Consider the following 225164-nt stretch of genomic DNA (forward strand, 5'->3'; position numbering starts at 1 on the left):
AGCAGGTGTTACAGGGTGCCGCCCAGGCGCTTGAGCGCCGCCTGGAGGTTGGTCAGGTCCTTCTGCTGGGTGTTCTTCATGACCTGGGCGACCGCCAGCACGTCGTCGTCGTGACCCTGGTCGAGGATCCCGTCGATCATGTGTACCCCGCCGACGTGGTGCCGGATCATCATCTGGAGGAACAGCACGTCGAACTCGCGGCCGGTGGCGGCCTTCAGCTTCGCCATCTCCTCCGGCGTGGCCATGCCCGGCATCAGCCCGTTCCTCACCGCCGCCCCGTCCGACATCCAGGCCATCGGCGGCTGCTCACCGGTCGGGTCCAGCTTCCAGGAGCGCAGCCAGGTCTGCATGGTGCCGATCTCGCCCTGCTGCCCGGTGGCGATGTCGCCGCCCATCTGGCGTACCTCCGGGTCCTGGCCCTGCCGGAACGCCAACAGCCCCATGGCCACCGCCTGGGCGTGGTGGCTGCTCATGTCCCGGGCGAAGCCGGCCTCGGCCGAGTTGTCACCCGGACGGGTGAGCGTCGGGGTGAGCAGGCCGCCCGCGTAGCCGAGGAGGAGACCGACAACGACGGCGGCGGCCAGCGCCAGGGCGCCGAAGCGCCGCGCGGCCCCCCGGCCACCGTCACCGGTGTCCGGGGCCTCGTCGTGCTCGGTGTCCGTCGTCACGGCGGCGGTCATCGCGGCGTCCTCACTGGGTGGGCTGCTCGGGCATGTTGTTGGGGAGGTTGTCCCGCGGGGTGGTGCCGGTGGCGGTGACGCCCTGGTCGCAGAGGGCGGTCGGGCCCTCGATGGAGGCGTTCACGCGCAGGGTCTTGATGAACTCGTCGATCCGGCCGTCGTCGGCGTTGTCGACCTTGAGCTGGAAGCCCCACGCCTGGAGGGAGATCGGCTTGTCCAGCCCCTCGTACGGGCTGAGCATGAGCTTCTCCTTGCCCTGCACCTTGGCCTTGAGCTTCGCCACCTGGTCGGCGGGCAGGTCGGGGCGGTAGGTGATCCAGACGGTGCCGTGCTCCAGGCTGTGCACCGCGTGCTCGTTGGCGATCGGGGCGTCGTAGACGTCGCCCATGCAGTTCTGCCAGGCCTGGTTGTGCGGGCCGGCGACCGGCGGGGACACGTCGTACTTGATCGTGCCCGGCTGGTGGTTGCCGCCCTTGACCAGGTTCTTGTCCTTCTTGCGGAAGTCGACGATGCCGTTGATGGCGTCGGCCCGCTTCTGCCACGGCTGCGAACCCTGGTAGACCGCCCACGCCCCGACACCGATGATGCCGACGGCCAGCACGCCGACCGCGACGAAGAGGGCGATCGGACCCCACGCGCGACCCTGGCTCACCTTCACCGGGGTGACCGGCTTGCGGCCCTTGCCGCCGGTCTGCCGGGCGGGGCCCTTGCCGGCCCCGGCCTTGCCGCCGGCGGGCTTGTCGGCAGCGGCGGGCCGGCCGGCGGCCGGCTTCTTGCCGGTGCTGACCACGGTCGGACGGCGCTCCGGGCCGCCCGGGGTGCTGATGCTCATCGTGCCTCGTCAGGTCGGTCGGTCAGGGGAGCCGCGGGGCCGGTTCACATGCTGGGTCGCCGCCGCGGGGACCGAGTCTACCCCCGATAACATGGTTCGGTGACTCCCGCAGAACTCGCCGAGGTCGTCCTCGCCGCAGCCCACGCCGTCTTCGAAGACCGGGGCCTGGATCGCTCCGCGCTGCCCGCGCAGACCACCGTCGAGCGACCCCGCAACCCCGAGCACGGCGACTACGCCTCGACGCTGGCGCTGCAGCTCAGCAAGAAGGTCGGCGTGCCCCCGCGGGAGCTGGCCGCCGCCCTGGCCGACCAGCTGGGCCGGGCGCCGGGGGTCAAGTCGGTGGAGATCGCCGGCCCGGGCTTCCTCAACATCCGGCTCGACGCGGCCGCCGCCGGCCAGCTCGCCAAGGTCATCGTCGAGGCCGGCCCGGAGTACGGCCGCGGCGACGCCCTCGCCGGCCAGCGGATCAACCTGGAGTTCGTCTCGGCGAACCCGACCGGCCCGGTGCACATCGGCGGGGTCCGGTGGGCGGCCGTCGGTGACGCGCTCAGCCGGCTGCTCCGCGCCACCGGCGCCGACGTCGGCACCGAGTACTACTTCAACGACGCCGGCTCCCAGATCGACCGGTTCGCCCGCTCGCTGCTCGCCGCCGCCCAGGGTCAGCCGGCCCCGGAGGACGGCTACGGCGGCGCGTACATCGCGGAGATCGCGGCCGAGGTGGTCAAGCGCCGGCCCGAGGTGCTCGACCTCGACGAGGCCGCGGCCCAGGAGGTGTTCCGGGTCGAGGGTGTCCAGCTGATGTTCGCCGAGATCAAGTCGTCGCTGCGCGACTTCGGCGTGGAGTTCGACACCTACTTCAACGAGAAGGACCTGCACGACCGGGGCGAGCTGGACAAGGCGCTCGACCGGCTGCGGGAGCAGGGCCACCTCTACGAGTCCGAGGGCGCCACCTGGCTGCGCACCACCGACTTCGGCGACGACAAGGACCGGGTGCTGCGCAAGTCCAACGGCGAGTGGACCTACTTCGCCGCCGACTGCGCCTACTACCTGGACAAGCGCGAGCGCGGCTTCGAACGCGTGGTGATCATGCTGGGCGCCGACCACCACGGCTACATCGGCCGGATGAAGGCCATGGCCGCCTGCTTCGGCGACGACCCGGACCGCAACCTGGAGATCCTCATCGGTCAGCTGGTCAACCTGCTCCGCGACGGCGCTCCGGTGCGGATGAGCAAGCGGGCCGGCACCGTGGTCACCCTGGAGGACCTGGTCGACGCGATCGGCGTGGACGCCTCCCGCTACGCGCTGGCCCGCTACTCCAGCGACTCGCCGATCGACATCGACGTGGAGCTGTGGACCCGGGCCACCCGCGACAACCCGGTCTACTACGTGCAGTACGTGGCCGCCCGCACCGCGAGCGTGGGCCGCAACGCCGCCGAGGTCGGGCTGACCCGGGGCGACGCCACCGCCTTCCGCGCCGAGCTGCTCTCCCACGAGAAGGAGAACGAGCTGCTCAAGGCGCTCGCCGAGTTCCCCGCCGTGGTGTCCTCGGCGGCCGAGCTGCGGGGCCCGCACCTGGTCGCCCGCTACCTGGAGCGGCTGGCCGGCGCCTACCACCGGTTCTACGACAACTGCCGGATCCTGCCGCGCGGCGACGAGGAGGTCACCGACCTGCACCGGGCCCGGCTGTGGCTCAACGACGCCACCCGGGTGGTCATCGCGAACGGCCTGCGCCTGCTCGGCGTCTCGGCCCCGGAGCGGATGTAATGCGGGCGCACGAGGCCGGTGCCCTGCACGGCGACATCGGCAACCGGGGGCCGGCCTGGCTGCGTACCCCGGTCGACGTCAACGACCTGGTCCCGCAGCTGTGGCCGCGCAACGTGGCGCGCGGCGCGGGCGGCGCCCTCGCCGTCGCCGGCCTGGACGTCCGCGACCTGGCCGCCGAGTTCGGCACCCCGGTGTACGTGCTCGACGAGGACGACCTGCGCGCCCGCGCCCGCGAGTTCCGCGACGCCTTCCCCGACGCCGACGTCTACTACGCCGGCAAGGCGTTCCTCTGCCGGGCGGTGGTGCGGATGATCGCCGAGGAGGGCCTGTTCCTCGACGTCTGCAGCGGGGGTGAGCTGGCCACCGCGCTGTCGGCCGGCATGGAGCCCGCGCGGATCGGCTTCCACGGCAACAACAAGTCCGTGGCCGAGCTGACCCGGGCCGTGGACGCCGGGGTGGGCCGGATCATCGTCGACTCGTTCGCCGAGATCGACCGGCTCACGGCGCTCGCCCGCGAGCGCGGCGTACGCCCGAAGGTGCTGGTCCGGGTGACGGTCGGCGTGGAGGCGCACACCCACGAGTTCATCGCCACCGCCCACGAGGACCAGAAGTTCGGCTTCTCCCTGGCGGGCGGGGCGGCCGCCGCGGCCGCCTTCAAGATCCTCGACGAGGACGTGCTGGAGCTGCGCGGGCTGCACTCGCACATCGGCTCGCAGATCTTCGACGCCAGCGGCTTCGAGGTCTCCGCCCGCCGGGTGCTGGCCCTCCAGGCGCAGATCCGCGACGCCCGCGGCGTCGAGCTGCCCGAGCTGGACCTGGGCGGCGGCTTCGGCATCGCGTACACCACCCAGGACGACCCGGCCGCGCCGCACGAGCTGGCCAAGCGGCTGCGCAAGATCGTCGACGGGGAGTGCGCGGCGGAGAACCTGGCCGTGCCGCACCTGTCCATCGAGCCGGGCCGTGCCATCGTCGGTCCCGCCGTGTTCACCCTGTACGAGGTGGGCACGGTCAAGGACGTGGACGGCATCCGCACCTACGTGAGCGTGGACGGCGGGATGAGCGACAACATCCGCACCGCGCTCTACGACGCGTCCTACTCGGCGACGGTGGCCAACCGGGTCTCCGGCGCCGAGCCGATGCTCGCCCGCGTGGTGGGAAAGCACTGTGAGTCCGGGGACATCGTGGTGAAGGATGAATTCCTGCCCGCCGACGTGCAGCCCGGAGATCTTGTCGCGGTGCCCGGCACCGGGGCCTACTGCCGGAGCATGGCCAGCAACTACAACCATGTCCCGCGGCCCCCGGTCGTCGCCGTCCGCGACGGTCGGGCACGGCTGATCGTCCGCCGGGAGACCGAAGACGACCTGCTCGCATTGGATGTCGGATGACCTCACCCGTTCGCTTGGCGCTGCTCGGCTGCGGCACGGTCGGCAGCGACGTGGTGCGGCTGCTGCACGAGCAGTCGGCCGACCTCGCCGCCCGGATCGGCGCCCCGCTGGAGATCGCCGGCATCGCCGTCCGCCGGCTCGGCCGCGACCGCGGCGACCTGCCGGTCGACCCCGCCCTGTTCACCACCGACCCGCTCGGCCTGATCAAGCGGGACGACGTGGACGTCGTGGTGGAGGTCGTCGGCGGGATCGAGCCGGCCCGGACCTGGCTGGTCGAGGCCCTGCGCGCCGGCAAGAGCGTGGTCACCGCCAACAAGGCGCTGCTCGCCGAGGACGGCGCGACGCTGCACGACGCGGCCGCCGAGGGCGGGGCGGACCTCTACTACGAGGCCAGCGTCGCCGGGGCCATCCCGCTGCTGCGCCCGCTGCGCGAGTCGCTGCACGGGGACCGGATCAACCGGGTCACCGGCATCGTCAACGGCACCACCAACTTCATCCTCTCCGCCATGGACGCCACCGGCGCCGGCTTCGCCGAGGCCCTCGAAGAGGCCACCGAGCTGGGCTACGCCGAGGCCGACCCGACGGCCGACGTGGAGGGCTTCGACGCCGCGGCCAAGGCCGCCATCCTGGCCTCGCTGGCGTTCCACACCCGGGTCACCGCCGCCGACGTGCACCGCGAGGGCATCACCGAGGTGACCGCCGCCGACGTGGCCAGCGCCAAGGCCATGGGCTGCACCATCAAGCTGCTCTGCATCGCCGCCCGGGGCGCCGACGCGGCCGGCCGCGAGACGGTGAGCGTCCGGGTGCACCCCGCGATGATCCCGCTGACCCACCCGCTGGCCAGCGTCGGCGACGCGTTCAACGCGGTCTTCGTCGAGGCCGAGGCGGCCGGGCAGCTCATGTTCTACGGCCGGGGCGCCGGTGGCGCGCCGACCGCCAGCGCCGTCCTCGGCGACGTGGTGGCGGTCGCCCGCAACCGCCTCGCCGGGGTGCACGCGGCCAGCGAGTCGGCGTACGCGGACCTGCCGGTGCGGCCGATGGGCGAGGCGCTCACCCGCTACCACATCAGCCTCGACGTGGCCGACCGGCCGGGTGTGCTGGAGGCGGTGGCCGGGGTGTTCGCCCGGCACGAGGTCTCCATCGCCACGGTGCGGCAGGGCCCGGCCGGCGGCGGCCCCGACGCCGAGCTGGTCATCGTCACCCACGTGGCGCCGGACGCCGCGCTCGCGGCCACCGTCGGCGAGCTGCGCGGGCTCGACATCGTCCGCTCGGTCACGAGCGTGCTGCGGGTCGAGGGCGGGGCGTAGCCACCCGTCCCGCCTGATGGTTAACCGGAGGTGTGCCGGCGGCCCGTCGGGGAGGCTGGTCCACGCTGGTAGGGGCCCCGCGTCGACCGGGGCGGCAGAGGCGAGGAGTGCGACATGTGGCGGGGTCTGATCGAGGCGTACCGGGACCGGCTGCCCGTCACCGACGCCACTCCCGTCGTCACCCTCAACGAGGGGAACACGCCGCTGCTGCCGGCGCCGGTGCTCTCCGCCCGGGTGGGCGCCGACGTGTGGCTCAAGGTCGAGGGGGCGAACCCGACGGGCTCGTTCAAGGACCGCGGCATGACGGTCGCCGTCTCCAAGGCCGTCGAGGCCGGTGACAAGGCCATCATCTGCGCCTCCACCGGCAACACCAGCGCCTCCGCCGCCGCGTACGCGGCCCGCGCCGGGATCACCTGCGCCGTGCTGGTGCCCCAGGGCAAGATCGCGCTGGGCAAGCTGGCCCAGGCGCTGGTCCACGGCGCGAAGCTGCTCCAGGTGCAGGGCAACTTCGACGACTGCCTCGCGCTGGCCGGCAAGCTCGCCCAGGACTACCCGGTCGCGCTTGTCAACTCGGTGAACATCGACCGGCTGCACGGGCAGAAGACCGCCGCGTTCGAGATCGTCGAGGCGCTCGGCGACGCGCCCGACATCCACTGCCTGCCGGTGGGCAACGCCGGCAACATCTCCGCCTACTGGATGGGCTACTCGGAGGACCTGCGCGACGGCAACGCCACGAAGGCCCCGAGGATGTACGGCTTCCAGGCCGCCGGCGCGGCCCCGATCGTCACCGGGCAGGTGGTGCCGGAGCCGTCGACGATCGCCACGGCCATCCGGATCGGCAACCCGGCGAGCTGGACCAAGGCGATCGACGCCCGCGACGCCTCGGGCGGGCTGATCTCGGCCGTCACCGACCGGGAGATCCTCTCGGCGTACCGGCTGCTGGCCCGCGAGGTCGGGGTCTTCGTCGAGCTGGGCAGCGCGGCCAGCGTGGCCGGCCTGCTCCAGCAGGCCGCCGCCGGGCGGGTGCCGGCCGGCGCGACCGTGGTCTGCACGGTCACCGGCCACGGTCTCAAGGACCCGGAGTGGGCCATCTCCACGGCCCCCGCCCCGCTGACCATCGCCAACGACGCGCTGGCCGCCGCCCGCTCGCTCGACCTGGTCTGACCGGCCCGCGCCAGCGGGGAGCGGGCGCCGTCACGCGCGTCGGGGTCCGTGCGTGGGAGCGTGATCGTGTGCGGCAGACTCCTGGGCACCCCGTACACCCCTTTGCAGGAGTGAGTAACGCCGATGTCGCTGCTCGCCAGATTCAGTCTCGCCAACCGGGGGCTGATCGCCCTCATCGCACTGGTGACCACGGCGTTCGGGGCGTTCGCCGTGCCGTCGCTGAAGCAGCAGCTGCTGCCGTCCCTGGAGTTCCCGGCCGCGTTCATCGTGGCGCCGTACCCGGGCGCCGCGCCGGAGATCGTCGAGTCCCAGGTCGCCGAGCCGATCGAGAACAGCCTCCAGGGCATCCCGGGGCTGGAGAAGGTCACCTCCACCTCGCGTGAGGGCTCCGCCACCGTCCAGGTGCAGTACGAGTTCGGCACCGACCTGGACGACGTGGTCAACAAGATGCAGACCGCGCTGAGCCGGATCGACGCCCAGCTCCCCGAGGGCGTCGACCCGCAGGTGATCGCCGGCAGCACCGACGACCTGCCCGCCGTGGTGGTCGCCGCCACGGGCGGCGCCGACGAGCGGGCCCTGGCCGAGAAGCTGCGTGGCACGGTCGTGCCGGAGCTGGAGGGGCTGGACGGCGTCCGCACCGTCGACGTCACCGGCGCCCGCGACCAGGTCGTGACCATCGTTCCCGACCCGGCGAAGCTGGCCGCGGCCCGGCTGGCCCCGACCGCGATCGCCCAGGCGTTGAAGACCAACGGCGTGGCGCTGCCGGCCGGCACGGTGATCGACGGCAGCCGCTCGCTGCCGGTGCAGGTGGGCACCCCGATCCGCACCGTGGACGACCTGCGCGGGATCGTGCTCAGCACCGCCCCCGCCGCCCCGGTACGCCTCGGCGACGTGGCCCGCGTGGAGCAGCAGCTCGCCCCGGCGACCGCCTTCACCCGCACCAACGGCAAGCCCAGCCTCGGCATCGCCGTCACCGCCTCGCCGGACGGCAACGCGGTGGCGATCTCCCACGACATCCGGGACCGCCTGGAGGAGCTGGAGGCCGCCTCCGGCGCCGACCTGACAGTGGTCTTCGACCAGGCCCCGTTCGTCGAGCGGTCCATCGAGAGCCTCACCACCGAGGGCCTGCTCGGCCTGCTCATGGCGGTCGTGGTGATCCTGGTCTTCCTGCTCTCCGTCCGCTCCACAGTGGTCACCGCGGTCTCCATCCCGCTGTCGGTGCTTGTCGCGCTGATCGTGCTCTGGGCCGGCGACTACTCGCTGAACCTGCTCACCCTGGGCGCGCTGACCATCGCCGTGGGGCGGGTGGTCGACGACTCGATCGTGGTGCTGGAGAACATCAAGCGGCACCTGGAGTACGGCGAGCCGAAGCGGGACGCCATCCTGGCCGCGGTCCGCGAGGTGGCCGGCGCGGTGACCGCCTCGACCCTCACCACGGTCGCCGTCTTCGCGCCGATCGCGCTGGTGGGCGGCTTCGTGGGGCAGCTCTTCGCGCCGTTCGCGATCACCGTGACGGTGGCCCTGCTCGCCTCGCTGCTGGTCTCGCTGACCGTGATCCCGGTGCTGGCGTACTGGTTCCTCAGGCCGTCGCGCGGCGGGGCCGACGAGGCCGCCGCCCGGCACGCCGCCGAGGAGAAGGAGCTGCGCAGCCCGTTGCAGCGCGGGTACCTGCCGGTGATCGGCTTCGCCACCCGGTCCCGGGGCACCCGCTGGGCCACCGTGGCGCTGGGCCTGCTGGTGCTCTTCGGCACCTTCGGGCTGGCCCAGAAGCTGGAGACCAACTTCCTGGACGACTCGGGCCAGGACACGCTGGCCATGCGGCAGCAGCTGCCGGCGGGCACCGGGCTGACCGGCACCGACCAGGCCGCCGCACGGGTCGAGGAGATCCTCCGGCGTACGCCGGGGGTGGCGACGTACCAGGTCACCGCGGGCGGCGCCGACAACCCGTGGGCGGGCGGCGGCAACGACAGCGCCTCCTGGTCGCTGGCGCTCACCGATGACACCGACGCCGCGGAGGTCCGCGAGAAGCTGCGCAAGGAGTTCGACGCGCTCGGCCCGGAGGCCGGCGAGGTGACCTTCGGCGGCGGGCAGAACGCCTCCGCCAACCAGCTCGAGGTGGTCGTGCAGGCCGCCGACCAGGAGACGCTGACCCGGGCCGCCGAGGCCGTCCGGGACGCGATGGCCGGCACGCCGGGCGTCGAGGACGTCACCACCGGCCTGGCCACCCGGGTGCCCCGGGTCGAGGTGACAGTGGACCGGGTCGCCGCGGCCCGGGTCGGTCTGACCGAGGCGGCGGTGGGGCAGGTCGTGGCCCAGGCGTACCGGGGGGCGCCGCTCGGCCAGGTCACCCTGGACGGCACCCCGCAGAACGTGGTGCTGAGCACCGGGGCCCGGCCGCCGCTGAGCGTGGCCGAGTTGCGGGCGCTGCCGGTCGGCCCGGTGAAGCTGGACGACATCGCCGACGTCGACCAGGTCGAGGGCCCGCAGCAGGTGACCCGCATCGACGGTGAGCGGAGCGTGTCGGTGACCGGCACGGCGACCGGCTCGAACCTCGGTGCCACCACCCAGGAGCTGCAGAGGAAGCTTGACGCGCTGGACGTGCCGGGGGCGACGTTCGTCATCGGCGGCGTGAGCGCGGACCAGGCGGACGCCTTCGCCGACCTGGGTCTGGCCGTGCTGGCCGCGATCGCGATCGTCTTCCTGATCATGGTGGGCACGTTCCGCAGCCTGACCCAGGCGCTGATCCTGCTGATCTCCGTGCCGTTCGCGGCGACCGGCGCGATCGGGCTGCTCCTGCTCACCGGCACCCCGCTGGGCGTGCCGGCGCTGATCGGCGTGCTCATGCTTGTCGGCATCGTGGTGACGAACGCGATCGTGCTGCTCGACCTGATCAACCAGTACCGCGGGCAGGGCATGGGCGTGACCGAGGCGGTGGTCGAGGGCGGCCGGCGCCGGCTGCGCCCGATCCTGATGACCGCGGTCGCCACGGTGTTCGCGCTGCTGCCGATGGCGTTCGGCCTGACCGGCGAGGGCGGCTTCATCTCGAAGCCGCTGGCCGTCGTGGTGATCGGCGGCCTGCTCAGCTCGACGCTGCTGACGCTGATCCTGGTGCCGACCCTCTACACGATGGTGGAGCGCACCAAGGAGTCCTTCCGGGAGCGCCGGGCCCGCAGGCACGGCACCCCGGTGCCCGCGGAGCCGCCGGCGCCGGTCCCGGTGACCGTGGGGGGCGGGGAGCGCCCGGCCGAGGCCGCTGACGGCCTGCCGGCCCGCCCGGCGCCGTCGGCCGCCCTGGTCGACGGCACGGACCAGTTCGAGGTGTTGCGCCTGCCGAAGAGCCGCCGGTCCCCGCTCCCGCCGACGGAGTAGCCGCGCGATCCCCCCGCCGCGGGTGGCCGTCCCCTGGTGGACGGCCACCCGCTGCGTACGGGGCAGTGGGAAACCGCCCGGCGCGGTACGGTGAGTGAGCCGACACCTACTCAAGGTGGCGGCCCGTCCCGTGTGGGCGGCCGGCCGGACCGGAAGCGGGGGCGATGGCGGACGGCGTGGCCCGTTGGGGCAGGCGTGCGGTGCTCCGCCGGGCCGCGCTGCTGGGCGGGGGCGCCGCGCTGGGTGTCGCCGGGACCACGCAGACCGCCTGGATCGCCGACCGCAGGCTCCCACTCGGCGGCGGACCGGCCAGCGCCACCCTGGGCAGCCGCTACCAGCAGGTCGGCGGCGGGGTGGAGGTGGTCTGGGGCGTCCACACCGGCGCCCCGCTCGTCGCGCTGACCTTCGACGACGGGCCGCAGCCGCAGTGGACCCCCATGGTGCTGGACACTCTGGCCGAGCACCGGGTGCCGGCCACCTTCTTCCTGGTCGGCGAGCGGGCCCGCCGGCACGCCGCGCTCGTCCGCGACCGGCTCGCCGGGCACGAGGTGGGCAACCACAGCTGGGCGCACCACGACCTGGCCCGGATGGACGCCCACACCGCCTACGACGACCTGCGCCGCAGCCATGAGGCGATCACGGCGGCCACCGGGACGGCCCCCCGGCTGCTCCGCCCGCCCTGGGGGCACCTGGGTGGCGCCGTGCTCCACGCCGCCGCCCGGCTCGACTACCGGCTGGTGCTCTGGACGCTCCAGATGGTCGAGGGGGAGTATCCGCACGACCCGGCCGGGCACGCCCGGCGGATCGTGGCCGACGTGCGGCCCGGCACCATCCTGCTCGGCCACGACGTCGGCCCCGAGCGGCGGCTCGTCGCGCTCCGCGGGCTGCCCGACATGATCTCCGGGCTGCGCGCCCGCGGCTACACCTTCGTGACCGTCTCCGAACTGCTGCGCCGTGCTGCCGTCCCCGGAGCGGCCCGGTAGGGTGCCCGCGTGTCACCCACCGTCTCGGTCCTCGTCCGCAACCGCGACTTCCGCAACCTCTTCCTCGCCGAGCTGGTGGTCTTCGGCGCCGACTGGTTCGTCATGGTGCCGCTGCTCGTCCTCCTGCCGGAGCTGACCGGCAGCGGGGTGTGGGGCGCGCTGGTGCTCGCCGTGGACACGGGCATGACCGCCCTGCTGCTCCCGTACACCGGCACCATCGCCGACCGGTTCGATCGCCGGAAGATCATGATGGCGGCCAACCTCGCCGCGCTGGCCGGCATCCTGCTGCTGCTCGGCGTCGGGAGCGCCGGCACGGCCTGGCTGGCGCTGGTGTCGATCGCCGCCGTGGCGGTGGCGAAGGCGTTCTACTCGCCGGCGGCCCAGGCCGCCCTGCCCAACGTGCTCGACCCGGCCGACCTGGCCGCCGGCAACGCGATCGCCGGTTCGGCCTGGGGCACCATGACCGTGGTCGGCGCCTCGCTCGGCGGCGTGCTCAGCGCCGCCGCCGGCCCGTACGCCAGCTTCTGGGTGGCCGCCGTGGCGCTGGCCGGCGCGGCGGGCCTGGCCGCGCTGATCCGCCGGCCGCTGCAGGCGCCGCGCGACCCGGCGGCGGTCGTCCCCCGCACCTGGCCGGCGATCCGCGAGGCGCTGGGCTACATCGCCCACCGGCCGCGGGTGCTCGCCCTGGTCACCGTGAAGTCGGCGGTCGGCCTGGGCAACGGCGTGCTGACCGTCTTCCCCCTGCTCGCCGGGCTGTACGGGGTCGGCGCGATCGGCACCGGCCTGCTCTTCGCCTCCCGCGGCGCCGGCGCGCTGGTCGGCCCGATCCTGATGCGCCGGGTGCTCAGCAACCGGGCCTGGCTGCTCACCGGCCTGGCCCTGTCCATGTCCCTCTACGGCCTGGCCTACGTCGGCGTCTCGCTGGCGCCCTGGTTCCCGCTGGTGCTGGTGCTGGTCTTCCTGGCCCACCTGGGCGGCGGCAGCAACTGGGTGCTGTCCAACTACGCCCTCCAGGGCGAGGTGCCGGACCGGTTGCGCGGCCGGGTCTTCGCCACCGACATGATGCTGGCGACGCTGGCGATCGCGGTCAGCCAACTGGTCGTGGCGCTGGTGGTCGACGCGGTCGACGAGCGGACCGTGCTGGCCGGCTGCGGGCTGGTCACCGTGGTCTACGCGCTGGGCTGGCGGTTCGCCACCCGGCGGCTGTCGCTCACCGAGCCGGTGGAGGAGGCGGCGCCGAGCCGCACCCCGTGACGTCGCGCCGTTCCCACGGTCCGGGCGATCCGGCGCGCTGTCGGTGCCGGGTCCTAGCATGAGCCGGTGCCGATGACTTTCACCTCCGGTCCCGTCCGGGTCCGGGTGCCCGCGACCAGCGCCAACCTGGGCCCGGGCTTCGACGCGCTCGGGCTGGCCCTCGGGCTGCACGACGACGTGGCGGCCGAGGTGACCGCCGGCGGCGTCCGGGTGGCGGTGACCGGCGAGGGTGCCGGCGAGCTGCCCGACGGCGACCGGCACCTGGTGGTGACCGCCATGCGGGCCGCCTTCGACGTGCTCGGCGCGCAGCCGGCCGGGCTGTCCCTGGAGTGCGTCAACCGGATCCCGCAGGCCCGGGGCCTGGGGTCCTCCTCGGCGGCCATCGTGGCCGGCGTGCTGCTGGCCCGGGCGCTGGTCGCCGACGGCGCGACCCGGCTGGACGACGCCGCCGCGCTCCGGCTCGCCTCGGAGCTGGAGGGCCACCCCGACAACGTGGCGCCCTGCCTGCTCGGGGGCTTCACCGTGGCCTGGACGGAGCCGGCCGGCGCCCGGGCCGTCTCGCTGCCCGTGGCGGCGGCGGTCCGCCCCACCGTCTTCGTGCCGGGCGAGCGCGGGCTGACCTCGGTCGCCCGGGCGGCGCTGCCGGCCACCGTCCCGCACGGCGACGCGGCGCTGACCGCGGGGCGGGCGGCGCTGCTGGTGCACGCGCTCACCGCCGACCCGGGGCTGCTGCTGCCGGCGACCGTCGACCGGCTGCACCAGGACTACCGCGCCGCGGGCATGCCCGCCACGGCGGCCCTGGTCAGCGCGCTGCGTGCGGCCGGTGTGGCGGCTGTGGTCAGTGGGGCGGGGCCGACCGTGCTGGCGTTGTCCGAGGTCCCGGCGGGGTTCGACGCGGGAACAGATTGGCGCCGGTGGGAGTTGCCGATAGACGTCAGCGGTGCCCGGGTCGCCCGGGGTAGACTTGGACACGCCGAGCGGGACCCTGTTGCCGCAGGTCGGAAGAGTTGATTACGCTCTACACCTAGCACAGCCGCGAAGCATGCGATCTCCTGCGGGTCGGCGCACCCCCGAAGCTCTCGGCGGTCAGCCCGTCACCCCTGCCAAAGGCCCACGCCGCACCGCAGTTTCCACAGGTCGCCGCAGACGGCGAGACCTGCTCACCGACGTTGGTGAGTCGGGAAACCGACCGGCTGCTGTGTCACAGACTCCCGCGACGCGTCCCTGCGAGGCGGGTGCACCGAGGCCGCCCGGCCACCTGTCTTCGACTCCGGGCAGCCCCGGCCTATCGAGGGAAGGAATCCATTGAGCGACACCACCGACGTGACGTCGGATGTTTCCAACGTCGCTGGCGATGCCACCACTGCCGCCCCCACACGCCGTCGGCGCAGCGGTACCGGCCTGTCGGCGATGCTGCTGCCTGAGCTCCAGAGCCTGGCCGCGTCGCTCGGTATCTCCGGTACGGCTCGCATGCGCAAGGGCGAGCTGATCAGTGCGATCACCGAGCGGCAGGGCGGCGCCGCCGCCGGAACCCCTCGACCGCGGGCCGAGGTCGCGGCCGCGGCCGCTCCCGCCCGCGAGGAGGTGCACGCCGAGGTCCGCGAGGAGCGGGCCGAGACCGAGCGGCGCACCGCCGAGCCGGCGCCGGCGGCCGAGGCGACCGAGGGCCGCACCCGTGGCCGCCGGAGCCGGGCGGCCACCACGGCCGCCGAGGCGCGGCCGGCCGAGACCCGTGCCGAGGAGGCTCCCGCCGAGACGGGCGAGCGGGCCGAGCGCGGCGAGCGGGCCGAGGGCCGGGGCCGTGAGCGGGCCGAGCGCGGCGGCGAGCGTGCCGAGCGTGCCGAGCGCGGCGGCGAGCGTGCCGAGCGCGGTGAGCGTGGCGGTGACCGGGCCGAGCGCACCGAGCGGGGCGAGCGTGCCGAGCGCACCGACCGTGGCGAGCGCAACGAGCGCACCGACCGGGGCGAGCGCGGCGACCGCAACGAGCGCACCGACCGCGGCGAGCGCAATGACCGGGGTGACCGCAACGACCGGGGCCAGCGCGCGGAGCGCAACGACGACGGTGACGACGACGGCGAGGGCGGCGGCCGGCGCGGCCGGCGCAGCCGGTTCCGGGACCGCCGGCGGGGCCGCGGCGAGCGCGCCGAGGGCGGCGACGGTGGCGGCCGCGAGCCGCAGGTCGGCGAGGACGAGGTGCTCGTCCCGGTCGCCGGCATCATCGACGTGCTCGACAACTACGCCTTCGTCCGGACCACCGGCTACCTGGCCGGCCCGAACGACGTGTACGTCTCGATGTCCCAGATCAAGAAGTACGGCCTGCGCCGCGGCGACGCGATCACCGGCGCCGTGCGGGCCGGCGCCCGGGAGGGCGAGCAGCGGCGCGACAAGTACAACCCGCTGGTCCGGCTCGACACCATCAACGGGATGGAGCCGGACGAGGCGAAGCGCCGACCGGAGTTCTACAAGCTCACCCCGCTGTACCCGCAGGAGCGGCTGCGGCTGGAGACCGAGCCGCACATCCTGACCACCCGGGTCATCGACCTGGTCATGCCGATCGGCAAGGGCCAGCGGGCGCTGATCGTCTCGCCGCCGAAGGCGGGTAAGACGATGGTGCTGCAGGCGATCGCGAACGCGATCACCCGCAACAACCCGGAGTGCCACCTCATGGTGGTGCTGGTCGACGAGCGGCCGGAAGAGGTCACCGACATGCAGCGGTCGGTGAAGGGCGAGGTCATCGCGGCCACGTTCGACCGTCCGCCGCAGGACCACACCACTGTGGCGGAGCTGGCGATCGAGCGGGCGAAGCGCCTGGTCGAGCTGGGCCACGACGTGGTCGTGCTGCTCGACTCGGTGACCCGGCTCGGCCGGTCGTACAACCTGGCGGCGCCGGCCAGCGGCCGGATCATGTCGGGTGGTATCGACTCCACCGCGCTCTACCCGCCGAAGCGCTTCCTGGGCGCGGCGCGGAACATCGAGAACGGTGGCTCGCTGACCATCCTCGCGACGGCGCTGGTGGAGACCGGCTCGATGGCCGACACGGTCATCTTCGAGGAGTTCAAGGGCACCGGCAACGCCGAGCTGAAGCTGGACCGGAAGATCGCCGACAAGCGGGTCTTCCCGGCGATCGACATCAACCCCTCCGGCACCCGCAAGGAGGAGGTCCTGCTCGCGCCGGAGGAGCTGGCGATCGTCCACAAGCTCCGCAAGGTGCTGCACTCGCTGGACTCGCAGGCGGCGCTCGACCTCCTGCTGGACCGGCTCAAGCAGTCCCGCACGAACATCGAGTTCCTGATGCAGATCGCGAAGTCCACCCCGGGCGAGTGAGCTGAGGGATCTCCCGACGAGGGGCACGGCCTGCTGGCCGTGCCCCTCTTCGCGTACCGGGCAGGGGAGCGGGTGAAGTTTTTCTTCGGTTAAGCCGGAGGGTATTGAAACTTCTGTTCAGTCTCGGGTTGACTGTGGTCCATGCGAATCCGCAGTCGATCCGCCCGTCTCGCCGGCGTCCTGCTGCTGACGCCGCTGCTCACCCTCACCGCTCCGGTTCCGCCCGGTGCGGCGGCGGCCGCGGCCGAGCCGCGTACCCCCGCCGAGGACGCCCCGGCGGCGTCCTCACGTCCCGACTCCGCTGTCGCCCTCGCCGACGGGACCGGCCTGGAGCCGGCCGGCGGCCTGGAGACCGCGAAGACCAGCCGTCCGGTCGCCCCCGGACTCGACCTGACCTCCTTCGACCGCTACGACGCCGACGGCTGGCTGCGGGCCGACGCCCTCACGGCCGACCTCTCCGGCGGCGTCACCGTCGACTACGTCAACTCCGGCGCGGTCACGCGCGACGAGCCGCTGCGCGCGGCCGTGGACCGCTCCCGCGCGGTAGCCGCGGTCAACGGAGACTTCTTCGACATCAACAACTCCGGCGCGGCGCAGGGCATCGGCATCCGCTCCGGCGAACTGGTCCAGTCGCCGGTCGCCGGGCACACCAACGCCGCCGCGATCAGCGCCGAGGGGCTCGGCCGGGTCATCCAGGTCGGCTTCGAGGGCACCGCGAGCCTGCCCGCCGGTCCGGTGCCGCTGACCCAGTTCAACAACATGGTGCAGCGCGACGGCGTGGGCGTCTTCACCCCGCTCTGGGGCTCGTACACCCGGAAGCGGGCCGTGGAGGGCGGCGCGCGGGTGGCCGAGGTGACGGTGACCGGCGGCCGGGTCGCGACAGTGGCCGGCACGGCGGGGGAGGGCCCGATCCCGGCCGGGACCACGGTGCTGCTCGGCCGGGAGGCCGGCGCCGACGCGCTCGCCGCGCTGCGTCCCGGCGACCCGGTCGACCTGACCTGGCGGCCGAAGGCGTCCGACGGCAGCAGCCCGCGGGCGGCGGTCGGCGGCGGCAGCGTGCTGGTCCGCGACGGCGTGGTGCAGACCATCGCCGACCAGAGCCTCGCCCCGCGCACCTCGGTGGGGTTCTCCGCCGACGGCCGCAAGATGATCATGCTGACCGTGGACGGCCGGCAGGTGGACAGCCGCGGCGTCACCCAGACCGAGATGGGCCGCATGATGGTCGAGTTGGGCGCGTGGAGCGCGCTCAACCTCGACGGCGGCGGCTCCTCGACGCTGCTGGCCCGGGAGCCCGGCGCGGCGACCGTCCAGGTGGAGAACAGCCCCTCCGACGGCAGCGAGCGACCGGTGCCGAACGGCCTGGCCATCTACGCGGCGCAGGGCAGCGGCCGACTCACCGGCTACTGGCTGGAGACCGCGAGCGACCCGACCGCCGCGCCCGGCGTCGCCCCCATCCGTGGCGGCCGGCCGGACCGGGTCTTCCCCGGCCTCACCCGCCGGCTCACCGCCGCGGGCTACGACGAGACGTACGGCCCGGCCGCCGGCGCCCCGCACTGGCGGGCCAACCCCGCCGCGCAGGGCACCGTGGACGACGGGGTGTTCCGGGCCGGCCGGCCCGGCCGCAGCACCGTCACCGCCTGGCGCGACGAGGCCAGCGGCACGCTCGACCTGACCGTGCTGGGCCCCCTGGCCCGCATCGACTCCACGGTGGACCGGCTCGGCCTCAACCAGGAGGGCGACACCGGACTGTTCGGCGTGGTCGGCTACGACGCGGAGGGGAACACCGCGCCGATCGAGCCGGCCGACCTGAAGCTGGAGTACGACGAGGACCTGCTCGCCGTCACCCCCACCGCCGACGGCAACCTCTCCGTCCGGGCGCTCGGCGGCACCGGCGCGGCGCTGGTCACCGTCACGGTCGGCGCGAAGACCACAGTCCTCCCGGTCACCATCGGGCTCACTGACGTGCCCGTGGCCGGCTTCGACGACGCCGCCTCCTGGAAGTTCAGCCAGGCGCGGGCCAGCGGCGCGGTCGCGCCGGCGCCGGGCCACACCGGCACCGGCCTGAAGATGTCGTACGACTTCAGCCAGTCCACCGGCACCCGCGCCGCGTACGCGGACCCGCCGGCCTGGATCGAGGTGCCCGGGCAGCCGCAGGCCTTCGGCATGTGGATCAAGGGCAACGGCACCGGTGAGTGGCCCAGCCTGCACCTGCACGACGCCCAGGACACCCAGTTCGTGCTGCGTGGCCCCTACCTGACCTGGACCGGCTGGCGGTACGTCGAGTTCACCGTCCCGCCCGGCGTGCAGTACCCGGTCCGGGTCCGCCGGTTCTACGTGGCCGAGACCGACCCGGCCAAGCAGTACAAGAGCGAGGTGGTCATCGACGACCTGGTGGCCCGGGTGCCCCCGACGGCGCAGGCCCCGGAGGAGCCGAACATCACCGACCGGGTGGTGCTGCGCGACGGCACGGTGGACGCTGCGCCCTGGCGCTTCGCGGTCATGTCCGACGCCCAGTTCGTGGCCGCCGCCCCGGACAGCGACCTGGTCGCCCAGGCCCGCCGCACCCTCCGCGAGATCCGCGCGGCGAAGCCGGACTTCCTGGTCATCGACGGGGACTTCGTGGACACCGCGTACCCGGCGGACTTCGCGCTGGCCAAGCGGATCCTGGACGAGGAACTGGGCGGCGAGCTGCCGTACTACTACGTGCCCGGCAACCACGAGATCATGGGCGCCCCGATCGGTAACTTCCGGAGCGTGTTCGGGGACACCTCGCGGGTCTTCGACCACCAGGGCACCCGGTTCCTCACCCTGAGCACGGCCACCGGCTCGCTGCGCGGCGGCGGGTTCGACCAGGTGGAGCTGCTGCGGAAGACGCTCGACGCGGCGGCCGCGGACCCGGCGGTCGGCTCGGTCACCGTGCTCTTCCACCACCCGCCCCGCGACCCCAGCCCGGCCAAGGCCAGCCAGCTCGGGGACCGGAAGGAGGCCGCCCTCGTGGAGCAGTGGCTGGCCGACTTCCAGCACCGCACCGGCAAGGGCGCGCTCATGGTGAACGGGCACGTCGGCACGTTCCACGCCGACCGGGTGGACGGCGTGCCGTACGTGGTCAACGGCAACTCGGGCAAGGACCCGTCCACCCCGGCCCAGCTCGGCGGCTTCACCGGCTGGACCGAGTTCGGCGTCGACCCGGTGACCCCGCAGGAGGCCGAGCAGGCCCGCCGGGACCCGCTCGCCGAGGGGCCGCGCTGGATCGCCGCCGAGTTCCACGCCCACGTCGACCGGCTCGCCCTGGCCGCCCCGGCCGAGGTCGCGGTCGGCGCGCCGGCCACCGTCACGGCCACGCTCACCCAGCCCGCCGGCCGTACCGTCCCCGTGGCCGCCCCGGTCAGCGCGGACTGGTCCGGCTCGCCGAACCTGCACATCGGCACCGCCGACGGGGTGAAGCCCTGGCACGTGGCCCGGTTCGACCCGGCGACCGGGCAGCTGACCGCGCTGCGTCCCGGCGGGCAGGTGCTCCTCGCGGTCACCGTGAACGGCGTCCGCACCGAGGCGACGGTGGCCCTCACGGCGGCGGCGGAGGCGCCCGCCGCCTGACCGGCCCGGGGGCGCGGAAGGTGCGTCCGTGCCCCCGGCCGGTGGCCCCGCCGGCGGGCTCCTCGACCTGGGGGAGGAGCCCGCCGGCGGAGGCACGTCAGAAGTCGCCCTCGGCGACCTGGAAGACGGTCAGGCCGAGCGAGCGCCACATCCGGACCACCTGCTGCCGGTCGTCGAAGACACCGACCACCCGGTACCGGTCCTTGATCTCCCGCTCGTAGATCTCATGCTTGACCACGGCGTCCTTGCGGTGGTCGCCGACCGCCCGCAGGTGCAGCGCCAGGTAGGGCACCTTGACGTGCCGGGCCAGCCACGCCTCCGTGTCGGGCCGGGCGGTGGCGTCCCGGCCGGAGCAGAAGACCACGCCGTGCCCGGCCGCGTGCATGGCCCGCACCGCCGCGATCACCGCCCCGTTCGGCGCGTCCTCACCGACCCGGGTCATGTCGTACGGGCTGCGCGACACGTTCAGCGCCACCGTGCCGTCGATGTCGACGAGCACGATGTCGGGGCGCTCGGCGGCCTCCCGCTCCACCCGCGCCGGGCCACCGGTCCGGGCCGTCGGCACCGGCAGCGGTAACGGGCGGTTCGCCAGGTAGCGCTCGTGCAGCCGGCGGATCGCCGCCTCGCCCACCCGGTCGGCCTCGGGGCGTGCGGCGTCCCGGCGCAGGCACTCCTCCAGCGGCACGTCGGTGAAGTCGTGCACCTCGAACGCCGCGCCGTGCCGGGCGGCCAGCTCGGCCCAGTCCCGCAGGGTGCGCGAGCGCAGGTTGGTGTCGTCCACGCAGACGCTCACCCGGGCCGCCAGCAGCGCCTCCACCTGGGCCCGCTGCGCCCGGCTGACCTGCCCCTCGGCCCACTGGGTGAAGAGCCGCTCGCCGTGCAGCATCCGGCGCAGGTCGTCCCGGTTGACCCGGACCACGCCGGGCTGGAGCCGGCGGGCGAAGGTGGTCTTTCCGGAAGCGGGCAGCCCGCGGGTGGCGATCAGGCGGAACATCCCGTACCTCCCGTTCATCCCTCGGCCACTCCACGAATGCCCGCCCGGCGCGCGGGAATGCGTACCGGGCGGTGAGCGTTACCCCTGCCGGACCTGGTGTGCGGCCCGCTCGACGGGTCGGTGGAAGCCCATGGCACACTGGTCAATCGGCCACCGGTTCCGGTTCACGCCCGAGCCCGTCGAGACGACGGGGAGCACGACGGCGACCCGGCGACCACCGACGAAAGGACCGAGGCGACATGAAGCCCAACATCCACCCGGAGTACGTGACCACCGAGGTCCGCTGCTCCTGCGGCAACACCTTCACGACCCGCAGCACCGCCAAGGGCGGTTCGATCAGCGTCGAGACCTGCAGCGCCTGCCACCCGTTCTACACCGGCAAGCAGCGCGTCCTGGACACCGCCGGTCGGGTCGCGAAGTTCCAGCAGAAGTACGCCAAGGTTCAGGCCAAGAAGGCCAAGTAGCTCCGTCGACGACGCCCGTGTCCGGCTCCGTGCCGGGCGCGGGCGTTCGTCCGTTTCCGCCCTGTTCCGTCCCTCCCCGCCCGGTCGCCGTCGAAGGAGCACCCGCAGCATGAGCAGTGAGCGCCTGGCCGCCCTCCTCGACGAGTACGCCGAGCTGGAGCAGCGGCTGGCCGACCCCGCCATCCACGCCGACCAGGGCACCGCCCGACGGGTCGGCCGGCGCTACGCGGAGCTGGTCCCGCTGCACAAGGCCGCCGGTGAGCTGGAGCAGGCCCGGGCCGACCTGGCCGCCGCCCGCGAGCTGGCCGCCGAGGACCCGGCCTTCGCCGCCGAGGCGGAGGCCATCGCGGCGTCCCTGCCGGCGCTGGAGGAGCGGCTGGCCGAGCTGCTCATCCCGCGTGACCCGCACGACGCCAAGGACGTCATCGTCGAGATCAAGGCCGGCGAGGGCGGCGAGGAGTCGGCGCTGTTCGCCGGCGACCTGCTGCGGATGTACACCCGCTACGCCGAGCGGCACGGCTGGGTCACCGAGGTGATCGACGCGCAGGACTCCGACCTCGGCGGGGTCAAGGACGTCTCCCTGGCGATCAAGACCAAGGGCGTGCCGGAGGGCGGCAACGGGGTCTGGTCCCGGCTCAAGTGGGAGGGCGGCGTGCACCGGGTGCAGCGCGTCCCGGTGACCGAGTCGCAGGGCCGGATCCACACCAGCGCGGCCGGCGTGCTGGTGCTGCCCGAGGCCGAGGACGTGGACGTCACCATCGACCCGAACGACCTGCGGATCGACGTGTTCCGCTCGTCCGGGCCGGGCGGCCAGTCGGTGAACACCACCGACTCGGCGGTCCGGATCACCCACGTGCCCACCGGCATCGTGGTCTCCTGCCAGAACGAGAAGTCGCAGCTGCAGAACCGCGAGCAGGCGATGCGCATCCTGCGGGCCCGGCTGCTGGCCGCAGCCCAGGAGCAGGCCGACGCGGCCGCCTCGGACGCCCGCAAGGCGCAGGTGCGCACCGTGGACCGGTCGGAGCGGATCCGCACCTACAACTTCCCGCAGAACCGGATCACCGACCACCGGATCGGCTACACCGCGTACAACCTCGACCTGGCGCTGGCCGGCGAGCTGGACGGGGTGCTCGACGCGCTGACCGAGGCCGACCGCGCGGCCCGCCTGGCCGGGGAGACGGAACTCAGCCGCCGCTGACCGGCCCCGCGTCAGCAGGCGCGGAGGCGGTCCTTGGCGCGCAGCATCTCCCGGTCGGCCAGTTCGAAGGCCGCGCCCAGCGCCTCCCGGACGCTCACCCCGGTGCCCCCGTCGACCTCGGCGAAGCCGATGCTCACCCCGACCGGGGTGCCGGGGACCAGCGACTCCCAGTCCTCGGTGTGGACGGCGGCCTGGATCCGCCGGGCCACCTCGACGGCCTCCGCCATGCCGGTCTCGGGCAGCACCACCACGAACTCGTCGCCGCCGTAGCGGGACACGAAGTCGCCCCGCCGCATGACCCGGTTGATCACCCCGGCGATCCGTTGCAGCACCAGGTCGCCCGAGTGGTGCCCGTGCCGGGTGTTCACGGCCTTGAACCCGTCCAGGTCGCAGACGCCGATCACCACCCGTTCGCCACGGGCCACCACCGCGCCGATGTAGCGCTCCAGCCGGCGCCGGTTGGGCAGCCCGGTGAGGGGGTCGGTCAGCGCCTCGCCCTCGTACCGGGCGGCCTCGCGGCGCATCTCCTCGTGGTCGATGCGGGCGGCGATGCCGTCGATGTAGACGTCCCGCAGCCGGTCGCTGCGCTGTGCGGCCAGCCGGAACGCGTGCCGGTCGGCCCGGTGCGCGGCGGCGTGGTCACCGGCCCGGGCCAGCGCCACGCTGCGCAGCCGGGGCGCCTCGGCTGCGCCCAGCGTCTCGTCGGAGACGCGGATGGTGTCCAGCCGGGCGACCGCCTCGATGGGGCGCCCCTCGGCGACGGCCAGGCAGACCTGGCCGAGCTGGCGCAGGTCACGGGCGCGGGCGCTGTCCCCGCCGTGCCCGAGCAGCCGGGCCGGGTCGGCGTCTCCGCCGGAGTCGACCCGGTCGCCGAGCGCCGCCCGCCGGGCCGCCGCGTAGCCGTAGGCGGCCAGGCTGCTCGGCCGCAGGTTCCCGGCCCGCCCGGCGCGCAGGAACCGCGCCAGGTCGCCCGCCACGTCGCGGAGCACCCGGAGGCAGCCGTCGCTGTCGCCGTTGTGGTCCAGCGCCACGGCGTTGCGCAGCCGGATGCCGGGCGCGGCGAAGGTCTCCTCCGGGATGCCGGCGGTCAGCCCCACCTGGCGGGCGCGCTCGATCGCGCCGAGCGCGTGGCCGTGGAAGCTCAGGTAGGAGTAGGCCATGGCCAGGTCGTGCCAGCCCCAGGCGGTGTCCCGGTCCGGGTCGTCGTCGGCGCCCAGCGCCCGGGCCGCCCGGACCAGATGCGTGACGCAGCGGTCGAGCGCGCCCTGGTGGTGGGCGGCGAGCGCCGCGAGGGCGTTGAGGTGCCCGTGCAGGTAGGGCTCGGCCAGGTCCCGGACGGCGGCGGAGGCCTCCTCGATGGCCCGGGTGAACTCGGCCGTCCGACCGAGATTGATCAGCGCGGAGAGGCGCTGCACCAGCGCGTCGGCCCGCGCGCACGGGTCGGCGGTGGTGCGGATGACCCGGTCCAGCAGGGCGCACGCCTCCGCCGAGCGGCTGGCCTCCTGCAACGCCCGGGCGCGCCGGAGGGCGTCAACCTGGTCGTCGACCCGGTCGAGCCAGCCCACTCGCGACCTCCCTGTGTGTGCGTCCGGACGCACCCGCTCGTGAGGTGACCCGCGACGCTTCATGATTATGTCGTGACCTCCCTACCGCAACACCCGTCCGAAGGGTCAGAACGCGAGCGCCCCTCGCGGGCGGTCGCCCGGGCGGCCCGGGCCCTCGCGGCGGCGGGCGTCGAGGCGCCCCGCGCGGAGGCCGAGTTGCTGGCCGCGTACGTCCTGGAGGTGCCGCGCGGCCGGCTGGCACTCGCCGACGGCCTGACCCCGGCGCAGCGGGACCGCCTCGACACGCTCGTCGACCGGCGGGTGGCCCGGGAACCCCTCCAGCACCTCACCGGCGTCGCCGGGTTCCGGCACCTGGAACTGGCTGTCGGCCCGGGCGTCTTCGTGCCCCGGCCGGAGACCGAACTGCTGGCGGGCTGGGGGATCGAGCAGGCGCGCCGGTCGCCCGCGCCGCTGGTCGTCGACCTGTGCAGCGGCTCCGGCGCGATCGCCCTGGCGGTCGCCCAGGAGCTGCCGTCGGCCCGGGTCGTGGCGGTGGAACGGTCGCCGGCGGCGCTGGACTGGCTGCGCCGCAACGCCGCCGGGCGGGCCGCCGCGGGGGACTGCCCGATCGAGGTGGTCGCCGCCGACGTCACCGACCCGGAGCTGCTCGCCGACCTGGTGGGCCGGGTCGACGTGCTGCTCTGCAACCCCCCGTACGTGCCCCGGTCGGTCGTGGTGCCGCCCGAGGTGGCCGGCCACGACCCGGACGAGGCGGTGTTCGGCGGCGCGGACGGGCTGGACGTGATCCGCCCGGTGGTGGGCCGGGCCGCCGCGCTGCTGCGCCCCGGCGGGGTGCTCGGCGTCGAGCACGACGACACCCACGCCACGGCGGTGCCCGCGCTGCTCGCCGCCGACGGCCGCTACGAGCGGGTCGAGGAGCATCGTGACCTGGTCGGGCGGCCCCGGTACGCGACCGCGTCCCGCCGGGCGGACGGCCACCACGCCGACCCCGCCCCGGCGTGGCAGACTGGCTCCTCGTGATGCTCTACGACTGTCGGTCGCCCGCCGACCGGGACCGCGGCATCGCCGCTGCGATCGAGGCGGTCAAGAACGGGGAACTCGTCGTCCTGCCGACCGACACGGTCTACGGCATCGGCGCCGACGCCTTCACCCCGTACGCGGTGAAGGCCCTCGCGGACGCCAAGGGTGGCGCCCGGCAGGCGCCCCCGGTGCTCATCGGTTCCCGGCACACCCTCGACGGCCTGGTCTTCTCGCTGCCCCGCTCGGCCCGCGAACTGGTCGAGGCGTTCTGGCCGGGCGCGCTGACCATCGTGGTGGAGCACTCGCCGAGCCTGGCCTGGGACCTGGGCGACTCCAGCGGCACGGTGGCGGTGCGGATGCCGCTGCACCCGGTGGCGCTGGAGGTGCTGCGGGAGACCGGGCCGATGGCGGTGGCCTCGGCCAACAAGGTCGGCCAGCCGGCCGCGCTCACCGCCGAGGAGGCCCGCGACCAGCTCGGCTACGGCGTCCGGGCCTACCTGGAGGCCGGCCCGGCACCGGACCCGGTGCCGAGCACCATCGTCGACCTGACCGGCGAGGTGCCCCGGGTGCTGCGCCAGGGCGCGGTGAGCCTGGAGAAGCTGCGCGACGTGGTGCCGGACATCCTCGACGAGCGGGGGGTCTGAGTGCCCCCGTTCACCGTCCTGCACGTGTGCATGGGCAACATCTGCCGGTCCCCGATGGCCGAGCGGCTGCTGGTGCTCGCCGTCCGGGAGCGGCTGGGCCGGCTCGGCGTCGACCCGGCCAGCTCGGACGAACTGGTGCACAGCCACAGCGCCGGCACCGGCGGCTGGCACGCCGGTGAGGAGATGAACCCGCCGGCGGCCCGGCAGGTGACCTCGCGCGGCGGCGCGGTGGACGGGTTCGCCGCCCGGCGGCTGCGTTCCGACCTCATCGACGCCGCCGACCTGGTCCTCACCGCCACCGCCGACCAGCACGAGTACGTGGTGGCGCTGCGCCCGGACGCCGCCGCGCGCACCTTCGTGCTGGGCGAGTTCGGCCGGCTCCTCGGCACGGTGGACCGGGCCGGGCTGCCGCCCGTGGAGCCCACCCCGGAGGCCGTCTACGCCCGGGGCGTGGCGCTGGTCGAGGCGGCGGACGCGGCCCGACAGGGCAGCGCCGCGCTGCCGACCGACGACCTCGACGACCCCTGGGGCCGGGGCGACCAGTGCTTCAGCCGGGTGGCCGACGAGATCGAGGAGACCGTCCAGCCGCTGGCCGCCGCGCTCCTTCCCTGAGGTTCATCCTTTCTCGCGAACTTCCTGCGCGTTTCGCCGAAGATTGCGGCGAAACCGCCGATTCCGGTCATTCTGAACGGGTCCGTACGGCCGGCTCCTGCGGGGAGAGCTGATGAACCGGGCCCATCTCAACAAGCTGTTCACCGTCCTGCTCGCCGGCGTGCTCGCCGGGCTGGCCCTGGGCGCCGCCGCGCTTCCGGCGGCGCTCGTCTTCGGGCTCGGCTTCAAGAACCTGATGCCCTACGCCGCGCTGCCGGAGTCGCTGAAGACGCCGCAGCCGGCCCAGCGCTCCAACCTGTACGCCAGCGACGGCCGCACCCTGATCACCTCCTTCTACGTGGAGGACCGGGTGGACGTGCCGGTCGAGGAGGTGGCGCCGGTGATGAGGCAGGCCATCGTTGCCGCCGAGGACGTCCGGTTCTACCAGCACCACGGCGTCGACGTGCGCGGCGTGGCGCGCGCCTTCACGGCCAACCGGCGCGACGGCACCCGGCAGGGCGCCTCCACGCTGACCATGCAGTACGTCCGCAACGCGCTGGCCGGTGACCCCCGGCTGACCGAGGAGCAGCGGGCCCGGGCCACCGAGATCACCGTCGGCCGCAAGGTCCGCGAGATGCGGTACGCGCTGGCCCTGGAACGCCGGATCAGCAAGGACGAGATCCTCGGGCGCTACCTGAACATCGCCTACTTCGGCGCGGGCGCGTACGGCATCGCGGCGGCCAGCAAGCGCTACTTCTCCACCACGCCGGCCCAGCTCACCCTGGCCCAGTCGGCACTGCTCGCCGGGCTGGTCCGCTCACCCGACACCGACGACCCGATCAACGGCGACGCCGACGCGGCGCTGGGCCGCCGGGCGTACGTGCTGGACCGGATGGTGGAGACCGGCCAGGTGGCCGAGGCGGACGCGGCCCGGGCCAAGGGCGAACAGCTCGACCTCAAGCCCAGCGCCACCCCGAACGACTGCGCCGCGGTGCCCGCCGGGCACAACGACTGGGGCTTCTTCTGCGACTGGTTCACCCAGTGGTGGAACGCCCAGCCCGCGTTCGGCAAGACGGTGGACGAGCGGCAGCGCACGCTGCGCCGGGGCGGCTGGTCGATCGTGTCCTCCCTCGACCCGGACGTGCAGGCCAAGGCCATCGAGCAGGTGCTGCGGATCTACCCGGTCACCAACCAGCGGGCCGCGCCGACCGCCGTCGTGCAGCCGGGCACCGGCCGGGTGCTGGCCATGGCGGTGAACCGCAACTACAGCGTGGCCCCGAACCCGGACGCCCGGCAGAACTATCCGAACACGGTGAACCAGCTGGTCGCCGGAGGCCCGGGCATCGAGGGCTACCAGGCCGGCTCGACCTTCAAGCTCTTCGCCCTGCTCGCCGCGCTGGAGTCCGGGCTGCCGCTGAGCACCGAGTTCGACTCGCCCCGCGTCTTCGTCACGAAGTATCCGATCGACGGCGGCCCGGCGAGCTGCGGCGGCCACTGGTGCCCGGAGAACGCCAACCCCGTCTGGATGGACGGCGACCGCACCATGTGGGACGCGTTCGGCCGGTCGGTGAACACCTACTTCGCCTGGCTGACCGAGCAGGTCGGCGCGGACCGGGTGGTGGAGATGGCCGAGCGGCTGGGCATCGTGTTCCGCTCGCCCGAGGACGCCAGGCTGGCCCGGGACGGCGCGAAGAACTGGGGGCCGTTCACCCTCGGCGTCTCCTCCACCACCCCGCTCGACCTGGCCAACGCGTACGCCACGGTGGCCGCCGAGGGGACCTGGTGCCGGCCCACCCCGGTCGCCTCGATCACCGACCCCACCGGGCGGAAGATAGCGGCCGGCAATCCGGACTGCCGCCAGGTGCTCGACACCGAGGTGGCCCGGGCGGCGGCGGACGCGGCCCGCTGCCCGGTCGGTGACCAGTCGATGTACCGCCGGTGCGACGGCGGCACCGCCGAGCAGCTGGCGCCCGGCCTGCGCCGCCCGCTGGCCGGCAAGACCGGCAGCTCGGAGCGGAACGCCACGGAGACCGTGGTCGCCTTCACCCCGCAGCTCTCCGTGGCCACCATCGCCGCGAACCCGGACGACCCCCGGGACGCCGTCGGCGGCGGGGTCCAGGTCCGCCAGATCGAGGCCGTGGGCCGCCTCCTCGCGTGGGCCCTGCGGGACCAGCCGGTCCTGGACTTCGTCCCGCCGGGCCAGACCGTCGCCTTCCAGCGGACCAGCCCCCGCACCGGCGACTGAGGGGGTCAGTGGTGGCCGGGGCGTTCGGCGCCGCGGGCGATGTTGCGGGCCATGCCGCCGAAGACGACGGCGTGGAACGGGGCGACCGAGGCCCAGTAGAGGTGGCCGGGGAGGCCGTGCGGGAGGAAGACGGCGCGCTGCACGTAGCGGCTGTGGCCGTCGCCGGCCGGCTCGACGCGCATCTCCAGCCAGGCCCGGCCGGGCAGCCGCATCTCGGCGCGCAGCCGCAGCAGCTCGCCCGGCACGATCTCCTCGACCCGCCAGAAGTCCAGCGCCTCGCCGACCTGGAGGTGGTGCGGGTCGCGCCGGCCCCGGCGCAGCCCCACCCCGCCGATCAGCCGGTCCAGCCAGCCCCGGACCGACCAGGCCAGCGGGAACGAGTACCAGCCGTGCTCGCCGCCGACCCCCTCGACGACCCGCCACAGCGCGGCCGTCGGGGCGTCCACCGCCCGCTCCCGCACGTCGGTGTACGCCGTGCCGCCCGACCACTGCGGATCGGTGGGCAGCGGCTCGGCCGGGGCGTCCGGCCCGCTCGCGGTCGACCACCGGGTCTCCACCTGGCCGTCACGGACCTTCGCCAGCGCCAGGGCGACGGACTGGTCGAAGCCGGTCAGCCCGCCCGGTGGGTCGGGCACGTACCGGGCGATGTCGTGCTCGTGGGCGACCGCCTCGTGGACCAGGCTCTCCACCAGCGGCCGGGCGATCGAGTTCGGCACCGGCGTCACCCAGCCGACCCAGTACGAGGAGAGCGACGGGGTCAGCGGCCGGACCGGCAGGATGATCCGCCGGCGCAGCCCGGCCACCCGCGCGTACCGCTGCATCATGTCCTGGAAGGTGAGCACCTCCGGGCCGCCGATGTCGAAGGCCCGGTTCACCTCGGCCGGCAGGTCCGCGCAGCCGACCAGGTAGCGCAGGACGTCGCGGACGGCGATCGGCTGGATCCGGTTGCGCACCCAGCGTGGCGTGACCATGCCCGGCAGCCGCTCGGTCAGATAGCGCAGCATCTCGAACGAGGCCGAGCCGGACCCGATGATCACGGCGGCCCGCAGCACCACGGCCGGCACCCCGCTGGCCAGCAGGATCCGGCCGACCTCCGCGCGGGACCGCAGGTGCGCCGACGGGACCTTCCGGTCCGCCGCCGGCTCCGGCCCGCCGAGGTAGACGATCCGGCGTACGCCCGCGGCGCGGGCCGCCTCGGCGAAGTTCTCCGCCGCCTCCCGGTCGGCCGTCTCGAAGCCGCGCTGGCCGAGCGAGTGGACCAGGTAGTACGCCACGTCCACGCCCTCGAACGCGGCCGGCAGCGTCTCCGGTTTCCGCAGGTCGCCCTCGGCGATCTCGGCCCGGGACGCCCACGGCACGTCGCGCAGCCGCCCCGCCTTGCGGGCCAGGCAGCGGACCGTGTGCCCGTCGGCGAGCAGCCGGGGCGCGAGGCGGCCACCGATGTAACCCGTGGCGCCGGTGACGAGGCATCTCACGGCTTCCAGTCTGGGGCTCCGTAGACTCCTTCGCTGTGGAGAACGCGAGGAACACCTTCTGGGGGCCGGACTTCCAGCAGCTCAGCACCGTCGATCCGGAGATCGCCGAGGTGGTGCTGGGGGAGCTGGCGCGGCTGCGCGGTGGGCTGCAACTGATCGCCAGCGAGAACCTCACCTCGCCCGCCGTGCTGGCCGCCCTCGGCTCCACGCTGACCAACAAGTACGCCGAGGGCTACCCGGGCCGGCGCTACTACGGCGGCTGCGCCGAGGTGGACCGCGCGGAGGAACTCGGCATCGCCCGGGCGAAGGAGCTGTTCGGGGCCGAGCACGCCAACCTCCAACCGCACTCCGGCGCGAGCGCCAACCTGGCCGCGTACGCGGCCCTCGTGCAGCCGGGCGACACCGTGCTGGCCATGGACCTGCCGCACGGCGGGCACCTCACCCACGGCAGCCGGGTGAACTTCTCCGGCAAGTGGTTCCACCCGGTCGGCTACGCGGTGCGGCCGGACACCGAGCTGATCGACTACGACGAGGTCCGCGACCTGGCCCTCGCGCACCGGCCGAAGCTCATCATCTGCGGCGCGACGGCGTACCCCCGGTTGATCGACTTCGCCCGGTTCCGGGAGATCGCCGACGAGGTCGACGCCTACCTCATGGTGGACGCGGCGCACTTCATCGGCCTGGTTGCCGGCCGCGCCATCCCGTCCCCGGTGCCCTACGCCGACGTCGTCACCTGCACGACGCACAAGGTGCTGCGCGGCCCGCGCGGCGGCATGATCCTCTGCCGGGAGTCGCTGGCCGCCCGGATCGACAAGGCGGTCTTCCCGTTCACCCAGGGCGGCCCGCTCATGCACGCGGTCGCCGCCAAGGCGGTAGCGCTGCGCGAGGCCGCCCAGCCCGAGTTCCGGGCGTACGCGTCCCAGGTGGTCAGCAACGCGCAGGCGCTCACCGACGGGCTGGCCGCCGAGGGCATGCGGCCGGTCTCCGGCGGCACCGACACCCACCTGGCGCTGATCGACCTGCGCGAGACCGGGGTGACCGGCGCCGCGGCCGAGGCGCGCTGCGACGCCGCCGGCATCACCCTGAACAAGAACGCCATCCCGTACGACCCGCAGAAGCCGATGGTCGCCTCCGGCATCCGGGTGGGCACGCCGAGCGTCACCACCCAGGGCATGCGCGAGGGGGAGATGCGCCGGATCGCCGCGCTGATCGCCCGGGCCGTGCGCACCGACCCGGAGTCGCCCGGTGGCGCGGACGAGCTGGGCCGGATCGCCGGCGACGTGACCGAGCTGGTCGGCGCCTTCCCGGCGTACCCCCGTGGCTGAGCCGGGGACGCGCGCGGCGGAGGCGACCGCGGACCGGGGCTGGCGGCTGCGCCACCTGCCCGTGCTGGTCATCGCCTCGGTGCTGCTGGCCGCGGTGGCGGCGGTGGCCGGCGGGCTGGCCCGGGGCGCGGACGGCGCGCTGGGCGCGGCGGCCGGGGTGGCGGTCACCGCGGCCAGCTACACGGTCACCACCGTCGTGCTGGCCTGGGCCGACGCCCGGGACCCGCAGCTCGTGCTGCCGTTCGGGCTCGGCCTCTACATCGCCAAGATGACAGTGCTCGCCGGGGTGATGGTGCTGGTCGGCGCGAGCGGCTGGGCGGGTCTCATCCCGTTCTGCCTCGGCATCGCGGCCGGCGTGCTGGTCTGGACCGGGGTGCACATCTGGTGGCTGGCCACGGTGCACGCCCGGCGCGTCCACACCTGACAGCTTCCCATCCTTCGGACGCGCGCCGGTGTGTCCGCGATCGGTCATTCTCTCAGTGGCGGAGGGGGAGTAGCGTGCCTCCAGACGACTTCGCCCACCCGTGTCCCACACAACCAGGTTGTGCGGGGGGTGAGGCACAGCCTCTTCGGCTCGACTGATATCGTTCGCCCCGTCATGGCCGGTGACCAGAAACCCCCCAGCGCTGGCGGCCCGGGCGACGTTCCGCCCGGTGCCGGTCAGGGTTGGACCGCGCTCTCATACCTCATCGGGGGCATGCTCGTCTGGGGTTTCATCGGCTGGCTGGTCGACCGTTGGCTCGACACCGGCGGCGTCGCCACCGGCATCGGGATCGTGCTCGGCATGGCCGGGGGAATCATCCTGGTCGTCCGCCGGCTGGGCACGCCTACTTAGGAAGGGACGCGGTGTTCGGACAGGCGAACGTCCTGGCTCAGGGCCAGGCGGAATTCCCACCGAAGGTGGGGGACTTCTACCTGCCCAGCATCCTGCCCTGGGGTGCGGAGAACTCGTACTGGTTCACCAAGATCACGGCGATGGTGTGGATCGCCGTCGGCGTCCTGATCATCTTCTTCCTGGCCAGTTACCGGAACCCGCAGCTGGTGCCGACCAAGAAGCAGTGGTTCGCCGAGTCGATCTACGGCTTCGTGCGCAACAACATCGCGGTCGACATGATCGGGCACGCGGGGGTGCGCTTCGCGCCCTACTTCACCACGCTGTTCTGCTTCGTGCTGCTGACGAACGCGTTCGCGATCATCCCGTTCTTCCAGATCTCGCCGAACTCGCACATCGCCTTCCCGGCGTTCCTCGCCGTGATCAGCTACGTGCTCTTCAACTACATCGGCATCCGGCACCACGGCTTCGTGAAGTACTTCAAGAACTCGCTGATCCCGCCGGCGCCCTGGTACATCCTGCCGCTGCTGATCCCGATCGAGTTCTTCTCGACCTTCCTCGTCCGGCCGTTCTCGCTCGCCGTCCGTCTCTTCGCGAACATGTTCGCCGGTCACATGCTCCTGCTGGTCTTCACGCTCGGCGGGTTCGCCATGCTCAGCGCCAACGCCTGGCTGGCACCGGTCTCGGTGCTGTCCTGGGTGATGACCATCGCGCTCACCTTCCTCGAGTTCCTGGTGATCGTCCTGCAGGCCTACGTCTTCACGGTGCTGACCGCCAGCTACGTGCAGGGCGCCCTCGCCGAAGAGCACTGATCCGTTCTTTCGCACCAACCGTTGTCGTCCCGCGTGACCGTCACGCGTGATAACCAGGAGGAACCGCAATGAGCATCCTTGCCGAGGTAACGGGCAGCACCGCTGCCATCGGTTACGGCCTGGCCGCCATCGGCCCGGGCATCGGCGTGGGCCTGGTCTTCTCGGCCTACATCCAGTCGACGGCCCGCCAGCCGGAGTCGTCCCGGATGACCCTCCCGTACGTCTGGATCGGCTTCGCCGTCATCGAGGCCCTGGCGCTGCTCGGTATCGCCTTCGGCTTCATCTGGGCCGGCTGATTCACCCCCTCTGACCGGGAGGTTTCCCCATGTACTTCCTCGCCGCTGAGGGTGGTGAGACGACGCACAACCCGATCATCCCGCTCTGGCAGGAGGTCGTGGTCGGTGGCATCGCCTTCATCGTGCTCTGCTTCGTGCTGATGAAGTTCGTCTTCCCCCGCATGGAGCAGACGTTCCAGGCCCGGGTCGACGCGATCGAGGGCGGCATCAAGCGCGCCGAGGCCGCCCAGGCCGAGGCGAACCAGCTGCTCGAGCAGTACCGGGCCCAGCTCGCGGAGGCGCGTACCGACGCCGCCAAGATCCGCGACGACGCCCGGGCCGACGCCGAGGGCATCCGCCAGGACATCCTCGCCAAGGCGCGCGAGGAGTCCGACCGGATCATCGCCGCCGGCAAGGAGCAGCTCGCCGCGGAGCGGGCCACCATCGTGCGCGAGCTGCGCACCGAGGTCGGCACCATCGCGGTGGACCTGGCCAGCCGGATCGTCGGTGAGTCGCTCGCCGACGAGGCGCGGCGCAAGGGCACCGTCGACCGGTTCCTGAGCGGTCTCGAGAGCACGGGGGCCCGCTGATGCAGGCCGCCAGCCGGGAGTCGTACAAGGTCGCGGCGGACCGCCTCGACGCGTACGCCCGCGGCGCGGAGCCGTCGGCGGTGGCCTCCACCGCCGACGACATCCTCTCCGTCGCCGCCCTGCTGCGGCGCGAGCCGCGGCTGCGCCGGGCGCTCTCCGACCCGGCCCGTTCCGGGTCGGATCGGGCCGGCCTGCTCGGCGAGATGCTGCGTGGCAAGATCAGCGCCGACGCGCTCGACCTGCTCGCCTCGCTGGTCTCCGGCCGCTGGTCGGCTCCCTCGCAGCTGCTCGACGGCGTCGAGCGGCTGGGCATCGAGGCGCTCCTCGCGAGCGCCGACAAGGCCGGCGAGCTGGGCGAGGTCGAGGACGAGCTGTTCCGCTTCGGGCAGGTCGTCTCGGGCTCCCCGGAGCTGTCCAACGCGCTCTCCGACCCGATGGCCCCGGCGGCGCAGCGGGCCACCCTGGTCGACCAGCTGCTCGCCGACAAGGCCCGGCCGATCACCGGCTACCTCGTCGGGGCCGCGCTCGGCGGTTTCGGGGGACGCTCCTTCACCGGGGCGCTCACCCGGCTGGTCGAGCTGGCCGCCGATCGGCGGGACCGTCAGGTCGCGTACGTGACCGTGGCGGCCCCGCTGAGTGACGAGGAGGAGCGACGCCTGGGTGCCCGCCTCTCCGAGATGTACGGTCGGGAGGTCTCCGTCAAGCAGACGGTCAACCCGGACGTGCTCGGTGGGGTGAGTGTGCGGGTCGGCTCCGACCTGTACGACGGCACCGTCCTGCGCCGCCTCAACGAGACCCGCAACGCGCTCGCGAAGCGCTGATCAGCGACTGAGCAGCCCTGATTCGACGCCATCGGACCGGTCGGTACTAGGTATCCCGGGCCCCTGATACTTAAGGAAGCAGAGGATGGCCGAGCTGACCATCTCGACGGAGGAGATCCGCGGCGCCCTGGAGCGCTACGTCTCCTCCTACACGGCCGACGTCTCCCGCGAGGAGGTCGGCACCGTCGCCGACGCCGGCGACGGCATCGCCCACGTCGAGGGTCTTCCCTCGACCATGACCAACGAGCTCCTGGAGTTCGAGGACGGCACGCTCGGCGTGGCCCTGAACCTCGACGTCCGGGAGATCGGTGTCGTCGTCCTCGGTGACTTCGCCGGGATCGAAGAGGGTCAGCGCGTCAAGCGCACCGAGCGGGTTCTCTCCGTGCCGGTCGGCGACGCGTTCCTCGGCCGCGTGGTCAACGCGCTCGGCGAGCCGATCGACGGCCTCGGCGACATCGCCAGCGAGGGCTACCGCGAGCTGGAGCTCCAGGCCCCGAACGTGATGTCCCGGCAGTCGGTCTTCGAGCCGCTGCAGACCGGTATCAAGGCCGTCGACGCCATGACCCCGATCGGCCGGGGCCAGCGCCAGCTGATCATCGGCGACCGGAAGACCGGCAAGACCACTGTCGCCCTGGACGCCATCCTCAACCAGCGGGACAACTGGCGCTCCGGCGACCCGAAGAAGCAGGTCCGCTGCATCTACGTCGCCGTCGGCCAGAAGGCCTCCACCATCGCCTCGATCAAGGGGACGCTGGAGGAGGCCGGCGCGATGGAGTACACCACCATCGTGGCCTCGCCGGCCTCCGACCCGGCCGGCTTCAAGTACCTGGCCCCGTACACCGGCTCGTCCATCGGCCAGCACTGGATGTACGGCGGCAAGCACGTCCTGATCGTCTTCGACGACCTGAGCAAGCAGGCCGAGGCGTACCGGGCCGTGTCGCTGCTGCTGCGCCGCCCGCCGGGCCGCGAGGCCTACCCGGGTGACGTCTTCTACCTGCACTCCCGGCTGCTGGAGCGCTGCGCCAAGCTCTCCGACGAGCTGGGCGGCGGCTCGATGACCGGTCTGCCGATCATCGAGACCAAGGCGAACGACATCTCGGCGTTCATCCCCACCAACGTCATCTCCATCACCGACGGCCAGATCTTCCTGGAGACCGACCTGTTCAACCAGGGCGTCCGGCCGGCCATCAACGTCGGCACCTCGGTCTCCCGGGTCGGTGGCGCCGCGCAGGTGAAGCCGATGCGGAAGGTGGCCGGTTCGCTGCGGCTCAACCTGGCCCAGTACCGCGAGCTGGAGGCGTTCGCCGCCTTCGCCTCCGACCTGGACCGGGCCTCCCGCGCCCAGCTGGACCGCGGCTCCCGCCTGGTCGAGCTGCTCAAGCAGCCGAACTACTCGCCGTACCCGGTGCAGGAGCAGGTCGTCTCCGTCTGGGCCGGCACCGAGGGCAAGCTCGACGACATCCCCGTCGGCGAGGTCCGCCGCTTCGAGTCGGAGTTCCTCCAGTACCTCCGGCACAAGCACGAGGGTGTCCTGGCCGGCATCGCCGACAACAAGTGGGACGACGACATCATCGCCTCGCTCGACTCGGCCATCACCGAGTTCAAGAAGGTCTTCCTGGGCAAGGAGGACGAGCACCGGATCAACGAGCCGGCCGCGCAGCCGCTGGAGGGCGAGGAGAACCGCGAGACGGTGACCCGCTTCCGCGACGGCTCGACCGACCGCCCGGCTGAGAGCTGACGATGGCCGCCCAGGTTCGCGTTCTCCGGCAGCGGATCCGTTCCGCCAAGGGGATGAAGAAGATCACCAAGGCGATGGAGCTCGTCGCGACGAGCCGCATCGCCAAGGCTCAGGCCAAGGTGGCCGCCTCGCTGCCGTACGCCGAGGCGATCACCGGCGTGCTGACGGCGCTGGCCTCGAACGCGCGGGTCGACCACCCGCTGCTCACCCCGCGCGAGCGGGTGCGGCGGGCGGGCGTCCTGCTGGTCACCTCCGACCGTGGCCTGGCCGGCGGCTACAGCTCGAACGCGATCCGGACCGCCGAGTCGCTGATCGCCCGGCTGCGGGCCGACGGCAAGGAGCCCGTGCTCTACGTCATCGGCCGCAAGGGCGTGGGCTTCTACCGGTTCCGCAACCGGGAGATCGCCGCGAGCTGGACGGGCTTCTCGGAGCAGCCGGCCTTCTCCGACGCCCGCGAGGTGGGTGAGACGCTGATCAAGGCGTTCACCGCCGGGGCGGACGACGCGGAGGGTCACGCCGGGGCCGACGGGATCGCCGGTGTCGACGAGCTGCACATCGTCTACACCGAGTTCAAGTCGCTCATGACGCAGAACCCGGTCGCCCGGATCATCGGGCCGCTGCAGATCGAGGACCGCCCGCGGTCCGAGGGCCTGCTGCCGGCGTACGAGTTCGAGCCGGACGCGGAGGCGCTGCTCGACGCGCTGCTGCCGAAGTACATCAACACGCGGATCTACGCGGCGTTGCTGGAGTCGGCGGCCAGCGAGTCGGCGGCCCGTCGGCGGGCGATGAAGAGCGCCACCGACAACGCCGAAGAGATGATCGAGAAGTACACGCGTGAGATGAACTCGGCCCGCCAGGCCGGGATCACCCAGGAGATCAGCGAGATCGTCGGCGGCGCGAACGCGCTGGCCGCGTCGGGAAGTGAAGTGTGATGACTGCCCCAGTAGAGACCAAGACGGCCACGGGTCGCGTGGTCCGGGTCATCGGCCCGGTCGTCGACGCCGAGTTCCCGCGCGACGCCATGCCGGACCTGTTCAACGCCCTGCACGTGGACGTGACGCTCTCCGGCGGCGAGAAGACGCTGACCCTCGAGGTCGCCCAGCACCTGGGTGACAACGTGGTCCGCGCCATCTCGATGCAGCCGACCGACGGCCTGGTCCGCGGCACCGAGGTGCGGGACACGGGCGCGCCGATCAGCGTGCCGGTTGGCGACACCGTCAAGGGTCACGTGTTCAACGCGATCGGCGAGTGCCTCAACCTCGCCGAGGGCGAGACGCTCAGCCCGGACGACCACTGGCAGATCCACCGCAAGGCCCCGGCCTTCGCGGACCTGGAGCCGAAGACCGAGATGCTGGAGACCGGCATCAAGGTCATCGACCTGCTCGCCCCGTACGTCAAGGGCGGCAAGATCGGCCTCTTCGGCGGCGCGGGCGTGGGCAAGACGGTGCTCATCCAGGAGATGATCACCCGGGTTGCCCGCAACTTCGGTGGTACGTCGGTCTTCGCCGGCGTGGGTGAGCGCACCCGTGAGGGCAACGACCTCATCGCCGAGATGACCGAGTCCGGCGTCATCGACAAGACCGCGCTTGTCTACGGCCAGATGGACGAGCCGCCGGGCACCCGGCTGCGCGTCGCCCTCTCCGCGCTGACCATGGCGGAGTACTTCCGCGACGTGAAGAAGCAGGAGGTGCTGCTCTTCATCGACAACATCTTCCGCTTCACCCAGGCCGGTTCCGAGGTGTCCACCCTGCTCGGCCGCATGCCGAGCGCCGTGGGTTACCAGCCGACCCTGGCCGACGAGATGGGCGAGCTCCAGGAGCGGATCACCTCCGTCCGGGGCCAGGCCATCACCTCGATGCAGGCGATCTACGTGCCCGCCGACGACTACACCGACCCGGCGCCGGCCACCACGTTCGCCCACCTGGACGCGACCACCAACCTGGAGCGGTCGATCTCCGACAAGGGCATCTACCCGGCCGTGGACCCGCTGGCGTCCTCGTCCCGGATCCTCGCCCCGGAGTTCGTCGGCCAGGAGCACTTCGCGGTCGCCACCGAGGTGAAGCGGATCCTGCAGCGCTACAAGGACCTGCAGGACATCATCGCCATCCTCGGCATCGAGGAGCTCTCCGAGGAGGACAAGCTCACCGTGGGCCGGGCCCGCCGGATCGAGCGCTTCCTGTCGCAGAACACCTACGCCGCCGAGCAGTTCACCGGCGTGCCGGGCTCGACGGTTCCGATCAAGGAGACCATCGAGGCGTTCAAGAAGATCAGCGAGGGCGAGTACGACCACTTCCCCGAGCAGGCGTTCTTCATGTGCGGCGGTCTCGAGGACCTCGAGAAGAAGGCCAAGGAGCTGTCGGAGGGCTGAGAGCCCGCTCACACTCCACAGAGGCCGCCCCGACTCCGGTCGGGGCGGCCTCTGCCTGTTCAGGCCCTCTCGTTACCAGATGCCCGGTTCTCCGGCAAGCGGTTCGGCAGACCGCGCGGTACCGTTCGTGACACGACGTTCACGTCATGACCGTTGATCTCTTGCAACGAAACGGATCCGCGCGCCCGTCTACCAGTCGTGGGCGTGACGATGGGAGATGCTCGTGGGTGGTAAGGCCGACACGGACCGCGGCAAGCGGTCCCTGTGGCGTGGCGTGCCGCGGTGGGCCCGCGTCTGCACCATCCTCGGCGTGGTCATGATGGTGCTCAGCGGCTCCGTGCTGGTGGGCTATCACGCGCTGGTCGCCCGCTACGAGGGCGCGGTCGGCAAGGGCGACCTCTTCGGCGACCAGGCGGCCGGGGCCAAGGAGAAGAAGAGCGACATCAAGGGCCCGCTGAACATCCTGCTGGTGGGCGTCGACCCCCGCAACTCGAAGGCCCGCCCCCTCGCCGACTCGATCATGATCCTGCACGTGCCGGCCGGCATGGACCGCGGCTACCTCTTCTCGCTGCCCCGCGACCTGCGGGTCGAGATCCCCGCCTTCCCGAAGGCCGACTACTCCGGCGGCACCGACCGGCTCAACGCCGCCATGTCGCACGGCAGCGCCGTCCCCGGGCAGAACCCGAGCGCGGCGCAGGGCTTCGAGTTGCTCGCCAGGACCGTGCAGCAGGTCACCGGGATCCAGCGCTTCGACGCCGGCGCGATCATCAACTTCACCGGCTTCAAGAAGATCGTCGACGCCATGGGCGGCGTCGACATGTACATCGAGCGGGACGTCAAGTCCGAGCACCTCCAGCCCGACGGCACCCCGCGTCAGCTCCGGCCGGGCGGCGGGAGCTACCTCGGCCCGCAGGCCGAGTACAAGAAGGGCAACGCCCACCTCAACGGCTGGCAGGCGCTGGACTACGTCCGGCAGCGCTACCCGCGCAACGGCGTACCGGACGCCGACTACGGCCGGCAGCGGCACCAGCAGCAGTTCGTCAAGGCGATGGTGAGCCAGGCGTTCAGCGCGGACGTGGTGGCCAACCCCGTGAAGCTGGACCGGGTGCTGCGCGCGGCCGGCCAGTCGCTGGTCTTCAACGGCCGGGGCAACAGCGTGGTCGACTTCGCCCTCGCCCTGAAGGGCATCCGGGCCGACTCGATCGAGACCATCAAGCTGCCCGGCGGCCCGGTCGAGACCGGCCGGGGATACCAGGGGGAACGGCTGCTGCCCCCCGCCGAGGACTTCTTCGCGGCGCTGCGCAACGAGCAGGTCGACGCGTTCCTGCTGGAGCACCCCGACTTCAAGCAGAAGAGCAAGTAGCGTGAGCGCCAACGGCCCTCGGCGGGTGCCGGGGGCCGTTGCCGTGACCGTGGCACAGCTCTCGCCACCCGCGTTGGGTGGGCCCCGGGGGCGCGACTAGACTTTCGGCAATCCGCCGCCGCAGCAAGGAGACAGCGTGGCACAGCAGCTTCACGTCGAGCTCGTAGCCGTCGAGGAGAAGGTCTGGTCCGGTGAGGCCGAGATGGTCGTCGCCCGGACGACCGAGGGCGAGCTGGGTGTCCTGCCGGGGCACGCGCCGCTGCTCGGCCAGCTCGCGGAGCCCAGCCAGGTCCGCATCAAGCAGGCCGGTGGCGAGCAGCTCGCGTACGACGTGGCGGGCGGCTTCCTGTCGGTGTCCGGTGAGGGCGTGACAGTCCTCGCCGAGAGCGCCACCCCGGCCACTCCGGCGCGCTGAGCCGACCCGCCGATGGAGATCGTGGAAGGGATCGGAATCGGCGTCGCGGTCGTCTTCGCGGCGCTTCTGATCCTCTTCATCCGGCGGGCTCTCTACACCCGTAGCGGAGGCATCATCCGGCTCAGCGTCCGGGTGTCCACGATCCTCGACGGCCGAGGCTGGTCTCCCGGCTTCGGCCGTTTCGTCGGCGACGAACTCCGCTGGTACCGCATGTTCAGCTTCGCCCTGCGTCCCAAGCGGGTGCTCTCCCGCAAGACGCTGGCCGTGGAGCGGCGCCGGCTGCCCGAGGGCCAGGAACGGCTCTCCATGCCGGCCGACTGGGTGATCCTGCGCTGTACCAGCAACCACGCCCCGGTCGAGATCGCCATGGCGCGGTCCACGGTCACCGGCTTCCTCTCCTGGCTCGAGGCCGCCCCACCCGGGGCGGTCTCGCCGCGTCTGGCCTCCCAGGACTGGCCCGCCGCCTGACCTGGCTCGCTGGGGGTCAAGCCCGATAAACCCCAAGGGGTACGCGGAGCGCCGGCCCCACCGGGCTCCGCCCGGCTACCGGTGGCCCGATGAACGCGCCGGACCGGCTCGGAGTGGGACCCAATGTCCGCTTCCGTGTCGCCCCCGACCGTTGAGTGGAACGCCATGGGTGTCTCCGGCGTCCGGATACACCCATGCCGTTCCACCGACCGAGGTCGTGTGCGCCGGATGTCCGGTTCGCGGGTGGTCGGCGGCACTCCGGCGGCGGAATCGCGGGCGGGCCGGGGTCGTTGTATCCCCGTGAACGACCGAGGAAGGCGCCCCGCCCAGCGGGGTGTGCCGGGCCCGGAATGATGGTGGGCCGGCGGTCGTTGTACATGATCCCGGCGCGACGAAGAGGCTCCGCCCCGCGCACCGGATGATCCCCCCAGAACTTTCTTTGAGCGCCTGACGGTGCTTGCGCGCCGCCGACCTCCCCCGTCGGCGTGGTGCGCCAACCCCCAAGGAGCTTTGTCATGAACACGATGCTGCGTAAGAGCGTTCTCGGTATTGCTGGTCTGGCCTTCACCGGCGGCATCTTCGCCGGTCCGATCGCCGCTCACGCCGACGCCGCCCCCGTGCAGGGCAGCAAGCCGGTCGCGGTGAGCGTGCAGGGTGACAAGCTGATCCCGCACGGTGTGCAGGGCGCGCAGTCGCACATCGACCTGAACGATGAGCAGCTGGCCAACGCCAAGGCGATCATCGCCGCGACGAAGAAGGCCGGTCTGCCGGAGCGGGCGGCGGTCATCTCGATCGCCACGTCGCTGCAGGAGTCGAAGCTGGAGAACCTGGGTCACCTCGGCGACCGCAACGACCATGACTCGCTGGGCCTGTTCCAGCAGCGCCCGTCCAGTGGTTGGGGCACGCCGGAGCAGATCACCGACCCGGAGTACTCGACGCTGGCGTTCCTGAAGGGTCTGAAGCAGGTTGACGGGTGGCAGGACATGCCGCTGACCGAGGCCGCTCAGACCGTGCAGGTCTCGGCCTACCCGGATGCGTACGCGCAGTGGGAGCAGCAGGCCGCCGACATCGTCGCCCACAACTGGAACAGCTGACACACGCACGAAGGCCGGTACCCCGAGCGGGTGCCGGCCTTCGGCGTATCCGGGTCAGCCGGTGCCGGCGACCAGTTCGACCTCGTACCCCTGCATGTCGGAGAGGTAGGCGGCGTAGGTCTCCGGGCCGCCGGCGTGCGGGTGCCGGTCCGGGAAGAGCAGCTCCCACCCGTGCCCGGGCGCGGCGGCGACCAGCCGGTCCACGGCGGCCGGCGGGCCGGCGTGGAAGGCCAGGTGGTTGAGGCCCGGCGCGCACCGGTCGTGGGCGCGCCCGGTGAGCGCCGGCGACTCCTCCAGGACCAGGTACGTCGGGCCGAGCCGCCAGGACCGGCCGGCCGGCCAGTCCTGGTACGGCGTCCAGCCCAGTTCACCGAGGAGCCAGCCCCAACTACGCCTGGCAGCGGCGAGATCGGGTACCCACACCTCCACGTGGTGCAGCGCGCCGACGGTCAACGCTTGCCGCCCGGCACCCATAGCACATCCCCATCCGGATTTGCCGTTCTTGACAGGATAAAGAGCAGATCGGAGAGCCGGTTGAGATACTTTGCCGGGAGCGTGCTGGTCCGGTCCGGGTCGTGCGCGACCAGCGCCCACGCCGCACGCTCGGCGCGCCGGGCGGTCGTCCGTGCCACGTGCAGCAGCGCCGCGCCAGCGGTGCCGCCGGGGAGGATGAAGGAGTCGAGCTTGCTCAGGCGCGCGTTGTACTCGTCGCACCAGCCCTCGAGGCGCTCCACGTACTCCTCGGTCACCCGCAGCGGCGGGTACTTCGGGTCCGGCTCCACGGGGGTCGCCAGGTCCGCGCCGACGTCGAACATGTCGTTCTGGATCGACCCCAGCACCGCCCGCAGCTCGTCGGGGAGCTGCCCAAGGGCGAGCGCGACGCCGATGGCGGCGTTGCACTCGTCCACGTCCGCGTACGCGGCGATCCGCGGATCGGTCTTCGGCACCTGCTCGTTGTTGCTCAGCCTGGTCATGCCGGCGTCGCCGGCCTTGGTGTAGATGCGCGTGAGGTGGACGGCCATGACGCACAGCCTACGGATACCGGACCTGACGATCCCGGCGCGGCCGGCCCGCACGGCCTGGCCGGTCGGGGTGGGGCCGGGTGACGCCGGCGACCCGGCGGTCAACGACGTCGACGTCATCCGGGTGCTCGGTGAGGCCCGGCTGGCCGGCACCGTGCACGTGGTCGGGGCGAAGAACTCGGCGTTGAAGCTGATGGCGGCGGCGCTGCTCGCCCCTGGGCGCAGCGTGATCACCAACGTCCCCCGGATCACCGACATCGCCATCATGGGGGAGGTGCTGCGCCGGCTCGGCTGCGTCGTACGCTTCGCCGCCGACGACCCGGTCGACCCCATGGTGGCCCGCGGCGGGGTGGAACGGTCCCGGTCGGTGGTGATCGACGTGCCGGAGCAGCCGGGCGCGGAGGCCGACTACGACCTGGTCCGCCGGCTGCGCGCGTCGATCTGCGTGCTCGGGCCGCTGCTGGCCCGCCGGCGGTACGTGCGGGTGGCCCACCCCGGCGGGGATGCCATCGGCTCCCGCGGCCTGGACATGCACATCGCCGGGCTGGCCCGGATGGGCGCGGAGATCTCCGGCGAGCACGGCTTCGTCATCGCCGAGGCCGCGGACGGGCTGCACGGCGCGGACATCCTGCTGGACTTCCCGAGCGTCGGCGCCACCGAGAACCTGGTGATGGCGGCGGTGCTGGCCCGGGGCGCCACGACTATCGACAACGCGGCCCGGGAGCCGGAGATCGTCGACATCTGCACCATGCTGAACCGGATGGGCGCCCGGATCGAGGGGGCCGGCACGTCGACCCTGCACATCACCGGTGTGCCCGAGTTGCGCCCGGTCCGGCACGCCACGGTGGGGGACCGGATCGTCGCCGGGACGTGGGCGTTCGCCGCCGCGATGACCCGCGGCGACGTGACCGTGACCGGCGTGGACCCGGCCTTCCTGGAGGTCGCGCTGGACAAGCTGGTCTCGGCCGGCGGCCTGGTGGAGACCCGGGGCGGCGCCTTCCGGGTACGCATGGACGACCGGCCGAAGGCCGTCGACGTGGTCACCCTGCCCTTTCCGGGCTTCGCCACCGACCTGCTGCCGATGGCGATCGGGCTGGCCGCGGTCAGCGACGGGGCCTCGCTGATCACCGAGAACATCTTCGACGGCCGGTTCATGTTCGCCAACGAGATGATGCGGCTCGGCGCGGACATCAGGACCGACGGCCACCACGCCCTGGTCTGCGGCCACGACCGCCTCTCCGGCGCCCCGGTACGCGCCACCGACATCCGGGCCGGCGCCGGTCTGATCATCGCCGGGCTCTGCGCCGACGGGGTCACCGAGGTCTCCCACGTGCACCACGTCGACCGCGGCTATCCGGACTTCGTGGCCGACCTGCGGGCCCTCGGCGTCGAGGTGGAACGCGGCACGGCGCCCGACGAACCGGACCTCGCCATCTGAGGGGCCCGCCCTTAGCAGTCGTTCAGCCTCCCCGACTAGGGTGCTCGCAGACACTCATTTCAGCGAGTTCCAGCGAGGGAGAAGCAGATGGCGGGTCGACTCGCGGTCGTCGGTGCCGGGTTGATGGGCTCGGGCATCGCCCAGGTGGCGGCGCAGGCGGGCTGGCAGGTGACGCTGCGCGACCTGGACGACGCGGCCACCAGGCGGGGCGTCGACGGCATCCGGAAGTCGCTTCAGAAGTTCGCCGAGAAGGGGAAGATCGAGGCGTCCGAGGTCGAGGCGACCCTGGCCCGGATCACGCCGACCACGGAGCTGGAAGCGGCGGCCGACGCGGACATCGTCGTCGAGGCGGTCTTCGAGAAGATCGAGATCAAGCACGAGGTGTTCCGCGCGCTGGACAAGATCTGCAAGTCGGACGCGGTGCTGGCCACCAACACCTCGGCCATCCCGGTCACCCAGATCGCCACCGCCACCGAGCGCCCGGAGTCGGTCGTCGGCACCCACTTCTTCTCGCCGGTGCCCATGATGAAGCTCTGCGAGCTGGTCCGCGGCTACAAGACCAGCGACGCGGCCCTGGCCACGGCGAAGGCGTTCGCCGAGGAGATCGGCAAGACGGTCGTGGTGGTCAACCGGGACATCGCCGGCTTCGTCACGACCCGGCTGATCTGCGCCCTCGCCATGGAGGCGGTCAAGCTGGTCGAGGCCGGCGTGATCTCCGCCGAGGACCTGGACACCGCCTGCAAGCTGGGCTTCGGCCACGCCATGGGCCCGCTGGCCACTGTCGACCTGACCGGCGTGGACGTGCTGCTCAACGCCACCCGGAACATCTACACCGACACCGCCGACGAGAAGTTCTTCCCGCCGGAGTTGCTCCAGCGCATGGCGACGGCCGGCGACCTGGGTCGCAAGACCGGCCAGGGCTTCTACAGCTACTGATCCGTGCGGATGACGCCCCCGGCCGCCCCGGTCGGGGGCGTCACGTCTTCCGGGGCGGGGTGAGGGCCGCGCCGATCAGGCCGAACGCGTCCGGGATCACGGTGCCCCAGTAGGCGAAGTTGTGCCGGCCGTCGGCCCAGGCGGCGCGTGCCGGGGGCTCGGGCAGCGCCCGGGCCAGCGCGCGGACGTCCTTGAGGAAGTTGTCCTGCCGGCCGCACCAGAGGCCGACCGGGGTGCCGCGCAGCCGGTCCACGCCGGCGAAGACCGCGTCGCCCGGGCGGACCGCGGGGGAGAAGGCGGCCACCGCGCGCAGCCAACCGGGGTACGCCTCGGCGAGCAGCAGCGCGCCGAACCCGCCCATCGACCAGCCCCACACGGCGAGCCGGCTGCTGTCGAAGCCCCGCCGGGCGCACCAGGTCGGCACCTCCTCGCGGACCATCCGCTGCGGGTCGTCGTCGCCGGAGCGGCGCCAGGAGAGCCGGCCACCGGTGGCCCCGGCCAGCGCGAAGGGCGGGGCGCCACGGCGTACCGCGTCGGTGAGGAACCGGGCCAGCCCGAACCGGCCGTAGTCGCGGGGCGTGGCCGAGGCGCCGTGCAGCACCAGGCAGACCGGCAGGCCGCGGCCGTCGCCGTACCCCTCGGGCACGGCCGTCCAGAAGTCCACCTCGCGGTCGCGGGCCCCGGACCGGATGCGGATCAGGCGCTCGTCCCCGGCCGGCGCGTCGGGCACGGCGGGCGCCGGCCCGGGCCGGGGCTCGGCCAGTTGCCGCGCGGCGAGCCCGCCGACCACCGCGGCGCCGGCCACGCCGGCTGCGGCGCCCAGCAGGGTGCGCCGGGTCAGGAGGTGAGCCATGCCCGCGAGTGTGCCACCCGCGGTGCGCGCCGTCAGCCGTCGCGCTTGGTGGTCCAGCGGAAGGTCGTCAGGCAGAGCACCAGGCCGATCACGCACCACAGCCCGAGCACCAGGGCGACGCGGCCCAGCTCGAACGAGCCGCCCGGTTCCTGCGCCCCGAAGCTGTCCGGCAGGAAGACCGAGCGCAGCCCCTGGCACATCCACTTGAGCGGGAAGAGCGCGGCGACCTGCTGCATCCAGCTCGGCAGGCTGGTGAAGACGAAGAACACGCCGGAGATGAACTGGAGGACCAGGGCCACCGGGGTGACCACGGCCGAGCCGCTGCGGGCGGTGCGGGCCAGCGAGGAGATGGCGATGCCGCACAGCGTGCAGGCGGTGACGCCGAGGACGGCGACCCAGCCGAAGGTGGCCCACTTCGCGGCCGTCGCCGGCAGCTTCAGGTCGAACAGCGCCACCGACACGGCGAGCAGCAGCGCCGTCTCGGCGATGCCGATGGCCACCACCATGAGCACCTTGCCGGCGAACCAGACCCACTTCGGCATCGGGGTGCCCCGGTAGCGCTTGAGCACGCCCCGGTCCCGCTCGATCGGGATCCAGATGCCGAGGTTCTGGAAGCTCACCGTCATCAGACCGGTCGCGATCATGCCGGTGATGAAGTACTGCGTGTAGCTGACGCCGGGGGCGATCTCGTCGTTGAAGATCGCCGCGAAGATCAGGATCATGATGACCGGGAAGCCCATCGTGAAGACGACGGACTCCCGGGAGCGCAGGAACTGGGTGATCTCCAGCCGGCCCTGCCGCAGGGCGAGCGAGGCCCCGCCCGGCCGGCGACCCGGGGCGGCGGCGACCGGCGCGGCCGGCTTCGTGGTGGTCGTCATCAGTGTCCGATCATCCGCAGGTAGACGTCTTCCAGGGTCGGCCGGGTCACGGTGAGGCCCGGGACCTCGCCGCCGAAGCGCGCGGCCAGCTCCGCCACCAGCGCCGTCGGCGTCGCGGTCTCGGCCGTCTCCGGCGTCCCGTCCGGGGTACGCCAGGAGACCGTCGCCAGCGCCTCCTGCCGGTTGCCCAGCCGGTTCGGCGGGGCCACCTCGACCACCCGGCCGGCGGCGATCACCCCGACCCGGTCGGCCAGGGCCTCGGCCTCGTCGAGGTAGTGGGTGGTGAGCACGATGGTGGTGCCGGCGGCCGAGAGGTCGCGGATCAGCTCCCAGAACTCGCGCCGGGCCTCCGGGTCGAAGCCCGTGGTGGGCTCGTCGAGGAACAGCAGCTCGGGGCGGCCCACGATGCCCAGCGCCACGTCCAGCCGGCGCTTCTGCCCGCCGGAGAGGGTGTGCGTGCGCGCCCGGGCCTTGGCGCCCAGCCCGACCCGCTCGACCACCTTGTCCGGGTCGTCGGCGTCCGGGTAGAAGCCGGCGAAGTGCCGCACCACCTCGGCCACGGTCAGCTCGTCGAACTCGCCGGTGCCCTGGAGCACGATGCCGACGCGGGACCGCCAGCCCGGGTCGGGGTGCGCCGGGTCGGCGCCCAGCACGCGGACCTCGCCGGCGTCGCGCCGCCGGTAGCCCTCCAGGATCTCCACCGTGGTGGTCTTGCCCGCGCCGTTCGGGCCGAGCAGGGCGAACACCTCGCCGCGGTGGACGTCGAGGTCCACCCCCGCCACCGCGACGGTGTCGCCGTACGCCTTGCGCAGTCCCCGTACGGAGATCGCGAGCTCGTCATCCATGACGTCCAGTGTGCGACTCCGGCGGCCTGGCCGGGGGCCCGGGGTGTGGTGGTGTCGGCCATGTCGCGCCGCCCGTGCCCGTCGGTCCGCTCCATGGACCTGTGTGGTTTTCCACAGCCCGTTTTACTGAACGGTAACTTAAACTCCGGCCATGGACGAGAAGGCTCCTTCGGGGCGGCTGCCCGAGCGTGACCGGCCCTGGGTGATGCGCACCTACGCCGGGCACTCCTCCGCCACGGCCACCAACGCGCTCTTCCGCCGCAACCTCGCGAAGGGGCAGACCGGTCTCTCGGTCGCCTTCGACCTGCCCACCCAGACCGGCTACGACCCGGACCACGAGCTGGCCACCGGCGAGGTGGGCCGGGTGGGCGTGCCGGTGGCGCACCTCGGCGACATGCGGGCCCTCTTCGACGGCATCCCGCTCGCCGAGATGAACACCTCGATGACCATCAACGCGCCGGCCATGTGGCTGCTCGGCCTCTACGGCACGGTCGCCGCCGAGCAGGGCGCCGAGCTGGCCCGCTGCGCCGGCACCACGCAGAACGACATCATCAAGGAGTACCTGTCCCGCGGGACGTACATCTTCCCGCCGGCGGCTTCGCTGCGGCTGACCGCCGACATCATCGCGTACACCCTGCGCGAGATGCCGAAGTGGAACCCGGTCAACATCTGCTCGTACCACCTCCAGGAGGCCGGCGCGACGCCCGTGCAGGAGGTCGGCTTCGCCCTGGCCACCGCGGTCGCCGTGCTCGACCGGGTACGCGACTCCGGCCAGGTGCCCGCCGAGCGGATGGGCGACGTGGTCCAGCGGATCTCCTTCTTCGTCAACGCCGGCGTGCGCTTCGTCGAGGAGATCGCCAAGATGCGCGCGTTCGGCGCGCTCTGGGACGAGATCACCCGCGACCGGTACGGCGTGGAGAACCCGAAGCAGCGCCGCTTCCGGTACGGCGTCCAGGTCAACTCGCTGGGCCTCACCGAGGCGCAGCCGGAGAACAACATCCAGCGCATCGTGCTGGAGATGCTCGGCGTCACCCTGTCCCGGGACGCCCGGGCCCGGGCCGTGCAACTGCCCGCCTGGAACGAGGCGCTCGGCCTGCCCCGTCCGTGGGACCAGCAGTGGTCGCTGCGCATGCAGCAGGTGCTGGCGTACGAGTCGGACCTGCTCGAATACCCGGACCTGTTCGACGGCTCGCACGTGATGACCGCGCTTGTCGACGACATCGTCGCCGGGGCCCGGGTCGAGTTGGAGAAGGTGCTGGAGATGGGCGGCGTGGTGGCCGCCGTGGAGACCGGCTACCTCAAGAGCGCCCTCGTCGCCTCGCTGGCCGACCGGCGTCGGCGGATGGAGTCCGGCGCCGACGTGGTGGTCGGCGTCAACCGGTTCACCGAGACCGAGCCGTCGCCGCTGACCGCGGCCGGCGCCGAGGCCATCGAGCAGGTCGACCCCGCCGTCGAGGCGGCCGCCGCCACCGCCGTACGCGAGTGGCGGGCCGGCCGGGACACGGCGGCCGTGGACGCGGCACTCGCCCGGCTGCGCGCGGACGCCGCGACCACGACGAACCTCATGCCGGCGACGCTGGAGTGCGTCCGGGCCGGGGTGACCACCGGCGAGTGGGCCGGCGCGCTGCGCCAGGTGTTCGGCGAGTACCGGGCGCCCACCGGTCTGGCCGGCGCGGCCGGCGCCGGCGGCGACCCCGGCCTGGGCGCGGTCCGGGAGCGGGTCGCCGCCACCGCCCGCGAGCTGGGCAGCGGCCGGCTGCGGCTGCTCGTCGGCAAGCCCGGCCTGGACGGGCACTCCAACGGCGCCGAGCAGATCGCGGTACGCGCCCGCGACGCCGGCTTCGAGGTGGTCTACCAGGGCATCCGGCTGACCGCCGGGCAGATCGTGGCGGCCGCCGTGGAGGAGGACGTCGACCTGGTCGGCCTCTCGGTGCTCTCCGGCTCGCACCTGGCCGCCGTGCCGGCTGTGCTGGACGGGCTGCGCGCCGCCGGGCGGGCCGACCTGCCCGTGGTGGTCGGCGGCATCATCCCGGCGGTCGACGCGGACGCGCTCCGGGCCGCCGGTGTCGCCCGGGTGTTCACGCCGAAGGACTTCGCGCTGACCGGCATCATCGACGACCTGGTCACCGTCATCCGGGAGTCCAACGGCCTGTCCTGAGGGGCGTCCGCGCTTCCCGCGTGGCCGTCGGACCCGGCGTCCGAGGTCCGTCCGGGCCGGCGGTGTCAGGCCCTGCCTCCGGCGGGGTCAGGCCGCCTCCGGCGGGCCTGACTCCGGTCAGCGGCTGGCGTAGGTCTGGCAGTCCGCCAGGTCCATGTCCGGGCCGACGGTGATCGCCGGGGCGTGACACTCCAGGTCCGAGTTGTGCCGGCAGTCCGCCCGCTGGCAGGCGCCCACCTGGGCGAGCGTCTGCTCGACGCCGCCGCGCACCGGCATCTCGATGAAGGTGTGGCAGTGCGCGTGGTCGCTGCTGCCGATCGTGATCGCGAAGGCGTGGCAGTCGTTGGTGTGGTTGTAGGCGCAGGACCTGACGGCGCACTCCTGGACCCGGGGCATCTCCATCGACGCGGTCATCTCTCCGGCCCTCCTCTGGACGTCAGCCACAAATGTAGGCATTCGTCCGGTCTTCGACCGCAGATCCGCCCCTGGATCACGCTGTCGGGTGCCCCCGCCGCCCGGCCGTCCGCCCTGTCCGGCAGTGCGGGCTCGTCCGGGCGGCGGCCTTCGCTCGCCTGCGGGGTGGGCAAGCCGGATAAAACCCAAGGGGTACGCGAAACGCCGACTCCACCGGGCTTCGCCCGGCTACCGGTGCCCGATGAGCGCGACCGCCCAGCGCCCCGCCCTCGGTAGCCGGCCTGGAATGGACGGAATGTCAGCTTTACGCGTCGCCCCCGACCGGTGAGTGGAACGCCCTGTATGTCTCCGGGGCCGGGATACCCACATGGCGTTCCACCGACCGAGGTCGTCTGCGCCGGATGTCCGTTTCCGGGGTGGTCGGCGGCACTCTGGCGGTGGAATGGCGGGCGGGTGGGGGTCGTTGTATGCCCGTGCACGATCGAGGAGGACGGCCCGCCGACGTGGGTGTCCCGGGCCCGGAATGATGGTGGGCCGCCGGTCGTTGTACATGATCCCGGCGCGACGAAGAGGCCCCACCCCGCACGCCGGATGATCCCCCAAGACTTTCCCCTTTTGAGCGCCTGACGGTGCTTGCGCACACGCTGACCCCCATCGGCACTGTGCGCCAACCCCCGAATGGAGCTTTCCCCCATGAACACGATGCTGCGTAAGAGCGTTCTCGGTATTGCTGGTCTGGCTTTCACCGGTGGTGTGTTCGCCGGTCCGATCGCCGCCCACGCCGACGCCGCCCCCGTGCAGGGCACCAAGCCGGTCGCGGTGAGTGTGCAGGGCGCGCAGTCGCACATCGACCTGAACGGCGAGCAGACCGCCAACGCCAAGGCGATCATCGCCGCGACGAAGAAGGCCGGTCTGCCGGAGCGGGCGGCGGTCATCTCGATCGCCACGTCGCTGCAGGAGTCGAAGCTGGAGAACCTGGGTCACCTCGGCGACCGCAATGACCATGACTCGCTGGGCCTGTTCCAGCAGCGCCCGTCCTCGGGTTGGGGCACGCCGGAGCAGATCACCGACCCGGAGTACTCGACGCTTGCGTTCCTGAAGGGTCTGAAGCAGGTTGACGGGTGGCAGGACATGCCGCTGACCGAGGCCGCCCAGACCGTGCAGGTCTCGGCCTACCCGGATGCGTACGCGCAGTGGGAGCAGCAGGCCGCCGACATCGTCGCCCACAACTGGAACAGCTGACACAAGCACGAAGGCCGGCACCCCGATCGGGTGCCGGCCTTCGGCGTCTCTAGACCCGGAACCCCGCGGCCCGGGCGGCCTGGCGTTCACGACGTCGCGAACGACGCCGCCGCAGGAACCAGAAGAAGAACGCCACGAGCCCGAGCAGGAACGCCAGCACCAGGACCGGCAGCAGGATCGCCACCACCGACATGACCGCGCTGGTGGCGTCCTCGGCGGTGCTGGCCACCGGGGCGCCGAACCCCGCGGTGGTCGCGTTGATGACCGGCCGGGCCGCCGACTTGAGCAGGTGCACGCCGAGCGCGATGAGCACGCCGACCACTACCGGCACCCACTGGTGTGAGGAGAAGAAGGTGTCCGGGTCGCTGACCGTGACCGTCTCCGAGGTGGAGCCGGCGCCGAAGGCCAGCCCGCCGGCGGTGGGCCGGACCACGGTCTGCACCACGTCGTTGACGTGGTCGACCACCGGCACCTTGTCGGCCACCACCTCGACGGCGAGCAGCACGGCGAGGATCAGCAGGACCCACCCGTTGCCCAACCACTGCCAGCCGCTCGGCAGCTCCATGAGGTCGGTGTAGCGCGCGAGCAGACCCATCAGCAGGAGGGGGATGTAGGCGTTCAGGCCCGCCGAGGCGGCGAGGCCGGAACCGGTGAGGACTTCGAGCACGATCTCAATATCGCACCGGTACGCCAGTGGCGCTCGTCGGCGAACGCCGGGTGCTCCGCTACCCTCGTCGGGTGCGGTTGGTGATTGCGAAGTGCTCGGTGGACTACGTCGGACGACTGTCGGCACACCTGCCGCCGGCCACCCGGTTGCTCATGGTGAAGGCGGACGGGTCGGTGTCGATCCACGCCGACGACCGGGCGTACAAGCCGTTGAACTGGATGAGCCCGCCGTGCCGGCTGGAGGAGGCCCCAGGCGTGTGGCGGGTGGTCAACAAGGCCGGCGAAGAGCTGCGCATCACCCTGGAGGAGGTCTTCCAGGACACCTCGTACGAGCTGGGCGTCGACCCGGGCCTGCGCAAGGACGGCGTCGAGGCGCACCTCCAGGAGCTGCTGGCCGCGAACCCGGAGACCCTCGGTGAGGGGTTCACGCTGGTGCGGCGGGAGTACATGACGGCGATCGGCCCGGTCGACCTGCTCTGCCGGGACGCCAACCAGGGCGCCGTGGCGGTCGAGGTGAAGCGGCGCGGGGAGATCGACGGTGTCGAACAGCTCACCCGCTACCTGGAGCTGATGAACCGCGACCCGCTGCTCGCCCCGGTCACCGGGGTGTTCGTGGCGCAGGAGATCAAGCCGCAGGCCCGGGTGCTCGCCACCGACCGGGGCATCCGCTGCGTGGTGGTCGACTACGACCGGCTGCGCGGCATCGAGCGCGACGAGCTGACCCTGTTCTGAGCGGGCGGGCCTGGGTCGTCAGCGGCCCCGGCCGTACATCAGCTTGGCGGCCTTGACCAGGCGGGCGACGTCCGCCGGCGTGCGCTCGAAGGTCATCGACGGCAGCAGCGACCGGGCCCGGCGGCGGGTGACCGACTTGGCCCGGCCGAACTCGCGCAGCCCGTCCTCGCCGTGGATGCGGCCGAAGCCGGAGTCGCCCACACCGCCGAACGGCAGGGTGGACATGCCGGCGAAGGTCAGCGCCGAGTTGACCGAGGCCATCCCGGAGCGCAGGCGCCGCGCGACGGCCACGGCCCGCTTGCGGCCGAAGACCGAACCGCCGAGACCGTACGACAGGGCGTTGGCCCGCTCGACGGCCTCGTCCACGTCGCGGACCCGGTTGACGGTGAGCGTCGGCCCGAAGGTCTCCTCGCGCACCGCGGCCGAGTCCTCGGGCACGTCGACAAGCACGGTCGGGTGCACGTACGGCGGCTGGACCGCGTCGGGGCCGCCGAGCACCGGCCGGCCGCCGCGGGCCACCGCGTCGTCGATGTGCCGGCGGATGACGTCGACCTGGGACGGCATGGTGATGGGGCCGATGTCGGCGCCGTCGGGGCCGACGGTGAGCCGGCCGGCCTTCGTCACCACCTTGTCGACGAAGGCGTCGAAGACCTGGTCGACCGCGTAGACCCGTTCGATGCCGATGCAGGTCTGGCCGGCGTTGGTCAGCGCGCCCCAGACGCACGCCTCGGCGGCGGCGTCGAGGTCGGCGTCGCTGTCCACGATCATGGCGTCCTTGCCGCCCGCCTCCAGCAGCACCGGGGTGAGCGTCTCGGCACAGGCGGCCATGACCTTCTTGGCGGTGGCGGTCGAGCCGGTGAAGGCCAGCTTGGCCACGCCGGAGCGGCACAGCGCCGCACCCACGTCGCCGAGCCCGTGCACCGCCTGGAAGACGGGCTGCTCCGGCACCACCTCGGCGAACCGGTCCACCAGCCACTGCCCGACGGCCGGGGTGTACTCGCTGGGCTTGAACACCACCGCGTTCCCGGCGGCCAGGGCGTACGCGGCGGAGCCGATGGGCGTGAAGACGGGGTAGTTCCAGGGGCCGATCACGCCGACCACCCCGTACGGCTGGTATTCCAGGTGGCCGGTGAACTCGGCGAGGATCAGCCGGGAGCGGACCCGGCGCGGCCCGAGCACCCGGCGGGCGTTGCGGGCGGCCCAGTCGATGTGCTCCACCGCGGTGAGGATCTCCACCACGGCGTCGCCGACCGGCTTGCCGCCCTCGGTGTGCACCAGGTCGGCCAGCTCCTCCATCCGGCGGGCGAGCACGCCGCGCCAGCGCAGCAGCCGGTCGCGCCGGCCGGCGAAGCCCAGCCCGGCCCACCAGTCGCCGGCGGCGCGGGCCCGCTCCACCGCGGCCCGTACGTCCGCCTCGGTCGCCACCGGGAGCCGTCCGGCCTCCTCGCCGGTCGCCGGGCTCGTCGACACCAGTCGACCGTCCTCGATGAGCGGGGTCCCCGGGACACGCACAGCCGTCATGGCCGAAGTCTAGACCCGAGCGTTACTCACCGGTAGGTCCCGCGCAGCCCGTACTCTGCCCAGGCCGGCGGTGCGCGGGCCCGGCAGGATCGACGGACGTGCCGCCGATTGAACCGGCGGCGCCCGCCGAAACGTTGAACAGGACATGGCCGGCCGGGGTCACGGGGGTGACCGCGCGGTGGTGGGAGCGATTACCGTGAGGTGGCAGGCTGACGCCGCGGAGCGACGGTGGGGTGGAGGTCGACTGTCCATGGAGGAGCATCCGGAACTGATGCCGCTGCTGACGGTGTCGGGCGGGGCGATGCGGGGGCTGAGTTTCCGGGTCGGTCGGGATCCACAGCTGGTCGGCCGGGCGCCGAGCGCCGACATCGTGCTGGCCGACCCGCACCTGAGCCGCCGGCACGCCACGGTCCAGGCCACCCCCGACGGGGTGGTGCTCACCGACCTCGGCTCGACGAACGGCACCTGGCTCAACGACCAGCGGATCGCCGGCAGCGTCCCGCTCGCCGACGGAGACGTCATCCGGCTCGGCCGCACCGACCTGCGCTTCTTTGACCCGGGCGTGGCCCGCACCGACCCGGTGGGGATGAGCTTCGGGCAGCCCCGCCGCGACCAGCGGCCCACCCTGCCGCTGCCGGTCCCGCCCACGCCGCGGCCGCCCGTCGAGGCCCGCGGCGCGCTGCCCCTGGCGGTCGACGCGCACCGCTGACCCGGAGTTCCGCCACACCCTCCTGCGGCGCCGGATGGAGCCCGCCCACATGGACCGGTCGCGGACGGCCGTGCCAGCATGCGCGGATGCGGAGCGAGCGGCACACCGTCCAGGCCAACGGCATCACCCAGGCGGTCCGGGTGGCCGGCCCGCCGGACGGCGTGCCGGTGCTGCTGGTGCACGGCAACGTGTCGTCCGCCGCGTTCTGGGAGCCGCTGCTGCCCCGGCTGCCGGAGACGCTCCGGGTGGTCGCCCCCGACCTGCGCGGATACGGCGAGACCGACACCGCCCCGGTCGACGCCACCCGCGGCCTCGGCGACTTCGCCGACGACGTGGCCGCGCTGCTCGACGCCCCCGGGCTGTTCGCCCCCGGCGCCAGGCCAGTGGTCGTGGGGCACTCGCTCGGCGGCGGGGTGGCGATGCGGCTGCTCGTCGACCGCCCCGACCGGGTGGCCGGGCTGCTGCTGGAGGCGCCGGTCTCCCCGTACGGCTTCGGCGGGACCCGGGACCTCGACGGCACCCCCACCACGCCCGACTTCGCCGGCACCGGCGCGGGCACCGCGAACCCCGACTTCGTGGCCCGGCTGGCCGCGGGGGACCGGGGCGCCGACGGCCCGACCAGCCCGCGCAACGTGCTGCGTTCGGCGTACGTGGCCGACCCGGCGTCGCTCGGCGGGGACGAGGACCTGCTGCTGGAGAGCATGCTGACGACCGCCACGGGGAACGACAACTACCCCGGCACGGCGGTCGCCTCGGGGCACTGGCCGGGCACCGCGGCGGGGGAGCGCGGGGTGCTCAACGCGCTGGCGCCGGCCCACTTCCGGCTCGCCGACGAGCTGGTCGCCGTCCCGGCCAAGCCGCCGGTGACCTGGGTACGCGGCGACGCCGACGTGATCGTCTCGGACACCTCGCTGTTCGACCTGGCGTACCTCGGGTCGCTCGGGGTGGTGCCCGGCTGGCCCGGGGAGGCCGACTGCCCGCCGCAGCCGATGGTCGGGCAGACCCGGGCGGTCCTCGACGCGTACGCGGCGGCCGGCGGGACGTACCGGGAGGTGGTGCTGCCCGGCTGCGGGCACAGCCCGCACCTGGAGCGGCCGGCCGAGTTCGTGGCCGAGCTGCTGGCGCTCGCGGGGGTGCCCACGGGGGTCTGACCGGCGCGGTGCGTGAAATATCCCACCGCGTCTCGACAACTCAGCGTCACGTGGCAGACTCCGGCGCATAACCTTAGCCGCCGTTCAATGCCGGCGGAGTCGACCAAGGGGAGGCCGGTCGTGGCGCGCGAGTTCACCAGTGTGGGTGTGGTGGGTCTGGGCACCATGGGTGCCGGCATCGTCGAGGTGTTCGCCCGCAACGGCATCGACGTGGTGGCCGTCGAGATCTCCGCGGCCGCCGTGGAGCGCGGCCGGGCCACCCTCACCGGCTCGACGGACCGGGCGGTCGCCAAGGGCAAGCTCGCCGAGGCCGACCGCGACGCGCTGCTGGCCCGGGTGGACTGGCAGGTCGGGCTGGACGCCCTGCACTCGGTGGACCTGGTGATCGAGGCGGTGCCCGAGCACCTGGACCTGAAGCAGCGGATCTTCGCCGAGCTGGACCGGGTCTGCAAGCCCGAGGCGATCCTGGCCACCAACACCTCCTCGCTGAGCGTCACCGAGATCTCGGTCGCCACCACCCGGCCGAACCAGGTCATCGGCATCCACTTCTTCAACCCGGCGCCGGTCATGAAGCTGGTCGAGGTGGTCCGCACCGTGGTCACCTCCGCCGACGTGGTGGCCGACGTGGAGGCGCTCTGCGAGCGGCTCGGCAAGGTCGACGTCACCATCAGCGACCGGGCCGGGTTCATCGCCAACGCGCTGCTCTTCGGCTACCTCAACCACGCGGTGAGCATGTTCGAGTCCCGCTACGCCACCCGCGAGGACATCGACGCCGCCATGAAGCTCGGCTGCGGCCTGCCCATGGGCCCGCTCGCGCTGATGGACCTGATCGGCCTCGACACCGCGTACGAGATCCTGGACACCATGTACCGGCGCGGCGGCCGCGACCGCCGGCACGCCCCGGTGCCGCTGATCAAGCAGATGGTCACGGCCGGCCTGCTCGGCCGGAAGTCCGGCCGCGGTTTCTACACCTACGAGCGGCCGGGCTCCCCGGTGGTCGTACCCGACGAGCACACCCCGGTGACCACGGGCGCCGCGCTCGCCGACGGCGCCCGGGCGATTGCCAAGGTCGGCGTCGTCGGCTCCGGGACCATGGCCACCGGCATCATCGAGGTCTTCGCCAAGGCCGGCTACGAGGTCATCTCGGTGACCCGGGGCGCGGAGAAGTCCGCCAAGGTCTGCGAGGCGGTCAAGACCTCGCTGAACAAGGGCGTGGTGCGGGGCAAGCTGAGCGAGGAGGACCGGGACGCCGCGCTCGGCCGGGTCACCTGGTCGGCCACCCTCGACCACCTGGCCGACGTCGACCTGGTCGTCGAGGCGGTGATCGAGGAGCTGAGCGTCAAGAAGGCCCTGTTCGCCAGCCTCGACGAGATCTGCAAGCCGGGCGTCGTGCTGGCTACCACCACCTCGTCGCTGCCGGTGATCGACGTGGCGATGGCCACCCAGCGGCCCGCCGACGTGATCGGCCTGCACTTCTTCAACCCGGCGCCGATCATGCCGCTGGTGGAGATCGTGCAGACCATCCGCACCTCGGCGGAGACCAGCGCCACCGCCCGGGCGGTGTGCGCGGCGCTGGGCAAGACCGGCGTGGTCTGCGGCGACCGGTCCGGCTTCATCGTCAACGCGCTGCTCTTCCCGTACCTGAACGACGCGGTGAAGATGCTGGAGGCCAGCTACTCGACGGCCGACGACATCGACTACGCCATGAAGCTCGGCTGCGGTTACCCCATGGGCCCGTTCGAGCTGCTCGACGTGGTCGGCCTGGACGTCTCGCTGGCCATCCAGCGCGAGCTCTACCTGGAGCTGCGCGAGCCGGGCTTCGCCCCCGCGCCGCTGCTGGAGCACCTGGTCACCGCCGGCTACCTGGGCCGCAAGAGCGGCCGCGGTTTCCGCGACCACACGAAGCGCTGATCCGGGTCAACACCGGGCGCCGGTGACGGCGTCTTCAGGGCGTGACCTTCGAGGAGTACGTCGGCAGCCGCGGCCCGGCCCTCTTGCGCCTGGCCCGGCTGCTGACCGGCGACGCGCACCGCGCCGAGGACCTGACCCAGGACGTCCTGGCCCGTGCGTACGTGCACTGGCGGAAGATCGCCCGGGCCGACCGGCCCGACGTGTACGTGCGGCGGATGCTGGTCAACGCCAACACGTCGTGGTGGCGCCGGCGGTCCAGCCGGGAGCTGGCCGTGGACACCTTCACCGAGCGGCCCGAGCGGGGTGACCTCGGCGGTGAGGCGGCCGACCGGGACGAGATGTGGCGGCTGATCCGCGCCCTGCCCGACCGCCAGCGTGCCGTGCTGGTGCTGCGCTACTACGAGGACCTGGACGACGCGACCATCGCCCAGGTCCTCGACTGCTCGCCGGTCACCGTCCGCACCCACGCGATGCGGGCGCTCGCCCACCTCCGGGAGCGCTGCGGCGTCCCGACGACCAAGGGGAGCCGGCCGTGACCGACCTCGACCAGCGGATCGCCTCGGTGCTGCGGGAGCACGCCGAGGGGGAGACGGACACCCACCGCCTGCTGCGGGACTCCCGCGCCCTCGGCCGGCGCCGGCAGGTGCGCCGCCGGACCGCCACCGGCACCGCCCTGGCCCTGGTCGGGGTGCTCGGCTTCGTCGGGGTGAGCGGCACGGACCTCGGCGGGCTGTCCGGGCGGCTGCCCTGGAGCGCGGCCACTCCGACCGCCGCCCCACCGGTGCCGCCCCGCGCCGACGGGGTGCCGGGGGCGGCCCAGCGGCCCGACCTGGTCGGCACCGACCCGCAGGTGCTGCACCTGGGCATCGACACCGGCCGGGCCCGCTACCTGGGCTGGGCCAGCGACGGGTTGAGCGGCGAGCAGATCCGGCTCAGCGTCGGAAGCGGCCAGCCGGTCCTGGTCGAGGTGAACCGGTCCGCGCGGCCGTTCGACTTCAGCATCGACGGCTTCCCGCCCTCGGCGGTTCCGGGGCGACCGACCTTCGACGGCGAGATCCGGCACGTGAGCGGCACGACCGGCGGGCTGGTCAAGACCTGGCGGCCCGCGCCCGGCCTGTACGCCAGGGCGAGCACGCTCGGCGGCGACCGGCGCGCGCTGGCCGCGGCCGTGGATGCCCTGCGCTGGAAGGAGGCACGACGATGCGCGGCGCCGCTGAAGATCACCTCGTTGCCGGAGGGCGCCACGGTGACCGCCTGCTCCGTCGATGTCACCGCCTTCCCGGGCAGCCTCACGGTCCAGCTCACCGTCTTCCGGGAGCCGGCGACCATGTGGGTGCAACTGCTGTACGGGGCGCAGATCTCGGGCGGCCGCGCCGAGAGCAACCGCACGGTGGGTGGCCGTCCCGCCTACCTCTACCCGGCCGGCACGAAGCTGGAGCTGCTCGGCATCCCGCAGGCGCACCTGACCGCCGATGTCGTTGGGCCGTGGACCGACGGCTACCTCAAGGACAAGCCGACGTTCACCGAGGCCGACATGGCGACCGTGCTGGCCGGGACGCAGGTGGCGAAGGACCTGACCGACCCGGAGACCTGGAAGTGAGCTCCGCCGGCCGGGCCGCCCGACCCGGGCCGGCCCGGCCGGCGGACCGTACGCTTGGTGACCGTGAGCCCCCGTCGCAACCGTCCCCGCCGGGACGACACCATCCACCTGGACTCCGAGCGGGCGCGCCAGGGCGTGCCGACCGTCCAGCAGTGGCGCGACGGCGACTGGCAGGTCCGCGGGATCACCGGCGGGGCGTCGGTCAAGACGTACCGGTGCCCCGGCTGCGACCAGGAGATCCGCCCCGGGGTGGCGCACGTGGTGGCCTGGCCGGCCGACGACCGGGGTGACCTGACCGACCGCCGGCACTGGCACAGCGGCTGCTGGCGGGCCCGGGACCGGCGCGGGCCGAACCTCCAGCGCGGCCGCGGCGCCCCCCGCCACGGCTGAGCGACCTGGATCACGCTGTTTCCGCCCCGGCGGGCGGCGCGGGCGGCGGCGCGGGAGACTGGGACCGTGAGCACACGGATCCGTGCGTCGTCGATCCTGCCCGGCCGCCGGGAGGACATCGAGCTGCACACCGCCGACGGGCTGACGCTGGTCGGCGAGCTGGCCCGGCCGCTGGACCGGGAGCCGGTCGGCACCCTGGTCTGCCTGCACCCGCTGCCCACCCACGGCGGGATGATGGACAGCCACGTGTTCCGCAAGGCGGCCTGGCGGCTGCCGGCGCTGGCCGACCTGGCCGTGCTCCGCTTCAACACCCGGGGCACCAGCAGCGTCCGCGGCACGAGCGAGGGGACCTTCGACGCCGCGGTCGGCGAGCGCTTCGACGTGGCCGCCGCCATCGAGTACGCCGAGTTCCACGAGCTGCCGAACATCTGGCTGGTCGGCTGGTCCTTCGGCACCGACCTGGTGCTCAAGTACGGCTGCGACCCGGCGGTGGCCGGGGCCATCCTGCTCTCCCCGCCGCTGCGCTTCTCCCAGCCCGAGGACCTGACCGTCTGGGCGGAGTCCGGCCGGCCGCTCACCGCCCTGGTTCCCGAGTTCGACGACTACCTGCGCCCCGAGGAGGCCCGGCAGCGCTTCGCCGCGGTGCCGCAGGCCGAGGTGGTCGGGGTGCCCGGCGCCAAGCACCTCTGGGTCGGCGACGCGGAGACGGTGCTCAACGAGATCGTCAGCCGGGTGAACCCGGCCGTGCCGGTCCCGCTGCCGACCACCTGGGACGGCCCCATGGAGACCGGCGACGCGAGCGCGTACGCCGACCGGACCGTGGCCGCCTTCGCCGACACCCCGGTGGCCGGGCCGGAGCAGCGCCGCGCCGGTTGAGGCGTCAGCGGGACTCCTGCCGGGGCAGCACCACCTCGCGCAGGATGAGCTGGAGCGCGGCCACCGTGGGGATGGCGATCAGCGCGCCGACCACGCCCAGCAGCGACACCCCGAGCAGGGCGGCGAGCAGCGCCGCCACCTCGTTGACCGAGACCGCCCGCCGCATGATCTTCGGGTAGATCAGGTAGTTCTCCACCTGCTGGTAGACCAGGAAGAAGCCCAGGCAGGCGATGCCGACCGGCAGGTCGGTGGCGAGGCCGACCAGGGTCACCACCACGGCGCCCAGGGTCGCACCGATCTGCGGGATCAGGTCGGTCACCGCGACCACCACGGCCAGGGCGAAGGGGTACGGCAGACCGACCACCAGGGCGAACACGAAGGTGCTCGCCCCGGCCAGCACCGCGATGGTCAGCGCCCCCACCATGTACGCGCCGACCCGGGTGAGGATCTCGTCACCGATGAGGCGTACCCGCTCCCGGCGGGACCGGGGCACCAGCGCGTACCCGAGGTCGCGCAGCTTGTTGAAGTAGGCCAGGAAGTAGATCGTCAGCACCAGCACGGTCAGTGCCCGGAAGATGGTGCCGAAGATGAGCTGCGCCCCGCCGAGCACGCCGCCGAGGGCTCGGCCGATGGTGTCCGCGTTCGCCGCCGACTGGACGCGCCGCATCACGTCGTAGCGCTCGACGAGGTCGTTGACAGTGGGGTTGCGGCGCAGGTCGTCGACGTAGCCGGGAAGGTGCTCGATGAACTGGCCGGACTGGGTCACCACGGGCGGCACCAGGGCGAGCAGCCCGCCGACGATCAGCAGCAGCACGGTCAGCGTCACCACGGCCACGGCGAGCCCGTGCGGCAGCCCCCAGCGCCGCAACCGCACAACGGCGGGGTGCAGGCCGACGGCGAGGAAGAGCGCGATCACGACGAGCACCAGGATGCCGGCCGAGTTCCGCACGCCCAGGAAGACCGCGTACGCCAGCAGCACGCCGAGCGCCCCCGTGAAGCCGACCAGGAAGCTGCTGCGCCGCAGCGGCCGGCCCGGGACGCCGAACCGCCCGCTCGGCTCGAACTCGGTCGGCTCGGTCTCCACGCCGACCTCGGCCAGCGCGGGCTCGCCACCCGGTTCGCCGCCGCCGACCGGTCCCGTGCTCTCGGCCCGTCCCGCGTTGCCGGTCGGCCCCTGGGCGCCGGTGCGGCGGGAGGTGGCGTCCGCGTCGTGAGGATCGGGTTCGGGGCGCAACGCGTCGAGCGGGTCGTCGTCCGGGGCGGCGGATCCCTCCTGCGACACCCGTGCCTCCCCGGCTCCCCGCTCCGGCTTGGCGGAGCGCCCCTGCGGCGGACCGTGAGGACCGGACGGGTCCTCGACGGCGCAGCCCTTCTGCCCGCAGGCTAGCGGTAGACGCCCGCTCCGACCATCCCTCCGCGACTTCCCGGCACCCCGTGCCGGGCGGCGGGTCAGTCCTTCTCGACGGTGACGGTGCTCGGCTTGGCGCTGCGCTCGTCGGTGGTCGGCTTGGTCGGGCGCTTGCCGTTCTCGCCGGTGCTGGTGATCTTCGTGGGGGTGGCGCCCCGGCCGCCCTCACCGGGCACGGCGGCCACGGTCGGCTCGCCGTCCACGCCGGCGCTGGCGCCGGCACCGTCCACGGTGGTCACCGGCTCGGCGACCGGCCGGGCCTTCGCGGTGTCCGCCGCCGGCTCGCCGGCCTCCGCGGCCGCTGCGGGGGCCGCGCCGTTGGGCGAGACCGTCGCGGTCCCCTTGGCGTCGACGGACACCGGAGCCCGGTCACCCTTCGGGGCCCGGTCACCCGCCGGCGTGTCGCCGGACCGTGCGCCACCCGCCTCCCCGCCGGCCGCGCCGGCCAGTTCGGCCGGGTCGACGGGGGTGGCGGCGAGGCCGGCCGGTCCGGCCTCGGCGCGCAGTTCGGCGATCCGGCGCTGGAGGTCGTCGGACTCCTGCCGGGACTTCCAGGTCTCGGTGCGCAGGTCGGCGAGTTCCTGCTGGGCGTTGGCGATCTCCAGCATCACCTGGGCGAGCTGCTGCCGGCCCGCGGCCACCTCCTGCTGGGTGGCGGCGAGGTGCTGCTGGGTGGTGGCCAGGTGCTGCTGGGTGGTGGCCGCGTACTCCTCGAACTGCCGGCGCGACGCGGCCACGTGCTCGTCGGCCTTGCGGCGCTTGTCGCCGGCGTCCGCCTCGGCCCGGCGCAGCAGCTCGGCGGCCTCCTCCTCGGCCCGACGGCGCATGGTGAGCGCGTCCTGCTCGGCGGCCTGCCGCAGCTCCGCGGCGCCCTGCTCGATCTCCGCCCGTCGGGCCGTGTACGCCTTCTCCAGCTCGTCCTGCCGCTTGGTGTGCTGCCTGTCCAGCTCGTCGCGGCGCTTGGCGAACTCCTGCTCGGCGGTGGCCCGGCGCTGGGCCAGCTCCTTGTCCGCCGTCTCGCGCCGGGCGTTGACCTCCTTCTCCACGCCGGCCCGCCAGGCGCCCAGCTCCTGCTGGGTCTGGGCCCGGGCCTGCTGGACGTACGCCTCGGTCTCGCTGCGCATCCGCTGCACGTACGCCTCGACCTCGGCGCGGTTGCGCTGGCCCGCCTCGGCGGCCTCGGTGGTGAGCCGGTTGGCCTCGGTGCGGGCCCGCCCGCGGGTGACCTTCGCGGCCTCTTCCGCGTCGTCGACGATCTTCTTGGCCTCGGCGAGCGCCTTGGCGTGGGTGGCCCGGCCGGCCTCGGCGGCGGAGTCGGTGAGCCGCTTGGCCTCCTGCTGGGCCTTGGCGTGCACCTCCTTGGCCGCCTCGCGCAGCTGGGTGGCCTCCTGCTGGGCCTTGGCCAGCGCCTCCTTGGCCGTCTCGCGCAGCCGGCTGGACTCCTGCTGGGCGCGGGCGTGGATCTCCTTGGCGGTGTCCCGGAGCTGGGTGGCCTCCCGCTGCGCCGTGGCCAGCGCGTCCTGGGCGTTCTTCCGCAGCTTCTCGGCCTCGTCGCGGGCGGCCTTGAGAGTGGACTCCGCCTCGGCCTTGCGGGCGGCCGTGTGCCGCTCCTCCTCGGCCCGGCGGGCGGCGAGGGCGATCTCGAAGTCCTTGAGGGCCTGGGCGGCCTGCTCGCGGGCCTCCTCGATGATGTGCTCGGCGGCCGCGCGCCGGGCCTCGATCTCCTCGTTGGCGGCGGCCAGGATCTCGTCGGCCTGCTCCTCGGCCATGACGAGGATCTGCTCGACCCGCGGACCGAGGTGCCGGAACGAGGCCCGGTCCACCACGCCCACCTGCTTGCGCACCTGGGCGAGGTCGCGTTGCAGCACCTCGACCTGGCCGGCCAGCTTGTGGATCTGGGTGTACGCCTGTTCCCGCTCGGTTGTCAGCGCCGAGATCTCGTGCTCCGCACGAGCGACGTAGCGGTCGACCTGTCGTTTGTCGTACCCCCGCAGAGCGGACTCGAAGCTGGGCTCCGTGGTCACGTCCCCGCCGAGGGCGAACAGTTCCTCGCCGTGCGACATGCCCCCATCCTCACACGCATCCGGCCCTGCTGGGGCGATACGGACGCCCCGGTTGGGAGGTGCACTTCACTGAACAGGCGAAACGGCCGGGAAAGCGTGACGGCGCGGGGCGGCACCGGTCACCCGGTGTCACCCCGCGCCGCGGCTCATGCCCCGTCTGCGGGTGGTTGTTCAGCCGGCCGACTCGGCCGTGACCTTCTGCTCGGAGCCGCCGGCCTTGGGCGCCTCCGGCTTGTTGGCGCCCGCCGCCGGCACGCCCGGCACGATGCCGGCGAGACCGGAGAGCATCTGCCCGAGCTGCGAGGTGACGGCGTCCTTCTGCCGGGTGAGGTCCTCGACCTCGCGGCGGGCCGCCTGGGTGGTCAGCTCGGCCTCGGTGCGGGCCTCGCTGAGCAGGCGCTGGGCCTCGGCCCGCGCCTCGGAGACCGTCTTCTCGGCCAGTGCCTTGGCCTTCTCCACCGTGTCGGTGGCGGTGCGCTCGGACTCGACCCGGCGGGCCTCGGCCCGCTGCTCGATCTCCTTGGCCCGCTCCTGGGCGGCACGGGCGCGCTGCTCGGCCTCGCTGACCAGCTTCTGGGTCTGCGCGACCTGGGCGGCGTGCCGCTCGGACTCCTCGCGCTCGGCCTTCTCGCGCCGCTCGGCGAGCTGGAGCTCCAGGGCCTGGAGGTCCTTGTCGCGCTTGTCCCGCGCGTCGGTGAGGAGCTTGGTGGCCTCGGCCCGCTTCTCCTCGGCCTCCCGGGCGGCCTTCGCCCGCTGCTGGGTGATCTCCCGCTCGGCGGTGGCGCGCAGGGTGGCGACCTCGCGCTCCACGGTCGACTTCAGCTCGGCCACCTCGTGGGCGGTGACCGTGCGCAGCTGCTTGGTCTCCCGGTCGGCGTCGGCGCGCAGGGTGTCCGCCTCGCGGCGGGCCTGCACGCGCACCTCGGCGGCCTCCCGCTCGGCGGCGGTGCGGACGCTGCCGGCCTCGCGCTCGGCGGTGGCCTTCATGGCGGCCGCCTCGGCGCGCGCCTTGTCGGTGATCTCCCGCGCCTCGAGGCGGGCGGCGGAGAGGATGCCCTCCGACTCGCGCTTGGCCTCGTTGCGGTGGTCGTTGGCCTGCTCCTCGGCCAGCCGGAGGATCTGCTCGACGCGGGTGCCCAGGCCGGAGAGGGTCGGCCGGCTGTTCTCCTCGAGCTGCTTGTTGGTCTCGGTGAGCTTCTGCTCGAGCGCGCCCTGGCGCTGCTCGGCTTGGCGCAGCCGGCGCTGCGCGTCGTTCATCCGCTGCTCGGCCTCGGCCCGGGCCTGCTCGGACTGGCTCAGGGCGGCGGTCAGCCGGCCGATGAAGTCGTCGACCTGGTTGGTGTTGTAACCGCGCAGGCCAACGGTGAAATCGGGCTGTGAGTTCGCGTTATCGAAGAACGCAAGAGGGGACTGCTGCTGGGGCATTGGGACATACTCGCAGACGCCCCAGGGTGCTTCGCAAGAGCGGTCCGGACCTTTCGTGTCCTGTTTACATGGTCAACTTCGACCGCGCGACGGGACCGGACCAACCGGCGATCTTGGCAGGTCCCGGGCGGGTCGGGCGACCCCGAGTGGAGGGCGCGAAAAGGGCCGCGGGCGGGTGCCCGCGGCCCTTTGTCGGACAGCAATCGAATGGTGTTCCGGCTTACCCGAAAGGCAATGCGGCTCTCAGTGCCCGCGGAACCGGTTGATCGCGGTTTCGTGCCGGGCGCGCAGCGCGGTGTCCCGGACGCCGAGACCGTCGGCGGGCGCCAGGCAGCGCACGCCGACCTTGCCCTGGTGCGCGTTGCGGTGCACCTCGTACGCGGCCTGGCCGGTCTGCTCCAGCGGGTAGGTCTTCGACACGGTCGGGTGCACCTTGCCCAGCGCCACGAGGCGGTTGGCCTGCCAGGCCTCGTGGTAGTTGGCGAAGTGGCTGCCGACGATCCGCTTGAGGTGCATCCACAGGTAGCGGTTGTCGTACTGGTGCAGGAAGCCGCTCGTGGAGGCGCAGGTGACGATGGTGCCGCCCTTCTTGGCGACGTAGACGCTGGCGCCGAAGGTCTCCCGGCCGGGGTGCTCGAAGACGATGTCCGGGTCCTCGCCGCCGGTCAGCTCGCGGATCCGCTCCCCGAACCGGCGCCACTCGTCCTGGTCCTGGGTCTCCTCGTCCTTCCAGAACCGGAAGCCCTCGGCGGTCCGGTCGATGACCAGCTCGGCGCCCATCTTCCGGCACAGCTCGGCCTTCTCCGGCGAGGAGACCACGCAGACCGGGATGGCCCCGCCGTTCAGCGCCATCTGGGTGGCGTAGCCGCCGAGGCCGCCGGAGGCGCCCCAGATCAGCACCACGTCGCCCTGCTTCATGTTCGCCCCGTGGTGGGACACGAGCTGCCGGTACGCCGTGGAGTTGACCAGCCCCGGGCTGGCCGCCTCCTCCCAGCTCAGGTGGCGCGGCTTCGGCATGAGCTGGTTGGCCTTGACCACGGCCAGCTCGGCCAGGCCGCCGAAGTTGGTCTCGAAGCCCCAGATCCGCTGCTGCGGGTCGAGCATGGTGTCGTCGTGGCCGGCGGCGTCCTCCAGCTCCACCGAGAGGCAGTGCGCGACCACCTCGTCGCCCGCCTTCCAGCGGGTCACCCCGGGCCCGGTCCGCAGCACCACGCCGGCCGCGTCCGACCCGACCACGTGGTACGGCAGGTCGTGCCGGCGGGTCAGCTCGGAGAGCCGGCCGTAGCGCTGGAGGAACTTGAAGGTGGGCAGCGGCTCGAAGATGCTGGTCCACACGGTGTTGTAGTTGATGGCGCTGGCCATCACCGCGACGAGCGCCTCGCCGGGGCCCAGCTCGGGGGTGGGCACCTCCTGGACGTGCAGCGCCTTGCGCGGGTCCTTGTCCCGGGTGGCCATGCCGTCGAACATGCGGGTGTCCTCGGCGCGGACCACCACGCCCCGGTAGCTCTCCGGTACCGGCAGGCCGGCGAGGCCGGCGAGTTCCCGCTCCGGCTGAGCGGAGCCCTCCGCCGCCATGATCGCTTCAAGGATGTCCTGCACGGTGACCTCCCGTTCGTTGCGCACCCGCACCGGGCGGGCAGGGGTGCTGCCATCGTCGGCGCCGGTGCGACGGGACCGCCATGTCGGCAATCGACACATCCGGCACCGGTCGCACTCCTGTGGGGCGGGACGTTACTGAACGGTAGCTAGGGCCGGAAGTCCTCTGTGAAAAACTGCATCCACCGATGCGTGGAGCTGTCCGTGGGAACGTGAAAACGCGCAGTGCCGCGCCGTGTCCCAGGAAGTAGGAAGGGGCCCCGGCCGTCACGCCGGGACCCCTTGGCGCAGCTCAGTGACCGGTGGCGGCGGGCTCGACCAGTTCGACAAGGACGCCGCCGGCGTCCTTCGGGTGGACGAAGTTGATCCGCGAGTCGGCGGTGCCCCGCTTCGGCTTCTCGTAGAGCAGCCGGACGCCGCGCTCGCGCAGCGCCGCGCAGGCCGCGTCGATGTCGGTCACCGTGTACGCGACCTGCTGCACGCCCGGCCCGTTGCGGTCCAGGAACTTGGCGATCGTCGAGGACGGCGACAGCGGGGCGAGCAGTTGCACGCAGCCGCCCTCGGCGGTCGGCCCGACGGCCAGCATCGCCTCGCGTACGCCCTGCTCCTCGTTGGTCTCGGTGTGCACGCAGCGCATGCCGAAGGTGCGCTCGTAGAAGTCGATCGCGGCGTCCAGGTCCGCCACGGCGATCCCGACGTGGTCGATGCGGCGCAGGCCGATGTCGGTGGCGTGGTCGGCAGCGGGCTCGACGGGGGAGTTCTCAGCCATGGCGCCAGTCTGGCCGAACAATCGTTCAGGCGTACAGGTCGGCAATCTCACGCCTCCTCCTAACGGGCCACCCCGAACGAGGTCCTCGGGCGGGCCTCCGCCGTACACCCGAGCCGGCGCCGGCCGCGCCGCGATCGTCGTGCTGCACGGACGATGCCCGCCGAGCAGGGTGGCGAGGACCATCGAACCGGCATGAACAGCAGCAGAGGAGCGGTCGGCATGACGCTGGAGCAGTGGGCGGCGGCCGGCGTCGTGCTGGGCGCGATGCTGAGCGCGCTGACCCTGGCCGTGACGGTGAGCCGGCCGCTGCGCCGGCTGGCCCGGCAGAACGAGGAGTTCCGGCAGGACTGGTACGGGGTGCCCGCGAGACCGGGCCACGACGCCGTCGCGGGGGTGCCGGAGCGGTTGCGGCGGATCGAGAGCCGTCTCGACGGGGTGGAGAGCCGCCTCGACGACCACCTCCGGTCGCCGCACGGCGGTCAGCTCAGTCCATCGATCGTTCGGCATATGCGAACCCGGACGGAGCAAGGTTGATCTGCAACTTGCACCCGGTGAAGAGTACCGATGGTGAGTTCCCTGTCACGCCCCGTCGCCGCCATCTGGATCCCCGCCCACGTCGACCCGATCGAACCCCACCTCATGGCCTGCCTGGACCACACGAGGCGATGCCGCTACGACCTCCTCGGGATCGTCACCACCGCACCGTGGGACGAGGTCCGGCAGATGATGCTCGACGGCACCGTCGACGTGGTGGTGGTCGCCGCGCGGGAGCACCTCCCGCCGGACCGCACCCCGCGGATCGAGGTGGCCGCGCAGGGGACCCACCCGTCGGCGTCGTCGCCCCGGGGCCCGGTGCCGCCGCGCCGGCGCCGCCCGCACCAGGGCTGACCGCGCGGCCCGGCGGTCAGCCATCGACCGTCGTGACCTGGAACGCGTTGCGGACGTGCTCGGGGTCACCGTACGGTCGCGGTTCCCGGCAGATATGGTGCGTCCTAACAATCGTTAAGGCGTTACAGGTCGGCACCCCCTCGGAGGCAGGCATGGCTTCGGTGATCGTCAGCGGCGCGCGGACCCCGATGGGGCGCCTGCTGGGCAACCTCAAGGACCTCCCCGCGACGAAGCTCGGCGGCGTCGCGATCAAGGCGGCGCTGGAGCGCGCCGGCGTGGCCCCGGACCAGGTCCAGTACGTGATCATGGGCCAGGTGCTCCAGGCCGGCGCGGGCCAGATCCCGGCCCGCCAGGCCGCCGTCGAGGCGGGCATCCCCATGTCCACCCCGGCGCTGACCATCAACAAGGTCTGCCTCTCCGGCCTGGACGCCATCGCCCTGGCCGACCAGCTCATCCGGGCCGGCGAGTTCGACATCGTGGTGGCCGGCGGCATGGAGTCCATGACCAACGCCCCGCACCTGCTGCTCGGCCAGCGCTCCGGCTACAAGTACGGCGACGTGACGGTCAAGGACCACATGGCCCTGGACGGCCTCACCGACGCCTGGGACTGCTGCTCGATGGGCGAGTCCACCGAGCGCCTCGGGGCGAAGCACGGCATCACCCGCGAGGAGCAGGACGCGTTCGCCGCGGCCAGCCACCAGCGCGCCGCCGCCGCCCAGAAGAACGGCCACTTCGCCGACGAGATCACCCCGGTGATCATCCCGCAGCGCAAGGGCGACCCGCTGGTGATCAGCGAGGACGAGGGCATCCGTCCGGACACCACCGCGGAGTCGCTGGGCAAGCTCCGCCCCGCGTTCACCAAGGACGGCACCATCACGGCCGGCAGCTCCTCGCCGATCTCCGACGGCGCCGCCGCGGTGGTCGTCATGAGCAAGGCCAAGGCCAAGGAGCTGGGGCTCACCTGGCTGGCCGAGATCGGCGCCCACGGCAACGTGGCCGGCCCGGACAACTCCCTGCACTCGCAGCCGTCCAACGCCATCAACCACGCGCTGAAGAAGGCCGGCCTGGCCGTCTCCGACCTCGACCTCATCGAGATCAACGAGGCGTTCGCCCAGGTCGGCATCCAGTCCGCGCGGGACCTCGGCGTCAGCACCGACAAGGTGAACGTCAACGGCGGCGCCATCGCGCTCGGCCACCCGATCGGCATGTCCGGCGCCCGGCTGGTGCTCACGCTGGCGCTGGAGCTCAAGCGGCGGGGCGGCGGCACCGGCGCGGCCGCGCTCTGCGGCGGCGGCGGCCAGGGCGACGCGCTGATCATCCACGTCCCGAACGGCGCCGAGAGCTGACCGTGAGCGCGAGGAGTGAGCCGGGTCTCCGAGCCCCGCAGCCGCGAGCGAAGGCAGCACCGTGACCGACGATGTCCAGAACGTCCCGGCGGCGGCCACCGGCTCGGTGCGCCGCAGCCGGGACGTACCCCTGCTTGTCGAGCGGGCCCGCGCGGGCGACCCCCGCGCGGTGGCCCGGCTGATCACCCTTGTCGAGTCCGGCGACGAGGTGCTGCCGCAGGTCGCGGCGGCCCTCGCCCCCTACGCCGGGCACGCCCAGGTGGTCGGCCTGACCGGCTCGCCGGGCGTGGGCAAGTCGACCACCACGAACGAGCTGGTCCGGGCGCTGCGGGCGCGCGGCCACCGGGTGGGCGTGCTGGCCATCGACCCGTCCAGCCCGTTCACCGGCGGGGCGATCCTCGGTGACCGGGTCCGGATGCAGGACCACGCCACCGACCCCGGCGTCTACATCCGCTCGATGTCCAGCCGGGGCCACCTCGGCGGGCTCTCCGCGGCCACGCCGCAGGCGGTGCGGGTGCTGGAGGGCGCCGGCTGCGACGTGGTGCTGGTGGAGACCGTCGGCGTCGGCCAGGCCGAGGTCGAGGTGGCCTCCCTGGCCGACACCACGCTGGTGCTGCTGGCCCCGGGCATGGGCGACGCCATCCAGGCCGTGAAGGCCGGCATCCTGGAGATCGCCGACGTCTTCGTGGTCAACAAGGCCGACCGGGACGGCGCCGACGCCACCGTGCGCGACATCCAGGGCATGATCGCCCTGGGCGAGCGAGGCCCGGGGGAGTGGCGGCCGCAGGTGGTCCGCTCGATCGCCGCGCGCGGCGAGGGCATCGACGACATCGCCGCCGCGATCGACAAGCACCGCGACTGGCTGGAGCGCCACGGCGAGCTGCGCCGCCGCCGGGAGGCGCGGGCCGCCGCCGAGATCGAGGCCATCGCGCTGGGCACCCTGCGGGACCGGATCGGCTCCCTGCGCGACGGTACGCAGCTGCCGACCCTCGCGGCGAAGGTGGCCGAGGGCGCCATCGACCCGTACGCCGCCGCCACGGAACTGCTGGAGCAGTTGGGCGCCTGACCGCCGGCGGGTTTCGACCGGCTGCCGCCAAGGGCACAGTGCCACCGACGGCCCGGAGGCGGGGGGGTGGCGCATGGCGGCGGACGAGGCTCCCGCGGGGCCGGACCGGGCACCCGTCTCCGCCGGCTGGGGTGGCCGGCGGCTGCCGGTGTCGGCACTGCCGGGCCTGGCCCTCTTCGTCGTGCTGGCGGTCTGCGGCCTCGTCGGGCTGAGCGGCGGAATCGCGGACGGCGACGGGCCGCTGATCGTGGGTGGGGCCTTCCTGCTCCTTCTCTTCGGGTCCCTGGCCGCGTTCCTCGTCGCGGCCTCGTCGCGGGGCTCCGGCGCCGGGACGACCCTGGTGCCGTCGCCGGGCGGTGGCGGCCGTGCGGTGCGCTTCGCCTACTCGACCGTCACCTACGTCCTGTTCGGCGCGGTGGTCGTGAGCTGCGCCGTCGCCCTGCTCGGCTTCGCCGTGGCGCTGGGGGTCCGGGGCGGCGCCCTCAGCCGCGTGATCGCGGTCGTCCTGGCCGGTGCGGCAGTGCTGCTCGGCTGGTACGTCGTGGTGATGGTCCGCCACGCCCCCGGCGGCCTGCTGCTCTCCCCGGCCGGGATCGCGCACGCGGGGCTGACCACCTTCTACTCCGTGCCGTGGGTGGCCGTGCACGCGGTGGAGGCGCGGAGGCTCGGCACGACGGTGCTGGTGGTGAAGGCGGAGCCGTCGCCGCAGAGCGTGCTGCGCCGGTACACGGGCCGGTTCGACACGGGGGAGCTGCGGTTCCTGCCCTTCCTGGTCGTGCGCACCTACTGGCTGGCCGCCGACCGGGAGGCCGTGCTGTCCGCGCTGGCCTTCTACCTGGCCCGTCCCGAGCTGCGGGGCGAGCTGGCCACCCCGGAGGCGGTACGCCGGATCGCCGAGGGGCGTACCCGGGCCTGAGGGGTCCACTCCGGATCCCGGCCGGCTAGTACGCTCGCACCGGCCCGGCGACGGTCGTGGGGCCGGAGACGTGGGCGGGTAGGGCATGGCTGACGAGGCGACCCAGGAGCTGACGGTGACCCCGAACGCGGTGGCGGGCGGTGCGACGCACGTCTCCGACGAGGTGGTGGAGAAGATCGCGGTGGCCGCCGCGAAGTCGGTGCCCGGGGTGGCCGAGCTCGGGGGCGACGTGGCCCGCTTCTTCAACGCCGTGCTGGACCGGGTCGGGCTGGACCAGGTCGGCGACGCCCGGCGCGGCTGCTCGGCGCATGTCACCGACGGCGCGGCCGTGGTCAACCTGGTCATCGTGATCGGCGGCGGCCGGCCGGTGCCCGAGGTGACCGACGCGGTGCGGGTCGCGGTGACCTCGGCGGTCGAGGCGTACGGGCTGCGGGTCGACGAGATCAACATCCGGGTCGACGACGTGGCGCTGGGCGGGCCGGTGGCGCCCTCGGCCTGACCCGGGTTACCGGCCGGTACGCACTTCCTTAGCGATCGTTCAGGCTGGCGTTCTACACTCGGTCTGACCCCTGGACTCGAGGAGGAGCTCCGCGCATGGACGCCGACGAGATCGCCGCCGGTCGGGCCCGCTGGCAGGCCCGCTACGACGCCGCCCGCAAGCGCGACGCGGACTTCACCACGCTCTCCGGGATGACCGTGGACCCGGTGTACGGCCCGCCCGAGGGGGTGCCGTACCCGGGCTTCGAGCGGATCGGCTGGCCGGGCGAGTTCCCGTACACCCGGGGTTTGTACCCGACCGGCTACCGCGGGCGGACCTGGACCATCCGGCAGTTCGCCGGGTTCGGCAACGCCCAGCAGACCAACGAGCGCTACAAGATGATCCTCGGGGCCGGTGGTGGCGGTCTCTCCGTCGCCTTCGACATGCCGACCCTGATGGGCCGTGACTCCGACGACCCGCAGTCGCTCGGCGAGGTCGGCCACTGCGGCGTGGCGGTCGACTCGGCCGCCGACATGGAGGTGCTCTTCGACGGCATCGACCTGGCCGGCGTGACCACCTCGATGACCATCTCCGGTCCGGCCGTGCCGGTCTTCTGCATGTACCTGGTGGCCGCCGAGCGGCAGGGCGCCGACCTGTCCACTCTGGACGGCACGCTCCAGACGGACATCTTCAAGGAGTACATCGCGCAGAAGGAGTGGCTCTTCGACCCGGAGCCGCACCTGCGCCTCATCGGCGACCTCATGGAGTACTGCGCCCGGGAGATCCCGCGGTACAAGCCGCTCTCGGTCTCCGGCTACCACATCCGCGAGGCCGGCTCGACCGCCGCGCAGGAGCTGGCGTACACCCTGGCCGACGGGTTCGGCTACGTCGAGCTGGGGCTATCGCGGGGGCTGGACGTCAACGTCTTCGCCCCGGGCCTGAGCTTCTTCTTCGACTCCCACGTGGACTTCTTCGAGGAGATCGCCAAGTTCCGGGCCGCCCGCCGGATCTGGGCCCGCTGGCTGCGCGACGTCTACGGCGCCACCAGCGAGAAGGCCCAGTGGCTGCGGTTCCACACCCAGACCGCCGGGGTGTCTCTCACCGCCCAGCAGCCGGTCAACAACGTGGTGCGGACCGCCGTGGAGGCCCTGGCCGCCGTGCTCGGCGGCACCAACTCGCTGCACACGAACGCCCTCGACGAGACCCTGGCCCTGCCCACCGACGAGTCGGCCGAGATCGCCCTGCGCACCCAGCAGGTGCTCATGGAGGAGACCGGGGTCGTCAACGTCGCCGACCCGCTCGGCGGCTCCTGGTACGTCGAGGCGCTCACCGACAAGATCGAGGCCGAGGCGGAGGAGATCTTCGCCCGGATCCGGCAGCTCGGTGGCGAGGGGCCGCACCAGATCGGCCCCATGACCTCGGGCATCCTGCGCGGCATCGAGGACGGCTGGTTCACCGGCCACATCGCCGAGTCGGCCTTCGTCTACCAGCAGGCGCTGGAGAAGGGCGACAAGCGGATCGTCGGGGTCAACTGCCACACCGGCACCGTCGCCAAGGACCTGGAGATCCTGCGCATCTCGCACGAGGTCGAGCTGGAGCAGCGCCGGGTGCTCGCCGAGCGCAAGGCGGGCCGCGACGACGCCGCGGTCAAGGCCGCCGTGCAGCGGATGGTCGAGGTCAGCCGGACCGGCGAGAACATGATCCCGGCCATGCTGGACGCGGTCCGGGCCGAGGCCACCCTGGGCGAGATCTGCGACGCGCTGCGTGCCGAGTGGGGCGTCTACCGCGAGCCCGCCCGGTTCTGATCGATCGCGCGGGTGCCGGCCGTCCCGGCACCCGCGCCGACCAGGCGTGAGAGTTGCAACTGTCGCCGTCGCGGTTGATCTGAGTTCCGCGGGACACGTGCGAGACTAGATAACCATGAGCGACCCACGGATCACCTCGTCGATCTTCACCCGCGGCGCGGTCGACCTCAGCGCGTTGCGCGGCACCCCGGAACCCTCCCGTCCCACCACCCCGAGCCAGGCCGGCCCCCCGGCCGGCGTACCCGGCGGCCCGCCGGCGGGTGGTGGCGTGGCCGTCATCGACGTGACCGAGGCGACCTTCCAGTCCGAGGTGTTGGAACGGTCGCTGACCACGCCCGTGGTCGTGGACTTCTGGGCCGAGTGGTGCGAGCCCTGCAAGCAGCTCTCGCCGGTGCTGGAGCGCCTGGCCGCCGAGGGCGAGGGCGCCTGGGTGCTCGCCAGGGTCGACGTCGACGCCAACCCGCGGCTCGCCCAGATGTTCCGGGTCCAGGGCATCCCCATGGTCTACGCGGTGGTCGGCGGCCAGCCGATCGACGCCTTCTCCGGCGTGGTGCCGGAGGCGCAGCTCCGCCAGTGGATCCAGGCCATCCTCAAGGCCGGTGGCGTCACCGTAGCCGAGCCGGAGGACCCGCGGCTGATCGAGGCCGACGACGCGCTGATGTCCGGCGACCTGGAGGCGGCCGAGGCGGCGTACCGGAAGATCCTGGCCGAGAGCCCGGCGGACGCCGCGGCCGAGGCCGGCCTGGCCCAGGTCGGGGTGGCCCGGCGGGTGGCCGGCGCCGACCCGCGCGCCGCGCTCGCCGCCGCCGAGCAGGCCCCCGACGACATCGAGGCGCAGCTCCTCGCCGCCGACATCGAGGTGCTCAGCGGCCTCGCCGAGCAGGCGTACGCCCGCCTCGTCGGCCTGGTCCGCCGCACCTTCGGCGACGACCGGGAGAAGGTCCGCCAGCACCTGGTGTCGCTGTTCACCATCGCCGGCCCGGACGACCCCGCCGTGGCGTCCGCCCGACGGGCCCTGGCCAGCGCCCTGTTCTGAGTTCACCGCACGCCAGCGCGGGCCGGCGTACCGGCCGGCCCGCCCGACCACCGAGGACGGGAGCCCATGATGCGCCGGATCGCCGTCCTCGACGCGCCGACGAACCTCGGCCTGCGCCCACCCACGTCCACCTCCGTCCCGGGCTGCGCCAAGGCGCCCGGCGCGCTGCGCGACCACGGCCTGCTCGCCCGGCTGCGGGCCCGCGACGCCGGCTGCCTCACCCCGCCCCGGTACGACCCCGGTGACTGGCGCCCCGGCGACGGGGTCTGCCACGCCCGGGAGATCTCCGGCTACTCGGTGGCGCTTGCCGACCGGATCGGCGCGATCATCGACCGGGGCGAGTTCCCGCTGGTGCTCGGCGGGGACTGCTCGGTGCTGCTCGGCTCGGCGCTGGCCATGCACCGGCTCGGCGAGGCGGTCGGCGGGCGGGTCGGGCTGGTCTTCGTCGACGGCCACTCCGACTTCCGGCACCCCGGCAACGCCTCGTACGTGGGCGCGGCCGCGGGGGAGGACCTGGCCCTGGTCACCGGCCGGGGGCAGGCCGACCTGGCCGCCATCGAGGGGCGGCGCCCCTACTTCCGGGACATCGACGTGGTGGTGCTCGGCATCCGGGCGCAGGACGAGTACCGGCTCGACCTCCAGGCCGCCGGCATCACCACGCGACCCGTGCCGGCCCTGCGCGCCGAGGGGGCGGCCCGCACCGCCCAGTGGGCGCACGAGCAGTTGGCCGACTGCGCCGGCTACTGGGTGCACATCGACGTGGACGTGCTCGACCCGGCGGTGATGCCCGCGGTGGACGCGCCCGACCCGGGCGGGATCGCCTTCGCCGAGCTGGAGATCCTGCTCGCCGGCCTGGTGGACACCCCGCACTGCCTCGGCGTCGAGCTGACCGTCTTCGACCCCGACTACGACCCCGACGGGTCGTACGCCGCCGAGATCGTCAACACCGTGGTGGCCGGGCTCGCCCCGGTCGCCGCACCCGGCGCCATGCCGCCCCGGCTGCTGCCGGCCGGCCCGGTCGCGCCGGCGCCCCGCCCCGGCAACGGCCGGCCGCCCGCCCGCGACGTGCTGCCCGGCCCGGCGGCGGTCCCGGCGCCGGCCGTGGCGGTGGAGCCGATCGGCCCGGCCCCGACGGAGGAGCCGGACGAGGCAGAGGCGGACGAGGCGGAGCCGGACGCGACCCGACCGGGTGCCGACATCGCCTGACCGGCGCCGGTCAGCGGGCCGCGAGGCCGCGCAGGAACCGCTCCGCGATCGGGACCGCGCTCGTCGTGCTCGACCCGCCCTGCTCGACGAAGACCGCGAACGCCACGTCGCCCTGCCAGCCGACGAACCACGCGTGGGTGTGCGCCGGGTTGTTGTCGTACTCGGCGGTGCCGGTCTTGCCGTACACCGGCTCGCCGGGGACGTCGGCCAGCGCGGCGCCCGTGCCGCCGGTGACCACCGCGCGCATCATCGTCTTCACCGCCGTCACCGACTCCGCCCTGAGGGCCGGGCCGGCCGGGGCGGGCTTCGCCGGGGCGGGGTCGAGCAGCAGCCTGGGCTGATCCCAGTGGCCGCGGGCCACGGCGGCGGTGGCGCCGGCCATGGCGAGCGGGCTGACCACTGTCGTGCCCTGACCGATCGCGGCGGCGGCCTGCTCGGTGGCCGAGCCGTTGGCGGAGACCTTGCCGGTGAAGGCGTCGGCGCCCAGGTCCCACTCGCTCTCCAGGCCGAGCGTGCGGCCGGCCTGCGCCAGCCCGTCGGGGCCGAGCCTGGGGGCCAGGGCGGTGAAGGCGGTGTTGCAGGACTTCGCGAAGTCGGTGGTGAACGGGACGTCGCCCAGCTCGAAGTTGTCGGAGTTCTTGAACGAGCGGCCGTCGACCTCGAACGTCTTCGGGCAGCGCACCGTCGCTTCCGGGGTCACCGCGCCCTTGTCGAGCAGGGCGAGCGCGCTGACCATCTTGAACGTCGAGCCGGGCGGCACCTGGGCGGTGAAGGCCAGGTTCTCGCCGGCCGCGCCGGGGCCGTTGGCGGCGGCAAGCACCGCGCCGTCGCTGATCCGGAGGGCCACCAGGGCGGAGCGTCGGGTCTGGCCGCGCAGCGCCGCGTCGGCGGCGTTCTGGGTGGCCACGTCGAGGGTGGTCTTCACCGGCTGGCCGGCCTTCGGCTCGCCGCGGAACACCTCGACCCCGGTGGGCGTGCTGGTGCCGTCGGGCGCCGGGTGCTGCGTGATCACGGTGATCCCCGGGGCGCCGCGCAGCCGGTCGTCGTAGCGGCCCTGGAGGCCGCCGTGGCCGACGAGGTCGCCCCGGACGTACTTGTCGGGGTGGGCCTTGAGGTCGTCGGCCTGGGCCGGGTCGACCGAGCCGAGCAGGGCCCGGGCGAACTCGCGGGTCGGGGCCAGGAAGAGCTGGTCGGACTGGAACCGGGTGCCGGGCAGGTCGTAGATCCGGGGCTTGATCTGGCGGTACGCCTCGTCGCGCAGGGTCACCACCTCGACCAGCGCGCCCCGGTCCGCCTCCTTCAGGCGCTGGGGCAGGTCGGCGAGGTCGACCGGCGGGGTGAGCGCGGGCCGGATCGCCTTGAACGCGGCGTCGAGCTTCCGGACCAGGGCCTTCACGTCGGTGACCTCGCCGGGGGTGACCTGCACCCGGACCACCGGGCGGGGCGCCACGAGCGGTGCGCCGGCGGAATCCAGCACGCCGGCCCGGGGCGCGGCCTCCCGGCGCAGCGCGAACCGGTCGCCGGGCTCCAGCTTCTCGTGCACGACGGTCGGCTCCCAGATGACCTGCCACTGGTCGTCGGCGCCGTGCCGGAGGCGTACCGGATTCTCGTAGGTCCAGGTGGTGCCGCCCGGCAGCGGCCAGGTGAGCCTGACCCGCGCGGTGGCGATGTCGCCCTCGACCTTCACGTCGCCGGTGCGCTCGAGCTTCGGCGGGGTGTCGGCCAGCTCGCCGGCGAAGGACCGGAGCTCCTTGGTCACCTCGGTCGCGGCCACCTTGGCGCCGGCCGGGTCGATGAAGCCGACCGCCTGGAGGTCGCCGGAGCGCCAGCCCTTCAGGAAGGCGTCGACGCTCTGCTCCGGCCCGTCCTCGCCCGAGCATCCGGTCAACGCGCCCGCCGCCAGCACGGTGGCGGCGAGCGCCGCGAGGACCCGGCGGCGAGGGGAGAGGCGGGGGCGGACGGGGTACGACAGGAGCATGAAGGAGTCCCTCCGGTTTGAGACTGCCCTGCACGCTAGTACGACGCGCGGCTCCCCACGGCCCCGGCACGGCCCTTGCGCAGGCAAAGATCGCCCTGTGGCAGTGTGATGAACATCGCCAGTCCGGGTACTCCGCGACCGGCCGACCACGTACCCGCAACGGGTGAAAGGACAGAGTCCCGATCCGGACGTCCGGCCGGTGGTCCGCCGACAAAGGGGCACAGCGGCAGGGCCTAGGCTGGGCGGCAGAGTGACCCACAACGCGGTGGGTCGAGGGGAGTGGCACCGATGGACCGGCGTCCGGCGATCAAACCGGGACCCGACCTCCGGCAGGCTGACACCAGCCGGGACGATGACAGCTTCGATTCGGCGACCGACGGGGACGGTTTCGGCCGTCTCGACACAGGAGTGACCGGGATGACCGGTTCCAGCATCGACACCCTCTACGACCTGGGCCTGCCCGCGCAGGCACTGGGCGACGAGACCGAGGATGCCGAGCTGGACGAGCCGGTACCCAACGCGGAGCGCCTGGTCGCCCAGGCGGTCGCGCTGGCCGGGGACGACCACGACGCGGCCACCCTGGTGGGCCGCTTCTGGCGGTTCGCGCCGGACGAGGAGCTGATCGGCTTCACCGCCGAGGAGATGCTCGACGCGGCCCGGGCCCACCGGGACCTCGCCCAGCAGCGGGTACCGGGCGAGCTGAAGCTGCGCATCCACGAGCCGGACGCCGAGCAGCACCACACCGTGATCGAGATCGTCACCGACGACATGCCGTTCCTGGTCGACTCGGTGACCGCGCTGCTGAACTCGCACCACCTCGACGTGCACCTGCTGGTGCACCCGCTGGTCGTGGTGCGGCGCGAGCCGCTGGGCCGGCTGACCGAGGTCTCCGCGGACGTGGAGCCGGACGACGCGATCGCCGGCGACCTGGTCGAGAGCTGGATGCGGATCGAGATCGACCCGGTCCGTGACGCGGCCGAGCGGGAGAAGCTGCGCCGGGAGCTCCAGCGGGTCCTCACCGACGTGCGGGAGGCCGTCGAGGACTGGCCCAAGATGCGGCAGCGCGCCCTGGCGCTGGCCGACGAGCTGGCGTCGGCGCGCACGTCGGACAACCGCCCGCCGGTGCCGGAGAAGGACATCACCGACTCGGTGGAGCTGCTGCGCTGGCTGGCGCACGACCACTTCACCTTCCTCGGCTACCGGGAGTACCGGCTGGTCGACACCGACGGCGCGGACGGCGGCCAGGCCCTGGAGGCCGTCCTCGGCACCGGGCTGGGCATCCTGCGCTCCGACTCGCCCGAGGCGCGGTCGCTGAACTCGATGACCCCCGAGGCGCACGAGAAGGTGCTGGAGAAGCGCCTGCTCATCATCACCAAGGCCAACTCGCGGGCCACCGTGCACCGGTCGGCCTACCTCGACTACATCGGCTTCAAGATCTTCAACGACTCCGGCGAGGTGGTCGGGGAGCGGCGCTTCCTGGGCCTGTTCTCCACGGCGGCGTACCGGACCAGCGTGCAGGAGCTGCCGGTGGTCCGGCGCAAGGTCGCCGAGGTGCTCGACCGCTCGGGCCTGAGCCTGCGCAGCCACTCCGGCAAGGACCTGCTCCAGATCCTGGAGACCTATCCCCGCGACGAGCTGTTCCAGATCAAGACGGACGACCTCTACCACGCCGTGATCGGCGTGCTCCGGATGGCCGGCCGTCGGCAGCTGCGGGTCTTCCTGCGGCGGGACGCGTACGGGCGGTTCATCTCCTGCCTGATCTACCTGCCGCGGGACCGGTTCACCACACAGAACAGGCTGCGCATGCAGGACATCCTGCTGCGCGAGCTGAACGGCGTCGGGGTGGACTACACCACCCGGGTGACCGAGTCGATGCTGGCCCGGGTGCACTTCATCGTCCGGACCGACCCGAACAACCCGCCCGGCGACATCGACGCCGACCTGCTCGCCGAGGAGCTGGCCGACGCGACCCGCCTCTGGGACGACGACTACCGGCTGGTCCTGGAGCGCAAGCTCGGCGACGAGCAGGCCAAGCACCTGTTCGCCCGGTACGCCGACGCCTTCCCGGAGGGCTACAAGGACGGGCACACGCCGTACGAGGCGATGAAGGACCTGGCCAAGCTGGAGCTGCTGGAGGAGTCCGGCCAGCTCGAGATGCACCTGTTCCGCAAGCAGCTCGCCGGGCGCACGAACGGGGCCGGCCGGGCCGTCGAGGTCGACGAGACCATGGACGTCCGGTTCAAGGTCTACCGGTACGGCGAGCCGATGATGCTCTCCGCCGTGCTGCCGGTGCTGCACTCGCTCGGCGTCCGGGTGGTCGACGAGCACCCGTACGAGGTGGAGCGCGTCGACGGCCGGATCTGGCTCTACGACTTCGGGCTGCAACTGCCCGAGGCGCACCAGGAGCTGGCCGAGGTCCGCCCGCACGTGGAGAACGCCTTCGCCGCCGCCTGGCGGGGCGAGGCCGAGGTGGACGGCTTCAACGAGCTGGTGCTCCGGGCCGGGCTCACCTGGCGGCAGGTGGTGGTGCTGCGGGCGTACGCGAAGTACCTGCGGCAGGCCGGCACCGTGTTCTCGCAGGAGTACATGGAGCAGACCTTCATCGCGTACCCGAAGATCGCCTCGCTGCTGGTGGAGCTCTTCGAGACCCGGTTCGCACCGGGCGCGTCCACCCTGGACGAGCGGCGGCAGCGCAGCGGCGAGCTGGTCTCGGCGATCGGCGAGGCCCTGGACGACGTGGCCAGCCTCGACCAGGACCGGATCCTGCGCTCCTACCTGACGTTGATCCAGGCCACCCTGCGCACCAGCTTCTACCAGAAGCCGGTCGGCGGGCGGCCCAAGTCGTACGTCGCGTTCAAGCTGGACCCGCAGGCGATCCCGGAGCTGCCGGCGCCGCGGCCCAAGTTCGAGATCTTCGTCTACTCGCCCCGGTTCGAGGGCGTGCACCTGCGGTTCGGGCCGGTGGCCCGGGGCGGCCTGCGCTGGTCCGACCGGCGTGAGGACTTCCGCACCGAGGTGCTCGGCCTGGTCAAGGCGCAGATGGTGAAGAACGCCGTGATCGTGCCGGTGGGCGCCAAGGGCGGCTTCGTGCTGAAGCAGAAGCCGGGCGACCGGGACGAGGCGGTGGCCTGCTACAAGGAGTTCGTCGGCGCGCTGCTCGACGTCACCGACAACATCGCCAGCGGTGAGATCGTGCCGCCGGAGGACGTGGTCCGGCACGACGCCGACGACCCGTACCTGGTGGTGGCGGCGGACAAGGGCACCGCGACCTTCTCCGACATCGCCAACGAGATCTCCGCCGCGCACAACTTCTGGCTGGGCGACGCCTTCGCCTCCGGCGGCTCGGCCGGCTACGACCACAAGAAGATGGGCATCACGGCCCGGGGCGCCTGGGAGTCGGTGAAGCGGCACTTCCGGGAACTGGGGCACGACACCCAGACCCAGGACTTCACAGTGGTCGGCGTCGGCGACATGTCCGGCGACGTGTTCGGCAACGGGATGCTGCTGTCCAAGCACATCCGGCTGGTGGCCGCCTTCGACCACCGGCACATCTTCCTGGACCCGGACCCGGACGCGGCCACCTCGTGGGACGAGCGGAAGCGGCTGTTCGACCTGCCCCGGTCGTCCTGGCAGGACTACAACCCCGAGCTGATCTCGGCCGGCGGCGGCATCTACCCGCGTACCGCCAAGTCGGTGCCGGTCTCGCCGCAGGTGCGCGCGGTGCTCGGCCTCGACGACGACGTCACCCAGCTCAGCCCGCAGGAGCTGATGAAGGCGATCCTCACCGCGCCGGTGGACCTGTTCTGGAACGGCGGCATCGGCACCTACGTGAAGGCGTCGACGCAGACCAACGCCGAGGTCGGGGACAAGTCCAACGACGCCATCCGCGTGGACGGCAAGAGCCTGCGCTGCCGGGTGGCCGGCGAGGGCGGCAACCTGGGCTGGACCCAGCAGGGCCGGATCGAGTACGCGGCGGCCGGCGGCCGGATCTACACCGACTTCATCGACAACGCGGCCGGGGTGGACTGCTCCGACCACGAGGTGAACATCAAGATCCTGCTGAACACGGCGGTCGCCGACGGCGCGCTGGACATGCCGGACCGCGACGAGCTGCTGGCCCAGATGACCGACGAGGTCGCCGAGCTGGTGCTGCGGGACAACTACGACCAGGCCCGGGCGCTGAACAACGCCCAGGCCCAGGCCGCCTCGCTGCTCCCGGTGCACCGCCGGATGATCAGCGAGCTGGAGCGGGCCGGTCAGCTCGACCGTGCGCTGGAGGCGCTGCCGTCGGACGAGGAGCTGGCGGTACGCGGCGAGAGCGGGCTGACCGCGCCGGAGTTCGCGGTGCTGCTGGCGTACGTGAAGATCGTGCTGGAGCGGGAGATCGTCAGCGAGGGGCTGGCGGACGAGGAGTGGACGACCGACGTCCTGGTCAACTACTTCCCGACCCCGCTGCGGGAGCGGTTCGCCGACCGGATGGGCCGGCACCGGCTGCGCCGCGACATCGTCACCACCGTCCTGGTCAACGAGGCGATCAACCGGGGCGGCATCACGTTCGTCTTCCGGGTCGTCGAGGAGACGGCCGCGTCGGCGGCCGACGTGCTGCGGGCGTACGTGGTGGTCCGCGAGGTGTTCCGACTGCGCGAGCTGTGGGACGCGGTCGAGGCGCTGGACAACAAGGTCTCGCCCGAGTTGCAGACCAGCGTCTACCTGGACACCCGCCGGCTGCTCGACCGCGCGGTGCGCTGGCTGGTCACCAACCGGCGCTCGCCGATCGACGTGCCGGGGGAGATCGCCCGGCTGCGGGACGGGGTGGCCCGGCTCCTGCCGGAGCTGGAGAACCTCTTCTACGGCACCGAGCGGGAGGCGATCGCCGCCCACATCGACTCGCTGACCGGCAAGGGGCTGCCCCGCGACCTGGCCGAGCAGGCGACCCGGCTGATGTACAGCTTCGGCCTGCTCGACGTGGTGGAGACCGCCCGGTCGACCGGCCGGGACGTGAGCGAGGTGGCCTCGGTCTACTTCGTCCTCTCCGACCGGTTCCGGGTGGACGCCCTGCTGTCGAAGATCTCCCTGCTGCCGCGGGAGGACCGCTGGCAGACCCTGGCCCGGATGGCGCTGCGCTACGACCTGTACGCCGCGTTGGCCGCGCTCACCGCGGAGGTCCTCGGCTCCACCCCGGACAGCCTCCCGCCGGTCGAGCGGGTGCAGGAGTGGGAGCAGGCGAACGCCACCTCGATCCACCGGGCGCACCGGGCCATGGGGGAGTTCGACGAGTCCCGCGCCGACCTGTCCGCCCTGTCCGTGCTGCTGCGGCAGATCCGCACCCTGGTGCGGACCTCGGCGGCGGCCTGACAAAGTACCAACGCCGGCGCGGCCGGGTGGTGGGATGACCGACCACCCGGCCGCGCCGTTTCACGCCATGCTGGCGAACGCGATGACGTTGTCGACGTAGCTGCGGCTGCTCTCGTCGAACGCCCCACCGCAGGTGACCACCCGCAGGCCGGGCGTGGCGGAGGGGCCGTAGACCAACTCGGTGGGGAAGGCCGTCTTCGGGTACGACTTCACCTCGGTCACCGTGAACGTGACGGACGAGCCGTCCTCCCGGGCGATCGAGATGGTGTCCCCCGTCCGGAGCGCGCCGAGGTTGAAGAAGACGGCCGGCCCGAGCTTGGCGGAGTCGACGTGGCCGACGATCACCGCGTTGCCCTCCTCGCCGGGGCTGGGCCCGGGGGAGTACCAGCCCGCCTTCATGGCCTGCTCCAGCGGGGGCACCTGCGCCGTGCCGTCCGGGTTCAGGCCGAGGGTCATGATCTCGGCGTGCACGCCGATCCGGGGGATCGAGATGGTCGTCGGGGTCGACCGGGGCAGTCCGGCGGCGGTGAGGTCCGGGTGCGCCGTGACCGGGGACTGGCCGTCGACGGACGCCTGGTCGGCGGTCTCCGCGGCGACGCGGCCGCCGGGGCCCGGGATGGCGGTCGGCGACGGCGACGGGTCGGCGGGCCCGGCCTGGGCGAGCGGCTGGGGCGGGCGGGGCGGCGGCACGGTCCGCACCGACGCCCCGATCATGCCGGCGCCCACCATGGCGAGCAGGACGACGACAGCGGCGCCGGCGGCACGCCACGGTTTCCCGTGACGGCCGCCGGCCCGTGTCGCCGTCCGGTCAGGCGAGGTCATCGCCCCGACGCCGGCGCAGCAGGATCATGCCGCCCAGGGCGGCGGCGCCGATGACGCCCACCCCGCTGGCGGCCATGTTGCGGTCCAGGCTGGTGGTGGTCATGCCACCGTCACCGCCGTCGACGTGGCCACGCGGCATGCAGTCCTTGCGGTCCTCGTCCTTGCGGCCGTGGTCCTTGCCGTCGTGGTCCTTGCCGTCGTCCTTGCCGTCCCAGCTCCGGTTGTCCCAGTCCTTGCGGTCCACGTCCTTGCCGTCGTGGTCCTTGCGGTCCTCGTCGCGCTGGTCCCGGTCCTTGGCGTCGTGCTCCTTGTTGTCCCGGTCGTTGCGCTCGTCGTTCTTGCCGTTCTCGTCCTTGCGGTTCTCGTCCTTGCCGTCGTGGTCCTTGCGGTCCCGCTCGTCGCCGGGCTGGTCGGCGACGAGGCCGCCGCCCTGGCCGTCGGCGCCCGGCTGCCAGGAGTCGCTGCCCTGCCAGTCCTTGCGCTCCTCGCCCTTGCCGTCGTCGTGCTTGCCGCCCTGGTCCTTGCCGTTGTCGTACCCGCCGCCGTTGTCGTACCCGCCGTTGTCGTACTTGCCGTCGTCGTGCTTGCCGTCCCAGTCCTTGCCGTCGCGGTCCTTGCCGTCGTCGTGCTTGCCGTCCCGGTCCTTGCCGTCGTGGCCCTTGCGGTCCTCGTCCTTGCGGTCGTGGTCCTTGCGGTCCTCGTAGCTCCGGTCCCAGTCCTTGCGGTCCCAGTTCTTGTGGTCCCAGTCCTCGTGCTCCCCAGAGCAGGTACCGGGAAGGCTGACCTGCGGCTTGGCGACGGCGTCCGCGCTGGCCGCGTTCGCCGCCCCGGGCGAGAACAGCAGCAGGGACGCGCCACCGAGAGCGGCACCCGCGACGAGCTTCCCGAGCATCTTCTTAGCCATGACCTGCGTCACTCCATCCCTTTTTGTCCTGAGCCCGCCTTCAGTCGAGCTACGACCGACGTTAGACCGGTTCACGACTTATCCGGGGAAAGATTCGTGTTTAGGAGTTTGTTGGCTCTGGGAGCGATACGGGTGCTAAGCCCCTTTAGAGACCGGGCCGTACCCGTGGGACCGTGGCGCGACGAACCCGCCGCCGTGTCCGGTCGGGCGGTGTTCCATCGAGCCATTGCCATGGAAGCGCTCCCATGCAAGAATCGCTGCACGCGGTTCGGGGAGCCACACCGCGAGCTCAGACGTCGAGGGCAGCCGGGTCACCGGACGGCGTCCGACTCCCCGACCGGTCCCCGCGGGCCGGTCGTCCACCACCACCATCACGCCCGTCCGGGTCGGGCACCCCCGAGAAACCCGTGGCGCCGGCCGTCCCGTGGCGGACGTCCGAGCGCCTTTCCACCGGGCCGTACGCGGATCCGGTCTCGCCCAAGGAGATCAGTGGCATGAATCTGTGGAGAAGGCTGTCCGGCCGCAGCCGGGCGCTCGCGCTGACCGGCGCGGGTGTCCTGGTCGCCGGTGGACTGGTGACCCTCCCGGTCACGGCGGCGCAGGCCGCGACCCAGTGCAGCGTGGACTACACCACCAGCGACTGGCCCGGTGGCTTCACCGCGACGGTGGTCATCAAGAACATAGGTGACCCGCTCAGCTCGTGGAACCTCGGCTTCACCTTCCCGAACAGCAGCCAGAAGGTGCAGCAGGGCTGGTCGGCGAAGTGGTCGCAGAGCGGTCAGAACGTCACCGCGCAGAACGAGTCCTACAACGGGACGCTGGCCACCGGCGCCAGCACCAGCATCGGCTTCAACGGCGCCTGGAGCGGCAGCAACCCGAAGCCGACCCAGTTCACGCTGAACGGCACGGTCTGCAACGGCGGCACGCCGCCCACCTCGACCCCGCCGACGACCACCCCGCCGCCCACGTCGCCGCCGCCCACCACCCCGCCGCCCACGTCGCCCCCGCCGCCCGGCCAGAAGGTCGACAACCCGTACGCCGGGGTGAAGGGGTACGTGAACCCCGAGTGGAAGGCCAAGGCCGAGTCGGTGTCCGGCGGCAGCCGGGTGTCGAACAACCCGACCGCGGTGTGGATCGACCGGATCGCCGCCATCAACGGCACCCCGAACAGCAGCTCCAACGGCGCGATGGGGGTCCGTGACCACCTGGACGCCGCGCTCGCCCAGGGCGCCGGCTACATCCAGTTCGTCATCTACAACCTGCCCGGCCGGGACTGCTCGGCGCTCGCCTCCAACGGTGAGCTGGGCCCCGACGAGCTGCCCCGCTACAAGGCCGAGTACATCGACCCGATCGCCGCGATCCAGGGCGACGCGAAGTACAAGAACCTGCGCATCGTCAACATCATCGAGATCGACTCGCTGCCCAACCTGGTGACCAACACCTCGGGCAACGCGGGCGGCACCGTCATGTGCGACACGGTCAAGGCCAACGGCGCGTACGTCAACGGCGTGGGTTACGCCCTGGCGAAGCTCGGCGCGATCGGCAACGTCTACAACTACATCGACGCCGCGCACCACGGGTGGATCGGCTGGGACAGCAACTTCGGCCCGGTCGCCGACCAGCTCAAGGCCGCCGCCGTCGCGTCCGGCAGCACGGTGCACAACGTGCACGGCTTCATCGTCAACACCGCCAACTACTCCGCGCTGAAGGAGCCGTACGTCAAGGTCACCGACTCGGTGAACGGCCAGACCGTGCGGCAGTCCAAGTGGATCGACTGGAACCAGTACGTCGACGAGCTCTCGTTCGCCCAGGCGTTCCGGCAGAAGCTGGTGTCGATCGGCTTCGACAGCGGTATCGGCATGCTGATCGACACCTCCCGCAACGGCTGGGGCGGGTCCGCCCGGCCCACCGGCCCGGGCCCGCTGACCAGCGTCGACGCCTACGTCGACGGAGGCCGGGTCGACCGGCGCTACCACACCGGCAACTGGTGCAACCAGGCCGGCGCGGGCCTCGGCGAGCGGCCGCGGGCCAACCCGGAGACGGGCATCGACGCGTACGTCTGGGTGAAGCCCCCGGGTGAGTCGGACGGCTCCAGCACGGCCATCCCGAACGACGAGGGCAAGGGCTTCGACCGGATGTGCGACCCGACGTACACCGGCAACGCCCGCAACGGCAACAACCTGTCCGGCGCCCTGCCGAACGCGCCGATCTCCGGTGCGTGGTTCCCGGCCCAGTTCCAGCAGCTGATGCAGAACGCCTACCCGCCGCTCTCCTGATCCGGCGGCCGGCCCACCCGCGGCGGCGGGAGTGAGGCACCGCCGCGCGGGTTCCCCGGGCCCCTGGTCGACCCCACGTCGACCAGGGGCCCCCGGGCGTCAGGGGACCGTCTTCTCGATCGCCGCCCGGCCCAGCTCGTCCAGGTCGCGGCGGGCCCGCTCCAGGTTCTCCGGTGTCATGTCCTGACCCCGGGCCATCACCAGGTCCTCGGGGTCCCACGGCTGCTCCGCCCCGGTGCGGATGTTGTCCCCGCCCGCCCCCGTACCGGTGCCGGTGGCCCCGGTCCCGGCCGCGTACGGGTCGCCGAGGAGGTCCGGCGAGCCCGTGTCGGGCACCGCGCCGTCGGGCTCGGTGAAGACGGGATTGTCCGGGTCGGCGCCACCGGTGCGCAGCTGCGGCACCGTGCTGTCGTCGTCCACCGCGGCGGCCACCTCGGGGGTCTCCTCCAGCGGCCGCTCGCCACCGCGGTCACGATCCGTCATGCTGCTGCCCTCCTGTCCCGTTCCCTGATCCCCACGGCGTACCCCGTGCGGGCCCGGCCATGCCGCCCGGGGCGGCGTCCCGGCCGTCGGTCAGCGCTCGTCGGCGGCGTGCGGCTCCGGCGGCTCGGTGGGACGCAGCCGCTGCCAGAGCAGCATCAGCAACCCGAAGACCAGCATCGCCAGGCCGGCCCACAGGTTGATCCGGACGCCCTGCGCCTTGTCGATCTCCGCGGACGAGTCGAAGAGCCCCATGAGGCCCACGATCAGCCCGTACGCGACGAACAGGCCGCCGATCACCCGGCGGATGTCGAAGAGCCGGGCCGCCGCGGAGCGCGCCTCCCGCGCGTCCTCGGTCTCGTCGACCAGCGGGTCGTGGGCCTCGCCGTGCTGGTACCGGTCGGCGTCGTCTGCCATGGCGTACGTCCCTTCCTCAGAAGACCGGGATGTAGAAGAGGGCGGCGAGGACCACGGCGATCACGCCGAGCAGCACCGGCGAGCGGTACCAGGCGGCGTCGCCGGCCAGCGAGTCGTCCTTGAGCGTGGTGTCGGACAGGCCGTAGACCAGCCCGGTCAGCTCGTCGGCCGGCTTCGGCCGGGTCAGCGGCGTCACGATCGCGGCGACCACCGCCACGGTGACGAAGGCGAGGCCCGCGCCCCAGAAGCTCTCCTCCAGGTCGGAGTTGAAGTGGATCACGCCGGCCCGGTAGAGCAGGTAGGTCCCGAGCGCCACCACGGTGCCGGACAGCAGCGACCAGAAGCCGGCCAGCGCGGTCATCCGCTTCCAGAACATGCCGATGATGAAGGTGCCGAAGAGCGGGGCGTTGAACACCGAGAACAGCGCCTGGATGTAGTTCATGATGTTGCTGAACCCGGCGGCGATGAAGGCCGTGCCGATGCCGATCAGCACCGCGACGACGGTGGCGATCCGGCCCACCCGCACGTAGTACTCGTCCGAGCGGTCCCGCTGGAAGTACGCCTGCCAGATGTCGTACGTGAACACCGTGTTGAAGCCGCTGACGTTGGCGGCCATGCCGGCCATGAACGAGGCCACCAGGCCGGTCACCGCGATGCCGAGCACCCCGTTGGGCAGCAGGTCGCGCATGAGCAGCGGGATGGCGTTGTTGTAGACCATGTCGCCGCTCTCGGCGCCGAGACCCTTGACGGTGATCAGGGCGATGAGGCCCGGGATCACGGTCACCACGGGGATGAGCAGCTTCGGGTACGCCGCGATGATCGGCGTACGCCGGGCCGCGCTCATGTTCCGCGCGGACAGGGCGCGCTGCACCTCGGCGAAGTTGGTGGTCCAGTAGCCGAACGAGAGCACGAAGCCGAGGCCGAAGACGATGCCCAGCCAGTGCGCGCCGAGCGGGTTGTCCGTGCTGCCGGTGTTCTGCCAGGCGTGCAGCCCGGCCTCGCCCAGCTTCGAGCCGCGGACCGCGTCCATCAGGCCGCTGACGCCGCCGACCTTCACGAGGCCGAGCACGGTGATCGGCACCAGACCCGCGATGATCACGAAGAACTGGAGCACCTCGTTGTAGATCGCGCCGGAGAGGCCGCCGATGGTGATGTAGACGAGCACGATGAACGCGCCGATCACGATCGCCACCCAGAGCGGCCAGCCGAGCAGCAGCTGCATGATCAGGGCCAGCGCGTACAGGTTCACGCCGGCGATGAGGACCTGGGCGATCGCGAAGCTGAGCGCGTTCAGCAGGTGGGTCGGGCGGTTGAAGCGCAGCCGCAGGTATTCGGGAACGCTGCGGACCTTCGAGCCGTAGTAGAAGGGCATCATCACGATGCCGAGGAAGACCATGGCCGGCACGGCGCCGATCCAGTAGTAGTGGACGGTCATGATGCCGTACTGGGCGCCGTTGGCGGCCATGCCGATGATCTCCAGGGCGCCCAGGTTCGCCGAGACGAACGCCAGGCCGGTGACCCACGCGGGCAGCGACCGCCCGGAGAGGAAGAAGTCGACACTGGTGCGGATGGCCCGCCGTGCGGCGAAGCCGACGCCGAGCACCGTGACGAAGTAGAGCGCCAGGATCACGTAGTCCAGGGCGTTCATGTTCAACCGCAGACCGTCACCCATCGCGTGCTCCCTCCGTGGCGACTGCGCCCGCAGATACCCACTTCGCGAAATTCCATGCCGGTAGGTCGATCCGTGGACGCGGCGGAGCCCCGGCCGTCCACCCGGCCGGGGCTCCGTGCGACGTGGGTCAGCGGCCCAGGACCCGGTCCAGGAAGTCCCGGTAGCCGCGTACGGCGACCCGGAGCTGCTCGGTGTCGGCCGAGCCGGACTCCTGCCAGCCGCCGAGCTTGGTCTTCTGCTCGCGCAGCGCGGCGGAGAGCGCCTCGATGGCCTCCTCGACCAGCGACTGGGCCTCGCCGACCGCGGCACGCGGGTCGTCCACGAAGCGGAGTTGGACGTCACGCCAGCGGTCCCGGAAGTCCTGGGCGATCTCCGGGGTGAAGAGGGTGGCGGCGTCGGTCGGCACCGCGCCCGGGGTGGGCCGGGCCGCGCCGGCGACCGCCGCGGCCGCACCGGCCGCGCCCGCACCGGCCGCGGCCGTGCTGGTGTCCGGGTCGACCATCGCCGGCTCGGCGCTGCCGTAGCCGGCCCCGCCGGCGGCCGCCGTGTCGTCGACCGCCGCGCCGGAGTGGGCGGCCTCCCAGCGGTCCGGGTCGTGCAGCCGGTCGCCCGCCGTGGGGTCGGCCCGCTCGTCGTCGAACGCGTCGGTCCGGCCCGGGGCGCCGTCGCCCGGCGCGACGGTGTCCTCGCCCCGCGGGTCCCGTTCGTCCTCGGGCCGCCCGCTGGCCATCGCCGAGGCGGCGACCGCGTCGCCCACCGAGGCCGCCCCGAACGTCGTCGGCAGCGGCGCCGGATCGTGGTACACCGGCCGGTCGTCGGCGTCGGCGGCCTCCGCGTCGCGGAGGTCCCCGGCGTCGTACGCCCGGGTCTCGTCGGGCTCCGCCTCCCGGCGGTCGGCGCGCTCGCCGGCCACCGCCGGGTCGTCGAAGGTGCCCCGGTCGTCCAGCGCGTCCTCCGGCACCTCGGCCCGGGTGGACCGGTCGGTCTCGGAACCGTCGCCGTCGGCCCGGTCGCCCGGGGGCGGGACCGGCACCGGAGCGGACCGGACGGCCTCGGGGTGGTCCTGCGTGACCTGCTGCTCTTCCTGACGCATGGCGGCGGCCTCCTCAGCGGCTCGTGGCGTCGTGCTCGGAATCGGGGTGGCGCTGGTCCGGCGCCCGGTGCCCGACCGGGTCCTCGCCGAGCAGGTCGGCGAAGAGGGCCCGGTAGTGCACCAGCGCCTGCCGGAGGTCCTCGGTGCCGGCCTCGCCGCGCTCGTTGCGCAGCCGGATGTCGTGCGCGTCCCGGTAATGGGTCAGGGTGCGGGCGTGCTCGACGGAGAGGTGGGCGATCTGGTCGGAGAAGTCCCCGGTGGGGTAGCCACGCTCGGCGATCAGCCGGCTGACCAGTTCGTCGGCGTCGCCCACGGTTTCGGCCGGGGAGTCGACGAAGCGGACCTGGAGTTCCTCCCAGGCGGCGGCGTAGCGGGCCCGGGACTCCGGGCTGAGCGGGGTCAGTTCCAGCTCGGCGTGGCGGCGCTCCCGCTCGCGCAGCTCCCGCTCGGCCGCGCCGCGGCTGTCCTGCTCGGCGACGGCCCGGTCGTACTCGGGGCCGAAGCGCTGCTTGAGGGCCCGGCGGCGGCTGGCCACCACGGCGAACGCGGCCAGGGCGGCGAGCACGATGACGACGATGACTATGACGACTACCTGCGTGGGCGACATGGCTCCTCCTTCGCCCGCTGTATTCCCTCCCGCGCGTGATCGCCAATCCCGATCGGCGGCACTTTCCTGCGCGATGACACCCCCAGACCTCCCTACGGCACGACGGGGCACACATGGTCCGACTTCGCCAAAAGTGGACTCATTCCAGTAAGCGCGCCGCCGGGGATCCGGGGACCGCGTACGGGACGCCGGATCGTGCGCCTCTTGTGGACGAACCTTCCGGCGGGGCGTTCCCGTCCAACGGTGTCCACAGCGAACATTCCGGACCGTAGTGAGGGGCGAGACGGCCGGTAGTGCAACGGCTGGGGATTACGTATCCTGCCCAAGGCGCCCGGGCCGGGGCCCGGCGTCGCGGCCCTTCCGGCGGGTGCCGGCGCCACCCCTGCGACACCTTCCCCGGGGCGAGGTTTGATGAACACCCGAGACTGGCCGATCCGCGCCAAGCTGACCGCGCTGGTCGTCGGTCCGGTGACCGGGCTGCTGGCCCTCTGGATCTTCGCCACGACGCTGACCTTCGGCCCGGCCCTCGACCTGCTCGCCGCGCGCACCCTCCTCTACGACCTGGGCCGGCCCGGCGAGAGCGTGGTCGCCGAGCTGCAACGGGAACGCCGGCTCTCGGTCGTCCAGCTCGCCGGCGACACCGCCCTGCCGGCGCTGGCCGAGCAGCGCACCCGCACCGACCGGGCCGTCGCCGAGCTGCGGCGCCGGGTCGACGGGGAGAAGCTGCGCGACGCCGCCGACGACCAGCTCGACGCCCGGCTCGACCAGCTGGTCTCCGCGCTCGACGCGCTGCCCGCCGGCCGGGGCTTCATCGACAGCAGGAAGGTCGACCGGGCCGGCGCCGTCGGGCTCTACAGCGGCATGATCGGCTCCGCCTTCCAGGCGTTCTCCGGCATGGCCACCCTGCCCGACACCCAGATCAACCGGGAGGCACTGGCGCTCACCGCGCTGGGCCGGTCCCGGGAGCTGCTCGGCCAGGCCGACGCACTGCTGGCCGGCGCGGTCACCGCCGGCCGGTACGCGGAGGGCGAGCACGAGCAGCTGGTCCGCACCATCGAGAACCAGCGCTTCCTGGCCGAGAACGCGGTGGCCGACCTGCCGCCCGCCGAACGCGCCGGATACCAGCGGCTCACCGAAGGGGAGGGGTTCGTCCGGCTGCGCGCCCTCCAGGACACCCTGATCCGCGCCCGTGACCTGCCGGCCGGGCTCGACGTACGGTCCTGGGAGACCAGCTACGCCGCGGTCTCGCAGGGCCTGCGGGACTTCGAGCTGCGCGGCGCCGACACCCTCGCCGAGCGGTCCGTGCCCATGGCGGTCCGCATCCTGGTCCGGCTCGCCGCCGCCGGGGTGCTCGGCCTGCTCGCCATCGTGGTCTGCGTGCTGGTGGCGCTGCGGGTCGGCCGGTCGCTGGACCGGCGCCTCACCAGCGTGCGCACCGCCGCGCTGGAGATGGCCGAGCACCGGCTGCCCGACGTGGTGGCCCGGCTGCGTCGCGGCGAGGAGGTCGACGTCGCCCGCGAGGCGCCCGAGCTGGACCACGGCGGCGACGAGATCGGCCAGGTGGGCCGGGCCTTCAACGAGGTGCGCCGCACCGCCGTCCAGGCCGCCGTCGACGAGGTCACCCTGCGCCGCGGCCTCAACGAGGTGTTCCTCAACATCGCCCGGCGCAGCCAGGGCCTGGTGCACCGGCAGCTGGCGCTGCTGGACCGGCTCGAGCGGCGGACCGAGGACCCGGACGAGCTGGCCGGCCTGTTCCAGGTCGACCACCTCGCCACCCGGCTTCGGCGGCACGCCGAGGACCTGGTCATCCTGGCCGGCGCGGCCCCCGGGCGGGGCTGGCGCAACCCGGTCGCCGCGGTGGACGTGGTGCGCGGCGCGATCTCCGAGGTCGAGTCGTACGACCGGGTCGACGTGGGCGAGGTGCAGCCGGCCGGGGTGCTCGGCCGCGCCGTCGGCGACGTGATCCACCTGCTCGCCGAGCTGATCGAGAACGCCACCGTCTTCTCCCCGCCCGGCACCCGGGTGGACGTCAGCGGCCGGAGCGTGCCGGGCGGCTACACCATCGAGATCACCGACCGGGGGCTCGGCATGTCGCCGCCGGCCCTGGCCGACGCGAACCACAAGCTCTCCCACGCCCCGGAGTTCGACCCGGCCGACAGCGCGCGGCTGGGCCACTTCGTGGTCGCCCGGCTCGCCGCCCGACACGGCGTCCGGGTCGAGCTGCGGCCGGCTTCCCCCGGGGGGACCACCGCCGCGGTGCTCGTCCCGTCGGACCTGGTCACCGACGAGCCGGCGCTCGGCCCCGCCGCCACGGACGGCGTCGCCGGCCCCGACGACCGGCGGATGGCCAAGGTGACCCGGCTGGCCACGGTCCCCCGGCCACGGACCACCCGGCCCGGCCGGGAGCGGCCCGAGTCGGCGGTGCTGCCGCTGCCCGCCGGCCGTACCTCGTCTGTGGAGACGCCGGCGGACGGCGACGGCCTGCCCCGCCGGGTCCGCCGGCGCGGGCCGGTGGCCCGCCCCCGGCCGGTCGCCGTCGACAAACCGGCGCACCGCACGCCCGAGGAGGCCCGCCGGGCCATGTCCGCGCTCCAGGCCGGCACCGCCCGCGGCCGCCGCGACGGCGCCCGCCGCGCCGCCGAGCCCTCCCCGCCGGAGCCGCCCGCGGCTCCGGACCAACCAACCGCGACTGAGAGGGACGCCTAGTGGTGCACACGACGCGGCAGAACGCCGATCTCGACTGGTTGCTGGACGACCTGGTGGAGCGGGTGCCGGCCGCCCGCCAGGCGGTGGTGCTGTCGGCGGACGGGCTCCTGCTCGGCGCCTCCGCCGACCTGGACCGCGCCGACGCCGAACACCTCTGCGCGCTGGCCTCCGGCTTCTCCAGCCTCGCGAAGGGAGCCACCCGGCACGTGGGTGGCGGCGCGGTCCGGCAGACCGTGGTGGAGATGGAGTCGGCGTACCTGTTCGTCACGGCCGCGGGGCAGGGCGCCTGCCTGGCGGTGGTGAGCGAGGCCGACGCCGACATCGGCCTGGTGGCGTACGAGATGGCGATGCTGGTGATCCGGGTCGGCGAGAACCTCAGCGCACCGGCCCGCACGGCGGCGACCGATGCGGGCTGAGTCGCCGGGCCCCCAGCACGAGTGGCTGGACGCCGCCGCCGGCCCGGTGGTCCGCCCGTACACCCTCACCGGCGGGCGGGTGCGGCCGCCGGTCGACGGCTTCGACCTGGTGGCGTTCGTGCTGACGACGCCGGGGGCCGACCCGGCCGGGGTGCCCGGTCTCCAGCCGGAGCACCGGCGCCTCGTCGACCTGGCCCGGCGGCCGGTGGCCGTTGCCGACCTCGCCGCCGACCTCGACCTCGCCGTCGGCGTGGTCCGGGTGCTGCTCGGCGACCTCCTCGCCCGTGGGCTCGTCACGGTGCGCCGGCCGCCGGCCGCCGCCCACCTGCCCGACGACAACATCCTCAAGGCGGTGGTCAGTGGACTCCGTGCGCTTTGACCGGGAGCCGGCCGCGCCGCGGGTGCCGCTGGCTCTGAAGATCCTCATCGCCGGTGGCTTCGGCGCCGGCAAGACGACGCTGGTGAGCGCGTTGAGCGAGGTCCGGCCCTTGCAGACCGAGGAGGTGCTGACCGGCGCCGGCATCGGCACCGACGACGTCTCCGGCGTGGAGCAGAAGTCGACCACCACGGTGGCCATGGACTTCGGCCGGATCACCATCAACGACGACCTCCAGGTCTACCTGTTCGGCACGCCGGGCCAGGACCGGTTCTGGTTCCTCTGGGACGAGCTGGCGTTCGGTGCGCTCGGCGCGGTGGTGCTCGCCGACACCCGCCGGCTGGCCGACTGCTTCCCCTCGATCGACTACTTCGAGCAGCGGGGCATCCCGTTCGTGGTGGGGGTGAACTGCTTCGACGGGTCCCGCCGGTTCGGCCTGGAGGCGGTCCGCGACGCCCTGGACCTGGATCCGGACGTGCCGCTGGTGCTCTGCGACGCCCGGGACCGGCAGTCCGGGAAGCTGGTGCTGATCTCGCTGGTCGAACACGTCGCGCGGCAGCGGGGCGAGCCGGTGCCGGTGGGCTGACCCGTCCGTCCACCGGCGCGGTCCGGCCGGCCCCGGAAACGGCGCGTTCCGGCCGCCCGGAAAACCGGTGCCCCGGATGACGCCTAACCGGCCGGCTGTCCGGGAAGCCTCTGGTTTGATCGACGGTGGAGACGGCGGAAGGTGGGAGCGGTGACCGGGCAGGACGCGATCGTCCACATCGGGGGCTACACGGCGGAGTCGGACGGGCGGGCCGAGGGCATCGTCGCCGCCCGGCGCGACCCGGCGACCGGCGCGCTGACACCGCTCGGCACGGTGGCGGTCACCCCGTCGCCGTCGTTCCTCGTCCGACACCCGTCGCTGCCGGTGCTCTACGCGGTCAACGAGCTGGCCGACGGGCGGGTCAGCGCCTTCCGGGTGGGCCCGGGCGGCGACCTCGACCCGCTGGGCGTACGCCCGACCGGCGGGGCCGAGCCCTGCCACCTGGCGGTCGCCCCGGACGGGCGGCACCTGTTCGTGGCGAACTACGGCGGCGGGAGCGTGGCGGTGTTCCCGCTGGCCGCCGACGGCGCGCCGGGGGAGCGCAGCGACCTGGTCCGGCACGAGGGGCACGGCGCCGACCCGGAGCGGCAGGAGCAGGCGCACTGTCACATGGTCTCGCCCGACCCGGGCGGCGGCCCGCTGCTCGCCGTCGACCTGGGGACCGACTCCGTCTACCGGTACGACCTCGACGCCCCCTCCGGGCGGCTGGTGCCCCGCGCCCCCCGGCTGCGGACGCCGGCCGGCACCGGGCCGCGGCACCTGGCCCGCCACCCGGACGGGCGGCGCTGCTGGCTGGTCGGCGAGCTGGACGGCACGGTCACCGCGTACGACCTGACCCCGGACGGGCTGCACCAGCGGGTGCGCGTGGACGCCAGCGGCCGGGTCGGGCACGTGCAGCCCTCCGAGGTCGCCGTCGGGCCGGACGGCCGCTACCTCTACGTGGGCAACCGGGGGGTCGGCACGGTGGCGGTCTTCGCGCTGGCCGGGGCGGCGCCGGAGCTGGTGGCCGAGGTGGACACCGGGGGCGAGTGGCCGCGGCACTTCGTCCTGACCGGCGGGCACCTCTACGTGGCCGACGAGCGGGCCGGCATGATCAGGATCTTCCGGGTGGATCCGGGCACCGGGGTGCCCGAGCCGGTGGGCGAGCCGGTGCCGGTGGCGAGCCCCACCTGCGTCTGTCCGTGACCGACCGGTGACCGCAACACCGTCCTGAGTGGACTTTGATCACCTGGGATGACTGATCGCTCACTCAACGTAATGATTTGGCGATCAACTGTTTCTCCTGCGTAACTTTCGTCCGAACGGTTGTGGCAGTAACCCCACGAGATACGCAAGATGGTCACCGTGTCTGGCCGCCATCGCATGCGTTCACGCCTCCACGGGGCAGTTGCCGTCGCCGCGGCGATCGCTCTCGCTGTCGTCGTAGCCGGCTCCTGGTTCGGTTACCGGCAGCTGGCCGGCCCGAGCTGCTCGGGCCGGATCGAACTGTCCCTCGCGGCGGCCCCGGAGATCGCCCCCGCCGTACGCGGGGCCGCCGACCAGTGGGTCGCCGACGGCGCGGCCGTCGGCGACACCTGCATCGCCGTGAACGTCTCCGCGGCCGAGCCGGTCGACGTGGCCGCCGCGGTGGCGAGCAAGCACGGCGCCACCCTGGCCGGGGTCGGGCAGGCCAGCGGCACGGCGGTCACCCCGGACGTCTGGGTGCCGGACTCCTCCACCTGGCTGGTCCGGCTCAAGAGCGGCGGCGCCACCGCCTTCGCGCCGGCCAACGGCGCCTCGATCGCCCGCAGCCCCGTGGTGGTCGCCCTGCCCGAGCCGGTGGCCTCCCGCATCGGCTGGCCCGACAAGGAGATCCGCTGGACCGACCTGCTGGGCCAGGTCACCAGCAGCAAGCCGCTGCGCGCCGGGATCGTCGAGCCGACCCAGGACGCGGCCGGCCTGTCCGGGCTGCTCTCGCTGACCGCCGCCGCCAGCGCCACCGGCAAGGCCGGCTCCCCGCAGGCGCAGGAGGCCATGGTCGGTGCCCTGCGGGCGCTGGCCACCAACCGCTCCTCGCTGCGACAGGACCTCCTCGCCCGCTTCCCGCGCTCCACCGACCCGACGGCCATCGCCAACGGTCTGGGTGCGGCGGCGCTGTCGGAGGAGGACGTGATCGCCTACAACAACACCAAGCCGCCGATCCCGCTGGCCGCGCTCTACATGAAGCCGGACCCGATCGCGCTGGACTACCCGTTCGCGGTGCTGCCCGGCATCGAGCCGACCAAGGCCTCGGCCGCCCGGGTGCTCTTCGAGGTGCTGCGGACGTCGAGCTTCAAGAACCGGCTGGCGGCGCAGGCGCTGCGGGCTCCGGACGGCAACTGGGGCGACGGGTTCAAGGCGCCGCAGGGCGCGCCCAGCCCGGCGAACGGCGGCGCGAGCGCCGTCCCGCCGTCCGGCCAGGGCGGCGCGGCCGACCTGGACCCGAAGGCCATCCAGACGGCGACCACCACCTGGTCGGTGGCCACCCAGTCCGGTCGCATGCTCTGCGTCATCGACGTCTCCGGCTCGATGAAGAAGCCGGTGGCGACCGCCAACGGCGCCAGCCGGGAGCAGGTCACCGTCGCCGCCGCGAGCCAGGGCCTGGGGCTCTTCGACGACTCCTGGTCGATCGGCCTGTGGACGTTCTCCACCAACCTCCAGGGTTCCCAGGACTACCGGGAGGTGATCGGGATCAAGCCGCTGTCGAGCAACCGTGGCGCGCTCCAGCAGGGCCTCGCCTCGATCCGGCCCTCGGACGGCGACACCGGTCTCTACGACACCATGCTCGCGGCGTACAAGAAGGTCCAGGAGGACTGGGAGCCGGGCAAGGTCAACTCGATCGTGCTGTTCACCGACGGCAAGAACGACGACGCCAACGGCATCAGCCAGAAGGCGCTGCTCGACCAGCTCAAGAAGCTGCGGGACGAGGAGCAGCCGGTGCAGGTGATCATCATCGGCATCGGCACCGAGGTCAGCCGCGCCGAGCTCAAGTCGATCACCGACGTGACAGGCGGTGGCTCGTTCGTCACCACCGACCCGAGCAAGATCGGCGAGATCTTCCTGCAGGCGATCGCGCTGCGCCCGCCGGCGCCGCGCTGACCCGAGACTCAGCGCACGCGTTCCGCCGTACCGGCAGAATCCGGTACGGCGGAACGCTTCCCGGCTCCGGCGGTCGGGCGAAAACTGACGGTAATGCGTCCGAATCAATCGGTGACCATAATTGCCAAGGCATGATGACCGGGTGCTCCGAGCCGCAGCCCCCCACCGGGAAGGCGCGGCGCGGGGTCGTCCTGAGCGAAGTGGGGAGGGCCGGTGACCTCGGCGACGCTGTTGACCCCCGCCAGCACGTCGTCGCGACCGGGTGGCGACCGCCCCGGTCCGGCGACCCGCGCGGCGGAGCGGGCCTACATCCGGCTGCTCGTGGTGCTGGACACCGCCGTGCTGGCCGTGGCCATCCTGATCGGCTACGTGGCCCGGTTCGGCGACGAGCAGCCGAGCGGCTCGGAGATCCCGTACGTGGTGGTCGCGCCCGCCCTGCTGCTGGTCTGGCTGGTCTCGCTCAAGGCGATGCGCTGCTACGACGACCAGGTGCTCGGCTACGGCGCCGACGAGTACCGGCGGGTCAACGCGGCGAGCCTGCGGCTGGCCGGCGGCATCGCCATCGCCGGCTACATCGCCGACGTCGGGGTGTCCCGGGGCTTCCTGGCCATCTCCTTCGCGGTCGGCACGGTCGGCCTGGAGGTGGCCCGGTTCGCCGCCCGCAAGCGGCTGCACCGCGCCCGCGACCGGGGCGCCGGCTGGTCCCGCAAGGTGCTGGTGGTCGGCGACACCGCGCACGTGCTGGAACTGGTGCACACCCTGCGCCGCGAGCCGTACGCCGGGTACCAGGTGGTCGGCGCCTGCATCCCCGACGCGCTGCTCGCCCCGGTGCCACAACGGCTGGGCGACGTGCCGGTGGTCGGCTCGTTCCGGGGCATCCCCGAGGCGGCCACCGCGATCGGCGCGGACACCGTGGCGGTCACCGCCTCGGGTGAGCTCACCGCGACCCGGCTGCGCCGCCTGGGCTGGCAGCTGGAGGGCACCGGCGTCGAGTTGGTGGTGGCGCCGGCGCTGACCGACGTCGCCGGCCCGCGCATCCACACCCGGCCGGTCGCCGGCCTGCCGCTCATCCACGTCGAGGCGCCCGAGTTCCGGGGCGCCCGCAAGCTGGTCAAGGGGCTGGTCGACCGCTCGATCTCGCTGATCGCCCTGCTCCTGCTGGCCCCGCTGCTGGGGGTGATCGCGCTCGCCATCAAGCTGGACAGCCGGGGCCCGGTGCTGTTCCGCCAGACGCGGGTCGGCCAGGGCGGCAAGGAGTTCGGCGTCTTCAAGTTCCGCACCATGGTGGTCAACGCCGACGCCCTGCTCGCCGAGCTGGCCGCGCGCAACGAGACCGACGGCCTCATGTTCAAGATGCGCGACGACCCCCGGGTGACCCGGGTCGGCCGGCTGCTGCGCAAGTGGTCCCTGGACGAGCTGCCCCAGCTCGCGAACGTGCTGCTCGGCCAGATGAGCCTGGTCGGCCCCCGCCCGCCGCTGCCCTCCGAGGTGGCCCGGTACGACGGGGACGTGGCCCGCCGGCTGCTGGTGAAGCCGGGCATGACCGGGCTGTGGCAGGTCAGCGGCCGGTCCGACCTGAGCTGGGAGGACGGCATCCGGCTCGACCTCTACTACGTGGAGAACTGGTCGCTCGCCGCCGACCTGACCATCCTCTGGAAGACCTTCGGCGCGGTGGTCAACAGCCGGGGCGCCTACTGAGCCGGCGGCCGGCCCGGGCGGGTCAGGGCTGCGGGCCCAACCAGTCCAGGCAGACCACGACCGCGTCGTCGACCAGGTCGCCGGCCACGAAGGCGCGCAGGTCCCCGATCAGCGACCGGACGGCGTCCAGCGGCTCCATCGGGCCCGTCCGCCGCAGGAAGCGGTCCAGCGCGGTCTCGCCGTAGCGGATCCGCTCGGAGGTGGCGTCGATCACCCCGTCGCTCACCACGAAGAGCCGGTCCCCCCGCCGCAGCTGGAACTGCTGCTCCCGGTAGTCGGTGCCCTCGAACATGCCGAGCGGGAACTGCTTGTCCAGGACCTGCTCGGACACCTCGCCGTCGCGCAGCAGCACCAGGCGGGGCGAGCCGGCGTCGACAACGGTCAGCATCCCGGTGGCCAGGTCCAGCTCCAGCAGCAGCGCGGAGAGGTGCTGCTCGCCCCGGTGCAGCGCGTAGATCGCCTGGTCGGCCAGGGCGGCCTGGTCGGCCAGCCCCAGCCGGGCGCGGCGGGCGTTGCGCAGCGCGTGGATGGCCAGCGAGGTGAGCATGGAGGCGGCGACCCCCTCACCCGAGCCGTTGACCACCGAGAGCCACAGCCGGTGGCCGTCGTCGGACCAGTCGAAGCCGTCGCCGCGCACCGCGTACGCCGGCTCCAGCTGGCCGGCCAGGCTGAACGAGGGACGGATCCGGCTGCGGCCCGGCAGCAGCTCCCACTGCATCTCGGCGGCGAGGGTGAGCCGCCGGCTGCGCCGGGCGGTCAGGTAGATGTCGGTGGTGGCCGCCACCGCGGCCAGCTCGTGGCCGAGCGCGGTGGCGACGGCGTCCAGCGCGCCCAGGTCGGCCGGGTCGCCGGGCACCGGCGAGAGCCGGAGCACCCCGCGCCGCTCGCCGCGCATCCCCACCGGGAACCAGCCGGTGCCCTCCGAGACGATCGGCTCCTGGTGGTCGAAGCACCGCCACGCCGGGTGCCCGGGGGTGACGATCGGCTCACCTCCGGACAACGGCAGCAGCGCGGCCAGCCGGTAGTCGACCTGGTACAGCTCAGTGCTGGTGATCCCGTACGACTGTTCCAGCTCGACGGCGAGCCGGTCGACGAGCTGGTCCGTCGGCGCCTCGGTGAGGCTCCGCCGCGCCCGATCCACCGGTCCGCTCATCTTTGCTCCTTTGCACAGGTCGCCGGCCTGGTGAGCCGGGTAGTCTCGGGCGCACCATGGCCGAAGAACGCGGTCCCGAGGGACCTGATCTGAGTATGGCCGCCGCACTGGACGAGGCGGCGGGCACCCTGCTGGCTGTCTGGGAGGCGGCCCGGGAGCGGACCACGAGTCGGCTCTCCGGCGCCCAGTTACGTGCGGTCATGGTCGTCGAGCAGTACGACGGGATCAACCTCCGCCGCCTCGCCACCCTGACCGACATGCTGCTCTCCTCCGCCAGCCGGCTCTGCGACCGGCTGGTGGCGGCCGGGATGCTGGAGCGCGAGCCGGGCCGGTACGACCGCCGGGAGATCGCCCTGCACCTCACCCCGACGGCCACCCGGCTCCTCGCCGAGCTGCGTGCCGACCGGCGCCACCGGCTGGACCGGATCCTGGCCGGAATGAGCGCGGAGGGGCGGGCCGCGCTGCTGCGCGGGATGCGCGAGTTCGACGAGGTCGGCCGGCGCGGGGAGGCCGCCCCGGCGGAGGGCTGGCCGGTGCTCCAGCCTTCGGGGGAGCGGATCGGCGACCCGCTGGCCGGGCCGGAGTCACCGGGCGAGCCGCCGGTGGCCCGCACCGCCTGACCGGCCGGGTCAGCCCGCCGCCACGACCAGCATGGCGATGTCGTCGTGCACCTGGCCGCCGAGCCACTCGTCGACGAGCGCGAGCAGCCGGTCGACCAGCGCGGCCGGCGGCAGGCCGGCCGCCGGGGCGAGCGCCTGCCGCAGCCGGTCGTCGCCGAACATCTCCAGCCCGGTGGGGCCACCCCGGGCCTCGGTGACCCCGTCGGTGTACGCGACCAGCAGGTCGCCGGGGCTGAGGCGTACCTCCGCCTCGGCGAAGCGGGCCGCGGTGAGCGCGCCGACCGGCATGCCCCCGACGGTGACCGGCTCGACCCGGCCGTCGGCCCGGACCACGAGCGGGGCCGGGTGGCCGCCGCCGGCCAACCGGACCAGCAGCCCGCCGTCCGGCTCGCGGCCCAGGGCGCCCAGCAGGAGGGTGGTGAACTGGGCCCGGCGGGCCGCGTCGGGGGCGTCCAGCAGCGCGCGGTTGAGCAGCACCATGAGCTCCCGCGGGCGCTGCTCGACCAGCCGCAGGGTCTGCAACGACTGCCGTACCCGCCCGGTCAGCACGGCGGCGCCGACGCCCTTGCCGCAGACGTCGCCGACCGCGAAGAGGCCGCCGTCGGCGGTGGGGAAGAGGTCGTAGAAGTCACCGCCGATGCGCAGGCCGTCCCCGGCGGCCCGGTAGCCGCCGGCCAGCGTCATCCCGGGCAGCGGCGGCAGGTGCGGCGGGAGGAGGCTGTTCTGGAGCACACGGGCCAGGTGGGCCTGCTCGCCGTAGAGCTCGGCGGCGGCCAGCGCCGCGCCCGCCCGCGCGGCGAACTCGCGGGCCAGCTCGGTCTCCCGGAGGTCGAAGCCCGCCCGCTCGGGCCGGCGGACCAGGATCAGGGCGCCGGCCGGCCCGCCGGCGCTGCGCATCGGGCTGATCAGCACGGTGCCGGGCCGGCCGAAGCCGGCGGGCAGCACCTCGGCCAGGTCGGCCAGCTCGGCGTCGAGCCAGGGGTTGGGTTCGGTGGGTTCCCCCGCGAGCGCCTCGACCAGCCCGGGCACCGACTCGGCGGCCCGCCACCCGGTGACGCCGGTGGCCGGGCCGGGGTCATCGGTGGCGTACCGGATCCAGTGCGGCGCGTCCTCGGCGGGCGGGGCCGGGCGGTGCACGACCACGGCGGCGTCGGCCAGGTAGGGCACCGGCAGGGTCACGGCGGCGTGCAGCGTCTGCTCCCGGTGCAGGGACAGCCCGAGCCGGCTGCCGGCCCGGGCCAGGAACGCGGTCCGGGACCGTTCGGCCGCCAGGGCGTCGGCGCGTGCCTGCTCCTCGGTGGCGTCCCGCACGTACCAGGCGCAGTGGCCGCCGGCCAGGCCGCGGCGTACGCCGCGCAGCCGGCGGCCGTGGTGCTCGGTGTCGAAGGTCCCGGCGCCGTCGCGGACCGCGCCGGCCAGCGCGGGCACGGGGCAGCCGGCCAGGCCGACGCCGGGGGACAGTTCGGGGAGGAGTTCCGCGGCCATCGCGTTGACCAGGGTCACCACGCCGGCCCCGTCGGTGGTCACGACGGCCTCGGCGAGCCCGTCCAGCAGTTCGCGGGCGAGTCGGTCGTCGGCCGGCTCCGCGGTCCCGGCCGGCCGGCCCGGGGAGGTCTGCTCCTCGCCGGCGACCCCACCCCGTCGGGCGTTCGTCACCGCGGGTGGCCGGGCGCTTCGGTCAGTCGACCCGTGCGCATGCTGTCGGTGCACTCCTCGGTTGCGGGTACGTCGCCTGGCGGCAAGCGTACCGAGCGGGGCTGTCGAACGCCCGTCGAGGAGTGCCGGGGTCACCCGGAGCGGGCCAGCCAGCCGACCGGCCGTTCGACGATCCGGCGGATCACCGAGGCCGCCCCGCCGACCGCCGCGGACCGCGCCCCGAGCGCGGCGGGACGCACCGTCACGGGTGACCAGGCGGCGGTGAGCACCCGCCGGGAGATCTCCGCGACCACGGGCGGGCGCAGCCAGGGGGCCAGCGGGGCGTATCCGCCGCCGAGCACCACGGTGTCCAGGTCGAGCAGGTTCACCACGCCCGACACGGCCACCCCGAGGGCCGTCCCGGCGTCCGCCAGCGCGGCCAGGGCGGCCGGGTCGCCCGCCCCGGCCAGGTCCGCCAGCCGGGTGGCGGCGGTGTCCGCCGGGAGGTCCGCGCCGGCCAGGCCGGCGGCGGCCAGGATCGCCTCCTGGCCCGCGTACCGCTCCAGGCAGCCCTGGCCGCCGCAGCGGCACGGCCGTCCCTGCGGCTGCACCGGGATGTGACCGATCTCGCCGCTCCAGCCGCGCGCGCCCCGGTAGAGCACCCCGTCGAGCACGATGCCCGCGCCGATGCCGATCTCGCCGGTGATGTGCAGGAAGCTGGCCGAGCCGGGCGGGCCGGCGTGCAGTTCGCCGAGGGCGGCCAGGTTGGCCTCGTTGTCGACCACCAGCGGCGGGATCCCGTCGACCGGCGCGGCGAGGGGGTGCCCGGCCAGCAGGGCGGGCACGTCGACGTCGCGCCAGCCGAGGTTGGGCGCGAGCCGGACCAGGCCGCCGTCGCCCACCAGGCCCGGGACGGCGAGCGCCGCGCCGGCCACGGTCAGCCCGTCGCGGACGGCGGCGGCGCGGGCCTCGGCGGCCAGCGTGGCGAGCCGGTCCAGGGCGTCGGCGGGGGGCACCGGGCGCAGGTCGGCGCGGCGCACGAGGTGGTGCCGGACCGTGCCGGTCAGGTCGACCACGCAGGCGGCCAGGTAGTCGACGTTCACCTCCAGGCCGAGCCCGGCGGGGCCGTCGCCGGACAGCACCAGGCCACGGGCGGGCCGGCCGGCCCCGGTACGCGGCGCGGGCTCCGCCTCGGCCACCAGCCGGCCGGCGATCAGGTCGTCGACCACGGCGGACACGGTGGCCCGGGTCAGGCCGGTGCCGGCGGCGATCTCGGCCCGGGACGGTGGCCGGTCGGCGGCGGCGATCCGCCGGAGCACGACCGCGAGGTTGAGCTCGCGGAGGCTGCCCTGCCGGACGGCCCCGGCGCTGCTGGTGCTGTTCACCGCTTGACACTGCCACACGACGGCCATTTAATTCAACCACTGAACAAATTGCGGACGACGCCACCACCCGGAGGTCCCCCATGGCACCCAGTCCCACCCCCGCCGACAAGTTCTCCTTCGGTCTCTGGACGGTGGGCTGGCCGGCCCGCGACCCGTTCGGGGACGCCACCCGGCCCGCCCTGGACGCCGTCGAGGCCGTGCACCGGCTCGCCGAGCTCGGGGCGTACGGGATCACCTTCCACGACGACGACCTGGTGCCCTTCGGCGCGGACGCCGCCACCCGCGACCAGCACATCGCCCGGTTCCGCAAGGCCCTCGACGAGACCGGCCTGGTCGTGCCGATGGTCACCACCAACCTCTTCAACCACCCGGTGTTCAAGGACGGCGGCTTCACCAGCAACGACCGGGACATCCGCCGGTACGCGCTGCGCAAGGTGCTGCGCAACGTCGACCTCGCCGCCGAACTGGGCGCCCGCACCTTCGTCATGTGGGGCGGCCGGGAGGGCGCCGAGTACGACGTGGCCAAAGACGTCCGGGCGGCGCTGGACCGCTACCGCGAGGCGGTCGACCTGCTCTGCCAGTACGTCGTCGACCGCGGCTACGACCTGCGCTTCGCCCTGGAGCCGAAGCCGAACGAGCCGCGCGGCGACATCCTGCTGCCCACCGTCGGGCACGCGCTGGCGTTCATCTCCACCCTGGCCCGCCCGGAGCTGGTCGGCCTGAACCCCGAGGTCGGCCACGAGCAGATGGCCGGGCTGAACTTCGCGCACGGCATCGCCCAGGCGCTCTGGCAGGGCAAGCTGTTCCACATCGACCTCAACGGCCAGCGCGGCATCAAGTACGACCAGGACCTGGTCTTCGGCCACGGCGACCTGCTCAACGCGTTCGCCCTGGTGGACCTGCTGGAGAACGGCGGGCCGGACGGCGGTCCCGCGTACGACGGGCCCCGGCACTTCGACTACAAGCCCTCCCGGACCGAGGACATGACCGGGGTGTGGGCCTCGGCGGCGGCGAACATGCGCACCTACCTGCTGCTCAAGGAGCGGGCCGCGGCGTTCCGGGCCGACCCGGAGGTGGCCGAGGCCCTGGCCGCCAGCAAGGTGGCCGAGCTGGCCACCCCGACCCTGAACCCGGGCGAGGGCTACGCCGACCTGCTCGCCGACCGCGCGGCGTTCGAGGAGTTCGACCCGGACGCGGCCGGCGCGAAGGGCTTCGGCTTCGTGCGGCTCAACCAGCTCGCCGTCGAGCACCTGCTCGGCGCGCGCTGAGGCGGGCCGCCATGCCGCTCGTCGCCGGGGTCGACTCGTCGACCCAGTCCTGCAAGGTGGTGATCCGGGACGCGGAGACCGGCGCGCTGGTCCGGCAGGGCCGCGCGCCGCACCCCGAGGGCACCGAGGTCGACCCGCACGCCTGGTGGGACGCCCTGCGGGCGGCCGTCGCCGAGGCCGGCGGGCTGGCCGACGTGGCCGCCGTCGCGGTCGGCGGCCAGCAGCACGGCATGGTCTGCCTGGACGAGGCGGGGCAGGTGGTCCGCCCGGCGCTGCTCTGGAACGACACCCGCTCCGCCGACGCCGCCCGGGAGCTGGTCGAGGAGGCCGGCGGCGGTGAGGCCGGCCGCCGGTTCTGGGCCGACGCGACGGGCGCCGTGCCGGTGGCCAGCTTCACCGCCACGAAGCTGCGCTGGCTGGCCCGGCACGAGCCGGCCAACGCCGAACGGGTGGCCGCGGTCTGCCTGCCGCACGACTGGCTCACCTGGCGGCTGGCCGGCGCCCCCGGCCTGGCCGCGCTGCGCACCGACCGGGGCGACGCCAGCGGCACCGGCTACTGGTCGCCGCGCACCGGCGAGTACCGCCTCGACCTGCTGGAACGCGCCTTCGGGCGGCGGCTGCGGGTGCCTGTCGTGCTCGGTCCCGCCGAGGTGGCCGGGCACCTGGACCCGGCGGCGCTCGGCGGCGGGTCCGGTGCCGGCGACCGGGTGCTGCTCGGTCCGGGCACCGGTGACAACGCCGCCGCGGCGCTCGGCGCCGGGGCCGGCCCGGGCGACGTGGTCGTCTCGATCGGCACCTCGGGCACCGTCTTCGCGGTCGCCGACACGCCCGCCGCCGACCCGACCGGTGCGGTGGCCGGCTTCGCCGACGCCACCGGCCGGTTCCTGCCGCTGGTGTGCACGCTCAACGCGGCCCGCGTGCTCGACGCCGCCGCGACGCTGCTCGGGGTCGACCTGGCCACGCTGAGCGAGCTGGCCCTGGCCGCCCCGCCCGGCGCCGACGGGCTGGTGATGGTGCCGTACCTGGAGGGCGAGCGGACCCCGGACCGGCCCACGGCGACCGGCGCGCTGCACGGCCTGACCCTGGGCACCTCGACGCCGACCCACCTGGCCCGGGCCGCCGTCGAGGGCATGCTCTGCGCGCTCGCCGACGGTCTCGACGCGCTTACCGCGCAGGGCGCCCGCGCCAACCGCATCATCCTGGTCGGCGGCGGGGCCCGCTCCGCCGCCGTCCGGCGGATCGCTCCGCAGGTCTTCGGCCGGCCCGTGGTCGTGCCCCCGCCCGGGGAGTACGTCGCCGACGGCGCCGCCCGCCAGGCCGCCTGGGTCGCCCTGGGCGGGGCCGCGCCGCCCGCCTGGTCGGTCGGCGACACCGAGGAGTACGCGTCGCCGGGCGTCCCCGCCATCCGCGAGCGCTACGCCCTCGCCCGCGACCGGGTCGTGGACCGGGGATAAACCGGATGCCGGGCGGTCGACCGGCGGGGATCATCGTGGCGTGCCGCCACCTTCCCCGTCCGGAGACGCCGCCCGGCCCGGCCCGCTGCCCGTCTTCCAGTACGACGACGTCGACAGCCCGGGCGACGTCATCGACACGCTGCTGCTCACCGACTTCGTCACCGGCCGCCACCCCTGGGCCCGGACGGTCCGCCTGGCCAAGGTCCGGGCCGGCGCCCGGCTGGTGCCCGAGCGGGCGGTGCTGACCCGGACGGCCATCGAGCGCAACCGGGTGGCCCGGCTCGCCGGCGGCGACGGCTGGACGGTACGGGTGGTGAGCTGGCGCGGCCGGGGCGCGGAGGTGACGGTCACCGCCGTCGACGAGGCGACCGGCGCGGCCGTCCTGGACGAGATCGTCACGGGCGGGGCCGAGCCGGCGCGGCGGGACACCGGCCCGATGGGCTTCTGGCACCAGAACGCCCGCCGGGGAGCCCAACGGGACACCCGGCGGATCACCACGCCGACCTGGGCCGACATCCGGGCCAACTATCCGGCCGCCGCGGCGGCCCGGCTGGACGCCCTCATGGTGGCTACGCCCGAGACGGTCGCCGGTCGGCTGCTGCTCATGCACGGGCCGCCGGGCACCGGGAAGACCACGGCGCTGCGCGCGCTCGCCCGTGAGTGGCGCGAGTGGTGCCAGGCGGACTGCGTCCTCGACCCCGAGGTGCTCTTCGGCGATCCGGCCTATCTCGCCGAGGTGGCGGTGGGGGAGCACGAGGAGGACGACGACGGCGAGGAGGCCCGTCGCTGGCGGCTGCTGATCCTGGAGGACTGCGACGAGCTGATCCGGGGGGAGGCCCGGCAGACGACCGGACAGGCCCTGTCCCGGCTGCTCAACCTGACCGACGGGCTGCTCGGCCAGGGGCGCAACGTGCTGGTGGCGATCACCACCAACGAGGACCTCTCCCGGCTGCACCCGGCGGTGACCCGGCCCGGGCGCTGCCTGGCCCGGATCGAGGTGGGCCCGCTGTCGCACGCCGAGGCGGCCGACTGGCTCGGCACCTCGGCGGGCGTCCCGCCGCAGGGCGCCACCCTCGCCGAGCTGTACGGGCTGCGCGCCGGGACCTCGCCGGCCGGCGCGGTGCCGGTCGAGATCGGCGGCTACCTCTGACCGGGTGGGGCCCCGTGTTCCGGCCGTGACCCGCACCTGATTGGCTGCCCGGCATGAGCAGCGGCACGAGGGTCTCCCGGCGGGGGAACGCGGCGCACCGGTTCTACAGCGTGGTGGTGTTCGTGGTCCTCGCCTCGCTGGACAACGTGGCCATCGGCCTGGTCCCGCCGCTGTACGGGTCGATCTCCGGCGCGCTGGGCGTGTCGCAGCGGCTGCTCGGCCTGGTCACCGCGGTCAGCTTTTTGGTCAGCGCGGTCGCGGCGGTGGCCTGGGCGTACGTCGGGGACCGGACCAACCGGAAGCCGCTGCTCATGGTCGGCACGCTGATCTGGGCGGCCGGCACCGGGGGCAGCGCCCTGGCCGAGCACTACGCGACGTTCCTGGTCGCCCAACTGGTCGCCGCGATCGGGCTGGGGGCGGTCGGCTCGGTCGGCTTCTCCGTGGTCACCGACCTGATCTCGCCCCGCCGCCGCGGCCTCGTGATGAGCTTCTGGGGCCTGTCCCAGGGCGTCGGCACGCTGGCCGGCACGCTGACCGGGGGTCTGCTCGGGGCCACCGACTGGCGGCGGCCGTTCCTCCTGCTCACCGTGGTCGGCCTGGCCGCCACCGTGGCGTACCTGTTCACGTACGACATCCGGCGCGGGCAGAGCGAGCCGGAGCTGGCCGCCGCGCTCGACGCCGGCGGCGAGTACGACTACCGCATCAGCCGCGCCGACCTGCCCCGGATCCTGGCCCGGCGGACCAACCGCTGGCTGGTCCTCCAGGGGCTGACCGCGCAGGCGGCGTTCGGCTCGCTCGTCTGGCTGCCGGTGCTGTTCAGCCAGCGGGCCGAGGCGCAGGGCTACTCGGCGGCCACCGCCGTGGTGGTGGGCAGCGTCTTCGCCACCCTGTTCCAGCTCGGCGGCGTGCTGTCGATCGTGGGCGGCCTGGCCGGCGACGCGCTGCAACGGCGTACGCCGAGCGGTCGGGCCCTGGTCGCGGCGGTGGGCATCCTCGCGGCCGTGCCGTTCTACCTGGTCCTGTTCCTCGTGCCGATCCGGATCGACGTGCCGGACGGCGGCAGCTCCGGCGCGGTGATCGCGGCGGTGCTGGCCAGCGTGTTCACCGAGCCGACGGTGGGGCTGAGCCTGCTCACCGCCGTGCTCGCCCTCGCGCTGACCTCGGCCAACTCGCCCAACTGGTTCGCGCTGATCGCCGACGTCAACCCGCCCGAGCACCGCGGCACTGTCTACAGCCTCGGCAACCTGGTCAACGGGGTCGGCCGGGCCGCCGGCAACGGGCTGGTAGCGGTGGCGTTCCAGGCGCTGCGGGCGGCCTTCCCGCCACCGCTGAACTACGCCGTCGGGCTGGCCGCCTTCCAGCTCTTCTTCATCCCGACCGGCCTCATGTACTGGCTCGCCGCCCGCACGTCGCCCCGGGACATCGCCCAGGTCCACGACCTGCTGCACGCCCGCGCCGACCGGCTGTAAGGAAGGGCCCCCTCTTAACGCCTGGCGTAGTAGAAGGGCCCCTTCCTAACCCGAGGCGTTAAGAAGGGGCCCTTCCTTGCGCACTGTCAGGCGCGGAACCAGACCGTCACGTCGGTGGGCACGGCGTGGCCGTCCAGCGGGGCGCTCGACGCCAGCACCTCGGCGCCGGCCGGCAGCGGCGCCGGGTCCGCGCCGAAGTTGGTGAGCACGGTGAGCCCGCCGTTGGTGAAGGTGAGCACCTCGTCGCCGGAGGTGAGCCAGCGCATCGGACCCCGGGCCAGGCCGTGCTCGCGGCGCAGCCGCAGCGCGGTCCGGTACAGCTCGTAGGTCGAGCCGTCGACCCCGCGCTGCCGGTCGAGCGCGTACTCGGCCCACACCGGCGGCTGGGGGAGCCAGCTCGCGTCGGTCGGCCCGAAGCCGTACGACGGGGCGTCGGCCTCCCACGGGATCGGCACCCGGCAGCCGTCCCGGCCGCGCTGGGTGTGCAGGCTGCGCTCCCAGGTCGGGTCCTGCCGGGCCTCGTCGGGCAGCGTGGTGTGCTCCGGCAGCCCCAGCTCCTCGCCCTGGTAGAGGTAGGCCGAGCCGGGCAGGGCGAGCATCAGCAGGCTGGCCGCCCGGGCGCGGCGCAGGCCGAGCGCGGCGTCGGGCTGCGGGTCGCCGATGCCGATGCCGTTGGGACGGCCGCCGCCGGTGGCCAGCCCGAGCCGGGAGGCGTGCCGGACCACGTCGTGGTTCGACAGCACCCAGGTGGTCGGGGCGCCGACGCTGTCGGTGGCCTCCAGCGAGCGGGTGATCACCGCGTACTGGGCGGGAGCCGTCCAGGCGGCGAGCAGGTACTCGAAGTTGAACGCCTGGTGCATCTCGTCCGGCCGCACGTAGCGGGCCAGCCGCTCGGCCGGCTCCACCCACGCCTCGGCGACCAGGATCCGCTCGCCGTCGTACGAGTCGAGCAGCCGCCGCCACTCCCGGTAGATCTCGTGCACGCCGTCCTGGTCCCACATGGGCGGGAGCGGCTTGTCCACGTTCTGGCCGGAGAGGATCTCCTGCGGCTCCTGCCAGTCGGCCAGGTCGGCCTGCTTGATGAGGCCGTGCGCCACGTCCACCCGGAAGCCGTCGACGCCCCGGTCCAGCCAGAACCGGAGGATGTCCAGGAACTCGGCCCGCACCTCCGGGTTGTCCCAGTTGAGGTCGGGCTGGCCGGAGTCGAACAGGTGCAGGTACCACTGGCCGTCCGGCAGCCGGGTCCAGGCCGGCCCGCCGAACACGCTCTCCCAGTCGTTCGGCGGCTCGGCGCCCTGCGGGCCCTTGCCGTCGCGGAAGACGTAGCGCTGCCGCTCGGGGCTGCCCGGCGCGGCCGCGACGGCGGCCTGGAACCAGCGGTGCTGCGACGAGGTGTGGTTGGGCACCAGGTCGACGATCACCCGCAGCCCGCGCGCCTTCGCCTCGGCGATCATCTTGTCGGCGTCGGCCAGGGTGCCGAAGAGCGGGTCGACGTCGCGGTAGTCGGCCACGTCGTAGCCGGCGTCGGCCTGCGGGGAGGGGTAGAACGGCGACAGCCAGATCGCGTCGACCCCCAGCTCGGTGAGGTGACCGAGGCGGGCCGTGATGCCGGGGAGGTCGCCGATGCCGTCGCCGTTGGAGTCGGCGAAGGACCGCGGGTAGATCTGGTAGATGACGGCCTCGGTCCACCAGCCGGTGGCCGGGTCCTGCTGCGTCGCGTCGGTGTTCAGCGCCTTCTCCCTGTCGTGCGTGCGGGACGAATCCGTTCAGTTTGCCCGGGGCGGCGCGGTCGATTCACGCACCACCAGCCGAGTGGGCAGGATCACCGATGCCGGTGACCTGTCGCCGGTGTCCGGGCCGCGGGGCGCCGGCACCAGCCCGGCGTACGGGTCGACGGCGCGCCCGCCCAGCGGGTCGAGCAGCATCCGGGCGGCCAGCAGCCCCTGCTCCGCGGCCGGTTGGGCGATGGTGCTCAGCCCGAGCACCCCGGCCAGGTCGTGGTCGTCGATGCCGATCACGCTGACGTCCTGGGGCACCCGCAGCCCGGCGTCGCGCAGCGCGGTCATGGCGCCCATTGCCATCTCGTCGCACGCCGCGAAGATCGCGGTCGGCGGTTCGCCCCGGGCCAGCAGCTCGGCGGTGGCCCGGGTGCCGCCGTCGACGGTGAACTGGGACTCGACGTCCAGGCTCGGGTCGGGCCGCAGCCCGGCCGCCCGCAGCGCCTCCTGGTAGCCGCGCCGGCGGTCCAGGTGGGTGGTGAAGGCCAGCTCGTCGTCCGGGTCGCCGGAGATGTGCGCGATCCGGGTGTGACCGAGGTCGAGCAGGTGCCGGGTGGCGGTGCGCGCCGCGGCCACGTCGTCGATCCGGACGCAGGGCCAGCCGGGCACCCCGCTGCCCGAGCTGATGGTCACGCCGGGCAGGGCCAGCTTGGTCAGTGCGGTCGTGTCGGCCGGGCGCAGCGGGGTGGCGACCAGGATGATCGCGTCGACCCGCTTGTGCAGGCTGGCCGGGCGCAGCACCCGCTGCCGGATCTGCTCCCGCCCGCCGAGGTTGTAGAGCAGGAGGTCGTAGCCGTTCTGGTGGAGGTAGTCCTCGACCGCCTCGACCACCGTGCCGAAGAACCAGCGGGTGATCCGGGGGACCACCACGGCCACCGTGCCGGTCTTCCCGCCGGCCAGCCGGGAGGCGCTCGGCGAGACCGCGTACTGGAGCTGCTCGGCGGCGGCGAGGACCCGCCGCCGCGTCGCGGCCGAGACCGTCGGCAGGCCCCGCAGCGCCCGGGAGACGGTGGCCGTGGAGACCCCGGCCAGGCGGGCGACATCGTCAATCTTGGTCATTGGTTCCCCGCTCCGAGCCGCGCCCGCCGCCGCCGGGGACCGGCGGCGGCGGAGCAGCGGATCAGCCCTTGACGCTGCCGGCGAGCAGGCCCCGCACGAAGAAGCGCTGGAGGGACAGGAACACGATCAGCGGTACGACGATCGACACGAACGCGCCGGCCGTGAGCCGCTGCCACTCGTTGCCCCGGGTGCCGGCCAGCTCGGCGAGCCGGACGGTCAGCGGGGCGGTCTCATTGCCGCCGCCCGCGAAGATCAGCGCGACCAGCAGGTCGTTCCAGACCCAGAGGAACTGGAAGATGCCGATCGCGGCCAGCGCCGGGGTGATCAGCGGCAGGACGATGGTCCGGAAGATCTTTGGGTGGGTGGCCCCGTCGACCCGTGCCGACTCCATCAGTTCGCCCGGCAGCTGCGAGATGAAGTTGTGCAGCAGGTAGACGGCGAACGGGAGGGCGAAGCAGGTGTGCGCGAACCACACCTGCGCGAACTTCTGCTCGTCGACCAGGTCCCAGGCGGGGAGCACCTGGATCCCGGCGATGGTCACGCCTGTGGAGAAGAACTTCAGCAGCGGCACGAGCGCCATCTGCAGCGGCACGATCTGCATCGCGAAGATCGCGATGTAGACCCAGTCCCGCCCCTTGAAGTTGATCCACGCCAGCGCGTACGCGGCCAGTGACGCGAAGGCGATCGGGAAGAGCACCGACGGGATGGTGATCGCCAGCGAGTTGATGAAGTAGCTGGCCAGCTGCCCGGACGAGCCGGTGCTGAACAGCACCTCCCGGTAGTTCTCCAGCGTGAACTGCGGGTCGCTGAAGAACGTCCACCAGCCGGTGGTCTTGATCTGGTTCTCGGGCCGGAACGAGGAGATGAACAGGCCGAAGGTCGGAACCGTCCAGAGCAGCGCGAGCACGATCGAGACCACTGTGGCGGTGCGGCTGTTCAGCCGCTTGCGGACCCGGGCGGCCCGGCCGGGCTTCGCGGTGGCCTGGACGCCGGCTCCGACGGTGGGGGTGGCGGTGGTCATGTCAGCCCTCCCGCTGCTGGCGCAGGTTACGGATCTGGTAGATCACGATCGGGATGACCAGGACGAAGAGGAAGACCGCGAGTGCGGAGCCCTGCCCGGGCTCGCCGTAGCGGAACGCCTGGTTGTACATCTCGTTCGCGATGACGCTGGTGTCGTAGTTGCCGTTGGTGGCGGTCCGGACGATGTCGAAGACCTTCAGTGTGGCGATCGAGAGCGTCACCACCACGACGATCACCGCCGGCCGGATGCTCGGCATGGTGATCTGCCAGAACATCTGCCACGGGGAGACGCCGTCGAGGCGAGCCGCTTCGACGATGTCGGCCGGGATGGCCTTGATCGCCGCGGAGAGCACCACCATGGCGAAGCCGGCCTGGATCCAGATCATGATCACGATGAGCAGCAGGGTGTTGAGCGGCGACTCCAGCAGCCACTGCTTGGGTTCGCCGCCCAGGCTCACGACGATCTGGTTGAGCAGGCCGATCTGGTCGCCGTCGCCCCGGTAGGCGTAGACGAACTTCCAGATGATGGCGGCGCCGACGAACGAGATCGCCATCGGCAGGAAGATCAGGGACTTGGCCACCGACTCGAACCGGGCCTTGTCCACGAGGACCGCGTAGATCAGGCCGAAGCCGGTGGCCACCAGCGGCACGAGGAGCACCCAGATCAGGCTGTTGATCAGCACCCGGACGATCGAGTCCTCGGAGAACATCCAGGCGTAGTTGTCCAGGCCGACCCAGTTGCTGCTGTTCTTGTCCATGAACGAGAGGAGGGTGGTGCGGATCGCCGGCACCACCAGCCCGACCGTGAGGAACAGCAGTGTCGGCAACAGGAAGAAGAGCGCGATCGCACCTTCCCGCGGCTTGCGCCGCCGGGGCAGGGGTGCGCCGCTCGCCACGGCCGCGACCAGCCGCTCCTCCCGACGGCGGGCGAACCAGGCCGGCACCACGTCGAGGAGCAGGAGCAGACCGCCCACCACCGCGACGAAAGCGATCAGCCCGTACATCAGCATGAGGAACTTCGGCTGTTCCGCCGCGAAGTCGAACTCCATCGACCCTCCCTCAAGGGTTCGGTTGCGGGCGGTGGCCCGGCCCGCGTCGCGGACCGGGCCACCGCCTCAGATCACTTCCAGCTGCCCTCGATGCCGTTCAGCACCGTGGTGGTGTCCTTGCCGTTGATCCAGTCGACCATGCCCTTCCAGAAGGTGCCCGCGCCGACCGCGGCCGGCATCAGGTCCGAGCCGTCGAACCGGAACTCGGTCTTCGGGTCCTGCAGGATCTGGACGGAGAGCTTGTCCACCGGGTTCGGGACGTTGTTGATGTCGAGCTTCTTGTTCGCCGACAGCCAGTCGCCGATCTTGGCGCGGCTGTTCACGTACTCACCGGAGGCCAGGTAGGTCTGCACCGCCTGGACCTCGGGACGGTCCGCGAAGGCCGAGACGAACTCGCCGGCACCCAGCACCGGCTTGCCCTTGGCCGGGTCGACGGCCGGGAAGTAGAACGCGAAGACGTCGCCGTCCTCGGCCACCTTGGTGCCCTGCGGCCACTGGTTGGCGTAGAAGGACGCCTGCCGGTGCATGGCGCACTTGCCGGTGGTGATCGGCGTGCCGGCCTCCTGGAAGGAGGTGGTGGCGATGCTCTTCACCCCGCCGAAGCCGCCGTTCATGTACTTCTCGTTCTTGAGGATGGTGCCGGCCTTGTTGACCGCGTCGGCGACCTTCGGGTCGTTGAACGGGATGCCGTGGGTGGTCCACTGGTCGTAGACCTCCACCCCCTGGGTGCGAAGCAGCACGTCCTCGATCCAGTCGGTGGCCGGCCAGCCGGTGGCGTCACCGGACTCGATGCCCGCGCACCACGGCTTGGTGCCGCTCGCCGCGATCTTGTCGCTCAGCGTGATGAGCTCGTCCCAGGTGGTCGGGACGCTCCAGCCCTTCTCCTTGAAGGTCTTCGGCGAGTACCACACGTAGGACTTCACGTTGGAGCCCAGCGGCACGCCGTAGAGCTTGCCGTTCACGGTGCTGTACTTCAGCCAGTCGGGGGAGAAGTTCTGCTCGGCCAGCCCCTTGGTGTCGGCGCCGACCTCCTTGATCTTGCCCGAGTCGACGAACCGCTTGAGCAGACCCGGCTGCGGGATGAAGGCAAGGTCGGGGGCGTTGCCGCCGTCCACCCGGACGCCCAGCTGGGCCTCGAACTCGCCCGAGCCCTCGTGGTCGATGTCGATGCCGGTGCAGTCCTCGAACTGCTTCCAGGACTGGTCGAGGCGGTCGGCCTCGATGTCCCGGATCGACGAGTAGATCGTCACCTTCTTGCCGTCGTGGCCCTGGTACTTCGCGTAAGGGGCGCACTCGGGCTTGCTCGCGTTGCCGCTCTTCTTGTCGTTGCCGGTGCCGCAGGCGGTGACGCCGAGCGCCAGCCCCAGTACGCCGGCGATCGCGAGAGCCTGGCGCGATCTGGCAAACGCCATGCCGATCTCCTTCCTTGCCGGCGCGTGGGGGGATCGAACCCGCGCCGGTCCGATGGTCGTCCCCACATGTAAGCGCTTGCATCGCGTCCGGTCCACCCCCTGGCGGACACGGCCCGGTAACAATCCGGAAACCCGCTCACCGGCCGTGGGCACGCTCCCACGCTCCGCTGACGGTCCGCAGGCGGCGCCCCTTCCCATCGATGGAACTTTCTGCCACGCTGTCCAAAGCTGATCGAAAACTTTCAACATAGGAGGCAATGGATGCGCAAGCGCTGGTTCAGCCTCGCGGCGGTGGCGGCCGTCCTCGTGGCCCTGGTGCCGGCGGCCCCGGCCATGGCCGCGCCGACGTTCAAGGTCCCGTTCCCCTGCAACCAGTCCTGGTCCGGCCAGACCCGGTCCGACCACAGCCCGGCCTACGCCATCGACTTCAACCGCACGGACGACCTCGGCGACCCGGTGGTGGCCAGCGCGCCCGGCACCGTCGACCGGGTCACCGACCTCGGCGGCACCAGCTACGGCAAGTACGTCCGGATCGACCACGGCAACGGCTACACCACCTACTACGCCCACCTGAGCGGCTTCAACGTCTCGGTCGGGCAGGTGGTCGGCTACGGCCGGGTGATCGGCTACGTGGGCAGCACCGGCGGCTCGACGGGCCCGCACCTGCACTACGAGCAGCGGCTCAACGGCAACGACATCCAGGTGCGGTTCAACGGCGCCCTCGCCCTCTACTGGGGCACCAAGACCTACACCAGCGACAACGGCTGCGCCGGCTCGAACACGGGCGCCGGCACCGTCAACACCACCTCGGGCGTGGCGCTGACCGTCCGGTCGGGCCCGGGCACCGGCTACAGCGCGGTCGGCACGGTGGCCGACGGCGCGAGCGTCACCATCTACTGCCAGACCAGCGGCACCTCGGTCACCGGCACCTACGGCACCAGCTCGATCTGGGACCGGATCGGCTCCGGCCGGTACATCTCCGACGCGTACGTCTACACCGGCTACGACGGCTACATCCCGGGCGTGCCCCGCTGCTGACGAGAGGTGGGCGCGGGGCCGTCGGCCCCGCGCCGCTCAGCCGTTCAGCCGCCAGATGGCGAAGTTCAGCGCCGCCGCGAACGTCACCCAGGCCCAGTAGGGCAGCAGCAGGAGCGCCGCCGGCCGGGAGACCCGCCGGAACAGCGCCACGGTGACCCCGATGGCCAGCCACATCAGCACGATCTCGGCGAACGCCAGCCCGTAGCGGTCGGCGCCGAAGAAGAGCGGCGTCCAGACGGCGTTCAGGACCAGTTGGGTGACCCAGGCGCCGAGCGCCGGTCCCCAGCCGGCCTGCCGCCAGACCAGCCAGCCCGCGACCGCGATGAGCGCGTAGAGGACCGTCCAGACCGGCCCGAAGAGCCAGGACGGGGGAGCCCATGCCGGCTGGGCGAGGCTGGCGTACTCCTCCTGGGTGCCCCGCACCCCGAGCGCGCCGACGGCCGCCGCGACGGTGACCGCGGCGCCGAAGCCCAGCAGCGCCCACCACTTACGGCCGCGCCCGACCCGCCGGATGCTTCCCGAGATCGTCATGCCCCTGGGTGCCCCGCCCGCCGGGCGGACAAACCGGCCGGGCGCAGCACAGCGCCGGGGTCGCCGGGCCCGGACGCTCCTGTCTGGGAGGACGGAGGTTCGGACCCGGCGACCCCGGCGGGTCAGGGGTGGTGGGAGGTCGAACGGCTAACTGAAGATGCTGACGCCGCCCGGCCCGACCAACAGGCCGACGATGATGAGGACGATGCCCCACAGGATCTGCCGGCGGAAGAGCGCGAGAATGCCGGCGACCACCAGTACGACTGCGAGAATCCAGAGAATCAGCTCCATGTCGGCTGGATACCCGTCCGTCGGATCCGGGAAACCTGCTTCTCAGTCGAGATGATCACCGACGTGGAAGATGCTGTACGCCTGCTTGATGACGGGGTGCGCGACGTTGCGGACCCGTACGCCACCCGGGGTGGTGCCCCGTTCGCTCCCGTGGTGGGCGTGCCCGTGCAGGGCCAGCGCGGTGGGCGCCGAGTCGATCGCCTGGCCGAGCTGGTAGCAGCCGAGGAACGGGTAGATCTCCAGCGGCTCGCCGGCGAGGGTGTCCGGCACGGGGGAGTAGTGGGTGAGCGCGACCAGCAGGTCGCAGTCCAGCCCGCGCAGCGCCTCGCCGAGCGCGTCCGCGCTCTCGTTGGTGGTCCGGACGAACGCCTTCATCTCCGGCTCGCCGAAGTCGCTGGCGCACCGCCCGGCGAACCCGCCGCCGAAGCCCTTCACCCCGGCCACGCCGAGCCGCCGGCCGCCGCACTCCAGCACGGTCCCGGTCCCCTCCAGCACGGTGATCCCGGCGTCCTCCAGCACCTTGACCACCTGCGGCACCTGGTCGCACTGGTGGTCGTGGTTGCCGAGCACGGTGATCACCGGCACGCCGAGGTCGCCGAACTCCTGCGCCACGCACCGCGCCTCGGACTCGGTGCCGTGCCGGGTCAGGTCCCCGGCGAGCAGCAGCACGTCCGCGCAGTCGGGCAGTTCCTCCAGCGCGGGCCGGAACCGGCCGACCACGTCCTCGTCCAGGTGCACGTCGCCGACGGCGGCGATGCGGATCACCATCGAACCTCCCTCACGGCAGCTCCTCGACCTGGGTGGGCGCCTGCGTGCGGATCACGCCGATGTCGCTGGTGATCGGCAGGTCCGGGAAGCGCTCGGCCACGCGGCGCAGGATCTCCTCCCGCCGGTGCGGGCTCTCCACCTCGCCGTAGAGCACCAGGCCGCGCTCGCGGCGCACCACGGTGATGCCCTGTTCGGCGACGTCCGGGTCCTCGGCCAACATGCTCTGGATCTCCGCCTCGACGTACTCGTCGGGCGGCGCGCCGCCGTGCTGTCCGGTCACGGGGTCTCCCTTCCTCCGGACGCGCCGCCGGGCAGCACGTCGAGCCGGTCGAGCAGCACCAGGAACGCCTCGGCGTACGGCGAGTGCTGCGTCTCCTTCCGTACCCGTTCCCAGTCGATCTGTTCCCGCAGCGAGCGGGCGAGCGGCAGGGCCCGGGCGAAGTCGCAGTAGTGCTGGGAGAAGCTGAGCAGCTTGTGCACCATGAGCTGGCTGGCCGAGAGCACCGGCATGTGGATGGCGTCGACCGGCCGCACGATGGTGTCGGCGAAGGTCTCCTCGGTCACCGGGGTCTCGATCGGCCGGTGGATCAGGTCCACCATCCGGCCCTCGTCGTAGACCTTCACCAGCCAGTCCTCGGGCGGGCGCTCGGCCGTGAAGCCGGCCTCGACCAGGGCCTCCAGGGCCCGGTCCACGTCCTGCTGCCGGATCAGGAAGTCCACGTCGTGGTCGCTGGAGTGGCCGCCGTGGGCGTACACGGCGAAGCTGCCGCCCAGCGCGAAGGGGATCTCGGACTGCTTGAGCACGGCGGCGACCTTCTTCAGCGTGTGCACCAGGGTCTCGTCCCCGCGCTCGGCCATCTGGGTCTCCCGTCGTCGTAGGTGGCGGTGGGAATGAAGTTGCGTACCCGGCGAACGGGTCGGCCACACCTGTAGCGGGCGCGGCCCGACCTGGTGGGGACAGATGGGGACAAACCGCCGAAGGCGAGCACGGGTCGGATAGCCTCGACAGGGTGGCCAGGTCACTGCGGGTGCGGCGCGGCAGGGCCCGACTGCGCGCCGTCGCCCTGATCGGCATCGACGGCTCGGGCAAGACCACCCAGGCCCACCGGCTCGCCGAGGCGCTCACCGCCGCGGGCCACCCCGCCACCTACCACCGCAACGCCGGCGGCCGCCGCTGGCTCGGCCGGCTGGCCCAGCGGGTCGGCCGGCCCGACGCGCAGCGGCTCGTCGGGCGCAACGGCCTGCTCGCCGTGGAGTCCGTGCTCCGCTGGCTGGCGATCGCGCTCGCCCTGCTGAGCTGCCTGGTCACCGGCCGGACTGCCGTCATGGACCGCTGGTCCGCCTGCCAGTACGCCAGCATCCGCGCGCACGGCGGGCAGCGCTGGGAGCGGCTGGCCCGGGCCGGCTACCGGCTCTTCCCGCCGCCCCGGGTCACCTTCCTGCTCACGGTGGACCCCGCAGAGGCGTACCGGCGGATCGAGCGGCGCGGCACCGACCACGAGAGCATGCAGTGGCTCAGCGCCGCGGCCACGGCGTACCGGACCCTGCCGGAGTACGACCGCTTCGTCGTCGTGGACGGCAGCGGCACCCCGGAGGAGGTGTCCCGGCGGATCCGCGCACACCTCACCGAGTGGCTCCCCGGCGACCCACCCCCGCCGGCCGGTCCGGGGCCGGGGGACACCCGCCCGCCCTCCGGCGGGGCGGGGCGCGACGAGCCCGTGCCGGCTCAGGCCCGGCCGTAGACCGGGATGCTCGCCCCGCTGGTCGGCGCCGACTCGTCGGAGGCCAGGAAGCGGATCACCGCGGCGATCTCGGCGGGCGGAACCCAGCGCCGGTGGTCGGCGTCCGGCTGGGCGGCCCGGTTCGCCGGGGTGTCGATCACGCTGGGCAGCACCGTGTTGCAGCGCACCCCGCGCTGCCGGTACTCGACGGCGACGGCGTTGGCGAAGGCCAGCACGGCCGCCTTCGCGGTGGCGTAGCCGGCCGCCCCGGCGAACGGGGCCACGGCGGCCCGCGCGGACACGCACACCACCGCGCCGCCGCCGGCCTCCACGAGGTGCGGCAGCGCGGCCTGGGTGACCAGGTAGGTGGGGCGCAGGTTGATCCGCAGCATCCGGTCGAACTCCTCGATCGGGGTCTCGTGCACCAGTCCGCCGCTGGCGTACCCGCCGACGAGGTTGACCACGGCGCGCAGCGGCGCGGCCGGCTCGGCGGCGGCGACGGCCACCGCCCGCGCCGCCCCGGCGGGGTCGAGGAGGTCCGCCGCGACGGCTTCAGGTCGCTGCGCGGCGCCGGACGCGCCGAGCTGAGGTTGTCGCCCGACGCGGCCCGGTCCGGCGCCCGCCGGCGCCGCCTCGCCACCCTCCCGCTCGGGTACGACCACCCGCCAGCCGGCCTTCAGGAAGGCGGCGGTGACCGCACCGCCCAGCCCGCCCGTGCCACCGGTCACCAGCACCGTCCGCTCCGCCATGGGCACACGCTAGCCGCCCGGCCGGCCAGGCGGTGACCGGGTCGGGATCCGGACCCGTCGACGCCTGTCGATGCCGCTCGGTGTACCGTACCGGCCGTCCGGTGACCCCGGCGAGGCCGTCCGGCCGGCACGGCGGGCGCGACGGCGGAACCGCCCGTCGGCCGGCGGGGCGGAGTCGACCGCAGCGGATGAGGCGGCGGGGCTGCGGGAATGGGACCCTTGGCGCGGGGGGCGGGCGCGGAAGGCGGTACTTTTCCCGATACGCGCCGTCATGGTTGACGGTCACGCCTCATGAAAGTAAGTTTCATCCGTGGCGAAGAGTCCGAAGATTTCTGCGAGTCACGAGCCCGGTGGACTGATCGTCCACATCAGCGGCCTGCTCCCCTCGCTGTCCCCGGCCGAGCAGCGGGTGGCCCGGCTGGTCGTCTCCGATCCGGCCGACGCCGCCCGGCGCACCATCACCGACCTCGCCACCGCCGCCGAGACATCCGAGGCCACAGTCATCCGGTTCTGCCGGTCGGTGGGCATGGACGGCTATCCCCAGCTGCGCATCCGGCTCGCCGCCGAGGCCGCCCGCCGGGTCGAGCCACCGGACGCCCGGGTGGTCGGCGGCGACATCCCGCCCGGCGCCGACCTGGCGCAGATCATCGCCACCATCGCGTTCAACGACGCACGGGCCGTCGAGGAGACCGCCGAGCAGCTCGATCCCGCCGTCTGCGAGCAGGTCGTCGAGGCGATCGTCGCGGCCGGCCGGATCGACGTCTACGGCGCCGGCGCCAGCGGCTTCGTCGCCTCGGACTTCCAGCAGAAGCTGCACCGCATCGGCCGCACCGCCTTCTACTTCCCGGACGTGCACACCGCGCTCACCTCGGCCGCCCTGCTCGGCCGCGGCGACGTCGCGGTGGGCATCTCGCACACCGGAACCACCTCCGACGTCATCGAGGTGCTCGAACAGGCCCGCGCCCGGGGCGCCACCACCGTCGCGCTGACCAACTTCCCCCGCTCGCCGATCACGGAGGTGGCCGACCACGTCCTGACCACCGCGGCCCGGGAGACCACCTACCGCTCCGGCGCGATGGCCAGCCGGCTGGCCCAGCTCACCGTGGTCGACTGCCTCTTCGTCGGGGTGGCCGCGCGAAACCGGACCAAGGCCAGGAAGGCCCTGGAGGCGACCGCCGAGGCGGTCCAGTCGCACCGGGTGGGCGCCGGCCGGAGGCGGGCATGACGGCAGGACGGGTGGAGCGGAACGAGATGGCCGTGGTGCGGCCCGTGGTCCGGGTGGGCGCACCCACCGAGCGGCGCAACCCGCAGAGCCTCGATCTCGACCTGATGTCGACCCGGGACGTGCTCACCGTCATCAACGAGGCGGACCGCCGGGTGCCCGCCGCGGTGGCCGCCGTCCTCGACGAGATCGCCGAGACCGTCGACCTGGCCGTCGCAGCGCTGCGCGGCGGCAACCGGGTGCACTACTTCGGTGCCGGCACCTCCGGCCGCCTCGGGGTGCTGGACGCCGCCGAGCTGGCGCCCACCTTCAACTCGCCGCGGCACTGGTTCTGCGCGCACCTGGCCGGCGGCCCCGAGGCCATGTGGCGGGCCGTCGAGGACGCCGAGGACGACGAGCGCGGCGGCGCCGCCGAGGCCGCCGAGTGCGTACGCCCCGGCGACCTGGTGGTCGGGCTCGCGGCCAGCGGGCGCACCCCGTACGTCCTCGGGGCGCTCGCCGCGTCCCGGACGCAGGGGGCCGCGACGGTGCTCCTGTGCGCCAATCCGGAGGCCGACGCCGCCGGGTCGGTGGACGTCTTCATCGGGGTGGACACCGGACCCGAGGTGGTCACCGGGTCGACCCGGATGAAGGCGGGCACCGCGCAGAAGCTGGTGCTGAACACGTTCTCCACGGCCGTGATGGTGCGCCTCGGTCGGGTCTACTCGAACCTCATGATCGACATGGTGGCCACCAACGCCAAGCTGCGCGGCCGGATGATCTCGATCCTCATGGAGGCCACCGGCTGTGCCGAGGAGGTCTGCCGCAGCGCCCTCAACGAGGCCGACGGCGACCTGAAGACCGCCCTCGTCTCGCTGGTGTCCGGCGCCGAGGTCTCCGCCGCCCGGGCCGCCCTGGCCCGCTCCGCCGACCAGGTACGCGGCGCGCTCGCCCTGCTCGCCTCCTGACGCGGCCGCCCGCCGGACCCCCTCCCGGCCGGGCCCGCGCCTACGGTGCGACGCGTGTCACGTGCGGGGACGGGACGTCCCGCGCGCTGCGGATTGTTCAACCAGGCGTGGGGTAATCCTCACCCGAGGCTGAACCGACCGGTCGGCGGACGCGTATCTCGCAGTGACCAGGATCGCAATGTCGCGGTGACGCGGGTCGCTGTGTTCATGGAATTCGCAATGGTGCCATTTCATGGGCGGACGACGATGCCGCTGCTCCGACGCCCTTTCACCGGGGCGTACGCGGGCCGCCCGAGCAGGGGTCCTGACAGCAAACATGGACCGGGCTCTCAGCTACTACTCAGGCATTCGTGACAGTTTCGACTCACGACATGGAATCCCCGACGCGTCTCATCTGTTGTGTAGGTGTCAGCACCTGCGGGCACAGCGGAGGTTACGGGGAGGGCTGATGAACGTGGGGATGGCAAGGAACCGGGCAACCGGCGCGAGCGAGGGGACCGTGGCAATCGTGGACAAGAACATCGGCATGCGTACCGACGAGGTCGCCGAGGAGCGGGACCTGGTCGGCGTCTACCTGCACGAGATCTCCCGGACGCCGCTGCTGGACGCCGCCAAGGAGGTCGACCTCTCCAAGGCGATCGAGGCCGGCCTCTACGCCGAGCACCTGCTCGGCGAGGACCGCGTCCCCGACGGCGTCGACCGGGAGGACCTGGAGCGGCTGGTCGCCGAGGGTGAGCGCGCGAAGGACCTGTTCATCCGCGCCAACCTGCGGCTGGTCGTCTCGATCGCCCGCCGCTACGTGCGCTCGGGCATGCCCATGCTGGATCTCATCCAGGAGGGCAACACCGGCCTGGTCCGGGCGGTCGAGAAGTTCGACTACGAGCGCGGCTACAAGTTCTCCACCTACGCGACGTGGTGGATCCGCCAGGCCATCAGCCGGGCGATCGCCCAGCAGGAGCGCACGGTGCGGCTGCCCGTGCACCTGGTCGAGGACGTCAACCGGATGCGGAACGTGGCCCGGCAGCTCACCCGTGAGCTGGGCAGCGACCCGGAGCCGGAGCAGATCGCGGCGGCGCTCGGCGTCACCGTCGAGCGGGTCAACGAGCTGCGCCGCTGGTCGCAGGACACCGTCTCGCTGGACACCCCGGTGGGCGACGACGGCGACACCAACCTCGGCGACCTGGTCGCCGACAGCGACGCCCCGTCGCCGGAGGAGATCGTTCTCACCGGCCTGGAGCGGCAGCGGATCGAGGGTCTGCTCAACCACCTCGACGACCGTTCGGCCGGCATCATGCGGGCCCGCTACGGCCTGGAGGACGGGCGTGAGCACTCGCTGACCGAGGTCGCGTCGCGGTTCTCGCTCTCCCGGGAGCGGATCCGCCAGCTGGAGATCCAGGCCCTCGGCCGGCTCCGTGAGCTGGCCCGCGCCGAGGGGCTGCAGGCGGCCTGACCTGGTAGTAATGGAATCGACGAACGGCCGGCGTCCGATAGGGGGACGCCGGCCGTTCGCTGTTTCCGGGGTCAGCGCACCCGGCCGTAGCCCTGGATCGTCATCATGTTCATGTCCCGCTTGCTGACGTTGCGGCCCGCGCTGGGCGCGTCGATCACCTGGCCGCCGCCCACGTAGAGCGCGACGTGGCCGAGCCCGGAGTAGAACACCAGGTCGCCGGCCTGGAGCGAGCTGCGGCTGATCCGTGAGGTGGCGTCCCACTGCATCGCCGCGTTGTGCGGCAGGGACTTGCCGGCGGCCCGCCAGGCCGCCAGGGTGAGCCCGGAGCAGTCGTAACCGTCCGGTCCGTCGGCGCCCCAGACGTACGGCTTGCCGATGGCGCCGTAGGCGTAGCGCACGGCCACGCCGGCCGAGCCGGAGATGGCCGGGGCGCTGCCGGCCGAACTCGACCTCGCGGGCGCCTCGGTGGCCCGGCCGTACGCCTGCCGGCGCAGCTCGTAGAGGCGGGCCAGGTCCGCCTCGATCTTCTTCTTGCCGGCGATCAGCTGCTTGGCCTGCGCCGCCTCCCGGGCCAGCGTGGCGTCCAGCCGAGTCTTCTGGTCGATCAGCCGGCGCTGGGTGTCCGTGAAACCGGCGATGGTCTGCTGCCGCTGGCGGGTGAGCTGGTCCAGGGTGCCCAGCCGGTCGGGGAGCGTGGCGGCGCCGCCGGGCTCCAGCAGGGCCCGCGCGGTGCGCATGCCACCGGTCTTGTACGCGGTGGCGGCGAGGGCGCCCACGTCGGCGCGGCTCCGCTCGGCCTGCTCCTGCAACGGGCCGATCTTGGCCTGCAACGTGGCCGCGGTGGCCTTGTTGGCCTTGATCTCCTCGTTGAGCTTGTTGTACGACTCGACGATTCGCTCCAGCTCAGTCGAGGACTTCTCGATCTGCTTCGTCAGCTCGGCGGGGGTGGGCTCGGCCCGAGCCACCGACGCCGGGGCGAGCAGCGCGGCCGAGAGGCCGGCCACCGCGAGCGAGCGCAGCAGGATCCGTAAGGACGACAAGAGCGGAAGGCTCCTCTCCGACTCCTCGCCGGGGCGGCGGGCGACCCGGCGACACCGGCCCGGGGCCACCCTGGTGGATGGCGGTCGACCGGACCGGCCTGCCCAACCTAACCCGGGACCGGAGTGACGGGCAGTTGAAGCAGGGGCGAAAGTTGGCAAAGTGTCAGGAAGTGCCGCCGGTGCTGGTGACGCTTCGTGACCGGTTCGCGGGCGGGCCGTCGCCGCGTGGTCGCCCGCTGGGCGGTACGTGCCACTCGCCGGATTCGTCGTTCTGGGCGGATGTCGCCAGGCAACGCGCCGCAAAGTTACGACAAAGACGGAAATCGCTCTGCTTTCCCGGCGCGACGCTCTCCGGCCGGCTGGCGGGTGGCCAGGGAAAACGCCGGGCCGGGGTGGCGTGCCCGCAACACAATGAGGCGCGGAGGCCGGGAATCCCGCCGTACGGCAACGCCGACGACGTGGAGGTCCGGCCCGCGATCCCCGGGAGGCCGCCGTGCAGACCGATGGCTCCACCACCCGCCCGCCCCGGTCCCCGGGCGCGACGGCACCGACACTGCTCTACGCCCGACCCGGCATCGTGGTCACGGGCGAGCGCTTCACCGTCGGCCGCAACAGCTGGCCCGTGGCCGACATCACCCAGCTCTGGACCGCCCGCGGTCCGCACGACCGGCTCGCCCTCCGGGCGGTCGCCGTCTCCGCCGCGTTGATCGGCGCGGTCGGCGTGCTGCTCGGCTTCACCGGCGGGCTGCAACGGCTCACCGCGGCGGCGTACCTCACGCTGGGCGCGGTCGGGCTGCTGCCGCTGCTTCTCGTGCTGGTCGGCGACCGCTGGCGGCCCCCGGCGTACGAGCTGTGGGGGCGGCTCGGCGGGGCCGAGGTGCTGCTGTTCAGCAGCGACGACGAGCGGCAGTTCGGCCAGGTCACCCGGGCCCTGCAACGGGCCCGGGAGGGGGTGCGCCACGGCGGCTGGACGGACCCGCCCGCGGCCGCCGCCTGGCGGCCGAACCGCTGACCGCCGAGGGTCAGCCGGCGACCGGCTCCGGGGCCCGGGCCGCCTGCTCGGCGGCCAGCCAGTGGCTGACCCGGCGCTCGGCGTAGAACGAGACGAACGGCACGGTGCCGGCGAGCATCACGAGCAGCATCCGCTTCAGCGGCCAGTCGGCCCGGCGCGACAGGTCGAAGGTGAGCGCCAGGTAGATCATGTAGAGCCAGCCGTGCGCCGTGCCGACCACGGCCACCACGGTCGGGTTGTCGAAGCCGTACTTCAGCGGCATCCCGATCAGGACCAGCACCACAAGCGCCACGCCCACGATCCAGGCGATCACGCGGTACCGGGTAAGGGCTCCGCCCACCGTCGTCCGTCCTTCCGCACCGGCCTCAGCCGGGATAGTCGCCGGGCTTCGCGCCCGGGTTGGCGTTCAACCAGGAAAGGTAGCGGTTGTACGCGGCCAGCTCGCCGTCGTCGGCCCCGCCGACCGGCACGGCCGGCACCCGGCTGACCCGCACCGGCCGGCGTACCGCCGGGGCGGCGACGGCCGGCTCGGAGCCGGCGGCCGCCGGCGGCGCCGGGTCGGCCCGCTCCTCGCGCGAGGCCCGCAGCGCGTGCCGCAGCTCACGCCACCACACGAAGACCACGAAGCCGGCGAAGACCGGCCACTCGATCGCGTAACCGAAGCTCAGCGAGTTGCCCTCGGCGGCCCGGGTGACCTGCCACCAGCCGAGGCCCAGGAAGCCCACCACCAGCACGACCATGGCCACGTGGCGGGCGATCCACGCCGGTGTCCAGAGCCGCTTCATGCCATCGAGGGTACCGGGCCCGCCGGCCGTCTCCGACGCGGTGTCGTAGGTGGCGAGGGTTTGGTGGCACCCCGGCTGGGCATCCGTCTAGACGCCAGCCCGAACGAGACGAGGGGGCGACGATGACCGAATCAGTACGCCGCGACGCCAGTCCGGAGCAGCGGGTGACCGAGTGGGACGGCGATCACGCCCGCACCCAGGACGTGGACGGTGAGCTGCTCGGGGTGGACCCCGCCGACCTCGGCGACGAGGACCTGATCCGGGAGATGCAGAGCCTGCACCGCACCCGGCTCGACACCCTCCGGCACGCCACCGACTCGGCGCTCGCCAACCACCTGCGGCGCACCGCCGAGCTGGAGACCGAGTACCTGGCCCGGCACCCGGGCCGGGAGGTCGACCCGAGCCGGCTGCGGGACGCCTGATGGCCAGCCACGCCGAGCGCGGCATGTCCGCGCCTCCCGAGGTGGTCTTCAACACCGCCACCGACCCGGACCGGTCCGCGGCCTGGCTGCCCGAGGAGCTGCGCCGGTCCGGCACGCACCGGGTCGAGGTGGTCGACGCCGAGGACATGCGGGCCCGCTGGAGTTCCGAGGCCGCCGGGTGGTCGGCGGACATCGACGTCGAGCCGGCCGACGCCGGGGGCGCCCGGGTCCGGCTGGACCTCGACGGGACCGACCACGGGATGGCCGACGAGATCCTGGCGAGCCTCGCCCGCGAGGTGGCCGACAACCTGACCGCCGGCTGAGCCGGCACTGGCACGACGACGAGGAGGCCGGGTTGACCGGGAGTGGCCTGAAGCAGAAGGTGGCGCGGCTGCGCCAGGCGTACGCGCCGCACGAGCACCGGCCGCTGGGCGGCTACCTGGTGGCGATGGGCACGTACGGCGCGGTCACCGCGTCGCTTGTCGGCCTGGTCAGGGCGACCGGCCGCCCGGTGCCGGAGCGGCCCGCGCCCGGCGACGTGGTGCTGCTGTCGATCGCGACCCACAAGCTGAGCCGGCTGCTCTCCAAGGACGCGATCACCAGTCCGCTCCGCGCGCCCTTCACCCGCTACGACCACCCGATCGGCAGCGGCGAGGTGATGGAGCAGGTCCGCGACCAGGGCAGCCCGACCCGGCACGCGCTCGGCGAGCTGGTGAGCTGCCCGTTCTGCCTGGCCGTCTGGGTCGCCACCGGCCTCACGGGCGGGCTGGTGCTGGCGCCCCGGCTCACCCGGCTGGTCGCCACCGCGCTGACCGCGGTGGCCGCTTCGGACTTCCTCCAGATGGGGTACGCGGTGGCCCAGCAGGCCGCCGAGGGCGGGCACCACGAGGACTGACCGTACGACGAAGCAAAGGGGGCCGGCGCGCCGCGCCGGCCCCCTTTCGCGTTCGTGCCGCTCAGGTCGGGGTGGTGCCGTGGTCCTCGCCGGCCCAGCCGCGCGACGCCTCCGGCTCCCGCTCGTCGCTGTCCTCGCCGGTGATGACGTCGTCGGAGACCGCCGTCTGGTCGTGCTCGCCGGCGAAGTCGGGCTCCGGCAGCGTGTCCATGCCCTCCGGTGGCTGGCCGAGCGCCGGGGGGTGCCCGTGTTCCTCGTTGCGGTCGGTCATCGCGCTGTCCTCTCCGTCCTCGGGCCGCCTCCGCCGGAAGGCTCAGGCCACCGTCCCGCCGAGCAGGTCGGCGGCCTCGTCGACCGCGTACTCGCCCTGCGGCAGGGCGGCGATCCGGGTGAGCAGCTCGGCGGGCAGCTCCGCGGCCACCGCCCGGCGGTAGATGTCCGCCTGGCTGATCCGCTCCTGGCCGTGGTAGATGTCGTCGAGCAGTTCGTCGAGCGGCCGGGTGTCCGGCTGCTCGGTCACGGGCGCGTCATCGGTCACGCCGGTCAGCTACCCGGGCCCGAATCGGTCAAACGTCCCCACCCGGCCGCCCCACCCCGCCCCCCGGCGTTGATCATGAGGTTGGCGGCGAAGTCGATCTCCTTCGCTGCCGCCAACCTCATGATCAACGCTCGCGTGGGGTCAGGCCGGGGTGGGGTCGGGCCGGGTGGGGTCGGGCCGGGTGGGGTCAGGCCGGGGTCGGGAGGGTGGCGCGGCGGGCGCGGACCGCCTGGGCGAGGTGGTCGAGGACCTCGGCGGTGGTGTCCCAGCCGATGCAGGCGTCGGTCACCGACTTGCCGTACTCCAGCTGGCGGGTGGGGTCGAGGTCCTGCCGGCCGGGCTGGAGGAAGCTCTCCAGCATGATGCCGACGATGCCGCGCTGGCCGGCGGCGAGCTGGGCGGCCACGTCGGCGGCGACCAGCGGCTGGTTGCGGTGGTCCTTGCCGCTGTTGGCGTGGCTGGCGTCGACCACCACGCGCTCGGGCAGCCCGGCGGCGCGCAGCAGGTCCAGCGCCCCGGCCACCGACTCCGCGTCGTAGTTGGGCCGGCCACCGCCGCCGCGCAGCACCAGGTGGCCGTCGGCGTTGCCCCGGGTGTGCATGATCGCCGGCGTGCCGGAGACGTCGATGCCGGGGAAGACGTGCGGGACGCCGGCCGCCCGGATCGCGTCCACAGCGGTGCCGATGCTGCCGTCCGGGCGGTTCTTCATGCCGATCGGCATGGACAGGCCGGACGCGAGCTGCCGGTGCACCTGGCTCTCCACGGTCCGCGCGCCGATCGCGCCCCAGGCCACCGTGTCGGCGATGTACTGCGGGGTGATCGGGTCGAGGAACTCGCAGCCCACCGGGAGACCCAGCCGCACCACGTCGAGCAGGAGCGCCCGGGCGGTGCGCAGGCCGGTGTTCACGTCGCCCGACCCGTCCAGGCCCGGGTCGTTGATCAGGCCCTTCCAGCCCACTGTCGAGCGCGGCTTCTCGAAGTAGACGCGCATCACGACGAGCAGGTCGTCGGCGAGCCGGTCGGCCGCGTGGCGCAGCCGGGCCGCGTATTCCAGGGCGGCGGCGGGGTCGTGCACCGAGCAGGGGCCGACCACGACCAGCAGCCGGTCGTCGGTGCGGTCCAGCACCCGGCCGACGGCACGTCGACCGGCCACCACGGCCTCGGCGAGGGACTCCTCGAGCGGCAGGTGGTGGTGCAGCAGGGCCGGGGTGGTCAGCGGCACGACACGGTCGATCCGCTGGTCGATGACCCGATGGACGTCCGGGGTCGTCGTCACGGTGGGGTTCCTTCCGCCGACCGTGCCCGGGGCCGGCGCCCGGGATCGAGCCGGCTGCTCGTACGCGAAAGGGCAGGGAATCATCCCTGCCCGGCCGGCTCGAAGAGGAGTGACGTCAGCTCATGGTCGAGTCACCGGCTCCTCCAGCCGGCTGCCTAAACCATCGATACGACCGCGTCACGCCCGCCAGCGTACCCGACGGGAGGGGTGGGTCTCACCCGCTCGTCGGGTAAGCCGCGCCTCATGTTAACCCCGGTCGATGGAACGACGGGTAACTCCAGCGGCACGGCACGTGTCCGCGGGCCGTCCACGCGGGTGAGCTGGCGGTCCGACCGATGATCCATCCCGAATGGCGGGAGCCGGGCCGTCGTCCGGCCCGGCGTGGGTGCGCGAATGCCGCCGGGAGAGACCTGGGCCGCGTACCGCATCCTGGGAAGCGCGGGGTTCCGCCGGGCCCCGGCGGGGGTATGAGGACGGCATGAGCCACGACCAGAGCGACCAGGACCGGATCGAGTCCCGCGCCCACCTGCTGCCCGAGGAGGCGGCGGTGGGCAGCGAGGACCCGGAGGCCCAGGCCGACGCCATCCTCGCCGAGTCGGACATCCGTGAGGAGGACCGGAACGCCGCCCCCGACACGGTGCTGGAGCACCGGACCTCCGAGCAGACCGTCACCCCCGTCGAGCCTCCCGACTGAGCCGGGCGCCCCGGCCCCGCCGGGAACCCCGGTAGGTGGTGTACCGCAACCAGGCCAGCGGACCGGCCACCCGCAGTCCCGGCGGCACGTTGCCGATCGGGTCGAACGCCAGCGCGGCGTCCTCCGGGGCGCCGCGCCGGCCGACCAGCCGCACCTCGCCGAACGGCCGCCACGGCCCGACCGCCGAGGCCACCGCGAGCACCAGCCGCGGCCCGTCGTCGCCGGCCACCGCCGACAGCTCGGCCAGCCCGCGGCCCAGCTCCGGCGAGTCGGGGTCGGCCAGCGCGGCGAGATACAGCCGCCGCCGACCGGCGCGGAAGGACATGATCGAGGTGTACGTCCCGGTGAAGCCGCGCCGGGGCAGCGGCAGGTGACGCAGCACCGGCGCCGCCCCGCTGGAACTGGCCAGCAGGTCCACCGGCGGCTCCGGGTCCCGGTGCAGCCGGATCCCCACCCCCAGCACGTCCGGCCAGGTTCCCGGTGTGGGCACCCCCTTGGACAGCCGGACCGTCGCCGGCCACCGGCCGGGCAGGTCGAGCAGCGGCACGCCGGTCGGCGGGCCCGGCGTACCCCAGATCAGCACCTCGGCGGAGAAGGTGCGGCCGGCGGGATGCAGCAGCCGGGCGTGCCGGAGCCGGGCCAGCGCGGCGGCGGCGCGCTCGACCACGGACGATGCGGGGGAGGACATGCCGGGCGAGTACCCCGGCGCGCGACGACGATGCTCCCCGCACGTCACCTTTCCGCCCGCGAGATCGGATAGCGTCGTGCCATGCCCGACAGCGGTTACCCCTGGCCGATCGAGACGACCCGACTGGACAACGGTCTGCGCGTGGTGGTGAGCGAGGACCGCACGGCCCCCGCGGTCGCCGTGAACCTCTGGTACGACGTGGGCTCCCGCCACGAACCCGAGGGTCAGACCGGTTTCGCCCACCTCTTCGAGCACCTGATGTTCGAGGGCTCGGTGAACGTGGCGAAGACCGAGCACATGAAGCTCATCCAGGGCTCCGGCGGCTCGCTCAACGCCACCACCAACCCGGACCGCACCAACTACTTCGAGACGGTCCCGGCCGAGCACCTGGAGCTGGCGCTCTGGCTGGAGGCCGACCGGATGGGCGGCCTGGTCCCCGCGCTGACCCAGGAGACGCTGGACAACCAGCGGGACGTGGTGAAGAACGAGCGCCGCCAGCGCTACGAGAACGTGCCCTACGGCGACGCCTGGCTGCGGCTGCTGCCGCTGCTCTACCCGCCCGGGCACCCCTACCACCACGCCACGATCGGCTCGATGGCCGACCTGAACGCCGCCGACCTGGCCACCTTCCAGGCGTTCCACAGCACGTACTACGCGCCGAACAACGCGGTGCTCACCGTGGTGGGCGACACCACCGCCGCCGAGGTGTTCGCGCTGGCCGACAAGTACTTCGGCGCCCTGCCGCCGCGTGACGACATCCGGGCCGCCCCGGACGGGCGCACGGTCCCGGCCGGCGGCGGCCCGGCGGTGGAGACGGTCACCACCGACGTGCCCGCTCCCCGCGTCTACGTCGCGCACCGCACCCACCCGTTCGGCACCCCCGGCTACGACGTGACCACCGTGCTCGCCACCGTGCTGGGCAGCGGCCGGGGCAGCCGGCTCTACCAGCGCCTCGCCGACGGCGAGCGGATCGCCCAGCCGGACCTGGTCGGGGCGTACGGGGTGGACCTGGCGCACGGCCCCGCGCCGCTGATCGCCACCGCCACGGCCCGCCCCGGGGTGTCCGGCGACCGGCTGCGCGAGGGGCTGACCGAGGTGGTCGACGAACTGGCCACCGTGCCGGTGACCGCCGCCGAGCTGGACCGGGCCAAGGCGCTGCTCACCACCATGTGGTGGCGGCAGATGTCCACGGTGGACGGCCGGGCCGACACCCTCGGCCGGTACGCCACCCAGTTCGGCGACCCGGCCCGCGCCGGCGAGCGACTGCCCGCCTGGCTGGCCGTCACCGCCGAGCAGATCGCCGAGCAGGCCGCCGAGCTGCTCGGCGCGGCCGACCGGGCGACCCTGACCTACCTGCCCGAGGAGAAGTCATGACGCTGATCGCCACCCGTCCCGGTCCGGGCGCCGCCCGCCCGTACCGGTTCCCGCAGGTGGTCCGCCGGTCCGCCGCCGGCGGGCAGGTCGTCGCCGCGCACCTGCCCGGGCAGAACCTCGCCGTCGCGCTGCTGCTGCTCGACGGCGGCGCCGGCCGGGAGCCGGTCGGCAAGGAGGGGCTCGGCGGGGTCCTCGCCAAGGCGCTGGAGGAGGGGACCGCGCAGCGGGACGCCACCGCGTACGCCCTGGCCATCGAGGCCCTCGGCACCGAGCTGGTGACCGGCCTGGACTGGGACTCGTTCCAGGTCAGCGTGCAGGTGCCGGTGGACCGGCTGAGCGCGGCCGTGGAACTGCTCACCGAGGCGGTGCGGACGCCGAAGCTCGACCCGGCCGACGTGCGGCGGGTCCGCGACGACGAGGCGACCGCGCTGCGGATGGACTGGGCGACCCCGGGCCCGCGGGCCGACGCCGTGCTGCGCGCCGACCTGTTCGGCGCGGACAACCGCTGGGGCCGCCCGCTGTACGGCGACCCGGAGAGCGTGGCCGCCCTGGACGTGGACGACGTGACCGTCTTCCACTCCGAGTGGTTCATCCGCCCCGGCACGCTGATCGTCGCCGGCGACCTGGACCGGATCGACCTCGACGCGCTCGCCGCGACGGTCTTCACCGGCGCCGGCGGCGCGGCGGCGGACAAGGGCGGCCCCATCGAGGTGGCGCTGCCCGAGCGGCGGCGCATCATCCTGGTCGACCGTCCCGGCTCGGTGCAGTCCACGCTCCGCCTCGGGCACCCGTCGCCGCACCGCGCCCACCCGGACCACGTGCCCATGACGCTGGCCGGCACGGTGCTCGGCGGGGCGTTCACCTCCCGGCTCAACCACCTGATCCGCGAGGTCCGCGGCTACACGTACGGGATCCGGGGCGACTTCGCCTCGTCCCGCCGGTTCGGCCGGTTCGCCATCAGCTCCGGCGTGCAGACCGCGGTGACCGCGCCGGCCCTGGTCGAGGCGGTCGGCGAGGTGTCGCGTACCCGGCTCACCGGGGTGACCGAGGACGAGCTGGCGGTGGCCCGCTTCTGGCGTGCCGGCCAGCTCTCGGTCGAGCTGCAGAGCCCGCGGGCCATCGCGTCGGCGCTGACCACGCTGGTCGTGCACGACCTGCCGGACGACTACCACGCCCGGCTGCGCGAGGCGCTGCTCGCCGCGACCGTCGAGGAGGTCTCGGCGGCGGCCGCCGCCCACCTGCACCCGGAGTCGCTCACCCTGGTGGTCGAGGGCGACTCGGCGGTGATCCGCGACGAACTGGTGGCCGCCGGCCTGGGCGAGGTGGTCGACCACGCCCCGTGACGCGTCGGGCCGGCTCCCGCCGGTCCGCGAATGTGGCGGTGCCGACCGGCCGGGGGCACCGCCACATCGGCACGTCGATGTGATTCCCGTCGCGTCCCGGGTCGCCGTGCGTTCCGGCCGGTGGACGCGGATGCTGCGGTCCGGCACCCCGATGGCGGGCGATTCTCCGCCCCCGGCCCACCGCCGGGCGGTGTCGTTGCAGGCCGACGCCCCGATCGGCGAAGGGCGTGGCGGGCGGCGCCCGGCCCGCGCGCTGGGAAAGGCTTCCCGCCGGCCCCGCCCGGCTGGGTAGCCTCGCGGGCATGAGGATCGGCATTGTGGGGGCCACCGGCCAGGTCGGTGGCGTGATGCGGCAGGTGCTGGCGGAGCGCGACTTCCCAGCGGAGCAGGTGCGGCTGTTCGCCTCGGCCCGGTCGGCCGGGCGCGCGCTGCCCTGGCGCGACGGCGAGGTCACCGTGGAGGACGCGGCCACGGCCGACTACCGGGGCCTGGACATCGTGCTGTTCTCGGCGGGCAAGGGCACCGCCCGGGAGCTGGCCCCCCGGGTCGCCGAAGCGGGCGCTGTCGTCATCGACAACTCCTCGGCGTTCCGGATGGACCCCGAGGTGCCGCTGGTGGTCGCCGAGGTCAACCCGCACGCCATCGCCAACCGGCCCCGGGGCATCGTGGCCAACCCGAACTGCACCACGATGGCCGCCATGCCGGTGCTGCGCCCGCTGCACCAGGAGGCCGAGCTGGTCAGCCTGGTCGTCGCCACCTACCAGGCCGTCTCCGGCGCCGGCCTGGCCGGCGTGGCCGAGCTGGACGAGCAGGTCCGCAAGGTCGCCGAGGACGCCGCCGGGCTCGCCTTCGACGGCTCGGCCGTGGAGTTCCCGGCACCGCGCTCGTTCGCCCGCCCGATCGCCTTCAACGTGCTCCCGCTTGCCGGCTCGATCGTCGACGACGGCTCCAACGAGACCGACGAGGAGCAGAAGCTGCGCAACGAGAGCCGCAAGATCCTGGAGATCCCCGGGCTCAAGGTCTCCGGCACCTGCGTGCGGGTGCCGGTCTTCACCGGCCACTCCCTCCAGATCAACGCGCGCTTCGCCCGCCCGCTCACCCCGGCCCGGGCCCGCGAGCTGCTCGACGGCGCGCCCGGCGTGGCCCTGCGCGACGTGCCGACCCCGCTGGAGGCGGCCGGGCAGGACCCCACGTACGTCGGCCGGATCCGGGCCGACGAGACCGTCGAGCACGGCCTCGCCCTGTTCTGCTCCAACGACAACCTGCGCAAGGGCGCGGCGCTCAACGCCGTGCAGCTCGCCGAACTGGTCGCCGCCGAGCGGCGCTGATCCCGGTTCCCGCGTGCCCGGCGGGTGGCCGGGCACGCGGGCGGGAGATGCGGTGAGATGGGGGACGACCACACCAGTCGACGGCGGGAGACCCCCATGGCGGACGAGCGGACCCGACAGGCGCTGACCGACCTCATCGCGAGCCGGTGGCTCGGCGTGCTCGCCACGCTGAAGCGGGACGGCCGGCCGCAGCTGTCCACGGTGGTCTACTCCTTCGACCGGGACGCCGGGCTGATCCGGGTCTCGGTCACCGACGGGCGGGCCAAGACCGCCAACCTGCGCCGCGACCCCCGGGCCAGCTTCCACGTGAGCAGCGAGGACGGCTGGGCGTACGCGGTGGCGGAGGCGCGGGCCGAGCTGACCGCGGTGGCGGAGCGGCCGGACGACCCGACCGTCGGGGAACTTGTCGGGCTCTACCGGGCGGTGCAGGGCGAACACCCGGACTGGGACGACTTCCGGCGAGCCATGGTGGCCGAGCGCCGGCTGGTGCTCCGCCTGCACGTCGAGCGGGTCTACGGCATGCCGCCGCGCGCCTGACCGCCGCCGGATCACCTCCCGCGCGACCGCGCGGTGTTACCTCGGCCGTGGCGCCGGGTAGACCGCCGTGCCGACACCGAGAGGGGAGCACCATGACAACGGTCGGAGAGTTCATGACGACCCGGTTGGTGACGATGGACGGCAGCGACACCCTCACCGCCGCGGCGCAGGAGATGCGGGACAGCGCGATCGGCGACGTGGTGGTGACCGATGGCGACAACGTGGTCGGCATCATCACGGACCGGGACATCACGGTCCGGGCCGTTGCCGAGAACATGGATCCCAGCACCACCCGGCTCAACCAGATCACCACCAAGGACGTGGTGACGGTGAGCCAGTACGACGACGCGGTTGCCGCCGCCGACCTCATGCGCACCTACGCGGTCCGCCGCCTGCCGGTCATCGACGACGGCCGCCTGGTCGGCCTGGTCTCCATGGGTGACCTGGCCGTGGAGCGGGAACCCCAGTCGGTGCTCGCGGACATCAGCGCCGACGATCCCAACAACTGACCGTCCGCCGCGGTGACGCCGGCCTCCGGTTCGGGGGCCGGCGTTTCGCGCTGCCCGGGGTCGCGGACCCGGCGCGACTCACCCGAACCGGGCGAGGTTGACCGCCTGCCCGGCGGGGACCCGTCCTCGGACGTCGGAGGCCGCGGATCGCGGGAGGAGTCGCCCGGATGGACACGACCACGAGATTCTTCGAGGACCTGGACCGGCGAGGGTTCGAACCGCTGCTGGCCAAGACCTCCGGAACTCTCCGGTTCGACCTGCACGAGGGACCGCAGACCACCCACTGGCTGCTGGAGATCGACCGGGGCAACCTCCGGGTCCGCCAGGAGGACCAGGAGGCCGACACGGTGGTGGGGACCGAGCCCCGGCTCTTCGGTGAGCTGGTCACCGGCGAGGAGAACACCATCGCGGCGCTGCTGCGCGGCGACATGACGGTCTCCGGCGACCTGCGCCTGGTGTTGCAGATCGAACGCATCTTCCCCGGTCCGCCGGACTCCCGGGGGCCGCACCACTCGTTCCAGAGGAGGGCTGCCTGATGGCCGCGAGCAACACCGTCCGCATCCTCGACGGGAACACGTTCGTGGTCTCGGAGGACACCGGTGACATCGAGGCCACGCCGAGCGAGCCGACCGGCCTCTTCTCGATCGACACGAGGTTCCTGTCCAGGTGGGTGCTGACCGTCAACGGCGAGCGCCTCAACGCGCTCTCCTACGACGACCTCCAGTACTACGAGGCCCGGTTCTTCCTGGTGCCGGGAATGGCCACGCACTACGTCGACGCCAAGTTGTCGATCATCCGGGAGCGGGCGGTGGGCGGCAGCTTCCGGGAGACCCTGACCATCCTCAACCACGACGAGAAGGCGGTGGACCTGGAGATCCGGATGGAGGCCGGCGCCGACTTCGCCGACCTGTTCCAGGTCAAGGACGAGATCCTGAACAAGAAGGGCGAGACCTACGCCGAGGCCGAGCCGGACCGGCTGCGGCTCGGCTACCGGCGGGGCAACTTCCGCCGCGAGACGATCATCGCGGCCTCCCGGCCGGCCCGCTACGACAGCAACGGGTTCGCCTGGAGCATCCACCTCGAACCCAACGAGCAGTGGGACACCGCCATCGACGTGCAGACCCACGCGGTCGGGCCGGGCGGGCGGGACCTGCGGATGGGGTTGCGGGCGCACGGCACCGAGCGGCTGGCCCTCCAGCACGACCTGGAGCAGTGGGTCGCCAAGGCGCCGAAGGTCAACACGGAGCACGAGCAGCTGGCCTCGACGTACCGGCGCAGCCTCATCGACCTGGCCGCGCTGCGGTTCTCGCCGCTGTCCCTCGGCGGCCAGACCCTGCCGGCCGCCGGCCTGCCCTGGTTCATGACCATGTTCGGCCGGGACAGCATCTTCACCTGCCTCCAGGTGCTGCCGTTCGCGCCGGAGATGTCGAAGACCACCCTGCGCATCCTGGGCGCGTTGCAGGGCACCCGGTTCGACGACTTCCGCGACGAGGACCCGGGCCGGATCCTGCACGAGATGCGCTACGGCGAGACCGCCGCCTTCGAGGAACAGCCGCACTCGCCGTACTACGGATCGGTGGACGCGACCCCGCTGTTCCTCGTCCTGCTCGACGAGTACGAGAAGTGGAGCGGCGACGTCGCGCTGGTCAAGGAGTTGGAACAGGAGTGCCGGGCCGCCCTGAAGTGGATCGACGACTACGCCGACCTGGTCGGCAACGGCTACATCTGGTACGAGCGGCGCAACACCGACACCGGCCTGGAGAACCAGTGCTGGAAGGACTCCTGGGACTCCCTCTCCTACTCGGACGGCACGCTGCCGCCGTTCCCGCGGGCCACCTGCGAGGTGCAGGGGTACGCGTACGACGCGAAGATGCGGGCCGCCCGGCTGGCCCGGGAGTTCTGGGGCGACCCGGCGTACGCCGAGCAGTTGGAACGCGAGGCGGCGCAGCTGAAGGAGCGGTTCAACCGGGACTGGTGGGTCGACGACGGCGGCTTCTACGCCCTGGGGCTGGACCCGAACGGCCGGCAGTGCGACGTGCTCAGCTCCAACATCGGCCACCTGCTGTGGAGCGGCATCGTGGACGACGACCGGGCGGCGCAGATCGCCGCGCACCTGGTCGGCCCGCGGCTCTTCTCCGGCTGGGGGGTGCGCACCCTCGCCGAGGGCGAGGTCCGCTACAACCCGATCGGCTACCACAACGGCACGATCTGGCCGTTCGACAACTCGTTCATCGCCTGGGGGCTGCGCCGGTACGGCTTCGCCGAGGAGGCCGCCACCATCGCCAACGGCATCCTGGACGCGGCGCGGTACTTCGACGGGCGGCTGCCCGAGGCGTTCGGCGGCTACCAGCGGGAGCTGACGAAGTTCCCGGTGGAGTATCCGACGGCGTGCAGCCCGCAGGCCTGGTCGACCGGGACCCCGCTGCTGCTGATCCGGACCATGCTCGGGCTGGAGCCGCACGAGGGGCACCTCGCGGTGGACCCGCGGCTCCCGGTCGGCATGGGGCGGATCGAGGTGCTGGACATCCCGGGCCGGTGGGGCCGGGTGGACGCCTTCGCCCGGGGCCGGATCGACCTGCACAACCTGGTCGACTGACCGGCCCGGCAACCGGCGCCGCCGAGCCCTCGGGGCCGGCGGCGCCGCCGTCGGTCAGTGCCCGGGCAGCAGCGTGTCGCCGTGCGCCTCGCCTCGGGGGAGCAGGCAGAACTCGTTGCCCTCCGGGTCGGCCAGCACGGTCCACCGGGGCAGCTCGCGGACCACCGTGGCGCCCGCCTCCAGCACGGCGGCCCGCTCCTCGGCGTCGCCGACGAGGTCGAGGTGGATGCGGCCCGGGCCGGGCAGGTCGGCGACCGGGCTGATCCAGACGTCGGGCCGGCGGCCGGCGGGGTCGCGCAGCAGCACCGACTCGTCCGGCTCCAGGGACCGGTCGGCGATCTTCGCCCGATCCTCCTCGACCACGGGCAGCCCGGTCACCGTGCTCCAGAACGGGGCGAGCAGGTAGGGGTCGCGGCAGTGGATGACGATCGCGGCGAGGTCGGGCATGCCCTGCACCGTAGTCGGCTCAGGCCGCCGGCAGGACGGTGTCCAGGAACGTGGCGGTGACCGCCCGGACGTCGGGGCGGGCCAGGTCGAGCGCGTGCCCGCCGTGCGTGAGCCAGAGGTGCGCCGGGTGGCCGGCGGCGAGCAGCCGGCCGGCCAGGTCGACCGACTGGGTGGCCGGCACCGCCGCGTCGTCGCGGCCGTGCACCAGCAGCACCGGCACGCCCGAACCCAGGTGGCCGGCGACGGTCGCGTCGGCCGTCGCCGGGTCGCCCGCGGCGGGAGGGTGGCCGAGCAGGTCCGCCCAGGGGTCGTCGTGCCGGCGCAGCCGCCGCCACCGCGGGTCCAGCGGGTCGACCGGCGCCCAGTACGCCAGCACCGCCCGGACGTCGCCGGGCCGGTCCACCCCGCGCAGGCCCAGGTGCAGGGCCAGCATGGCGCCGGCCGAGTCGCCGCCGACCAGCAGCGGCAGCCCGCCCGCCGCGGCCCGGGCGGCCCGCGCCGCGGCGCGTACGTCGTCGAGCTGGGCCGGCCAGTGGGCCTCGGCCGCGAAGCGGTAGGTCGCGGGCACCACCCGCAGCCCCAGCGGGGCGAGGCCGGCCCCGTCCTCCTCGGAGCGGGCCCGCCACCCGCCGCCGTGGATCCAGAGCAGTACGCCGCGATCGGTCATCCGGCCATGCTGGCCGCTCTCCCCGCCCCACCGCCACCGGCTCTGCCGACGGCAGAGTGAGGCGACTCTCGCCCCTACGGTCCCGTAACCTACTCGGGGTAAAGTTGGCGGATGCCGGAACTCGTGTACCCGCCCGTGATCCTCGCCGCCAAGACGATGTTCCGCGCCCTCGACCTGCGCCTACGCGTGGAGGGAAGCCACCACGTGCCGCGCGCCGGCGGGGCGGTGCTGGCCTCCAACCACGTCAGCTACCTCGACTTCATCTTCTGCGGGTACGGCGCGCACGAGTCCCGCCGCCTGGTCCGGTTCATGGCCAAGGACGCCGTCTTCCGGCACAAGGTGTCCGGCCCGCTCATGCGGGGCATGAAGCACATCCCGGTGAACCGGGCCGCGGGCGCCGGGTCGTACGCCTCGGCGGTGGCCGCGCTGCGCCGCGGCGAGGTGGTCGGCGTCTTCCCGGAGGCCACGATCAGCCGCTCCTTCACGGTCAAGGACCTCAAGAACGGCGCGGCCCGGATGGCCCAGGAGGCCGCCGTGCCGCTGCTGCCGGTCGCGCTCTGGGGCACCCAGCGCCTGTGGACCAAGGGCCGGCCGCGCACCCTGACCCGCCGGCACACCCCGATCACCATCCTGGTCGGCGAGCCGATCGACCCGGCCGCGCACCCCGACGGCAACGCCCTGACCGCCGAGCTGCGCACCCGCCTCACGGCGCTCGTCGACCGGGCCCAGCGGGAGTACCCGGACCAGCCCGCCGGCCCGGACGACTCCTGGTGGCAGCCGGCCCACCTGGGCGGCACGGCGCCCACCCCCGAGGAGGCCGCCGAGCTGGACCGCCCGGGCCGCCGCACCCCCACCTCCTGATCCGCACCGAGGGCCGCGACGTGGCCGGATCGTTCCGCATCCGGGCATGATGGTGCCTGCCGGCCGGGCGTCCGCCCGGCCAGGATCGAGACCATGAGCAGAGCAGCACTCGTCGTCATCGACGTCCAGGAGTCCTTCCGGCAGCGCCCGATCTGGGCCCACGCCTCCCAGCCGGACATCGTCGACCAGGTGAACCGGCTGGTCGACGCGGCCCGCCGCCGGGGCGACCTGGTGGTCTGGGTCCTGCACGCCGAGCCGGGCACCGGTGGCGTGTTCGACCCGGCTCTCGGGCACGTCCGGCTGATCGACGGCCTCGCCCCGGCGGCCGGGGAGCCGACGCTTGTCAAGACCTCGCACAACGCCTTCACCACCACCAACCTCCAGCAGGTGCTCACCCTCGCCGGGATCCGCGAGGTGACCGTCTGCGGCATCCGCACCGAGCAGTGCGTGGAGACCACCACCCGGGTCGGCTGCGACCTCGGGTACGAGATGACGTTCGTGACCGACGCGACGGTCACCTTCCCCACCCCGCACCGGGACCTGCCGGCCGACGCCCCGCTGGAGCGGATCCTGGCCGACCCGCGCACCCTGTCCACCGCCGACATCGTGGCCCGCACCGAGTACGCCCTGGCCGGCCGCTTCGCCACCGTGCGCACGGTCGCCGAGCTGACCGACCCCGTCGCCGTCGGCGCCTGATCTGATGGCCCGGGTCGCGTTCCTCCTGGTTCCGCAGCTGCATCTGCTGGACCTCGCCGGGCCGGCCCAGGTCTTCTCCGCCGCCGCCGATCTCGGGTACGACTACCGCCTGCACTACGTCGCCGCCACGCCCGAGGTGCCGACCGTGCAGGGGGTGACGCTGCGGGCCAGCCTCGACTGGCCCGCGCTGGACCGCGACGATCTGGTGGTCGTACCCGGATGGCGGTTGTCGGCGCACGGCCCGGCCGGGCCGGTCGGGCCGGAGGAGCTGCGGCGGCTGGCCGACCACCACGCGGCCGGCGGCACCGTGGCGAGCGTCTGCGCGGGCGCCTTCGCGCTCGCCCGGGCCGGCCTGCTCGACGGGCGGCGCTGCACCACCCACCACGACGTGCAGGACGAGCTGGCCCGGCGGCACCCGGCGGCCCGGGTGGTGCGCGACGTGCTCTACGTGGTCGACGACCGGGTGGTCAGCTCCGCCGGCATCGCCAGCGGCATCGACGTGGCGCTGCACCTGATCGCCACCCGGCACGGCCCCGCGGTGGCCGCCCGGATCGCCCGCACCCTCGTCGTGTACGCCCGCCGCAACGGCCACGAGCAGCAGGCCAGCGCGATGATGCGGTACCGGTCGCACCTGTCCGACGCGGTGCACCGGGCGCAGGACCTTATCGACGGGCACTACGCCGAGCCGCTGCCGCTGGCCGAGCTGGCCGCCGCCTGCGGCGTCGCCGACCGCACCCTCAGCCGGCTGTTCCGGCAGGCGACGGGGCTGACCCCGCTCGGCTACCAGCAGCTGCTGCGGGTCGAACGCGCCGAGCACCTCATCGGGCACGGCGCCACTGTGGAGGCCGCCGCCCGCGCGGTCGGCTTCACCGACGCCCGGATGCTGCGGCGGCTGCGCGCCCGGGGCCGCCCCGACCCGGCCACGCTGCGGCTGGCCGGCTGACCCCGGGCCGCGGCTCGCCCGCGGAGGCGTCAGCAGGCGGAGCCGGGACGGTCCCGCGCCGGGACGTCCTGGCGGGGCCAGACCGACGGCTCGGCCGGGCGGTAGTAGTCGTCCCGGGACAGGAACTCGACAGGCAGCGAACCCGGCAGGGTCACCGACCCCGCGGTCGGGCCGGGGGAGGGGTTCATCCGGGCCGTCAGTGCGTCCCGCTCCGGCGGGGAGAGGTCCACCAGTTCGGGGCGGCGCAGCCGGAACGTGGCCACCGAGCGGCGTACCTGCCGGGCCAGCGCGGCGACCAGGGCAACCGGGCCGGTGAGCGCCAGCGCCGGCTGCCGGATGGTGCGCAGCGCGTCGCAGACCACCCGCAGCTCGGCGGTGCCGTCCGGGCCCTCCGCCAGCTCCAGCCGGGACGGCCACTGCCAGCGGATCTGACCACTGACCAGGCGGGACAGCCGGATCGGGCGCCGGTGCCGGGCGTCCGTCCGGCCGTCCCGCCCGGAGACCAGGGACAGCTCGGAACCGGTGCAGACGTAGGCCAGCCGCCGGTCCGTCACGGTGACCGTCGCGGGGGAGGGCAGCGCCCAGGACCGGACGTCGTCGGTGGGGCCGAGCAGGTGACCGGCCACCAGCAGCCGGTGCTGCGCGAGCAGTTGCTCGCCCGGCTCGGGGAGCAGCGCGTACCGCCGGTCGAGCACGGGACGGGTGGGATCGTCATCCGCGTCGAAGCGGTGCGGCCCGATGAAGAACGGAGCGGCGTCCTCCGACACGGTCACGACCTCCCGATGGCGGTTGGCGATACGTCGAGCCTGGCCGACGCGGGTGCGGCTGTCATGACACCCGTTAGGGGGTCGGCCGGTCGGCGGACGCCTGTGACCGGTAGATGCCGATATCTTCCGGCCGGACGAGGCCGTCCTCGATCGCCCGGGCGAGGAGCGCCGCCTTCGTGGCGGCCGGCCGCCCGGCCCGGGTGTACTTGATCCGCGCCCGGTCCACGTACTGCTTCACGGTGTGCTCGCTGATCCGCATCCGGCGCGCCACCGACGCCTTCGACATCGACTGGAACCACAGCAGCAGGGCCTCGCGCTCCTTGTCGGACAGGGTCGGCCGGTCCGGCCGGGGGTCGCCCACGATCGCACCGGCCAGCGCCGGCGGCACGTACGGGCGGTCGTTCGCCGCGGCGAGCACGGTGGCCACGCAGTGCTCCCGCCCCTCGTGCTTGGCGAGGAACGCCACGGCGCCGGCGTCCAGCGCCGCCAGCATGGTCTCCGGGTCGGTGTGCTCGGAGTAGACCACCACCCGGCGGCCGGCCGCGCTCAGCTCGGCCAGCTTGTCCAGCACCATCCGCCCGTGCAGCCGCAGGTCCAGCAGGATCACCTGGGCCTCCGGGGCGGCCCGCAGCACCACGTCCGGGTCGTCACCGGTGGCCAGCACGCGCAGCCCCGGCTCGCCGGCCAGCCAGGCGCGTACCCCGTCGACCACGACCGGATGGTCGTCCACGATCGCCACGCCGATCGGTTGCCCGCCGGTCACGTCCTCCGCCACCGGGTCTGCGTCCATCTGATCTCCCCGTCCCGCTCGTGCAGGTGCTCCACCGGCCCGTCCCCGTCCCCACCCGGTGGGCCGGTCGCGTCCGGCCCCTCGTGATCGGGGGTGACCAGGCTGACCACCACCTCGTCCGGGCCGACCACCACGGTCAGCCGGGCCCAGCCCCGGGCGCCCGCGAGCGCCGCGGTCGGCGGGTCGACCAACCGCCGGCGGACCTCGACCGGCAGCTCCGGCGGCACCCCGACGGCGACCAGCTCGATCGGCAGGCCGTTCCGTTCCGCCAGGTCGGCGGCGGCACGCAGCTCGTGCAGCAGCGGATCCGGCACGTCGTCCGACTCGGCGATCAGCCGGCGCAGCCGGGCCGCCGCCAGCACCGCGCGGTGGCGTACCGCCGGGTCGCCCGGGTCGGCGTCGCCGGCCGCGAGGGCCGCCAGCACCTCCTCGGCCGCGCCGCTGACCAGCGCGAGCCGCGCCTGCCGCTCCCGCCGGGCCCGTTCCGCCGCCTCCCGCTCCGCGGCCACGCCCAGGGCCGCCGCGGCGGTGCCGGCGCGGTCCCGGGCCAGCGTCGCGATCGCGGAGGCCCCGGCGAAGACCGCCACCGGCAGCGACGAGGTGCCGTAGACGTACATGGCGTAGCGGCTCAGGTCGGCCGGGGCGGTGGCGCCGTGCAGGGCCACCGCGGCCAGGGCGATCGTCGCGTGCGCGGCCAGCAGCGCGAGCAGCCACCCCAGCGGCCGACGCCAGAGCACGAGCAGGAAGAACCAGGCCAGCCCGCCCCACACCCAGTTGGCGGCGGTGAACAGCTGCCGCTCGCCGGCCGCCGCGAAGACCGTCGCGTCGACCACGAGCAGCGCCGCCGCCAGCGGCCGGGCGGGCGGCAGCCCGCCGCGCAGCAGGCGTACGCCGGTCCCGACGCCGACCGCCGCGGTCACCAGCCAGCCGGCGGCGACCACCGGCGGGGCGGCCAGCCGGGACCAGGAGCCCAGCAGCGCCGGCAGCCCGATCGCCAGGTGCCAGGCCAGCGCGATGACCACCGCGACGATCCGGGCGCCCCGGTCCGAGGCGTCGGCGACCGCGTGCGCCGCGGTCGCGGCCACCTCCGGACCGGCGTGCTCCGGCGCCCGCTGCCGCACGGCCGGCCGGGCCGCCGTGCCGGCCACGACCGCTCCCGACTCAGTGGACACCCGACCACTCCAGCCGGATCCGGGTGCCGGCGCCAGGGGCGGAGGTCACCTCCGCGCGGCCACCCACCGAGGCCATCCGGCCGTGGATGGACTCGCGCAGGCCGTACCGGTGGGCCGGGACCGTGGCCGGGTCGAAGCCGGGGCCGTCGTCGGCCACCTCCACCACCACGGCGGCGGCGTCCCGGGCCAGGCGCAGCGCGGCGGTGGCGCCCGGGGCGTGCCGGGCCACGTTGGCCAGCGCGGCGGCGGCGCTGTCGGCGAGCGCCGCGGCGACCTGCGCGGGCACCCGGCACGGCGCGAGCGTCGCGGTCACGGCCGGCTCGGGCAGCCGGGCCAGGACCGCCCGCAGCCGCTCGTCCAGGGCCACCGCGCCGGCCGCCGGCGCCGAGCGCGCGTCGGCCAGGGCGGTGAGGGTACGCAGGTCCTCGGCGCACCGCTCGCGCAGCGCGGCCGACGGGCCGGACACCGCACCGAGCCCGACCATCGTGAGCGTGGCGAGGACGGTGTCGTGCAGGTCGCGGTTCTGCCGCCGCTCGGCCTCCCGGGCCGCCCGCCCCACCACCGCCTCGCGGGAGAGCCGCTGGAAGTCCGCGAAGGCGGCGTCGGCGTTGGCGAGCCGGCGACGCATCACCGCGGTCATCACCGCCGCGCAGCCGGTCTGCACCAGCAGCGACCCGGCGTGCGCCCGCGCCTCCACCGGGTTGCCGGCCACGGTGGCGCCGGCCGCGTAAGCGGCGGCGACCAGCAGCCCGGCCGGGACCGACAAGCGGGCCGGGGCGGTGGCCTGCGCGTTGATCACGGTGGTGCTGGCGAGCACCGCGACCCAGCTGCCCTCGCCGGGCAGCACCTCCGGCGCCACCAGCCAGGGGATCGCCAGCGCGGTGGCGGTGGTCAGCGCCACGTCGCCGGCCACCAGCACGCCGGTGATCCCGTGCCGGAACGCGCGGACGGCGTACCAGACGGACCAGGCGGTGAGCGCGACGACCGCCGGGACCAGCAGGGCCATCCGGACGGGCGGGGTGCGCACGGCCAGCGCGACCACCGCGGCGACCGGGCCGCAGGTGAGCCGGAGCAGCGCCGGCAGGGTGGTGAAGATCAGGGTGAACGCGCCGCCCGCCGGCCGGTCCAACGGGGACGGCGGCAGGGTCGTGGCGGCAACGACCGGCATCGGGGGAGGTGTCCTTCCGGCAGCGACCCGGTCGGGTCCGCACGGCCTAGATCGACGCCGGAGAATAGCATGTTCGCAGGCAACCGGTCACCCTCGGTACGCGGCGCGTCGCTGTACCGATTTCCCGGCGGCGGCCGGCCGGCGTCAACCCGCTCAGGCGTGCGCCACCGCGAGCAGGTGTGAGCTGGCCCCGAGCACCGCCGGATCCCGCTCGAACGCCTCGGCGCACGCCACCGCGTCGGCGAAGAGCCGCTCGGCCGGGCCGGTGCCCAGCGCGTTCAGCACCGGCCACAGCGGACCCTCCACCCCGTACAGCGCGGGCGCCGGAAGGCCGGCCGCGACGAACTCGTCCACCACCTGCTCCGGGCGGTGGAAGTAGGCCGTGGTGAAGCCGGTCCGCGGGTCGTTCACCCCCGTGGCGTACGCCTCGCGCAGCAGCGGGCGGTTGTGGTCGTCCACCCGTCCCTGCGCGGTCAGGTCGATCAGCGCCGCGTTGCGGCTGATCGCCGCCGCGAGCACCGGGCCGCCGGGCCGGGTCAGCCGGGCCGCCTCGCGCAGCGCGGCCACGCGCTCGGCCCGGTCGGTCAGGTGGTAGAGCGGGCCGAGCAGCAGGGTGGCGTCGGCCGAGGCGTCGGGCAGCGGCAGGTCCCGGGCGTCGCCCACGGTCGCGGTGATGCCCGGGTGTGCGGCCCGGGCCGCCGCCACGTGCGCCGGCACCAGGTCGACCAGGTGCACGCGGTGCCCGGCCGCCGCGAGCCAGCCCGCGTACGCGCCGGGGCCGCCGCCGATGTCCAGCACCTCGGCCGGCGGTGGGGGCAGCAGCCGGGCGAGCAGGTCCCGGGTGCGGCGCGCCTCCAGCCGTCCCTGCGGCGACCGGTCCAGCCGGTCCGCCTCGGCGAAGACCTCGGTGTAGTAGCGGTGGATGTCGGGCTCGGCGGGTCGATGCTGCGGCATCGGTCGATGGTGGACGCCACGCCCCGGCACGTCACCCGGTTTACCGGGCGGACCGCTGGCGCGACGCTCCTACCCTGCGGCTATGACGTACCAGCCGGCCATGGTGCCGCCCAGGAAATCGAACACCACCCGGGTGGTGCTCACCGTCGTCGGCGTGGTGCTCGCGCTCTGCTGCGTGGGCGGTGTCGTCGGCGGCTTCGCCATCTACCACACCGCGAAGGAGGCCACCGGGCCCGCGCACGCCACTGTGGACAGGTTCGCCGGCGCGCTGGTCGCCCGCGACTACCCGACCGCGTACGGCCAGCTCTGCGCACGCGTGCGCGCCCGGGTCAGCCAGGAGGACTTCGTCCGGCAGCAGTCCGCCCAGCCGCTGACCGAATACCGCATCGTCGGGGTGAACGTCACGAACACCAACGGACGGGTCAGCGGGTCGGCGCAGGTGCGCTTCACCCCGCAGAGCGGCACCACCGTGACGCAGGCGTTCGTCCTGGTCAAGGAGGACGGTGGGTGGCGGGTGTGCGAGTGACCGGTCGGCGGGCCGCCCGCCCGTCGGCGGACCCGCGTGCGCCGCTGTCCTAGCCTCGCTGCCATGTCGAGCAGCAGGGGCGGGCGCCGCCGGTCGAAGGATCTGGTCGCGCGGGCGGCCGAGGAGATGACGGCCGGACCGGAGCGTCCGGACGCCGCGGCGGACCCGGATCCGGTACGCGGCGGCGAGCCGGTTCCCCCGGCCGCCGGCGCCGCCCGGTCCGGCCCTCTCACCCTGCTCGTGCCCGCCGGCATCGTCGCCCTGGTGGCGCTGCGCGTCGTGTTCGGCGACGACCTGCGGGCCCGGATCGACGAGAGCGCCTGTGCCTGGACCGGCTGCACCGGCACCGGCATGGCCGTCGTCGGCTGGCTGGTGATCATCCTCCCGGTCGTGTGGGCGGTGGTGGCCGTCGTGCTGTGGTCGCGGCTCAGCGTGCCGGCCCGGGGCGCCGCCGTGCTGGTCGGGCTGGCGTTCCTGCTGGTGGCCTGGGTGCACGTGCCCGGCCGCCGCTCCTCCCTGTACCTCCTCCTCGACGGTCCGGCCGCCGGGGCGACGGCCACCGGGATCCGCTGGGGCGGAGTCGGCGCCGGGCTGGCCGTGGTCGCCGTCATCGCCCTGACCGTCCGGGCGGAGGCCCGCCCGCGGGCGGGCCGCGGCCCCATCGGGCCGGCCCTCGTGGCGGCGGCCCTGCTCGGCACCCTCGCCGTGGCGGTGGCCCGGGCCGAGGCGGCGCCGGTGACGGTGGCCGAGGCGATGCCGGAGCGGACCTTCCGGGCGGCCGGGGACACCCTGCGCCGGACCGGCGGGACGGACCTGCGCGGCTGCGCCGGGGTGCTCGCGGGCGACGCGCTGGACGGCTGCGTACGCACGGTCCGGGTCAGCTACACCACCGACGACAGCGACGCGGTCGTCCACCTGGCGGCGGTGCTCTACCCCAGCGAGCGGGCGGCCCGGGACCGGCGTGGCCGGCTCCCCCGCGGCACCGCCCAGCTCGGGACACCCGGTGGCGAGACCATCACGGTGAACTCCACGACCGGGAGCTGGGTGCTGCTGAGCAGCGTCGGGCACGCCGACGGGCGGAGCATCGCCGAGGCCGACCGGGGCTACCTGCTCTGGGCGGCGAAGCAGGTGGCGTACCGGTTCATCGGGCGGCAGGTGGGTCTGCTGGCCGCCCCCTCGGCCGCGGACGGCATCGGCCCCCGTACGCCCTGACGGCCCGCGCGGTCACGTTCCGTCGGATCGCGCCGCCGCGCGGTAGCGGTGTGACATCCCGCGGGGGACGAGCGCTGAGGGGCACGGAACGACGGCACGGAACCCGTGACCAGCGCGTTCGTGGCGTAGCCGACCGGTCACCCGGTGGCGCCGCCCGAGGCGTCGGCGGTCACCCGTGCCGCGGTCCCGCCTCCCGGCGTGCGCGCCGGGAAGCGCGCTGTTCCGGAGGCACGCCGAGCGGCAGGTCCGTGTTCACACCCCCCCACAACGGAGCCGTACCGATGTCACAGTTCGTCCTCGCGAAACTGCTCACCCTCAAGGCCGGAGCGGTGGTCCTCGCCGTCACCGCCGGCGGTGGCGTCGCCCTCGCCGCAGCCACCGGCACCCTGCCCGGTCCGCTCGCCGACCGGCCCGCGAAGCCGTCGGCGCACGCCACCGGCACGCCGTCCCCGACGGACGGCAAGGGCAAGGGCCCGGCCGACGCCAAGGGCAGCCCGTCGCCGAACCTGGTCGGCCTCTGCCGGGCGTACCGGGCGGGCGCGGGCGACAACCCGGGCAAGGCGCTGGAGAACCCGGCGTTCCGCGCGCTGGTGACCACCGCGGGCGACAAGGAGAAGGTGGCGGCGTACTGCGACACGCTGCTCGCCGCCGAGAAGGGCCGGCCCGCGCGGCCGACCGTCACCCCCAGCCACCCGGCCGGCCGGCCGGACAGCCGGCCGACGGTCACCCCGACCGAGCGGCCCGGCGGCAACAAGCCCACCGCCCGGCCCACCCACTGACCTCCGGCGCCGGGCGGGTCACTTCACCCCCCCACCCGCCCGGCGTCGGTACCGCGGTTCGCCCGGACGACCTTCCCCCCCGGTCCTCCGTGCGATCTCGCGAACCCGCGCCCGATCCGGCGCGGCGAGGCGGCGGCCGGCCCCCCGGCCGCCGCCTCACCCATGTCCGCCTACCGATCGCGGAGCCACTCCAACGCCGACCCGGCGTGGCGCAGCACCGAGATGTGCCCGTCCTCCGGGTAGCGGCGCAGCTCGGCGGCGGGACAGCGACCCGCCAGCCACGCGGCGTGGGCCACCGGGGCGATCCCGTCCCGCTCGCCGTGCAGCAGCAGCACCGGCGACGTCACCCCGGCGGGGTCGAAGCCCCACGGGTGCACGTACGCCAGGTCGTCGTCGATCAGCCCGCCCGGACCGCCCCGGACGGCCGGACCCACCACACCGTCGAACCAGGACCAGTCGCCGTGCAGCGCGGCCAGGTCGGCCGGGGTGAACTCCGGGTCGTACGCGGCGCCCGACGCCTCGTGCGCCTCCTTGGCCGCCCGTCCCGCGACGGCCGCCCGCAGCGAGGCCACCCCGGCCGGCACCATGCCGGCGAACCAGTCCAGCCCGGCCGCGCCGTACGGGGCCAGGCCGGCGCCGACCACCACCGCGACCACCCGGCCCGGCAGGAGCGCGCCGCAGGCCAGGGCGTGCGGACCGCCGCCGGAGTGGCCCATCACCGCGAACCGGTCGAGGTCCAGCGCGTCGGCCACCGCCGCGACGTCGGCAGCGGCGGAGGCGATGTCGCGCCCCGGCAGCGGCGTCGAACCGCCGTAGCCCGGACGGTCGTGGGAGACCCAGCGGAGGCCGAGCCGGTCGGCCGCGGCGAACAGCGGCGCGGGTGGCGCGCCGATGTTCGGCGTGCCGTGGTGCCAGAAGACGGCGAGCCGGTCCCGCCCGCCGGTGTCGTAGACGTGCAGGGTGCGGCCGTCGCCCAGGCGGAGGTCCGTCTCGGTCACCATGGGCGGAGGGTACGTCGGCCCCGCGCCCGCCGCCGCCCGGCGTTTCGCCGGTACGGTCGGGCCGTGACCGAGCCCGCGCACCTGACCGAGACCCGGGGGGCGTACGACACCGTCGCCGTCGACTACGCCGCGCTGGTCCCCGCCAGACTGTCCGAGCTGCCGCTGGACCGGGCGCTGCTCGGCGCCTTCGCCGAACGGGCCCGCGCCGCCGGCGGGCCGGTGGCCGACCTCGGCTGCGGCCCCGGCCACGTCACCGCCCACCTGTCGAACCTGGGCGTCGACGCGTTCGGCGTCGACCTGTCACCACGGATGGTCGCGCTGGCCCGACAGGCGTACCCGGAACTGCGCTTCGAGGTCGGCTCGATGACCGCGCTGGACCTGCCCGACGGGCGGCTCGGCGGGGTGCTCAGCTGGTGGTCCATCGTGCACACGCCGCGCGAGCTGCTGCCCCGGGTGTTCGCCGAGTTCCACCGGGTGCTCGCCCCCGGCGGCCACGCGCTGCTCGGCTTCCACGGCGGCGACGACGAGCACGTCCGCCGCGACCGGGCCTACGGCCACCCGGTGCCGCTCGACGTGCACTTCGCCCGGCCGGAGGGGATCGCCGCGCTGCTCGCGGCGGCGGGTCTCCCCGTGACCGCCACCATGTGGCAGGCGCCGGGGGAGGGGCAGCGCCACCCGGCGGCGTACCTGTTCGCCCGCAAGCCCTGAGTGTGGCCCACGTCACAGACTCAGTCCGGCCGGCCTGTCGAATCGGCTGATCCCTGGCCGTCGGCAGGGTGGAAGCCGGCGCGGAGCCGGTCCCGGAGAAGGAGGCACCATCATGCGGCTCACCATCACCACCTTCCTGACCCTCGACGGCGTCATGCAGGCCCCCGGCGGCCGGGAAGAGGACCGCACCGGCGGCTTCGACCTGGGCGGCTGGCTGCCGCCGCACTTCGACGAGACCGTCGGCGGGTGGATGGGCGAGACCTTCGAGCGGGCCGAGGCCCTCCTGCTCGGCCGCCGCACCTACGACATCATGGCCGCCTACTGGCCGCACGTGACCGACCCGGCAGAGGGCGGCCCGGACAACCCGCTCAACCGGCTGCCGAAGTACGTCGCCACCACCCGCGACGACGAGCTGACCTGGGCGGGTTCGCACCGCCTCGACGGCGACCTCGCCGCCGCGATCACCGACCTGAAGAACCGCCCCGGCGGCGAACTCCAGGTGCACGGCAGCGGCGCGCTCGCCCGGTGGCTGATGCGGGAGGGGCTCATCGACACGTACCAGCTTCTGGTGTTCCCGGTGGTGCTGGGACGCGGACAGCGACTCTTCGCCGACGGCGTGCCCCCGACCGGCCTGCGGCTGACCGGCACCCGCACCGCCGGCACCGGGGTGACCATGCTGACCTACGACAGCGCGGGCACGCCGACCTTCGGCGCCGTCTGACGGCGCTCCCGTGTGGAGAGACCGTCGACCGGCATCGCCGCGGGCGAGGGTCAGCCAGCTACGTCATGCCGTGTGGGGCCCTCCACCCGGTCGGCTCGGGCTGAGCTTCGTGACCGCCGCCGAACACAACGCGAGGGGGAAGCGCGTCGGCCCACCGGAGGCCTACAGTGATCCACCCGGTGAGGCAGGGAGTGCCCATGAGTGACTTCTTCTGGCGTGACGCGTTCCGGCTCGTGCTGCCCTCGATGCCGGAGGCGGTCATGTTCGTGGCGGGCCTGCTCGTCACGATCGCCTTCCGGCGACGCCTCGGTGCGGCCGCCTCCACCGCCGTCATCGGCTTCGCTTTCCTCGCTCTGGCCAGCCTCGCAGGCGTCGCCTGGCAGCTGTGGAGCCTGTCCCGGAGCGGCTACGGGTTCCCGATGACGGAAGCGAGCCCGAACGTGTCGCCCGCGGGACTCGAACTCACCCGGGCCATGCAGATGCCGGTCGACATCGCTCTGCTGGTCCTCGACCTGGTGGGGCTGATCTACGTGACCATCGCCGTCTTCGTGGCCCGGTCTTCCCACCCCACGCCGGTGGGACGGTCCCGATGAACGACAACCTTGTCCTCTACCTGCATCTCGCGCCCGCCGCATGCGTCTCCGTGATCGGACTGGTGTTGGCCGTCGGACTCCGGCGCCGGCTCGGCCGCGTGGCTGGCCTGGCGATCTGCGCCTTCACCGCACTGTCCGCAGCCAAGCTCGGTTCCATGATCCTCCTCAGCTACATCCGCGATGCCCTCGCCGGCGCGACCGCCGCCGAGTTGGGGAAGATCATCGACCTCGCGGACCGTGTGCAGACGGGGTTGACCGCCACATCCGTCGTCGGCTTCGCACTGCTGCTCGCCGCCGTGTTCACCGGCCCGGGACGGACCGGCCCCCTTGCCGCCCCGCCGCCTGACTCCGCTGAGGCACCGTGAGTGATCCGGCCCCTGCCGAACTCTCGGAAAGCAGAAGGCCGTTGACGTCGGCGTCTGCGGGTGGTCTCGGCTGTACGAATGGCTGTAGCGGCACTGGCAGGTGATCCCTATGGTTCACGATCATGGATGCCACACTTGCCGCCGTTCTCTTCTACGCCCTGAGCGTCTTCGTTCTCTACTGGGTGATCCGTCTAGCGGTCCTGCACGCGATCGAAGCCGCGGACAAGCACCGTCGGGGTGGGGCTTGACGGGTTCGCAAGCCAGGCGGGCGTTCGAACCTCGGCCACCACCCGGGGGATGGGTCACGCACTGGTCCTCGTCGTCATCGAACCGCGGGCCGTGCCCACGCGGCTCAGGGGCGAGCAGCTCCGCTGCGCGGCAGCGATCACACCACCCAAGGCGATGCCCAGCCCGTCGACGATCGTTCCAACTCAGCCAGACCAGGGGCCTCGGCGTAGCGTCCTGGCTGACGACGTGGATGGAGACTGGTGGGCAGACTGATCGAGCCGCTCGCTTGGTTGGCGGCAGTGTTCGCCTTCCTCCGGCTGAACCAGAGGCTGGTCAACCGCAAAGGCCTGGATCATCGGCCGTACTTCGTGCCCAGCTTGTGGGGTCCGCTCGGCACCCTGATCATCGTGCTAGCGAAGCCACGGGGCTGGAAACGCCGTTGATACCCGCCAGCGTGGCCGGCCTCGACCGGCTTCGGCCGCATGACCTGCGGCACGCGTGCGCCACGTTCCTGCTCGTCTCCGGTGCCTCACCTCGGCCGGTGACGAAGGGGCTCGGTCACAGCCAGATCGGGCTGACCATGAACACCTACGCCCATGTCCTGCCGGACATCGGGGACCGGTGGCGACTGACTGGGCTGGGAGCGGCAGACCCTTGACCTGAGGTGACGGTGGTGCGCCCGGCAGGATTCGAACCTGCGGCCTTGGGATTAGAAGTCCCCTGCTCTATCCGCTGAGCTACGGGCGCGCGTCGACGGTGTCGCGCCAAGAGGGTACCGCCGACCCCGGGCTGGCCGGGGGAACGGGTGGTCGCGGCCACGTCGCCGCTCAGCGTCCCACGGCCCGGCGGCCGCGGGCACCCCGGATGTCCGGGTCACGGGCCACCGGCGCCGGACGGGTCAGTAACCTCGGCGTCGTGCTGCTCGACCCGGAAACCGAGAACGCCTGCGCCTACGAGCTGTGCCAGCTGCTCGGCCGCGCCATCCTGCCCGTGCACGGGTCCGGCGGGCCGGGCGCGCCGGCCACGACCTTCGGCACCGCCTTCTTCTACAGCGAGCTGATCGGCGCCACCGACGACGGGGAGGTGGTGCACGAGTGGCTGCTCACGGCCTCCGCGACCACCCGGGCGCCGTACGGGGAGATCGGGCTGCGGCCGAGCGTCACCGAGCCGGCGGAAGCGGCCGCGGAGCCGGTCGAGCTGCCCGACTTCGCGGACCGGTGGCTGGATCTGCCGGACATCGGCCTGGCCGCCATGCCCATCGGCGGGCTTTACGGGTACGCCGAGGACCGGGGCTGGAGCTGGCGTACCCAGCAGGTGACCGACGCGGTGGCGGCGCCGGCCGAGGCGGTCGCCAGGGTCGGCGCGGAGCCCCGGTCGGCGTTCGTGCTGGCGCTCGGCGTCGGTGACGACGGGTCGCGGCCGCTGGAGGCGGTGATCGAGCGGGTGGCGCGCCACGGCGACGAGGTGCGGGTCACCACCGAACTGCCCGTCGGGTACGCGGGCGCGCCGGTGTTCGGCGTCGAGGCCGGCCCGGAGGGCGAGGTGGCGCTGCGCTGCCTGGGCCTGCTGCTGCCGGCCACCTCCGGCGGGCACCCGGTGGCGACGTTCGACCGGATCCGGTCGGCCCTCTCCGCGGCGACCGCCGGTTACCGCTGACCCGTCCGGCTCAGCCCTCCGCGCTCGCGCCGGCCGGCTCGTCGGCCGGCCGCCGCGGCGCCGGCGCCGGTTCCGTCTCGGTCGGCCCGGTGTCGAGGAAGCCGTCCGCCCACCGGCCGACCTCCACGAACACCTTTTCGCGTACGGCGGGGCCGGAGAGCGTGAGGTCGTGGAGTCCGCCGTCGAAGCGGGCCAGGGTGACGTGCCGGCCGAGGCGGGGCGCCCAGCGCACCATGTGCTCGACGTCGAGCACCGCGTCGGCGAGGGTGGCCGAGTCATGCCACTTCGTGCCCCGGTAGCTGCGGGTGGAGCAGGCCAGCAGCACCGGCACCGGGATGTCCAGGCCGGCCCGGAGCTGACGCTGACCGGCGCGGATCGCGTTGATCCAACCGGCCCGCACCGGGAACCCGGCGAGCGGCTTCCAGGCCAGGTCGTAGCGCCACTCGCCGCGGTGGTCGGCGTGCAGGCTCTCGCCGTACACCGTGCCCAGGCCGAAGGGGAGGATGCGCTGCGGCGCCCGGCGGCCCAGCCGGGAGACGGCGGCCGCGAGGGGTCGACGGACCAGCCAGGGCGCGTTGATGTCGAAGAACGGGCTGTTGAGGAAGATGCCGTCGACCAGGTTGGCCTCGCGGCGGGCGTGCGCCCAGAGCGAGATGATCAGGCCGCCGGTGGAGTGGCCCATGGCGAGCAGGGTGTCGTGCCCCTCGTCCTCGCGGATGATCTTCGCGGCGGCGTCCAGCTCAGGGAAGTAGTCGCTCAGGTCGCGGCAGAAGTTCGGGGTCTGGTGCGGTTGCAGGCTGCGGCCGTACTTGCGCAGGTCGAGCGCGTAGAAGTCCCAGCCGCGCTCGGCGAAGAAGTCGGCGACGTGGGTCTGGAAGAAGTAGTCGACGAAGCCGTGCACGTAGAGCACGGCCCGGCCGGTCGGGCGCTCCGCCCGCCGGCGGACCAGGGTGGCGACGACCCGTCCCTCGTCGTCGGTGCCCAGGTCGATCGTCTGCCGCTCGTAGGGCGGTCCCAGCACGTCCGGTTCCACGACCGCGACGGTACGCCGCAACGCTACCCGGCGGTAGCCCCCGCCCCCGCCCGCCGGCACCGGGCGCGGGCGGAGGCGGGGTGATCTCAGGCGGTCTCCGCGTCGGCCCGCTCGGCGGCCTGCACGGGGACGCCCTCGGGCTGGTCCGTCTCGCGCAGGTGCTTGTTGTGGCGCGGCTCCTGGCGGGTCTTCGCGTCGTTGAGCCGGCGGCGGAGGTCGTCCCGGACATCATTGAGCGCGGCGTGCAGGTCCTCCTCGGAGGAGGTGGTGACGATCTTCTGCCGGCCCGCGACCCAGCACTCCAGGGTGACCTTCTGTCCCCGGGCGTTCCGGTCCTTGACCGACACCTCCAGCTCGGTGGCGTCGGCGTGGAACCCGGCGAGCCGGGCGTCGAGGGTCGCGAACTGCTCCGCGATCCAGTTCCGGTCGCCCTGGGAGAACCCGGCGCCGACGCGGAGGCACTCGGCCACGGTCGCGGGGTTCGCCACGGCGCTCATCGCCGGGTCTCGCAGACGTCTCGGAGAAGCATCGTCGCTCCCTTTCTCTCGGTTGATCAAGTCCTTACCCAATCGGCTCGGGTCCGGAACCGCCTCGCCGGCCGGCGTCTTGATCATGTTTCGTCGCAGGTCAGCGCCGTAGGGCCGGTGGTCCCTAGCAGACGGGACCTTGATCAGGGGGTTGTCCACAGGCCGGTCCGTCGTCCACAGGCCGGCCGGGGGCTGCTGGTCCGGGTCCGCCCGCCGGGCGAGGCTCGGCCGGACAAGCCGAGTTCCCCTTGGGAGGGGCGATGTTCGATACGTACGTCACGATCGTCGGCAACGTGCTGACCGCGCCGGAATGGCGCCGGACCACCCAGAGCAACACCCTGGTGGCCAACTTCAAGGTCGCCTCGACCGCCCGCCGGCTCGACCGGGACAGCGGCCGCTGGGTCGACGGCAACAGCCTGCGGGTGCGGGTGAACTGCTGGCGCAAGCTTGCCGAGGGGGTGGCCGCCTCGGTGGCGGTCGGCGACCCGGTGGTCGTCGCCGGCCGCCTCTACACCCGCGACTGGACCGACGACGCCGGCAACCACCGCACCCTCTACGAACTGGAAGCCGTCGCCGTCGGGCACGACCTGTCCCGCGGCCGGGCCCGGTTCCTGCGCAACCGCCCCGGCATGACGACCAGCACGGTGGAGGACGCCGAGGCCGAGCGCCGGGTGCACGGCGAGGCGACCGAGCCGGTGCCGGACGCGCAGGCCCCGGCGTCGCTCGACGACCGGCCGTTCGACGACGAGTTCCCGCCGGAGTTCGACGTCCCCCGGGTCGGGCTCTCCACCGGGGCGCACGGGACGCCCGGAGACCTCGACGGGCTGATGGATCCGTTCGACGACCGGCCCGACGGCCCGGCCGCCGAGGGCGGCGATGACGAGTTGGCCGCCGAGGGCGGCGACGACGAGCTGGCCGCGGAGGGCGGCGACGACGAACTGGCCGCGGAGGGTGGCGATGACGAGTTGGCCGCCGAGCCGGCCGCCGCCGAGCCGGGCTCGACCGACGATGTCGAGGCCGGCGCCGGGAGCGGTCGCAACCGGCGGGGCCGCAGGCGTACCCCGGTGCCCGCCTAGGCCGCGGGATCGTGCCACGGGGGAGCGGGGTGGCGACGCCGACGTGGCCACCCCGCTGTACGACTAGGCTGGCCGGCCGGAGGTGGTGACGAGTGCGGCAGGCGACCGCCATGGCGAACGCGGCGGGACTGGTGGCGGGCTACGCGCTGGACTCGCTGCTCGGCGATCCCCGGCACTGGCACCCGGTGGCCGGCTTCGGCCGGGCGGCCGGGGCCCTGGAGCGGCGGATCTACCGACCCGAGCGGTCGGCCGGAGCGGCGTTCACCGCGCTCGCGGTCGGCGCGCCGGTGCTGCTCGGGGTTGCCGCCGGCCTGGCCACGCGGCGTCGCCCGGTGGCCCGGGCCGCGCTGGTGGCGGCCGGCACCTGGGCGGTGCTGGGCGGGCGCACCCTGCGGCACGAGTCGCGGGTGATGGCCCGGGCCCTGCAGGCCGGTGACCTCCCCGCCGCCCGGGGCCGGCTCAACCACCTGTGCGGGCGGGACCCGTCGGCCCTCGACGAGCCGGAACTGGCCCGGGCCACCGTGGAGTCGGTCGCGGAGAACACCTCCGACGCGGTGGTCGCCCCGCTGGTCTGGGGCGCCGTCGCCGGGCTGCCCGGCCTGCTCGGCTACCGGGCGGCCAACACGCTCGACGCGATGGTGGGCCACCGCTCACCCCGGTACGCCCGCTTCGGCACCCCGGCCGCCCGCCTGGACGACCTGCTCAACCTGGTCCCCGCCCGGCTGACCGGGCTGCTCACGGTCGCCGTGGCGCCGACCGCGCACGGGGACCGCGCCGCCGCCTGGCGGGTCTGGCGGCGGGACCGCAACGACCACCCGAGTCCGAACGCCGGACAGTGCGAGGCAGCCATGGCCGGCGCGCTCGGCGTCCGGCTCGGCGGGCGCAACGTCTACTTCGGACGCGAGGAGACCCGGCCGTTCCTCGGGGACGGGCCCCGGCCCGAGGCGCGGCACCTGAAGCGGGCCGCCCGGCTCTCCGGCGCGGTCGGCCTGGCCGCGCTCGGCCTCGCGGCGGCCTACCCGGTGACGGTCGGTCGCCTGGTCGGTGCGACCGGCCGCGGCGCGCTGCGCGCCCTCCGCGCGGCGCGACCGGGGAGCGGGCGGTGAGCGGCGGGCTGCTGGTCGCCGGGACCACCTCCGACGCCGGCAAGAGCGTGCTCACCGCCGGCATCTGCCGCTGGCTGCGGCGCCGGGGCGTGCGGGTCGCCCCGTTCAAGGCGCAGAACATGTCCAACAACTCGGCCGTCGTGGTCGGGCCGGACGGGCGCGGCGGCGAGATCGGCCGCGCCCAGGCCATGCAGGCCGCCGCCTGCGGGCTCGACCCGGACCTGCGCTTCAACCCGGTCCTGCTCAAGCCGGGCAGCGACCACGCCAGCCAGGTGGTGCTGCTCGGCGAGGCGGTCGACACGGTCACCGCCGGCAACTTCCGCGAGCTGCGTCCCCGGCTGGCCGCCACCGCGAACTCGGCACTGGCCGAGCTACGGGCCGAGTACGACGTGGTGATCTGCGAGGGCGCGGGCAGCCCGGCCGAGATCAACCTGCGGGCCGGCGACTACGTGAACATGGGGCTGGCCCGGCACGCCGGGCTGCCCGCGATCGTGGTCGGCGACATCGACCGGGGCGGCGTGTTCGCCTCGATGTTCGGCACGGTCGCGCTGCTCGACCCAGCCGACCAGGCCCTCGTCGCCGGCTTCGTGATCAACAAGTTCCGGGGCGACCTGGGGCTGCTCCGGCCGGGGCTGGACATGCTGCACCAGGTCACCGGCCGTCCCACCCTCGGCGTGCTGCCCTGGGCGCTCGACCTCTGGCTCGACGCGGAGGACTCGCTCGCGTACGGGCGGGTGCTCGGGCGGCCGGCGGCACCGCGGGGCACCGACTGGCTCGACGTGGCGGTGGTCCGGCTGCCCCGGATCAGCAACGCCACCGACGTCGAGGCTCTGGCCACCGAGCCCGGCGTGCGGGTCCGGCTGACCGTCGAGCCGGCCGAACTGGCCGCCGCCGACCTGGTGGTGCTGCCCGGCTCCAAGTCGACGGTGGCCGACCTGGCCTGGCTGCGGGAGACCGGCCTGGCCGACGCCGTCCTGGCGCACGCCGCCGCCGGCAGGCCGCTGCTCGGCATCTGCGGCGGGTTCCAGATGCTGTCCCGCGCCATCCACGACCCCGTGGAGAGCCGGGCGGGCAGCGTGCCCGGCCTGGGGCTGCTCCCCGTCGAGATCACCTTCGACCCGCGCAAGACGGTCCGGCGCGCCGCCGGCACCGCCGCCGGAGAAGTCCCGGTCCACGGCTACGAGATCCACCACGGCCAGGTCTCCGCCGCCGACCCGGGCCTGCCGCCACTGCTCCGCTACGCCGACGGCACTGGCGAGGGGGCCCGGTTGGGCGCCGTGTACGGCACCCACTGGCACGGCGCCTTCGAGTCCGACGCCTTCCGCCGCCGCTTCCTCACCGAGGTCGCCGAGCTGGCCGGACGGACCGGGTTCAAGGTCGCCCCGGACACCGCGTTCGCCGCCGCCCGGGAGCGCACCCTCGACCTGCTCGGCGACCTGGTCGAGGAGCACCTCGACACCGAGGCGCTGTGGCGGCTGATCGAGTCCGGCCCGCCGCCGGGCCTGCCGTTCATCCCGCCCGGCGCCCCGACCGCTTGAGCGGCCCGGTGAAGCCGAGTCTCGGAGCGGGATCAGGCGCACCGGCCGAATGAGCGGGTCAGGCGCCGACTGCCGAGCGGGTCAGCCGCGCCCACCCGGCTGATCGGGCTCGGGCGCCGACTGGCCGAGCGGGTCCGCCACGCGCACCTGGCTGACCGGGGTCGGGCGCCGAGCGGCTGAGCGCATCCGGCCGCGCTCACCCGGCTGACCGGGGCGGGCGCGGGCGGGGTCAGTAGCGGATGTCGGCGGGGCGGTCGGACATCGGCAGCCCCGCCTCCCGCCAGCCCTGCACGCCGCCGATCATGTCCGTGGCCAGGCGCAGGCCGAGCGCCTGGAGGCCGGCGGCCGCCAGGCTGGAGCTGAAGCCCTCGCGGCACACCACCACGATCTGGCGGTCGTAGCTGGTCGACTCGGGAATGCGCCAGGCGCTGGCCGGGTCCAGCCGCCACTCCAGCACGGTCCGGTCGATGACGATCGCCCCGGGCAGTTCGCCCTGCTCGCGGCGCTGCGCCTCGGTCCGCGTGTCGACCAGCAGGGCCCCCGCCCGGACCGCCTCGACGGTGTCGTGCGGGGTGAGCCGGTGGAGGCCGGCGCGGGCCTGTTCGAGGAGGGCGTCGACGCCCGGACTCATCACGTCATGGAGCACCTCCCGATGATGCCCACGGCGACGCCGCACCGCGCGGCGAACGGTCCGCTGGTGCCGCAGGATCCAGCGGAAGAGGGACTCGCTAGCGTCGGTCGGGTGACGGTGGCGGTGGTCGAGGCGTACGCCGGGTTGGCCCGGCGGGTGCTGGCCGGGCCGGCGCGGTTGGGGCGTACCCGACTGGTGGTGGTCGACGGGCCGAGCGGCGCGGGCAAGAGCGTCTTCGCGACGCGCCTCGCGGACGCCGTCGCGGCGCTGCCCGGCGGCGCCCGCCCGCCGGTGGTCCGCACCGACGACCTGCTCGACGGCTGGGACGACCAGTTCACCTTCTGGCCCCGGCTGGAGGAGTGGGTGCTCGGACCGGTCCGTGCTGGCCGGCCGGGGGCCTACCGCCGGTACAGCTGGGTGCGCCGGCGGTTCCTGGACCGGGCGGTGGCGGTGCCGGCCGGGCCGGTGCTGATCGTGGAGGGGGTGAGCGCGGCGCGGGCGGCGATCCGGCCGGAGGCGACCCTGTCGGTCCTCGTCACGGCGCCCGCCGGGTTGCGGCTGTCCCGGGCGCTCGCCCGCGACGGCGCGGAGATCCTGCCCGAGCTGCGCCGCTGGCACGCCGGGGAGCGGGCGCACTTCGCCGCCGACGGCACCGGCGCCGCGGTGGACCTCGTGGTCGACGGCGCCCCCGACCTGCCGCACGACGCCGGCCGCTACTACGTCCGCCGGGGCGGAGGGGCGGGCTCGGACGGCGGGGCGAGGTAAGGCCGGCATACGATTCCGGTCATGACCTCACCGATCATGTCCGAGTCCGAGGTGCGGGCCGCCGTCGAGCGGGAACTGCCCGGCGTCCGTGCCGACCTCGAGCGACTCGTCCGCATCCCGGGCATCGCCTTCGAGGGCTTCGACCACTCGCACGTCGAGCGTTCCGCCGAGGCGGTGGCCGAGCTGCTGCGCGGCTGCGGCCTCGACACGAAGATCGTGCGCTCCGGCGGCCAGCCGGCGGTGATCGGGACGAAGCCGGCCCCGCCCGGCGCGCCCACCGTCCTCCTGTACGCGCACCACGACGTCCAGCCGGTCGGCGACCTGTCGCTCTGGGAGTCCGACCCGTTCGAGCCGGTGGAGCGCGACGGCCGCCTCTACGGCCGGGGCGCCGCCGACGACAAGGCCGGCATCATGGCGCACGTCGCGGCGCTGCGCGCGTTCGGCGACCGGCTCCCGGTCGGCGTGGTCCTCTTCATCGAGGGCGAGGAGGAGTACGGCTCGGAGTCGCTGGAGCAGCTGCTCATCGCCCACCGTGAGGAACTCGCGTCGGACGTCATCGTCATCGCCGACTCCGGCAACTGGGACATCGGGGTGCCCGCGCTGACCACCTCGCTGCGCGGCATCGTCAACTGCTTCGTGGAGGTGCGCACCCTCGACCACGCCGTGCACAGCGGCATGTTCGGCGGTGCGGTGCCCGACGCGCTCACCACGCTGGTGAAGCTGCTCGCCACCCTGCACGACGAGGCCGGTGACGTGGCCGTCGAGGGTCTGGTCGGCCGCGAGGGCGCCACCGTCGACTACCCCGAGGACCGGTTCCGCGCCGAGGCCGGGCTGGTCTACGGCGCGGAGCTGTTCGGCACCGGCCGGATCACCGACCGGCTCTGGACCAAGCCGGCCCTGGCGATCCTCGGCGTGGACGCCCCGGCCACCGGGGAGGCGCCGAACGCGCTGGTCCCGGCCGCCAAGGCGAAGCTGAGCGTACGGCTGGCGCCGGGCGACGACCCGAAGAAGGCGTACGCGGCGCTCATCGCGCACCTGGAGAAGCACGCCCCGTGGGGCGCGCAGGTGACGGTGACGTTCGAGCACGACGGCGCGCCCTGCGTCATCGACGCCACCGGGCCGATGTTCGACGCGGCGCGGGCGGCGTTCCGGGAGGCCTGGGACGGCACGGACCCGGTCGACATCGGCGTGGGCGGCTCGATCCCGTTCATCGCCACCTTCCAGGAGATGTTCCCCGCCGCGGCGATCCTGGTGACCGGCGTGGAGGACCCGCACGCCCGGGCGCACGGGCCGAACGAGAGCCTGCACCTGGGCGAGTTCGCGCGGGTCTGCGCGGCCGAGGCGCTGCTGCTGGCGAAGGTCGCCGAGGCGGGCCGGAACCGCCCCTGAGGTGTCGAAACCGTAACTTCGGGGCCGATGTCGGAGTTTGCGGTGTGTCGGGCGGCGGGGTGTTATAGCCTTTCGAACATGCGTACGAACGACGAGATGTCGCGGCTCCAGGCCGCCGTCAGTGCTCTGGGGGACGTCGATGTCTCCGCGTGGCCCGAGGACACGCTCAAGGAACAGCTCGGCGAGCTCTCCGCCGTGCTGGTCGCGCTCGACACGCTGCTCACCCGGGTCGCCGACGAGGTGCGCGCCCGCGGGCTGCGGATCGAGGAGCCGGTCTCGGCCTGAGCCGGCCCGCGGCTTCCGGGATCTTGGGGAGTTGACGTTCCTGGGGGGCGCCAACTCCCCAAGATCGCCCGGGAACCGCCCCGCTGTCGGGGGTGGCTGGCAGGATGAGGCACGTGCGGTTCCTTGAGCTGGCGGCCACGTCGGCGGCGGTGGGCGCCACCAGCGGCCGGCGGGCCAAGGTGGAGCTGCTGGCCGCCGCGCTGCGGTCGCTCGACCCCGACGAGGTGCCCGCGGGCGCCGGCTATCTCGCCGGCGAGCTGCGGCAGCGGCAGACCGGGGTGGGCTGGGCGAGCCTGCGTGACCTGCCCCCGCCGGCCGCCGAGCCGATTCTGACCGTGGGCGGCGTCGACGCGGCGATCGAGGAGATCGCGGCGGTCGGCGGCGCCGGCTCCCAGGCCCGGCGGCGTGAGCTGCTCGGCCGGCTCTTCGCCGCGGCGACGGCCGACGAGCAGCGGTTGCTGGTCGGCCTCTTCCGCGGCGAGCTGCGCCAGGGCGCCCAGGCCGGCCTGCTCACCGAGGCGGTGGCGCGGGCCGCCGACGTGCCGGTCACGGCCGTCCGGCGGGCCCTGCTGCTCGCCGGCGACCTGCGGGCCGTGGCGGTCGCGGCGCTCTCCGGCGGTGCGGCCGCGCTGGCCGGGTTCGGCCTCCAGGTGGGCCGCCCGCTCGCCCCGATGCTGGCCCAGAGCGCGCCCTCGGTCGACGAGGCGCTCACCGCCACGGGCACCCCGGCGGTGGTGGACGTCAAGCTCGACGGCATCCGCATCCAGGTGCACCGGTCCGGCCAGGACATCGCGGTCTTCACCCGCAGCCTGGACGACATCACGGGCCGGCTGCCCGAGGTGGTGGCCGCCGTCCGCGCGCTGCCCGCCCGGGAGCTGGTGCTCGACGGCGAGGCGATCGGGTTGGACGCCGAGGGTCGGCCGTTGCCGTTCCAGGAGACCTCCAGCCGGGCCGCCCGGCGCACCACCCCGAGCACCACCGGGCGCACGCCGGTGGCGCCCGCGGTGCTCGCCGCGGCCGAGCGCACCGGCGAGACGGTGCTGACGCCGTACTTCTTCGACCTGCTGCACCTCGACGGCACGGACCTCATCGACCTGCCCGGCCGGGAGCGGTGGGCCGCCCTGGCCGGCGCGGTCGACCCGACGCTGCTCGTCGGCCGCGTCGAGGTGGACGACCCCGAGCAGGCCGGCGCGGCCTTCGCGGCAGCGGTCGACGCCGGCCAGGAGGGCGTGGTGGTCAAGGACCCGGCCGCGCCCTACGACGCCGGCCGGCGCGGCGCGGCCTGGGTGAAGGTGAAGCCCCGGCACACCCTCGACCTGGTGGTGCTCGCCGTCGAGTGGGGCAGCGGCCGGCGGCAGGGCTGGCTCTCCAACCTGCACCTGGGCGCCCGTGACCCGCGCACCGGCGAGTTCGTCATGCTCGGCAAGACGTTCAAGGGGCTCACCGACGAGTTGCTGCGCTGGCAGACCGAGCGCTTCCTCGCGCTGGCCGTGGAGAAGGGCGACTGGGTGGTCCGGGTCCGGCCGGAACAGGTGGTCGAGATCGCCTTCGACGGGGTGCAGGCCAGCAGCCGCTACCCGGGCGGCATGGCGCTGCGCTTCGCCCGGGTGGTGCGCTACCGGGACGACAAGACCGCCGCCGAGGCGGACACCATCGACGCGGTCCGGGCCATCCACGCCGGTCGGGTCACCGGCTGACCCGCCGGGCCGGAGGCGGCGCGGCACCGCCTCCGGGCGCGCGGCTCACCCCGTCGACAGCGACCGGGCGTAGTTGACCTGGTTGTTGATCTGCTGCACCTGGAACTGGTCGGCCACCGGGATGCGCGCGACGTACTGGTGCCCGCCGTTGGTCACCGTCACCTGCACGGTCCCGTGGTGGCGAGTCTCCTTGACCAGCAGGAAGAGGAGGCTGAACACGGTCAGGCAGAAGAAGCCGAGGATCGCGGCCACCACGGCCCAGGTGGCCACCTTCTCCTCCTTCTGCCAGTGGTCCACCACGTGCCAGGAGGAGCCGGCGAGCGGCAGGACGCCGGCCGGGGTGCGGATCACCGGCGGCGTCACCATGATCTCGCCGATCTGCACGGCGACCACGGACTGCGCCGGCGGCAGCGGGCCCGGGAGCGGGGCCGGCACGGGCGGGTACGGCGTCGCCGGGACCAGCGCCCCTCCGTGCGGCGCCGGCACCCCGACCGCCGGCCCGGGCGGCGCGGGGAACTGGGCCGTGGCGGGCGGCGCGGAGAACTGGGCCGTGGCCGGCGGCGCGGAGAACTGGACGGGCGGGGCCGAGAACTGAGCCGGCGGGCCCGAGAACTGAGCGGGCGGTGCTGAGAACGGGACGGGCGGTGCGGGCGGCGCCGGGAAGGGCGCGGCGGCCGGCCCGGCGGGGAACGGCGGGGCGGCCGGGGGAGCCGGGACCGCCGGCGCGGCCGGGAACCGCGCGGTGGGCGGCGCGCTGACCGGGGGGTCCGCCGGTGGCGCGGCCAGCACCGGGAACTGCTCGGTGGGCGGCGCGACGGCCGGCATGGCGGACCACGGGTCGTACGCGGCCGGGGGCGGCTCGGCGGGCGGCGGCGTCGTGGGATCAGGGGTCACCGCGACCCCCCACGGTTGACGATCATGGGCGGACCCTACAGCGTCCCCGCCGCCCGGTGTGCCCGCCGGATGTCCGGTTCGGGCGCCTCGAACGGGGTCAGGCGGAGGTCGGTTCGGCGGCCCGGTCCAGCGGCTTGCGCGGGGCGTCCAGGCCGGCCAGCCGCCGGGCCTCCCGTCGGGCGACCCAGCCGTAGCCGACCAGGCTCATCCCGGCGAAGAGCCACCACTGCACCACGTAGCCGAAGTTCTGCCAGTTGTTGGTGTGCCCGATGGGCACCGCCTGGAACGCCGGGTCGGCGGCCGGGGTCTGCTGGTCGAGCAGCACGTAGCCGCCGGAGACCGGGTAGGGCAGTTGCTTCGCGAGGCGGGGGATGCTGATCCGCCGGGTCTCCAGCTTGCCGTCGCGCCGGTCGACCGCCCCGCCGCCGCTCTCGCTGGACACCAGCCGGCCGGCGACCGTCACCTCGCCCGTCGGCGCGGCCGGCACCGGCGGCTGGGCCGTGGCGTTGCCGCCGGGCACGGGCGGGATCCAACCCCGGTCGACGAGCACCGCGCTGCCGTCGGCGAGGACCAGCGGGGTGAGCACCTCGAAGCCGACCTTGTTGTCGACGGTCCGGCCGCGGACCAGGACGATGTTCGCGCTGTCGTAGCGGCCGGTGGCGGTGACCCGGGTCCAGGTGAGCCGGTCCGCCGGGGCGGGGCCGGCGGTGCCGGGTCCACCGGTCGGGGCGGGCAGTGCGTCGCGCAGGGGCGCGGGCGTCATGGTGGCGCCGGCGTCGATCCGCTCGTTGATGGCCGTGCGGCCCCGGTAGCGGTCCAGCTGCCAGTTGCCGAGGAACACCATCACCGCGGCGGCCACCAGGGTCAGCGCGAGATAGCCGAGCCAGCGCGGGGTCAGCAGGAACCGGTACACGTTGGCAAAGGCTACCCGTATGAGCGGCGCCACTGACCCGCACCGGGCCGGAACGGGCCGTCCGGCGGCCGCCGCGCGTCGGGCCGGCCGGGTATGGTCACGCGGGCGGAAACCACCCCAGACCAGGAGTCGATGATGACCGTCGTGCCGCGCGTCGTGCTGAGCGCGCCCTCCTCGGGGCACGGCACCGGTGCCCTCTCGCTCGGCCTGCTCGCGGCCCTCGCCGACCGGGAGCTGGACGTGGCCGGGTTCAAGATCGGGCCGGACCAGGTGGACGCGGCCTACCTGGGGCTGGCCGCCGGGCGGCCGGGGCGCAACCTCGACCCGCGGCTGGTCGGCCCGGAGCGGGTGGGCCCGCTGTTCGCGCACGGCGCCGCCGGGGCCGGGTTCGCGCTGGTCCAGGGCACCATGGGGCTCTACGACTCGATCGCCGGCCGCCCGGAGACCGAGTCCACGGCGGCCGTCGCGACAGCGCTGCGCAGCCCGGTGGTGCTGGTGGTGGACGTGGCCGCCATGGGCCAGTCGGTGGCCGCCCTGGTGCACGGCTTCCGGGCGTACGACGAGCAGCTCTGGCTGGGTGGCGTCATCCTCAACCGGGTGGCCTCGCCCCGGCACGAGGCGATGCTCCGCGAGGCGCTCGACGACGTGGGGGTGCCGGTCTACGGCGCGCTGCGCCGGCACGAGCTGCCCCCGGTGCTGCCGTCCCGCCGGCACGGGCTGGTGCCGGTGGTCCAGCGCGACGCCGAGGCCCAGCGGGCGGTCCGCCGGCTCGGCGAGGCGGTCGCCGCCACCGTCGACCTCGACCGGCTGCTGGGGCTGGCCCGTTCCGCCCCGGAGCTGACCGTCGCGCCGTGGTCGCCGGAGCCGGCCGCGGGCGCGCCCGCGGGGGAGCGGCCGGTGGTCGCGCTGGCCGGCGGTCCGGGCGGCAGCTACAGCCACCCGGAGACCGCCGAGCTGCTGCGCGCGGCGGGCGCCGAGGTCGTCACCGTCGACCCGCTCCGCGACGAGTCGCTGCCCGCCGGCACCCGCGCGCTGGTCGTCGGCGGCGGGCTGCCTGAGACGTACGCGGAGCAGCTCTCCGCCAACCGCCGGCTCTGCATCGCGGTGGCCGAGCTGGCCCGGACGGGCCGCCCGGTGATCGCCGAGGGCGCCGGCCTGCTCTGGCTGGCCCGGGAGCTGGACGGCCTGCCGATGTGCGGGGTGCTCGACGCGGTCGGCGCCAGCCGGGACGGCCTGGTGGTCGGCTACCGGGAGGCCACCGCGGCCGGTGACAGCGTGGTGGCGCGGGCCGGCGCCACCGTGGTGGGGCACAAGCAGCACGCCGCGGTGCTCACCCCGCGGGCCGGCGAGCGGGCTGCCTGGCGCTGGGAGGGCGGCGCCCCGGAGGGCTTCGTCTGGCGGGGCGTGCACGCCTCGCAGCTCGTGCCGCACTGGGCCGCGTACCCGGAGATCGCGGCCCGGCTGGTCGCGGCGGCCGCGGCCCCCGCGGAGGCTCCGGCGTGATCGGGCAGGTGGCCGTGCGCCGTTTCCCGGCGCTGACCGTCTCCACGCCGCGCACCGAGGTACGCCAGCTCGTCGCGGCGGACGCCGGGGCGGTCGACGAGGTGTTCGCGGACCGGCAGACCCAGCGCTGGCTGCCGCTGGCCGACTCCTCGGGCCAGATCGACGGGCGGGCCTGGTGCACCGAGCTGGCCCGGCAGCGCCGGGACAGCGGTGAGGGCGACCACTGGGCGGTGGTGCGCCGCGAGGACCAGCGGGTGGTCGGCTGCCTGTGGACCCGGCGCACCGACTGGGGCGCGCGGCTGACCGAGGTGTCGTACGCGATCGCCCCGCACGCCCGCGGCTACGGCCTGGCCGCCGAGGCGGTCGACGCGGTCGCCATCGCGCTGATCCTGGAGCACGGCTTCCAGCGGGTCGAGCTGCGGGTGGCCGCCGGCAACGTGGCGAGCCGCCGGGTGGCGGAGAAGGCCGGCTTCAGCTACGAGGGCCTGCTCCGCAACGCCGGCTTCGTCCACGGCGCGAGGGTGGACCTGGAGCTGTGGAGCTTCGTCTCCGCCGACCTCCGCTGACCTCCCTGACCCCGGACGTTGATCAAGAGGTTTGCGTCGGGAATCGGGCGATTCCGCGCGCAAACCTCTTGATCAACTGGCCCGGGCGCACCCCCGGGTAGTCGTGGGAGCCTCAGCCCACTATCTGGTCGCTGGGTGGGGTGAACTGGCGGGTGGGTTGGCCCTTCAACGCGTCGCGGAGGGTCATCGCCACGGCGTTCACCGGGATCTGGGACTGGCCGTCGCCCACCGCGTTGAACGGGTTGTCCGGATCGGCGATGAAGCTCGCCGCCGCCAGTTCCGGTGTGTAGCCGACGAACCAGGCCGACCGGGTGCTGTCCGTGGTACCCGTCTTGCCGGCGACCGGGCGGCCGACCGTGCCCCGCACGCTGTCCGCCGTCGACCAGCCGCCGCAGCCCCCCTTGGCCGGGGTGTCGCCGGTCGGGCAGCGGGCCGCGTCGGTGGCCGCCCGGGCCGCGTCGGCGCTGACCACCTGCCGGCAGCGCGGCTTGGCGACCTCCCGCTGCACCCCTCCCGGGGTGCGGTAGGTGGCGGGCGTGCCGTCCCGGTTCATGATCGAGTTGACCGGGATCGCCTCGCAGTAGCGCCCGTCGGCGGCGACGGCCGCGTACGCGTTCGCCATCTCCAGCGGGGTGGCGTCGGAGACGCCCAGGGTGAATGCGCCCCACTTCTTCACCTTGCCCGGGGACGCCTGGTCGCGGTCCACGTCGGTGCGCCAGCGCAACCCGAGCTGCTCGGCCAGCCGGACCGCCCGGTCCGCGCCCACCTGCTCCTCCAGCCACACGAAGTACGTGTTCACCGACTTGCCGAAACCGGACCACATGGTCTGCTGGCCGGTCATCGCGCCGCTGGCGTTCGACGGGGCCCAGCCGTCGTAGACGGCCGACCGGTACCGGTACGGGGCGTTGAACGAGGTGGAGAGCTTCATCCCCGAGTCGAGGGCGGCGAGCATCGGGAACATCTTGAACGTCGATCCGGCCTGGTAGCCGGGGAGCGTGCCGCCGCCCAGCAGTGGCGCCACCGTGTTCGGGTAGTTCGCCTTGACCTTCGGGCCGGCCTCCGGGTTGGAGCTGGGCCCGTTCTCGCTGAGGTCGAGGGAGTAGTTCCGGTTGACCGCCATGGCCTTGACCCGCCCGGTGCCCGGTTCGGCGACCACCACGCCGTTGGCGAACGGGCTGCCGGTGTTGTCCTTGGCGCCGACGTTCTTCTCGGCCGCCGACTGGATCTTCGGGTCGAGGCTCAGCACGATGCGGTAGCCGCCCCGGCGCAGCTTGTCCATCCGTTCCAGCCGGTTCTCGCCGAACGCGGGTTGAGCGCTCCACCAGTTCTTCAGGTAGTCGCAGGCGAAGCCCCAGGTGCGGTACTGGTCGTTGATCGAGGCGCAGTCGTTCGGCGGGTTGGTGAGCCGCAGCTTGATGGGCTCGGCCTTGGCCGCCGCCGCGGCGTCCGGGGAGAGGTAGCCGAGGCGGGCCATGTTGTCGAGCACGTAGTTGCGCCGGCCGGTGGCGTCCTTCTGGTCGGAGGTGATCGGGTCGTACTCCGACGGGGACTTGACCAGGCCGGCCAGGGTGGCCGCCTCGACCGGGGTGAGGGTGGCCGGGGTCTTGGAGAAGAAGATCTGCGAGGCCGCGTAGATCCCGTACGCCCGGTGGCCGAAGTAGGCCGAGTTCAGGTAGCGCTCGAGGATCTGCTCCTTGCTGACGTGCTTCTCGATGTCCAGCGCCATGCGCATCTCCTTGACCTTGCGCAGGCTCGTCTGCTGGGTGGCCTCCTGGACCTCCTTCGGCGTCTTGGCGCTGTCCCGCAGGGCCATCCGCACGTACTGCATGGTGATCGTCGAGGCGCCCTGCGAGACTCCGCCGGACCGGGCGTTGGACACGAAGGCGCGCGCCACGCCCTTCGGGTCGACGCCGTGGTGCTGGTAGAAGCGGTTGTCCTCGGCGGCGACGATCGCCTGCTGGATGTTCGGCGACATCTCGTCGATCTTGGTGTACTGCCGGTACTCCTCGTAGAACATCGTCAGCACGGTCTTGCCGTCCGGCGCGTACAGGTACGAGGTCTCGGCGGGCAGCGCGGTCTTGAGGATGCTCGTCTTCTGCTCCACTGCGTGTGCGGTGACCTTGGCGCCGATGCCGGTGACGGCGGCCAGCGGATAGGCCGCGGCGGCGACCACGATGCCGGCGATGAGCCCGGCGCGGAGGAGGGGCACGGCACGACCAGCGGAGGCAAGGGGTCGGTTGCTCACGTGGTCAAGCTATGACATTTCCGATTCGGAAATGAGAAGAATTCATAAACGGGCGAGGGGGTTCAGCGGTGGTGACGCGGCCCACGCCGGGATCCGCTGTCCCGGGCGGCGGCTTCCCGGCAGGATCGCGGACATGCGTGCTCAGCTGATCGGGACCGGCGCTCCGGCGGGCGAGCCCGACCTCGGCCACCACGGGGACGCCGAGGCCACGCCCGGCCTTGTCGACCTGGCGGTGAACGTCCGCCGCGCCCCGATGCCGGACTGGCTGGCCGACCCGCTCGTCGCCGCCATGGGCGCGCTGGCCGCGTACCCCGATCCCGGCCCGGCCCGGGCCGCCGTCGCCGCCCGGCACGGGCGTCCCCCGGAGGAGGTACTGCTCACCGCCGGCGCCGCCGAGGGCTTCGTGCTGATCGCCCGGGCGCTGCGCGAGGCCCGGCGGCCGGTCGTGGTGCACCCGCAGTTCACCGAGCCGGAGGCCGCCCTGCGGGCCGCCGGCCACACCGTCGAGCGGGTGCTGCTCGACGCGGGCGACGACTTCCGGCTCGATCCGGCCCGGGTGCCCGCCGACGCCGACCTCGTGCTGGTCGGCAACCCCACGAACCCCACCTCGGTGCTGCACCCCGCCGCGGCGCTCGCCGCGCTGGCCCGCCCAGGCCGGGTGCTCGTGGTCGACGAGGCGTTCGCCGACACCACGGCGGCCCCCGGCGTCGAGGGCGAACCCGAGTCCCTCGCCGCCCGCCGCGACCTGCCCGGCCTCGTGGTGGTCCGCAGCCTCACCAAGACCTGGGGGCTGGCCGGGCTGCGGATCGGCTACCTGCTCGGCGACCCCGGGCTGCTCGCCCGGTTCGCCGCCGCCCAGCCCCTCTGGGCGGTCTCCACCCCGGCCCTGGCCGCCGCCACCGCCTGCGCGTCCCCGGCCGCCGTCGCGGCCGAGCGCGCCATCGCCGCCGGGCTCGCCGCCGACCGCGACCACCTGGTGGCCCGCCTGTCCGGCCTGCCCGGGGTACGCGTCGTCGGCCGCCCCGCCAGCGCCTTCGTCCTGGTCCACCTGGCCGGCGCCGCCGCCGTGCGGGAGCGGCTGCGCGAGCGCGGCTGGGCGGTGCGCCGCGGCGACACCTTCCCCGGGCTGGGCCCGGACTGGCTGCGGATCGCGGTGCGCGATCCGGCGACGACCGACGCCCTCACCGACGTGCTGGCGGAGATCCTGGAGGCATGATGTTGGAGTCCACCGTTGCGGCGATCCGGCCGCTCGACGAGACCGCCATGGCGGCCGCCCGCGAACTCCAGGGCCGGCTCACCAAGCCCGCCGGCTCCCTCGGCGCCCTGGAGCCGCTCTCCGTACGCCTCGCCGGCCTCGCGGGCACCTGCCCGCCGCCGCTGCCCGAGCCGGCCGCCGTGGCGATCTTCGCGGGCGACCACGGCGTGCACGCCCAGGGCGTCACCCCGTGGCCTCAGGAGGTCACCGCCCAGATGATCGCCAACTTCGTGGCCGGCGGGGCGGTGGTCAACGCGTTCGCCCGGCAGGCCGGCGCCTCGGTCACCGTGGTGGACGTCGGCGTGGCCACCCCGCTCCCGGTCGAGCCGACCGCCGACCTGGCCGGCCCCCGCCTGGTCGCGGCGAACGTGCGCCCCGGCACCCGGGACCTGACGGTGACCGCGGCGCTCACGCGGGACGAGGCCCGGGCGGCCGTGGAGACCGGCATCCGGATCGCCGGGGAACTTGTCGACGCCGGGGCCGGCATCCTGCTCACCGGCGACATGGGCATCGGCAACACCACGCCGGCCGCCGCGCTGATCGCCGCGTTCACCGGTGTCGACCCGGCGGCGGCCACCGGCCGGGGCACCGGGGTGGACGACGAGACGTACGCCCGCAAGGTCGGCGTGGTGCGGGCCGCGCTCGACCGGCACGCGCCCGACCCGGCCGACCCGCTGGGCGTGCTGGCCGCGGTCGGCGGCCTGGAGCACGCCGCGCTGGCCGGGCTGGTCCTCGGCGCCGCCGCGCGCCGGGTGCCGGTGCTGCTGGACGGCGTCATCGCGGTGAGCGCCGCGCTGGCGGCGGCCGCGTTCGCGCCGGACGCGGTCGGGGCCATGGTCGCCGGGCACCGCTCGGCCGAGCCGGGCGCCACGGCGGCGCTGCGGCACCTCGGCCTGGACCCGCTGATCGACCTCGGGCTGCGGCTCGGCGAGGGCACCGGCGCGCTGCTCGCGCTCCCCGTCGTCACGGGCGCGGTGCGGGTGCTGCACGAGGTCGCCACCTTCGACTCGGCGGGAGTGGCCGAGAAGTGAGCGCGGGAACCCTTCGCCTCGGCGTGCCGCGGCCCCGCGGCGCCGGGCGGGGCGTGCGGCCGGCGCGGTCCGGCGGGGAGGCGGCGACGTGAGCGGCAGCCCGTACCCCCTGGGGTTGCGGCTGGCCGGCCGGCGGGTGGTCGTGGTCGGCGGGGGAGCGGTGGCCACCCGGCGGGTGCCGGCGCTGCTCGACGCCGGCGCGGACGTCCTGCTGGTGGCGCCGGAGCTGACCCCCGCGCTGCGGGCGCACGTGGACGCCGGCCGGCTGCGCTGGGAGCCGCGCCGGTTCGTCCCGGCCGACCTGGACGGGGCCTGGCTGGTCCAGGTGGCCGTGGACGACCGGGTCGCCGCGGCGGCGGTCAGCGCCGCCGCCGCCGAGCGGCGGATCTTCTGCGTCCGCGCCGACGACCGGGCCGCCGCCACCGCGTGGACCCCGGCCGTGACCCGGCACGGTCCGGTCACCGTGGCGGTGCTGGGCGGCGGCGACCCCCGCCGGGCCATGAGCGTCCGGGACGCGGTGCGCGAACTGCTGGCGGCCCGTGCCGGGGAGCCGACCGCTGCCGCGCCGGGACGGCCGAGTGTGCCGGCTCCGGGTGGGCCGGACACCGGCGCGGCGCCGGTGGGCCGGGTGGCGCTCGTGGGCGCCGGACCGGGCGATCCGGAGCTGATCACCGTCCGGGGCTGGCGGCTGCTCACCGAGGCGGAGGTCGTGGTCGCCGACCGGCTCGTCCCCGGGCTGCTCCTCGACGAGCTGCGCCCGGACGTCGAACTGGTGGACGCCTCCAAGATCCCGTACGGGCCGTCGCGGGCCCAGGAGGAGATCAACCGGATCCTGGTCGACCGGGCCCGGGCCGGCAAGGTCGTGGTCCGGCTCAAGGGCGGCGACCCGTACGTCTTCGGCCGGGGCGGCGAGGAGCTGCTGGCCTGCGCCGAGGCGGGCGTGCCGGTCACCGTGGTGCCCGGGGTGACAAGCGCGATCTCGGTGCCCGCGGCCGCCGGGGTGCCGGTCACCCACCGGGCGGTGGCGCACGAGTTCACAGTGGTCTCCGGGCACGTCGCGCCCGACTCGCCGGCCTCACTGGTCCGCTGGGAGTCCCTCGCCGGCCTGCGCGGCACCCTGGTGATCCTCATGGGCCTGAAGAACCTCGCGGCGATCAGCGCCACCCTGGTGGCGCACGGGAAGCCCTCGGGGACCCCGGCCGCGGTGATCCAGGAGGGCACCACCACCGCCCAGCGGGCGATCCGCTCGACCCTCGGCACGGTGGCCGCCGACGTCGAGGCCGCCGGCCTCCGCCCACCCGCCATCGTCGTGATCGGGGACGTGGTCGGGGCGCTCGACACCTGAGCACGCGAGCGGCCCGGGACCAGCCGGTCCCGGGCCGCCGTCGTTGCGGTCAGCTCACTGCTTGAGCATGTTGTCCAGCATCAGCGCGCAGCGGATCAGCCCGAGGTGGCTGTACGCCTGCGGGTGGTTGCCCAGCCCGCGCTCTGCCAGCGGGTCGTACTGCTCGGGGAGCAGCCCGGTCGGCCCGGCCGTGTCGACCATCTGCGCGAACAACTCCTCCGCGTCGGTGCGCCGGCCGGTGCGCAGGTACGCCTCGATCAGCCACGCCGTGCAGATGTGGAAGCCGCCCTCCCGGCCGGGCAGGCCGTCGTCCCAGTGGTACCGGTAGACGACCGGGCCGCTGCGCAGCTCCGCCTCGATCTTGAGCACCGTGGACAGGAAGCGCGGGTCGTCACCGGCGAGCAGCCCGGAGATGCCGATCCAGAGCGACGAGGCGTCCATCTCCTCGTACCCGTAGGCGACGCTGTACGCCTCCGCCTCCGGGTGCCAGCCGTGCTCCAGCACGTTGTCGGCGATCCGGTCGCGCAGCTCGACCCACTCCGGCCGGTCCTCGCCGCCGTGCTGCCGCACCACGTGCAGCGCCCGGTCGACGGTCATCCAGAGCATGACCTTGGAGAACACGTGGTGCCGGGGTGGGAGGCGGGCCTCCCAGATGCCGTGGTCGGGCTCGTGCCAGCGGCGGCGGACCGCCTCGACCATGTTCTCCAGCACCCGCCACTCGTCCTCGCGTACCGAGCCACGGGCGTCGGCCACCGCGGCGATCAGGTCGGCGACCGGGCCGAAGACGTCGAGCTGGAGCTGGTGGTTGGCGAGGTTGCCGACCCGGACCGGCCGGGAGCCGGCGTAGCCGGGCAGGGTGTCGATGACCGCCTCGGCGCCCAGCTCGTAGCCGTCGACCGTGTAGAGCGGGTGCAGCCGCTCCGGGTGCCCGCCGGTGCGGTCGATGACGCCGTCGACCCAGCGCAGCAGGCCCTCGGCCTCCTCGGTGGAGCCGAGGTCCACGAGCGCGCGGGCGGTCATCGCCGCGTCCCGCAGCCAGCAGTAGCGGTAGTCCCAGTTCCGGACGCCGCCCAGCTCCTCGGGGAGCGAGGTGGTCGCCGCGGCGAGGATCGAGCCGGTCGGCTCGTGGCAGAGCCCGCGTAGGGTGAGCGCGCTGCGGGCCACCAGGTCCCGGGCGGTGGCGGGCAGCCGCAGCGAGGCCACCCAGTCCTTCCAGGGCTGCTCGGCGGCGGCCTGCCGCTCGTGGATGGGCACCCGGTGGTGCTCCAGGCTCTGGGTGCCGAAGCGCAGCTCCAGCACCACCTGGCCGCCGGCGGCCGACAGGTCCACCACGGCCTTGGCGGACTCGTAGCCGGCGTCGCTGGTGACCTCCCACTCGACGCCCGGCGAGTAGAGCGCCACCGGCTCGTTGGAGCCGAGCACCAGCAGCCCGTCGTCGAGCGGCTGGAGCTGCACGGCGACCTGACCGAACTCGGGACGCGGGGCGAACTCGATCCGGGCGCGCCCGGTGCCGCTGAGCACCCGGACCAGTGTCGAGTCGCCGGTGACGACCGCCGGGCCGTCCGGCGTGGTCTCCCGCGCCGGCAGGTCCAGCCAGTCGGTCACGGTCAGGCCGGACCAGCGGGTCTCCACGGTCATGGTGTTGCTGCGGTAGCGCTGGCCCAGCGGGATGCCGCCCCGCTGGGGGCCGACCGTGAAGTGCCCGGCCGGGCTGCCGCCGACCAGGTCGGCGAAGATCGCCGCCGAGTCCGGCTTCGGGTGGCACAGCCAGGTGATCTTGGCCTCGGGGGTGACCAGCGCGACCGTGCGGCCGTTGGCCAGCATCGAGTGCCGCTCGATCGGCACCGCCCGCTCGCCGAAGAGCCAGTGCCGCCGGGTCTCCAGCAGCAGGCCCAGCGCCCGCGCGGCCTCGATGGGCTCGGCCACCCGGTAGTCGGCCTGGGTGTCGCCCGGGCCGATCTTGATGCCGACGTCCGGCCCGTGCAGGTTGCCGAAGGCGTTCTCGTCGGTGACGTCGTCGCCGATGAACAGCACGGCGCTGGCCGCGAGCTGGGTCCGGAGCTGGTCGACCGCGGTGCCCTTGTGGGTCGCCACCACCGACAGCTCGATGACCTCCTTGCCCTGGGTGACGGTGACGTCGTCCCAGGTGGCGGGGCCGCTGCGGACCGCCTCGATGGCCGCGGCCGCGATCTGCGGGTCGACCCCGCGGGTGTGCACGGCGACGCTGGCCGGCTTGCGCTCCAGGCGTACGCCCGGGTGGGCCGCCGCGATCTCGCGCAGCTCGTTGCGGAGCCGGTGCCGGACCGCGATCAGCTCCGGGGTGAGCCGCTCGACGAAGCCGATGTCGAACTCGGAGCCGTGGCTGCCGACGAGGTGCACCTCGCTGGGCAGCCGGGAGAGCGTCGCCAGGTCGCGCAGCGCACGGCCGGACACCACCGCGACGCTCGTCTGCGGCAGGGACGCGAGGGCACGGACCGCGGCCACCGACTCGGGCAGCGGCACGGCCTTGCTCGGGTCCTCGACGATCGGGGCCAGGGTGCCGTCGTAGTCGCAGGCGACCAGGAGCTGGGGGACCCGGGCGATCCGGCCGATGGCGGCACGCAGCTCGGGATCCATCACCCCGCCGTGCGGAGTGGTGGTGGCAGGAGAGCTCACGCCGCCTCCGCATCGGTGACGCCGAGCTCGGTCAGGAACGACTTGGCCCAGTGGCCCACGTCGTGGCTGCGCAGGTGGCGTTGCATTATCCGCATCCGGCGTCGGGCCTCGGGTTTCTCGACGTGCACGGCGCGCAGCAGCGCGTCCTTGACCGCGTCGGGGTCGTGCGGGTTGCACAGGAACGCCTGGCGCAGCTCGGTGGCGGCGCCGGCGAACTCACTGAGCACGAGCGCGCCGCCCTGGTCGGCGCGCGATGCGACGTACTCCTTGGCCACCAGATTCATTCCGTCTCGCAGCGGGGTCACCATCATCACGTCGGCCGCGACGTACATCGCGGCCAGTTCGGAGCGACTGTACGACTGATGCAGATAATGCACCGCCGGCACGCCGACCCGTCCGAATTCGCCATTAATCCGGCCTACCTCGCGCTCCACCTTCACGCGAAGTGCCTGGTAGTGCTCCACGCGCTCGCGGCTCGGTGTGGCGACCTGCACCATAACCGCGTCCGGCACTGTCAACTTTCCGTCAGCGAGGAGTTCGCGGAACGCCTTCAGCCGGAGCTCGATGCCCTTCGTGTAGTCGAGCCGGTCGACGCCCAGGATGATCGTCTTCGGGTTGCCCAGCTCCTCGCGGATCTGCTTGGCGCGGGCCTGGATCGCCGGGTCCTCGGCCAGCCGCTCCATCTCCCGGGTGTCGATCGAGATGGGGAACGCGCCGGCCTTCACCTGCCGGCCGTCGACCTGGATCATCTGCCCCTCGTAGCGCAGGCCGAGCAGGTGCCGGGCCAGCCGCACGAAGTTCTGCGCCGCCAGCCGCTGCTGGAAGCCGACCAGGTCCGCGCCGAGCAGGCCGCGCAGGATCTCGGTGCGGAACGGCATCTGCATGAACAGCTCGATCGGCGGGAACGGGATGTGCAGGAAGAACCCGATCCGCAGGTCCGGCCGCAGCTCGCGGAGCATCGCCGGCACGAGCTGGAGCTGGTAGTCCTGCACCCAGACCGTGGCGCCCTCGGCCGCGACGTCCGCCGCGGCCTCCGCGAACCGGGCGTTGACCAGCCGGTACGCCTCGCGCCAGCGCCGCTTGTAGGCCGGGGTCTCGACCGCGTCGTGGTAGAGCGGCCAGATCGTCGCGTTCGACTGCCCCTCGTAGTAGCGCTCCAGCTCCTCGGCGCTCAGCGGCACCGGGTGCAGCCGGATCCCCTCCAGGTCGAAGGGCTCGGGGGCGGCGCCGGTGCCGCCGGCCCAGCCGACCCACGTGCCCTGGTGCTCGGCGAGCACCGGGTGCAGCGCGGTCACCAGACCGCCCGGGCTGCGTCGCCACTGCCGCTCCCCTTCGGGTGTGCTCACCTCGTCGACCGGCAGTCGGTTCGCCACAACGACAAAGGAGCTACGGACGGTCACGATCGGCCACCTCCGGGTGCTGACGGGTCCACCGCGATGAGCGTACTGAGCGTAGCTGCGGCGTCTGGTGCCCCGTGCCTGAGTTCCCTACCCGTCCCAGAAGGGCCGAATCCTCATCGTGATCTTGTCGACAGCCGCGGCGCGGCGTGCTCCGGGGGCGGGGTGATGTGGGCGGAGCGGGGCGTACCTGTCAGGATTGAGGATGGCGTGCGCGCGGCCGGCCCCGGCCGGCGGCGGCGGGCGGACCTCACGGCCCGCGCCCGCGCCCGCCAGCTCGCGATCGCAACCGACGGAGGTAGCCCGCACCGTGGCCCAGTTCATCTACGTCCTGGAAAAGGCGCGCAAGGCGCACGGCGACAAGGTCGTGCTCGACAACGTGACGCTGAACTTCCTGCCGGGTGCCAAGATCGGTGTGGTCGGTCCGAACGGCGCCGGTAAGTCCAGCCTCCTCAAGATCATGGCAGGTTGGGACCAGCCGAGCAACGGCGAGGCCCGCCTCATGCCCGGCTACACCGTCGGCATGCTGGCCCAGGAGCCGCCGCTCAACGACGCCAAGACCGTCCTCGGCAACATCGAGGAGGCGGTCGCCGAGACCAAGGCCAAGCTGGAGCGGTTCAACAAGATCGCCGAGCAGATGGCGACCGACTACTCCGACGAGCTGATGGAGGAGATGGGCAAGCTCCAGGAGGAGCTGGACCACGCCGACGCGTGGGACATCGACTCCAAGCTCGAACTGGCCATGGACGCGCTCCGCTGCCCCGCGCCGGACGCCGACGTGACGCAGCTCTCCGGCGGTGAGCGCCGCCGCGTGGCGCTGTGCAAGCTGCTGCTGGAGGCGCCGGACCTGCTGCTGCTCGACGAGCCCACCAACCACCTGGACGCGGAGAGCGTGCAGTGGCTGGAGCAGCACCTCGCCAAGTACGCCGGCACCGTGATCGCCATCACCCACGACCGGTACTTCCTCGACAACGTGGCCGGCTGGATCCTGGAGCTGGACCGAGGCCGGGCCATCGGCTACGAGGGCAACTACTCCACCTACCTGGAGAAGAAGGCCGCGCGGATGGCGGTCGAGGGCCGGCGCGACGCCAAGATGAAGAAGCGCCTCGACGAGGAGCTGGAGTGGGTCCGCTCCAACGCCAAGGCGCGGCAGACCAAGTCCAAGGCTCGCCTCGACCGCTACGAGGAGATGGCCACCGCGGCCGAGCAGACCCGCAAGCTGGACTTCGAGGAGATCCAGATTCCGCCGGGCCCGCGCCTGGGCAGCACCGTGATCGAGGTCAACAACCTCGTGAAGGCGTTCGGTGACCGGGTGCTGATCGACAACCTGTCGTTCTCGCTGCCCCGCAACGGCATCGTCGGCGTGATCGGCCCGAACGGCGTCGGCAAGACCACCCTCTTCAAGACCATCGTGGGCCTGGAGGAGCCGACCGCCGGCACGGTGAAGGTCGGCGACACCGTCTCGCTGTCGTACGTCGACCAGAGCCGGGCCGGCCTGGCGGGCGACAAGACGGTCTGGGAGACCGTCTCGGACGGGCTGGACCACCTCCTGGTGGGCAAGGTCGAGATGCCGTCCCGGGCGTACATCGCCGCGTTCGGCTTCAAGGGGCCGGACCAGCAGAAGCCGACCAAGGTGCTCTCCGGCGGCGAGCGGAACCGGCTCAACCTGGCGCTGACCCTCAAGATCGGCGGCAACGTCATCCTGCTCGACGAGCCGACCAACGACCTCGACGTCGAGACGCTCGGCAGCCTGGAGAACGCGCTGCTGGAGTTCCCCGGCTGCGCCGTGGTCATCTCCCACGACCGGATGTTCCTCGACCGGGTCGCCACGCACATCCTGGCCTGGGAGGGCGACGACCAGAACCCGGCCCGGTGGTTCTGGTTCGAGGGCAACTTCGAGGCGTACGAGAAGAACAAGATCGACCGCCTCGGCGCCGAGGCCGCCCGGCCGCACCGCGTGACGTACCGCAAGCTCACCCGTGACTGACAAGTTCGTCTACGACTGCACGCTGCGCTGGTCCGACCTGGACGCGTACGGCCACGTCAACAACTCGCGCTTCCTCACGCTCTACGAGGAGGCGCGGGTCGCCCTGATGTTCGCCGGCGGCCGGGCGTGGGGAGTGGGCTCGTTCGCGGACGGGGTCGTCATCCGCCGGCACGAGGTCGACTACCTGCGTCCGGTCGACTACGCGCTGGGCCGGGACACCGCGGAGGCGGCCCCGACGGTCCGGATCGAGCTCTGGGTCGAGGAGATCAAGGCCGGCTCGTTCACGGTCGCCTACGAGCTGTACGACCGGGAGGTGCTGGCCAGCCGGGCCCGCTCGGTGCTGGTCCCGTTCGACCTGGCCGCGCAGCGGCCGCGCCGGATCTCCGCCGACGAGCGGGCCTTCCTGCTCCGGTACGCGCCCGGGCTGCCGGCATGACCGCGCCGGCCACCGGTCACGGGCTGGACGGGGTGGCCGACGCGGGCGCCTTCCTGGCCCGCCTCGTCCGGCTGGACCCGGGCATCCTGGTCCGGCTCCGGCCGGTGCCGGGAGCCGCGCGTACGGCCCTCTGGGCGCGGCTGCCGTGGGACGTGCTCGTGGTGCGCACCGTCCCCGGCACGGCGCCGGGCGACGCCACGGTCGCGGCGTCCGAGTTGCTGGCGGAGCTGTCGGCCGGCGGCGCGACGCTGCCCCGGCGCCGGGACGACGGGTGGCGCTGGCCGTTGCCGCCGGCGGCCAGCCGGGCCGTGGAGGCGGTGCCCGCGACCGAGGTCCAGCGGATCGCCGCCGCGGCGGCCGGGACGCTGCGCGAGGCGTCCGCCCACGGCGTGGCCGGTCGGGCGGTGGGCCAGCGGGCCCTGCGGGACGCGCTGCTCGACCATGTCGCGGTGGTGGTGACGCCCGACGACGCGCCGGACGCCCCGGTGGAGGTGCCGCAGCGGCTGGTGCAGGGGCTGGTCCGGATGGGCTTCCTCGGCGCCGGCGACGTTCAGGTGCGTGTCGCGGGCCGTTGGGTCGGGCTCGTCGGACCGTACGGAGCGGCCTGGTCGCGGAAGGTCGCAGAGCTCGCCGTGACGCCCACCAGGGGTCGTCCGAACGGATGACCCCTGTTCGTTCTTCCGGTTTGGGGCAGCCGTTGGGGGGATGCCTCATGCCGGCTGTCCGGGTACCGTCCATCCTCGGATCCAACGCACCGTAGGCGACTGGATCCGCTGGGGAGTGAGGTGCGCGAGCGATGCCGTGGTGGTCATGGCGCCCCGGTCCCGCCAGTGGCGGCGATCCGGAAACTCGAAGCGGGATCACAGTGGATGACACCGTCCGGGTCGGACCACCGACCCCCCGTCAGCCGGCGGACGACGCCGCGGCCGCCGAGCGGCCCGTGATCGCCGACATGCCGGCAACCGTCGCACCGGTCACCCTCGGCCGGGTCTGCGACGCGCTCGACCTGCTCGACGTGCGCTACCTGGCCGACGGCGACGGCAACCTGCTGGCCATGTGGGAGCGGCACGCCGTGCTCGTCACCCTGGAGGGCCCCGAGGACGAGATCCTGGTCATGCGGGCCCGGCCGCACGCGACGGTCCCGCCGGACTGGGCCGACCGCGCCTACCGGGTGGTCAACGAGTGGAACCACACCCGGCGGTTCTGCAAGGCGTACATCGGCGACCCGACCGAGCGTGGCCAGCTGCCCATCTACGCCGAGCTCCAGGTCCCGCTGGGGGCGGGCACCCACGACGCGCTGCTTGTCGAGATGCTCGACTGCGGCGCGGCGGTGGCCACCACCTTCGTCGACTGGCTGCACGACGAGGGCGCCCTGCTCTGACCGCTCCGGCACGCCCGGGCGGCCGGCCGGTCAGCCCTCGGTCGCCGGGTCCTCCATGACGTTCACCATGAAGTACGCGGCCCGCTCCAGGTAGTCCCAGAGCGCGGCGGCGAGCTGCGGCGGCAGGTCCAGCCGGTCCACCGCCCGGCGCATGTGGCGCAGCCAGGCGTCCCGCTCGACCGCGCCGATCCGGAAGGGCGCGTGCCGCATGCGCAGCCTCGGGTGACCGCGCTGCTCGGAGTAGGTGTGCGGGCCACCCCAGTACTGCATGAGGAAGAGGGTCAGCCGGTCCGCCGCGGGGCCCAGGTCCTCCTCCGGGTACATCGGCCGCAGCAGCGGGTCGGTGGCGACGCCGGCGTAGAACTCGTCCACCAGCTTGCGGAAGGTGGGTTCGCCGCCGATCGCCTCGAAGAGGGTCATCGACTCGCCAGGGGAAGTCACGTCACCCATCCTGCCAGGTGCCGCCCGGGGGCGGCTTGCGCCCACCGCCGGAGCGGGACTCAGGTCACCGCGTGCCGGCGTCGGCTGCGCTCGCCGGCCCGGTCGCCCGCGGCCGTGGCCCGGGCCGGGGTGTGCGTGCCGCGCCCCGCCATGGCGGCCGTCGCGGCGGATTCCGCCCGGGCGACCTCGACGGCCGCCTCGATCGTCCGGGGATGCGGCCAGGTGAGCACCGCGAGCAGCATCAGCAGCACGCCGGCGGCGCTCCACAGCCCGACCACCGAGGGGATGGTGAACCGTTCGGCGAGGGCGCCCGTGGCCAGCACGGCGGCGCCCTGGATGATCTGGGTCCCGCTGGCCATCACGCCGAACGCGCGGGCCCGGTAGCCGTCCGGCAGCACCTGGACGAAGAGGCCGTTGGCGACCGGGATGAGCCCGGCCACCGCGAAGCCGCACGCGGCCGCGAGGAGCGCCACCACGATGGGCGGCGGGTCGAGCAGCGCCGGGACGAGCACCGCCGGGGCGATCACCGCGAGCGGGCGCATCAGGGCCAGCCGGCGGGCCGGGGCGACGAGCCGGCCCACCATCAGCCCGCCGAGGATGTAGCCGACCGGGTTGGCGGCCATGATGACCGCCTGGGCGGTGCCGGTGTCCATGCCGTCCCCGCTCCGCTCCGCGGCCCAGGCCGCGGCGAGCCCCTCGGGGACGATCGAGAAGACCATCGCGCTGAAGACCAGCACGGCGATGGCGCGCAGCACCGGGCGGCCGAAGACGAGCCGGAACCCCTCGGCGGTCTCCCGCAGCAGGTGACTGCGGTGCGCCTCGGTCATGGCGGGCGGCCGGTTCCGCAGGCCGAAGCGGACCAGCGCGGCGGAGAGGCCGAAGGTGGCCGCGTTGATCAGCAGCGCGGCGGCCGGGTTGACCACGGCGATCGCCGCGCCGAGCAGGTAGCCGAGGACCTGGGCGGCCTGCCCGGTGCTCGCGGAGACGGACAGGCCGAGCACCAGCCGGTCGCCGGCCAGGATCTGTGGCATCAGCGCCGACCGGGCGGCCTGGCTCGGCGGGTTGGCCAGCGTGGTCGCGAAGATCAGGGCGAGGATCGCCCAAGGCGGCATCCCGGGCAGGGCGACAAGCACCATGAGGGCCATCCGCACCAGGTCGCAGGCCACCATGACCTGCCGGTACCGGTAGCGCTCCGCGAGCGCGGAGAGCAGCGGACCGCCGACCAGCCAGGGCAGGTAGCTCGCCGCGAACGCGGCGGCCGAGAGCGCCACCGAGTCGGTCTGCCGGTAGACCAGGACGGTGACCGCGGCCTTCGCGACGTAGTCACCGATCCAGGACAGAGCGCTTGCCGTGAAGAGGACACGGAACTCCGCGAGGCCGAACAATTCGCGGAAGCTTGCCGGGCCCTCCTGGGCGGGTCGCTCGTCGGACACCGTCGCCTCCATCGTTCCCGGGCTGGCCACTCTTGATGGCCCGACCTGGGAACCGTCGTCAGATCTACGGATCAGCGAGGACACGAGCACGCTCCTTTGGGGAGCGTGTTCACCGGATTCTGCCCGATCGTCTGACAACTGGCTAGGGTGAACGGATTGATCGTCGCATCTCCGACTGAACGAACGGACGATACCCGAGGGGCCGCGCGGTGCGCGACCCCCGAAAATCGTCCCGCCCGTCCCGCTGACCGGGGGTCGGCGTCAGGTGGCCCCGCCGGTGCCCGTCTCGCCCGGGGCCGCGGCGCGGGGCGGCAGCCCCGGGTAGAGCCGGGCCGCCGCGATCCGCGCGGTGATGCCCGAGTTCTCCAGCGCCTCGGCGAGCCGCCGGCGCAGCTCGCGGCCGACCGCGAACTGCCCGTCGGCGGTGGTCTTGACGACGGTACGGATCACCGCCCCGTCGACCGTCACCTGCTCGACGCCGAGCACCTCCGGCTCCTCGACGATCTGGGGCGACAGCTCCGGGTCCAGCGCGACCGAGGCGGCCGCCGTACGCAGCACCGCGGTGGCCTCCTCGGTGCCGGCGAAACCGATCGGCAGGTCGACCACGACGAGCGCCCAGCCCTGGCTCTTGTTGCCGACCCGGACGATCTCGCCGTTGCGGATGTACCAGAGCACGCCCCGGCCGTCCCGGACGGTGGTGACCCGCAGGCCCACCGCCTCCACCACGCCGGTCGCCTCGCCCAGGTCGACGGTGTCGCCGACGCCGTACTGGTCCTCGATCAGCATGAACAGGCCGGCGATCAGGTCCTTGACGAGGCTCTGCGCGCCGAAGCCGAGGGCCACGCCCGCGATGCCGGCGCTGGCCAGCAGCGGCGCCAGGTCGAAGCTGAACTCCTTGAGCACCATGAGCAGCGCGATGCCGAAGATGAACGCCGTGACCATGCTGCGCAGCACCGAGCCGATGGCCTCGGCGCGCTGGCGCCGCCGCTCCGGCACGAACTGCTCCGGGTCGAGCGAGGCGCTGGGGATCCGCTCGCGCAGCGGGCGGAGCATGGTGGGCACCGCGCCCTCGGTGGTGGTCCGCACCAGCCGGTTGATGGTGCGGTGCAGCGCCCAGCGGGCGGCCACGGCGAGCAGCAGGATCAGCACGATCCGCAGCGGCTTCAGGACGATCCAGTAGCTGCCCTCGGCGAACCAGGCCGAGCCGGTGATGTCGTAGACGTTCTTGCACCAGGTGTCGGTGCGGCAGTCGACGGACGGGGACGGGCTCGGCTCGACGGCGGACAGCGCATGGAGCAGCAGGTTGGCGGGACTCACCCTGCTTTCGTACCGCAACGCCGCTGGGCGTCCGCTGGCGACCCGCCCGCCTCCCGCCGACGGGGCGGCCAACCGATCATGCCGGGCAGAACCGGTCATCGTGGCACAGGCGGAGACAGCTTCCCGAGGGTACCCCGGATTAGTGCGTGCAATCCGGGGCGCGATCAGGGACTATTGGCGCAACGGACGTCGGTGATCCGGCCGGCGTCGGTGTCGTTCCCCGCTGCCCGCGGGGCGCGCCCGGCGCCATGGTGGCCGGAGCGGCTGGACCGGGAGGGTGAGCGCGATGCCTGACATACGACCCACGGCGGGCTCCGGTGCGCTCGTTCTCAACGCCACCTATGAGCCCCTGTGCGTCGTGTCGGTGCGTCGTGCCGCGATCCTCGTGCTCTCCGCCAAGGCCGTCTGCGTGGCCGACGGCGAGGGCATCCTGCACAGCGCGCGCAACGCGCTCCCGGTCCCCTCGGTGGTCCGGCTGACCCGCTACGTCCGGGTTCCCTACCGCACCCACGTCGGGCTCTCCCGCCGGGCGATCTTCGCCCGGGACGGCTGGCGCTGCGCCTACTGCCGCGGGCCGGCGGAGACCATCGACCACGTCTTCCCGCGCAGCCGGGGTGGCCGGCACGCCTGGGAGAACGTGGTCGCCGCCTGCGCCCGCTGCAACCACACCAAGGGCGACAAGACGCCGGCCGAGCTGGGCTGGCGGCTGCACAACCTGCCGGCGGCCCCGAAGGGCACGGCCTGGCGGGTGCTCGGCCACCGCGCGCCCGACCCGCGCTGGGCCGACTGGCTCGACCTCCGCGAGCCGGAGACCGAGGCGGCCTGAGCGGCGCTCACCGCCGTGCCTTCACCAGCGAGGCGTAGACCACCAGGTTGTCCGCGTATCCGGTCTCGCCGCCCACCCAGCGGCCGCCGCAGGTGATCAGCCGCAGGTTCGGGCGGCTGAAGTCGCCGTAGACCTCCCGCACGGGCAGCCGCTCCTTGCCGTACCGCTCGATCGAGGTCACCTCGAAGACGGCCACCGAGCGGTCCTGCCGGGTCACCTCGATCCGGTCGCCGTCGTCGAGGTCCTTGAGGTCGTGGAACACGGCCGGCCCGGTGGTGGTGTCCACGTGCCCCACGATGACCGCCGGGCCGTACTGGCCGGGGGTGGGGCCCTGCTCGTACCAGCCGGCCTCACCGGCCCGGCCGACGTCGGGCACCGCGATGCTGCCGTCCGGGGCGATGCCCACCCGGTGCACGGGCGCCCGCAGGTCGATCTTGCTGATCGTCAGGTCGGTCGGCGGGCTGCCGGACAGCACGGGGAACTTCTTCGGCGGCGGGCGCAGCCCGGCGGTGAGCTGCTCCGGCAGGACGCTGACGCCGGTCACCCGTTCCACGCCGAGCATCGCCACGATGAGCGCCATGAGCGCCGCGACGACGAGCACCGGTACGCCCGGGCCGCGCTGGGCGGCGTACCGCCAGCGGCCGGCGGCGGGTGCGGGCCGCGGCGGCACCGGGTGGGCGTGCGGGTCGGCGGTGGTGACGCTCGCCGAGAAGGCGTGCCCTGCGGCGCGGGCGAACCGGCGCGAGGCGCGGGACACCAGTCGCAGCCCGGCGCCGAACCGGGACCCGGCCCGGTGCCGGCCCCGGCGGGCGCGGCGCGGTTGGCGGGCCATGGCCGCACCCCAATCAGAAGCGGCTACCGGTCTTGCGGCGGGCGCCCACCCCGGCCACCACGGCGACCGCGACCAGGCCGCCGACCAGGAGCAGCGAACCGGCGCCCCGGCCGCCCGCGGTGCCCCCTCCGCCGGTCGCCGGGCCCTTGCTCGGCTGGGCCATGTTCAGCACGGTGAGCATGGTGGAGGCGGTCTGGCCGTTGGAGCACTCCAGGTTCACCGGGTAGTCGCCGGGCGCCTTGTTGCCGGGGATGGTGACCGCCCCGGTCAGGAAGCCGTTGTCCGGCCGCAGCACCACCCGCCCGAAGGCGTCCGAGGTGACCTGGGCCTGCCGGTCGTTGTTGTTGTCGCAACTGGCCCGGATGCTCACCCGGGTGCCGGCCTGGGCGCTGTTCGGCGTGACCTCGACGAAGACGTTCTCCCCGGCACGGGCCGGGGAGGCGGTGGCCAGGACGAACGCCGCGATCAGGCCGACCAGGCTCAGAACGCCCCGGAGTGCGCGGTGTGACAGGAGCCCTCGCATGATTCCCCCCTTCCGGTGCGGCGCACCGGAATCCTGCTGACGGGCAGCGCGGGCTGCATTCCCCCTGATCCGGGGGCAAACCCGGGGCGGGTCAGCGGCGCCGGCCGGCCGGGGACGGTCCGGCGGGCGGGAGCGGGGTGACCGGGTGCCAGTCCAGCGGCGTGGAGAGCACCATCGTGCTGGACGGCTGGCCGTACGGGGCGAGCCGGTCGATGACCCCCTCGAACTCGCCCATCGTGCCGGCGGCCACCTTGAGCATGCTGCACGCGTCGCCGGTGATCCGGTGGATCTCCATGATCTCCGGCCAGTCCGCCACCTCGGGGTCGTTGAGGATGCAGCGCGACCCGTAGCAGGACATCCGGATCAGCGCGAGCACGGTCCGGCCGGCCCGCGTCAGGTCCACGTGCGCGTGGTAGCCGGTGATCACGCCGGACTCCTCCAGCCGGCGTACCCGCTCGGCCACCGCGGGCGGGGAGAGGTGCACCCGGCGGGACAGCTCGCTGTACGAGAGCCGGGCGTCGGCCTGGAGCTCGCGCAACAGGGCCCAGTCCATGTCGTCCACGCGGTGACCTTTCCTTCGTGAAGTGATCCGCCGGGCACGCCTTCGGCTCGACAGGTGACACCACCGTACCGCCGTTGAACAGGCATTCCATCCGCGGATCAACCGGCGGCATCATGTCGTCTACCCCGGCGTACGGAGGGAGATGACGGTGGAACAGACGACGGCGGTGCGGCCGGCGACCCCGCAGCAGCGGGCGGTCCGCGCGGCGCGCAACGGCGGCGAGCCGACCCTGGAGTTCGCCGACCGGGTGCCCTACGACGCCTACGTGCACGCGAGCACGCTGCACAAGCTCCAGCAGCCGCTCAGCGACGACCCGGGCGAGATGTCCTTCCTGATGGTCAGCCAGATCATGGAGCTGTACTTCAAGCTGACCTGCCACGAGCTGCGGCACGCCCAGCGCGAGCTGCGCGCCAACCGGGTGTGGGACGCGCTGCCCCCGCTGCGCCGCGCCGCGCTGCACATCGAGGGGCTCAACGCCGCCTGGCAGGGGCTGCGCTGGATGACCCCGGCCGACTTCAACCGGTTCCGGGACCGGCTCGGCGAGGGCTCCGGCTTCCAGTCGGCCATGTACCGGCAGCTGGAGTTCCTGCTCGGCCTGCGCGACCCCGCGCTGATCCGCCCGTTCCGCCGGCAGGCCGAGGTGCACGCCGAGCTGACCGCCGCCCTCACCACGCCGAGCCTCTGGGACGACGTGGTGGCGCTGCTCGCCCGGCGCGGCTTCGAGCTGCCCGCCGACCTGCTGGAGCGGGACGTGGCGACCGAGCACGAGTCGCACCCCGCCGTCGAGGCGGCCTGGGTGCGGATCTACGCCGACGGCGGCCCCGACAACCACCTCCGCCTGCTCGGCGACGCGCTGACGGAGGTGGCCGAGGGGTTCAGCGACTGGCGCTGGCACCACATCAAGGCGGTGCAGCGCTCGATGGGCGCCAAGGTCGGCAGCGGCGGCTCCGCCGGGCTGGCCTGGTTGCAGCGGAGCATGGCCCGGGTGGTATTCCCGGAGCTGTGGTCCGCCCGTACCGCGATGTGACCGGAGAGAGCAGCATGCACACCCCCGAAGAAGACGCCCGCGCCCGCGACGCCGCCGACCCCGGCCACCGGCACCTGTTCCTCGTCCCGCCCGCCGAGGGCGGGCGCTACCCCGAGGTGGCGTACCTGGCCGGCAACTCGCTGGGCCTGCAACCCCGGGCCACCCGCGAGGAACTCCTCGCCGACCTGGACGCCTGGCGGCGGCTGGGCGTGGAGGGGCACCTGGAGGCGGAACGGCCCTGGCTGCCGTACCACGAACTGCTGACCGCGCCGGCCGCGCGACTGGTCGGCGCCCGGCCCGCGGAGACCGTGGTGATGAACTCCCTCACGGTCAACCTGCACCTGCTGATGGTGAGCTTCTACCGGCCGGCGGGGGAGCGGACCCGGATCGTCATCGAGGACAGCGCCTTTCCCTCGGACAGCTACGCGGTGCGCAGCCAGGCCCGCTTCCACGGCCTCGACCCGGACACCGCCGTCGTGCGGCTCAGGCCGCGCCCGGGCGAGGACACCCTCCGGACGCCTGACGTGCTCGACTTCCTGGCCGCCGAGGGGCAGACCGTGGCGCTGCTGCTGCTCGGCGGGGTCAACTACCTGACCGGCGAGCTGATGGACATCCCGGCGATCACCGCCGCGGGGCGGGCCGCCGGCGCGGTGGTCGGCTGGGACCTGGCCCACGCGGCCGGCAACGTGCCGCTGTCGCTGCACGACTGGGACGTCGACTTCGCCGCCTGGTGCTCCTACAAGTACCTGAACTCCGGCCCCGGTGCCCTGGCCGGCGTCTTCGTCCACGAGCGCCACCTCGGCGATCCGGACCTGCCCCGCTTCGAGGGCTGGTGGAGCACCGAGGCGGCCACCCGGTTCGAGATGACCCCGGTGTCCCGCCCGCCGGCCACCGTCGAGGCGTGGCAGATCTCCAACCCGCCGATCTTCGCCATGGGCCCGGTGCGCACCTCGCTGGAGCTGTTCGACTCGGTCGGCATGCCCGCGCTGCGCGAGCGCAGCCTCCGGCTCACCGGCTACCTGGAGACGCTGCTCGACGAGGTGACCGCGGACCGGCCGCTGACCGTCATCACCCCGCGCGACCCGGAGCGCCGCGGCTGCCAGCTCTCGGTCCGCATCGGCGCGGGCAGCGCCAACGAGCTGACCAAGCGGCTGCGGCACGAGCACGGTGTGATCGCCGACGCCCGGGAGCCGGACGTCGTCCGGTTCGCCCCGGTGCCGCTCTACTCGACGTACCACGACTGCTGGCGGGTCGCCGACGCGCTGGCCGCGACCGTGGAGGCCACCTCATGAGTACGGAACGCGAGGAGATCGCCGTCGTCGGCGCGGGGCTGGCCGGCTGCCTGCTGGCCTGCTTCCTGGCCCGGCGCGGCTACCCGGTCGCCCTTTACGAGCGGCGGCCGGACCCGCGCACCGGCAAGGTCGAGCGGGGGCGCTCGATCAACCTGGCGCTCTCCGAGCGCGGCCTGGACGCGTTGCGGCGGATCGGGCTGGACCAGCAGGTGATGGCCGACGCGCTGCCGATGCGCGGCCGGATGATCCACCCGGTGGAGGGGGAGCCGCAGTTCCAGTCGTACAGCGTCTCCGGCGACCGGGCGATCAACTCGATCAGCCGGGGCGCGCTGAACAACGCGCTGCTGGACGCCGCCACCGCGCTGCCCGGCGTGCGGATCGCCTTCGACCACCGGCTCGTCGGGCTCGACCCGACCACCGGCGAGATGACCTTCGAGACCCCGCAGGGCAAGGTCACCGAGACCGCGTCGGTCGTGCTCGGCGCCGACGGCGCCGGCTCCGCCGTGCGCGGCCAACTGCTGGCGTACGGGGCGGTGACCGAGAGCCTCGACTTCCTCGACTACGGCTACAAGGAACTCACCATCCCGCCGATCGGCGGCGAGTTCGCCCTCGACCCGGGCGCGCTGCACATCTGGCCGCGCGGCACCTCCATGATGATCGCCCTGCCCAACCCGGACCGCTCCTTCACCTGCACGCTGTTCTGGCCGACCCACGGCACGCAGAGCTTCGCCTCGCTGGGCAGCCCGGCCGCCATCGAGACGTACTTCGCCACCCACTACCCGGACCTCGTGCCGCTCGCGCCGAACCTGGTCGACGACTACCAGCACAACCCGGTCGGGGTCCTCGGCACGGTCCGCTGCACGCCGTGGCAGGTGGCCGGCCGGGTCGGCCTGCTCGGCGACGCGGCGCACGCCATCGTGCCGTTCTACGGCCAGGGCGCGAACTGCGCGTTCGAGGACGTGGTCGAGCTGGACCGCTGCCTGGACGAGTGCGGCGACCAGTGGGCGTCGGCGCTGCCGCTGTTCCAGCACCGCCGGCAGGCCAACGCCGAGGCGATCGCCCGGATGGCGCTGACCAACTTCGTGGAGATGCGGGACAAGGTCGCCTCGCCGGTGTTCCAGACCCGCAAGAAGATCGAGCACGCGCTGGAGCGCGCCCTGCCCGGCCGCTACGTCTCGCAGTACGAGCTGGTCTCGTTCTCCACCACCCCGTACGCGGAGGTGCGCCGCCGGGTGCGCCGGCAGTACGGAGTGGTGGGGGCCGTGGCGGCCGGCGCGCTGGTGGCGCTGGCCGGTGCGGCGGCGGCGCTCGGCCGAGGGAGGCGAGGATGACCCTCTGGGATCCCCGGCTGATGGCCGGGCACGCGCCGGACGGCCCCGGCCTGCTGCGCAACTTCGTGGGTGGCTCCTTCACCGACGCCGGGCCGCGGTTCACCAAGCGCAGCCCGGTCACCGGCGAGCCGGTATTCGAGGTCGTCGAGGCCGGTGAGTCCGTCGTGGACGACGCCGTCACCGCGGCCCGGGCGGCGCTGCGCGGCCCGTGGGGCCGGATGGGCGAGCGGGAGCGCGCCGAGGTGCTCCGCCGGGTCGCCGACGAGCTGGAGCGCCGCTTCGACGACCTGGTGGCCGCCGAGGTGGCCGACACGGGCAAGGCCATCTCGCAGGCCCGCACGCTGGACATCCCGCGCGGGGCGGCCAACTTCCGGGCGTTCGCCGAGATCGTGGCGACCGCGCCGACCGAGTCGTTCACCACTGTCACCGCGACCGGCGGCCGGGCGCTGAACTACGCGGTCCGCAAGCCGGTCGGCGTGGTCGCGATCATCGTGCCGTGGAACCTGCCGCTGCTGCTGCTCACCTGGAAGGTCGCCCCGGCCCTGGCCTGCGGCAACGCCGTCGTGGTGAAGCCCAGCGAGGAGACCCCGGCGTCGGCGACCCTGCTGGCCGAGGTGATGGCCGCGGCGGGCGTGCCCGACGGCGTGTTCAACCTGGTGCACGGCTTCGGCCCCGGCTCGGCCGGCGAGCACCTCACCCGGCACCCGGGCGTCGACGCGATCACCTTCACGGGGGAGTCGGCCACCGGCAGCGCCATCATGCGGGCCGCCGCCGACGGGGTGAAGGCGGTGAGCTTCGAGCTGGGTGGCAAGAACGCCGGCCTGGTCTTCGCCGACGCCGACCTGGACGCGGCGGTCGCCGGCTCGGTCCGGTCCAGCTTCACCAACGGCGGTCAGGTCTGCCTCTGCACGGAGCGGATCTACGTGCAGCGGCCGGTCTTCGAGGAGTTCACGGCCCGGCTGGCCAAGCGCGCCGACGAGCTGGCGTACGGGTGGCCGGCCGACGAGGCCACCGTGAACATGCCGCTGATCTCGCACACCCACCGGGACAAGGTGCTCGGCCACTACGAGCTGGCCCGCACCGAGGGCGCCGAGGTGCGCGCCGGGGGCGGCACGCCGCGCTTCGGCGACGCCCGCGACGGCGGCGCGTACGTGCAGCCGACAGTGCTCACCGGCCTGGGCCCGGACGCCCGCACCAACCGGGAGGAGATCTTCGGCCCGGTGGTGCACGTGGCGCCGTTCGACGACGAGGACGAGGCGTACGCCCTGGCCAACGGCACCGAGTACGGCCTGGCGGCGACGGTCTGGACCCGCGACGTGGGCCGGGCGCACCGGGCCGGGTCGCGGCTGGACGCCGGCATCGTGTGGGTGAACACGTGGTTCCTGCGCGACCTGCGCACCCCGTTCGGCGGGGTGAAGGCGTCCGGGATCGGCCGGGAGGGTGGCGTGCACTCGCTCGACTTCTACTCGGAGCTCACGAACGTCTGCGTGGACCTCTCATGACCGAGCGGAGTGCGCGCGGCGGGCAGAATGGCCGGCGTCCCAAGCGAACACAGCGAGGAGCCGGGATGACCGTCGACATCGAAGCAGCCAACCGCGAGCTGGCCGTGGCCCGGCAGGAGGAGAAGCCGTGCCCGCCGTTGCGCGGTCGGCTGCTGCCGGAGGGCGACATCGAGGCGGCCTACCAGGTGCAGCAGGTCTACACCCGGCAGCGGCTCGGCAAGGGCCACCGCCGCGTGGGCGCGAAGATCGGCCTCACCTCCCGCGCCGTGCAGGAGAACTTCGGTGTCTTCCAGCCGGACTTCGGGGTGCTCTTCGACGACATGGCCGTCGGTGACGGCGTCGAGGTGCCGATGAGCCGGCTGCTCCAGCCCCGGGTGGAGGCGGAGATCGCCTTCGTGCTCGGCGCCGACCTGCCCGACGAGCGGGTCACCACCGTGGACCTGATCCGGGCCGTCGACCACGTGCTGCCGGCCATCGAGATCGTCGACTCCCGGATCGCCGGCTGGGACATCTCCATCGTGGACACCGTGGCGGACAACGCCTCCAGCGGGCTGTTCGTGCTCGGCACCGCGCCCCGCCGGCTCGCCGACGTGGACCTGCGGCTCTGCGGCATGGTGCTGGAGCACGCCGGCGAGCCGGTATCGGTCGGCGCCGGGGCGGCCTGCCTCGGCAACCCGCTGCACGCCCTGGAGTGGCTGGCGGGCACGATGGCCCGCGCCGGCGACCCGCTGAAGGCCGGGGACGTGGTGCTCTCCGGGGCGCTCGGCCCCATGGTGCCCGTGACGCCCGGCGCGGCGTACGAGGCGCGGATCTCCGGGCTCGGCTCGGTGCGGACCTGCTTCTCGAAGGAGGCCTCATGACCGTCGGAGTGGCGGTGCTCGGGTCGGGCAACATCGGCACCGACCTGATGATCAAGGTGCTGCGGCTGAGTGACAGCCTGCGGATGGTGGCGATGGCCGGCATCGACCCGGGGTCCGACGGGCTGGCCCGGGCCCGCCGGCTGGGCGTGGCGACCACCGCCGAGGGCGTCGACGGCCTGGTGGCCATGCCCGAGTTCGCCGACGTGGAGCTGGTCTTCGACGCCACCTCGGCCGGCGCGCACCGGCGCCACGACGCGGTGCTGCGGTCGCACGGCCGGACCGTTGTCGACCTGACCCCGGCCGCCATCGGCCCGTACGTGGTGCCGCCGGTCAACCTCGACGAGCACCTGCACCAGCCCAACGTGAACATGGTGACCTGCGGTGGGCAGGCCACCGTGCCGATCGTGCACGCGGTCGGCCGGGTCACCCCGGTGGCGTACGGGGAGATCGTCGCCTCGATCGCCTCGAAGTCGGCCGGGCCGGGCACCCGCGCCAACATCGACGAGTTCACCGAGACCACGGCCCGGGCCATCGAGGTGGTCGGCGGCGCCGAGCGCGGCAAGGCCATCATCGTGCTGAACCCGGCCGACCCGCCGCTGCTCATGCGCGACACCGTCTACTGCCTCTGCCCGGACGCCGACGCCGACCGGACCGCGATCGCCGCGTCGGTGGCCGACATGGTGAAGACCGTGCAGGAGTACGTCCCGGGCTACCGCCTCAAGCAGGACGTGCAGTTCGACCGGGTGGACACGTACGCGCCGGTGCTGGGCCGGCACTTCACCGGGCTCCAGGTCTCGGTCTTCCTGGAGGTGTCCGGCGCCGGGCACTACCTGCCCGCGTACGCCGGGAACCTGGACATCATGACCTCGGCCGCGCTGCGCACCGCCGAGCGGCTGGTCACGCTCAGGAAGGCGGCCGCGCGATGACCGACCTCTACATCCAGGACGTGACGCTGCGCGACGGCATGCACGCCATCGCCCACCGGTACACGGTGGACCAGGTGCGGACCATCGCCGCCGCGCTCGACGCGGCCGGGGTGGCCGCCATCGAGGTGGCGCACGGCGACGGGCTGGCCGGCTCCAGCGTCAACTACGGCCACGGCGCGGCCGGCGACGCCGACTGGATCGCCGCCGCCGCCGAGGTGCTGACCAGTGCGCGGCTCACCACCCTGCTGCTGCCCGGCATCGGCACCATCGCCGACCTGAAGGCGGCCAAGGCGCTCGGGGTGACCAGCGTCCGGATCGCCACCCACTGCACCGAGGCGGACATCTCCGCGCAGCACATCTCCTGGGCCCGCGAGAACGGCATGGACGTCTCCGGGTTCCTCATGATGTCGCACATGAACGACCCGGCCGGGCTGGCCGCCCAGGCCAAGCTCATGGAGTCGTACGGGGCGCACTGCGTCTACGTCACCGACTCCGGCGGGCGGCTGCTCATGTCCGACGTGGCGCAGCGGGTCGACGCGTACCGGCAGGTGCTCGAACCGGAGACGCAGATCGGCATCCACGCCCACCACAACCTGTCCCTCGGGGTGGCGAACAGCGTGCTGGCCGTCGAGCACGGCCGGATCCCCGGCCCCGGGCCGGCCGGCGCGGACGCCCCGCACGGCCGGACCGTCCGGGTGGACGCGTCGCTGGCCGGCATGGGCGCGGGCGCCGGCAACGCCCCGCTGGAGGTCTTCGTGGCGGTCGCCGAGCTGCACGGCTGGAAGCACGGCTGCGACGTGTTCGCGCTCATGGACGCGGCCGACGACCTGGTCCGCCCGCTCCAGGACCGCCCGGTCCAGGTGGACCGGGAGACGCTCTCCCTCGGGTACGCGGGGGTCTACTCCAGCTTCCTCCGCCACGCCGAGCGCGCCTCCGCCAAGTACGGGGTGGACGTCCGCTCGATCCTGGTCGAGCTGGGCCGGCGCCGGATGGTCGGCGGCCAGGAGGACATGATCGTGGACGTGGCACTGGACCTGGCCGGCAAGGGGGACTCATGATCGGACCGGACGTCGCGGGGATCGCCGAGAAGCTGGGCGCGGCCGCCGACACGGCCACCGCGATCCCGCAGCTCGCCGCCGAGACCGGCCTCGACGTGGACGCCGCGTACGCCGTGCAGGCCGCACTGCTGCAGCGCCGACTCGACCGGGGTGAGCGGCTGGTCGGGCTGAAGATGGGGCTGACCAGCAAGGCGAAGATGGCCCAGGTCGGCGTGGACGAGGTGATCTGGGGCCGGCTCACCGACGTGATGCGGGTGCCCGACGGCGGCACCGTCGACGTGGCCGACTTCATCCACCCCCGGGTCGAGCCGGAGGTGGCGTTCCTGCTGGACCGCCTCCCCGAGCCGGGCGAGCCGGTCGGCTCCTTCACCCGGGCCGTGCGCGCGGTCGCCCCGGCGATCGAGCTGATCGACTCCCGGTACGCCAACTTCACCTTCTCCCTGCCGGACGTCGTGGCCGACAACACCTCGGCCGCCGCGTTCGTGGTCGGCCCCTGGTCGCCGGTGCCGGAGGGCCTGGACAACCTCGGCGTGCTGCTGGAGATCGACGGCCGGGTCGCGCAGGCCGGCTCGACCGCGGCGATCCTCGGCGACCCGCGCCGGGCGCTGGACGAGGGCATCCGGCTGGCCGGCCGGCACGGCGTCCGGCTGCGCAAGGGCTGGGTCTTCCTGGCCGGCGCGGCCACCGCCGCCGTGCCGCTGCGCCCCGGCGCGCACGTCCGCGCCGTCGTGGAGAAGCTCGGCAGCGCGTCGCTGAGGGCGGCCTCATGACGGCCCGGGTGGTGGCCGGGAAGGCCGTGCCGCGCGGCGCCTTCCCGCACGTCAAGGTCGCGGGCGGGTTCGTCTTCGTCTCGGGTACGTCGTCGCGCCGGCCGGACAACACCTTCGCCGGTGTCTCGGTCGACGAGTTCGGCACCACCGACCTCGACATCCGGGCGCAGACCCGGGCCGTGGTCGGGAACATCCGCGACCTGCTCCGCTCGGTCGGCGCCGACCTGAGTGATCTGGTGCAGGTCACCAGCTACCTGGTCAACATGAACGACTTCGGTGGCTACAACGAGGTGTGGGCGGAGTTCTTCGACGCCACCGGGCCGACCCGGACCACGGTGGCCGTGCACCAGCTTCCGCATCCGCACCTGCTCATCGAGATGCAGGCCGTGGCACTACTTCCGTCGGGAGGTCCGTCATGAGTGAGATCGCCGAGCCGTTCAGCTTCTCCGGTTGGATCGGGGAGAACCAGCACCTGCTCAAGCCGCCGGTGGGCAACAAGGAGATGCTGCCGGGCAGCGACGACTTCATCGTCATGGTGGTGGGCGGCCCGAACCAGCGCACCGACTTCCACGTCGACCCGTACGAGGAGTTCTTCTACCAGGTCAAGGGCAACATGCACATCAACCTCATGCTGCCCGAGGGGCCGCGTACGGTGCACGTGCGCGAGGGTCAGATGTGGATGCTGCCCCGCAACACCCCGCACTCGCCGCAGCGCCCCGAGGCCGGCTCGATCGGCATGGTGATCGAGCGGGTCCGCGAGGAGGGCACCCTGGAGAAGTTCCAGTGGTACTGCCCCGAGTGCAGCCACAAGGTGCACGAGGTGGAACTCCAGGTGCGCGACATCGCCGCCGACCTGCCCCCGGTCTTCGCCGAGTTCTACGCCGACGAGAAGGCCCGCACCTGCGGCAACTGCGGCGCGCTGCACCCGGGCAAGGGCTGATGCCGCACCGCGTCGTCGACGTGCACACGCACGTCGTACCCAAGGGGTGGCCGGACCTCGCCGCGGCCTGCGGCGGGGCCGGCTGGCCCTGGCTCCGGGTGGACTCCGAGCGCGCCGCCATGATCATGGTGGGGGAGACGGAGTTCCGGCCGGTCGGCGCGGAGTGCTGGGACCCGGAGACCCGCCTCGCCGACATGGCCGCCGACGGCGTCGACGTGCAGGTCGTCTCGCCCACCCCGGTCTTCTTCAGCTACGACCGGCCCGCCGACCAGGCGGTGAAGGTGGCCCGGATCTTCAACGACCTCATGTTGGAGGTCACCGCCGGTGGCGGCGACCGGCTGGTGCCGTTCTGCCAGGTGCCGTTGCAGGACCCGGACGCCGCCTGCGCCGAGCTGGACCGCTGCCTGGCCGCCGGGCACGCCGGGGTGGAGATCGGCAACCACGTCGGCGACCGCGACCTCGACGACGCGGGCATCGTGCAGTTCCTGACCCACTGCGCCGAGGTGGGCGCGCCCGTCTTCGTGCACCCGTGGGACATGCCGGGCGGCCCCCGGCTCGACAGGTGGATGGCCCGCTGGCTGACCGGGATGCCGGCCGAGACGCACCTGTCGGTGCTGGCGCTGATCCTCGGCGGGGTCTTCGACAAGGTGCCGGACACGCTCCGGATCTGCTTCGCGCACGGCGGCGGCAGCTTCCCGTTCTGGCTGGGCCGCGCCGACAACGCCTGGCACCGCCGCGGCGACCTGGTACGCGGCGCGTCCAGCGCACCGCCCAGCGCCTACGTCGACCGGTTCAGCGTCGACTCGGTGGTCTTCGAGCCGGCCGCCCTTCGGCTGCTCGTGGACACGATGGGCGAGGACCGGGTGCTGGTGGGCAGCGACTACCCGTACCCGCTGGGGGAGCGGCCGGTCGGGCAGGTGGTGCACCGGGCGGAGTTCCTCACCGACGCGCAGCGGGCCAAGCTCCTCGGCGGCAACGCCCTCCGCTTCCTGCACGGCTGACCGCGCCGCGGGCGCGCGGCGGGTGGTGAGTGCGAGGGCTGCCGTGACCAGGCAGGATAGGGGCATGGCCGAGCCGCACGACCTGACCGCGCTGGAGCAGGCCGCCGCGATCCGCCGGGGTGAGCTGTCCAGCGTGGAGCTTGTCGAGCACCACCTGCACCGGGTGGACGCGCTCGCCGACACCCTCGGCGCGTTCGTCACCGTCACCCCGGAACGCGCGCGGGCGGCGGCCGCCGCCGCCGACGCCGTGCCGGCGGACCGGCGCGGCCCGCTGCACGGGGTGCCGACCGCCATCAAGGACCTCACGCTCACCGCCGGCGTCCGCACCACCTTCGGCTCGGCCGCCTTCGCCGACTTCGTGCCGCCGGTCGACGCCGACGTGGTCCGGTTCATGGCCGGCGCCGGGCTGGTGAGCCTCGGCAAGACCACCACCTCGGAGCTGGGCTGCTCGCTCTACTCCGAGGGGCTCGTCGCGCCGCCGGCCCGCAACCCGTGGGGCCTGGGCTACACGGCCGGCGGGTCCAGTGGCGGGGCGGCGGCCGCGGTGGCCGGCGGCCTGGTTCCGGTGGCGCAGGGCTCCGACGGCGGCGGTTCGCTGCGCATTCCGGCGTCCCTCTGCGGCCTGGTCGGCTACAAGCCCAGCCGGGGGCTGGTCTCCGGCGGCCCGCTCGGCTTCGGCGCGTTCGGGCTGCCCATCAGCGGCCCGCTCGGCCGTACCGTGACCGACGTGGCCGCGTTGCTCGACGTGCTGGCGCAACCGGTGCCCGGCGAGCCGTACCTGGCGCCCGCCGCGCCCACCGGCGGCTACCTGGGCGCCGCCCGGGCCGCCGCGCCGGGCCGGCTGCGGATCGGCCGGTTCACCGCCCCGATGCTCGCCGACGAGCCGGTCCACCCGGACTGCGTGGCCGCCGTCGACCGGGCCGCCGCGCTGCTCAGCGCGGCCGGCCACGAGGTGGTCGACGTCCCCGCGCCGCTCGGCCCCGACGCGTGGCCGCTCTTCGAGACCGTCTGGTACGTGCTGGCGCTCGCCCCTGTGCCGGCGGAGCGGGAGAGCGACCTGCTGCCGCTGACCCGGTTCCTCCGGGCCCGGGGCGCGGCCGTCGGCGCCGGGCCGCTGATGGCCGCGCTCGGCGAACTCCAGGCCCAGGTACGTCGCGGCGTGAGCCGTACCGCCGGGTGCGACCTGCTGCTCTGCCCGACCCTGGCGGCCCCGCAGGCGCCCGTGGGGGCGTTCGCCAGCCTCGATCCGGCCGAGGATTTCGACCGGCAGCGGCGGTTTTCGCCGTACTGCGCCATCTTCAACGTGACCGGCGACCCGTCCGTTTCCCTGCCGGTCGGCCGGACCGCCGACGGGATGCCGGTCGGCGTGCTGCTCACCGGCCGGTACGGCGACGACGCGACATTGATAGCCACTGCCGCGCAACTGGAGCACGGCTGTGGCGGATGGGATCAGCACCCCGCAATCTGGCGGGCCGTCGACTCCGCTAACGTGAACAGCACAAGCGGAGTCGGGCGCGCGTCGTCATGACCGTCCACCCGACCCGGAAAATTCCTGGTCTCTCTTTCCGCCTGGGGGCGTTGGGATTGTCTGTTACCGAGACGTTGCTGGTCTTCGTCGGCATCCCGGCGGCCGCCGTGCTGGTGATCGCCGGGCTGGCGGCCGTGGGCAGCCGTGGTGGCGGCGGTGGCGGTGCCAAGCGCTACCGGCCCGGCCGGCCGTTCGACTTCACTCCGGTCTGGTTCCTGGGCCGCCCGGAGCAGCTGGCCGACTCGGCCGGCACCGCACTGGCCGCCGGCGCGCAGGCGCCGGCGCTGACCAGCCGCAAGCAGGAGCAGGCCGGCCGGGAGGCGCCGGCCGGTGGAACCGGAGGCGCAAGTGACCGTTGGTGAGAAGCAGGCCGCGACGGGGACCGGTAACCCGCCCGAGGTCCTGGACGGGCCGTTCTCGACCCGTCAGCTGCTCCGCATCGACGAGGCGCTCCGCCTGGCCGACCAGGGCACCGGCCTGGTCTTCTCGGTCTACGTGGGCGGCCTCGACGAGCCGATCCGCGAGCACGCCGGGCGGCTGCACCGCCAGCTCGCCGAGCCGGACCGGTCCGTGCTGATCGCCGTGTCGCCCAACCAGCGGCAGCTCGAGATCATCACCGGCCGGTACGCCCGCAAGCGGATCCCGGACACGTACGCCAAGCTTGCCGCACTCTCCATGGTGGCCTCGTTCGGCGGCGGCGACCTGGCCGGCGGCATCATCCAGGGCCTCGACCAGCTCGCCAGCCACGCCGGCAAGGGCTGAGCCCTCCCGCACACGAGAAAGCCCGGCCCGCGCAACGCGGGCCGGGCTTTCTCGTGTGCGGGGGGCAGCGAGGTCAGGCGCCCGGGTCGACAAACGGCCGGGGCCGGCGCGGGCTCCCACCCACACCGGCCCCGGCCGCGTGCTCGTCGGTCAGGCGCTCCGGGCGTCCCGGGCGCGGGCCTTGAGGGCGCGGGACACGCCGTCGCGGCCCTCCGCCACCAGCCGGCGCAGCGACGCCGGGTGACCCTCCTGGGCCAGCCAGGCGTCGGTGGCGGCCACCGTGTCCTCCTCGACCAGGTACGCCGGGTAGGCGAGCTGCACGAACTCCTGCGCCGGCTCGCTGTCCCGCTGCGCCCACACCTGCGCCGCGGCCTCGAAGTACTTCTCCCGGTACGGCGCGGTGAGCTCCACCTGCGCCGGGTGGGTGAAGCCCTGCAGCAGCGCCCGGTTGCGCCAGTTCGGCAGCGCCTCCGGGCCGGTGAGCTGCGCCCACACCGCCGCCTTGTTCTCGGCCGTCGGCACGAGCGCGTGCGCGTACGCGGCCTCCCGCTCGCCGCTGGCGGTCCGGTCGCCGGCCAGCTCGGCCTCCACTTCGGCCGCCCCGGCCGCGCCGTTGGCCACCAGCGACTGGAGGACGGTCCAGCGCAGCTCGGTGTCCACGGTCAGCCCGTCCGGCACGCCGGCGCCGTCCAGCCAGCCGCGCAGCGTGGCCAGGTCCTCGCCGGAACGGGCCGCGGAGGCGTACGCCCGCGCCCAGGCGAGCTGGAAGCCGCTGCCCGGCTCGGCCGCGGCGAGCGCGGTGCGGGCGGTCCGGGCCAGCTCGGCCCAGCCGGTCGGCGCCCAGGCCGGGTCGGCGTAGAAGGTGAGCGTGGTGGTCGCCTGGCGCAGGGTGGCGGTGACCAGGTTGATGTCGGTCTCCGCCGGCAGCCCGGCCAGCACCAGCGCCACGTAGTCCCGGGCCGACAGCTCGGCGTCGCGGGTCATGTCCCAGGCGGCGGTCCAGCACAGCGCGCGGGCCAGCGACGAGTCGAAGCCGGCGATGTGCTGCACCACTGTCGCCATGGACCGCTCGTCGAGCCGCAGCTTCGTGTACGTCAGGTCGTCGTCGTTGAGCAGCAGCACGTCGGCGGCCTGCTTGCCGTGGAGCACGGACAGCTCGGTCAGCTCGCCGGTCACGTCCACCTCGACCTGCTCCCGGCGGACCAGCCGCCCGTCGGTCAGGTCGTAGAGGCCCACGCCGATCCGGTGGGTGCGCAGGGTCGGGTGCCCGGCGGGCGCCTCCTGCCGGACCAGCACCCGCTCGTACGTGCCGTCGGCACCGATGGTCACCTCGGGGCGCAGCGTGTTGACCTGCGCGGTCTCCAGCCACTGGGCGGCGAACTTGCGCAGCTCCCGGCCGGAGGCCGTCTCCAGCTCGGAGAGCAGGTCGTCGAAGGTGGCGTTGCCCCAGGCGTGCTTGCCGAAGTAGGCCCGCAGGCCGGCCAGGAACGGCTCCTCGCCCACGTACGCGACGAGCTGCTTGAGCACGCTGGCGCCCTTGGCGTAGGTGATGCCGTCGAAGTTGACCTCGACGGCCTCCAGGTCCGGCATCTCGCAGTAGACCGGGTGGGTGGAGGAGAGCTGGTCCTGCCGGTAGCCCCAGTTCTTCCGGATGGACAGGAAGGTCGTCCACGCGTCGGAGAAGCGGGTGGCGTGGGTGTTGCACCAGTGGCTGGCCCACTCGGCGAACGACTCGTTCAGCCACAGGTCGTTCCACCAGCGCATGGTGACCAGGTCACCGAACCACATGTGCGCCAGCTCGTGCAGGATCGTGTTGGCCCTCTGCTCGTACTCGAAGTCGGTGACCTGCGAGCGGAAGATGTAGTGCGACTCGGCGTGCGTGACGCAGCCGAAGTTCTCCATGGCGCCGGCGTTGAAGTCCGGCACCCAGAGCTGGTCGTACTTGGGCAGCGGGTAGCGCACGCCGAACTTCTCGTGGAAGAAGTCGAAGCCCTGCTTGGTGATGAGGAACAGGTCGTCGGCGTCCATGTACCGCGCCATCGACGCCCGGCAGTAGGCGCCCAGGTCGATGCCGTCGTGGCTGTCCCGCACCTCGTGGTACGGGCCGGCGCAGAGCGCCGTGATGTAGGTGCTCATCCGCGCCGACTCGGCGAAGTGGACGGTCTTGAGCCCCTCACCGGCCGGCTCCTCGCGCTCCACCGGCATGTTGGACACCACCCGCCAGTGCTCCGGGACGGTGGCGTGCCAGGTGTAGACGCTCTTCAGGTCGGGCTGGTCGAAGCAGGCGAAGACCCTCTGCGCGTCGGCGGTCTCGAACTGGCTGTAGAGGTAGGTCTCGCCGTCCACCGGGTCGACCGTGCGGTGCAGGCCCTGCCCGCTGTTCGAGTAGCCGAAGTCGGCGTCGACCACGAGCACGTTCTCGGCGGCCAGGCCGGTGAGGGTGAGGCCCTTCTCGGCGGACCAGCCGGCGAGGTCGACCGGGGTGCCGTTCAGCGTCGCCGACCGCACCGACTCGGCGGCCGTCTCGATGAAGGTGCTCGCCCCCGGCTCGGCGCAGCGGAACCGGACCTCGGTCACCGACCGGAAGGTCTGACCGTCGGCCTGCACCGCGGTCGACAGGTCAAGGTTGATGTCGTACCCGGTGACGTCGAGCAGGCGGGCCCGCTCGGTGGCCTCGACCTGGGTCAGGTTGCGCACTCCCGGCACTGTTCGTCTCCATCCCACTCGTCTCGCCGCGCCCCGCGGCACCGGCCTCCCCGGCCCGCTCGTGACGGCCGGTCCGAAACCGAGTCTTCCATGCACGGACACCCTTCGGTGGCCGAGGTCACGCTCTCATTCCGGTACCGGTGGATGGCGGGTGGGGTGAGGATCGGAGGGGAAGGCGCCGGAGCTCCGGCGCCGTGGAGTCGTGAAGGGATGACACCGTGACCGAACGTGTCGCCGTGGACATGTGGTTCGACCCGCTGTGCCCGTGGGCGTGGATCACCTCCCGTTGGCTGCTGGAGGTCGAGCAGGTCCGGGACGTGGACATCCGGTTCCACGTGATGAGCCTCTCGGTGCTCAACGAGGGCCGGGACCTGCCGGAGCAGTACCAGGATCTGATGAAGAAGGGCTGGGGCCCGGTGCGGGTCTGCATCGCCGTGGAGCAGGCGCACGGCGGGGAGGTGCTGGGGAAGCTCTACACCGCGATGGGCACCCGGATCCACCTCGGCAAGGAGGAACTGGGCCGGGACATGCTGGCCGGCGCGCTCACCGACGTCGGCCTGGACCCGGCGCTCGCCGACGCCGCCGAGTCGACCGAGTACGACGAGGCGCTGCGGGCCAGCCACGAGGCGGGCATGCGGCCGGTCGGCACCGACGTGGGCACACCGGTGATCCACGCACCGGGCCCGGACGGCGGGCAGGTCGCCTTCTTCGGCCCGGTGATCACCCCGGCGCCGAAGGGCGAGGCGGCCGGCCGGCTCTGGGACGGCGTCCTGCTGGTGGCCGGCACCCCGGGCTTCTACGAGCTGAAGCGCAGCCGCGAGGTCGGCCCGGTCTTCGACTGAGCCGCGCCGGACGAGCCCCGCGCCGCCCCGTCACCGGGCCGGTGCGGGGCTCGTTTCACCGGGTGTCCCAGCCGGCGGCCCGTCCGGGGCCGCAGCCCGGCAGCTCCTGGAGGCGTTCCCATGGGTAAGCACCGCCGCCTGTCCGCCGACGCGCCGGAGACGGCGACCGAGGACTCCGGCGCGACGTACTGGTCGGTGGCCGAGGGCGACTGGCCGGCGGTCCCGGCGGAGATGGCCGGCCTGCTGGCTCCGCCGATCGTGGTCGGTGTGGCCCGGGTGGTGGCCACCTCACGGATGACCCCGCCCGCCGACGCGGGCCTGCCGGCCCGCACCCCGGGCACGGTCCGCACCAGCGCCGCGGCGGGCCGCCCGGCCCCGGCCGGGGCGACGACGGTGCGGCTCACCGCCTCCGGCGGCTCCCGGCCGGCCGCCCCGACGCCGGGCGGGAGCGCGGCCCCCGGCCGGCACCGCACCGGCTGAACCGCGTCCCCTTTCATCTGGTGGACGGCGTGCGGGTCCGGCACCGGCGCTCCGGACGGCGCGGGTAGCGTCAGCGGGCATGACGGTCGTGCATCCGATCGCCCGGGCCTGGATCACCACTGGCGGCACCGGCGCGCAGAACTACGACGAGTTCGCCGACGACGCGGAGATCACCGCCATCGTCGAGGCGAATCCGCACAGCGCCCTGGGCATCGAGATGCCCCACCGGGCGCCGGGGAGCCTCGGGAGGTCCTTCCTCGACGCGCTCCCCGACGCGGTGGCCCGCCTCGCCGAGGCGAAGGCGGACGGCAGCTACACCCCGGCCGAGCAGGTCGTGGTCCTCTACCGGATCAGCGCGCCGGGCGAGGAGAGCGCGTACGGGCTGTTCGCCATGGTCGACACCGACCAGATCTCCACCCGCGCCGACGAGCCCGGCCTGGTGATCCGCAACGAGGACGTGTTCATCGCGAAGGTGCGGGAGCGCGTCGCCCTGGCCGAGGCGCTCGGGCACCTGCTCTCACCCGTACTCCTGCTCCAGACCGGGCGCGGCGACGAACTGCACGCCGCGCTCGCGGCGGCGACCGAGTCGGCCGGCGCGCCCGCCGCCACCGACGTGGATCAGGCCGGCCGCACGCACGCCATCTGGCTGCTCGGCCCGGGCCCGGCGCAGGACGAGCTGACCGCCCTGGCGGGCGGCGGCGAGCTGGTGGTCGCCGACGGCAACCACCGCAGCCTGGCCGCGCAGACCGGCGGCTTCCCCCGCTTCCTGTCGGTGATCACCACGCCGGCGTCGGTCGCCATCCAGCCCTACAACCGGCTGGTCAGCGAGCTGACCACCACCCCCGACGAGCTGCTCGACCGGCTCCGCGCCGCCGGCGCGGAGATCACCCCGGTCGCCGGCCCGGTCGGCGTCCCGGCGACCGGCGGCACCGTGCACCTCCACCTCGCCGGCCAGGGGTACGCGGTGCGCCTGCCGCACGTCGGCGGCGACCGGCTGGAGAACCTCGACCACGCGCTCGTCGAGCGGCTGCTGCTGCGCGACGCCCTCGGCCTCGACCCGGGCGACAAGCGGATCACCTACGTGGGCGGCGACTACCCGGCGAACTGGCTCACCGGCGAGGTCGACGCGGGCCGGGCCGAGCTGGCCGTCCTCGTCGCCCCGGTGACCGTGGACGACTTCGTCGCGGTGAACCTGGCCCGGGAGAAGATGCCCCGCAAGAGCACCTGGTTCACCCCGAAGGCGCGGGCCGGCCTGGTCGTGGCCGAACTTCCCCGCTGACGCGTGTGACGAATCCGCCTCCGTGCCGCCGCCCGCGCGCCGGCACGGGGGCGGGCCTGTCAGACTGCGCGGTATGCGCGTCTACCTGGGATCCGATCACGCCGGTTTCGAGCTGAAGGTGCACCTCGCCAACCACCTGGCCAAGCAGGGGTACGAGGTGGTCGACGTCGGCCCGCACGCCTTCGACCCGGACGACGACTACCCGGCGTTCTGCCTGCACACCGGGCAGCGCGTGGTCGACGACCAGGGCAGCCTCGGTGTCGTCATCGGCGGCTCCGGCAACGGCGAGCAGATCGCCGCCAACAAGATCGCCGGGGTCCGGGCGGCCCTCGCCTGGAACATCGACACCGCCCAGCTGGCCCGCGAGCACAACGACGCCAACATCGTCGCGATCGGCGGCCGGCAGCACACCCTGGACGAGGCGACCGCCCTGGTCGAGGCGTTCCTCACCACCCCGTTCTCCGGCAACCCCCGGCACGCCCGGCGGATCGCCCAGGTCGCCGACTACGAGCAGAGCCGCCGGCTTCCCGACCTGCCCGCCTGACCCGTCGCTGGCGGGCGCGCCCGCGCGGGTCGCGCCCGTCACCGCCCGGTGCGGGGCAGCTCCTCCCGGGGCACCCAGTTGCGGCGGACGATCACCACCCGGGCCTCGGCCTCGGCCAGGTCCTCGTCGGTCGGGCGGGCGGCGTCCCGCGCCCGCAGCGCGGCGGTCACGCTCACCTGCGACGAGCCGGAGCCCACCAGGCCGCGCAGCCCCCGCTCGCCCTCGTCGGCGGGCGGCCCCGGACGCCGGCCCCGCGGCTCCTGCTCCGGCTCGGCGCGTCTGGCGCCGCCGCGCGGCGGCCGGGGGGCCACGTCGTCGTGCACCGCGGCCGTGCTCGCGCTCGGGCCGTCGGTGTCCGGTGTCCCGCCGTCGCCGTGGTGCCGCAGCCGTCGCCGCCGGCGCTCCGCATCACCCATCACCCGACCGTACCGGGCGCGGGAGGCGGCGGGGGAGTCAGAAGACCTCCATGGGCGCCGGGGCGCGGTGCCAGCCGAAGGCCGGGGCCGCCGCCGCCACCGTCCCGGGGACCAGCTCCCGGACCCGCCCGGCGGCGGTGAGCGCGGCCAGGCCGGCGCCGCCCAGGTAGAGCTCACCGAGGGCGCGGACGTCGCAGGCCAGCCCGGCGGGCGCCGTGGTGGCCGCGCACTCCGCCCCCGACGGGCCGCCGACCAGCCGCCACCGGCCGCCGTTCTCGGGCAGCAGGTCGTCGGTGACCTCGACCACCACGTCGACGTCCGTGGCGTACCGGCGGGCGGCCAGCGCGGCGGGCACGTCCACGACGCGTACCCAGAGGGCGTCGGCGAGCTGGGCGCCGAGCTGCCGCGGCTCGTCCACCAGCCGGAACAGCGGTTCGTCCACGGCGGCGGCGGAGAAGGACACCCGGCGGGTCAGGTCGATCGAGAGCAGCAGCCGCCACAGCGCCAGGTAGGCCTCCGGCCGGGCCGCCACCACCTCGCCCACCTGGACCTCGGCCCGTGGCCCGGTGCCGGCCCAGTCCTCCTTCGTCCGGTAGAGCGCGTACCCGTCCAGGCCGTCCGGCCCCTCGTGCAGCAGCACCCGGCGCTCGGTGGCGCCGCCGCGCAGCCCCTTCACGTCGGCGAGGACGTAGTCCCACCAGGGCTCGCTCCGGTGCGACCAGCCGGGGCGGTCGGCGCGCGCCCGCTCGTACAGCCGGGCCAGCTCGGCCCGGTGCGGCGCCGGTCGGTCGAGGCGGAGGGTGCCCTCGGCGGGCGTCGGGTCCGGCAGGCGCAGCCCGAGGGTGTCGCCGGCCAGCACGAACCGCTGCGCGGCCAGGCCGTAGCCGAACCGGGGATAGATCCGGCCCTCGCTGGCCCAGAGGACCGCGAGCGGCTCCCGGCCGGCGTCGCGGACCTCGCGGAGCTGCCGGCGCATCAGCCCGGTGAGCAGCCCGCGCCGGCGGTGCGTCGGGGCGACCGAGACCATTGTCACGTGCGCGGCCGGCACGCTGGCCCCGGGCACGGCCAGGTTGCGGGTGAACGCCGCGGCGTGCGCCACGGCGGTCGCGCCGTCGCGGACCAGCAGCGCCCGGTCCGGTTCGAAGATCCCGCGCTCGATCTTCAGCAGGTCGGGGTCGACGTCGCCGTGGAAGGCGAGCGCCAGCAACTCGGCGATCTCGTCGAAGTCCTCGGCCCGGGGCACCAGCGCGTCCGTCATCGGATGTGTCTAACCCATCACGTTCGGGGTCGGCACCCTATTTGCCGGCTCGCTACCCTCGGAACCGTGGCCGGCGTGGGTCGAGGGGGAGGACACGAGATGGCGGACCAGACACAGCCGTGGGCCGAGCGGACGGTCGAGGTGCCGCCGCAGCCCGGCGTGGTGCCCCCGCAGCGGGACGCGTTCCGGCGCGGGGTGGCGGCGGTCGGCCAGCCGCGTACGCCCCGGACCGAGCAGTTCCCCGCGGTCGACCCCGGCGACTGGACGGGTGATTCGTCGCCCCGGCGACCCATGGGCTGGCACCTCGCCCAGCTCCGCCGGGGCGGGGAGTGGAGCGCGGCCGGCGCCCTGTTCGCCTTCGTGTGCTGGGGCATCTGGGCGATCTCCGGCCGGGGCGACCTGGCCGCCCCGCTGCTCACCTTCGTTCTCAGCCTGCTCACCGCCGTCGGCCTGTTCGCCCTGGCCCGCCTCCTCGGCCGGCTCGTCCTGGAGCGGCAGCTCGGCCGGGTGCGGCGCAGCGCCCGCGGTGCGCACCTGGTGACGGCGCTCTTCCTGGCCGGCGTGGGAGTGGCCTACCTCCAGCAGACCGAGTGGGTGGTCTCCGCCTGGAACTGGGTGACCGGCAACTGACACCGTGGCCGCGGGCGGGCGGCCCCCCGCCGCCCGCCCGCGTGCCCGGTCGCGGTACGCCGCGACGCCGGTCGTCACTCCACCAGGACGGCGCTCGCATTACCCGGCCGGACGCGGTTCATCCGTCGCCCGGTGGGCTGAGCGGTCACTGGCCCTCGGCGTCGGCCTTCGGGGAGGCCACCCGTGCCGCCGGGTCCTCGACGCCCGGCTCGCCGCCGCCCGGCGCCACCATCCCGTCGTAGTTGTAGACGACGCCACCCTCGCCGTGCTGCTGCGTGGTCCGGATGTAGCGGTGGATCATGCCGTCGATCTCGATCTCCAACAGGGCCTGGTCACCCGCGTCCTGGCTGCTGCCGTCCCGGGGACCGCCCACCAGGTACGCCTTCGTGTTCGTCTCCATGTGCCAGCCGTACCCCTGGCGGACCGGGCGGAAACGGTGACGTCCACCGGCGGGGTCGGGCCGTTCACCGAGCCGGGGCGTGCTTCCGGCGCACCCGACCCGGTGAGCCGTTGCGCCGGCCCGGGGCTGCGGCCAGCATGACGGGATGGGCGCGTATCGATCAGCGTACGAGCGGAGCATCGCCGACCCGGCCGGCTTCTGGCGGGAGGCCGCCGCGGACCTCGACTGGCACCGGGCGCCGGAGCGGATCCTCGACGACAGCGGCGCCCCGCTGTACCGCTGGTTCCCCGACGGTGTGCTGAACACCTGCCACAACGCGCTCGACCGGCACGTGGCGGCCGGCCGGGGCGACCAGCCCGCCCTGATCCACGACAGCCCGGTCACCGGCACGGTCCGCACCCTCAGCTACGCCGAACTGCTCGCCGAGACCGCCCGGTTCGCCGGAGCGCTGCGCCGGCTCGGCGTCGGCCGGGGCGACCGGGTGCTGCTCTACCTTGCCATGGTGCCGGAGGCGGTGATCGCCATGCTGGCCTGCGCCCGGATCGGCGCGGTGCACTCGGTGGTCTTCGGCGGCTTCGCCGCCCACGAGCTGGCCGTCCGCATCGACGACGCCCGGCCGGCCGTGGTCGTCGCCACCTCCTGCGGCATCGAGGTCGACCGGGTGGTGCCCTACCACCCGATCCTCGCCGCCGCGCTGGACGAGGCGTCCCACGCCCCGGCGCACTGCGTGATCGTGCAGCGCCCGCAGGAGCCCGCTCCGCTGCTTCCCGGCCGCGACCTGACCTGGGACGAGGTGATGGCCGACGCCGAGCCGGTGGAGTGCGTGCCGGTCGCCGCCACCGACCCGCTCTACATCCTCTACACCTCCGGCACCACGGGCCGGCCCAAGGGCGTGGTCCGGGACAACGGCGGGCACGCCGTGGCGCTGCGCTGGTCGATGCGGAACGTCTACGGCATCGAGCCGGGCGACGTCTTCTGGGCCGCCTCCGACGTGGGCTGGGTGGTCGGCCACTCCTACATCGTCTACGCGCCGCTGCTCACCGGCGCGACCACCGTGCTCTACGAGGGCAAGCCGGTCGGCACCCCGGACGCCGGCGCGTTCTGGCGGGTGGTCGCCCAGCACCGGGTGGCCGCCCTGTTCACGGCGCCCACCGCGATCCGGGCGATCCGTCGGCAGGACCCGGACGGGTCGCTCCTGGCCGGCCACGACCTGAGCAGCCTGCGCACCCTCTTCCTGGCCGGCGAGCGGCTGGACCCGGACACCTGGGCGTGGGCGGGGGAGCGGCTCGGCGTACCCGTCGTGGACAACTGGTGGCAGACGGAGACCGGCTGGCCGGTGGCGGCCAACCCGCGCGGCCTGGAGCCGCTGCCGATCAAGCCCGGCTCCCCGTCGGTGCCCGTCCCCGGCTACGACGTCCGGGTGGTCGACGGCGGCGGCCGGGAGGTGCCGCCCGGCACCGACGGCTCGATCGTGATCCGGCTGCCCCTGCCACCGGGCTGCCTGCCCACCCTCTGGGGCGACGACGAGCGCTTCGTCCGCTCCTACCTCGCCACCTTCCCCGGCTACTACCTGACCGGCGACGGCGGCCGGTTCGACGACGACGGCTACCTCTACGTGATGGGCCGCACCGACGACGTGATCAACGTGGCCGGGCACCGCCTCTCGACCGGGGCGATGGAGGAGGTGCTGGCGACGCACCCGGCGGTCGCCGAGTGCGCGGTCATCGGCGTGGCCGACGCGCTCAAGGGCCAGGTGCCCAGCGGGTACGTGGTGCTCAAGGCCGGCGCCGACGCGGACCCGGACGCGCTCGCCGGTGAGCTCGTCGCCCTGGTCCGGCAGCGGATCGGGCCGGTGGCCGCGTTCCGCCGGGTGACAGTGGTGCCGGCGCTGCCCAAGACCCGCTCCGGCAAGATCCTGCGCCGGACCATGCGCGGACTGGTCGAGGGGCGGGACGAGCCGGTGCCGCCGACCATCGAGGACCCGGCGGCGCTTGCCGTCTTCCGTGACCTCGGCGCTACTCCTTGACGAAGCGGTACAGCACGAAGTCCTCCTCCGAGCCGCACACGACGATCCGGGTGTTCCAGGAGCAGGAGTCGCCGCGGACGTCCTTCAGCTCACCGAGCTGGGCCACAGTGCCCGACCCGGCGCCCACCCCGGCCACGCTCCGGTCGTCCACCCCGCTGCCCAGCGGGTCGGCGAAGACCAGCAGGTTGCCGGCGTCGACCCGGACGGCCACCCCGTCCTCGTCGTCGAGCACCTTCGTCCCGTCCGGCGCGAAGAGGGTCGCCGCCGGCTCCGGGTAGAGGCGCCGGGCCAGCACCCGCTCGCCGACCGGCACCAGCTGGGCCATCCCCGGCGCGGGCCACCTCTTGACGTCCTTGTCCTCCTGCGCGGCCACCACGACGGCTGTCTTGTCGTCGGAGTCGGTCACCTCCAGCAGGCAGGCCCGGTGCTCCCCGCACGGCGCCAGCGCCTTCGCCCGCCGGTCGTTGTCCTCCGCCCGGTAGAGCACGCTCGGCTGCGCCTGCTTCCCCAGGTCGTACGCGAGCAGCCGCCCGTCGTCCCCCGCCACGAAGAGCCGGTCCTCGTGGGCCGCCACCAGGTCGTCCGGCTCGGCCACCGCCTTCCAGTCGCGGACCACGTCGCCCGACCCGAGGTCGATCAGCCGGACCGACCTGTCCGCGCTCACCTGCACGAGTTGCTCGACCGGGCCCTGCTCCGGGTCACGGGGCGACCCGTCGCCGTATCCGGGGCCGGAGATCGCCTCGTCGGTGGTCACCGGGTGCACGCTGTCGCGCGTGCCGCCGTACTGGTCGGTGAGGTCGGCCAACGACCACTTCTCGTCGCCGTTGCTCAGCCTGAGCCCCACGAGCCGCTTCCGCTCGTGGTCGGTGACCGCCACCACGTCCCTGCCGACGAACAACTCGTCGTCCCCCTGCACGGTGTGCCGCCAGCGCGGCCCGCCGTTCCCGCCGTCGAGCACCTCGAGCTGGCGCGGGGTGCTGCTGCCCGCGGCGTCCGCGAGCAGCGCCACCGCGCCGGGCAGCGCGACCACGCCGGCCCACTGGTCGGCGGTGGTGGCGCTCTCCTTGCGCCACAGCTCCTTGCCGGTGCCCGCCTCGACGGCCACCACCGCCAGCCGGTCGTCCGCACGCGGATAGGCCAGGTAGGCCCGGTCGCCCGCGACCGCCGTGAACATCGCCACGGGCCGCTCCCCGCCCGCCGCGACGCGGACGGGCTTGCCGAACGCCTCGAAGTCCAGCTCCGGGTGGCGGTCCCGGATCAGGTAGAGCACGGTCGCGGTGGCCACCCCGGCCAGGGCCACCACGGCGCCGACCGAGATCCACAGCGCCCGCCGGGGCCGGCCACCGCCGGTCGGCGCGGCCGGTGATCCGGGCGCCCCGTTCGCGGGTACGCCGGTCGAGCCCGGCCACGCGCCCGGCTGGTGCGGGATGCCGGGCCCCTGCGGAGGCACGCCGCCGACCGGCGAGCCGGGCGGGACGGGCGCGGAGGCCGGCGTACCCGAAACGGGTGGGTGCGGGGCCACGGCGGTGCCGTGCGGTCCGGCGGCGAGCGGCGTGCCCGGTGCGGGTGAGTGCGGGGCCACGGCGGTGCCGTGCGGTCCGGCGGCGAGCGGCGTGCCCGGTGCGGGTGAGTGCGGGGCCACGGCGGTGCCGTGCGGTCCGGCGGCGAGCGGCGTGCCCTGCGGTCCGGCGGCGACGTGCGTGCCGTTGGGGCCGGCGAGGGCCGCGCCGGCCGGGGCCAGCGGCAGCGGCGGGGCGGCCGGCCGGTTCCGCCGCAGCGGCAGGTCGGTCAGCGCGCCCTCGGCGACCGGCAGTTCGGGCTGCTCCAGCACGGTGGGCGCGATCCCCAGGTCGGCGTGGAGCAGCCGTGCCACCAGGGGGATCCGCGACGAGCCGCCCACCAGGAACAGCCCGGCGAGGCGTTCCGGGGTCAGCCCGGCCCCGGCGATCACCCGCCGGGTCTCGGCGACCGCCCGCCGCAGCAGCGGTGCGGCCACCCCCTCCAGTTCGGCCCGGCTCAGCGACACGGCGGCCGGCACCCCCGGAACCGCCACCGGCGCCGCCGTCGTGCGGGACAGCATCTCCTTCGCGCCCCGGACGTGCTCGACGAACTGGAGCCGTTCCCGCCACCCGGTGGTGTCGGCCGGCTCGCTCAACCGCGCCCACTGCGCCGGGTGGGTGGCGGCGACCCGCGCGCCGACCAGCGCGAGCAGTGCGGCGTCCAGGTCCAGCCCGCCCAGGTCGTCGAGGCCGCCGCAGGAGATCACCCGGAAGCCGGAGTCGCCCCACGGGTCGGCGCCCTCGTTGCGGACCACGGCGACGTCCAGCGTCCCGCCGCCGAAGTCGAAGACCGCCACCGACTCGCCGACCGGGACCGGCCGGCGCAGCACCTCGGTGTAGTAGCGGGCCGCCGCGACCGGCTCGCGCAGCAGCCGGGTGCCGGGCGGGGTGGGACCGGAGAGGGTGTGCTCGGCCGCCGACGGCCAGCCGGCCAGGGCGAGCCCCTCGGCGAGCACCTGCCGCCGGTCGGCGTCCCAGGTGGCCGGGCAGGTGACCACCGCGGGCGGCAGGAACCCCAGCGCGCCCACCGCGGCCTCGCCCACCGCGCGCAGCACCCCGCCGAGCAGTTCGGCCGGGCGGTACCGGCGGTCGCCGAGCGTCACCTCCGGCTCGTCGACGCGGCGCTTGGGGTTCGGCTCGTAGCGGTCCGGGTCGGCGTGGGCCAGGCGCAGCGCGTCCCGCCCCACGTGCAGGCGCCCGTCGGTGTCGGCGTACACACCGGACGGCAGGATCGGCTCGCCGTCCACCAGCAACGGGCGCGTACGCCCGTCCGGCCAGCGCAGCACGGCCACGGTGTTCGAGGTGCCGAGGTCCACGCCGAGGGCGAAACCGTCCCGCTGGCCTGACATCCGTCCCTACCTCCACCCGACGAGGGGATGTCCGGCCCCGCATCGTACGCAGCCCTCGCCGCCGCTGGTTCGCGGTGGGCGGCGCGGAAACCCGAGTGCGGCACCCGGCCGGGACCGACCACCATGGCGCGATGACCGAAGCACGCAGCGCGCCCGGGGCGGTGCCGCCGGCTGTCACCGAGGCCGTCGCCGCAGCCGTGGGCGGGGACCACGACGACCTGCAGCGCCTCCTGGCCGCGCTGTCCGCGGTGGACGCCCGTGGTGACATGGACGCCGCCCGGGCGACCCTGCGCCTGCTGGCCGGGACGCCCCGGCTGCTGACCCGGCTCGACGAGCACGTCCGGTGGAATCCGTGGTCGGCGCCGTACCGATCGCCGGAGGTCGATCGCCTGGCCGCCACGCTCACCTCGCCCACGGTCGGTACGGTGGCCGTCGCCGTCGCGGCCAGCCACCCCGACGGGCGCGTCCGGGAACGGGCGGTGCGGGTGCTGCTGTCCCGGCCCGTGCCGGAACTGACCCCGTTCCTGGTGCTCCGCACCGCCGACTGGGCGCGGCCGGTGCGCGACGCCGCCCGGGCCGGCCTGGCGCTGCTGCTCGCCGACGAACCGACCACCCACCTGCCGGCCGCCGTCCCGGCCACCGCGCTGGTGTCCGTCCGCAACCGTGGCAGCTTCGCGCTCCAGCAGGTCACCGCCGCGCTCTCGTCCGCACCCGAGCGGCTTCGCGCCGAGGTGGGCCGCAATGCGCCGACCGCGCAGCGGCGCGTCCTGTTCGACCTGGACCTGGCGCACGGACGACTGCGGGTGGACGACCTGCTCGCCGCCGTCGCTGACCGGGACGTCCGGATACGGGCCCGGGCCGCGGAGGCCGCCGCCCGCGAGGCGGTCTGGACCGGCCGCCTGCCCGTGCTGCGGCGGCTCGCCGGCAACCGGCACGCCGAGGTGCGGGCGTTGGGCCTGATCGGACTGCTCCGCCTCGGCCGGCACGCCGAGGTCTCCGCCGTCGTCGACGACCGGCACCAGCTGGTCCGCGCCATCGCCCGCGAGGCGGCCCGGCGGGAGGGGGTCGACGCCCTGGCCGCATACCGGTCGGCGGTCAGCGGTGGGGCGCCGGGCGTCGGCGCGGTCGCCGGGCTGGCCGAGGTGGGCACCGACGGCGACGCCCCACTGCTGCACCCGCTGCTCGCCCACCCGGACCCCCGGCTGCGTGCCGCCGCGGTACGTGCCCTGGCCCGGATGGGCGCTGTGCCGGTGCCGCCGGTGGTGGCCCTGTTGCGCGACCCCGCCGCCGGAGTCGTCCGGGAGGCGGCCACCGCGCTGCGCCCGATCAGCGGGGCGCTCCCGCCCGAGCTGCCCTGGGAGTTGCTGGCCGACGAGCGGGTCGAACTCCGTCGCGCCGGCTACCGGCTGCTCGGCACCAGCCCGCCGACGCTGCGCCTGCGGGCCGGGCTGCTGCTCGTCAAGGACCCGGACCCCCGGCTCGCGGAACGTGCCCGCGCCGACGTGACCGGGCTGGCCCGGGCCAGCGTGTCGACATACCGCTGGGAGCCGCGGCCTCCGGAGCTGGAGCTGACCGCGCGGTTGCGGGACGAACTGCTCCGGCTGACCGCGGCGGCCGGGCCGGCCCTCGCCGCCCGTACGGTGGAGCGGCTGACGGACTGGCTACGACGCAGGTGATGGAGACGGTGGCGGGCCCATGACCAGGGAGGACGCGGAGCTGCTCCCGGCTCGGCGAACCAACGCCGAGGAGGCGCGAGGACGGGCCAGTCGCACACCGCTGAAACGAGTGCTCGCGTTCACGGCGACATTGGTTCTTGCCATGGGCTGTGGCTTGGGTGAGCTCACGGCGGACTACGGCGACCCGGTGACGCTCCAGGCGCCGGACCTCGTGGGCACCTGGCGCGGCGGTGAGCGAAGAATCATCGTGTTCCGCGAGGACCGGACGTTCACGGCGACCGACTTGCCGTCCGAGGCGTTTCACGACCTCCTGCCTGACACCTTCGACCCCTCTCGGGACCTCCTCGACGGGGCGGGCGAGTGGACGCTCGAGCCTCCGGCCAAGGAGGGTCTCTCGTCGGACGTGAAGCTGTCTTTCCGGCGGCTCGGTGGTGAGGACGTCGCGATGAGCGGCCCACACCCGAGCGTGTCGAAGGACAACGGGGTCGTGCGCCTCACCTTCTTCTACGTGGGTACCGGCGGAAACAGTTGGACCGCCTACGAGAAGTGTGTGGCTGACTGCGAGTAGGCGACGAGCGCGGGATCTCCCCGTCGGGCGGTTGTCGACCGTGCGGTCAGCTGGACGCGGAGGATCCCAGCGCTCGGACTACCCGTGAGCTGGGCCGGAGTGCGGTGGAGCGGGCGACGGGGATCGAACCCGCACCGTCAGTTTGGAAGAGCGTGCTCAACGGGCCGTGATGCCCGAAACGCCTGCGGTCGGCGGCAGAGCCGAAGGCCGCTCGTGCCCGCTCATGACCGCTGTGCGCCACGGTTACTGGCCCGTGGATGGCCCATCGCGGCCACCGGACCGGTTGCGTGAACCGACATCGGTGCTTCCGACGCCTACCGGATCGCAGGTGAACCCCGCCCGGTGACGTCGTAGGGTGCGGGGATGGTTGTGGATCTCGATCGGATCGTCGCCGCCCTGGACGAGCTGTTCGGCCTCGACGCGTCCGCACCCGACACCGCGATGAGCCGGCACCTACCCCGGGTCTACGACGAGGTCGGCACCGACTGGCGGGCGATCGTCGAGCCGCATTTCGCTCAACGGTTCAACGGACTCATGCGCCGCGGCCACCCGACCGTTCGCACCGTGTACGGTGCCTGCTTCCCATCGGCCGAAGTCATCGACGCTTGGCTGGCCGTGGCCGAGCGCGGCGACCTGCTGGTCACCCACCACCCGATCGACGTGCGCAACGGCTCACCCGAAGACGACACCTGGGCAGAGGGCTTCGTACCGATCGACGCGACCCAACTGAAGGCCATCACCGAGCGCGGATTGTCGATGTACGCCTGCCACGCCCCGATGGACACGTCGCTGCGGGTCGGCACCGCTGCGGCCATCGTCGAAGCGCTGAGCGGCACCGTCGTCAACCAGTTCTGGCCGTATGGCGATGGCCATGCGGGGCTCGTGGCCGACATTCCGGCGATCAGCAGCAGCGCTCTAGTACGCCGCGCCCGGGAGATCTTTGCGGTGGACAGCGTCGAGGTCGAGGGAGCAGTCCACGACGCGGTGACCCGTGTCGCGGTAGTCGGCGGCATTGGGGATCACGTCGACCAGATGGCATTGGCCGAACGCATGGGCGCCCAGGCGTACCTGACCGGTGAGCTGCACGTGCGCATAGAGGGCGACTACGGACGCCGCAAGTTCGCCGCCGTGCAAGCCTTCGCAGCGACCACCGGCATGACCCTGATCGGCGTCTCACACGCCGCCAGCGAACACCTGGTCATCGAGACGCAGCTAGCCCGCTGGTTCGCCGAAAACCACCGGATCACCCTTCGCCCCATCCGGGAACCGCACTGGTGGCGTTGAAGTGCGAGTGAGTGGTCTTGGCGGATAAGCGGATCTCCTCGTCGGGCAGTCGCCAGACCGTCCGGGGAGTCTGGTAGCCCTTGTGGTGCCCGACGAGGTGATCTGCGGCTGATCTCTGAGGAGGGCCGGGGCTCGGGGCGGAGCCCCGAGGTCTTCGAGTCCTGGTCGTCCTCAAGCGTGGCCGGCCGGCCCGGCCGATGCCGGCCGGAGGTCATGGACCAGCGGATCGCCCGGCAGACCCGAGGCAAGGGCGGCCAGAGCAGCTATGGCCCACGGATGGCCCGCAAGATCGGAGCGGGGGAGTGGCCGACCGGCCCAGGATCGGGGGATGCAGCCTCTGACCTGGGCCGGAGGCCGTTGGAGCGGGCGACGGGAATCGAACCCGCACCGTCAGTTTGGAAGACTGAAGCTCTGCCATTGAGCTACGCCCGCGACCGCCCCGCTCTCGCGGGACGCGCCCGACAGCCTACCGAATCCCCGAACCGGACGCGCAGCGCCGTACCGCGCGCCGCCCCGGGACCGCCCCGGTGCCCGTCCGGCGGGCCCGGACGGCATACACTCTTCGTCGCCACGGGGTGTGGCGCAGCTTGGTAGCGCACTCGCTTTGGGAGCGAGGGGCCGTGGGTTCAAATCCCGCCACCCCGACTGTCGTTCGCGCCGGGTCGTCCGGGAACCGCCGATTTTTTCCGCGCGGTACCCGGGCGCTGCCGATGCCGCAGGCCGGCTCGCCTACACTCGATGCGCGCAATCACGCCCAGACTCAACTGAGATCCGTCAAGGAGTACGCCTGTGAAGAGCACCGTCGAGACTCTGAGCCCGACGCGCGTGCGGCTCGCCATCGAGGTGCCGTTCGTCGAGCTCGAGCCGAGCCTCAAGAAGGCGTACCGGGAGATCGGCCAGCAGGTCCAGGTTCCCGGCTTCCGCCGGGGCAAGGTTCCCGCCGCCGTGATCGACCAGCGGGTGGGCCGGGGCACCGTCCTCAACGAGGCGGTGCAGGAGGCCATCCCGCAGAACATCCTGGCCGCGGTCCGCGAGCACGACCTGAAGACGCTCGGCCGTCCCGAGGTCGAGATCACCGAGTTCAACGACGGTGACTCCCTCAACTTCACCGCCGAGGTGGACGTCCGGCCGGAGATCACCCTGCCGGACCCGGCCACCATCGAGGTGACCGTGGACGAGATCCAGATCGCCGACAGCGAGATCGACGAGCAGGTCAACAGCCTGCGCGAGCGGTTCGCCACGCTGAAGACCGTCGAGCGGGCCGCCCAGGAGGGCGACTTCGTCCAGATCGACCTGAACGCCACCGTCGACGGCGAGGACGTGCCGGGCGGCCAGGCGAGCAACATCTCGCACGAGGTCGGCAGCAAGCAGCTCCTGCCGGGGCTGGACGAGGCGCTCGTCGGCCTGGCCGCCGGCGACAGCACCACCTTCTCCACCCAGCTGGTCGGCGGCGACTTCGCCGGCCGCGACGCCGATGTGGCGGTGACCGTCCGCACGGTCAAGGAGAAGGAGCTGCCCGAGCTCAACGACGACTTCGCCCAGCTGGCCAGCGAGTTCGACACCATCGAGGAGCTGCGCGCCGACCTGCGTGAGCGGGTCACCCGGGGCAAGCAGGTCGAGCAGATCTACGCCGCCCGCGACAAGGCCCTCGAGCAGATGGTCGCCGCCGCCGAGGTGCCGGCGCCGGAGGGTGTCGTCAAGGAGGAGGTCGAGAGCCGCAAGGCCGCGATGGTCGACCAGCTCGAGCGCATCGGCGCCTCCCTGGAGGAGTACCTCGCCGCGGAGGAGAAGACCGAGGAGCAGATCGACACCGAGCTGACCGAGGCCGCGACCGAGGGCGTCAAGATCCAGCTGCTGCTGGACACCCTCGCCGACGCCGAGGACGTCCAGGTCTCCGACGACGAGTTCGGTCACGAGATCGTCCACCGCGCCCAGCGCGCCGGCATGGCCCCGCAGCAGTACTACGACCAGCTGGTCCGCTCCGGCGCCGCCGCGGCCGTCTTCGGTGATGTCCGCCGGGGCAAGGCGCTCGCCTCGGTGATGGAGAAGATCAAGATCAAGGACGCAGCGGGCAACGAGGTCTCCCTCGACGCGCTGCGGGCCCAGAACGAGGCCGAGCACGACCACCAGCACTGATCGTCGGGCGTCGGCCGCCGTCCCGCGCTCCGCGCCGGGCGGCGGCCGAAACCCTTTTCCGGGTACGCCCTGCGGGTGACTGCGCTGAGAGCGAACAGTGCCCCGACCGGGAGTACGCCCCCCGGCCGAGCGGTTAGTGTCGGGTAGGACGGTACGGAGAGCGAAGGGCTGCCATGACCGACATGCACATCCCCAAGAAGTCGCTCCGGGCGATCGAGGCCCGCGGTGGCGACTCCATTGGCAACCTCGACGACTCGGTCTACAACCGGTTGCTCAAGGAGCGGATCATCTTCCTGGGCAGCGAGGTGACCGACCAGGTCGCCAACCGCATCTGCGCGCAGCTCCTGCTGCTCGCGGCGGAGGACCCGGACCGCGACATCAACCTCTGGATCAACTCGCCGGGTGGCTCGGTCTACTCCGGCATGGCGATCTACGACACCATGCAGTTCATCGACAACGACGTGTCGACCGTGGCGATGGGCATGGCCGCGTCGATGGGCCAGCTCCTGCTCTGCGCCGGCACGAAGGGCAAGCGCTACGCGCTGCCGCACGCGCGGATCATGATGCACCAGCCCTCGGGTGGCCTCGGCGGCACCGCGTCGGACATCGCGATCCAGGCCGAGCAGATGCTCTACACCAAGCGGATGTTCCAGGAGCGGGTCGCGCACCACACCGGCCAGAGCCAGGCGCAGATCGAGGCGGACTCGGACCGGGACCGCTGGTTCACCGCCCAGGAGGCCATGGACTACGGCTTCATCGACAAGGTGATCATCGGGGCCGCTCAGGTTCCGGATGGCGCCGGGACCCTGAGCTGAGGAGCTGACGATGACCGACCTGAGCCTGCCGCCCCAGTTCGCGGCCGTGCACAACCGCTACGTCCTGCCGTCGTTCGTCGAGCGCACGTCGTACGGGATGAAGGAGTCCAACCCGTACAACAAGCTGTTCGAGGACCGGATCATCTTCCTCGGCGTCCAGGTGGACGACGCGTCGGCCAACGACGTGATGGCCCAGCTGCTGACGCTGGAGGGCACCGACCCGGACCGCGACATCATCATGTACATCAACTCGCCGGGTGGCTCGTTCACGGCCATGACGGCGATCTACGACACCATGCAGTACGTCCGCCCGGACATCCAGACCGTCTGCCTCGGCCAGGCGGCCAGCG

The 225164-nt window shown here is 73.7% G+C and carries 211 protein-coding genes, 3 tRNA genes and 1 pseudogene (1 of these 215 running past the window's edge); 139 read left to right on the forward strand and 76 right to left on the reverse strand.

Features of this window, described 5'->3' with window-relative positions; translation table 11 throughout:
- Positions 1-8 precede the first annotated feature (8 nt).
- Positions 9-680 carry a DUF305 domain-containing protein gene (locus GA0070603_RS25225; protein ID WP_091318680.1) on the reverse strand — a complete coding sequence of 224 codons (672 nt, stop codon included), beginning with the start codon at positions 678-680 and terminating at the stop codon, positions 9-11.
- Positions 681-690: 10 nt separating this feature from the next.
- Positions 691-1512: a thioredoxin-like domain-containing protein gene (locus GA0070603_RS25230; RefSeq protein WP_091318683.1), complete on the reverse strand. Its 822-nt coding sequence runs from the start codon at positions 1510-1512 to the stop codon at positions 691-693.
- 99 nt (positions 1513-1611) lie between these two features.
- Here GA0070603_RS25230 and argS point away from each other — a divergent pair, with 99 nt between their 5' ends.
- From argS to GA0070603_RS25285, 10 genes are all read left to right on the forward strand, one after another.
- Positions 1612-3276: an arginine--tRNA ligase gene (argS, locus tag GA0070603_RS25240; RefSeq protein ID WP_091318685.1), complete on the forward strand. Its 1665-nt coding sequence runs from the start codon at positions 1612-1614 to the stop codon at positions 3274-3276.
- Entirely contained in the window at positions 3276-4661 is a 1386-nt protein-coding gene (lysA, locus tag GA0070603_RS25245; protein WP_091318688.1) for a diaminopimelate decarboxylase, read from the forward strand. The genes argS and lysA overlap by 1 nt, the downstream gene beginning before the upstream one ends.
- Complete coding sequence (locus GA0070603_RS25250) at positions 4658-5968, forward strand: homoserine dehydrogenase (protein ID WP_091318691.1); 1311 nt, start codon at positions 4658-4660, stop codon at positions 5966-5968. Before lysA ends, GA0070603_RS25250 begins: the two co-directional genes overlap by 4 nt.
- 114 nt (positions 5969-6082) lie before the next feature.
- Positions 6083-7132 carry a threonine synthase gene (thrC, locus tag GA0070603_RS25255; protein ID WP_091318693.1) on the forward strand — a complete coding sequence of 350 codons (1050 nt, stop codon included), beginning with the start codon at positions 6083-6085 and terminating at the stop codon, positions 7130-7132.
- Between the two features lie 123 nt (positions 7133-7255).
- Entirely contained in the window at positions 7256-10501 is a 3246-nt protein-coding gene (locus GA0070603_RS25260; RefSeq protein ID WP_091318696.1) for an efflux RND transporter permease subunit, read from the forward strand.
- A gap of 164 nt (positions 10502-10665) precedes the next feature.
- Positions 10666-11484: a polysaccharide deacetylase family protein gene (locus GA0070603_RS25265; protein WP_091318699.1), complete on the forward strand. Its 819-nt coding sequence runs from the start codon at positions 10666-10668 to the stop codon at positions 11482-11484.
- A gap of 9 nt (positions 11485-11493) precedes the next feature.
- Entirely contained in the window at positions 11494-12738 is a 1245-nt protein-coding gene (locus GA0070603_RS25270) for an MFS transporter (protein ID WP_091318701.1), read from the forward strand.
- A 72-nt stretch (positions 12739-12810) separates the two neighbouring features.
- Complete coding sequence (gene thrB, locus GA0070603_RS25275) at positions 12811-13749, forward strand: homoserine kinase (RefSeq protein ID WP_091318704.1); 939 nt, start codon at positions 12811-12813, stop codon at positions 13747-13749.
- Positions 13750-14043: 294 nt separating this feature from the next.
- Positions 14044-16062 carry a transcription termination factor Rho gene (gene rho / locus GA0070603_RS25280; protein ID WP_091318707.1) on the forward strand — a complete coding sequence of 673 codons (2019 nt, stop codon included), beginning with the start codon at positions 14044-14046 and terminating at the stop codon, positions 16060-16062.
- A gap of 141 nt (positions 16063-16203) precedes the next feature.
- The gene (locus tag GA0070603_RS25285) at positions 16204-19656 is read left to right on the forward strand and encodes a phosphodiester glycosidase family protein (protein ID WP_091318710.1); all 3453 of its coding nucleotides are present in this window, start codon (positions 16204-16206) and stop codon (positions 19654-19656) included.
- A 97-nt stretch (positions 19657-19753) separates the two neighbouring features.
- Here GA0070603_RS25285 and GA0070603_RS25290 read toward each other — a convergent pair whose 3' ends face one another.
- Positions 19754-20650, reverse strand: coding sequence for a phosphatase domain-containing protein (locus tag GA0070603_RS25290; protein WP_091318713.1), 897 nt, complete (start codon positions 20648-20650; stop codon positions 19754-19756).
- A 239-nt stretch (positions 20651-20889) separates the two neighbouring features.
- On the opposite strand from GA0070603_RS25290, the gene rpmE reads away from it, so the two are divergent.
- Together rpmE and prfA are read left to right on the forward strand one after the other, a co-directional pair.
- Positions 20890-21114, forward strand: a complete 225-nt coding sequence (gene rpmE / locus GA0070603_RS25295; RefSeq protein WP_091262200.1) for a 50S ribosomal protein L31 — start codon at positions 20890-20892, stop codon at positions 21112-21114.
- A gap of 109 nt (positions 21115-21223) precedes the next feature.
- Positions 21224-22312 carry a peptide chain release factor 1 gene (prfA, locus tag GA0070603_RS25300; RefSeq protein ID WP_091318716.1) on the forward strand — a complete coding sequence of 363 codons (1089 nt, stop codon included), beginning with the start codon at positions 21224-21226 and terminating at the stop codon, positions 22310-22312.
- 11 nt (positions 22313-22323) lie between these two features.
- Here prfA and GA0070603_RS25305 read toward each other — a convergent pair whose 3' ends face one another.
- On the reverse strand, positions 22324-23877 hold the full coding sequence (locus GA0070603_RS25305; protein WP_091318719.1) for a GGDEF domain-containing protein: 1554 nt from the start codon (positions 23875-23877) through the stop codon (positions 22324-22326).
- A gap of 72 nt (positions 23878-23949) precedes the next feature.
- Here GA0070603_RS25305 and prmC point away from each other — a divergent pair, with 72 nt between their 5' ends.
- From prmC to GA0070603_RS25325, 4 genes are all read left to right on the forward strand, one after another.
- On the forward strand, positions 23950-24897 hold the full coding sequence (prmC, locus tag GA0070603_RS25310) for a peptide chain release factor N(5)-glutamine methyltransferase (RefSeq protein WP_091318721.1): 948 nt from the start codon (positions 23950-23952) through the stop codon (positions 24895-24897).
- Entirely contained in the window at positions 24897-25541 is a 645-nt protein-coding gene (locus tag GA0070603_RS25315; protein WP_091322297.1) for an L-threonylcarbamoyladenylate synthase, read from the forward strand. The genes prmC and GA0070603_RS25315 overlap by 1 nt, the downstream gene beginning before the upstream one ends.
- Positions 25542-26153, forward strand: a complete 612-nt coding sequence (locus GA0070603_RS25320; protein ID WP_091318724.1) for an arsenate reductase/protein-tyrosine-phosphatase family protein — start codon at positions 25542-25544, stop codon at positions 26151-26153.
- A 112-nt stretch (positions 26154-26265) separates the two neighbouring features.
- Positions 26266-28377, forward strand: a complete 2112-nt coding sequence (locus GA0070603_RS25325; protein WP_091318727.1) for a transglycosylase domain-containing protein — start codon at positions 26266-26268, stop codon at positions 28375-28377.
- A gap of 5 nt (positions 28378-28382) precedes the next feature.
- Here the strand turns inward: GA0070603_RS25325 and GA0070603_RS25330 are convergent, their stop codons facing one another.
- Positions 28383-29852, reverse strand: coding sequence for an SDR family oxidoreductase (locus GA0070603_RS25330; RefSeq protein ID WP_091318729.1), 1470 nt, complete (start codon positions 29850-29852; stop codon positions 28383-28385).
- A gap of 35 nt (positions 29853-29887) precedes the next feature.
- Here GA0070603_RS25330 and GA0070603_RS25335 point away from each other — a divergent pair, with 35 nt between their 5' ends.
- The 14 genes from GA0070603_RS25335 to GA0070603_RS25400 all read left to right on the forward strand — a co-directional run bounded on the left by GA0070603_RS25335 (position 29888) and on the right by GA0070603_RS25400 (position 41953).
- Positions 29888-31177: a serine hydroxymethyltransferase gene (locus tag GA0070603_RS25335; RefSeq protein ID WP_091318732.1), complete on the forward strand. Its 1290-nt coding sequence runs from the start codon at positions 29888-29890 to the stop codon at positions 31175-31177.
- Complete coding sequence (locus GA0070603_RS25340; RefSeq protein WP_091318735.1) at positions 31170-31601, forward strand: Cg1360 family ATP-synthase-associated protein; 432 nt, start codon at positions 31170-31172, stop codon at positions 31599-31601. Before GA0070603_RS25335 ends, GA0070603_RS25340 begins: the two co-directional genes overlap by 8 nt.
- A gap of 174 nt (positions 31602-31775) precedes the next feature.
- Positions 31776-32012, forward strand: a complete 237-nt coding sequence (locus GA0070603_RS25345) for an AtpZ/AtpI family protein (protein WP_091322298.1) — start codon at positions 31776-31778, stop codon at positions 32010-32012.
- Positions 32013-32023: 11 nt separating this feature from the next.
- Positions 32024-32821, forward strand: coding sequence for a F0F1 ATP synthase subunit A (atpB, locus tag GA0070603_RS25350; RefSeq protein WP_091318737.1), 798 nt, complete (start codon positions 32024-32026; stop codon positions 32819-32821).
- A 68-nt stretch (positions 32822-32889) separates the two neighbouring features.
- Positions 32890-33117 (forward strand): ATP synthase subunit C-like protein, encoded by a 228-nt coding sequence (locus GA0070603_RS25355; RefSeq protein WP_091318740.1) that lies wholly within the window; start codon positions 32890-32892, stop codon positions 33115-33117.
- 29 nt (positions 33118-33146) lie between these two features.
- A complete protein-coding gene (locus tag GA0070603_RS25360; protein ID WP_091318742.1) occupies positions 33147-33686 on the forward strand; it encodes a F0F1 ATP synthase subunit B in 540 nt (179 codons plus the stop codon).
- On the forward strand, positions 33686-34507 hold the full coding sequence (locus GA0070603_RS25365) for a F0F1 ATP synthase subunit delta (protein ID WP_091318744.1): 822 nt from the start codon (positions 33686-33688) through the stop codon (positions 34505-34507). Before GA0070603_RS25360 ends, GA0070603_RS25365 begins: the two co-directional genes overlap by 1 nt.
- 85 nt (positions 34508-34592) lie before the next feature.
- A complete protein-coding gene (atpA, locus tag GA0070603_RS25370) occupies positions 34593-36245 on the forward strand; it encodes a F0F1 ATP synthase subunit alpha (RefSeq protein ID WP_091318746.1) in 1653 nt (550 codons plus the stop codon).
- 2 nt (positions 36246-36247) lie between these two features.
- A complete protein-coding gene (locus GA0070603_RS25375) occupies positions 36248-37177 on the forward strand; it encodes a F0F1 ATP synthase subunit gamma (protein ID WP_091318749.1) in 930 nt (309 codons plus the stop codon).
- Positions 37177-38613, forward strand: a complete 1437-nt coding sequence (gene atpD, locus GA0070603_RS25380) for a F0F1 ATP synthase subunit beta (protein ID WP_091318751.1) — start codon at positions 37177-37179, stop codon at positions 38611-38613. The genes GA0070603_RS25375 and atpD overlap by 1 nt, the downstream gene beginning before the upstream one ends.
- Positions 38614-38830: 217 nt before the next feature.
- Positions 38831-39976, forward strand: a complete 1146-nt coding sequence (locus GA0070603_RS25385) for an LCP family protein (RefSeq protein WP_091318754.1) — start codon at positions 38831-38833, stop codon at positions 39974-39976.
- 136 nt (positions 39977-40112) lie between these two features.
- Positions 40113-40391, forward strand: a complete 279-nt coding sequence (locus GA0070603_RS25390; protein WP_091318756.1) for a F0F1 ATP synthase subunit epsilon — start codon at positions 40113-40115, stop codon at positions 40389-40391.
- Between the two features lie 12 nt (positions 40392-40403).
- Positions 40404-40859, forward strand: coding sequence for a DUF2550 domain-containing protein (locus tag GA0070603_RS25395; RefSeq protein WP_091318759.1), 456 nt, complete (start codon positions 40404-40406; stop codon positions 40857-40859).
- A 515-nt stretch (positions 40860-41374) separates the two neighbouring features.
- The gene (locus GA0070603_RS25400) at positions 41375-41953 is read left to right on the forward strand and encodes a hypothetical protein (RefSeq protein WP_091318761.1); all 579 of its coding nucleotides are present in this window, start codon (positions 41375-41377) and stop codon (positions 41951-41953) included.
- A gap of 54 nt (positions 41954-42007) precedes the next feature.
- Here GA0070603_RS25400 and GA0070603_RS25405 read toward each other — a convergent pair whose 3' ends face one another.
- Both GA0070603_RS25405 and GA0070603_RS25410 read right to left on the reverse strand, forming a co-directional pair.
- Positions 42008-42427, reverse strand: a complete 420-nt coding sequence (locus GA0070603_RS25405; protein ID WP_091318764.1) for a VOC family protein — start codon at positions 42425-42427, stop codon at positions 42008-42010.
- Entirely contained in the window at positions 42403-42975 is a 573-nt protein-coding gene (locus GA0070603_RS25410; RefSeq protein WP_091318767.1) for a cob(I)yrinic acid a,c-diamide adenosyltransferase, read from the reverse strand. The genes GA0070603_RS25405 and GA0070603_RS25410 overlap by 25 nt, the downstream gene beginning before the upstream one ends.
- Between GA0070603_RS25410 and murA the strand changes: the two genes are divergently transcribed.
- On the forward strand, positions 42974-44413 hold the full coding sequence (gene murA, locus GA0070603_RS25415; protein WP_091318769.1) for a UDP-N-acetylglucosamine 1-carboxyvinyltransferase: 1440 nt from the start codon (positions 42974-42976) through the stop codon (positions 44411-44413). The two genes, GA0070603_RS25410 and murA, sit on opposite strands and share 2 nt — an antisense overlap.
- 87 nt (positions 44414-44500) lie before the next feature.
- Entirely contained in the window at positions 44501-45349 is an 849-nt protein-coding gene (locus tag GA0070603_RS25420) for a 3-hydroxyacyl-CoA dehydrogenase family protein (protein WP_091318771.1), read from the forward strand.
- Positions 45350-45389: 40 nt separating this feature from the next.
- On the opposite strand, the gene GA0070603_RS25425 is transcribed toward GA0070603_RS25420, so the two are convergent.
- From GA0070603_RS25425 to GA0070603_RS25435, 3 genes are read right to left on the reverse strand one after another with little or no spacing between them, the layout of a single operon-like run.
- The gene (locus GA0070603_RS25425) at positions 45390-46202 is read right to left on the reverse strand and encodes an alpha/beta hydrolase (RefSeq protein WP_091318773.1); all 813 of its coding nucleotides are present in this window, start codon (positions 46200-46202) and stop codon (positions 45390-45392) included.
- A gap of 32 nt (positions 46203-46234) precedes the next feature.
- Positions 46235-47080, reverse strand: a complete 846-nt coding sequence (locus GA0070603_RS25430) for an ABC transporter permease (protein WP_091318776.1) — start codon at positions 47078-47080, stop codon at positions 46235-46237.
- On the reverse strand, positions 47080-47925 hold the full coding sequence (locus GA0070603_RS25435) for an ABC transporter ATP-binding protein (RefSeq protein ID WP_091318779.1): 846 nt from the start codon (positions 47923-47925) through the stop codon (positions 47080-47082). Before GA0070603_RS25435 ends, GA0070603_RS25430 begins: the two co-directional genes overlap by 1 nt.
- A 151-nt stretch (positions 47926-48076) precedes the next feature.
- Here GA0070603_RS25435 and GA0070603_RS25440 point away from each other — a divergent pair, with 151 nt between their 5' ends.
- On the forward strand, positions 48077-50083 hold the full coding sequence (locus tag GA0070603_RS25440; protein ID WP_091318781.1) for a protein meaA: 2007 nt from the start codon (positions 48077-48079) through the stop codon (positions 50081-50083).
- Between the two features lie 117 nt (positions 50084-50200).
- Here the strand turns inward: GA0070603_RS25440 and GA0070603_RS25445 are convergent, their stop codons facing one another.
- Positions 50201-50497 carry a DUF1540 domain-containing protein gene (locus GA0070603_RS25445; RefSeq protein WP_091318783.1) on the reverse strand — a complete coding sequence of 99 codons (297 nt, stop codon included), beginning with the start codon at positions 50495-50497 and terminating at the stop codon, positions 50201-50203.
- Between the two features lie 693 nt (positions 50498-51190).
- On the opposite strand from GA0070603_RS25445, the gene GA0070603_RS25450 reads away from it, so the two are divergent.
- Positions 51191-51739 carry a hypothetical protein gene (locus GA0070603_RS25450; RefSeq protein ID WP_091318785.1) on the forward strand — a complete coding sequence of 183 codons (549 nt, stop codon included), beginning with the start codon at positions 51191-51193 and terminating at the stop codon, positions 51737-51739.
- A 49-nt stretch (positions 51740-51788) separates the two neighbouring features.
- Here the strand turns inward: GA0070603_RS25450 and GA0070603_RS25455 are convergent, their stop codons facing one another.
- Positions 51789-52406: a DUF4126 domain-containing protein gene (locus tag GA0070603_RS25455; RefSeq protein WP_091318787.1), complete on the reverse strand. Its 618-nt coding sequence runs from the start codon at positions 52404-52406 to the stop codon at positions 51789-51791.
- A gap of 71 nt (positions 52407-52477) precedes the next feature.
- Here GA0070603_RS25455 and nucS point away from each other — a divergent pair, with 71 nt between their 5' ends.
- Positions 52478-53137, forward strand: a complete 660-nt coding sequence (nucS, locus tag GA0070603_RS25460; RefSeq protein WP_091322299.1) for an endonuclease NucS — start codon at positions 52478-52480, stop codon at positions 53135-53137.
- Positions 53138-53155: 18 nt separating this feature from the next.
- On the opposite strand, the gene GA0070603_RS25465 is transcribed toward nucS, so the two are convergent.
- Entirely contained in the window at positions 53156-54658 is a 1503-nt protein-coding gene (locus GA0070603_RS25465) for an aldehyde dehydrogenase family protein (protein ID WP_091318789.1), read from the reverse strand.
- Positions 54659-54908: 250 nt separating this feature from the next.
- Between GA0070603_RS25465 and GA0070603_RS25470 the strand changes: the two genes are divergently transcribed.
- The 7 genes from GA0070603_RS25470 (at position 54909) to GA0070603_RS25500 (ending at position 61295) form a co-directional block, all read left to right on the forward strand.
- Positions 54909-55367, forward strand: coding sequence for an FHA domain-containing protein (locus GA0070603_RS25470; RefSeq protein WP_091318791.1), 459 nt, complete (start codon positions 54909-54911; stop codon positions 55365-55367).
- Positions 55368-55453: 86 nt separating this feature from the next.
- Positions 55454-56518, forward strand: a complete 1065-nt coding sequence (locus tag GA0070603_RS25475; protein WP_091318793.1) for an alpha/beta hydrolase — start codon at positions 55454-55456, stop codon at positions 56516-56518.
- Between the two features lie 120 nt (positions 56519-56638).
- A complete protein-coding gene (locus GA0070603_RS25480) occupies positions 56639-58429 on the forward strand; it encodes a 3-hydroxyacyl-CoA dehydrogenase family protein (RefSeq protein ID WP_091318795.1) in 1791 nt (596 codons plus the stop codon).
- 41 nt (positions 58430-58470) lie between these two features.
- Positions 58471-58965, forward strand: a complete 495-nt coding sequence (locus tag GA0070603_RS25485; protein ID WP_091318797.1) for a SigE family RNA polymerase sigma factor — start codon at positions 58471-58473, stop codon at positions 58963-58965.
- Positions 58962-60029, forward strand: a complete 1068-nt coding sequence (locus GA0070603_RS25490; RefSeq protein WP_091318798.1) for a hypothetical protein — start codon at positions 58962-58964, stop codon at positions 60027-60029. Before GA0070603_RS25485 ends, GA0070603_RS25490 begins: the two co-directional genes overlap by 4 nt.
- Before the next feature lie 102 nt (positions 60030-60131).
- The gene (locus tag GA0070603_RS25495; RefSeq protein WP_167544636.1) at positions 60132-60419 is read left to right on the forward strand and encodes an Rv1322 family protein; all 288 of its coding nucleotides are present in this window, start codon (positions 60132-60134) and stop codon (positions 60417-60419) included.
- A 66-nt stretch (positions 60420-60485) separates the two neighbouring features.
- Positions 60486-61295: an alpha/beta hydrolase gene (locus GA0070603_RS25500; RefSeq protein ID WP_091318800.1), complete on the forward strand. Its 810-nt coding sequence runs from the start codon at positions 60486-60488 to the stop codon at positions 61293-61295.
- 4 nt (positions 61296-61299) lie between these two features.
- Here the strand turns inward: GA0070603_RS25500 and GA0070603_RS25505 are convergent, their stop codons facing one another.
- From GA0070603_RS25505 to mce, 5 genes are all read right to left on the reverse strand, one after another.
- On the reverse strand, positions 61300-62394 hold the full coding sequence (locus GA0070603_RS25505; protein WP_091322301.1) for an AI-2E family transporter: 1095 nt from the start codon (positions 62392-62394) through the stop codon (positions 61300-61302).
- A 350-nt stretch (positions 62395-62744) separates the two neighbouring features.
- Positions 62745-64766: a coiled-coil domain-containing protein gene (locus GA0070603_RS25510; RefSeq protein ID WP_091318802.1), complete on the reverse strand. Its 2022-nt coding sequence runs from the start codon at positions 64764-64766 to the stop codon at positions 62745-62747.
- Positions 64767-64937: 171 nt separating this feature from the next.
- The gene (locus GA0070603_RS25515; protein WP_091318804.1) at positions 64938-66191 is read right to left on the reverse strand and encodes a DivIVA domain-containing protein; all 1254 of its coding nucleotides are present in this window, start codon (positions 66189-66191) and stop codon (positions 64938-64940) included.
- A gap of 243 nt (positions 66192-66434) precedes the next feature.
- Positions 66435-67790 (reverse strand): crotonyl-CoA carboxylase/reductase, encoded by a 1356-nt coding sequence (ccrA, locus tag GA0070603_RS25520; protein WP_091322302.1) that lies wholly within the window; start codon positions 67788-67790, stop codon positions 66435-66437.
- A gap of 289 nt (positions 67791-68079) precedes the next feature.
- The gene (gene mce / locus GA0070603_RS25525) at positions 68080-68556 is read right to left on the reverse strand and encodes a methylmalonyl-CoA epimerase (RefSeq protein WP_091318806.1); all 477 of its coding nucleotides are present in this window, start codon (positions 68554-68556) and stop codon (positions 68080-68082) included.
- Between the two features lie 192 nt (positions 68557-68748).
- On the opposite strand from mce, the gene GA0070603_RS25530 reads away from it, so the two are divergent.
- The 9 genes from GA0070603_RS25530 (at position 68749) to GA0070603_RS25570 (ending at position 77297) form a co-directional block, all read left to right on the forward strand.
- Positions 68749-69090, forward strand: coding sequence for a hypothetical protein (locus GA0070603_RS25530; protein WP_139131931.1), 342 nt, complete (start codon positions 68749-68751; stop codon positions 69088-69090).
- A gap of 30 nt (positions 69091-69120) precedes the next feature.
- A complete protein-coding gene (locus tag GA0070603_RS25535; RefSeq protein ID WP_091318810.1) occupies positions 69121-69444 on the forward strand; it encodes a hypothetical protein in 324 nt (107 codons plus the stop codon).
- Positions 69445-69596: 152 nt separating this feature from the next.
- Complete coding sequence (locus GA0070603_RS25540; protein ID WP_091318812.1) at positions 69597-70790, forward strand: acetyl-CoA C-acetyltransferase; 1194 nt, start codon at positions 69597-69599, stop codon at positions 70788-70790.
- Positions 70791-70851: 61 nt separating this feature from the next.
- Entirely contained in the window at positions 70852-71856 is a 1005-nt protein-coding gene (meaB, locus tag GA0070603_RS25545) for a methylmalonyl Co-A mutase-associated GTPase MeaB (protein WP_091318814.1), read from the forward strand.
- 73 nt (positions 71857-71929) lie between these two features.
- Positions 71930-72772, forward strand: coding sequence for a hypothetical protein (locus GA0070603_RS25550; protein WP_091318817.1), 843 nt, complete (start codon positions 71930-71932; stop codon positions 72770-72772).
- 85 nt (positions 72773-72857) lie between these two features.
- A complete protein-coding gene (locus GA0070603_RS25555; protein ID WP_091318819.1) occupies positions 72858-73271 on the forward strand; it encodes an Asp23/Gls24 family envelope stress response protein in 414 nt (137 codons plus the stop codon).
- 95 nt (positions 73272-73366) lie between these two features.
- The gene (icmA, locus tag GA0070603_RS25560; RefSeq protein ID WP_091318821.1) at positions 73367-75055 is read left to right on the forward strand and encodes a coenzyme B12-dependent isobutyryl-CoA mutase large subunit; all 1689 of its coding nucleotides are present in this window, start codon (positions 73367-73369) and stop codon (positions 75053-75055) included.
- A gap of 115 nt (positions 75056-75170) precedes the next feature.
- Positions 75171-76091 carry a tetratricopeptide repeat protein gene (locus GA0070603_RS25565; RefSeq protein WP_091318824.1) on the forward strand — a complete coding sequence of 307 codons (921 nt, stop codon included), beginning with the start codon at positions 75171-75173 and terminating at the stop codon, positions 76089-76091.
- A 66-nt stretch (positions 76092-76157) separates the two neighbouring features.
- Complete coding sequence (locus tag GA0070603_RS25570; protein WP_091318826.1) at positions 76158-77297, forward strand: arginase family protein; 1140 nt, start codon at positions 76158-76160, stop codon at positions 77295-77297.
- A 10-nt stretch (positions 77298-77307) separates the two neighbouring features.
- On the opposite strand, the gene GA0070603_RS25575 is transcribed toward GA0070603_RS25570, so the two are convergent.
- Positions 77308-79275 carry a penicillin-binding transpeptidase domain-containing protein gene (locus GA0070603_RS25575; RefSeq protein WP_091318828.1) on the reverse strand — a complete coding sequence of 656 codons (1968 nt, stop codon included), beginning with the start codon at positions 79273-79275 and terminating at the stop codon, positions 77308-77310.
- Positions 79276-79563: 288 nt separating this feature from the next.
- Between GA0070603_RS25575 and GA0070603_RS25580 the strand changes: the two genes are divergently transcribed.
- Positions 79564-84630, forward strand: coding sequence for an NAD-glutamate dehydrogenase (locus tag GA0070603_RS25580; RefSeq protein ID WP_091318831.1), 5067 nt, complete (start codon positions 79564-79566; stop codon positions 84628-84630).
- Between the two features lie 60 nt (positions 84631-84690).
- On the opposite strand, the gene GA0070603_RS25585 is transcribed toward GA0070603_RS25580, so the two are convergent.
- Both GA0070603_RS25585 and GA0070603_RS25590 read right to left on the reverse strand, forming a co-directional pair.
- Positions 84691-85452, reverse strand: coding sequence for a class F sortase (locus GA0070603_RS25585; RefSeq protein ID WP_091318833.1), 762 nt, complete (start codon positions 85450-85452; stop codon positions 84691-84693).
- Positions 85439-86356 carry a hypothetical protein gene (locus tag GA0070603_RS25590; protein ID WP_091322303.1) on the reverse strand — a complete coding sequence of 306 codons (918 nt, stop codon included), beginning with the start codon at positions 86354-86356 and terminating at the stop codon, positions 85439-85441. The genes GA0070603_RS25585 and GA0070603_RS25590 overlap by 14 nt, the downstream gene beginning before the upstream one ends.
- Before the next feature lie 494 nt (positions 86357-86850).
- Between GA0070603_RS25590 and GA0070603_RS25595 the strand changes: the two genes are divergently transcribed.
- Positions 86851-88632 (forward strand): glycoside hydrolase family 6 protein, encoded by a 1782-nt coding sequence (locus GA0070603_RS25595; RefSeq protein ID WP_091322304.1) that lies wholly within the window; start codon positions 86851-86853, stop codon positions 88630-88632.
- 99 nt (positions 88633-88731) lie between these two features.
- On the opposite strand, the gene GA0070603_RS25600 is transcribed toward GA0070603_RS25595, so the two are convergent.
- The 5 genes from GA0070603_RS25600 to GA0070603_RS25620 all read right to left on the reverse strand — a co-directional run bounded on the left by GA0070603_RS25600 (position 88732) and on the right by GA0070603_RS25620 (position 92901).
- The gene (locus GA0070603_RS25600) at positions 88732-89115 is read right to left on the reverse strand and encodes a hypothetical protein (protein WP_091318835.1); all 384 of its coding nucleotides are present in this window, start codon (positions 89113-89115) and stop codon (positions 88732-88734) included.
- A 90-nt stretch (positions 89116-89205) separates the two neighbouring features.
- Positions 89206-89529, reverse strand: coding sequence for a hypothetical protein (locus tag GA0070603_RS25605; RefSeq protein WP_091318837.1), 324 nt, complete (start codon positions 89527-89529; stop codon positions 89206-89208).
- A gap of 16 nt (positions 89530-89545) precedes the next feature.
- The gene (locus tag GA0070603_RS25610) at positions 89546-91201 is read right to left on the reverse strand and encodes a sodium:solute symporter family protein (protein WP_091318839.1); all 1656 of its coding nucleotides are present in this window, start codon (positions 91199-91201) and stop codon (positions 89546-89548) included.
- Positions 91202-91328: 127 nt separating this feature from the next.
- Positions 91329-92294, reverse strand: coding sequence for a hypothetical protein (locus tag GA0070603_RS25615; RefSeq protein WP_091318842.1), 966 nt, complete (start codon positions 92292-92294; stop codon positions 91329-91331).
- 13 nt (positions 92295-92307) lie between these two features.
- Complete coding sequence (locus tag GA0070603_RS25620) at positions 92308-92901, reverse strand: hypothetical protein (protein WP_091318844.1); 594 nt, start codon at positions 92899-92901, stop codon at positions 92308-92310.
- Positions 92902-93312: 411 nt separating this feature from the next.
- Here GA0070603_RS25620 and GA0070603_RS25625 point away from each other — a divergent pair, with 411 nt between their 5' ends.
- From GA0070603_RS25625 to GA0070603_RS25655, 7 genes are all read left to right on the forward strand, one after another.
- Complete coding sequence (locus GA0070603_RS25625) at positions 93313-95607, forward strand: sensor histidine kinase (protein ID WP_091318847.1); 2295 nt, start codon at positions 93313-93315, stop codon at positions 95605-95607.
- Positions 95607-96023 (forward strand): roadblock/LC7 domain-containing protein, encoded by a 417-nt coding sequence (locus tag GA0070603_RS25630; protein ID WP_091318849.1) that lies wholly within the window; start codon positions 95607-95609, stop codon positions 96021-96023. Before GA0070603_RS25625 ends, GA0070603_RS25630 begins: the two co-directional genes overlap by 1 nt.
- On the forward strand, positions 96013-96402 hold the full coding sequence (locus tag GA0070603_RS25635; protein ID WP_091318851.1) for a DUF742 domain-containing protein: 390 nt from the start codon (positions 96013-96015) through the stop codon (positions 96400-96402). The genes GA0070603_RS25630 and GA0070603_RS25635 overlap by 11 nt, the downstream gene beginning before the upstream one ends.
- Positions 96383-96985: a GTP-binding protein gene (locus tag GA0070603_RS25640; RefSeq protein WP_091318854.1), complete on the forward strand. Its 603-nt coding sequence runs from the start codon at positions 96383-96385 to the stop codon at positions 96983-96985. The genes GA0070603_RS25635 and GA0070603_RS25640 overlap by 20 nt, the downstream gene beginning before the upstream one ends.
- 150 nt (positions 96986-97135) lie before the next feature.
- Complete coding sequence (locus tag GA0070603_RS25645) at positions 97136-98170, forward strand: lactonase family protein (RefSeq protein ID WP_208862949.1); 1035 nt, start codon at positions 97136-97138, stop codon at positions 98168-98170.
- A gap of 177 nt (positions 98171-98347) precedes the next feature.
- The gene (locus GA0070603_RS25650) at positions 98348-100102 is read left to right on the forward strand and encodes a VWA domain-containing protein (RefSeq protein ID WP_091318860.1); all 1755 of its coding nucleotides are present in this window, start codon (positions 98348-98350) and stop codon (positions 100100-100102) included.
- A gap of 213 nt (positions 100103-100315) precedes the next feature.
- The gene (locus tag GA0070603_RS25655; RefSeq protein ID WP_091318863.1) at positions 100316-101800 is read left to right on the forward strand and encodes a sugar transferase; all 1485 of its coding nucleotides are present in this window, start codon (positions 100316-100318) and stop codon (positions 101798-101800) included.
- A gap of 22 nt (positions 101801-101822) precedes the next feature.
- Here GA0070603_RS25655 and GA0070603_RS25660 read toward each other — a convergent pair whose 3' ends face one another.
- Positions 101823-102953, reverse strand: coding sequence for a PP2C family protein-serine/threonine phosphatase (locus GA0070603_RS25660; protein WP_091318866.1), 1131 nt, complete (start codon positions 102951-102953; stop codon positions 101823-101825).
- Positions 102954-103048: 95 nt separating this feature from the next.
- Between GA0070603_RS25660 and GA0070603_RS25665 the strand changes: the two genes are divergently transcribed.
- Positions 103049-103573, forward strand: coding sequence for a MarR family winged helix-turn-helix transcriptional regulator (locus GA0070603_RS25665; RefSeq protein ID WP_091318868.1), 525 nt, complete (start codon positions 103049-103051; stop codon positions 103571-103573).
- A 9-nt stretch (positions 103574-103582) separates the two neighbouring features.
- Here the strand turns inward: GA0070603_RS25665 and GA0070603_RS25670 are convergent, their stop codons facing one another.
- Both GA0070603_RS25670 and GA0070603_RS25675 read right to left on the reverse strand, forming a co-directional pair.
- A complete protein-coding gene (locus GA0070603_RS25670; RefSeq protein WP_244282606.1) occupies positions 103583-105229 on the reverse strand; it encodes a PP2C family protein-serine/threonine phosphatase in 1647 nt (548 codons plus the stop codon).
- Positions 105230-105360: 131 nt separating this feature from the next.
- On the reverse strand, positions 105361-106620 hold the full coding sequence (locus GA0070603_RS25675; RefSeq protein ID WP_091318870.1) for an ROK family transcriptional regulator: 1260 nt from the start codon (positions 106618-106620) through the stop codon (positions 105361-105363).
- Between the two features lie 53 nt (positions 106621-106673).
- On the opposite strand from GA0070603_RS25675, the gene xylA reads away from it, so the two are divergent.
- From xylA to GA0070603_RS25695, 4 genes are read left to right on the forward strand one after another with little or no spacing between them, the layout of a single operon-like run.
- Positions 106674-107861, forward strand: coding sequence for a xylose isomerase (xylA, locus tag GA0070603_RS25680; RefSeq protein ID WP_091318872.1), 1188 nt, complete (start codon positions 106674-106676; stop codon positions 107859-107861).
- Positions 107862-107872: 11 nt separating this feature from the next.
- Complete coding sequence (xylB, locus tag GA0070603_RS25685) at positions 107873-109315, forward strand: xylulokinase (protein ID WP_091318874.1); 1443 nt, start codon at positions 107873-107875, stop codon at positions 109313-109315.
- A gap of 40 nt (positions 109316-109355) precedes the next feature.
- On the forward strand, positions 109356-110465 hold the full coding sequence (locus tag GA0070603_RS25690; protein WP_244282607.1) for a DUF5925 domain-containing protein: 1110 nt from the start codon (positions 109356-109358) through the stop codon (positions 110463-110465).
- 53 nt (positions 110466-110518) lie between these two features.
- On the forward strand, positions 110519-111934 hold the full coding sequence (locus tag GA0070603_RS25695; RefSeq protein WP_091318877.1) for an MFS transporter: 1416 nt from the start codon (positions 110519-110521) through the stop codon (positions 111932-111934).
- 86 nt (positions 111935-112020) lie between these two features.
- Here GA0070603_RS25695 and GA0070603_RS25700 read toward each other — a convergent pair whose 3' ends face one another.
- From GA0070603_RS25700 to GA0070603_RS25720, 5 genes are all read right to left on the reverse strand, one after another.
- Positions 112021-113664 (reverse strand): glycoside hydrolase family 13 protein, encoded by a 1644-nt coding sequence (locus tag GA0070603_RS25700; protein ID WP_091318880.1) that lies wholly within the window; start codon positions 113662-113664, stop codon positions 112021-112023.
- A 36-nt stretch (positions 113665-113700) separates the two neighbouring features.
- Complete coding sequence (locus tag GA0070603_RS25705; RefSeq protein ID WP_091318882.1) at positions 113701-114771, reverse strand: LacI family DNA-binding transcriptional regulator; 1071 nt, start codon at positions 114769-114771, stop codon at positions 113701-113703.
- 61 nt (positions 114772-114832) lie between these two features.
- Positions 114833-115792, reverse strand: a complete 960-nt coding sequence (locus tag GA0070603_RS25710; protein WP_091318885.1) for a carbohydrate ABC transporter permease — start codon at positions 115790-115792, stop codon at positions 114833-114835.
- Position 115793: 1 nt separating this feature from the next.
- Positions 115794-116840: a carbohydrate ABC transporter permease gene (locus GA0070603_RS25715; RefSeq protein ID WP_091318887.1), complete on the reverse strand. Its 1047-nt coding sequence runs from the start codon at positions 116838-116840 to the stop codon at positions 115794-115796.
- Positions 116841-116911: 71 nt separating this feature from the next.
- Entirely contained in the window at positions 116912-118252 is a 1341-nt protein-coding gene (locus GA0070603_RS25720) for an ABC transporter substrate-binding protein (RefSeq protein ID WP_091318888.1), read from the reverse strand.
- Between the two features lie 261 nt (positions 118253-118513).
- Between GA0070603_RS25720 and GA0070603_RS25725 the strand changes: the two genes are divergently transcribed.
- A complete protein-coding gene (locus GA0070603_RS25725) occupies positions 118514-119290 on the forward strand; it encodes a M23 family metallopeptidase (protein WP_091318890.1) in 777 nt (258 codons plus the stop codon).
- A gap of 36 nt (positions 119291-119326) precedes the next feature.
- On the opposite strand, the gene GA0070603_RS25730 is transcribed toward GA0070603_RS25725, so the two are convergent.
- From GA0070603_RS25730 to GA0070603_RS25745, 5 genes and pseudogenes are all read right to left on the reverse strand, one after another.
- Positions 119327-119821 (reverse strand): TspO/MBR family protein, encoded by a 495-nt coding sequence (locus tag GA0070603_RS25730; RefSeq protein ID WP_091318892.1) that lies wholly within the window; start codon positions 119819-119821, stop codon positions 119327-119329.
- A 147-nt stretch (positions 119822-119968) separates the two neighbouring features.
- The gene (locus GA0070603_RS31615) at positions 119969-120112 is read right to left on the reverse strand and encodes a GPGG-motif small membrane protein (protein WP_167537057.1); all 144 of its coding nucleotides are present in this window, start codon (positions 120110-120112) and stop codon (positions 119969-119971) included.
- Positions 120103-120880, reverse strand: a pseudogene (locus tag GA0070603_RS25735) (metallophosphoesterase family protein). Before GA0070603_RS25735 ends, GA0070603_RS31615 begins: the two are co-directional and overlap by 10 nt.
- 10 nt (positions 120881-120890) lie before the next feature.
- Positions 120891-121100, reverse strand: a complete 210-nt coding sequence (locus GA0070603_RS25740; protein WP_229791949.1) for a hypothetical protein — start codon at positions 121098-121100, stop codon at positions 120891-120893.
- 56 nt (positions 121101-121156) lie between these two features.
- The gene (locus tag GA0070603_RS25745) at positions 121157-121903 is read right to left on the reverse strand and encodes a nucleotidyltransferase (protein ID WP_341864943.1); all 747 of its coding nucleotides are present in this window, start codon (positions 121901-121903) and stop codon (positions 121157-121159) included.
- Between GA0070603_RS25745 and GA0070603_RS25750 the strand changes: the two genes are divergently transcribed.
- The gene (locus GA0070603_RS25750; RefSeq protein WP_091318898.1) at positions 121891-122622 is read left to right on the forward strand and encodes a dTMP kinase; all 732 of its coding nucleotides are present in this window, start codon (positions 121891-121893) and stop codon (positions 122620-122622) included. The two genes, GA0070603_RS25745 and GA0070603_RS25750, sit on opposite strands and share 13 nt — an antisense overlap.
- On the opposite strand, the gene GA0070603_RS25755 is transcribed toward GA0070603_RS25750, so the two are convergent.
- Positions 122607-123350, reverse strand: a complete 744-nt coding sequence (locus GA0070603_RS25755) for an SDR family NAD(P)-dependent oxidoreductase (RefSeq protein WP_091318900.1) — start codon at positions 123348-123350, stop codon at positions 122607-122609. The two genes, GA0070603_RS25750 and GA0070603_RS25755, sit on opposite strands and share 16 nt — an antisense overlap.
- Positions 123351-123660: 310 nt before the next feature.
- On the opposite strand from GA0070603_RS25755, the gene GA0070603_RS25760 reads away from it, so the two are divergent.
- The 3 genes from GA0070603_RS25760 (at position 123661) to GA0070603_RS25770 (ending at position 126969) form a co-directional block, all read left to right on the forward strand.
- Positions 123661-124575, forward strand: coding sequence for a MurR/RpiR family transcriptional regulator (locus GA0070603_RS25760; protein ID WP_091318902.1), 915 nt, complete (start codon positions 123661-123663; stop codon positions 124573-124575).
- On the forward strand, positions 124572-125519 hold the full coding sequence (gene murQ, locus GA0070603_RS25765) for an N-acetylmuramic acid 6-phosphate etherase (protein ID WP_091318904.1): 948 nt from the start codon (positions 124572-124574) through the stop codon (positions 125517-125519). Before GA0070603_RS25760 ends, murQ begins: the two co-directional genes overlap by 4 nt.
- Before the next feature lie 460 nt (positions 125520-125979).
- Entirely contained in the window at positions 125980-126969 is a 990-nt protein-coding gene (locus tag GA0070603_RS25770; RefSeq protein ID WP_208863076.1) for a sigma-70 family RNA polymerase sigma factor, read from the forward strand.
- A 71-nt stretch (positions 126970-127040) separates the two neighbouring features.
- Here GA0070603_RS25770 and GA0070603_RS25775 read toward each other — a convergent pair whose 3' ends face one another.
- Entirely contained in the window at positions 127041-128009 is a 969-nt protein-coding gene (locus GA0070603_RS25775) for a C40 family peptidase (RefSeq protein ID WP_091318908.1), read from the reverse strand.
- Between the two features lie 493 nt (positions 128010-128502).
- On the opposite strand from GA0070603_RS25775, the gene GA0070603_RS25780 reads away from it, so the two are divergent.
- Positions 128503-129021 (forward strand): DUF6232 family protein, encoded by a 519-nt coding sequence (locus GA0070603_RS25780; RefSeq protein WP_091318909.1) that lies wholly within the window; start codon positions 128503-128505, stop codon positions 129019-129021.
- Between the two features lie 10 nt (positions 129022-129031).
- Here the strand turns inward: GA0070603_RS25780 and GA0070603_RS25785 are convergent, their stop codons facing one another.
- Together GA0070603_RS25785 and GA0070603_RS25790 are read right to left on the reverse strand one after the other, a co-directional pair.
- Positions 129032-129361 carry a DUF3817 domain-containing protein gene (locus GA0070603_RS25785; protein WP_091318911.1) on the reverse strand — a complete coding sequence of 110 codons (330 nt, stop codon included), beginning with the start codon at positions 129359-129361 and terminating at the stop codon, positions 129032-129034.
- A gap of 25 nt (positions 129362-129386) precedes the next feature.
- The gene (locus GA0070603_RS25790; protein ID WP_091318913.1) at positions 129387-129806 is read right to left on the reverse strand and encodes a hypothetical protein; all 420 of its coding nucleotides are present in this window, start codon (positions 129804-129806) and stop codon (positions 129387-129389) included.
- 122 nt (positions 129807-129928) lie between these two features.
- Here GA0070603_RS25790 and GA0070603_RS25795 point away from each other — a divergent pair, with 122 nt between their 5' ends.
- Genes GA0070603_RS25795 through GA0070603_RS25805 form a run of 3 tightly spaced genes read left to right on the forward strand, consistent with a single transcriptional unit; the run spans position 129929 to position 131123 of the window.
- Positions 129929-130228: a DUF6158 family protein gene (locus GA0070603_RS25795; RefSeq protein ID WP_091318915.1), complete on the forward strand. Its 300-nt coding sequence runs from the start codon at positions 129929-129931 to the stop codon at positions 130226-130228.
- On the forward strand, positions 130228-130551 hold the full coding sequence (locus tag GA0070603_RS25800) for a hypothetical protein (protein ID WP_091318917.1): 324 nt from the start codon (positions 130228-130230) through the stop codon (positions 130549-130551). Before GA0070603_RS25795 ends, GA0070603_RS25800 begins: the two co-directional genes overlap by 1 nt.
- Before the next feature lie 32 nt (positions 130552-130583).
- Positions 130584-131123: a DUF1360 domain-containing protein gene (locus tag GA0070603_RS25805; protein WP_091318919.1), complete on the forward strand. Its 540-nt coding sequence runs from the start codon at positions 130584-130586 to the stop codon at positions 131121-131123.
- A gap of 61 nt (positions 131124-131184) precedes the next feature.
- On the opposite strand, the gene GA0070603_RS25810 is transcribed toward GA0070603_RS25805, so the two are convergent.
- The 3 genes from GA0070603_RS25810 to GA0070603_RS25820 all read right to left on the reverse strand — a co-directional run bounded on the left by GA0070603_RS25810 (position 131185) and on the right by GA0070603_RS25820 (position 132937).
- Positions 131185-131394, reverse strand: coding sequence for a hypothetical protein (locus GA0070603_RS25810; protein ID WP_091318921.1), 210 nt, complete (start codon positions 131392-131394; stop codon positions 131185-131187).
- Positions 131395-131436: 42 nt separating this feature from the next.
- Positions 131437-131670 carry a hypothetical protein gene (locus GA0070603_RS25815; protein ID WP_256566920.1) on the reverse strand — a complete coding sequence of 78 codons (234 nt, stop codon included), beginning with the start codon at positions 131668-131670 and terminating at the stop codon, positions 131437-131439.
- A 178-nt stretch (positions 131671-131848) separates the two neighbouring features.
- Positions 131849-132937, reverse strand: coding sequence for a 3-deoxy-7-phosphoheptulonate synthase (locus GA0070603_RS25820; RefSeq protein WP_091318925.1), 1089 nt, complete (start codon positions 132935-132937; stop codon positions 131849-131851).
- Between the two features lie 478 nt (positions 132938-133415).
- Here GA0070603_RS25820 and GA0070603_RS25825 point away from each other — a divergent pair, with 478 nt between their 5' ends.
- Positions 133416-133631 (forward strand): hypothetical protein, encoded by a 216-nt coding sequence (locus GA0070603_RS25825; protein WP_091318927.1) that lies wholly within the window; start codon positions 133416-133418, stop codon positions 133629-133631.
- On the opposite strand, the gene GA0070603_RS25830 is transcribed toward GA0070603_RS25825, so the two are convergent.
- Positions 133606-134319: a phosphodiesterase gene (locus tag GA0070603_RS25830; RefSeq protein ID WP_091318929.1), complete on the reverse strand. Its 714-nt coding sequence runs from the start codon at positions 134317-134319 to the stop codon at positions 133606-133608. The genes GA0070603_RS25825 and GA0070603_RS25830 overlap by 26 nt on opposite strands.
- An 81-nt stretch (positions 134320-134400) precedes the next feature.
- Here GA0070603_RS25830 and GA0070603_RS25835 point away from each other — a divergent pair, with 81 nt between their 5' ends.
- The 7 genes from GA0070603_RS25835 to GA0070603_RS25865 all read left to right on the forward strand — a co-directional run bounded on the left by GA0070603_RS25835 (position 134401) and on the right by GA0070603_RS25865 (position 142006).
- Positions 134401-135693: a M16 family metallopeptidase gene (locus GA0070603_RS25835; RefSeq protein ID WP_091318931.1), complete on the forward strand. Its 1293-nt coding sequence runs from the start codon at positions 134401-134403 to the stop codon at positions 135691-135693.
- The gene (locus GA0070603_RS25840) at positions 135690-137036 is read left to right on the forward strand and encodes a M16 family metallopeptidase (RefSeq protein ID WP_091318933.1); all 1347 of its coding nucleotides are present in this window, start codon (positions 135690-135692) and stop codon (positions 137034-137036) included. The genes GA0070603_RS25835 and GA0070603_RS25840 overlap by 4 nt, the downstream gene beginning before the upstream one ends.
- 302 nt (positions 137037-137338) lie before the next feature.
- Positions 137339-138364: an aspartate-semialdehyde dehydrogenase gene (locus tag GA0070603_RS25845; protein WP_091318935.1), complete on the forward strand. Its 1026-nt coding sequence runs from the start codon at positions 137339-137341 to the stop codon at positions 138362-138364.
- A gap of 96 nt (positions 138365-138460) precedes the next feature.
- Positions 138461-138901 (forward strand): PPOX class F420-dependent oxidoreductase, encoded by a 441-nt coding sequence (locus GA0070603_RS25850; protein WP_091318937.1) that lies wholly within the window; start codon positions 138461-138463, stop codon positions 138899-138901.
- Between the two features lie 92 nt (positions 138902-138993).
- Positions 138994-139410: a CBS domain-containing protein gene (locus GA0070603_RS25855; protein WP_091318939.1), complete on the forward strand. Its 417-nt coding sequence runs from the start codon at positions 138994-138996 to the stop codon at positions 139408-139410.
- 167 nt (positions 139411-139577) lie between these two features.
- Complete coding sequence (locus tag GA0070603_RS25860; protein WP_091318942.1) at positions 139578-139946, forward strand: SCP2 sterol-binding domain-containing protein; 369 nt, start codon at positions 139578-139580, stop codon at positions 139944-139946.
- Positions 139946-142006, forward strand: coding sequence for an amylo-alpha-1,6-glucosidase (locus GA0070603_RS25865; RefSeq protein ID WP_091318945.1), 2061 nt, complete (start codon positions 139946-139948; stop codon positions 142004-142006). Before GA0070603_RS25860 ends, GA0070603_RS25865 begins: the two co-directional genes overlap by 1 nt.
- Positions 142007-142060: 54 nt before the next feature.
- Here the strand turns inward: GA0070603_RS25865 and GA0070603_RS25870 are convergent, their stop codons facing one another.
- A complete protein-coding gene (locus GA0070603_RS25870) occupies positions 142061-142453 on the reverse strand; it encodes a VOC family protein (RefSeq protein WP_091318948.1) in 393 nt (130 codons plus the stop codon).
- A 19-nt stretch (positions 142454-142472) separates the two neighbouring features.
- Positions 142473-143120 carry an alpha/beta hydrolase gene (locus GA0070603_RS25875; protein ID WP_091318950.1) on the reverse strand — a complete coding sequence of 216 codons (648 nt, stop codon included), beginning with the start codon at positions 143118-143120 and terminating at the stop codon, positions 142473-142475.
- Between the two features lie 111 nt (positions 143121-143231).
- Between GA0070603_RS25875 and GA0070603_RS25880 the strand changes: the two genes are divergently transcribed.
- From GA0070603_RS25880 to GA0070603_RS25890, 3 genes are all read left to right on the forward strand, one after another.
- Positions 143232-143981: a lysophospholipid acyltransferase family protein gene (locus GA0070603_RS25880; RefSeq protein WP_091318952.1), complete on the forward strand. Its 750-nt coding sequence runs from the start codon at positions 143232-143234 to the stop codon at positions 143979-143981.
- 93 nt (positions 143982-144074) lie between these two features.
- A complete protein-coding gene (locus tag GA0070603_RS25885) occupies positions 144075-144677 on the forward strand; it encodes an isochorismatase family protein (RefSeq protein WP_091318954.1) in 603 nt (200 codons plus the stop codon).
- Between the two features lie 4 nt (positions 144678-144681).
- Complete coding sequence (locus GA0070603_RS25890) at positions 144682-145620, forward strand: GlxA family transcriptional regulator (protein WP_091318958.1); 939 nt, start codon at positions 144682-144684, stop codon at positions 145618-145620.
- Between the two features lie 29 nt (positions 145621-145649).
- On the opposite strand, the gene GA0070603_RS25895 is transcribed toward GA0070603_RS25890, so the two are convergent.
- The 5 genes from GA0070603_RS25895 to GA0070603_RS25915 all read right to left on the reverse strand — a co-directional run bounded on the left by GA0070603_RS25895 (position 145650) and on the right by GA0070603_RS25915 (position 150471).
- Positions 145650-146387, reverse strand: coding sequence for a hypothetical protein (locus tag GA0070603_RS25895; RefSeq protein ID WP_091322307.1), 738 nt, complete (start codon positions 146385-146387; stop codon positions 145650-145652).
- Positions 146388-146460: 73 nt separating this feature from the next.
- Positions 146461-147177, reverse strand: a complete 717-nt coding sequence (locus GA0070603_RS25900) for a response regulator transcription factor (protein ID WP_091318960.1) — start codon at positions 147175-147177, stop codon at positions 146461-146463.
- Complete coding sequence (locus GA0070603_RS25905) at positions 147147-148349, reverse strand: hypothetical protein (protein ID WP_091318963.1); 1203 nt, start codon at positions 148347-148349, stop codon at positions 147147-147149. The genes GA0070603_RS25900 and GA0070603_RS25905 overlap by 31 nt, the downstream gene beginning before the upstream one ends.
- The gene (locus GA0070603_RS25910; protein ID WP_091318965.1) at positions 148339-149517 is read right to left on the reverse strand and encodes an ATP-binding protein; all 1179 of its coding nucleotides are present in this window, start codon (positions 149515-149517) and stop codon (positions 148339-148341) included. The genes GA0070603_RS25905 and GA0070603_RS25910 overlap by 11 nt, the downstream gene beginning before the upstream one ends.
- A gap of 153 nt (positions 149518-149670) precedes the next feature.
- Positions 149671-150471, reverse strand: a complete 801-nt coding sequence (locus tag GA0070603_RS25915; RefSeq protein ID WP_091318967.1) for a class I SAM-dependent methyltransferase — start codon at positions 150469-150471, stop codon at positions 149671-149673.
- Between the two features lie 82 nt (positions 150472-150553).
- Here GA0070603_RS25915 and GA0070603_RS25920 point away from each other — a divergent pair, with 82 nt between their 5' ends.
- From GA0070603_RS25920 to GA0070603_RS25930, 3 genes are all read left to right on the forward strand, one after another.
- Positions 150554-150997 (forward strand): Rv0361 family membrane protein, encoded by a 444-nt coding sequence (locus GA0070603_RS25920; RefSeq protein WP_091318969.1) that lies wholly within the window; start codon positions 150554-150556, stop codon positions 150995-150997.
- Between the two features lie 63 nt (positions 150998-151060).
- The gene (locus tag GA0070603_RS25925; protein ID WP_139131932.1) at positions 151061-152209 is read left to right on the forward strand and encodes a hypothetical protein; all 1149 of its coding nucleotides are present in this window, start codon (positions 151061-151063) and stop codon (positions 152207-152209) included.
- Between the two features lie 281 nt (positions 152210-152490).
- A complete protein-coding gene (locus GA0070603_RS25930) occupies positions 152491-152988 on the forward strand; it encodes a hypothetical protein (protein ID WP_091318974.1) in 498 nt (165 codons plus the stop codon).
- Positions 152989-153158: 170 nt separating this feature from the next.
- Here GA0070603_RS25930 and GA0070603_RS25935 read toward each other — a convergent pair whose 3' ends face one another.
- On the reverse strand, positions 153159-153989 hold the full coding sequence (locus tag GA0070603_RS25935) for an alpha/beta fold hydrolase (RefSeq protein WP_091318976.1): 831 nt from the start codon (positions 153987-153989) through the stop codon (positions 153159-153161).
- 63 nt (positions 153990-154052) lie between these two features.
- On the opposite strand from GA0070603_RS25935, the gene GA0070603_RS25940 reads away from it, so the two are divergent.
- From GA0070603_RS25940 to GA0070603_RS32195, 6 genes are all read left to right on the forward strand, one after another.
- Complete coding sequence (locus GA0070603_RS25940) at positions 154053-154697, forward strand: class I SAM-dependent methyltransferase (RefSeq protein ID WP_091318979.1); 645 nt, start codon at positions 154053-154055, stop codon at positions 154695-154697.
- A gap of 112 nt (positions 154698-154809) precedes the next feature.
- The gene (locus GA0070603_RS25945) at positions 154810-155418 is read left to right on the forward strand and encodes a dihydrofolate reductase family protein (RefSeq protein ID WP_091318982.1); all 609 of its coding nucleotides are present in this window, start codon (positions 154810-154812) and stop codon (positions 155416-155418) included.
- Positions 155419-155615: 197 nt separating this feature from the next.
- Entirely contained in the window at positions 155616-156011 is a 396-nt protein-coding gene (locus tag GA0070603_RS25950) for a hypothetical protein (RefSeq protein WP_139131933.1), read from the forward strand.
- Positions 156008-156376: a hypothetical protein gene (locus GA0070603_RS25955; protein WP_091318988.1), complete on the forward strand. Its 369-nt coding sequence runs from the start codon at positions 156008-156010 to the stop codon at positions 156374-156376. The genes GA0070603_RS25950 and GA0070603_RS25955 overlap by 4 nt, the downstream gene beginning before the upstream one ends.
- A 488-nt stretch (positions 156377-156864) precedes the next feature.
- A complete protein-coding gene (locus GA0070603_RS32190; RefSeq protein WP_244282608.1) occupies positions 156865-157047 on the forward strand; it encodes a hypothetical protein in 183 nt (60 codons plus the stop codon).
- An 11-nt stretch (positions 157048-157058) separates the two neighbouring features.
- Positions 157059-157262, forward strand: coding sequence for a tyrosine-type recombinase/integrase (locus GA0070603_RS32195; RefSeq protein ID WP_244282609.1), 204 nt, complete (start codon positions 157059-157061; stop codon positions 157260-157262).
- A 13-nt stretch (positions 157263-157275) separates the two neighbouring features.
- Here GA0070603_RS32195 and GA0070603_RS25965 read toward each other — a convergent pair.
- Positions 157276-157351: transfer RNA gene (locus tag GA0070603_RS25965), tRNA-Arg, on the reverse strand.
- 117 nt (positions 157352-157468) lie between these two features.
- On the opposite strand from GA0070603_RS25965, the gene GA0070603_RS25970 reads away from it, so the two are divergent.
- On the forward strand, positions 157469-158260 hold the full coding sequence (locus tag GA0070603_RS25970; RefSeq protein ID WP_091318992.1) for a hypothetical protein: 792 nt from the start codon (positions 157469-157471) through the stop codon (positions 158258-158260).
- A gap of 10 nt (positions 158261-158270) precedes the next feature.
- On the opposite strand, the gene GA0070603_RS25975 is transcribed toward GA0070603_RS25970, so the two are convergent.
- Positions 158271-159293: an alpha/beta hydrolase gene (locus tag GA0070603_RS25975; protein WP_091318994.1), complete on the reverse strand. Its 1023-nt coding sequence runs from the start codon at positions 159291-159293 to the stop codon at positions 158271-158273.
- Between the two features lie 86 nt (positions 159294-159379).
- A complete protein-coding gene (locus GA0070603_RS25980; protein ID WP_091318996.1) occupies positions 159380-159790 on the reverse strand; it encodes an HPF/RaiA family ribosome-associated protein in 411 nt (136 codons plus the stop codon).
- A gap of 290 nt (positions 159791-160080) precedes the next feature.
- On the opposite strand from GA0070603_RS25980, the gene ssb reads away from it, so the two are divergent.
- The 3 genes from ssb to GA0070603_RS25995 all read left to right on the forward strand — a co-directional run bounded on the left by ssb (position 160081) and on the right by GA0070603_RS25995 (position 163540).
- A complete protein-coding gene (gene ssb / locus GA0070603_RS25985) occupies positions 160081-160896 on the forward strand; it encodes a single-stranded DNA-binding protein (RefSeq protein ID WP_091318998.1) in 816 nt (271 codons plus the stop codon).
- A gap of 92 nt (positions 160897-160988) precedes the next feature.
- Positions 160989-162002, forward strand: coding sequence for a cobalamin biosynthesis protein (locus GA0070603_RS25990; RefSeq protein ID WP_091319000.1), 1014 nt, complete (start codon positions 160989-160991; stop codon positions 162000-162002).
- On the forward strand, positions 161999-163540 hold the full coding sequence (locus tag GA0070603_RS25995; protein WP_091319002.1) for a cobyric acid synthase: 1542 nt from the start codon (positions 161999-162001) through the stop codon (positions 163538-163540). Before GA0070603_RS25990 ends, GA0070603_RS25995 begins: the two co-directional genes overlap by 4 nt.
- Before the next feature lie 229 nt (positions 163541-163769).
- On the opposite strand, the gene GA0070603_RS26000 is transcribed toward GA0070603_RS25995, so the two are convergent.
- Positions 163770-164171, reverse strand: coding sequence for a rhodanese-like domain-containing protein (locus GA0070603_RS26000; protein ID WP_091319004.1), 402 nt, complete (start codon positions 164169-164171; stop codon positions 163770-163772).
- A gap of 111 nt (positions 164172-164282) precedes the next feature.
- Between GA0070603_RS26000 and GA0070603_RS26005 the strand changes: the two genes are divergently transcribed.
- The 4 genes from GA0070603_RS26005 to GA0070603_RS26020 all read left to right on the forward strand — a co-directional run bounded on the left by GA0070603_RS26005 (position 164283) and on the right by GA0070603_RS26020 (position 168307).
- Positions 164283-164936: a uridine kinase family protein gene (locus tag GA0070603_RS26005; protein WP_244282610.1), complete on the forward strand. Its 654-nt coding sequence runs from the start codon at positions 164283-164285 to the stop codon at positions 164934-164936.
- A gap of 36 nt (positions 164937-164972) precedes the next feature.
- A complete protein-coding gene (locus GA0070603_RS26010) occupies positions 164973-166325 on the forward strand; it encodes a dipeptidase (RefSeq protein ID WP_208863079.1) in 1353 nt (450 codons plus the stop codon).
- A gap of 78 nt (positions 166326-166403) precedes the next feature.
- The gene (locus GA0070603_RS26015; protein ID WP_091319007.1) at positions 166404-166610 is read left to right on the forward strand and encodes a hypothetical protein; all 207 of its coding nucleotides are present in this window, start codon (positions 166404-166406) and stop codon (positions 166608-166610) included.
- Between the two features lie 113 nt (positions 166611-166723).
- Positions 166724-168307, forward strand: a complete 1584-nt coding sequence (locus GA0070603_RS26020) for an ATP-dependent DNA ligase (RefSeq protein WP_091319009.1) — start codon at positions 166724-166726, stop codon at positions 168305-168307.
- A 45-nt stretch (positions 168308-168352) separates the two neighbouring features.
- Here GA0070603_RS26020 and GA0070603_RS26025 read toward each other — a convergent pair whose 3' ends face one another.
- Both GA0070603_RS26025 and GA0070603_RS26030 read right to left on the reverse strand, forming a co-directional pair.
- On the reverse strand, positions 168353-169201 hold the full coding sequence (locus GA0070603_RS26025; RefSeq protein WP_091319011.1) for a hypothetical protein: 849 nt from the start codon (positions 169199-169201) through the stop codon (positions 168353-168355).
- 97 nt (positions 169202-169298) lie between these two features.
- Complete coding sequence (locus GA0070603_RS26030) at positions 169299-170114, reverse strand: SURF1 family cytochrome oxidase biogenesis protein (protein WP_091319014.1); 816 nt, start codon at positions 170112-170114, stop codon at positions 169299-169301.
- 135 nt (positions 170115-170249) lie between these two features.
- On the opposite strand from GA0070603_RS26030, the gene GA0070603_RS26035 reads away from it, so the two are divergent.
- The gene (locus GA0070603_RS26035; RefSeq protein WP_091319016.1) at positions 170250-171617 is read left to right on the forward strand and encodes a cobyrinic acid a,c-diamide synthase CobB; all 1368 of its coding nucleotides are present in this window, start codon (positions 170250-170252) and stop codon (positions 171615-171617) included.
- The gene (locus GA0070603_RS26040) at positions 171614-172183 is read left to right on the forward strand and encodes a GNAT family N-acetyltransferase (protein WP_091319018.1); all 570 of its coding nucleotides are present in this window, start codon (positions 171614-171616) and stop codon (positions 172181-172183) included. Before GA0070603_RS26035 ends, GA0070603_RS26040 begins: the two co-directional genes overlap by 4 nt.
- 112 nt (positions 172184-172295) lie before the next feature.
- On the opposite strand, the gene GA0070603_RS26045 is transcribed toward GA0070603_RS26040, so the two are convergent.
- Positions 172296-174428, reverse strand: a complete 2133-nt coding sequence (locus GA0070603_RS26045; RefSeq protein ID WP_091319021.1) for a transglycosylase domain-containing protein — start codon at positions 174426-174428, stop codon at positions 172296-172298.
- A gap of 133 nt (positions 174429-174561) precedes the next feature.
- On the opposite strand from GA0070603_RS26045, the gene cobC reads away from it, so the two are divergent.
- The 3 genes from cobC (at position 174562) to cobA (ending at position 178059) form a co-directional block, all read left to right on the forward strand.
- Entirely contained in the window at positions 174562-175644 is a 1083-nt protein-coding gene (cobC, locus tag GA0070603_RS26050) for an Rv2231c family histidinol phosphate aminotransferase CobC (protein WP_091319023.1), read from the forward strand.
- On the forward strand, positions 175644-176714 hold the full coding sequence (cobT, locus tag GA0070603_RS26055) for a nicotinate-nucleotide--dimethylbenzimidazole phosphoribosyltransferase (RefSeq protein ID WP_091319024.1): 1071 nt from the start codon (positions 175644-175646) through the stop codon (positions 176712-176714). Before cobC ends, cobT begins: the two co-directional genes overlap by 1 nt.
- An 88-nt stretch (positions 176715-176802) precedes the next feature.
- Positions 176803-178059, forward strand: coding sequence for a uroporphyrinogen-III C-methyltransferase (gene cobA, locus GA0070603_RS26060; RefSeq protein ID WP_091319026.1), 1257 nt, complete (start codon positions 176803-176805; stop codon positions 178057-178059).
- A gap of 54 nt (positions 178060-178113) precedes the next feature.
- Here the strand turns inward: cobA and otsB are convergent, their stop codons facing one another.
- A complete protein-coding gene (otsB, locus tag GA0070603_RS26065) occupies positions 178114-180675 on the reverse strand; it encodes a trehalose-phosphatase (protein ID WP_091319028.1) in 2562 nt (853 codons plus the stop codon).
- A gap of 35 nt (positions 180676-180710) precedes the next feature.
- Complete coding sequence (locus GA0070603_RS26070) at positions 180711-182114, reverse strand: alpha,alpha-trehalose-phosphate synthase (UDP-forming) (RefSeq protein WP_091319030.1); 1404 nt, start codon at positions 182112-182114, stop codon at positions 180711-180713.
- A 307-nt stretch (positions 182115-182421) separates the two neighbouring features.
- Between GA0070603_RS26070 and ettA the strand changes: the two genes are divergently transcribed.
- From ettA to GA0070603_RS26090, 4 genes are all read left to right on the forward strand, one after another.
- Positions 182422-184098 (forward strand): energy-dependent translational throttle protein EttA, encoded by a 1677-nt coding sequence (ettA, locus tag GA0070603_RS26075; protein WP_091319032.1) that lies wholly within the window; start codon positions 182422-182424, stop codon positions 184096-184098.
- Positions 184091-184534: an acyl-CoA thioesterase gene (locus GA0070603_RS26080; protein WP_091319034.1), complete on the forward strand. Its 444-nt coding sequence runs from the start codon at positions 184091-184093 to the stop codon at positions 184532-184534. Before ettA ends, GA0070603_RS26080 begins: the two co-directional genes overlap by 8 nt.
- Positions 184531-185199, forward strand: coding sequence for a DUF8185 domain-containing protein (locus GA0070603_RS26085; protein WP_091319036.1), 669 nt, complete (start codon positions 184531-184533; stop codon positions 185197-185199). Before GA0070603_RS26080 ends, GA0070603_RS26085 begins: the two co-directional genes overlap by 4 nt.
- Positions 185200-185330: 131 nt before the next feature.
- Positions 185331-185915, forward strand: coding sequence for a type III secretion system chaperone family protein (locus tag GA0070603_RS26090; RefSeq protein ID WP_091319038.1), 585 nt, complete (start codon positions 185331-185333; stop codon positions 185913-185915).
- A 30-nt stretch (positions 185916-185945) separates the two neighbouring features.
- Here GA0070603_RS26090 and GA0070603_RS26095 read toward each other — a convergent pair whose 3' ends face one another.
- The 3 genes from GA0070603_RS26095 to GA0070603_RS26105 form a co-directional block, all read right to left on the reverse strand.
- Positions 185946-186365: a globin gene (locus GA0070603_RS26095; protein WP_425270470.1), complete on the reverse strand. Its 420-nt coding sequence runs from the start codon at positions 186363-186365 to the stop codon at positions 185946-185948.
- Positions 186366-186415: 50 nt separating this feature from the next.
- A complete protein-coding gene (locus GA0070603_RS26100; protein ID WP_091319042.1) occupies positions 186416-187801 on the reverse strand; it encodes an MFS transporter in 1386 nt (461 codons plus the stop codon).
- 249 nt (positions 187802-188050) lie between these two features.
- Positions 188051-189106, reverse strand: a complete 1056-nt coding sequence (locus GA0070603_RS26105) for a mechanosensitive ion channel family protein (RefSeq protein WP_341864944.1) — start codon at positions 189104-189106, stop codon at positions 188051-188053.
- A 286-nt stretch (positions 189107-189392) separates the two neighbouring features.
- Here GA0070603_RS26105 and GA0070603_RS26110 point away from each other — a divergent pair, with 286 nt between their 5' ends.
- Complete coding sequence (locus tag GA0070603_RS26110) at positions 189393-189932, forward strand: HNH endonuclease (RefSeq protein ID WP_091319047.1); 540 nt, start codon at positions 189393-189395, stop codon at positions 189930-189932.
- 7 nt (positions 189933-189939) lie between these two features.
- Here the strand turns inward: GA0070603_RS26110 and GA0070603_RS26115 are convergent, their stop codons facing one another.
- From GA0070603_RS26115 to GA0070603_RS26125, 3 genes are all read right to left on the reverse strand, one after another.
- Positions 189940-190764: a class F sortase gene (locus GA0070603_RS26115; protein WP_091319049.1), complete on the reverse strand. Its 825-nt coding sequence runs from the start codon at positions 190762-190764 to the stop codon at positions 189940-189942.
- A gap of 13 nt (positions 190765-190777) precedes the next feature.
- A complete protein-coding gene (locus GA0070603_RS26120) occupies positions 190778-191287 on the reverse strand; it encodes a hypothetical protein (protein WP_091319052.1) in 510 nt (169 codons plus the stop codon).
- Positions 191288-191378: 91 nt separating this feature from the next.
- The gene (locus GA0070603_RS26125) at positions 191379-191849 is read right to left on the reverse strand and encodes an Lrp/AsnC family transcriptional regulator (protein ID WP_091319054.1); all 471 of its coding nucleotides are present in this window, start codon (positions 191847-191849) and stop codon (positions 191379-191381) included.
- 142 nt (positions 191850-191991) lie between these two features.
- Between GA0070603_RS26125 and GA0070603_RS26130 the strand changes: the two genes are divergently transcribed.
- The 14 genes from GA0070603_RS26130 (at position 191992) to GA0070603_RS26195 (ending at position 204846) form a co-directional block, all read left to right on the forward strand.
- Positions 191992-192876, forward strand: coding sequence for a tryptophan 2,3-dioxygenase (locus GA0070603_RS26130; protein ID WP_091319057.1), 885 nt, complete (start codon positions 191992-191994; stop codon positions 192874-192876).
- Between the two features lie 14 nt (positions 192877-192890).
- Positions 192891-194168 carry a kynureninase gene (gene kynU / locus GA0070603_RS26135; RefSeq protein WP_091322309.1) on the forward strand — a complete coding sequence of 426 codons (1278 nt, stop codon included), beginning with the start codon at positions 192891-192893 and terminating at the stop codon, positions 194166-194168.
- Positions 194165-195499: an FAD-dependent oxidoreductase gene (locus GA0070603_RS26140; protein ID WP_091319060.1), complete on the forward strand. Its 1335-nt coding sequence runs from the start codon at positions 194165-194167 to the stop codon at positions 195497-195499. Before kynU ends, GA0070603_RS26140 begins: the two co-directional genes overlap by 4 nt.
- Before the next feature lie 20 nt (positions 195500-195519).
- Positions 195520-197001 carry a 2-hydroxymuconic semialdehyde dehydrogenase gene (locus GA0070603_RS26145; protein WP_091322310.1) on the forward strand — a complete coding sequence of 494 codons (1482 nt, stop codon included), beginning with the start codon at positions 195520-195522 and terminating at the stop codon, positions 196999-197001.
- 65 nt (positions 197002-197066) lie between these two features.
- On the forward strand, positions 197067-197861 hold the full coding sequence (locus GA0070603_RS26150) for a 2-keto-4-pentenoate hydratase (protein ID WP_091319063.1): 795 nt from the start codon (positions 197067-197069) through the stop codon (positions 197859-197861).
- Positions 197858-198787, forward strand: coding sequence for an acetaldehyde dehydrogenase (acetylating) (locus GA0070603_RS26155; RefSeq protein ID WP_091319066.1), 930 nt, complete (start codon positions 197858-197860; stop codon positions 198785-198787). Before GA0070603_RS26150 ends, GA0070603_RS26155 begins: the two co-directional genes overlap by 4 nt.
- Complete coding sequence (gene dmpG / locus GA0070603_RS26160) at positions 198784-199845, forward strand: 4-hydroxy-2-oxovalerate aldolase (protein ID WP_091319069.1); 1062 nt, start codon at positions 198784-198786, stop codon at positions 199843-199845. The genes GA0070603_RS26155 and dmpG overlap by 4 nt, the downstream gene beginning before the upstream one ends.
- Entirely contained in the window at positions 199842-200615 is a 774-nt protein-coding gene (locus tag GA0070603_RS26165; protein WP_091319071.1) for a 2-keto-4-pentenoate hydratase, read from the forward strand. The genes dmpG and GA0070603_RS26165 overlap by 4 nt, the downstream gene beginning before the upstream one ends.
- Positions 200612-201034, forward strand: a complete 423-nt coding sequence (locus GA0070603_RS26170) for a RidA family protein (RefSeq protein ID WP_091319073.1) — start codon at positions 200612-200614, stop codon at positions 201032-201034. The genes GA0070603_RS26165 and GA0070603_RS26170 overlap by 4 nt, the downstream gene beginning before the upstream one ends.
- Positions 201031-201555, forward strand: coding sequence for a 3-hydroxyanthranilate 3,4-dioxygenase (locus GA0070603_RS26175; protein ID WP_091319075.1), 525 nt, complete (start codon positions 201031-201033; stop codon positions 201553-201555). The genes GA0070603_RS26170 and GA0070603_RS26175 overlap by 4 nt, the downstream gene beginning before the upstream one ends.
- Entirely contained in the window at positions 201555-202556 is a 1002-nt protein-coding gene (locus tag GA0070603_RS26180; RefSeq protein ID WP_091319077.1) for an amidohydrolase family protein, read from the forward strand. Before GA0070603_RS26175 ends, GA0070603_RS26180 begins: the two co-directional genes overlap by 1 nt.
- A gap of 64 nt (positions 202557-202620) precedes the next feature.
- Complete coding sequence (locus GA0070603_RS26185; protein WP_091319079.1) at positions 202621-204084, forward strand: amidase; 1464 nt, start codon at positions 202621-202623, stop codon at positions 204082-204084.
- 56 nt (positions 204085-204140) lie between these two features.
- Positions 204141-204446 carry an aa3-type cytochrome oxidase subunit CtaJ gene (gene ctaJ, locus GA0070603_RS26190; protein ID WP_449850575.1) on the forward strand — a complete coding sequence of 102 codons (306 nt, stop codon included), beginning with the start codon at positions 204141-204143 and terminating at the stop codon, positions 204444-204446.
- Entirely contained in the window at positions 204433-204846 is a 414-nt protein-coding gene (locus GA0070603_RS26195; protein ID WP_091319084.1) for a DUF5130 family protein, read from the forward strand. The genes ctaJ and GA0070603_RS26195 overlap by 14 nt, the downstream gene beginning before the upstream one ends.
- A 150-nt stretch (positions 204847-204996) precedes the next feature.
- On the opposite strand, the gene pepN is transcribed toward GA0070603_RS26195, so the two are convergent.
- Positions 204997-207543 (reverse strand): aminopeptidase N, encoded by a 2547-nt coding sequence (gene pepN / locus GA0070603_RS26200; RefSeq protein WP_091319087.1) that lies wholly within the window; start codon positions 207541-207543, stop codon positions 204997-204999.
- Between the two features lie 227 nt (positions 207544-207770).
- Between pepN and GA0070603_RS26205 the strand changes: the two genes are divergently transcribed.
- The 4 genes from GA0070603_RS26205 (at position 207771) to GA0070603_RS26220 (ending at position 210697) form a co-directional block, all read left to right on the forward strand.
- Entirely contained in the window at positions 207771-208394 is a 624-nt protein-coding gene (locus GA0070603_RS26205; RefSeq protein WP_091319089.1) for a mycothiol-dependent nitroreductase Rv2466c family protein, read from the forward strand.
- A 120-nt stretch (positions 208395-208514) separates the two neighbouring features.
- Positions 208515-208874: a hypothetical protein gene (locus tag GA0070603_RS26210; protein WP_091319091.1), complete on the forward strand. Its 360-nt coding sequence runs from the start codon at positions 208515-208517 to the stop codon at positions 208872-208874.
- A 79-nt stretch (positions 208875-208953) separates the two neighbouring features.
- Positions 208954-210153 (forward strand): DUF1015 family protein, encoded by a 1200-nt coding sequence (locus GA0070603_RS26215; protein WP_091319094.1) that lies wholly within the window; start codon positions 208954-208956, stop codon positions 210151-210153.
- A gap of 73 nt (positions 210154-210226) precedes the next feature.
- Entirely contained in the window at positions 210227-210697 is a 471-nt protein-coding gene (locus GA0070603_RS26220; protein ID WP_091319096.1) for a ribose-5-phosphate isomerase, read from the forward strand.
- 38 nt (positions 210698-210735) lie between these two features.
- Here the strand turns inward: GA0070603_RS26220 and GA0070603_RS26225 are convergent, their stop codons facing one another.
- Both GA0070603_RS26225 and GA0070603_RS26230 read right to left on the reverse strand, forming a co-directional pair.
- Complete coding sequence (locus tag GA0070603_RS26225) at positions 210736-211113, reverse strand: hypothetical protein (RefSeq protein WP_091319098.1); 378 nt, start codon at positions 211111-211113, stop codon at positions 210736-210738.
- 37 nt (positions 211114-211150) lie between these two features.
- A complete protein-coding gene (locus GA0070603_RS26230) occupies positions 211151-212371 on the reverse strand; it encodes a GNAT family N-acetyltransferase (RefSeq protein WP_091319099.1) in 1221 nt (406 codons plus the stop codon).
- A 99-nt stretch (positions 212372-212470) separates the two neighbouring features.
- Between GA0070603_RS26230 and GA0070603_RS26235 the strand changes: the two genes are divergently transcribed.
- Positions 212471-213001 carry a hypothetical protein gene (locus GA0070603_RS26235; RefSeq protein ID WP_091319101.1) on the forward strand — a complete coding sequence of 177 codons (531 nt, stop codon included), beginning with the start codon at positions 212471-212473 and terminating at the stop codon, positions 212999-213001.
- A gap of 145 nt (positions 213002-213146) precedes the next feature.
- Here GA0070603_RS26235 and GA0070603_RS26240 read toward each other — a convergent pair whose 3' ends face one another.
- The gene (locus GA0070603_RS26240) at positions 213147-213401 is read right to left on the reverse strand and encodes a hypothetical protein (RefSeq protein WP_091319103.1); all 255 of its coding nucleotides are present in this window, start codon (positions 213399-213401) and stop codon (positions 213147-213149) included.
- Between the two features lie 145 nt (positions 213402-213546).
- Here GA0070603_RS26240 and GA0070603_RS26245 point away from each other — a divergent pair, with 145 nt between their 5' ends.
- The gene (locus GA0070603_RS26245; RefSeq protein WP_091319105.1) at positions 213547-215427 is read left to right on the forward strand and encodes a propionyl-CoA synthetase; all 1881 of its coding nucleotides are present in this window, start codon (positions 213547-213549) and stop codon (positions 215425-215427) included.
- Here the strand turns inward: GA0070603_RS26245 and GA0070603_RS26250 are convergent.
- Complete coding sequence (locus GA0070603_RS26250; RefSeq protein WP_091319107.1) at positions 215417-218335, reverse strand: Hsp70 family protein; 2919 nt, start codon at positions 218333-218335, stop codon at positions 215417-215419. The two genes, GA0070603_RS26245 and GA0070603_RS26250, sit on opposite strands and share 11 nt — an antisense overlap.
- A 131-nt stretch (positions 218336-218466) precedes the next feature.
- Between GA0070603_RS26250 and GA0070603_RS26255 the strand changes: the two genes are divergently transcribed.
- The 3 genes from GA0070603_RS26255 to GA0070603_RS26265 all read left to right on the forward strand — a co-directional run bounded on the left by GA0070603_RS26255 (position 218467) and on the right by GA0070603_RS26265 (position 221863).
- Positions 218467-220011 carry a HEAT repeat domain-containing protein gene (locus GA0070603_RS26255; protein ID WP_139131934.1) on the forward strand — a complete coding sequence of 515 codons (1545 nt, stop codon included), beginning with the start codon at positions 218467-218469 and terminating at the stop codon, positions 220009-220011.
- A 19-nt stretch (positions 220012-220030) separates the two neighbouring features.
- Positions 220031-220579 carry a hypothetical protein gene (locus GA0070603_RS26260; RefSeq protein ID WP_139131935.1) on the forward strand — a complete coding sequence of 183 codons (549 nt, stop codon included), beginning with the start codon at positions 220031-220033 and terminating at the stop codon, positions 220577-220579.
- 363 nt (positions 220580-220942) lie between these two features.
- Positions 220943-221863: a Nif3-like dinuclear metal center hexameric protein gene (locus tag GA0070603_RS26265; protein WP_091319113.1), complete on the forward strand. Its 921-nt coding sequence runs from the start codon at positions 220943-220945 to the stop codon at positions 221861-221863.
- A 358-nt stretch (positions 221864-222221) separates the two neighbouring features.
- Here the strand turns inward: GA0070603_RS26265 and GA0070603_RS26270 are convergent.
- Positions 222222-222295, reverse strand: a tRNA-Gly gene (locus GA0070603_RS26270).
- A 139-nt stretch (positions 222296-222434) separates the two neighbouring features.
- On the opposite strand from GA0070603_RS26270, the gene GA0070603_RS26275 reads away from it, so the two are divergent.
- The 4 genes from GA0070603_RS26275 to GA0070603_RS26290 all read left to right on the forward strand — a co-directional run.
- Positions 222435-222508, forward strand: a tRNA-Pro gene (locus tag GA0070603_RS26275).
- Between the two features lie 144 nt (positions 222509-222652).
- On the forward strand, positions 222653-223999 hold the full coding sequence (gene tig, locus GA0070603_RS26280; protein ID WP_091319115.1) for a trigger factor: 1347 nt from the start codon (positions 222653-222655) through the stop codon (positions 223997-223999).
- A 173-nt stretch (positions 224000-224172) separates the two neighbouring features.
- Positions 224173-224814, forward strand: a complete 642-nt coding sequence (locus GA0070603_RS26285; RefSeq protein WP_088960728.1) for an ATP-dependent Clp protease proteolytic subunit — start codon at positions 224173-224175, stop codon at positions 224812-224814.
- A 10-nt stretch (positions 224815-224824) separates the two neighbouring features.
- Positions 224825-225164, forward strand: the 5' portion of a protein-coding gene (locus GA0070603_RS26290) for an ATP-dependent Clp protease proteolytic subunit (protein WP_091319117.1). 323 nt of this gene lie beyond the right edge of the window; 340 of the gene's 663 nt are visible here — the first part of the coding sequence; its start codon is at positions 224825-224827; its stop codon lies beyond the right edge, outside the window.

This window comes from Micromonospora chersina (genome assembly GCF_900091475.1).
Lineage (GTDB): Bacteria > Actinomycetota > Actinomycetes > Mycobacteriales > Micromonosporaceae > Micromonospora > Micromonospora chersina.

Bases quoted from the DNA above. Each gene is read 5' to 3' on its own strand.
- thrB (WP_091318704.1), top strand. From the start codon at position 12,811: ATGACTTTCACCTCCGGTCCCGTCCGGGTCCGGGTGCCCGCGACCAGC.
- GA0070603_RS25885 (WP_091318954.1), top strand. From the start codon at position 144,075: ATGAGCAGAGCAGCACTCGTCGTCATCGACGTCCAGGAGTCCTTCCGG.
- GA0070603_RS26260 (WP_139131935.1), top strand. From the start codon at position 220,031: ATGACCAGGGAGGACGCGGAGCTGCTCCCGGCTCGGCGAACCAACGCC.
- GA0070603_RS25315 (WP_091322297.1), top strand. From the start codon at position 24,897: ATGCTCTACGACTGTCGGTCGCCCGCCGACCGGGACCGCGGCATCGCC.
- GA0070603_RS25970 (WP_091318992.1), top strand. From the start codon at position 157,469: ATGTCCGGGTCACGGGCCACCGGCGCCGGACGGGTCAGTAACCTCGGC.
- GA0070603_RS25405 (WP_091318764.1), bottom strand. From the start codon at position 42,427: ATGGGTGCCGGGCGGCAAGCGTTGACCGTCGGCGCGCTGCACCACGTG.
- GA0070603_RS25585 (WP_091318833.1), bottom strand. From the start codon at position 85,452: ATGACCTCGCCTGACCGGACGGCGACACGGGCCGGCGGCCGTCACGGG.
- GA0070603_RS26245 (WP_091319105.1), top strand. From the start codon at position 213,547: ATGGGCGCGTATCGATCAGCGTACGAGCGGAGCATCGCCGACCCGGCC.
- xylB (WP_091318874.1), top strand. From the start codon at position 107,873: ATGCCGCTCGTCGCCGGGGTCGACTCGTCGACCCAGTCCTGCAAGGTG.
- GA0070603_RS25570 (WP_091318826.1), top strand. From the start codon at position 76,158: ATGATGCGCCGGATCGCCGTCCTCGACGCGCCGACGAACCTCGGCCTG.
- GA0070603_RS25475 (WP_091318793.1), top strand. From the start codon at position 55,454: ATGCGGAGCGAGCGGCACACCGTCCAGGCCAACGGCATCACCCAGGCG.
- GA0070603_RS26015 (WP_091319007.1), top strand. From the start codon at position 166,404: ATGCGTACGAACGACGAGATGTCGCGGCTCCAGGCCGCCGTCAGTGCT.
- GA0070603_RS26130 (WP_091319057.1), top strand. From the start codon at position 191,992: ATGACGGTGGAACAGACGACGGCGGTGCGGCCGGCGACCCCGCAGCAG.
- GA0070603_RS25720 (WP_091318888.1), bottom strand. From the start codon at position 118,252: ATGGCGTTTGCCAGATCGCGCCAGGCTCTCGCGATCGCCGGCGTACTG.
- GA0070603_RS25410 (WP_091318767.1), bottom strand. From the start codon at position 42,975: ATGGCCGTCCACCTCACGCGCATCTACACCAAGGCCGGCGACGCCGGC.
- GA0070603_RS25850 (WP_091318937.1), top strand. From the start codon at position 138,461: ATGGCGGACGAGCGGACCCGACAGGCGCTGACCGACCTCATCGCGAGC.
- GA0070603_RS25915 (WP_091318967.1), bottom strand. From the start codon at position 150,471: ATGCCGCAGCATCGACCCGCCGAGCCCGACATCCACCGCTACTACACC.
- GA0070603_RS31615 (WP_167537057.1), bottom strand. From the start codon at position 120,112: ATGGAGCTGATTCTCTGGATTCTCGCAGTCGTACTGGTGGTCGCCGGC.
- GA0070603_RS25260 (WP_091318696.1), top strand. From the start codon at position 7,256: ATGTCGCTGCTCGCCAGATTCAGTCTCGCCAACCGGGGGCTGATCGCC.
- GA0070603_RS25635 (WP_091318851.1), top strand. From the start codon at position 96,013: ATGCGGGCTGAGTCGCCGGGCCCCCAGCACGAGTGGCTGGACGCCGCC.
- GA0070603_RS26235 (WP_091319101.1), top strand. From the start codon at position 212,471: ATGGCGGACCAGACACAGCCGTGGGCCGAGCGGACGGTCGAGGTGCCG.
- GA0070603_RS26035 (WP_091319016.1), top strand. From the start codon at position 170,250: ATGACCGTCGTGCCGCGCGTCGTGCTGAGCGCGCCCTCCTCGGGGCAC.
- GA0070603_RS25770 (WP_208863076.1), top strand. From the start codon at position 125,980: ATGGCAAGGAACCGGGCAACCGGCGCGAGCGAGGGGACCGTGGCAATC.
- GA0070603_RS26140 (WP_091319060.1), top strand. From the start codon at position 194,165: ATGAGTACGGAACGCGAGGAGATCGCCGTCGTCGGCGCGGGGCTGGCC.
- GA0070603_RS25695 (WP_091318877.1), top strand. From the start codon at position 110,519: ATGAGCAGCGGCACGAGGGTCTCCCGGCGGGGGAACGCGGCGCACCGG.
- GA0070603_RS25575 (WP_091318828.1), bottom strand. From the start codon at position 79,275: ATGCTCCTGTCGTACCCCGTCCGCCCCCGCCTCTCCCCTCGCCGCCGG.
- GA0070603_RS25840 (WP_091318933.1), top strand. From the start codon at position 135,690: ATGACGCTGATCGCCACCCGTCCCGGTCCGGGCGCCGCCCGCCCGTAC.
- GA0070603_RS25730 (WP_091318892.1), bottom strand. From the start codon at position 119,821: ATGACGATCTCGGGAAGCATCCGGCGGGTCGGGCGCGGCCGTAAGTGG.
- GA0070603_RS25715 (WP_091318887.1), bottom strand. From the start codon at position 116,840: ATGGAGTTCGACTTCGCGGCGGAACAGCCGAAGTTCCTCATGCTGATG.
- GA0070603_RS25650 (WP_091318860.1), top strand. From the start codon at position 98,348: ATGCGTTCACGCCTCCACGGGGCAGTTGCCGTCGCCGCGGCGATCGCT.
- GA0070603_RS25925 (WP_139131932.1), top strand. From the start codon at position 151,061: ATGTCGAGCAGCAGGGGCGGGCGCCGCCGGTCGAAGGATCTGGTCGCG.
- GA0070603_RS25980 (WP_091318996.1), bottom strand. From the start codon at position 159,790: ATGAGCGCCGTGGCGAACCCCGCGACCGTGGCCGAGTGCCTCCGCGTC.
- GA0070603_RS25835 (WP_091318931.1), top strand. From the start codon at position 134,401: ATGCCCGACAGCGGTTACCCCTGGCCGATCGAGACGACCCGACTGGAC.
- GA0070603_RS25440 (WP_091318781.1), top strand. From the start codon at position 48,077: ATGGACGAGAAGGCTCCTTCGGGGCGGCTGCCCGAGCGTGACCGGCCC.
- GA0070603_RS25250 (WP_091318691.1), top strand. From the start codon at position 4,658: ATGACCTCACCCGTTCGCTTGGCGCTGCTCGGCTGCGGCACGGTCGGC.
- GA0070603_RS25510 (WP_091318802.1), bottom strand. From the start codon at position 64,766: ATGTCGCACGGCGAGGAACTGTTCGCCCTCGGCGGGGACGTGACCACG.
- GA0070603_RS26000 (WP_091319004.1), bottom strand. From the start codon at position 164,171: ATGAGTCCGGGCGTCGACGCCCTCCTCGAACAGGCCCGCGCCGGCCTC.
- GA0070603_RS25810 (WP_091318921.1), bottom strand. From the start codon at position 131,394: ATGACCGACCGCAACGAGGAACACGGGCACCCCCCGGCGCTCGGCCAG.
- GA0070603_RS26185 (WP_091319079.1), top strand. From the start codon at position 202,621: ATGGCCGAGCCGCACGACCTGACCGCGCTGGAGCAGGCCGCCGCGATC.
- GA0070603_RS25265 (WP_091318699.1), top strand. From the start codon at position 10,666: ATGGCGGACGGCGTGGCCCGTTGGGGCAGGCGTGCGGTGCTCCGCCGG.
- GA0070603_RS26100 (WP_091319042.1), bottom strand. From the start codon at position 187,801: ATGGAGGCGACGGTGTCCGACGAGCGACCCGCCCAGGAGGGCCCGGCA.
- GA0070603_RS25435 (WP_091318779.1), bottom strand. From the start codon at position 47,925: ATGGATGACGAGCTCGCGATCTCCGTACGGGGACTGCGCAAGGCGTAC.
- GA0070603_RS25825 (WP_091318927.1), top strand. From the start codon at position 133,416: ATGAGCCACGACCAGAGCGACCAGGACCGGATCGAGTCCCGCGCCCAC.
- GA0070603_RS25580 (WP_091318831.1), top strand. From the start codon at position 79,564: ATGGACCGGCGTCCGGCGATCAAACCGGGACCCGACCTCCGGCAGGCT.
- xylA (WP_091318872.1), top strand. From the start codon at position 106,674: ATGGCACCCAGTCCCACCCCCGCCGACAAGTTCTCCTTCGGTCTCTGG.
- GA0070603_RS25425 (WP_091318773.1), bottom strand. From the start codon at position 46,202: ATGGCTCACCTCCTGACCCGGCGCACCCTGCTGGGCGCCGCAGCCGGC.
- GA0070603_RS25710 (WP_091318885.1), bottom strand. From the start codon at position 115,792: ATGACCACCGCCACCCCCACCGTCGGAGCCGGCGTCCAGGCCACCGCG.
- GA0070603_RS25430 (WP_091318776.1), bottom strand. From the start codon at position 47,080: ATGACGACCACCACGAAGCCGGCCGCGCCGGTCGCCGCCGCCCCGGGT.
- GA0070603_RS25445 (WP_091318783.1), bottom strand. From the start codon at position 50,497: ATGACCGCGTCGATGGAGATGCCCCGGGTCCAGGAGTGCGCCGTCAGG.
- GA0070603_RS26265 (WP_091319113.1), top strand. From the start codon at position 220,943: ATGGTTGTGGATCTCGATCGGATCGTCGCCGCCCTGGACGAGCTGTTC.
- GA0070603_RS26110 (WP_091319047.1), top strand. From the start codon at position 189,393: ATGCCTGACATACGACCCACGGCGGGCTCCGGTGCGCTCGTTCTCAAC.
- GA0070603_RS26165 (WP_091319071.1), top strand. From the start codon at position 199,842: ATGATCGGACCGGACGTCGCGGGGATCGCCGAGAAGCTGGGCGCGGCC.
- GA0070603_RS25285 (WP_091318710.1), top strand. From the start codon at position 16,204: ATGCGAATCCGCAGTCGATCCGCCCGTCTCGCCGGCGTCCTGCTGCTG.
- GA0070603_RS26175 (WP_091319075.1), top strand. From the start codon at position 201,031: ATGAGTGAGATCGCCGAGCCGTTCAGCTTCTCCGGTTGGATCGGGGAG.
- mce (WP_091318806.1), bottom strand. From the start codon at position 68,556: ATGGCTGAGAACTCCCCCGTCGAGCCCGCTGCCGACCACGCCACCGAC.
- GA0070603_RS26210 (WP_091319091.1), top strand. From the start codon at position 208,515: ATGGGTAAGCACCGCCGCCTGTCCGCCGACGCGCCGGAGACGGCGACC.
- GA0070603_RS25610 (WP_091318839.1), bottom strand. From the start codon at position 91,201: ATGGGTGACGGTCTGCGGTTGAACATGAACGCCCTGGACTACGTGATC.
- GA0070603_RS25470 (WP_091318791.1), top strand. From the start codon at position 54,909: ATGGAGGAGCATCCGGAACTGATGCCGCTGCTGACGGTGTCGGGCGGG.
- GA0070603_RS25705 (WP_091318882.1), bottom strand. From the start codon at position 114,771: ATGACCAAGATTGACGATGTCGCCCGCCTGGCCGGGGTCTCCACGGCC.
- GA0070603_RS25420 (WP_091318771.1), top strand. From the start codon at position 44,501: ATGGCGGGTCGACTCGCGGTCGTCGGTGCCGGGTTGATGGGCTCGGGC.
- GA0070603_RS25845 (WP_091318935.1), top strand. From the start codon at position 137,339: ATGAGGATCGGCATTGTGGGGGCCACCGGCCAGGTCGGTGGCGTGATG.
- GA0070603_RS25725 (WP_091318890.1), top strand. From the start codon at position 118,514: ATGCGCAAGCGCTGGTTCAGCCTCGCGGCGGTGGCGGCCGTCCTCGTG.
- GA0070603_RS25540 (WP_091318812.1), top strand. From the start codon at position 69,597: ATGGCTTCGGTGATCGTCAGCGGCGCGCGGACCCCGATGGGGCGCCTG.
- GA0070603_RS25790 (WP_091318913.1), bottom strand. From the start codon at position 129,806: ATGAAGCGGCTCTGGACACCGGCGTGGATCGCCCGCCACGTGGCCATG.
- icmA (WP_091318821.1), top strand. From the start codon at position 73,367: ATGGACGCCGACGAGATCGCCGCCGGTCGGGCCCGCTGGCAGGCCCGC.
- cobC (WP_091319023.1), top strand. From the start codon at position 174,562: ATGCGTGCTCAGCTGATCGGGACCGGCGCTCCGGCGGGCGAGCCCGAC.
- GA0070603_RS25555 (WP_091318819.1), top strand. From the start codon at position 72,858: ATGGCTGACGAGGCGACCCAGGAGCTGACGGTGACCCCGAACGCGGTG.
- GA0070603_RS25450 (WP_091318785.1), top strand. From the start codon at position 51,191: ATGAACACGATGCTGCGTAAGAGCGTTCTCGGTATTGCTGGTCTGGCT.
- GA0070603_RS25465 (WP_091318789.1), bottom strand. From the start codon at position 54,658: ATGACGGCTGTGCGTGTCCCGGGGACCCCGCTCATCGAGGACGGTCGA.
- GA0070603_RS26225 (WP_091319098.1), bottom strand. From the start codon at position 211,113: ATGGGTGATGCGGAGCGCCGGCGGCGACGGCTGCGGCACCACGGCGAC.
- GA0070603_RS25920 (WP_091318969.1), top strand. From the start codon at position 150,554: ATGACGTACCAGCCGGCCATGGTGCCGCCCAGGAAATCGAACACCACC.
- GA0070603_RS26090 (WP_091319038.1), top strand. From the start codon at position 185,331: ATGCCGTGGTGGTCATGGCGCCCCGGTCCCGCCAGTGGCGGCGATCCG.
- GA0070603_RS25375 (WP_091318749.1), top strand. From the start codon at position 36,248: ATGGCCGCCCAGGTTCGCGTTCTCCGGCAGCGGATCCGTTCCGCCAAG.
- GA0070603_RS25890 (WP_091318958.1), top strand. From the start codon at position 144,682: ATGGCCCGGGTCGCGTTCCTCCTGGTTCCGCAGCTGCATCTGCTGGAC.
- GA0070603_RS25660 (WP_091318866.1), bottom strand. From the start codon at position 102,953: ATGAGCGGACCGGTGGATCGGGCGCGGCGGAGCCTCACCGAGGCGCCG.
- GA0070603_RS25955 (WP_091318988.1), top strand. From the start codon at position 156,008: ATGAACGACAACCTTGTCCTCTACCTGCATCTCGCGCCCGCCGCATGC.
- GA0070603_RS26220 (WP_091319096.1), top strand. From the start codon at position 210,227: ATGCGCGTCTACCTGGGATCCGATCACGCCGGTTTCGAGCTGAAGGTG.
- GA0070603_RS26170 (WP_091319073.1), top strand. From the start codon at position 200,612: ATGACGGCCCGGGTGGTGGCCGGGAAGGCCGTGCCGCGCGGCGCCTTC.
- GA0070603_RS25795 (WP_091318915.1), top strand. From the start codon at position 129,929: ATGACCGAATCAGTACGCCGCGACGCCAGTCCGGAGCAGCGGGTGACC.
- GA0070603_RS26115 (WP_091319049.1), bottom strand. From the start codon at position 190,764: ATGGCCCGCCAACCGCGCCGCGCCCGCCGGGGCCGGCACCGGGCCGGG.
- GA0070603_RS25755 (WP_091318900.1), bottom strand. From the start codon at position 123,350: ATGGCGGAGCGGACGGTGCTGGTGACCGGTGGCACGGGCGGGCTGGGC.
- otsB (WP_091319028.1), bottom strand. From the start codon at position 180,675: ATGGATCCCGAGCTGCGTGCCGCCATCGGCCGGATCGCCCGGGTCCCC.
- GA0070603_RS25345 (WP_091322298.1), top strand. From the start codon at position 31,776: ATGGCCGGTGACCAGAAACCCCCCAGCGCTGGCGGCCCGGGCGACGTT.
- GA0070603_RS25515 (WP_091318804.1), bottom strand. From the start codon at position 66,191: ATGCCCCAGCAGCAGTCCCCTCTTGCGTTCTTCGATAACGCGAACTCA.
- GA0070603_RS26180 (WP_091319077.1), top strand. From the start codon at position 201,555: ATGCCGCACCGCGTCGTCGACGTGCACACGCACGTCGTACCCAAGGGG.
- GA0070603_RS25595 (WP_091322304.1), top strand. From the start codon at position 86,851: ATGAATCTGTGGAGAAGGCTGTCCGGCCGCAGCCGGGCGCTCGCGCTG.
- GA0070603_RS25880 (WP_091318952.1), top strand. From the start codon at position 143,232: ATGCCGGAACTCGTGTACCCGCCCGTGATCCTCGCCGCCAAGACGATG.
- GA0070603_RS25530 (WP_139131931.1), top strand. From the start codon at position 68,749: ATGAACAGCAGCAGAGGAGCGGTCGGCATGACGCTGGAGCAGTGGGCG.
- murA (WP_091318769.1), top strand. From the start codon at position 42,974: ATGACGCACAGCCTACGGATACCGGACCTGACGATCCCGGCGCGGCCG.
- GA0070603_RS26285 (WP_088960728.1), top strand. From the start codon at position 224,173: ATGACCGACATGCACATCCCCAAGAAGTCGCTCCGGGCGATCGAGGCC.
- GA0070603_RS25740 (WP_229791949.1), bottom strand. From the start codon at position 121,100: ATGTTGGCCGAGGACCCGGACGTCGCCGAACAGGGCATCACCGTGGTG.
- GA0070603_RS26230 (WP_091319099.1), bottom strand. From the start codon at position 212,371: ATGACGGACGCGCTGGTGCCCCGGGCCGAGGACTTCGACGAGATCGCC.
- GA0070603_RS26010 (WP_208863079.1), top strand. From the start codon at position 164,973: ATGTCCGAGTCCGAGGTGCGGGCCGCCGTCGAGCGGGAACTGCCCGGC.
- GA0070603_RS26255 (WP_139131934.1), top strand. From the start codon at position 218,467: ATGACCGAAGCACGCAGCGCGCCCGGGGCGGTGCCGCCGGCTGTCACC.
- GA0070603_RS25860 (WP_091318942.1), top strand. From the start codon at position 139,578: ATGGACACGACCACGAGATTCTTCGAGGACCTGGACCGGCGAGGGTTC.
- GA0070603_RS25290 (WP_091318713.1), bottom strand. From the start codon at position 20,650: ATGTTCCGCCTGATCGCCACCCGCGGGCTGCCCGCTTCCGGAAAGACC.
- cobT (WP_091319024.1), top strand. From the start codon at position 175,644: ATGTTGGAGTCCACCGTTGCGGCGATCCGGCCGCTCGACGAGACCGCC.
- prfA (WP_091318716.1), top strand. From the start codon at position 21,224: ATGAGCAGTGAGCGCCTGGCCGCCCTCCTCGACGAGTACGCCGAGCTG.
- GA0070603_RS25855 (WP_091318939.1), top strand. From the start codon at position 138,994: ATGACAACGGTCGGAGAGTTCATGACGACCCGGTTGGTGACGATGGAC.
- GA0070603_RS25535 (WP_091318810.1), top strand. From the start codon at position 69,121: ATGGTGAGTTCCCTGTCACGCCCCGTCGCCGCCATCTGGATCCCCGCC.
- GA0070603_RS25355 (WP_091318740.1), top strand. From the start codon at position 32,890: ATGAGCATCCTTGCCGAGGTAACGGGCAGCACCGCTGCCATCGGTTAC.
- GA0070603_RS25615 (WP_091318842.1), bottom strand. From the start codon at position 92,294: ATGCGTCAGGAAGAGCAGCAGGTCACGCAGGACCACCCCGAGGCCGTC.
- GA0070603_RS25590 (WP_091322303.1), bottom strand. From the start codon at position 86,356: ATGGCTAAGAAGATGCTCGGGAAGCTCGTCGCGGGTGCCGCTCTCGGT.
- murQ (WP_091318904.1), top strand. From the start codon at position 124,572: ATGACGGCAGGACGGGTGGAGCGGAACGAGATGGCCGTGGTGCGGCCC.
- GA0070603_RS26120 (WP_091319052.1), bottom strand. From the start codon at position 191,287: ATGCGAGGGCTCCTGTCACACCGCGCACTCCGGGGCGTTCTGAGCCTG.
- GA0070603_RS25385 (WP_091318754.1), top strand. From the start codon at position 38,831: ATGCTCGTGGGTGGTAAGGCCGACACGGACCGCGGCAAGCGGTCCCTG.
- GA0070603_RS25360 (WP_091318742.1), top strand. From the start codon at position 33,147: ATGTACTTCCTCGCCGCTGAGGGTGGTGAGACGACGCACAACCCGATC.
- GA0070603_RS25605 (WP_091318837.1), bottom strand. From the start codon at position 89,529: ATGGCAGACGACGCCGACCGGTACCAGCACGGCGAGGCCCACGACCCG.
- GA0070603_RS25800 (WP_091318917.1), top strand. From the start codon at position 130,228: ATGGCCAGCCACGCCGAGCGCGGCATGTCCGCGCCTCCCGAGGTGGTC.
- GA0070603_RS25875 (WP_091318950.1), bottom strand. From the start codon at position 143,120: ATGACCGATCGCGGCGTACTGCTCTGGATCCACGGCGGCGGGTGGCGG.
- GA0070603_RS25225 (WP_091318680.1), bottom strand. From the start codon at position 680: ATGACCGCCGCCGTGACGACGGACACCGAGCACGACGAGGCCCCGGAC.
- GA0070603_RS25620 (WP_091318844.1), bottom strand. From the start codon at position 92,901: ATGTCGCCCACGCAGGTAGTCGTCATAGTCATCGTCGTCATCGTGCTC.
- GA0070603_RS25550 (WP_091318817.1), top strand. From the start codon at position 71,930: ATGGCGGCGGACGAGGCTCCCGCGGGGCCGGACCGGGCACCCGTCTCC.
- GA0070603_RS25625 (WP_091318847.1), top strand. From the start codon at position 93,313: ATGAACACCCGAGACTGGCCGATCCGCGCCAAGCTGACCGCGCTGGTC.
- GA0070603_RS26085 (WP_091319036.1), top strand. From the start codon at position 184,531: ATGACCGCGCCGGCCACCGGTCACGGGCTGGACGGGGTGGCCGACGCG.
- dmpG (WP_091319069.1), top strand. From the start codon at position 198,784: ATGACCGACCTCTACATCCAGGACGTGACGCTGCGCGACGGCATGCAC.
- GA0070603_RS26155 (WP_091319066.1), top strand. From the start codon at position 197,858: ATGACCGTCGGAGTGGCGGTGCTCGGGTCGGGCAACATCGGCACCGAC.
- GA0070603_RS25675 (WP_091318870.1), bottom strand. From the start codon at position 106,620: ATGGCCGTCGTGTGGCAGTGTCAAGCGGTGAACAGCACCAGCAGCGCC.
- GA0070603_RS25900 (WP_091318960.1), bottom strand. From the start codon at position 147,177: ATGGACGCAGACCCGGTGGCGGAGGACGTGACCGGCGGGCAACCGATC.
- GA0070603_RS26095 (WP_425270470.1), bottom strand. From the start codon at position 186,365: ATGGGTGACGTGACTTCCCCTGGCGAGTCGATGACCCTCTTCGAGGCG.
- GA0070603_RS25325 (WP_091318727.1), top strand. From the start codon at position 26,266: ATGAACCGGGCCCATCTCAACAAGCTGTTCACCGTCCTGCTCGCCGGC.
- GA0070603_RS26240 (WP_091319103.1), bottom strand. From the start codon at position 213,401: ATGGAGACGAACACGAAGGCGTACCTGGTGGGCGGTCCCCGGGACGGC.
- GA0070603_RS25865 (WP_091318945.1), top strand. From the start codon at position 139,946: ATGGCCGCGAGCAACACCGTCCGCATCCTCGACGGGAACACGTTCGTG.
- GA0070603_RS25945 (WP_091318982.1), top strand. From the start codon at position 154,810: ATGCGGCTCACCATCACCACCTTCCTGACCCTCGACGGCGTCATGCAG.
- GA0070603_RS25395 (WP_091318759.1), top strand. From the start codon at position 40,404: ATGGAGATCGTGGAAGGGATCGGAATCGGCGTCGCGGTCGTCTTCGCG.
- atpD (WP_091318751.1), top strand. From the start codon at position 37,177: ATGACTGCCCCAGTAGAGACCAAGACGGCCACGGGTCGCGTGGTCCGG.
- GA0070603_RS25600 (WP_091318835.1), bottom strand. From the start codon at position 89,115: ATGACGGATCGTGACCGCGGTGGCGAGCGGCCGCTGGAGGAGACCCCC.
- lysA (WP_091318688.1), top strand. From the start codon at position 3,276: ATGCGGGCGCACGAGGCCGGTGCCCTGCACGGCGACATCGGCAACCGG.
- rpmE (WP_091262200.1), top strand. From the start codon at position 20,890: ATGAAGCCCAACATCCACCCGGAGTACGTGACCACCGAGGTCCGCTGC.
- GA0070603_RS25935 (WP_091318976.1), bottom strand. From the start codon at position 153,989: ATGGTGACCGAGACGGACCTCCGCCTGGGCGACGGCCGCACCCTGCAC.
- GA0070603_RS25365 (WP_091318744.1), top strand. From the start codon at position 33,686: ATGCAGGCCGCCAGCCGGGAGTCGTACAAGGTCGCGGCGGACCGCCTC.
- GA0070603_RS26215 (WP_091319094.1), top strand. From the start codon at position 208,954: ATGACGGTCGTGCATCCGATCGCCCGGGCCTGGATCACCACTGGCGGC.
- GA0070603_RS25565 (WP_091318824.1), top strand. From the start codon at position 75,171: ATGAGCGACCCACGGATCACCTCGTCGATCTTCACCCGCGGCGCGGTC.
- GA0070603_RS25400 (WP_091318761.1), top strand. From the start codon at position 41,375: ATGAACACGATGCTGCGTAAGAGCGTTCTCGGTATTGCTGGTCTGGCC.
- GA0070603_RS26150 (WP_091319063.1), top strand. From the start codon at position 197,067: ATGACCGTCGACATCGAAGCAGCCAACCGCGAGCTGGCCGTGGCCCGG.
- GA0070603_RS25665 (WP_091318868.1), top strand. From the start codon at position 103,049: ATGGCCGCCGCACTGGACGAGGCGGCGGGCACCCTGCTGGCTGTCTGG.
- GA0070603_RS25930 (WP_091318974.1), top strand. From the start codon at position 152,491: ATGTCACAGTTCGTCCTCGCGAAACTGCTCACCCTCAAGGCCGGAGCG.
- GA0070603_RS25910 (WP_091318965.1), bottom strand. From the start codon at position 149,517: ATGCCGGTCGTTGCCGCCACGACCCTGCCGCCGTCCCCGTTGGACCGG.
- atpA (WP_091318746.1), top strand. From the start codon at position 34,593: ATGGCCGAGCTGACCATCTCGACGGAGGAGATCCGCGGCGCCCTGGAG.
- thrC (WP_091318693.1), top strand. From the start codon at position 6,083: ATGTGGCGGGGTCTGATCGAGGCGTACCGGGACCGGCTGCCCGTCACC.
- ssb (WP_091318998.1), top strand. From the start codon at position 160,081: ATGTTCGATACGTACGTCACGATCGTCGGCAACGTGCTGACCGCGCCG.
- GA0070603_RS25870 (WP_091318948.1), bottom strand. From the start codon at position 142,453: ATGCCCGACCTCGCCGCGATCGTCATCCACTGCCGCGACCCCTACCTG.
- GA0070603_RS26145 (WP_091322310.1), top strand. From the start codon at position 195,520: ATGGCCGGGCACGCGCCGGACGGCCCCGGCCTGCTGCGCAACTTCGTG.
- kynU (WP_091322309.1), top strand. From the start codon at position 192,891: ATGCACACCCCCGAAGAAGACGCCCGCGCCCGCGACGCCGCCGACCCC.
- GA0070603_RS26250 (WP_091319107.1), bottom strand. From the start codon at position 218,335: ATGTCAGGCCAGCGGGACGGTTTCGCCCTCGGCGTGGACCTCGGCACC.
- GA0070603_RS25950 (WP_139131933.1), top strand. From the start codon at position 155,616: ATGAGTGACTTCTTCTGGCGTGACGCGTTCCGGCTCGTGCTGCCCTCG.
- GA0070603_RS25830 (WP_091318929.1), bottom strand. From the start codon at position 134,319: ATGTCCTCCCCCGCATCGTCCGTGGTCGAGCGCGCCGCCGCCGCGCTG.
- GA0070603_RS25230 (WP_091318683.1), bottom strand. From the start codon at position 1,512: ATGAGCATCAGCACCCCGGGCGGCCCGGAGCGCCGTCCGACCGTGGTC.